Source organism: Ensifer adhaerens (assembly GCF_002007205.1).
GTDB lineage: Bacteria > Pseudomonadota > Alphaproteobacteria > Rhizobiales > Rhizobiaceae > Ensifer > Ensifer adhaerens_D.
The window spans coordinates 53,877-253,159 of sequence record NZ_LAZS01000004.1 but is presented as its reverse complement, the minus strand read 5'-3'; the positions used below and the strand labels follow the sequence as shown (position 1 = coordinate 253,159).

195 protein-coding genes and 1 tRNA gene (1 of these 196 only partly in view) are annotated in these 199,283 nt (G+C 63.4%); 93 read left to right on the top strand and 103 right to left on the bottom strand.

Annotated elements, in window-relative coordinates; genetic code table 11:
• Positions 1-1,166: glycine C-acetyltransferase (locus XB14_RS03705; RefSeq protein ID WP_077960250.1), on the bottom strand; the 1,166-nt coding region annotated here is incomplete at its 3' end.
• Positions 1,167-1,369: 203 nt separating this feature from the next.
• Entirely contained in the window at positions 1,370-3,247 is a 1,878-nt protein-coding gene (gene recQ / locus XB14_RS03700) for a DNA helicase RecQ (protein WP_077960277.1), read from the bottom strand.
• A 195-nt stretch (positions 3,248-3,442) separates the two neighbouring features.
• Here recQ and XB14_RS03695 point away from each other — a divergent pair, with 195 nt between their 5' ends.
• Positions 3,443-4,282 carry a glycosyl transferase gene (locus tag XB14_RS03695; protein WP_077960249.1) on the top strand — a complete coding sequence of 280 codons (840 nt, stop codon included), beginning with the start codon at positions 3,443-3,445 and terminating at the stop codon, positions 4,280-4,282.
• Between the two features lie 57 nt (positions 4,283-4,339).
• On the opposite strand, the gene dnaG is transcribed toward XB14_RS03695, so the two are convergent.
• A complete protein-coding gene (dnaG, locus tag XB14_RS03690) occupies positions 4,340-6,352 on the bottom strand; it encodes a DNA primase (protein ID WP_077960248.1) in 2,013 nt (670 codons plus the stop codon).
• A 215-nt stretch (positions 6,353-6,567) separates the two neighbouring features.
• Here dnaG and XB14_RS03685 point away from each other — a divergent pair, with 215 nt between their 5' ends.
• Entirely contained in the window at positions 6,568-7,473 is a 906-nt protein-coding gene (locus tag XB14_RS03685) for a hypothetical protein (protein WP_077960247.1), read from the top strand.
• A 6-nt stretch (positions 7,474-7,479) separates the two neighbouring features.
• Here the strand turns inward: XB14_RS03685 and XB14_RS03680 are convergent, their stop codons facing one another.
• Entirely contained in the window at positions 7,480-7,929 is a 450-nt protein-coding gene (locus tag XB14_RS03680; RefSeq protein WP_077960246.1) for a GatB/YqeY domain-containing protein, read from the bottom strand.
• Positions 7,930-8,256: 327 nt separating this feature from the next.
• Here XB14_RS03680 and carA point away from each other — a divergent pair, with 327 nt between their 5' ends.
• Positions 8,257-9,462 carry a glutamine-hydrolyzing carbamoyl-phosphate synthase small subunit gene (gene carA, locus XB14_RS03675; RefSeq protein ID WP_077960276.1) on the top strand — a complete coding sequence of 402 codons (1,206 nt, stop codon included), beginning with the start codon at positions 8,257-8,259 and terminating at the stop codon, positions 9,460-9,462.
• Between the two features lie 88 nt (positions 9,463-9,550).
• Here carA and XB14_RS03670 read toward each other — a convergent pair whose 3' ends face one another.
• Positions 9,551-10,441 carry a LysR substrate-binding domain-containing protein gene (locus XB14_RS03670; RefSeq protein ID WP_077960245.1) on the bottom strand — a complete coding sequence of 297 codons (891 nt, stop codon included), beginning with the start codon at positions 10,439-10,441 and terminating at the stop codon, positions 9,551-9,553.
• A 115-nt stretch (positions 10,442-10,556) separates the two neighbouring features.
• On the opposite strand from XB14_RS03670, the gene XB14_RS03665 reads away from it, so the two are divergent.
• The 3 genes from XB14_RS03665 to XB14_RS03655 are packed head-to-tail and all read left to right on the top strand — an operon-like array spanning position 10,557 to position 12,643.
• Positions 10,557-11,318, top strand: a complete 762-nt coding sequence (locus XB14_RS03665) for an SDR family oxidoreductase (RefSeq protein WP_077960244.1) — start codon at positions 10,557-10,559, stop codon at positions 11,316-11,318.
• Between the two features lie 38 nt (positions 11,319-11,356).
• Positions 11,357-12,292, top strand: coding sequence for an NAD(P)-dependent oxidoreductase (locus XB14_RS03660; protein WP_077960243.1), 936 nt, complete (start codon positions 11,357-11,359; stop codon positions 12,290-12,292).
• Between the two features lie 45 nt (positions 12,293-12,337).
• The gene (locus XB14_RS03655) at positions 12,338-12,643 is read left to right on the top strand and encodes a hypothetical protein (RefSeq protein WP_077960242.1); all 306 of its coding nucleotides are present in this window, start codon (positions 12,338-12,340) and stop codon (positions 12,641-12,643) included.
• Between the two features lie 128 nt (positions 12,644-12,771).
• Here the strand turns inward: XB14_RS03655 and XB14_RS03650 are convergent, their stop codons facing one another.
• Positions 12,772-13,974, bottom strand: a complete 1,203-nt coding sequence (locus XB14_RS03650; protein ID WP_034788681.1) for a pyridoxal phosphate-dependent aminotransferase — start codon at positions 13,972-13,974, stop codon at positions 12,772-12,774.
• 162 nt (positions 13,975-14,136) lie between these two features.
• On the opposite strand from XB14_RS03650, the gene XB14_RS33065 reads away from it, so the two are divergent.
• The 4 genes from XB14_RS33065 (at position 14,137) to XB14_RS03635 (ending at position 18,717) form a co-directional block, all read left to right on the top strand.
• Positions 14,137-14,463, top strand: coding sequence for a hypothetical protein (locus tag XB14_RS33065; RefSeq protein WP_179119512.1), 327 nt, complete (start codon positions 14,137-14,139; stop codon positions 14,461-14,463).
• Positions 14,433-16,787 (top strand): marine proteobacterial sortase target protein, encoded by a 2,355-nt coding sequence (locus tag XB14_RS03645; protein ID WP_077960241.1) that lies wholly within the window; start codon positions 14,433-14,435, stop codon positions 16,785-16,787. Before XB14_RS33065 ends, XB14_RS03645 begins: the two co-directional genes overlap by 31 nt.
• Positions 16,777-17,445 (top strand): class GN sortase, encoded by a 669-nt coding sequence (locus tag XB14_RS03640; RefSeq protein ID WP_234803941.1) that lies wholly within the window; start codon positions 16,777-16,779, stop codon positions 17,443-17,445. Before XB14_RS03645 ends, XB14_RS03640 begins: the two co-directional genes overlap by 11 nt.
• An 84-nt stretch (positions 17,446-17,529) precedes the next feature.
• Entirely contained in the window at positions 17,530-18,717 is a 1,188-nt protein-coding gene (locus tag XB14_RS03635) for a PQQ-dependent sugar dehydrogenase (protein WP_077960239.1), read from the top strand.
• A gap of 20 nt (positions 18,718-18,737) precedes the next feature.
• Here XB14_RS03635 and XB14_RS03630 read toward each other — a convergent pair whose 3' ends face one another.
• Positions 18,738-19,169, bottom strand: coding sequence for a hypothetical protein (locus XB14_RS03630; protein ID WP_077960238.1), 432 nt, complete (start codon positions 19,167-19,169; stop codon positions 18,738-18,740).
• Between the two features lie 172 nt (positions 19,170-19,341).
• Between XB14_RS03630 and XB14_RS03625 the strand changes: the two genes are divergently transcribed.
• A complete protein-coding gene (locus XB14_RS03625) occupies positions 19,342-20,238 on the top strand; it encodes a DMT family transporter (protein ID WP_077960237.1) in 897 nt (298 codons plus the stop codon).
• A gap of 222 nt (positions 20,239-20,460) precedes the next feature.
• Here the strand turns inward: XB14_RS03625 and XB14_RS32445 are convergent, their stop codons facing one another.
• Positions 20,461-20,778 carry a hypothetical protein gene (locus XB14_RS32445; protein WP_143348212.1) on the bottom strand — a complete coding sequence of 106 codons (318 nt, stop codon included), beginning with the start codon at positions 20,776-20,778 and terminating at the stop codon, positions 20,461-20,463.
• A gap of 141 nt (positions 20,779-20,919) precedes the next feature.
• Here XB14_RS32445 and XB14_RS03620 point away from each other — a divergent pair, with 141 nt between their 5' ends.
• The gene (locus XB14_RS03620; RefSeq protein ID WP_034788690.1) at positions 20,920-21,135 is read left to right on the top strand and encodes a cold-shock protein; all 216 of its coding nucleotides are present in this window, start codon (positions 20,920-20,922) and stop codon (positions 21,133-21,135) included.
• A 180-nt stretch (positions 21,136-21,315) separates the two neighbouring features.
• The gene (locus XB14_RS03615) at positions 21,316-21,762 is read left to right on the top strand and encodes a BA14K family protein (protein WP_077960236.1); all 447 of its coding nucleotides are present in this window, start codon (positions 21,316-21,318) and stop codon (positions 21,760-21,762) included.
• 40 nt (positions 21,763-21,802) lie between these two features.
• On the opposite strand, the gene XB14_RS03610 is transcribed toward XB14_RS03615, so the two are convergent.
• Positions 21,803-22,498 carry an MBL fold metallo-hydrolase gene (locus tag XB14_RS03610; protein WP_077960235.1) on the bottom strand — a complete coding sequence of 232 codons (696 nt, stop codon included), beginning with the start codon at positions 22,496-22,498 and terminating at the stop codon, positions 21,803-21,805.
• A 172-nt stretch (positions 22,499-22,670) separates the two neighbouring features.
• Positions 22,671-22,835 carry a hypothetical protein gene (locus XB14_RS33060; RefSeq protein ID WP_179119518.1) on the bottom strand — a complete coding sequence of 55 codons (165 nt, stop codon included), beginning with the start codon at positions 22,833-22,835 and terminating at the stop codon, positions 22,671-22,673.
• 151 nt (positions 22,836-22,986) lie between these two features.
• Here XB14_RS33060 and XB14_RS03605 point away from each other — a divergent pair, with 151 nt between their 5' ends.
• On the top strand, positions 22,987-23,610 hold the full coding sequence (locus tag XB14_RS03605; RefSeq protein WP_077960234.1) for a DUF1236 domain-containing protein: 624 nt from the start codon (positions 22,987-22,989) through the stop codon (positions 23,608-23,610).
• Positions 23,611-23,928: 318 nt separating this feature from the next.
• Positions 23,929-24,195, top strand: a complete 267-nt coding sequence (locus XB14_RS03600) for a hypothetical protein (RefSeq protein WP_077960233.1) — start codon at positions 23,929-23,931, stop codon at positions 24,193-24,195.
• 78 nt (positions 24,196-24,273) lie between these two features.
• Here XB14_RS03600 and XB14_RS03595 read toward each other — a convergent pair whose 3' ends face one another.
• Entirely contained in the window at positions 24,274-25,164 is an 891-nt protein-coding gene (locus XB14_RS03595; protein WP_077960232.1) for a branched-chain amino acid aminotransferase, read from the bottom strand.
• A 269-nt stretch (positions 25,165-25,433) separates the two neighbouring features.
• Between XB14_RS03595 and XB14_RS03590 the strand changes: the two genes are divergently transcribed.
• The 4 genes from XB14_RS03590 to XB14_RS03575 are packed head-to-tail and all read left to right on the top strand — an operon-like array spanning position 25,434 to position 28,635.
• A complete protein-coding gene (locus XB14_RS03590; RefSeq protein ID WP_077960231.1) occupies positions 25,434-25,913 on the top strand; it encodes a MarR family winged helix-turn-helix transcriptional regulator in 480 nt (159 codons plus the stop codon).
• 45 nt (positions 25,914-25,958) lie between these two features.
• Positions 25,959-26,660, top strand: a complete 702-nt coding sequence (locus tag XB14_RS03585) for a response regulator (RefSeq protein ID WP_060606771.1) — start codon at positions 25,959-25,961, stop codon at positions 26,658-26,660.
• 31 nt (positions 26,661-26,691) lie between these two features.
• Positions 26,692-28,074, top strand: coding sequence for an ATP-binding protein (locus XB14_RS03580; RefSeq protein ID WP_077960230.1), 1,383 nt, complete (start codon positions 26,692-26,694; stop codon positions 28,072-28,074).
• Between the two features lie 57 nt (positions 28,075-28,131).
• Positions 28,132-28,635, top strand: coding sequence for a tetratricopeptide repeat protein (locus XB14_RS03575; RefSeq protein ID WP_077960229.1), 504 nt, complete (start codon positions 28,132-28,134; stop codon positions 28,633-28,635).
• A 6-nt stretch (positions 28,636-28,641) separates the two neighbouring features.
• Here the strand turns inward: XB14_RS03575 and XB14_RS03570 are convergent, their stop codons facing one another.
• The 6 genes from XB14_RS03570 to XB14_RS03545 form a co-directional block, all read right to left on the bottom strand.
• The gene (locus tag XB14_RS03570; RefSeq protein ID WP_234803940.1) at positions 28,642-29,025 is read right to left on the bottom strand and encodes a protein-tyrosine phosphatase family protein; all 384 of its coding nucleotides are present in this window, start codon (positions 29,023-29,025) and stop codon (positions 28,642-28,644) included.
• 197 nt (positions 29,026-29,222) lie between these two features.
• On the bottom strand, positions 29,223-29,564 hold the full coding sequence (locus XB14_RS03565) for a tRNA-binding protein (protein WP_077960228.1): 342 nt from the start codon (positions 29,562-29,564) through the stop codon (positions 29,223-29,225).
• A gap of 38 nt (positions 29,565-29,602) precedes the next feature.
• On the bottom strand, positions 29,603-30,544 hold the full coding sequence (locus XB14_RS03560; RefSeq protein ID WP_234803939.1) for a LysR family transcriptional regulator: 942 nt from the start codon (positions 30,542-30,544) through the stop codon (positions 29,603-29,605).
• A gap of 368 nt (positions 30,545-30,912) precedes the next feature.
• A complete protein-coding gene (gene proC / locus XB14_RS03555; protein WP_077960226.1) occupies positions 30,913-31,731 on the bottom strand; it encodes a pyrroline-5-carboxylate reductase in 819 nt (272 codons plus the stop codon).
• A gap of 2 nt (positions 31,732-31,733) precedes the next feature.
• Complete coding sequence (locus tag XB14_RS03550) at positions 31,734-32,234, bottom strand: YbjN domain-containing protein (RefSeq protein ID WP_043618087.1); 501 nt, start codon at positions 32,232-32,234, stop codon at positions 31,734-31,736.
• Positions 32,235-32,682: 448 nt separating this feature from the next.
• The gene (locus tag XB14_RS03545) at positions 32,683-32,943 is read right to left on the bottom strand and encodes an accessory factor UbiK family protein (protein ID WP_077960274.1); all 261 of its coding nucleotides are present in this window, start codon (positions 32,941-32,943) and stop codon (positions 32,683-32,685) included.
• A gap of 216 nt (positions 32,944-33,159) precedes the next feature.
• Between XB14_RS03545 and lgt the strand changes: the two genes are divergently transcribed.
• A complete protein-coding gene (gene lgt, locus XB14_RS03540) occupies positions 33,160-33,996 on the top strand; it encodes a prolipoprotein diacylglyceryl transferase (RefSeq protein WP_077960225.1) in 837 nt (278 codons plus the stop codon).
• 60 nt (positions 33,997-34,056) lie between these two features.
• A complete protein-coding gene (locus tag XB14_RS03535) occupies positions 34,057-35,160 on the top strand; it encodes a class I SAM-dependent methyltransferase (protein ID WP_077960273.1) in 1,104 nt (367 codons plus the stop codon).
• Between the two features lie 123 nt (positions 35,161-35,283).
• Here the strand turns inward: XB14_RS03535 and XB14_RS03530 are convergent, their stop codons facing one another.
• The 3 genes from XB14_RS03530 to XB14_RS03520 all read right to left on the bottom strand — a co-directional run bounded on the left by XB14_RS03530 (position 35,284) and on the right by XB14_RS03520 (position 39,010).
• Positions 35,284-37,029 carry a TRAP transporter large permease gene (locus XB14_RS03530; protein WP_077960224.1) on the bottom strand — a complete coding sequence of 582 codons (1,746 nt, stop codon included), beginning with the start codon at positions 37,027-37,029 and terminating at the stop codon, positions 35,284-35,286.
• Positions 37,026-37,694: a TRAP transporter small permease subunit gene (locus XB14_RS03525; protein WP_077960223.1), complete on the bottom strand. Its 669-nt coding sequence runs from the start codon at positions 37,692-37,694 to the stop codon at positions 37,026-37,028. The genes XB14_RS03530 and XB14_RS03525 overlap by 4 nt, the downstream gene beginning before the upstream one ends.
• Before the next feature lie 173 nt (positions 37,695-37,867).
• Positions 37,868-39,010 (bottom strand): TRAP transporter substrate-binding protein, encoded by a 1,143-nt coding sequence (locus XB14_RS03520; protein ID WP_077960222.1) that lies wholly within the window; start codon positions 39,008-39,010, stop codon positions 37,868-37,870.
• Positions 39,011-39,378: 368 nt separating this feature from the next.
• Between XB14_RS03520 and pgeF the strand changes: the two genes are divergently transcribed.
• From pgeF to XB14_RS03495, 4 genes are all read left to right on the top strand, one after another.
• Positions 39,379-40,173: a peptidoglycan editing factor PgeF gene (gene pgeF / locus XB14_RS03510; RefSeq protein ID WP_077960220.1), complete on the top strand. Its 795-nt coding sequence runs from the start codon at positions 39,379-39,381 to the stop codon at positions 40,171-40,173.
• Between the two features lies 1 nt (position 40,174).
• The gene (locus XB14_RS03505) at positions 40,175-41,326 is read left to right on the top strand and encodes a M24 family metallopeptidase (RefSeq protein ID WP_077960219.1); all 1,152 of its coding nucleotides are present in this window, start codon (positions 40,175-40,177) and stop codon (positions 41,324-41,326) included.
• 86 nt (positions 41,327-41,412) lie between these two features.
• On the top strand, positions 41,413-42,261 hold the full coding sequence (locus tag XB14_RS03500) for a hypothetical protein (RefSeq protein WP_077960218.1): 849 nt from the start codon (positions 41,413-41,415) through the stop codon (positions 42,259-42,261).
• A gap of 207 nt (positions 42,262-42,468) precedes the next feature.
• Complete coding sequence (locus XB14_RS03495) at positions 42,469-43,401, top strand: ribose-phosphate pyrophosphokinase (protein ID WP_034788749.1); 933 nt, start codon at positions 42,469-42,471, stop codon at positions 43,399-43,401.
• Positions 43,402-43,473: 72 nt separating this feature from the next.
• On the opposite strand, the gene XB14_RS33710 is transcribed toward XB14_RS03495, so the two are convergent.
• From XB14_RS33710 to XB14_RS03480, 4 genes are all read right to left on the bottom strand, one after another.
• Positions 43,474-43,602, bottom strand: a complete 129-nt coding sequence (locus XB14_RS33710) for a hypothetical protein (RefSeq protein WP_268802266.1) — start codon at positions 43,600-43,602, stop codon at positions 43,474-43,476.
• A gap of 86 nt (positions 43,603-43,688) precedes the next feature.
• Positions 43,689-44,084 carry a DUF779 domain-containing protein gene (locus tag XB14_RS03490; protein ID WP_077960217.1) on the bottom strand — a complete coding sequence of 132 codons (396 nt, stop codon included), beginning with the start codon at positions 44,082-44,084 and terminating at the stop codon, positions 43,689-43,691.
• Between the two features lie 159 nt (positions 44,085-44,243).
• A complete protein-coding gene (gene adh, locus XB14_RS03485) occupies positions 44,244-45,752 on the bottom strand; it encodes an aldehyde dehydrogenase (RefSeq protein ID WP_034788758.1) in 1,509 nt (502 codons plus the stop codon).
• Positions 45,753-46,105: 353 nt separating this feature from the next.
• Entirely contained in the window at positions 46,106-47,062 is a 957-nt protein-coding gene (locus tag XB14_RS03480; protein WP_077960216.1) for a helix-turn-helix domain-containing protein, read from the bottom strand.
• A 249-nt stretch (positions 47,063-47,311) separates the two neighbouring features.
• On the opposite strand from XB14_RS03480, the gene XB14_RS03475 reads away from it, so the two are divergent.
• The 6 genes from XB14_RS03475 (at position 47,312) to XB14_RS03450 (ending at position 54,634) form a co-directional block, all read left to right on the top strand.
• On the top strand, positions 47,312-48,493 hold the full coding sequence (locus XB14_RS03475; protein ID WP_077960215.1) for a benzoate/H(+) symporter BenE family transporter: 1,182 nt from the start codon (positions 47,312-47,314) through the stop codon (positions 48,491-48,493).
• A 155-nt stretch (positions 48,494-48,648) separates the two neighbouring features.
• Positions 48,649-49,257: a 50S ribosomal protein L25/general stress protein Ctc gene (locus XB14_RS03470; protein WP_043618116.1), complete on the top strand. Its 609-nt coding sequence runs from the start codon at positions 48,649-48,651 to the stop codon at positions 49,255-49,257.
• Positions 49,258-49,515: 258 nt separating this feature from the next.
• Positions 49,516-51,900, top strand: a complete 2,385-nt coding sequence (locus XB14_RS03465; protein WP_077960214.1) for a putative bifunctional diguanylate cyclase/phosphodiesterase — start codon at positions 49,516-49,518, stop codon at positions 51,898-51,900.
• A gap of 112 nt (positions 51,901-52,012) precedes the next feature.
• Positions 52,013-52,747, top strand: coding sequence for a substrate-binding periplasmic protein (locus XB14_RS03460; RefSeq protein WP_077960213.1), 735 nt, complete (start codon positions 52,013-52,015; stop codon positions 52,745-52,747).
• Between the two features lie 67 nt (positions 52,748-52,814).
• On the top strand, positions 52,815-53,534 hold the full coding sequence (gene pth, locus XB14_RS03455) for an aminoacyl-tRNA hydrolase (protein WP_077960212.1): 720 nt from the start codon (positions 52,815-52,817) through the stop codon (positions 53,532-53,534).
• Positions 53,535-53,659: 125 nt separating this feature from the next.
• On the top strand, positions 53,660-54,634 hold the full coding sequence (locus XB14_RS03450) for a squalene cyclase (RefSeq protein WP_077960211.1): 975 nt from the start codon (positions 53,660-53,662) through the stop codon (positions 54,632-54,634).
• 73 nt (positions 54,635-54,707) lie between these two features.
• Here the strand turns inward: XB14_RS03450 and XB14_RS03445 are convergent, their stop codons facing one another.
• Positions 54,708-55,346: a TetR/AcrR family transcriptional regulator gene (locus XB14_RS03445; RefSeq protein ID WP_234803938.1), complete on the bottom strand. Its 639-nt coding sequence runs from the start codon at positions 55,344-55,346 to the stop codon at positions 54,708-54,710.
• 114 nt (positions 55,347-55,460) lie between these two features.
• Here XB14_RS03445 and XB14_RS03440 point away from each other — a divergent pair, with 114 nt between their 5' ends.
• Both XB14_RS03440 and XB14_RS03435 read left to right on the top strand, forming a co-directional pair.
• Positions 55,461-56,021, top strand: coding sequence for a GFA family protein (locus XB14_RS03440; RefSeq protein ID WP_077960210.1), 561 nt, complete (start codon positions 55,461-55,463; stop codon positions 56,019-56,021).
• Positions 56,005-56,307: a DUF6958 family protein gene (locus XB14_RS03435; RefSeq protein ID WP_077960209.1), complete on the top strand. Its 303-nt coding sequence runs from the start codon at positions 56,005-56,007 to the stop codon at positions 56,305-56,307. Before XB14_RS03440 ends, XB14_RS03435 begins: the two co-directional genes overlap by 17 nt.
• 32 nt (positions 56,308-56,339) lie before the next feature.
• Here the strand turns inward: XB14_RS03435 and clpS are convergent, their stop codons facing one another.
• Positions 56,340-56,651, bottom strand: a complete 312-nt coding sequence (gene clpS / locus XB14_RS03430) for an ATP-dependent Clp protease adapter ClpS (protein ID WP_077960271.1) — start codon at positions 56,649-56,651, stop codon at positions 56,340-56,342.
• A gap of 146 nt (positions 56,652-56,797) precedes the next feature.
• The gene (locus XB14_RS03425) at positions 56,798-57,364 is read right to left on the bottom strand and encodes a hypothetical protein (protein ID WP_077960208.1); all 567 of its coding nucleotides are present in this window, start codon (positions 57,362-57,364) and stop codon (positions 56,798-56,800) included.
• Between the two features lie 190 nt (positions 57,365-57,554).
• On the opposite strand from XB14_RS03425, the gene ychF reads away from it, so the two are divergent.
• On the top strand, positions 57,555-58,658 hold the full coding sequence (gene ychF / locus XB14_RS03420; protein WP_077960207.1) for a redox-regulated ATPase YchF: 1,104 nt from the start codon (positions 57,555-57,557) through the stop codon (positions 58,656-58,658).
• Positions 58,659-58,717: 59 nt separating this feature from the next.
• Here ychF and XB14_RS03415 read toward each other — a convergent pair whose 3' ends face one another.
• A complete protein-coding gene (locus tag XB14_RS03415) occupies positions 58,718-59,824 on the bottom strand; it encodes a hypothetical protein (RefSeq protein ID WP_077960270.1) in 1,107 nt (368 codons plus the stop codon).
• Between the two features lie 181 nt (positions 59,825-60,005).
• Between XB14_RS03415 and XB14_RS03410 the strand changes: the two genes are divergently transcribed.
• The 3 genes from XB14_RS03410 (at position 60,006) to XB14_RS03400 (ending at position 61,278) form a co-directional block, all read left to right on the top strand.
• Complete coding sequence (locus tag XB14_RS03410; protein ID WP_077960206.1) at positions 60,006-60,458, top strand: MaoC family dehydratase; 453 nt, start codon at positions 60,006-60,008, stop codon at positions 60,456-60,458.
• The gene (locus XB14_RS03405; RefSeq protein WP_077960205.1) at positions 60,458-60,928 is read left to right on the top strand and encodes a MaoC family dehydratase; all 471 of its coding nucleotides are present in this window, start codon (positions 60,458-60,460) and stop codon (positions 60,926-60,928) included. Before XB14_RS03410 ends, XB14_RS03405 begins: the two co-directional genes overlap by 1 nt.
• Positions 60,929-61,065: 137 nt before the next feature.
• Positions 61,066-61,278, top strand: coding sequence for a hypothetical protein (locus XB14_RS03400; RefSeq protein WP_077960204.1), 213 nt, complete (start codon positions 61,066-61,068; stop codon positions 61,276-61,278).
• Positions 61,279-61,324: 46 nt separating this feature from the next.
• On the opposite strand, the gene XB14_RS03395 is transcribed toward XB14_RS03400, so the two are convergent.
• The gene (locus tag XB14_RS03395; RefSeq protein ID WP_077960203.1) at positions 61,325-61,870 is read right to left on the bottom strand and encodes an adenine phosphoribosyltransferase; all 546 of its coding nucleotides are present in this window, start codon (positions 61,868-61,870) and stop codon (positions 61,325-61,327) included.
• Positions 61,871-62,064: 194 nt separating this feature from the next.
• Here XB14_RS03395 and XB14_RS03390 point away from each other — a divergent pair, with 194 nt between their 5' ends.
• On the top strand, positions 62,065-62,250 hold the full coding sequence (locus XB14_RS03390) for a DUF1059 domain-containing protein (protein WP_057253104.1): 186 nt from the start codon (positions 62,065-62,067) through the stop codon (positions 62,248-62,250).
• A gap of 52 nt (positions 62,251-62,302) precedes the next feature.
• On the opposite strand, the gene XB14_RS03385 is transcribed toward XB14_RS03390, so the two are convergent.
• From XB14_RS03385 to XB14_RS03375, 3 genes are read right to left on the bottom strand one after another with little or no spacing between them, the layout of a single operon-like run.
• Positions 62,303-63,562, bottom strand: a complete 1,260-nt coding sequence (locus tag XB14_RS03385) for a CCA tRNA nucleotidyltransferase (RefSeq protein ID WP_077960202.1) — start codon at positions 63,560-63,562, stop codon at positions 62,303-62,305.
• Positions 63,559-64,191 carry a CoA pyrophosphatase gene (locus tag XB14_RS03380; protein ID WP_077960201.1) on the bottom strand — a complete coding sequence of 211 codons (633 nt, stop codon included), beginning with the start codon at positions 64,189-64,191 and terminating at the stop codon, positions 63,559-63,561. The genes XB14_RS03385 and XB14_RS03380 overlap by 4 nt, the downstream gene beginning before the upstream one ends.
• Positions 64,188-64,811, bottom strand: a complete 624-nt coding sequence (locus XB14_RS03375; protein ID WP_077960200.1) for a DUF1285 domain-containing protein — start codon at positions 64,809-64,811, stop codon at positions 64,188-64,190. Before XB14_RS03375 ends, XB14_RS03380 begins: the two co-directional genes overlap by 4 nt.
• A gap of 276 nt (positions 64,812-65,087) precedes the next feature.
• Between XB14_RS03375 and XB14_RS03370 the strand changes: the two genes are divergently transcribed.
• The 6 genes from XB14_RS03370 to XB14_RS03345 are packed head-to-tail and all read left to right on the top strand — an operon-like array spanning position 65,088 to position 72,834.
• Positions 65,088-66,101, top strand: a complete 1,014-nt coding sequence (locus XB14_RS03370; RefSeq protein ID WP_077960199.1) for an AAA family ATPase — start codon at positions 65,088-65,090, stop codon at positions 66,099-66,101.
• A gap of 3 nt (positions 66,102-66,104) precedes the next feature.
• Complete coding sequence (locus XB14_RS03365) at positions 66,105-67,025, top strand: DUF58 domain-containing protein (protein ID WP_077960198.1); 921 nt, start codon at positions 66,105-66,107, stop codon at positions 67,023-67,025.
• A complete protein-coding gene (locus XB14_RS03360; RefSeq protein WP_077960197.1) occupies positions 67,022-69,850 on the top strand; it encodes a DUF4159 domain-containing protein in 2,829 nt (942 codons plus the stop codon). The genes XB14_RS03365 and XB14_RS03360 overlap by 4 nt, the downstream gene beginning before the upstream one ends.
• Before the next feature lie 10 nt (positions 69,851-69,860).
• Positions 69,861-71,930, top strand: a complete 2,070-nt coding sequence (locus XB14_RS03355) for a hypothetical protein (RefSeq protein WP_077960196.1) — start codon at positions 69,861-69,863, stop codon at positions 71,928-71,930.
• Positions 71,927-72,406, top strand: coding sequence for a GNAT family N-acetyltransferase (locus XB14_RS03350; RefSeq protein WP_077960195.1), 480 nt, complete (start codon positions 71,927-71,929; stop codon positions 72,404-72,406). Before XB14_RS03355 ends, XB14_RS03350 begins: the two co-directional genes overlap by 4 nt.
• Positions 72,407-72,411: 5 nt before the next feature.
• Positions 72,412-72,834 (top strand): GNAT family N-acetyltransferase, encoded by a 423-nt coding sequence (locus tag XB14_RS03345; protein ID WP_077960194.1) that lies wholly within the window; start codon positions 72,412-72,414, stop codon positions 72,832-72,834.
• A gap of 9 nt (positions 72,835-72,843) precedes the next feature.
• Here the strand turns inward: XB14_RS03345 and XB14_RS03340 are convergent, their stop codons facing one another.
• On the bottom strand, positions 72,844-73,389 hold the full coding sequence (locus XB14_RS03340; protein ID WP_077960193.1) for a GNAT family N-acetyltransferase: 546 nt from the start codon (positions 73,387-73,389) through the stop codon (positions 72,844-72,846).
• Between the two features lie 260 nt (positions 73,390-73,649).
• On the opposite strand from XB14_RS03340, the gene XB14_RS03335 reads away from it, so the two are divergent.
• Positions 73,650-74,627, top strand: a complete 978-nt coding sequence (locus XB14_RS03335) for a glutathione S-transferase family protein (protein ID WP_077960192.1) — start codon at positions 73,650-73,652, stop codon at positions 74,625-74,627.
• A 27-nt stretch (positions 74,628-74,654) separates the two neighbouring features.
• On the opposite strand, the gene XB14_RS03330 is transcribed toward XB14_RS03335, so the two are convergent.
• The gene (locus XB14_RS03330) at positions 74,655-75,122 is read right to left on the bottom strand and encodes an NUDIX domain-containing protein (protein WP_210190004.1); all 468 of its coding nucleotides are present in this window, start codon (positions 75,120-75,122) and stop codon (positions 74,655-74,657) included.
• Between the two features lie 110 nt (positions 75,123-75,232).
• Here XB14_RS03330 and XB14_RS03325 point away from each other — a divergent pair, with 110 nt between their 5' ends.
• Positions 75,233-76,135, top strand: coding sequence for a metallophosphoesterase family protein (locus tag XB14_RS03325; RefSeq protein WP_077960191.1), 903 nt, complete (start codon positions 75,233-75,235; stop codon positions 76,133-76,135).
• A 216-nt stretch (positions 76,136-76,351) separates the two neighbouring features.
• Entirely contained in the window at positions 76,352-76,900 is a 549-nt protein-coding gene (locus XB14_RS03320) for a tetratricopeptide repeat protein (protein ID WP_077960268.1), read from the top strand.
• A 72-nt stretch (positions 76,901-76,972) separates the two neighbouring features.
• Here XB14_RS03320 and XB14_RS03315 read toward each other — a convergent pair whose 3' ends face one another.
• On the bottom strand, positions 76,973-77,977 hold the full coding sequence (locus tag XB14_RS03315; protein WP_077960190.1) for a DUF3313 domain-containing protein: 1,005 nt from the start codon (positions 77,975-77,977) through the stop codon (positions 76,973-76,975).
• 285 nt (positions 77,978-78,262) lie between these two features.
• On the opposite strand from XB14_RS03315, the gene XB14_RS03310 reads away from it, so the two are divergent.
• Positions 78,263-78,781 carry an RNA polymerase sigma factor gene (locus tag XB14_RS03310; RefSeq protein ID WP_077960189.1) on the top strand — a complete coding sequence of 173 codons (519 nt, stop codon included), beginning with the start codon at positions 78,263-78,265 and terminating at the stop codon, positions 78,779-78,781.
• A gap of 3 nt (positions 78,782-78,784) precedes the next feature.
• On the top strand, positions 78,785-79,612 hold the full coding sequence (locus XB14_RS03305; RefSeq protein WP_077960188.1) for an anti-sigma factor family protein: 828 nt from the start codon (positions 78,785-78,787) through the stop codon (positions 79,610-79,612).
• An 84-nt stretch (positions 79,613-79,696) separates the two neighbouring features.
• Here XB14_RS03305 and leuA read toward each other — a convergent pair whose 3' ends face one another.
• Together leuA and XB14_RS03295 are read right to left on the bottom strand one after the other, a co-directional pair.
• The gene (gene leuA, locus XB14_RS03300) at positions 79,697-81,406 is read right to left on the bottom strand and encodes a 2-isopropylmalate synthase (protein ID WP_077960187.1); all 1,710 of its coding nucleotides are present in this window, start codon (positions 81,404-81,406) and stop codon (positions 79,697-79,699) included.
• 409 nt (positions 81,407-81,815) lie between these two features.
• Entirely contained in the window at positions 81,816-82,403 is a 588-nt protein-coding gene (locus tag XB14_RS03295; protein ID WP_077960186.1) for an ATP-dependent Clp protease proteolytic subunit, read from the bottom strand.
• 240 nt (positions 82,404-82,643) lie between these two features.
• On the opposite strand from XB14_RS03295, the gene XB14_RS03290 reads away from it, so the two are divergent.
• Positions 82,644-83,222 (top strand): HupE/UreJ family protein, encoded by a 579-nt coding sequence (locus tag XB14_RS03290; RefSeq protein ID WP_077960185.1) that lies wholly within the window; start codon positions 82,644-82,646, stop codon positions 83,220-83,222.
• 22 nt (positions 83,223-83,244) lie between these two features.
• The gene (locus tag XB14_RS03285; RefSeq protein WP_077960184.1) at positions 83,245-83,769 is read left to right on the top strand and encodes a chloramphenicol phosphotransferase CPT family protein; all 525 of its coding nucleotides are present in this window, start codon (positions 83,245-83,247) and stop codon (positions 83,767-83,769) included.
• 16 nt (positions 83,770-83,785) lie between these two features.
• Here the strand turns inward: XB14_RS03285 and queF are convergent, their stop codons facing one another.
• The 3 genes from queF to XB14_RS03270 all read right to left on the bottom strand — a co-directional run bounded on the left by queF (position 83,786) and on the right by XB14_RS03270 (position 87,016).
• Positions 83,786-84,250: a preQ(1) synthase gene (gene queF, locus XB14_RS03280; protein ID WP_077960183.1), complete on the bottom strand. Its 465-nt coding sequence runs from the start codon at positions 84,248-84,250 to the stop codon at positions 83,786-83,788.
• Positions 84,251-84,396: 146 nt separating this feature from the next.
• Positions 84,397-85,314, bottom strand: a complete 918-nt coding sequence (locus XB14_RS03275) for a cation diffusion facilitator family transporter (protein ID WP_077960267.1) — start codon at positions 85,312-85,314, stop codon at positions 84,397-84,399.
• 127 nt (positions 85,315-85,441) lie between these two features.
• Positions 85,442-87,016, bottom strand: a complete 1,575-nt coding sequence (locus tag XB14_RS03270) for an MFS transporter (RefSeq protein ID WP_077960182.1) — start codon at positions 87,014-87,016, stop codon at positions 85,442-85,444.
• Positions 87,017-87,194: 178 nt separating this feature from the next.
• Between XB14_RS03270 and XB14_RS03265 the strand changes: the two genes are divergently transcribed.
• Positions 87,195-88,118 carry a LysR substrate-binding domain-containing protein gene (locus tag XB14_RS03265; protein ID WP_077960181.1) on the top strand — a complete coding sequence of 308 codons (924 nt, stop codon included), beginning with the start codon at positions 87,195-87,197 and terminating at the stop codon, positions 88,116-88,118.
• 1 nt (position 88,119) lies between these two features.
• Here the strand turns inward: XB14_RS03265 and XB14_RS03260 are convergent, their stop codons facing one another.
• The 4 genes from XB14_RS03260 to XB14_RS03250 all read right to left on the bottom strand — a co-directional run bounded on the left by XB14_RS03260 (position 88,120) and on the right by XB14_RS03250 (position 93,693).
• On the bottom strand, positions 88,120-88,920 hold the full coding sequence (locus XB14_RS03260; protein WP_143348210.1) for a phosphotransferase: 801 nt from the start codon (positions 88,918-88,920) through the stop codon (positions 88,120-88,122).
• A 69-nt stretch (positions 88,921-88,989) separates the two neighbouring features.
• Positions 88,990-91,179, bottom strand: coding sequence for an anthranilate synthase (locus XB14_RS03255; RefSeq protein WP_077960180.1), 2,190 nt, complete (start codon positions 91,177-91,179; stop codon positions 88,990-88,992).
• Between the two features lie 112 nt (positions 91,180-91,291).
• Complete coding sequence (gene trpLE / locus XB14_RS33445) at positions 91,292-91,336, bottom strand: trpE operon leader peptide TrpLE (protein WP_178385070.1); 45 nt, start codon at positions 91,334-91,336, stop codon at positions 91,292-91,294.
• Positions 91,337-91,458: 122 nt separating this feature from the next.
• Entirely contained in the window at positions 91,459-93,693 is a 2,235-nt protein-coding gene (locus XB14_RS03250) for a TonB-dependent hemoglobin/transferrin/lactoferrin family receptor (RefSeq protein WP_077960179.1), read from the bottom strand.
• 294 nt (positions 93,694-93,987) lie between these two features.
• On the opposite strand from XB14_RS03250, the gene XB14_RS03245 reads away from it, so the two are divergent.
• Positions 93,988-94,899, top strand: a complete 912-nt coding sequence (locus XB14_RS03245; RefSeq protein ID WP_143348208.1) for an extensin family protein — start codon at positions 93,988-93,990, stop codon at positions 94,897-94,899.
• A 25-nt stretch (positions 94,900-94,924) separates the two neighbouring features.
• Here the strand turns inward: XB14_RS03245 and XB14_RS03240 are convergent, their stop codons facing one another.
• Complete coding sequence (locus XB14_RS03240) at positions 94,925-95,377, bottom strand: YiiD C-terminal domain-containing protein (protein ID WP_077960177.1); 453 nt, start codon at positions 95,375-95,377, stop codon at positions 94,925-94,927.
• A 203-nt stretch (positions 95,378-95,580) separates the two neighbouring features.
• On the opposite strand from XB14_RS03240, the gene XB14_RS03235 reads away from it, so the two are divergent.
• Complete coding sequence (locus XB14_RS03235) at positions 95,581-96,090, top strand: DUF1993 domain-containing protein (RefSeq protein WP_077960176.1); 510 nt, start codon at positions 95,581-95,583, stop codon at positions 96,088-96,090.
• 147 nt (positions 96,091-96,237) lie between these two features.
• On the opposite strand, the gene XB14_RS03230 is transcribed toward XB14_RS03235, so the two are convergent.
• From XB14_RS03230 to XB14_RS03190, 9 genes are all read right to left on the bottom strand, one after another.
• Entirely contained in the window at positions 96,238-97,917 is a 1,680-nt protein-coding gene (locus XB14_RS03230) for a formate--tetrahydrofolate ligase (RefSeq protein WP_077960175.1), read from the bottom strand.
• 111 nt (positions 97,918-98,028) lie between these two features.
• Positions 98,029-99,252: a DUF2333 family protein gene (locus XB14_RS03225; protein WP_077960174.1), complete on the bottom strand. Its 1,224-nt coding sequence runs from the start codon at positions 99,250-99,252 to the stop codon at positions 98,029-98,031.
• Between the two features lie 3 nt (positions 99,253-99,255).
• Entirely contained in the window at positions 99,256-100,545 is a 1,290-nt protein-coding gene (locus tag XB14_RS03220; protein ID WP_077960173.1) for a DUF6638 family protein, read from the bottom strand.
• Between the two features lie 93 nt (positions 100,546-100,638).
• The gene (locus tag XB14_RS03215) at positions 100,639-101,046 is read right to left on the bottom strand and encodes an endonuclease domain-containing protein (RefSeq protein ID WP_077960172.1); all 408 of its coding nucleotides are present in this window, start codon (positions 101,044-101,046) and stop codon (positions 100,639-100,641) included.
• A gap of 100 nt (positions 101,047-101,146) precedes the next feature.
• On the bottom strand, positions 101,147-103,063 hold the full coding sequence (locus XB14_RS03210; RefSeq protein WP_077960171.1) for an AAA family ATPase: 1,917 nt from the start codon (positions 103,061-103,063) through the stop codon (positions 101,147-101,149).
• Positions 103,064-103,065: 2 nt separating this feature from the next.
• Positions 103,066-104,214: a hypothetical protein gene (locus XB14_RS03205; protein WP_077960170.1), complete on the bottom strand. Its 1,149-nt coding sequence runs from the start codon at positions 104,212-104,214 to the stop codon at positions 103,066-103,068.
• Positions 104,215-104,272: 58 nt separating this feature from the next.
• Positions 104,273-105,361, bottom strand: a complete 1,089-nt coding sequence (locus tag XB14_RS03200; RefSeq protein WP_077960169.1) for a hypothetical protein — start codon at positions 105,359-105,361, stop codon at positions 104,273-104,275.
• 164 nt (positions 105,362-105,525) lie between these two features.
• Positions 105,526-105,912, bottom strand: coding sequence for a c-type cytochrome (locus tag XB14_RS03195; RefSeq protein WP_077960168.1), 387 nt, complete (start codon positions 105,910-105,912; stop codon positions 105,526-105,528).
• A 77-nt stretch (positions 105,913-105,989) separates the two neighbouring features.
• The gene (locus XB14_RS03190) at positions 105,990-106,577 is read right to left on the bottom strand and encodes a thymidine kinase (RefSeq protein ID WP_077960167.1); all 588 of its coding nucleotides are present in this window, start codon (positions 106,575-106,577) and stop codon (positions 105,990-105,992) included.
• Positions 106,578-106,826: 249 nt separating this feature from the next.
• Between XB14_RS03190 and XB14_RS03185 the strand changes: the two genes are divergently transcribed.
• The 6 genes from XB14_RS03185 to XB14_RS03160 all read left to right on the top strand — a co-directional run bounded on the left by XB14_RS03185 (position 106,827) and on the right by XB14_RS03160 (position 112,273).
• Positions 106,827-107,783, top strand: coding sequence for a choline ABC transporter substrate-binding protein (locus tag XB14_RS03185; RefSeq protein ID WP_077960166.1), 957 nt, complete (start codon positions 106,827-106,829; stop codon positions 107,781-107,783).
• Positions 107,784-107,865: 82 nt separating this feature from the next.
• On the top strand, positions 107,866-108,711 hold the full coding sequence (choW, locus tag XB14_RS03180) for a choline ABC transporter permease subunit (protein WP_077960165.1): 846 nt from the start codon (positions 107,866-107,868) through the stop codon (positions 108,709-108,711).
• A complete protein-coding gene (choV, locus tag XB14_RS03175) occupies positions 108,708-109,757 on the top strand; it encodes a choline ABC transporter ATP-binding protein (protein WP_077960164.1) in 1,050 nt (349 codons plus the stop codon). Before choW ends, choV begins: the two co-directional genes overlap by 4 nt.
• Positions 109,758-109,848: 91 nt before the next feature.
• Positions 109,849-110,592, top strand: a complete 744-nt coding sequence (locus tag XB14_RS03170; RefSeq protein WP_077960163.1) for a HugZ family protein — start codon at positions 109,849-109,851, stop codon at positions 110,590-110,592.
• Between the two features lie 119 nt (positions 110,593-110,711).
• A complete protein-coding gene (locus XB14_RS03165; protein WP_077960162.1) occupies positions 110,712-111,056 on the top strand; it encodes an ArsR/SmtB family transcription factor in 345 nt (114 codons plus the stop codon).
• A gap of 179 nt (positions 111,057-111,235) precedes the next feature.
• Positions 111,236-112,273, top strand: a complete 1,038-nt coding sequence (locus tag XB14_RS03160) for a Gfo/Idh/MocA family protein (RefSeq protein ID WP_077960161.1) — start codon at positions 111,236-111,238, stop codon at positions 112,271-112,273.
• Positions 112,274-112,326: 53 nt separating this feature from the next.
• On the opposite strand, the gene XB14_RS03155 is transcribed toward XB14_RS03160, so the two are convergent.
• Entirely contained in the window at positions 112,327-113,415 is a 1,089-nt protein-coding gene (locus tag XB14_RS03155; protein ID WP_234803946.1) for a Gfo/Idh/MocA family protein, read from the bottom strand.
• 60 nt (positions 113,416-113,475) lie between these two features.
• On the bottom strand, positions 113,476-115,728 hold the full coding sequence (locus XB14_RS03150) for a glycoside hydrolase family 9 protein (protein WP_234803937.1): 2,253 nt from the start codon (positions 115,726-115,728) through the stop codon (positions 113,476-113,478).
• A 264-nt stretch (positions 115,729-115,992) separates the two neighbouring features.
• Here XB14_RS03150 and XB14_RS03145 point away from each other — a divergent pair, with 264 nt between their 5' ends.
• Together XB14_RS03145 and ade are read left to right on the top strand one after the other, a co-directional pair.
• Complete coding sequence (locus tag XB14_RS03145) at positions 115,993-117,318, top strand: aspartate aminotransferase family protein (RefSeq protein WP_077960158.1); 1,326 nt, start codon at positions 115,993-115,995, stop codon at positions 117,316-117,318.
• Between the two features lie 133 nt (positions 117,319-117,451).
• Complete coding sequence (gene ade, locus XB14_RS03140) at positions 117,452-119,149, top strand: adenine deaminase (RefSeq protein WP_077960157.1); 1,698 nt, start codon at positions 117,452-117,454, stop codon at positions 119,147-119,149.
• A 13-nt stretch (positions 119,150-119,162) separates the two neighbouring features.
• Here the strand turns inward: ade and aac(6') are convergent, their stop codons facing one another.
• Together aac(6') and XB14_RS03130 are read right to left on the bottom strand one after the other, a co-directional pair.
• Entirely contained in the window at positions 119,163-119,627 is a 465-nt protein-coding gene (aac(6'), locus tag XB14_RS03135) for an aminoglycoside 6'-N-acetyltransferase (protein ID WP_077960156.1), read from the bottom strand.
• The gene (locus XB14_RS03130) at positions 119,627-121,258 is read right to left on the bottom strand and encodes an alpha-glucosidase family protein (RefSeq protein WP_077960155.1); all 1,632 of its coding nucleotides are present in this window, start codon (positions 121,256-121,258) and stop codon (positions 119,627-119,629) included. The genes aac(6') and XB14_RS03130 overlap by 1 nt, the downstream gene beginning before the upstream one ends.
• Positions 121,259-121,433: 175 nt before the next feature.
• On the opposite strand from XB14_RS03130, the gene XB14_RS03125 reads away from it, so the two are divergent.
• A complete protein-coding gene (locus XB14_RS03125; protein ID WP_077960154.1) occupies positions 121,434-122,351 on the top strand; it encodes a sugar kinase in 918 nt (305 codons plus the stop codon).
• A gap of 72 nt (positions 122,352-122,423) precedes the next feature.
• Here the strand turns inward: XB14_RS03125 and der are convergent, their stop codons facing one another.
• From der to XB14_RS03110, 3 genes are all read right to left on the bottom strand, one after another.
• Positions 122,424-123,854 (bottom strand): ribosome biogenesis GTPase Der, encoded by a 1,431-nt coding sequence (gene der / locus XB14_RS03120; protein WP_077960153.1) that lies wholly within the window; start codon positions 123,852-123,854, stop codon positions 122,424-122,426.
• Between the two features lie 394 nt (positions 123,855-124,248).
• Entirely contained in the window at positions 124,249-124,917 is a 669-nt protein-coding gene (locus tag XB14_RS03115; RefSeq protein ID WP_077960152.1) for a tetratricopeptide repeat protein, read from the bottom strand.
• A 285-nt stretch (positions 124,918-125,202) separates the two neighbouring features.
• The gene (locus XB14_RS03110) at positions 125,203-125,790 is read right to left on the bottom strand and encodes an NnrU family protein (RefSeq protein ID WP_077960151.1); all 588 of its coding nucleotides are present in this window, start codon (positions 125,788-125,790) and stop codon (positions 125,203-125,205) included.
• A gap of 225 nt (positions 125,791-126,015) precedes the next feature.
• Between XB14_RS03110 and XB14_RS03105 the strand changes: the two genes are divergently transcribed.
• Positions 126,016-127,023, top strand: a complete 1,008-nt coding sequence (locus XB14_RS03105; RefSeq protein ID WP_077960265.1) for a polysaccharide deacetylase family protein — start codon at positions 126,016-126,018, stop codon at positions 127,021-127,023.
• 21 nt (positions 127,024-127,044) lie between these two features.
• Here the strand turns inward: XB14_RS03105 and sbmA are convergent, their stop codons facing one another.
• The 5 genes from sbmA to XB14_RS03080 form a co-directional block, all read right to left on the bottom strand.
• Positions 127,045-128,304 carry a peptide antibiotic transporter SbmA gene (gene sbmA / locus XB14_RS03100; protein ID WP_077960264.1) on the bottom strand — a complete coding sequence of 420 codons (1,260 nt, stop codon included), beginning with the start codon at positions 128,302-128,304 and terminating at the stop codon, positions 127,045-127,047.
• Positions 128,305-128,457: 153 nt separating this feature from the next.
• Positions 128,458-129,657: an MFS transporter gene (locus tag XB14_RS03095; RefSeq protein WP_077960150.1), complete on the bottom strand. Its 1,200-nt coding sequence runs from the start codon at positions 129,655-129,657 to the stop codon at positions 128,458-128,460.
• 214 nt (positions 129,658-129,871) lie between these two features.
• Complete coding sequence (gene map / locus XB14_RS03090; RefSeq protein WP_077960149.1) at positions 129,872-130,621, bottom strand: type I methionyl aminopeptidase; 750 nt, start codon at positions 130,619-130,621, stop codon at positions 129,872-129,874.
• A gap of 99 nt (positions 130,622-130,720) precedes the next feature.
• Complete coding sequence (locus XB14_RS03085) at positions 130,721-131,779, bottom strand: LLM class flavin-dependent oxidoreductase (protein ID WP_077960148.1); 1,059 nt, start codon at positions 131,777-131,779, stop codon at positions 130,721-130,723.
• A 106-nt stretch (positions 131,780-131,885) separates the two neighbouring features.
• A complete protein-coding gene (locus tag XB14_RS03080; RefSeq protein WP_077960147.1) occupies positions 131,886-132,581 on the bottom strand; it encodes a TetR/AcrR family transcriptional regulator in 696 nt (231 codons plus the stop codon).
• Positions 132,582-132,778: 197 nt separating this feature from the next.
• On the opposite strand from XB14_RS03080, the gene XB14_RS03075 reads away from it, so the two are divergent.
• Positions 132,779-133,267 carry a RidA family protein gene (locus XB14_RS03075; protein WP_077960146.1) on the top strand — a complete coding sequence of 163 codons (489 nt, stop codon included), beginning with the start codon at positions 132,779-132,781 and terminating at the stop codon, positions 133,265-133,267.
• Between the two features lie 96 nt (positions 133,268-133,363).
• On the opposite strand, the gene glpK is transcribed toward XB14_RS03075, so the two are convergent.
• Positions 133,364-134,851, bottom strand: a complete 1,488-nt coding sequence (glpK, locus tag XB14_RS03070) for a glycerol kinase GlpK (RefSeq protein ID WP_077960145.1) — start codon at positions 134,849-134,851, stop codon at positions 133,364-133,366.
• A gap of 256 nt (positions 134,852-135,107) precedes the next feature.
• On the opposite strand from glpK, the gene XB14_RS03065 reads away from it, so the two are divergent.
• From XB14_RS03065 to xdhB, 3 genes are all read left to right on the top strand, one after another.
• Positions 135,108-135,884, top strand: coding sequence for a 3-hydroxybutyrate dehydrogenase (locus XB14_RS03065; protein ID WP_077960144.1), 777 nt, complete (start codon positions 135,108-135,110; stop codon positions 135,882-135,884).
• 155 nt (positions 135,885-136,039) lie between these two features.
• Positions 136,040-137,509 (top strand): xanthine dehydrogenase small subunit, encoded by a 1,470-nt coding sequence (gene xdhA, locus XB14_RS03060; protein WP_077960143.1) that lies wholly within the window; start codon positions 136,040-136,042, stop codon positions 137,507-137,509.
• Between the two features lie 273 nt (positions 137,510-137,782).
• Positions 137,783-140,131: a xanthine dehydrogenase molybdopterin binding subunit gene (gene xdhB, locus XB14_RS03050; protein WP_077960141.1), complete on the top strand. Its 2,349-nt coding sequence runs from the start codon at positions 137,783-137,785 to the stop codon at positions 140,129-140,131.
• 6 nt (positions 140,132-140,137) lie between these two features.
• Here the strand turns inward: xdhB and XB14_RS03045 are convergent, their stop codons facing one another.
• Complete coding sequence (locus XB14_RS03045) at positions 140,138-140,476, bottom strand: hypothetical protein (RefSeq protein ID WP_179119517.1); 339 nt, start codon at positions 140,474-140,476, stop codon at positions 140,138-140,140.
• A gap of 12 nt (positions 140,477-140,488) precedes the next feature.
• Here XB14_RS03045 and XB14_RS03040 point away from each other — a divergent pair, with 12 nt between their 5' ends.
• The 4 genes from XB14_RS03040 (at position 140,489) to XB14_RS03025 (ending at position 145,280) form a co-directional block, all read left to right on the top strand.
• Complete coding sequence (locus XB14_RS03040; protein ID WP_077960139.1) at positions 140,489-141,403, top strand: LysR substrate-binding domain-containing protein; 915 nt, start codon at positions 140,489-140,491, stop codon at positions 141,401-141,403.
• A gap of 73 nt (positions 141,404-141,476) precedes the next feature.
• A complete protein-coding gene (gene puuD, locus XB14_RS03035) occupies positions 141,477-142,715 on the top strand; it encodes a urate hydroxylase PuuD (protein WP_077960138.1) in 1,239 nt (412 codons plus the stop codon).
• Positions 142,712-144,028 (top strand): guanine deaminase, encoded by a 1,317-nt coding sequence (guaD, locus tag XB14_RS03030; protein ID WP_077960137.1) that lies wholly within the window; start codon positions 142,712-142,714, stop codon positions 144,026-144,028. The genes puuD and guaD overlap by 4 nt, the downstream gene beginning before the upstream one ends.
• A 115-nt stretch (positions 144,029-144,143) precedes the next feature.
• The gene (locus XB14_RS03025; protein WP_077960136.1) at positions 144,144-145,280 is read left to right on the top strand and encodes an alpha-hydroxy acid oxidase; all 1,137 of its coding nucleotides are present in this window, start codon (positions 144,144-144,146) and stop codon (positions 145,278-145,280) included.
• 213 nt (positions 145,281-145,493) lie between these two features.
• Here XB14_RS03025 and uraH read toward each other — a convergent pair whose 3' ends face one another.
• The 4 genes from uraH to puuE all read right to left on the bottom strand — a co-directional run bounded on the left by uraH (position 145,494) and on the right by puuE (position 147,941).
• Positions 145,494-145,856 carry a hydroxyisourate hydrolase gene (gene uraH, locus XB14_RS03020; protein ID WP_077960135.1) on the bottom strand — a complete coding sequence of 121 codons (363 nt, stop codon included), beginning with the start codon at positions 145,854-145,856 and terminating at the stop codon, positions 145,494-145,496.
• 58 nt (positions 145,857-145,914) lie between these two features.
• On the bottom strand, positions 145,915-146,412 hold the full coding sequence (locus XB14_RS03015) for an ureidoglycolate lyase (protein ID WP_077960134.1): 498 nt from the start codon (positions 146,410-146,412) through the stop codon (positions 145,915-145,917).
• A gap of 96 nt (positions 146,413-146,508) precedes the next feature.
• Positions 146,509-147,012 carry a 2-oxo-4-hydroxy-4-carboxy-5-ureidoimidazoline decarboxylase gene (uraD, locus tag XB14_RS03010; RefSeq protein ID WP_077960133.1) on the bottom strand — a complete coding sequence of 168 codons (504 nt, stop codon included), beginning with the start codon at positions 147,010-147,012 and terminating at the stop codon, positions 146,509-146,511.
• Positions 147,012-147,941 (bottom strand): allantoinase PuuE, encoded by a 930-nt coding sequence (gene puuE, locus XB14_RS03005; protein WP_077960263.1) that lies wholly within the window; start codon positions 147,939-147,941, stop codon positions 147,012-147,014. The genes uraD and puuE overlap by 1 nt, the downstream gene beginning before the upstream one ends.
• Positions 147,942-148,095: 154 nt before the next feature.
• Here puuE and XB14_RS03000 point away from each other — a divergent pair, with 154 nt between their 5' ends.
• On the top strand, positions 148,096-148,563 hold the full coding sequence (locus XB14_RS03000; RefSeq protein ID WP_234803935.1) for an NUDIX domain-containing protein: 468 nt from the start codon (positions 148,096-148,098) through the stop codon (positions 148,561-148,563).
• A gap of 9 nt (positions 148,564-148,572) precedes the next feature.
• Here the strand turns inward: XB14_RS03000 and XB14_RS02995 are convergent, their stop codons facing one another.
• Positions 148,573-149,376, bottom strand: coding sequence for a DUF1045 domain-containing protein (locus XB14_RS02995; RefSeq protein WP_077960132.1), 804 nt, complete (start codon positions 149,374-149,376; stop codon positions 148,573-148,575).
• Between the two features lie 227 nt (positions 149,377-149,603).
• Here XB14_RS02995 and XB14_RS02990 point away from each other — a divergent pair, with 227 nt between their 5' ends.
• Complete coding sequence (locus XB14_RS02990) at positions 149,604-149,993, top strand: PRC-barrel domain-containing protein (protein WP_077960131.1); 390 nt, start codon at positions 149,604-149,606, stop codon at positions 149,991-149,993.
• A 58-nt stretch (positions 149,994-150,051) separates the two neighbouring features.
• On the opposite strand, the gene XB14_RS02985 is transcribed toward XB14_RS02990, so the two are convergent.
• Entirely contained in the window at positions 150,052-151,194 is a 1,143-nt protein-coding gene (locus XB14_RS02985; RefSeq protein ID WP_077960130.1) for an NAD(P)/FAD-dependent oxidoreductase, read from the bottom strand.
• Positions 151,195-151,233: 39 nt separating this feature from the next.
• Between XB14_RS02985 and mnmD the strand changes: the two genes are divergently transcribed.
• Together mnmD and XB14_RS02975 are read left to right on the top strand one after the other, a co-directional pair.
• Positions 151,234-151,950 carry a tRNA (5-methylaminomethyl-2-thiouridine)(34)-methyltransferase MnmD gene (gene mnmD, locus XB14_RS02980; protein ID WP_077960129.1) on the top strand — a complete coding sequence of 239 codons (717 nt, stop codon included), beginning with the start codon at positions 151,234-151,236 and terminating at the stop codon, positions 151,948-151,950.
• A gap of 163 nt (positions 151,951-152,113) precedes the next feature.
• Positions 152,114-153,700 carry a trimethylamine methyltransferase family protein gene (locus XB14_RS02975; RefSeq protein ID WP_077960128.1) on the top strand — a complete coding sequence of 529 codons (1,587 nt, stop codon included), beginning with the start codon at positions 152,114-152,116 and terminating at the stop codon, positions 153,698-153,700.
• Positions 153,701-153,750: 50 nt separating this feature from the next.
• Here the strand turns inward: XB14_RS02975 and XB14_RS02970 are convergent, their stop codons facing one another.
• On the bottom strand, positions 153,751-154,203 hold the full coding sequence (locus XB14_RS02970; protein WP_077960127.1) for a host attachment protein: 453 nt from the start codon (positions 154,201-154,203) through the stop codon (positions 153,751-153,753).
• A gap of 128 nt (positions 154,204-154,331) precedes the next feature.
• Positions 154,332-155,006 carry a helix-turn-helix transcriptional regulator gene (locus XB14_RS02965; RefSeq protein ID WP_077960126.1) on the bottom strand — a complete coding sequence of 225 codons (675 nt, stop codon included), beginning with the start codon at positions 155,004-155,006 and terminating at the stop codon, positions 154,332-154,334.
• Between the two features lie 163 nt (positions 155,007-155,169).
• Here XB14_RS02965 and XB14_RS02960 point away from each other — a divergent pair, with 163 nt between their 5' ends.
• From XB14_RS02960 to XB14_RS02950, 3 genes are all read left to right on the top strand, one after another.
• On the top strand, positions 155,170-155,469 hold the full coding sequence (locus tag XB14_RS02960; RefSeq protein WP_077960125.1) for a hypothetical protein: 300 nt from the start codon (positions 155,170-155,172) through the stop codon (positions 155,467-155,469).
• A gap of 37 nt (positions 155,470-155,506) precedes the next feature.
• A complete protein-coding gene (locus tag XB14_RS02955; protein ID WP_077960124.1) occupies positions 155,507-156,607 on the top strand; it encodes a DNA alkylation repair protein in 1,101 nt (366 codons plus the stop codon).
• 295 nt (positions 156,608-156,902) lie between these two features.
• Positions 156,903-158,453, top strand: coding sequence for a DEAD/DEAH box helicase (locus XB14_RS02950; RefSeq protein ID WP_077960261.1), 1,551 nt, complete (start codon positions 156,903-156,905; stop codon positions 158,451-158,453).
• Positions 158,454-158,599: 146 nt separating this feature from the next.
• On the opposite strand, the gene XB14_RS02945 is transcribed toward XB14_RS02950, so the two are convergent.
• From XB14_RS02945 to XB14_RS02935, 3 genes are all read right to left on the bottom strand, one after another.
• A complete protein-coding gene (locus XB14_RS02945) occupies positions 158,600-159,478 on the bottom strand; it encodes a DMT family transporter (protein WP_077960123.1) in 879 nt (292 codons plus the stop codon).
• Positions 159,479-159,660: 182 nt separating this feature from the next.
• Positions 159,661-160,116, bottom strand: coding sequence for a GyrI-like domain-containing protein (locus XB14_RS02940; protein ID WP_077960122.1), 456 nt, complete (start codon positions 160,114-160,116; stop codon positions 159,661-159,663).
• A gap of 72 nt (positions 160,117-160,188) precedes the next feature.
• Complete coding sequence (locus tag XB14_RS02935) at positions 160,189-161,058, bottom strand: LysR substrate-binding domain-containing protein (protein WP_077960121.1); 870 nt, start codon at positions 161,056-161,058, stop codon at positions 160,189-160,191.
• Between the two features lie 81 nt (positions 161,059-161,139).
• On the opposite strand from XB14_RS02935, the gene XB14_RS02930 reads away from it, so the two are divergent.
• The 4 genes from XB14_RS02930 to XB14_RS02915 all read left to right on the top strand — a co-directional run bounded on the left by XB14_RS02930 (position 161,140) and on the right by XB14_RS02915 (position 165,758).
• The gene (locus tag XB14_RS02930; RefSeq protein ID WP_077960120.1) at positions 161,140-162,216 is read left to right on the top strand and encodes a YeiH family protein; all 1,077 of its coding nucleotides are present in this window, start codon (positions 161,140-161,142) and stop codon (positions 162,214-162,216) included.
• 236 nt (positions 162,217-162,452) lie between these two features.
• Positions 162,453-163,847, top strand: a complete 1,395-nt coding sequence (locus XB14_RS02925; RefSeq protein ID WP_077960260.1) for a circularly permuted type 2 ATP-grasp protein — start codon at positions 162,453-162,455, stop codon at positions 163,845-163,847.
• Between the two features lie 3 nt (positions 163,848-163,850).
• The gene (locus XB14_RS02920; RefSeq protein WP_077960119.1) at positions 163,851-164,789 is read left to right on the top strand and encodes an alpha-E domain-containing protein; all 939 of its coding nucleotides are present in this window, start codon (positions 163,851-163,853) and stop codon (positions 164,787-164,789) included.
• Between the two features lie 117 nt (positions 164,790-164,906).
• On the top strand, positions 164,907-165,758 hold the full coding sequence (locus XB14_RS02915) for a transglutaminase family protein (protein ID WP_077960118.1): 852 nt from the start codon (positions 164,907-164,909) through the stop codon (positions 165,756-165,758).
• Positions 165,759-165,810: 52 nt separating this feature from the next.
• Here the strand turns inward: XB14_RS02915 and XB14_RS02910 are convergent, their stop codons facing one another.
• From XB14_RS02910 to chvE, 8 genes are all read right to left on the bottom strand, one after another.
• Complete coding sequence (locus XB14_RS02910; RefSeq protein WP_077960117.1) at positions 165,811-166,479, bottom strand: hypothetical protein; 669 nt, start codon at positions 166,477-166,479, stop codon at positions 165,811-165,813.
• A gap of 231 nt (positions 166,480-166,710) precedes the next feature.
• Positions 166,711-167,034, bottom strand: a complete 324-nt coding sequence (locus XB14_RS02905) for a nuclear transport factor 2 family protein (RefSeq protein WP_143348203.1) — start codon at positions 167,032-167,034, stop codon at positions 166,711-166,713.
• A 590-nt stretch (positions 167,035-167,624) separates the two neighbouring features.
• Positions 167,625-169,370: an L-arabinonate dehydratase gene (araD, locus tag XB14_RS02900; protein ID WP_077960115.1), complete on the bottom strand. Its 1,746-nt coding sequence runs from the start codon at positions 169,368-169,370 to the stop codon at positions 167,625-167,627.
• A gap of 54 nt (positions 169,371-169,424) precedes the next feature.
• Positions 169,425-170,858 carry an aldehyde dehydrogenase family protein gene (locus tag XB14_RS02895; protein ID WP_077960114.1) on the bottom strand — a complete coding sequence of 478 codons (1,434 nt, stop codon included), beginning with the start codon at positions 170,856-170,858 and terminating at the stop codon, positions 169,425-169,427.
• 56 nt (positions 170,859-170,914) lie between these two features.
• Positions 170,915-171,910 carry an AraD1 family protein gene (gene araD1, locus XB14_RS02890; RefSeq protein WP_077960113.1) on the bottom strand — a complete coding sequence of 332 codons (996 nt, stop codon included), beginning with the start codon at positions 171,908-171,910 and terminating at the stop codon, positions 170,915-170,917.
• 168 nt (positions 171,911-172,078) lie between these two features.
• Positions 172,079-173,287, bottom strand: a complete 1,209-nt coding sequence (gene mmsB, locus XB14_RS02885) for a multiple monosaccharide ABC transporter permease (RefSeq protein ID WP_077960112.1) — start codon at positions 173,285-173,287, stop codon at positions 172,079-172,081.
• The gene (gene mmsA, locus XB14_RS02880; protein ID WP_077960111.1) at positions 173,287-174,822 is read right to left on the bottom strand and encodes a multiple monosaccharide ABC transporter ATP-binding protein; all 1,536 of its coding nucleotides are present in this window, start codon (positions 174,820-174,822) and stop codon (positions 173,287-173,289) included. Before mmsA ends, mmsB begins: the two co-directional genes overlap by 1 nt.
• Positions 174,823-174,921: 99 nt before the next feature.
• Positions 174,922-175,989 (bottom strand): multiple monosaccharide ABC transporter substrate-binding protein, encoded by a 1,068-nt coding sequence (gene chvE / locus XB14_RS02875; RefSeq protein WP_077960110.1) that lies wholly within the window; start codon positions 175,987-175,989, stop codon positions 174,922-174,924.
• Between the two features lie 278 nt (positions 175,990-176,267).
• Between chvE and XB14_RS02870 the strand changes: the two genes are divergently transcribed.
• Together XB14_RS02870 and XB14_RS02865 are read left to right on the top strand one after the other, a co-directional pair.
• Positions 176,268-177,248: a LysR family transcriptional regulator gene (locus XB14_RS02870; protein WP_077960109.1), complete on the top strand. Its 981-nt coding sequence runs from the start codon at positions 176,268-176,270 to the stop codon at positions 177,246-177,248.
• 111 nt (positions 177,249-177,359) lie between these two features.
• Entirely contained in the window at positions 177,360-177,812 is a 453-nt protein-coding gene (locus XB14_RS02865) for a hypothetical protein (protein WP_077960108.1), read from the top strand.
• 3 nt (positions 177,813-177,815) lie between these two features.
• On the opposite strand, the gene XB14_RS02860 is transcribed toward XB14_RS02865, so the two are convergent.
• A complete protein-coding gene (locus XB14_RS02860; protein ID WP_034793912.1) occupies positions 177,816-178,067 on the bottom strand; it encodes a hypothetical protein in 252 nt (83 codons plus the stop codon).
• A 336-nt stretch (positions 178,068-178,403) separates the two neighbouring features.
• Between XB14_RS02860 and iolG the strand changes: the two genes are divergently transcribed.
• The gene (gene iolG / locus XB14_RS02855; protein WP_034793914.1) at positions 178,404-179,396 is read left to right on the top strand and encodes an inositol 2-dehydrogenase; all 993 of its coding nucleotides are present in this window, start codon (positions 178,404-178,406) and stop codon (positions 179,394-179,396) included.
• Between the two features lie 87 nt (positions 179,397-179,483).
• On the opposite strand, the gene XB14_RS02850 is transcribed toward iolG, so the two are convergent.
• Positions 179,484-181,844 (bottom strand): EAL domain-containing protein, encoded by a 2,361-nt coding sequence (locus XB14_RS02850; protein WP_077960107.1) that lies wholly within the window; start codon positions 181,842-181,844, stop codon positions 179,484-179,486.
• Between the two features lie 117 nt (positions 181,845-181,961).
• On the bottom strand, positions 181,962-183,188 hold the full coding sequence (locus XB14_RS02845; protein ID WP_077960106.1) for an ROK family transcriptional regulator: 1,227 nt from the start codon (positions 183,186-183,188) through the stop codon (positions 181,962-181,964).
• Positions 183,189-183,536: 348 nt separating this feature from the next.
• Here XB14_RS02845 and xylF point away from each other — a divergent pair, with 348 nt between their 5' ends.
• The 3 genes from xylF to XB14_RS02830 all read left to right on the top strand — a co-directional run bounded on the left by xylF (position 183,537) and on the right by XB14_RS02830 (position 186,922).
• Positions 183,537-184,574 carry a D-xylose ABC transporter substrate-binding protein gene (gene xylF, locus XB14_RS02840; RefSeq protein ID WP_077960105.1) on the top strand — a complete coding sequence of 346 codons (1,038 nt, stop codon included), beginning with the start codon at positions 183,537-183,539 and terminating at the stop codon, positions 184,572-184,574.
• 224 nt (positions 184,575-184,798) lie between these two features.
• A complete protein-coding gene (locus XB14_RS02835; RefSeq protein WP_077960104.1) occupies positions 184,799-186,124 on the top strand; it encodes a sugar ABC transporter permease in 1,326 nt (441 codons plus the stop codon).
• A gap of 12 nt (positions 186,125-186,136) precedes the next feature.
• Entirely contained in the window at positions 186,137-186,922 is a 786-nt protein-coding gene (locus XB14_RS02830) for an ATP-binding cassette domain-containing protein (RefSeq protein ID WP_077960103.1), read from the top strand.
• Between the two features lie 70 nt (positions 186,923-186,992).
• Here the strand turns inward: XB14_RS02830 and XB14_RS02825 are convergent, their stop codons facing one another.
• Complete coding sequence (locus XB14_RS02825) at positions 186,993-187,436, bottom strand: GtrA family protein (RefSeq protein ID WP_179119516.1); 444 nt, start codon at positions 187,434-187,436, stop codon at positions 186,993-186,995.
• A gap of 190 nt (positions 187,437-187,626) precedes the next feature.
• On the opposite strand from XB14_RS02825, the gene XB14_RS32435 reads away from it, so the two are divergent.
• From XB14_RS32435 to XB14_RS02810, 3 genes are read left to right on the top strand one after another with little or no spacing between them, the layout of a single operon-like run.
• On the top strand, positions 187,627-188,022 hold the full coding sequence (locus XB14_RS32435) for a hypothetical protein (protein WP_143348202.1): 396 nt from the start codon (positions 187,627-187,629) through the stop codon (positions 188,020-188,022).
• On the top strand, positions 187,988-189,460 hold the full coding sequence (locus XB14_RS02815; protein WP_077960100.1) for a GMC family oxidoreductase N-terminal domain-containing protein: 1,473 nt from the start codon (positions 187,988-187,990) through the stop codon (positions 189,458-189,460). The genes XB14_RS32435 and XB14_RS02815 overlap by 35 nt, the downstream gene beginning before the upstream one ends.
• Positions 189,461-189,495: 35 nt before the next feature.
• Positions 189,496-190,524 (top strand): NAD-dependent epimerase/dehydratase family protein, encoded by a 1,029-nt coding sequence (locus XB14_RS02810; RefSeq protein WP_077960099.1) that lies wholly within the window; start codon positions 189,496-189,498, stop codon positions 190,522-190,524.
• Here the strand turns inward: XB14_RS02810 and XB14_RS02805 are convergent.
• The 3 genes from XB14_RS02805 to XB14_RS02795 are packed head-to-tail and all read right to left on the bottom strand — an operon-like array spanning position 190,508 to position 193,854.
• Positions 190,508-191,236, bottom strand: coding sequence for an HAD family hydrolase (locus XB14_RS02805; RefSeq protein ID WP_210190003.1), 729 nt, complete (start codon positions 191,234-191,236; stop codon positions 190,508-190,510). The two genes, XB14_RS02810 and XB14_RS02805, sit on opposite strands and share 17 nt — an antisense overlap.
• A 41-nt stretch (positions 191,237-191,277) precedes the next feature.
• Complete coding sequence (locus XB14_RS02800; protein WP_077960097.1) at positions 191,278-192,285, bottom strand: UbiA family prenyltransferase; 1,008 nt, start codon at positions 192,283-192,285, stop codon at positions 191,278-191,280.
• Positions 192,286-192,309: 24 nt separating this feature from the next.
• The gene (locus XB14_RS02795) at positions 192,310-193,854 is read right to left on the bottom strand and encodes an ArnT family glycosyltransferase (RefSeq protein ID WP_143348201.1); all 1,545 of its coding nucleotides are present in this window, start codon (positions 193,852-193,854) and stop codon (positions 192,310-192,312) included.
• A 328-nt stretch (positions 193,855-194,182) separates the two neighbouring features.
• Here XB14_RS02795 and XB14_RS02790 point away from each other — a divergent pair.
• Positions 194,183-194,259 (top strand) — tRNA-Arg (locus XB14_RS02790).
• A gap of 37 nt (positions 194,260-194,296) precedes the next feature.
• Here the strand turns inward: XB14_RS02790 and XB14_RS02785 are convergent.
• The 9 genes in view from XB14_RS02785 to XB14_RS02750 are tightly spaced (each overlapping or abutting the next) and all read right to left on the bottom strand, a layout consistent with a single transcriptional unit that may run on beyond the window.
• A complete protein-coding gene (locus tag XB14_RS02785; RefSeq protein ID WP_077960095.1) occupies positions 194,297-195,340 on the bottom strand; it encodes a tyrosine-type recombinase/integrase in 1,044 nt (347 codons plus the stop codon).
• Positions 195,337-195,591, bottom strand: coding sequence for a helix-turn-helix transcriptional regulator (locus tag XB14_RS33055; protein WP_179119515.1), 255 nt, complete (start codon positions 195,589-195,591; stop codon positions 195,337-195,339). The genes XB14_RS02785 and XB14_RS33055 overlap by 4 nt, the downstream gene beginning before the upstream one ends.
• Positions 195,578-196,018, bottom strand: coding sequence for a hypothetical protein (locus XB14_RS02775; RefSeq protein ID WP_077960093.1), 441 nt, complete (start codon positions 196,016-196,018; stop codon positions 195,578-195,580). Before XB14_RS02775 ends, XB14_RS33055 begins: the two co-directional genes overlap by 14 nt.
• Positions 196,015-196,356, bottom strand: coding sequence for a head-tail adaptor protein (locus XB14_RS02770; RefSeq protein WP_077960092.1), 342 nt, complete (start codon positions 196,354-196,356; stop codon positions 196,015-196,017). Before XB14_RS02770 ends, XB14_RS02775 begins: the two co-directional genes overlap by 4 nt.
• Entirely contained in the window at positions 196,353-196,517 is a 165-nt protein-coding gene (locus XB14_RS33050) for a hypothetical protein (RefSeq protein ID WP_179119514.1), read from the bottom strand. Before XB14_RS33050 ends, XB14_RS02770 begins: the two co-directional genes overlap by 4 nt.
• Positions 196,514-197,737, bottom strand: coding sequence for a phage portal protein (locus tag XB14_RS02765; RefSeq protein ID WP_077960091.1), 1,224 nt, complete (start codon positions 197,735-197,737; stop codon positions 196,514-196,516). Before XB14_RS02765 ends, XB14_RS33050 begins: the two co-directional genes overlap by 4 nt.
• Complete coding sequence (locus tag XB14_RS02760) at positions 197,734-198,261, bottom strand: HK97 family phage prohead protease (protein WP_077960090.1); 528 nt, start codon at positions 198,259-198,261, stop codon at positions 197,734-197,736. The genes XB14_RS02765 and XB14_RS02760 overlap by 4 nt, the downstream gene beginning before the upstream one ends.
• Positions 198,258-198,536 (bottom strand): head-tail connector protein, encoded by a 279-nt coding sequence (locus XB14_RS02755; RefSeq protein ID WP_077960089.1) that lies wholly within the window; start codon positions 198,534-198,536, stop codon positions 198,258-198,260. The genes XB14_RS02760 and XB14_RS02755 overlap by 4 nt, the downstream gene beginning before the upstream one ends.
• On the bottom strand, positions 198,536-199,283 hold the 3' portion of the coding sequence (locus XB14_RS02750; RefSeq protein ID WP_077960088.1) for a phage major capsid protein. The gene runs 419 nt beyond the window's last position; only the last 748 of its 1,167 coding nucleotides appear in the window; the start codon falls outside the window, past its right edge; its stop codon occupies positions 198,536-198,538. Before XB14_RS02750 ends, XB14_RS02755 begins: the two co-directional genes overlap by 1 nt.

The following is a 199,283-nucleotide window of genomic DNA, read 5'->3' as shown; positions in this document are numbered from 1 at the left end:
CCGACCTCTTCGAAGGCGGCGATCGCGCGGCGCACGTCGGTCTCGCTGTGGGCCGCCGACATCTGCGTGCGGATGCGCGCCTGCCCCTTCGGCACCACCGGGAAGGAGAAGCCGATGACATAGACGCCCTTCTTCAGCATGCGTGCCGCCATCTCCTGGGCGAGTGCGGCGTCGCCGAGCATCACCGGAATGATCGGATGGCCCTCGCCGGCAAGCGTAAAGCCGAGCTTGGTCATCTCGGTGCGGAAGAGGCTCGCATTGGCATAGAGCCGCTGACGTAGCGCATCGCCGTTCTCGATCAGGTCGAAGACTTTCAGCGACGCCGCCGCAATCACCGGCGCCAGCGTGTTGGAGAACAGATAGGGGCGCGAGCGCTGGCGCAGCCATTCGACGACCTCGGCCTTGGCCGAGGTATAACCGCCCGAGGCACCGCCGAGCGCCTTGCCGAGCGTGCCGGTGATGATGTCGATGCGGCCCTCGACGCCGCAATGTTCGGCCGAGCCGCGGCCGTTTTTGCCGACGAAACCGACCGCATGGCTGTCGTCGACCATGACCATGGCGCCATACTTGTCGGCAAGGTCGCAGACCCCTTTGAGATTGGCGATGATGCCGTCCATCGAGAACACGCCGTCGGTGGCGATCAGCTTGAAGCGGCTGCCTTCGGCCTTCTTCAGCTCCTCTTCCAGCGCCGCCATGTCGTTGTTGGCATAGCGGAAGCGCCTGGCCTTCGACAGCCGCACGCCGTCGATGATCGAGGCGTGGTTGAGCGCGTCGGAGATGATCGCATCCTCTTCGCCGAGCAGCGTTTCGAACAGGCCGCCATTGGCGTCGAAACAGGAGGAATAGAGGATCGTGTCTTCCAGGCCGAGGAAGGACGAAATGCGTGCTTCGAGCTGCTTGTGCTCCTCCTGCGTGCCGCAGATGAAGCGCACCGAGGCCATGCCGTAGCCGTAGCGGTCGAGCGCCTGTTTGCCGGCCTCGGCCAGTTCCTCGTTATCGGCCAGGCCGAGATAGTTGTTGGCGCAGAAGTTGAGTACCCGCTCGCCCGAGGCGACCTCGATTTCGCCCGCCTGCTTCGAGGTGATCACACGCTCGGACTTGTAGAGCCCTGATGTCTTCAGGCCATCGAGTTCTGAACGGAGATGGGTGAGGAAGGCTGAAGTCATGGCGCTCTCGCTTCAAGAAAACATCGCGTGCCTGACGAGTATCATGACGGCTTTTGACTTGCAGCAAAATCCGGCGCTCTGCAGGGTCCAGCGTAAAAACGACAGGGCATTTCACGATGCTGCGCCGGGCCGGACATATTATGTCGCCAAGCGCCTCGTCACAGACATTTTCCAACGACGGAGACGCGAGGGCCCATCGCCCCTCACCCGTCGAGATACCCGTCGATGACCGCCAAAAAAGCCTCGCCGTAGCGCTCGCGCTTGCTTTCGCCGATGCCGGGAATGTCGAGCAGTTCTTCGAAGTCGCGCGGGCGTTCCTTGGCGAGCGCGATCAGCGTCGCGTCGGGGAAGACCACATAGGGCGGGACGTTCAGATCCTTGGCGATCGAGAAGCGCTCGGCGCGCAGGAGTTCGAAGAGTTCGAGATCCGAACCCGCCAGATCGGCGCGCTCGCGCTGCGAACCGGATTTTGCACCGCGCGCCGCCTTGCCCGAGGTCGGGCGGTCCTTGCGGAAAAAGACCTGGCGCTCGCGCTTGAAGACGGCGCGGGCCTCCGGTTCGAGCTTCATGGCACCGAAGGCCGCGTGGTCGACGCTGATCAGGCCCGCCGCCAGCAATTGCCGGAAGACCGATTGCCAGGTGCGGGCCGGCAGGTCCTTGCCGGCGCCGAAGACCGGCATGTCGACATGGCCGAAACGCTCGGTCTTCTCGTTGACCGTTCCCATCAGCACATCGACCACATGGCCGGTGCCGAAGCGTTCGCCGGTGCGGTAGACGGCCGCCAGCGCCTTGATCGCGGCTTCCGTTCCGTCCCAGGTCTCGACCGGCTTCAGGCAGGTGTCGCAATGGCCGCAGCGGCCGGGATGAGCCTCGCCGAAATGGGCAAGGATCGCCTGGCGGCGGCAGCCGGCGGTCTCGCAGATCGCGAGCAGCGCGTTGAGCTTGCCGCGCTCGATGCGCTTGATGTCATCCGCCGCCCCGCCCTCGTCGATCATCCGGCGACGCTGCAGGACGTCGGCCATGCCATAGGCCATCCAGACCTCCGACGGCTGGCCGTCGCGGCCGGCGCGGCCGGTTTCCTGGTAGTAGGCCTCGACCGATCCAGGCAGGTCGAGATGGGCGACATAGCGCACATCCGGCTTGTCGATGCCCATGCCGAAGGCGACGGTCGCCACGAGACACAGGCTTTCCTCTTTCAGGAAGGCGTCCTGGTGCTTGTCTCTGAGCGCCCGGTCCATGCCGGCGTGATAGGGCAAAGCGCGGATGCCTTGCGCGTTCAGCCACTCGGCGGTGTCCTCGACCTTGGCGCGCGACAGGCAATAGACGATGCCGGAGGCGCCTTTGAAGCGTGAGAGAAAGCGCAGCAATTGCTGGCGCGGCTGGTCGCGCTCGACGATTTCATAGGCGATGTTCGGGCGGTCGAAGCTGGTGGTGAAGACCTCGGCATCGCTGAGCGCAAGCCGCTCGACGATATCGTCGCGGGTGTGCGGATCGGCAGTGGCGGTGAGCGCGATACGCGGCACGCCGGGATAGCGCTCGGCAAGCAGCCCAAGCGCCCGGTATTCCGGACGGAAATCATGGCCCCATTGCGAAACGCAGTGGGCCTCGTCGATGGCAAAGAGCGCGATCTGCGCATTGCCGAGAAGATCGGCGAAACCGTCCGTCACGGTCCGCTCCGGCGTCACGTAGAGAAGGTCGAGCGTGCCGTCGTGGATCTGCCGCCTGACCGCAATCGCCTCCTCGCGCGTCAGCGACGAGTTGAGAGCAGCCGCATTGACGCCAAGCTGTTTCAACGCCTCCACCTGATCGCGCATCAGCGCGATCAGCGGCGAGACGACGACGCCCAATCCGGGCCGGCAGAGCGCCGGAATCTGGAAGCAGAGCGACTTGCCGGCGCCGGTTGGAAACAGGACGACCGCATCGCCGCCGGCGGTCACGTGTTCGACCACCGCCTGCTGCTTGCCGCGAAAGGCGGAATAGCCGTAGACGCGCTTCAGCACGTCAAGCGGCGCCTGGCCGGCTTCGTCGAAAAGCTTGCTGGCAGCGCTTCTTGAGGGCGTCGCCCTTTCGACGAACTCCATCACATCTCCTTCGGGAATCACTCTTGTCATCATCGCAAGAAGCGCAGGCAATGCCATAGCCCTTGCCGCAACTGAAGAGACAAGAGCTGTTTTCCCGAAGGGCGCGCAGGCGCTTCTTCGGGGATTGCCCCTTTGACAGCTTGACCTTGACAACGCATCGGTACTTTAGTGACGCGCAGAAATCGGGACGTAACTATGGCAAATATTCTGGCGGCGAGCGGCGGCGTCAAGCAGGTCATCTGCATCAACTGGGGTACGAAATACGGCGCACCGTTCATCAACCGGCTCTATGCCATGGTAGCGCGCAACATCACCCCGCCCTTCACCTTTACCTGCTTCACCGACAATCGCGAAGGCTTGCGATCGGAAATTCTCTGCGAGGATTTGCCGCCGCTGGACATCGGCGAGATGCCCAAGAACACGCCCGGCATCTGGCAGAAATCGCGGCTCTGGGGGCCGAAGCTCGGCAATCTCAAGGGCCCCGTCGTGTTCCTGGACCTCGACCTGGTGATCGTCGGTTCGCTCGATGGTTTCTTCGAGGAAGGAGAGCCTGACGACGTCATCCTCGCCCGCAACCAGACGACACCGTTCGAACGCCTCGGCCAGACCTCGCTGTTTCGCTTCCCGGTCGGCAAGCTGGTGCCGTTGCAGGAGAAATTCCGCTCCGACCCGCAAGGGATTGCTGACGAATACCGTTTCGAGCAGCGCTTCGTCACGCGCAATGCGCCGGGCGGGGCCAAGCTCTTCCCCCGCCGCTGGGTGCTGCATTTCCGGCAGGACTGCCGCCGGCCGTTCCCGCTCAACTACTTCCTGGCGCCGCGGCTACCGAAGGACGCGCGCGTCGTGTTGTTCCCGCGCAACATCCTGCCGCAGCATGCGATCGAGGGGCGGTTCGGCAAGAAGGACAAGGTCTCCACCCCGCTCGGCCACATTCTCGGGCTGTTTGCACCCAACCGCTACGAGAAGAATCCTTTTACCTACCTCAGGCACTACATTCGCCCATCGCCGTGGGTGGCTGAGCATTGGCGCGAATAGTCGAGACCCCGTCAAGAACAGGCCAGCTTTCGCCGCGCCGGCTGGAAAATCGGCGAATTAGCGCGCTGCCGGCCCCTTCACGCGGCCCGAAAGCACACCGAAGCCCTCGATGATCGCCTCCTGGTTTTCAAGCCGGGTCACCTCGTGCTGCACTTCCTGAAGCGTGCGCAAGAGCTGCGGCACCGCTTCGAGGTCGCCCTCCTCGGTCGCATAGGCCAGTTCGCGCTCGAGTTCGCGCACCTGCCAGTGCAGCGCCTTTGAGCGCTGGTGCAGCGCCAGCGCCTGCAGATAACCTTCGCGAGCGTCTTCGGGTGCGGCTGCCGTCGTCGCGGTCCACAGCCGCGCATAGCGGATCTGCTGGTCGATCGCGCTAATCAGCGCGCCGAAGCCCTCGGCCTGCAACTGTTCGAGCAGATCGTCGCGGTTCAGGCGTGGCCCCTGCGCTGCAGCCGCGTTCAAGACCGCCGCCCAGCAGCGCTGCAGCTCGCGATGATCAAACTCGATCGTCGAGATCTCGTCATATTCGTCGAACAGCAATTGCGGGTGGTTGACGATGGTGAGCGCCAGCACGCTCTCGCGCAGAAGCGGGGCCACCTGCTGTCCGCTGACCAGCGTCGAACGCGCCAGCCGATCGGAGATTGCGGTCGGTCCGCTCGCATTCGGCCCCCGTGGTCCGCCGGCGCCGCGCGGCCCACCGCCACCGCCCTGCCGGCCGCCACGCTCGAAGGGACGCCGCTCGCCCCGCCCTGCCCCTGACGACTGCAGGAAGGCGTGCAGCCGGTCGCGCATGTCCTGGCCGTAATGGCGTCGCACGCTTTCATCGGCGATGACCGATGTCACCTGCTTCAGCCGCGCTTCGAGCTCGGCACGCTTTTCCGGCGTGTCGAACGCCCCGCCCTGGACTTCGCGCTGCCAGACCATCTCGGCCAGCGAGCGCGCATTGGCGAGCACCTTGTCGAAGGGCGCGCGCCCTTCCTGGCGCACGAGATCGTCCGGGTCCTTGCCGTCGGGAAGCATGGCGAAGCGGACCGAGCGGCCTGGTTTCAGATGCGGCAGGGCAAGGTCGACGCCGCGGTTGGCGGCGCGAATGCCCGCACCGTCGCCGTCGAAGCAGAGCACCGGCTGCGACGTCATCTTCCAGAGCAGGTCGAGCTGGTTTTCGGTGAGCGCCGTGCCGAGCGGCGCAACGGCATTCTCGACGCCCGCCTGGTGCAGCGCGATCACGTCCATGTAGCCTTCGACGGCGATGATCGTTCCGCTGGCGTCGTCCCCGCCGGCGTCGCGGGCGCCTCCCTGCGCCGCACGGCGGGCGCGGGCGAAGTTGTAAAGCACGTTGCCCTTGTGGAAGAGCTCGGTCTCGTTCGAGTTCAGGTATTTGGCCGGCGCATCCGGCGACATGGCGCGGCCGCCAAACGCTATGACCTTTTCGCGCGACGACAGGATCGGGAACATGATGCGGTCACGGAAGCGGTCATAGGAAACGGGCAGCTCCGGCCCGTGCACGACGAGGCCGCAGGCCTCGATCTGCTCCTTGGCGACGCCCTTGCCCGCGAGATGTTCCTTGAGCGCGTTGCGGCTGTCGGGCGCAAAGCCCAGGCGAAAGGTCTCGATCGTGCGCCCCGTCAGCCCGCGCTCGCGCAGATAAGCACGCGCCTTGGCGCCATTGGCCGTCTGGAGCTGATCCTCGAAAAACGCCGTCGCCAGCTCCATCACGTCGAGCAGGCTTGTGCGCTCCTTCTCCCGGCGCTCGGCCTGGGGATCCGGCTGCGGCATGGCAACGCCCGCCATGTCGGCGATCTGCTGCACCGCTTCCGGAAAGCTCAGGCCTTCGAGATCGGTGAGAAAGCGGAAGTGGTCGCCGGAAACGCCGCAGCCGAAGCAATGGTAGCGGCCCTTGCGGTCCTCGCAGTGAAAGCTCGGCGACTTCTCGCCGTGAAAGGGGCAGCAGGCCCAATAGTCGCCGCGCGAAACATTGGTCTTGCGCCGGTCCCAGGAAACGCGCTTGGCAATCACGTCCGAAATCGGAACGCGGTCGCGTATCTCGTCGAGAAAGGACTGTGAAAAGCGCATGGATACCTCTGGTCGATCCTCCATATAGGCGGCATGGCGGGCGGACGCCACAACCGTGATCCTGCGTGCACGCTATTCACAGGAGCGAAACGGGAAGCGCAACCCCATCGTTCAATTTTCAGTTGAGTATGAATGTTTTCTAAAGACCAAAAGTAGCGCTTGACACCCCCTGACCGAAAAGCATCAATTCGCCGTCTCGAATTGGATCACTTGCCATGGCCATTTCCGTCAAAGTGCTCGCTTCCAGTCCGGCCTTCTTCACCGCGGTGCTGAGCTACGCGCGCGGCATGGTGGAGATGTATGCGGCAAATCCGCGGCTCGCATCGATCTTTGCCTCGCAGCAGCGCTGGCTGATGGCCCAATCCGGGCTTGCCCTCTATCACGACCGCGATCCGGATGACCCGTCGAGCGGCCTCTATAGCGGCCGCTTCATCAACTATGCCGTCATGCATGAGATCGCCAGCCGCAACACCGCAGCTTCCTTCGTGCAGGAAATGGTCGCCTACCGCTTCGCCCGTTACATCTCGGTGCAACCCGACAAGCGCAGCCGGCCGCTCGAACCCACGGAGGCGGCACTCGACTATGTCTGGAAGTGGATGCAATCCCATCTCGCCATCCTCGACGCCTTCGATGGCCAGTCGCGGCTGGCGCGGCTGGACGAGGCGCAGGACCAATTCGGCCGGTTGCAGGCCGCCGTCGCCCATGCGCTGGTCGGCAACGATACCGTCCGTCGCCCGGGCCCGACCTTCGACCTTTTCACCTGGGTCAATTCCGGCGGCGTGGTGATGGACGATCTGTTCTCGCGCATCGGCGCCTTCGATCCCGAGGCGGAGCGTTTCGCCATCGGCCCGATTTCACCCGGCGACCTCAGCGAACGCTTCATCATCTCCAAGACCCACCTCAAGCGGATCTTCGACAAGGCGGCCCTCTTGGGCAATATGGGGTGGGAGCGGACGCCCGGACGCGGCGCGGTCTGGCTGTCGAAAGCCTTCATCCGCGAATACTGGGACTATCAGGCGGAGAAGTTCGCGCTGATCGATCGCGCATTCGAAGCGACGTTTCCGGCGAAAGCCGAGGTGGCGACGCCCGTCGTATCGCAACGGGCGCCAGCACTGACTTGAGCGAAACTACTTGAGCAGTTCCTTCACCACGCCGGAGGCCTTGGCGAAGTCCATCTGGCCGGGATAGCGCTCCTTGAGCACGTTCATGCACTTGCCCATATCACGCAGGCCATGTGCGCCGGTTTCGGCGATGACCGAGGCGCAGAGTTCCTTCACCTTTGCTTCCGGAAGCTGGGCCGGCAGGAACTGGTTGATGATGACGATTTCCTCACGCTCCTGCGCGGCAAGCTCCGGCCGGCCGGCGTCGTCGTAGATACGAGCCGATTCTTCGCGCTGCTTGATCATCTTGGCGAGGATCTGCAGGATGTCGTCATCGCTGACCGGGTCCTTGCCGAGGCCCCGATTGGCAATATCCCGATCCTTGATCGCCGCCTGGATCAGCCGCACGGTCGAGGTACGCCGTGCGTCCTTGGCTTTGAGGGCTTCCTTCAGTGCGTTAGCGAACAGGTCGCGCATGTCCATACTCCATGTCGAAACCGGCCCGCGGTGCTCTGCCCGGAACCGGCTCGAAACCATTATTGTTGTCGTCGTCTTAAACCACTGTGACAGGCGCAATCAAACGGAATACGCAACTGATTGAATTATAAGGAACTTTATTTCCCGACAATTCACAGCGGCCGGTTGACCCGGCTAAGCGCTTTGGGTATTTTCCCGCACCTGCACAACATCGGCATGAGAGCACTTTTCCGCGGGGTTTCCGCGCGTCCATGCCTGAGCACAGAAATGGCGATCAACCGCCGGGCTTTCAAGCCCCGCGCTTCGCGCCGCAACGGGATAGGAACGATGACCGCGACACCCGCATGGACCACTGAAAAACCAACCGCACTGCTCGTTCTGGCCGACGGCACCGTGATCGAGGGCAAGGGCATCGGCGCGACCGGCAAGGTGCAGGCGGAAGTCTGCTTCAACACCGCGCTCACCGGCTACCAGGAAATCCTGACGGACCCCTCCTATCTCGGCCAGATCGTTACCTTCACCTTCCCGCACATCGGCAACATCGGCGCCAATGACGAGGACATCGAAGACCTGACGCCGGCAGCCCGCCACGGCGCGGTCGGTGTCATCTTCAAGGCCGACATCACCGAGCCGTCGAACTACCGCGCCGCCAAGCACCTCGATGCCTGGCTTAAGGCCCGCGGCATCATCGGCCTCTGCGGCATCGACACCCGGGCACTCACCGCCTGGATCCGCGAACACGGCATGCCGAACGCCGTCATCGCCCACGATCCCTCTGGTGTCTTCGACATCGACACGCTGAAGGCCGAAGCCAAGGCCTGGAGCGGGCTTGAAGGCCTCGACCTCGCCAAGGTCGCGACCTCCGGCCAGTCGTCGCGCTGGGACGAGAAGCCCTGGGTCTGGGACGAAGGCTATTCGACGCTCGGCGAAACCGATGCCGCCTACCACATCGTGGCGCTCGACTATGGCGTGAAGCGCAACATCCTGCGCCTCTTCGCCGGCCTCAACGCCCGCGTCACGGTCATGCCGGCCTCGACCAGCGCCGATCAGGTACTGGCTCAGAAGCCCGACGGCATCTTCCTGTCGAACGGCCCGGGCGACCCGGCGGCAACCGGCGAATATGCCGTGCCGGTCATCCAGGATCTCTTGAAGACCGACATCCCGGTCTTCGGCATCTGCCTCGGCCATCAGATGCTGGCGCTGGCGCTCGGCGGCAAGACCGAGAAGATGCACCAGGGCCACCACGGCGCCAACCACCCGGTCAAGGATCACACCACGGGCAAGGTCGAGATCGTCTCGATGAACCACGGCTTCGCGGTTGATTCGAAGTCGCTGCCGGAAGGCGTTGAAGAGACTCACATTTCGCTCTTCGACGGCACCAATTGCGGCCTGCGCGTCGACGGCAAGCCGGTCTTCTCGGTGCAGCACCACCCGGAAGCCTCCCCCGGCCCGCAGGACAGCCACTATCTCTTCCGCCGCTTCATGAACCTCGTGCGCGAGAAGAAAGGCGAACCGGCACTCGCGGAGCGTTGAGCGCCCGACCGACCGAGACAAGCTTCCAAGGCCCGCTCCGAGCGGGCCTTTTCTTTTTGAGCATACACGCCTTCGCTGCCGCCCAGCCTCACTCTCCTGGCAGATGCGTGACGATGAAGTCGACGACGGCGCGAACCGACGGCAGTTGCCCGCGCCGATGCGGCATCAACAGCGTCGTCGTCACGCTGCCCGCCTCCCAACCAGCAAGCACACGCACAAGACTTCCGGCCTCGATTGCCGCCCGACAGATCTTTCTCGGCAACGCGGTGATGCCAAGGCCGGAGATGGCGGCCTCGAGCAACACGTTGGATTCGTCTGCGAGGAACCGCGGCATGGGACGCACTCTGACGACCACGCCCGCGTCGTTGCGCATCGTCCATCCCTCCGATGTCAGGGAGGCCAGCAGCCCGTCGTGGCGCGAAAGGTCGCTCGGTTCGCGCGGGTGCCCGCGATTTTCCAGGTAGGCGGGTGCAGCCACGAGCAGGATGGCATCGTTTGCCACCCGCCGCTGCACCATGCCGGAATCGGGCAACGGTGCGAAGTGATCGCGCACCGCAATGTCGAAGCCCTCCTGCACCACATCGACGAAACGGTCCGTCGCGTGCAGCATCACCCGCATCTTGGGATAGGTCTGCGCCAGCGGCGGCAGCAGCCCCGCCAACATCATCTGCGCCGTCGGCACCGAGGCGGTGATCCTGACCGTGCCGCTCGGTTCGGCAAGGCGTCCCTTGACGATGGCTTCGGCCGCCTCCGCCTCTATCAACATCGCCGAGGCATGCCGGTAGAAATCCTCGCCGATCTCCGTCACGGTGAAGCGACGCGACGTTCGGTTGATCAGCCGGACACCAAGCGTCTTTTCCAGCTCGGCCACGCGCTTGCTCAGCGTCGATTTCGGCACGTTCAGCGCCCGCGCCGCCGGCGCGAAGCCTTTGTGATCGACCACATGGGCAAAGACGATGAAGTCGTTGAGATTGCGCATCGCGGCCTCCAATGTCTACAAGCGTGAACGATACATCCACGTTTGCCCGCCTTACGCAACATCGTCCATGAAATTATCTCTTCTCCATCGAAGCCTGATATCGAAGGAAGAGACAATGGGTATCTATAAAGACAAGAAAGCCGTCGTCATCGGCGGCACGCATGGCATGGGTCTGGCGACGGTCGAGAGGCTGGTCGACGGCGGCGCCGAGGTGCTTTTGACCGGAAACAACGAAGAGAACCTCGCCCGGATCCAGCAGCGCTTCGGCGACCGCGTTCATGCGGTAAAGTCAGATATCGCCGATCTCGGCGAGATCGCTGTCCTCGGGGCGACGGTCGGGCAGAAGCTGGGTTCGATCGATCTCCTGCACGTCAACGCCGGCACATCGCTGCTCGAGCCCTTCGACCAGGTGACGGAAGCCTCCTACGATCGCCAGTTCACCATCAACACCAAGGGCGCCTTCTTCACCGTTCAGCGGCTGGCGCCGCTGATCCGCGACGGCGGCTCGATCGTCTTTACCTCGTCGGTTGCCGATGTCGGCGGCCATCCGGGAATGGCGGTCTATAGCGGCAGCAAGGCGGCACTGATCTCGTTTGCCTCCGTCTTTGCCGCCGAGCTTCTGCCGCGCGGTATAAGGGTCAACTCGGTCAGCCCCGGCTTCATCGATACGCCGACCAAGGGCGTGGCGGGCGTCACCGATGCGGAACGTGCCGAGTTCAAGGCGCTCGGCGATGCGATCACGCCGATGGGCCGCAACGGCACGGCGGACGAAGTCGCCCGCGCCGTGCTGTTCCTCGCCTTCGATGCCACCTTCACCACCGGCGCCCGCCTCACCGTCGACGGTGGCCTCGGCCAGCAATTGTCGCCGGCGGCCTGAAGCGGGCCTGAGCGGGGAACCACGAGCGGAGAAACACGATGTCCAAATCCATCTCCATCATCGGCCTCGGCGCCATGGGCACGGCGCTTGCCAAAACCCTCATCGACGCGGGCGATACCGCCACCGTCTGGAACCGTACGTCCGCGCGGGCCGATGCGCTGGTTGCCCGCGGCGCTCGCCGGGCAGCAACGGTCGCCGAGGCCATTGCGGCCAGCGATGTCCTCATCCTGTGCCTCACTGACTACGCCGCCGTCGAAACGACGCTGGCAGATGTTGGCACCGCGATTGCCGGCAAGACAGTCGTCAATCTCACCAATGGTCGTCCGCACGAAGTCCGGGCGATCGCCGCCAGGCTTGCTGGATATGGCGCGCGCTATCTCGACGGCGGCATCATGGCGACGCCGCCGATGATCGGCACGCCGCACGCCTTCGTTCTCTATAGCGGCGATCGCGCTGCATTCGGGGATGCCGGGGAACAGCTCGCTGCCTTCGGCCAAAGCCACTATCTCGGCGAGGATCCTGTTCTCGCCGCGGTCAGCGACCTCGCCTTGCTGTCGGCGATGTACGGTCTCTTCGGCGGCTATCTGCACGCAACGGCGCTCGCCGGCAGCGTCGGCTTCACCGCGAAGCAGTTCCTGCCGCTGGTCGAGCCCTGGCTTGCCGCGATGATGACGGCGCTGCCTGATTATGCCGAACGGATCGACAGCGGCGACCACAGCCGCGACGTGATGTCGAACCTCTCGATGCAATCGGTGGCGATCACCAACATCGTTGCCGCAAGCCGCAGCCTGGGCATCGATCCGGCCTTCATGGAGCCGATCGAAAGGCTGGCAAAAAAGCGCCTCGCCGCCGGTTTTGGCAGCGACGAGGCCTCCGGCCAAGTGCGCGCCGATGATGCTCTCCAATGCGCCGCAAGCAAACAACAAGCAGATGGCCCGCGGTCGAAACGCCGCGGGCCATCTGCTTGTTGTTGACCCTCGGCCACCCTTCGCGCATCCTCACCGCAACTGGAGGTGACGATGATTACAGGTCCACAGTGCCGCGCCGCCCGGGCGCTGATCGAAATTTCGCGCGAAATGCTTTCAAGCTTTTCCGGCATCGACGAGGACACGATCCTCAGGTTCGAACGCAAGCTGGAGAAACCCGGCGATGCGGTCATCCTGTCGCTCAAGCATGCGCTCGAAAATGCCGGCGCGGTGTTTCTGCCGGAGGGCGAACGCGGCATCGGCGTGCGGCTGAAGTTCACCCGTTCGGAGGCCCGTCGCCTGTCCATCCTCGAAAGCGAGGGTGGCATCGTTGGCGACGATGAGGTTCCCGGCGCCTGAGAATGAAACCTGATTTCAAGGCTTTAGCCGGCTGACTTGAATCAGTATAGCCAACGGTTGAATCGCTTTGCGAACGAAAAAACCCGCCGTTGCCGGCGGGTTCTTTTTTGAAAGACGGTCGCCCGCGCTTATTTGCAGGCGGCGCAGAAGCGCTGGATGCGGCGGCAGGCTTCCTCGAGCTGGGCTTCCGAGGTCGCATAGGAGATGCGGAAGTTCGGGCCGAGGCCGAAGGCCGAACCGTGGACGACGGCGACGCCTTCGGATTCCAGCAGTTCCGACACGAAGTCTTCGTCCGTCTCGATGACCTTGCCCGACGGCGCGGTCTTGCCGATCAGGCCGGCGCAGGACGGATAGACGTAGAAGGCGCCTTCCGGCGTCGGGCACGAGATGCCCTTGGCCTGGTTCAGCATCGACACCACGAGATCGCGACGGCCTTCGAAGATCTTCTTGTTTTCGGGAATGAAGTCCTGCGTGCCGTTCAGCGCCTCGACGGCCGCCCACTGCGCGATCGACGTGGCACCCGAGGTCTGCTGGCCCTGGATCATGTCCATGGCCTTGATCAGCTGAAGCGGGCCGGCGGCGTAGCCGATGCGCCAGCCGGTCATGGCATAGGCCTTGGAGACGCCGTTCATCGTCAGCGTGCGGTCATAGAGGCCGGGCTCGACTTCGACCGGGGTCGCGAACTTGAAGTCGCCATAGGTCAGGTGCTCGTACATGTCGTCGGTGAGGATCCAGACATGCGGGTGCTTCATCAGCACATCGGTCAGCGCCTTGAGCTCGGCATGGCTGTAGGCGGCACCCGACGGGTTGGACGGCGAGTTGAAGATGAACCACTTGGTCTTCGGCGTGATCGCCTTGTCCAGATCTTCGGCCTTGAGCTTGAAGTTGTTTTCCTGCTTGGTCGAGACCGTGACCGGCGTGCCGCCGCAAAGCGCCACCATTTCCGGGTAGGAGACCCAGTAGGGTGCCGGGATGACGACTTCATCGCCAGCGTTCAAGGTCGCCATGAAGGCGTTGAAAAGAATCTGCTTTCCGCCGGTGCCGACGATCGTCTGGGCGGCGGTGTAGTCGAGGTTGTTCTCGCGCTTGAACTTCTTGGCGATCGCTTCGCGCAGTTCCGGAATGCCGGAGACCGGCGTGTACTTCGTCTCGCCGCGATTGATCGCGTCGATGGCGGCCTTCTTGATATTGTCGGGCGTATCAAAGTCCGGCTCCCCGGCGCCAAGGCCGATGACATCGCGGCCTTTCGCTTTCAGCTCACGGGCTTTCTGCGAAACGGCGATGGTGGCGGAAGGCTTTACACGGGAAAGGGCATCGGCAAGGAAGGCCATGGGTGAAGGTCCTGATCGTTTCGAGACGAGGTGATCGCTACGGAACGAAAAGGCAGGCTCCATAGCGGTTAGGTCTATGTCGAAAGACGCCCGGTCTTGCAAGCGCCGGATAGGCAAAAACGCCGCAAATGCGGGAAAAACGCGTCACCATGACAAAGTTTCATGAGTACGATCAGCGCTATCGATCATCCGGAGATATTCGCACGAGCCTGCCGAGCGCGTCCGGCACCCCGCGAGCGACGCTGCCGCAGCCCCTTGAACGGCCACGATTCATGTCAGCCAGAAACGGTTGGTGATCTCGATTTATTCAAAAAAATCAGCGCAATCCCGCAATTTTTCAAATGCCATAATTTAGCCATCACAACTGTCGCGGACCGCCGCAATTCCGTCCAGCAACAGCCGGTTTCCGGGCTTCTCCTTCGATCATCCGAACACATTCGCATTACGGGGGTTATGCAATGTTTCTCGACGACGAAATCGCTTCAATGAAGACACGGCAGAGCGAGGCGCGCTGGGGCATGTACCTCGCGCTCGCGGCCCTTGCCGCCTGCATCCTGATGTTCATCGGCCTGATGACCCAGGCGAAAGCAGAAACGACCAGCGCCAAGCCTCAGCAGATGGCGGGATACGTTCGCCCCAACGACATCGGCACCGGCGCCCTGCTCTTCCCGTCGAAGGAACCGGGCTTTTTCGTCGAGGCGCTGAGGCTCGCAACCGACGTCCAGATCGACGTCAACGGTCCGATCATGCGCACCCGCGTCACCCAGCGCTTCGAGAACCCGAGCAAGGGCTGGGTCGAAGGCACCTATGTCTTTCCCCTGCCCGAGGATTCGGCCGTCGACACGCTGAAGATGCAGATCGGCGACCGCTTCATCGAAGGCCAGGTGAAGCCGCGCCAGGCCGCCAAGGAAATCTACGAACAGGCGAAGGCCGAGGGCAAGAAGGCGGCCCTGCTCGAACAGCAGCGCCCGAACATCTTCACGAACCAGGTCGCCAATATCGGCCCCGGCGAGACGATCGTTATACAGATCGAATACCAGAGCGCAGTCCGCCAATCGAACGGCCTCTATTCGCTGCGTTTCCCCATGGTGGTGGCACCCCGCTACAACCCGCAGCCGATCGTTCAGACCGTCGATCTCGACAGCCGCACCGGTTATGCCGTCAGCGATCCGGTTCCCGATCGCGAGAAGATCGAAGCGCCGGTTCTCGACCCCAAAGAGAACGCCAGGATCAATCCCGTCACGCTGACGGTGAACCTCAAGGCAGGCTTCCCGCTCGGCGAGGTGAAATCCGGCTACCACGGGGTCGATATCGCCAGTCTCGACGATCTCAGCCGTCGGGTGACGCTGAAAGGCGACAGCGTGCCGGCCGACCGCGACTTCGAGCTCACCTGGCAGGCGATCGAGGGCAAGAGCCCCTATGCCGGGCTTTTCCGGGAGACGGTCGGCGGCAAGACCTATCTGCTCTCCTTCGTCACGCCACCAGTTGCCGCAAGCGCAGCCGATACCAAGCCCGTCAAGCGCGAGGTCGTCTTCGTCATCGACAATTCCGGCTCCATGGCCGGCCCTTCGATGGAGCAGGCCAAGGAGAGCCTTGCGCTCGCGATCTCCAGGCTGAAGCCCGAGGACCGCTTCAACGTCATCCGCTTCGACGACACCATGTCTGTGCACTTCCCTGAGCTCGTCGAGGCGATGCCGGACAAACGGGAGGATGCGATCGCCTATGTTCGCGGGCTGACGGCCGATGGCGGAACGGAAATGCTGCCGGCGCTGGAAGCAGCACTTCGCACGCAAGGGCCGGTTCAGGCCGGCGCGCTTCGCCAGGTGGTCTTCCTGACCGATGGCGCGATCGGCAACGAGACGCAGCTTTTCGACGAGATCCAGAAGAACCGTGGCGACGCCCGCGTCTTCACCGTCGGCATCGGCTCGGCACCCAACAGCCACTTCATGACCAAGGCGGCCGAATATGGCCGCGGCACCTTCACGCTGATCGGTTCGGAGAGCGAGGTCGCCGCGCGCATGGGCGAGCTTTTCACCAAGCTCGAGAGCCCCGCAATGACCGATATCTCCGCAAGCTTCGAGGGGGCTTCCGCCGGCGACCTCACGCCGAACCCGATGCCCGACCTCTATCGCGGTGAACCTGTCGTGCTGACGGCCGAACTCGATGGCACGCAGCCGCAAGGCAAGCTGCAGATCCTCGGCAAGGCCGGCGACCAGCCCTGGCGGGTCGAGATGGACATCGCCAAGGCTTCGACCGGTCAAGGCATTGCCAAGCTCTGGGCGCGCCGCAAGATCGACGACCTCGAAGCGAGCGCATCGACGATTGCCGACCCGGACACGCTCGACAAGCGGATCGAGACGGTGGCGCTCGCTCACCATCTCGTCTCCCGCGTCACCAGCCTCGTCGCCGTCGATGCGACGCCCTCGCGCCCCGCAGGCGAGAACCTGAGCGAGACGAAACTGCCGCTCAACCTTCCGGCCGGCTGGGATTTCGGTAAGGTCTTCGGCGAAGCCCCTGTCGAGACTGTCCCCGGTAAAGTCGACGAACGCGACGCCGCGCTCGAAAGCCGGACCAAGCTTGCGATGGTCACGGCCGATCGCATGCTGGCGGCACCGACGGCGCGGGCCGCTGGTCTGATCGCCGAAGCCAACAACCAGGTGTCTCTGCCGCAGACGGCAACGGAAGCCGACAAGCAGATCCTGATCGGCCTGATGCTGCTCGCCTTTGCCCTCTTGGCCGGCACGACCTTCGTCTTCTGGCGCGCACCGATCGCCGCCGTCGTGCTTTCGGGAGTACGCCACCGTGGCCGCTGAGAAGGAACAGTCCGAGCCACGCCCGGGCTTTCTCGCCCGCCTCTCGGCGGCCGAAACGGTCGTGCTCGCGCTCATCGCCCTCATTGCCCTTGCCGGTCTGCTTTTGGTCGGCAAGGGCTTCTACATCAAGGCGAAGGCCGAGGTCTCGCAGGTGCTGTTGAAACGCACCTTCGAAGCACAGCTGCACGGCAGCCCGGATGGCAAGCCCTGGCCCTGGGCCGATTTTCAGACAGCCGCAGAAATCTCCGCGCCACGGATCAACCGCTCGGCGGTCGTGCTCGAAGGCGCAAGCGGCGAAGCGCTTGCCTTCGGGCCCGCCTGGCTGACGACGACGCCACTGCCCGGCGACGAGGGCACCTCGGTCATTGCCGCCCACCGCGACACGCATTTCCGCTGGCTGAAGGACGTCAACCCCGGCGACCTGCTGGTACTGACGCGCAAGGACGGCCGCCGCTTCCTGTTTCGGGCTGGCGAAAGCCGCGTTGCCCGCTGGGACGAAAGCGGCATCAATGCGTCCGCCACCGGCCACCACCTGGCGCTCGCCACCTGCTGGCCCTTCGACGCGATCGAGCAGGGTCCGATGCGCTACATCGTCGATGCCGAGCTCATCGGCGAACAGCGCCCGGTGCCGCTGACGACAAGCTCGATCTCGAAATAAACCGCTTTTGATCGGAAGTGACTTGAACCGCTCCGCCGATCGCCCCAGCTTGCCTGCTGGACGAGTCGGCGCGGGAGAAACGGAATGCGGCAAGCGGGCCCTGGAACATCGGGACGAGCGGACAAACGGTCGGTCAAGGTCGCCATCCTGGCGATCTCCGTCGCTCTGGCAGCGCTTGCCCCTTCGGGCGCCGGGGCACAGGAAGCCCGCGAATTCCCGAGCGAGCACGGCACCCTGCGCGTCGAGACGCTCGCGACCGGCCTTGAACACCCCTGGTCCGTCGAGGCCCTTCCCGATGGCGGCCTGATCGTCAGCGAGCGCCCGGGACGGATCCGGATCGTGCGCGACGGCAAGGTCTCGAAGCCGCTGACCGGCGTGCCCAAAGTTGCCGAACGCGGCCAGGGCGGCCTGCTCGACATCGCGCTCGATCCCGGTTTTGCAGAGAACAGAACGCTCTACCTGACGATGGCTGCCAACGGCAAAGGCGGCTACGGCACCGCCGTCGTAAGGGCGAAGCTCGCCGCCGACGCAACTGGCCTCACCGACGTCAAGGAACTCTTCCGGATGAGCAAGTTCACCGGCAAGGGCCAGCATTTCGGCTCGCGCATCGCCATCGCCCCCGATGGCAGCCTGTTCTTCGGCATCGGCGACCGCGGCCAAGGCGAGCGGGCCCAGGATCCGCGCGATCATGCCGGCGCCATCCTACACATCAATGCCGACGGCAGCATTCCCGGATCCAACCCCTATCGCGGCGGCACCGGCGGTCTGCCGGAGATCTGGTCGAAAGGCCACCGCAATCCTCAAGGCATCGCCTTCGATCCGAAGGACGGCACGCTTCTGACGGTCGAGCACGGCGCGCGCGGTGGCGACGAGATCAACAATCCGAAGGCCGGCCACAATTACGGCTGGCCCGTCATCACCTACGGCAAGGACTATTCCGGCGCCGAGATCGGCGAAGGCACAGCGAAAGAAGGCCTCGACCAGCCGCTCTTCTATTGGGATCCCTCGATCGCGCCCGGCGCGCTTGCCATCTATCGCGGCAGGATGTTTCCCGAATGGGACGGCGACCTTCTGGTGGCGGCACTGAAGTACCAGTTGCTGGCGCGGCTCGAGCGCGACGACAGCGGTGCCATCGGCTCCGAGGAGCGGCTGTTCGACGGTGAGTTCGGCCGCATCCGCGACGTGGTCGTGGCGCCCGACGGCGCCCTGCTGATGGTGACGGACGAGGAAGACGGCGCCGTGCTCAGGGTCTCCAGGGCGGCGACGCAATAGGCGACGCCTGCCACCGACGCTCACGAAAGCCGGTCGCGAACCTCACGCCGAAACATGAACTTCAGCCCGGACCAGACGGCATCGACAGCGCAAACCTTCACGTCGACGAGCCCCAGCGGCAGGAAAATCTCGCGCAAAACGTCCTCCGTCAGCGTCGTCGTCCGCTTCGACGCCTTCTTCGGCCAGGAGACCCACAGCATGCCGTCCGGCTTCAGCCTCGCAGCCAGCTTCGGCGCAAGCTGCTCCAATGCCGATCGCTCCGTTTCGAAGATATGCGCATAGTCGACGTCGCGCGTGGCCACCGTGCCGATCGCCGTCTCGCAAGCCCGATAGCCGGTGAACCCGCTGATCGCATCGAGCCCGGATGGAATCCCGAGAAGCAGGGCCTGCTGCCCGTCCTTCAGTCCCAGCTTGCGCCCGAGCGGCGTGCCGGAATAGCCGGCATCGCTCATGGTCGCCGATCTCCGATGGGTGATAGGAGCTGAGCCCCCTCCTCGCCGCCCTCTCCCAGCGCCGCATCGCCGACCGTTTTCATCGCAACCAACTCCGCCCAAACTTGGCGACGATGAGCCTTGCCCGGCGAAAACGCAACTGCTAGACGCGCCTGTCCGAGGAGAGAACGACATGCCGCGCATTCAGGCCAATCTGCTGCTTTTGATTTCAGGCGCCATCTGGGGCGCCGGCTTCGTTGCACAGTCGACGGCGATGGATGCGATCAGCCCGCTCTGGTTCATCGCGCTGCGCTTTGCGATCGCGACACTGGTCGCCATGCCCTTGGCCATCATCGAAACGAAACGCGCGGCCGAGCCGCTCAAGCTGGCGACAGTCCGCAACTTCATCTTCATCGGCCTGGCGCTCTTTGCCGGTGCGGTCACGCAGCAATACGGCCTGCTCGACACCAGCGTCACCAATTCCGGTTTTCTGACCGGCCTTTACGTCGTCTTCGTCCCCGTGCTGATGGTCGTCTTCCTGCGCCGCAAGCCGCATTGGATCATCTGGCCGGGCGCGCTGATGGCGCTGTTCGGCATTTTCCTGTTGAGCGGCGGCACCCTGTCGGCGCTGACGGGTGGCGACTACCTAACGGTTGTCTGCGCCCTGTTCTGGGCGGTGCAGATGCTGCTCATCGGCCTGTTCGCGCCGAGCAGCGGCCGGCCGATGCTGTTGTCGATGACGCAGTTTGCCGTCTGCGCCGTGCTTGGATCCGTCCTTGCCGTCACGACAGAGCCGCTGAGCTTCGCCGCCATCGAGGGCGCGCTCTTCGAGATCCTCTATGCCGGCATCTTTTCGAGCGGTCTGGCCTTCATTCTTCAGGTCGTCGGGCAGCGCTACACGACGGCGCCGCAGGCCGCGATCTTCCTGTCGAGCGAAGCGCTCTTTGCCGCCCTCTTCGGCGTCCTCCTGCTTGGCGAAGTCATCACCCCGATCGGTTATGCCGGCTGCGCCATCATCTTTGCCGCCATGCTGACGGTCGAAATCGTGCCGGAATTGACCAAAGGCCGCCGCGCCGTGGCCCCTGCCTGAGGGCACCTCAAGAAACTATAAGCACCCGCCGCCAAGACGCTGGACTGCAGCTTTACTTGCTATTGCTCGGGGCAACAGACCCGTTGCTTCGCGACGAAGGCATGGCTTTGCCCGACGTTTTCGGCCCGCGCCGATAGCTATAGATTTTCTGCAAGAATTCCACGTAAGAAACAGCCGACGTGAGAAGCCTCAAACATATCAGGGAGTTGCCGACGGCACGCATCATAAGCTTTTGGCCTGCTTTACGAGCGACACACGGGAAATCGGCGAAAACCACTCAATTTTGCAGCAATTGTTTTCAAAAAGCTGTGATTTCAACAGCTTGCGATATATTTTGCGCGGCGCCCCGCAAAGCCGCAAATGACCGATTTTTGAGCAATGACAAGACGCAATACCAATCCCGAAAAGTTTTGCTTGCCAATTCAAAATAAACCCATCAATCTTACTTCCGTTCGGGCAATCTGCGAACACGGGAAGATCTTGAAATAAAAGCGGGCCGGAGACGCAAAAACTCCGGGCGGCCAGACCGATGGGGAGCATGGTGATGTGACCCTTCCAATGGCTGGCTGCGGTAACCAGGACCCTTTCCTCAAACGTCGAGAACTGCCTGCCAACGCCCATTTGGGCAAAACTGCAATGCTGCCCGTCCGTCAAACGGGTGGAGAGAAAAGGACCTGACGCATGGCCGAAACTGGCACTGTAAAATTCTTCAACACCGACAAGGGCTTTGGTTTCATCAAGCCTGACAACGGTGGTGCAGATATCTTCGTACACATTTCCGCAGTCCAGGCCTCCGGCCTGACCGGTCTGACGGAAAACCAGAAGGTAAGCTTCGACACCGAACCGGATCGCCGCGGCAAGGGCCCGAAGGCGGTCAACCTGCAGATCGCCGGCTAACGCCGCAGTCTGCTGACAGATTCCAAGTTGAAGCCCGGCATATTTGCCGGGTTTTTTTTGTTTTCGATCCGGCGGAATGTGCCGGTCTCCTTGTTCAGGCTCCGTTCAGTTTGGCGCCGTTAACCTTCCTCCCATCATGAAGTCCGGGTTGATCCGGTCCATGCGAAGGATTGAAGCCAAATGAACAAGTTCATCAAAGCCGCCGTTCTCTCGATCGCCGCAGCCGCTATGGTCATCCCGACCTTTGGCGCCGCCGAGGCAGGCGGCCGGCATCACCACAACAACGACGATGCATGGGCAGCAGGCGCAGCGGGTCTCGTTGCCGGCGCCCTGATCGGCGGCGCGATCGCCTCGCAGCCGCGCTACAATGGCGGTTACAACGAGCGCGTCTACATCGATCCGGAACCGGAATACGACTACTACGAACCGCGTCCGGTCTATCGCCCTCGCCCGGTCTACCAGGCACGCCCGGTTGTCGTCGACAGCTACGGCGGCGGCTACCGCTCGCTCGAGCCTTGGACCCCGTCCTGGTACCGTTACTGCTCGCAGCGTTACCGCTCGTTCAACCCGGATAGCGGCACCTTCCGCGGCTACGACGGTCGCAGCTACTTCTGCACCGCCGGCTGATCAGGCCTGCAGCCAAGAAATCAAAGAAAACGCAAGGCTCTCACGAGCCTTGCGTTTTTTCATTCCGGGCTGTCGGTGCGACCTGCTCCGGCGGGGTGAGACCACGCAGATAGGGATTGGTGCGGCGCTCCTCGCCGATCTGGCCGCCCGGGCCGTGGCCGCAGATGAAGCCGACGCTGTCGCCGAGCGGCAGGATCTTGTCGCGGATCGAATCGAGCAGTTGCTGGTGATTGCCGCCCGGCAGGTCGGTGCGGCCGATCGAGCCGTGGAACAGGACGTCGCCGACATGGGCGAAATTCTGTACCCGATTGAAGTAGACGACGTGGCCGGGCGCATGGCCCGGGCAATGCAGGACCTCGAAGACGTGGTCGCCGAAGGAGACGGTGTCGCCTTCTTCGAGCCAGCGATCGGGAACGACGTTCTGGACCTTCATCGCCAGGCCGAAGCGCTCGGCCTGGTTTTCGAGCCTTTCGAGCAGCGGCAGGTCGTCCTTGTGCGGGCCGATGATATCGAGCCCGAGCGCGTCCTTCAGTTCCTTGGCGCCGCCGGCATGGTCAATATGGCCATGGGTGATCCAGATCGCCTTCAGCGTGATGCCGTTTTCGCGGATGGTCTGCAGGATGAGATCGACATCGCCACCGGGATCGACGATCACGCCTTCCTTGGTCTCGCTGTCGAACAGCACGGTGCAGTTCTGCTCGAAATGGGTAACCGGGATGATGCCCGCCTGTAACATGCGCGTCTGCCTCTCTAGAGCATGTCGCGCAAAAGTGTGGGAGCGGTATTGCGATAACGACATGCGATAAATCAGGAACCTAAAGCGTAGGAAGCGAATCTGGAAGATCGCAACGCGCTTTAGGTTCTCGTGATCTTCCTATAGCGGCAATTGGCGGCGGTGACAGAGCCAATCAGCGAAGCGAGGCTATTTGCGGCGAAGGCAGCTGCGGCGCCGGCCACTGCACGGTGGTCATCAAAAGCGCTGAAATCGCAATCTCCGCGGCAACGACGATCCGCACGACCGGTTTGAGACCGCGCGCGGCGGCATTGTGCTGATCCGGCTGAGCATTCTGCATTTTTGTCCCCTCTCCCGTTGCCTGTTCTCCTGGCGTGTCCTGCCCTCGGCAACGGCTGGAGAATGTCACAGCGTCATATTTCGTGACGTTCCCGGGGGAACATCCGTGCGCTTGCCGGCGTTTGGCCCTCGTCAATATAAGGAGAAACACAATGGTGAAGCTTACCCGCCCCCTGTTGCGAGCCGCTGCGGCCGCGGGTTTGGTGTTGGCGATCGGTACGCCGTCCGCCTTTGCAGCCATGACCGCGACCACGGTGACGGACCTCAACATCCGTACGGGTCCGGGCCCTCAATATCCGACGGTCGGCCTTGCAGCCCGCGGCAGCACCGCGATCATCGACGGCTGCATCGAAGGCAGCAAGTGGTGCCGCATCGACGTCGGCGGCGTGCGCGGCTGGGTCTACGCCCAGTATCTGACGACGGATCTTGGCGGTTCGGCCGTCGTGGTCCAGGAACGCCGCAGCGACCTGGCCATTCCCGCCGTCACCTACGAAGCGCAGCCCAATGACCCCGTCATCGTCAGCAGCGGCGACGAATTGATCGGCCCGGTCGAACAGATCGACCCGATCGTGCCGCCGGACAATGTACGGACCTACATTACCTCCAACCCCGGCGAGACCATCTATCTCGATGGCGAAGTCGTCGTCGGCGCCGAACTGCCGCAGACCGTGACCGTTCAGCGCGTGCCCGACTACAGCTACGACTATGTCAGCATCAACGGCCAGCCCGTTCTGGTCGAGCCGGCAACGCGACGCATCGTCTACGTCTACCGCTAACAGCCGATACCTCCGGCAGCCATTCGGTTGCCGGAGTGCACTGATGCGACTGCCTTACCCTCCCTCGTCCTCCCGACGGTACGAATCAACAGTTGCAAGCGATGCCTCCAGCCGCTCGCAGCGCCCGCGTCATTTCGCGCTTTGCCTGTAAGAGGCGGCCTGCGCCTAAAATCGAGCCATTTCAATTGGTTAGGAAGCAGGCGCCGGGGCGGTTTTTAGCTCAAATTGACAATAGTCCAGAATAGGCTTCAACCTATTGATGCCGGATCATCGGCTTTTAGTGGCCCGTCCACGACGAGCCACGACACGGAGGGATCAATGGAAGCATTAATGCCTATCATTACCCAATTGATCGCGGGGGCGGCCGGCGGCAACGCGGCCAGCGCACTATTGAAGCAGCAGGCATTCGGTGTCGTCGCACGGACCATCGTCGGCGCAATCGGGGGCCTGGGCGGCGGGTTCCTCATCCAGATGCTCGGCGGCGAAGCAGCCGCGACCGGACTTGCCATGCAAGCCATCGGCGGCCTTGTCGGCGGCGGCGTGTTGAGCGGCATCGTCGGGCAGTTCTTGGGGAAGACCGCCTAACTCCGCGATCAAATCCGTAGCAAGACGAAAGGCGGCCGATGGCCGCCTTTTCTGCATTCGAGACAGTTGTGGATGCCGTTACTCGGCCGCCGCAGCAACCGGGTAGACTTCCTTCATGTAGTCGTTCATCAGCGTTTCTGAGATCGTCGCCGGCGTGAAGCGGTAAGGACCGATTTCGGAAACCGGCGTCACTTCGGCGGCAGAGCCGGTCAGGAAGCACTCGGTGAACCCGGACAGTTCCTCCGGCATGATCGTCCGCTCAACCACCTCATAGCCGCGGCGCTTGGCAAGCTCGATCACCGTGCGGCGGGTAATGCCGTCGAGGAAGCAATCCGGCACCGGTGTGTGGATGACGCCGTCCTTGACGAAGAAGATGTTGGCGCCGGTGGCTTCCGCCACGCGGCCGCGATAATCGAGCATCATCGCATCCGCATAGCCCTTGGCCTCGGCCGCGTGCTTGGAGATGGTGCAGATCATGTAGAGGCCGGCGGCCTTGGACTTCGACGGCGCCGTCTGCGGATCGGGGCGGCGATATTCGGCTATGTCGAGCCGGATGCCCTTGAGCTTCTCGGCCGGGTTGAAGTAGCTGCCCCACTGCCAGATGGCGATGGCGACATTGATGCGGTTGTTCTGCGCCGAAACGCCCATGCTCTCGCTGCCGCGCCACGCGATCGGCCGCACATAGGCCTCGGAGAAGCCCTGCCGTTTCAGCAGCTCGACGCTGGCGGCATCCAGTTCTTCCACCGAATAGGGAATCTTGAAGCCGAGGATCTCGGCGGACTGATGAAGGCGCTGGTTGTGCTCGTTCAGCTTGAAAATGCGCCCGCCATAGGCGCGCTCGCCCTCAAAGACCGCGCTGGCATAGTGCAGGCCGTGGGTCAGCACGTGAATCTTGGCATCCTTCCACGCGACGAACTCGCCGTTGAACCAGATCTGTCCGTCCAACTGATCAAAAGGAACCGCTGCCATGGTGTCATCCTCCGGCGCATGCGCGCCATTCTTAGTTGATTATCGTCCTGCTTTCAGTCTATCGGCAAACTGATTGAGGGAAAATTCAATTTCGTGATTTTGGATTTGCGATCGGAACGGCACGGCATATCCTTTCCAGATGTTGCCAATGCCAAATGTCTCGCTTACCGAGCATGGACGCTAATGCTATGGTAAAAATATGTCAACAAAGCTGACATATTTTTTCGAAAGTTTCGCAAGTTGCAATCAGGCTGAAAGGAAATGACCGCGTGGCCGGCCAATCCAAAGAGAACACCCGGTATCTGAGCGATGCCGCCGCCGATGACGATACGATCGATTTCGAGATCATCGAGCTGCTCTTCTTCGCCTATCGCGACTTCACCTCCGACCCGGACGCGATCCTTGAAAAGAGCGGCTTCGGGCGGGCGCACCACCGCGTCGTGCACTTTGTCGACCGGGAACCCGGCATGACGGTCGCCGATCTCCTGGATACGCTGAAGATCACCAAACAGAGCCTGGCCCGGGTGCTGAAGCAACTGATCGATTCCGGCTATATCCGCCAGGAAACCGGCCCTGAAGACCGGCGCCAGCGCATGCTCTATACGACGGAGGAAGGCCAGGCGCTGGCGCGTGCGCTTGCCGAGCCACAGTCCCGCCGCATAGCCGATGCATTGGCAAGAACCGGTCCGGGCGCGCGCGAAACGGTCAAGCGCTTTCTTGCCGGTATGAAGAACAACGCCGCAGACTGAGACCCGCCTTAGCGCGGGTCTGGCCTGCAACTTGGGAAGCGTGGAATGACGACAAAAGCGACTGTCTCGGACGATGCGGCTCACCTTCTGGTCGTCGACGACGACCGGCGCATCCGCGATCTGCTCAACCGCTACCTGGTCGAACAGGGCTTTCGTGTGACGACCGCGTCTGATGCGGACGAAGCCCGCCGCAAGCTCGTCGGCCTCGACTTCGACCTTTTGATCGTCGATGTGATGATGCCCGGCGAAAGCGGCATCTCGCTCACCCAAAGCCTCAGGCAGATCAAGACCGTGCCGATCCTGATGCTGACGGCGCTGGCGGAATCGAACTCGCGCATCGAGGGCCTCGAGGCCGGCGCCGACGACTATCTGTCAAAACCCTTCGACCCGCGCGAACTGGTGCTTCGCATCAACAATATCCTGCGCCGCAACCAGCCGACCCAGGCCCCCAAGGTCGACCAGGTCATCTTCGGCCCCTATACCTTCTCGGTGGTGCGCAAGGAGCTCAGGCGGGGCGCCGATCACATCCGCCTGACGGACCGCGAGCAGGAAATCATGACACTCTTCTCACAGCGCGCCGGTGAAACGATCCCGCGCCACGAACTGATCGGCGACGATGCCGAAGTCGGTGAGCGCACGATCGACGTGCAGATCAATCGCCTGCGCCGCAAGATCGAGGATGACCCGTCCAACCCCGTCTGGCTGCAGACGGTGCGCGGCATCGGCTACCGGCTGAGCGTGGACTGAAGTGGCAGCCTTCCGATGAGCACGGCAAACCATGGCAAGCTTTGACGGCATAGAACAAGGAACGACAGGGGCGAACGACAACGCCTGGAGGCGTTTCACCCGCTGGCTGCGCCGTCGCCTGCCCATGGGGCTTTATGCCCGCTCGCTGCTGATCGTCATCATTCCCATGGTGCTCCTGCAGTCGGTTGTCGCCTTCATCTTCATGGAGCGCCACTGGCAGCTGGTGACGCAGCGCCTGTCGGCCGCTGTCACCGGCGACATCGCGGCGATCGTCGATCTCATCGACACTTTCCCCGCCGACCGTGACATCTCCGAGATCATTCGCATCGCCCGCGAACAGCTCGATCTCAGCATCTCCGTGGATCCGCCCGGAGAACTGCCGCCGCCGCGCCCCAGCCCCTTCTTCGAAATCCTCGACCAGATCCTCGGCGAAGAGATTTCCAACCAGGTCCGCCGCCCCTTCTGGATCGATACGGTCGGCAACTCCAAGCTCGTCGAGATCCGCATCAAGCTCGATGATGGCCGCATCCTGCGCGTCTATGCACGGCGCAACCAGGCCTATGCATCGAACACCCACATCTTCCTCGTCTGGATGGTCGCTGCATCGCTGGTGCTGCTCACGATCGCGGTCCTGTTCCTGCGTGGCCAGATCCGCCCGATCCTGGCCCTGACCAAGGCGGCCGAAAGCTTCGGCAAGGGCCAGAAGATCGACGACTTCGCACCCCGTGGCGCCGACGAAATCCGCCGCGCCGGCCTCGCCTTCATCCAGATGCGCGAGCGCATCGAGCGCCAGATCGAGCAGCGCACCGCAATGCTGACCGGCGTCAGCCACGACCTTCGAACCATCCTCACCCGATTCAAGCTGCAACTGGCGCTCGCCGGCAACAACCCCGACCTCGAAGGCCTGAACCAGGACGTCGAGGACATGCAGAACATGCTGGAAGGCTATCTGGCCTTTGCCCGTAGCGAGGCGGAGGAGGATGTCGGCCAGCTCAAGCTCAGCGACCTCATGGCCCGGCTTGCGACGGAAGCGGAGCTGCGCGGCAAGACGCTCACCACCTCCATCGAGGGCGAGGACGAGGTTCGCGTGCGCCCGAACGCCTTCACCCGTCTCGTCGCCAATATCGCCTCCAACGCCTACCGCTACGCCAACACCGTCAAGATCGATGCGCGCCACAGTGCCAAGTGGCTGACGATCACCGTCGACGATGACGGTCCGGGCATTCCCGAACGTTCGCGCGAAGATGTGTTCAAGCCGTTCTTCCGCCTCGACGAGGCCCGCAACCTCGACAGCTCCGGCACCGGCCTTGGGCTGGCGATCGCCCGCGACATCGCCCGCAGCCACGGCGGCAACGTCACGCTTGGCGACAGCCCGCTCGGGGGCTTGAGGGCAACGGTGCGCGTACCGGCTTGACGTTCCCGCCCGGACCGGCCACTGCTCGCGGCGCACGGGGGCTGAGGAGAGTGGGCCATGACAGACGCCATCGATTGGGCTGATTGGGAACGATGGGTGGCCGAACTCTGGGCAACCTTCGACGCGACGGATACCGAAACCTTCATCGCCCGCATCGAGGCGCTTGCCGGCGAACTGCCGGTCGGACATGCCGTCGGGCTGTTCGAGAGAGCCTCGGCGCAGGATTCGACCGGCAATGAAGCAAAGGCAGAGCTGCTCTACCGGCAAGCGCTGGAAAGCGGCCTTCAGGGAATTCGCCGCCGGCGCGCCACGATCCAGCTCGCGAGCACCCTGCGCAATCTCGGCCGCGCCGAAGAAGGCGTCGCCCTGCTCACCGCCGAGCGGGACAAGCCATCGGACGAACTCGACGATGCGGTCGTCGCCTTCCTGGCGCTCTGCCTCGTCGATACCGGCCAGGCGCAACAGGCGGCAGCACTCACGCTCGGCAGCCTGTCGCGCCACCTTCCCCGCTACAACCGCTCGCTCAAGCGGTATGCCGAGACGCTGCTGTCGGAGAACTGAGCCCCGTTAGCGCTGGTAGATCGAGGTCAGGCCGCGCCACTCGTTGAAACGGTGCCAGGCATCGATGCGGCGGTTCGGCCAGGGCTTGCGCGTTATTGTCAGCAGCGCCCGGAAAGCCTCGTCCTCTCGCCCCGCGCCGAGCTGATGCGCAATCAGACCATAGGCAAAGGCCGTCGAGCGGCTGACGCCGGCGTGGCAATGCACGAGAATGCGGCTCTCCGCATGCTCCGCCGCAGGCCGCATCGCCTCGAACACCTCGAGCACCAGATCCGGGAAATGCTGCCGGGCGGTCGGGTTTTCCTGGTCGCGCATGCGCACAACCCGGTGGCTCGCCTCGGCAATGACAGGCACGTTGGTATCCGGCAGTTCCGAATCGAGCAGGGACAGCACATGGCTTGCGCACTACAGCGCCGCGCGTCTTATCAGACGCGCAAAGGTCGCTGTAGAACTTATAATTCCTGCATGTTTTCGCCCTTTAATCGGCGACGATTAAAGGAAACATGCAGTCGCGCGCCGCATCGGCGGCGCGCCAAAGGCAGGACACCTTGACGCGCTCGGGGATCGCTTCGATTGCAATGGTCATCAGATCACATCAGCTTCTTGCCGTTGGGGACCGGCCGTTCGGTGGCAGCCAGCACGATCGCACCGGCCTCGTCTGCAAAGCCCAGCGTCAGCACTTCGGAGCGCACAGGCCCGATCTGGCGCGGCGGAAAATTGACCACGCCCAGCACCTGCCGCCCGACGAGATCCTCCGGACGATAATGCACCGTGATTTGAGCTGATGACCTTTTTATGCCGATCTCAGGCCCGAAATCGATTTTCAGCTTGAAGGCCGGCTTGCGCGCTTCCGGAAAAGGCTCGGCCTCGACGACGGTCCCCACACGAATGTCTACGCGCTCAAAATCAGCAAATTCAATCGTTTCCGCCATTACAAGCCCTTTGCATCAAAAGTTCTCCGCCGCCGGACTTAAAGCATCGGACGAGATTCCGGAAGCGCGCCGGCCTCCGCGGGCTCCCCGCGAAATCTGGCCTCTTCCCACGAGCGACGGGAGAACTGCTCGGCAAGAAAGTCGACGAAGACCCGCACCCGCGGCGGCAGGAAGCGCCGGTGCGGATAGACAACCGTGATCGGTTCCGCCTCGGCATAGTTGCAGTCGGTCAGAAGCGGTACCAGCCAGCCCGCCCTGATATCTTCGCCCACCAGAATTTCCGAGAGCCGCACGATCCCGATGCCCGCAAGCGCAAGCCGCCTGAGCGCTTCGGTGCTGTTGGCCTCGACGGAACCCCGCACACGGATCGCACGCCGGCCGTCGCCATCCTCAAACTCCCACACGTTCAGGCGGCCGCGCGCGGTGATAGCCAGGCAGACATGCCGTTGCAGGTCATCAGGGGTTTGCGGAGCGCCGTGCCGTTCGAGATAGGCAGGCGCCGCACAGATGACGCGGCGGTTCGATGCCAGGCGCCGTGTCACCAGCGTGCTATCGCTTTGCGCCGCGACCCGTATCGCGACATCGGCGTCGCCGTTCAAGAGGTCGACGATGGCGTCGCTGAAATCGAGTTCCAGATCGATCTGCGGAAACCGCTCGATGAAACCAGGCAGCATCGGCACGATCAGGCGATGACCGAAGGCACTGGGCAGGCTCACCCGCAGCCGCCCGCGTGGCACGGCGTCCGGCTGGATCGCAATCTCCGCGTCCTCGATGTCGCCGAGGATGCGGCGGGTGGATTCCGCATAGGCGCTGCCTTCGCTCGTCAGGCTGATACTGCGCGTCGTGCGCTGCAGCAGGCGCACGCCAAGGCGCGCCTCCAGCCGGCCGACGATCTTGCTGACCGCCGATGGCGTCATGCGCAGCCGCCGCGCCGCCGCCGAGAAGTCCCCCTCCTCGACGACGGCGAGAAACACCGCCATGGCTTCCTGTCGATCCATTGCATCTATTCCATACCGTCACAGATGAACGGAAATTATCATGGATTATCGCGTTCGGCGATAGGTTGTACTCTGAGCCGGAACTCAGATGGCAACGCCGAAGGGTGACGGAAATGGGCAAGCGACGGAACGATGACGTGCCGATGAGTTACCAGCTTCATTCCTGGGCGCGGCGTCAGCGCGATGCCGCGATCCGCGACACGTGTCGCCGGACAGCGAGGGCAATCTCAAGGCTTCTGTTCAACCGGCAACCGCGCGGTGAGCGTGACGCGTGCGCAGGCGCCTCCCCCACGCCAACACCATAAATCATGGCCGCACCGGCGCCATCACGCACCGGTGGCTTTGCAGGCTCAGCCTGCCAGTTCTTCCGCCCGTGTGCGCGCGGCGGCGATCGCCTTGTCGAACAACGGCTGCATGCCGTCGTCGGCCATCAGCACGGACAGGGCCGCAGCGGTGGTGCCGCCGGGCGAGGTCACGTTCTGGCGCAAGCGCGCGGCTTCGTCGGGGGACTGGTGCAACAGTTCGCCGGCCCCCGCGACGGTTTCCCGCGCGAGCCGCATGGCAAGGTCCGCCTCAAGGCCAGCCTTGCGGCCCGCCTCCGCCATGCACTCGACAAGGTAGAAGACATAGGCCGGACCGCTACCCGAAACGGCAGTGACGGCATCGATCTCGGCTTCGGTGCGGACCCATTCGACCGGGCCGCTGACCTTCAAGAGATCGTGAACCTGGGCGCGCTGCTGATCGCTGACGCGGGCATTGGCAAAGGCACCGGTGACGCCACGGCCGATCATCGCCGGCGTGTTCGGCATGGCGCGTACGGTTGCGGCCGCGCCAAGATGGGTTTCGATGAAGGCGAGCGTCTTGCCGGCCGCGACCGAAACGATGACCGTGTCAGGACCGACGAGCGACGTCAGCGGCGGCAGCACCGCCTCCATCACCTGCGGCTTGACCGCAAGGAAGATCACGCCGGCCTGCACGCCCGACGGCGCCGAGGTCGCGTGTGTGACGCCGTTGTCGGCGATGAGTTGTGCCATGGCCGGCGGCGGGCCGGGATCGACGACGAGAACGTCGGCGCCCTTCACACCGCTCTTCAGCCAGCCGGAAAGCATGGCGCCGCCCATATTGCCGGCGCCGACGAGCACGATGGGCCCGGAAGCGGCATTCGTCATGATCAGGCTTCTCCAACCGTTTCGAACAGCACGGCATCGACGGCGCGCTGCGCGTCCATGCCGGACCAGACGACGAATTGAAACGCCTGATAATAGGATTCGCAAGCGTCAAGTGCGCTGGAAAGCAGAACCTCGACCTGCTGGTTGGTGGGCTCGGCACCGCCGGCAAGCAGCAGCGACTGGCGGAAGATCACCACTTCCTCCTGGCGCCACAGGTCGAAGTGGCCCATCAGCACCTGCCCGTTGATATGGGAGAGCAGGCGGATGACTTCGTTGACCCGGCTTTCCGGAACCTTGATGTCGAAGGCACAGGCAAGGTGCAGCGCCTCGAATTCCTCCATCCAGGAGAAGGAAACGTGGTAGTCCGCCCACTTGCCTTCGACCGTCATGGCGATTTCGTCTTCGCCGGATCGTTCGAACGACCAGTCGTTATTGGCAGCCACGAACTCGATCATATCGACCGGGTTGGATTGGCGCTCGACTTCCATTTCCAAAAGGCTCATGCATCACCCTGTATAGGTGTGGCGCAGGCATGCGTCATCACGGTCACACGACGCAACGCTGCAAACCCAACACCGATTACAAACACACTATGATTGCTGAACTCACATCCATCCTGGCTGACTTACCCTGCCCGGAGCTTACGTGGTTCGTTTCGAATCATCATTTAAAATCAGTGTATAATGGCGGAGTCAGGCTGCCAGCCCCTCGGCCCAAAAATAGCCGTGAACAATCGCGCCCACGTTGTCATATGAATGAAGCGGTTGAGCTTAACTGACTCTGCCATAAGGGTTTTTTGGCAGTGTCCACAGGTGGAAAACTTTTCAGCTTTTATTAACCACCCATCGCGCCGTTACAGACGCGTGCTGCCTGACGACAGCAAAACGCCCGCAGACGAGATCCGCGGGCGAAGTAAAAACGCTGAAATGCCGTTATTTCAAGGGAATCGCGTTACTTGCCCTCATCGACGAGACGCGCTTCGAGAGCCTCGATACGGGCCAGAAGCGCATCGTTTTCCTCACGCGCCTTGATGGCCATTTCCTTGACCATTTCGAACTCTTCACGCTTGACGACGTCGAGCGAATTCAGCGCCCGCTCCGCCTGCGCCCGGAAAGCCGTTTCAACCTCGCGGCGCACCCCTTGAGCGGCGCCTGCGGCATCGGTCATCAGCTTGGCAAAGTCATCCAGCATGCGGTTGGTGCCTGTGCTCATCGTCGCGATCTCCATTTCAGCCATCGCCTCTGAAAGAGCGATGCGGTCCATGGGTTTCAGGTAGGGTCAGCGGCGGCTCGATGCAAGAAAAATCACGCACCCCATAACGTCCCCCTTCACGACCCTGTGTCCGGGGCGCGCAATGGCGCCCTTGACCGGGGTGAATTCGCTCGCCATGTTCCGCCGAAACAACCGGCCCGGCACGAGAACAATAAATTGGAAACACTAGCGACCCGCCTCGCCATCCTCCCCTTCCCCGAAATCGATCCCGTCATCGTTCAGATCGGCCCGCTTGCCATCCACTGGTACGGGCTCGCCTATGTGGCGGGCATCCTGATCGGCTGGTTCTACGCCCGGCGCCTGGCGATGAACGCCGCGCTCTGGCGCGACGACAAGCCGGCGATCACCCTGCAGCAGCTTGACGATTTCCTGCTGTGGGCAGCCGGCGGCATCGTGCTTGGCGGACGCATCGGCTACATCCTCTTTTATGATCTCGGCTCCGTGCTCGCCAATCCGATCCGCGCGCTTGAAATCTGGAACGGCGGCATGTCGTTCCACGGCGGCTTCCTCGGCACCACGCTCGCGATGATCCTGTTTGCGCGCAAGAACAGGATCGCGCTCTGGAGCCTGTTCGATGTCGTCGCGGCCGTCGTGCCGATCGGCCTGTTCTTCGGCCGTATCGCCAACTTCATCAACGGCGAGCTCTGGGGTCGACTGTCGACCATGCCCTGGGCGATCGTCTTCCCGACGGGCGGCCCCTTCGCCCGCCACCCGAGCCAGCTTTATGAAGCAGCCCTCGAAGGTCTCGTGCTGCTCGCGGTGCTCGCCTGGTTCATCTACCGTCGAAAGGCGCTGAAATCGCCGGGACTTGTCACCGGCATCTTCGTGCTCGGCTACGCGCTGAGCCGTATTTTCGTCGAATTCTTCCGCGAACCGGACGCGCAGATCGGCTATCTTGCCGGTGGCTGGCTGACCATGGGCATGCTTTTGTCGCTGCCGATGGCGCTCGCCGGCCTCTGGGCGATTGCCCGGGGGCGGCGCGCAGCCGCCTGAGAGCGGATAAGGCAAGGGCGCGCGGCTTTGTGAGCCGCGCCTCGGTGAATGGACGAAAGCATGACGACACCACTTGCGGACAAGATCAAGGCGCTGATCAAGGCCCACGGGCCGATCAGCGTCACCGATTATTTCTCGCTTTGCCTGGCGGATCCGGAGCACGGCTACTATCGCGTGCACGAACCCTTCGGCAAAGAGGGCGATTTCACCACGGCGCCGGAAATCAGCCAGCTCTTTGGCGAGATGATCGGCATCTTCCTCGTCCATGCCTGGCAGCAGCACGGCACGCCTGAAGGTGCCGTGATCGCCGAAATCGGCCCCGGACGCGGCACGATGATGGCCGACATGCTGCGCGTCGTGCGCCGCGTCGCACCTGAACTCTACGCCACAGCGAGCGTGCATCTGGTCGAAACCAGCGACCGGCTGCGCAAGGTCCAGTCCGAGACGCTTGCCGCCCATGGCAACAAGGTGGAATGGCACACGAGCTTCGAGACCTTGCCCGAAGGCTTCATGCTGCTTGCCGCCAACGAGCTCTTCGACGCCATCCCGATCCGGCAGTTCGTGCGCACGGCGCAAGGCTTTCGCGAGCGCATGGTCGGCCTCGATGCCGACGACGAACTAACCTTTGCCGCAGGTGTTGCCGGCATCGATCCCGAGCTTCTGCCGACGCCGGCCCAAAGCATCGCCGCGGGCACCATTTTCGAGATTGCGCCCGCCCGCGACGCCGTCATGTCGGCCCTTTGCGAACGGCTGAAGATCAGCGGCGGCACGGCCGTCATCATCGACTACGGCCATCTGGCCACCGGCTACGGCGACACGCTGCAAGCAATCCGCGACCATGAGTATGATCCGCCGCTCGCCAATCCGGGCCGCGCCGATCTCACCAGCCACGTCGACTTCGAGCAGCTTGCCCGCCGCGCCAAGACCGACAACCTGCAGATCAACGGCCTTGCCCACCAGGGCGACTTCCTGGTGGGATTGGGCTTGCTGGACCGCGCTGCGGCGCTCGGTCGCGACAAGGACGCACTGACGCAGGAAAGCATTCGCCAGGATGTCGAAAGGCTTGCCGGTGCAGGCGTCGGAAAGATGGGCGAACTCTTCAAGGTTCTGGCCGTCAGCAGCCCGCCGGTGCCGCTGTCGCCGTTCCGCAAACCGAAGCCCTGATGGCACAGCTACAGCGCCGCGCGTCTTATCGGACGCGCAACGGTCGCTGTAGCACTTTGAGTTGCTGCTTATTCTTATCCTTAAATCGGCAACGATCTAAGGATACATGCCATAGCGCACGGTTCAGCCGTAAAGATAGTTCGGGAGCCAGAGGGTCATCCCGGGCCACAGATACATGATGACCATGCAAAGCACGACGATCAGCATATAGGGCATCATGCCGGCGAAAATCTGGTTGATCGTCACATGCGGCGGCGAGACACCCTTCAGATAGAAGGCTGACATCGCGACTGGCGGCGACAGAAATGCCGCCTGCAGGTTGACGAAGACGAGAACGCCCCAGATCACCGGATCGATGTCGAAGTGCTTGAGCAGCGGCAGAAAAATCGGCACGAAGATGATGATGATCTCGGTCCACTCGAGCGGCCAGCCGAGCAGGAAGATGATCGCCTGCGAGAGGATCATGAACTGCACCGGCGTCAGATCGAGTGACAGCACCCATTGCTCGATCAGCGCCTGGCCGCCAAGGATGGCGAAAACGGCGGAAAACAAAGCCGAGCCCACGAAGAGCCAGCACACCATGGCCGTGGTCTTCGCCGTCAGAAACACCGCTTCCTTGGTGCGCTTCCAGTTGAGCGTCCGGGCCTGGAATGCGAGCAGGAAAGCCCCCGCCGCACCGACGGCCGCAGACTCGGTCGCCGTGGTGATCCCGAAGAGAATTACACCGAGCACGACTATGGTGAGGATGGCGAGCGGCATGACGGAGGAGATCAAGAGCTTCACCACCTGCAGCCGCTCCGCACTCATGTTGCGGTAGTAACGGACAAGCACCACCGCAGCGACCGTGGCAATCAACCAGAAGGACACGTAGAAGCTTGTCGCCGGCCCGTTGATCGCGGCCGGTGCGGCATCCGCTGCCGGTGCCCCGAGCTGTTCCAGCCCTTCCGGCGCCTCAGCCTCCGCCGATGCCTGCGGATGGATGACGACATACCACCACACGAGCGCCATCGTGAAAGTCGTCAGCGCGAGCGGGACCAAGGCAGCGCAGAAGTTCTTGACGAGGGCCCAATAGGTGAGCGACCCCTCCTCGGTTTCGAGAGCCAGCGCCCTTGCCGGTGAGACCAGTGCGCGGGAGAGCCCTGCGAGCATATTGCTGCGCGAGTACGCCGCTTGCAGCCCCCGCATCCACGCTCTGACCGGCACCCTGGTCTGTTCCGCAGGCAACGGCGGGGCGATCTTCGGGCTGATCAGCGCCCAGCCGAGAATATAGGCGAGGTAGAGCAGCGCGAGGAAAAACCCGGGGAACATGGCAGCGGCGTAGAGTTTCACCACAGATTGTCCCGCGACTGCCGCATAGACGATAATCATCACCGAGGGCGGGATCAGGATGCCGAGGGTACCGCCCGCCGTGATCACACCGGAGGCAAGCTTCACGTCATAGCCGGCGCGCAACATCGGGTTGAACGCAATCACCCCCATCAGCACGACCACCGCACCGACGAGACCACTGGCGATGCCCCAGAACGTGCAGACAATGAGACTAGCGACGGCGAGCGACGCAGGCACCCGCTTGAAAGCGAGCTGGATGCTGTAGAACATCTTGTCGACCAGCGCCCCTCGCTCCATCACGTAGCCCATGAGCACGAACAAAGGGATCGAGATCAGAACGTCATTGGTCATCGCCCCGTAGGTGCGCTGCACCATCAGGTCGAAGACGCGATTGTCGATCCAGTGCTCGGCGGGATTGTAGAAGGCGCAGAAGCCGAAGAGCATGCCAAGCCCCATGAGCGTAAACGCCGTCGGAAACCCCATCATGATGACCACCACGATGAGCATCAGCATCGTCAGTCCGAGGAGTGGATCGCTCACGTCTCGCCGTCTCCCCCCATGCCGCGCTGCCGCGCCGCCCTGTCGATCTCCTGCGCACGCTCGATCGCCGCCTCGCGCGTTTCCGTGTCCACGTGCTCGCTATGCTCGAGTTGCTCGGCAACGACGTCGAGTTCCTCCACATCCTTGAGCCGACGTGGCCATTCGCCGGTCCGCAGGCAAACGATGCAGCGCGTAATCTCGGCCAGTCCCTGAAGCAGGACGAGGCCGCCCGCGACCGGAATGACGCTCTTGAAATAGTAGATGGGCGGCCCTTCCGCCGTGACGGTCGAATGCTCACCGATCCGCCAGGACAGCGCCGCATAGTCGTAGCCGGCGTAGACGAGCGCAGCGACGCCGGGCAGGAAAAAGAGGACGTAGAGGACCAGGTCGAGGGCGGCCTGCGTGCGCGGTCTCATGGAGCTGTAGAGGAAGTCGCCGCGCACATGGGCATTCTGCGCCAGGGCGTATGCGCCGGCGAGCATGAACAGCGTGCCGTAGAACATGTTGCTGGCATCGAAGATCCAGGCCGTCGGCATGTTCAGGATGTAGCGTTTGACGACCTCGACGCAGACCATCGTCATCAGCCCGATAATCAGCCAGGCTGCGGCTTTGCCGATCCACACGCTGGTCGCATCGACCCTGAGCAGAAAATGCTGAATGTTCACGCATGCCCCCGGCTGCAAGAGGGCGCTACAACGGCGCGCTTTAGAACGCACAGAGCCCGCTGTAACGCTTCGATTTATTGAATACTGTGATCCTTCGAGTGTCTCCGATGTGCGAAATGGGATCAGGCGTCATCCGCCGGCATCCCGTCTGATTGAAGCGAAGCGACCGTGCGTCAGAAGTCCTTCGCCACGCCCTCCTGTCCGAAGTAATGGTCGAACACCAGCCGCCGGCTGACGACGGTGTCCTGTTCCCAGCGCGTGGCCCGCTCGGCAAAAGCGAGCTGGGACTGGAGCACTTCCTTGAACAGCGGATTTTCCGCTGCCTTCTTCTTCACCACCTCGTCGTAGACCTCCAACTGCTTCTTGAGAATTGCCTCCGGGGTCTTGTAGAACTTGACCTTGTCGGTGGTCTGCATCTCCCGGTAGTCCGTCGAATAGCGATCGATCGCCTTCCAGGCCATATCCTGAGACGCCGCCTCGACGGCGTTGCTGATAATTGCTTTCATCTGATCAGGCAGACCGTCGTACTTCGGCTTGTTGAACATCACTTCGAACTGCTCGCCATTCTGATGGTAGCTCTGCAGCATGCAGATCTTCGATACATCCGGGAAACCGAGCACCCGGTCGGACGAGGCGTTGTTGAACTCGGCCGCGTCGAGCAGGCCGCGATCGAGCGCCGCAACGATTTCGCCACCCGGCAGCGCGTTGACCGCCGCCCCGAGCCCGGTGAAGACATCGATCGAGATGCCCACGGTGCGGAACTTCAGGCCCTCGAGATCCTCAGGCTTTGCGATTGGCTTCTTGAACCACCCGAGCGGCTGCGTCGGCATCGGCCCATAGGGGAACGAGACCACGTTGGCGCCAATGGATTCATAGAGCTTTGCGAGCAGCTCCTTTCCGCCCCCGTATTTGTGCCAGGCGAGCAGCATGTTGGCGTCCATGGCGAAGCCCGGGCCGGAGCCCCATAGCGCCAGCGCCGCCTGCTTGCCGTAATGGTAGACGAGGACGCCATGGCCGCCGTCCAGCGTTCCTTGCGATACGGCGTCGAGCAGGCCGAAGGCCGGCACCACGGCACCAGCGGGCAGCACTTCTATCTTCAGATCGCCGCCGGTCATATCATTGACCTTCTTGGCGAAATCGAGCGCGAACTCGTGAAAGATGTCCTTGGCGGGCCAGGTACTTTGCCAACGCATGCTGACCGGCCCCTGCGCCCTGACAACGCTCGGCGCAGCGACCATTGCAACCCCGGCCATTGCCGCCCCACCCAGGAATTTGCGACGCGACGGCTGCCCCTCGCAGTGGTTTCTTCGCTTCATCTGCTCCTCCCGAAAGCACAAGCATTTCTTCTATATTAGATAATACTCTTGTGCGGCCCCCCACGCAAAGATTGCAGGCAGCTTCGCTTAAAAGCCGGGGGGTAAGGCGCCATGCCCGAGCTCTTGTTTTCCGCCGGCCTCGCGCAGATGTCGGTGTCGAAGGAAGGCGATGTCGTCAATGCGTACCGGCGGTGCCCGAGCGATGACTGCCCCTCGAAATCGCAAGGCCGCCGACCCCTGCCGTTCGGGAATTGACAGCCCTGCCGTCGCGGGTCAACATCGCGCCGGCAAATCAAGAGCCAGTCGCCGGGCCGGAGCGCGCCCCCAAACCCATTGATTTTCCTGATAAAGTAAAGGCAAATATACCGATGCAGCATGACGCCGTGCTTTCTCCCGTGCAAAGCTCGCTGTTCAGCGAGAAGGCCGGGCCGGCAATCGCCCATGGTTATTTCACCCGAAAGGGCGGCGTCTCCGAAGGGCTCTATAGCGGCCTCAATGTCGGGCTTGGCTCCAAGGACGAACGTGCCCATGTCAATGAGAATCGCGCCCGCGTCGCCCGCTGGTTCGGCGCCGCGCCCGAGCGCCTGGCGACGGTGCACCAGGTCCACTCCCCCGACGCTGTCATCGTCGACGAAACCTATGACGGCAGCCGCCCCGAGGCCGACGCGCTGGTGACTGCGACATCAGGCATCGTGCTTGGCGTGCTCTCGGCCGATTGCGGCCCCATTCTCTTTGCCGATGCCGAAGCCAAAGTCATCGGCGCTGCGCATGCCGGCTGGAAGGGCGCGCTCGGCGGCGTGCTCGAAAGCACCATCGACAAGATGGTCACGCTCGGCGCCCGGCGCGAGCGCATCGTCGCCTGCCTCGGTCCGTCGATCAGCCGCCGGAACTATGAGGTCGGCTCCGAGTTCGTAGAGCGCTTCGTCGCGGCGAACGAAAGTTACGCCTCGTTCTTCCGGGCTTCGGAGCGCGACGGCCATGCCATGTTCGACCTGCCGGGGCTGACGATCAAACGGCTGGTCGATGCGGGCGTTGCCGCCGAGAATCTCGACATCTGCACCTATGCCGACGAGGAGCGCTTCTTCTCCTATCGGCGCACGACCCACAGGCAGGAACCGGACTACGGCCGACAGATTTCCGCCATTTGCATACGAGGGACCTGACATGGCGCTTCATTTTGCCCAGGAAGAATATGCAAGCCGTCTCGAGCGGCTGACGGAGAAGATGCGCGAGGAGAAGCTGGACGCGCTGCTGCTCTTTGCCCAGGAGAGCATGTACTGGCTGACCGGCTACGACACCTTCGGCTACTGCTTCTTCCAGACGCTGGTGGTCAAGAAGGACGGTTCGATGGTGCTTCTGACGCGCTCGGCCGACCTGCGCCAGGCCCGTCACACGTCCAACATCGAGCGCATCGAGATCTGGGTCGACCGGGCCAATGCCGACCCGACCATGGACCTCAAGAACCTCTTGAGCGAACTCGACCTGCTCGGTTGCCGCATCGGTATCGAATACGACACCCACGGCATGACCGGCCGCGCCGCGCGGCTGATCGACCGGCAACTGCAGACCTTTGGCGAGCTGATCGACGCCTCGCACCTCGTCGGCCGCTTGCGTCTGATCAAGAGCGACGCCGAAATCGCCCATGTCGAAAAGGCCGCGAGCCTTGCGGACGACGCGCTTGATGCCGCCCTGCCGCTCATTCGCCCCGGCGGCAACGAGGCCGACATTCTGGCCGCAATGCAGGGCACCATCCTTGCCGGCGGCGGCGACTATCCGGCCAACGAATTCATCATCGGCTCCGGCGCCGATGCGCTGCTCTGCCGCTACAAGGCGGGGCGCCGCCTGCTCGACAGCCAGGACCAGCTTACGCTGGAATGGGCGGGCGTCAGCGCGCACTATCATGCGGCGATGATGCGCACCGTCGTCATAGGCGAGCCGACCAACCGCCATCGCGAACTCTACAGCGCCTGCCGCGAAACCATCCAGGCGATCGAGATGGTGCTTCGCCCCGGCAACACCTTCGGCACCGTCTTCGACGTCCATGCCAGGATCATGGACGAGCGCGGCCTTGCCCGGCATCGCCTGAACGCCTGCGGCTACTCGCTCGGCGCCCGCTTCTCGCCCTCTTGGATGGAGCAGCAGATGTTCCACCTCGGCAATCCCCAGGAGATCGAGCCGAACATGTCGCTGTTCGTGCACATGATCATCATGGATTCCGACAGCGGAACCGCCATGACGCTCGGCCAGACCTACCTGACCACGACGGACACGCCGCGCGCGCTGTCGCGCTATGGGCTCGACTTCATTTCTGCTTAGGGAAATCCGCCTAGACTTGCTTTCGTACTGGCAGACGACAGGAGACGTTTCAGGAAACTGCCGCGAAGAAAACGGACGGTTTGAACATGCGAAAGCTCACCACGCCCATCGTAGCCCTTGGCCTCGCCATTGCGCTCGCCGGCTGCAACAGCACCGAGATGCTGACGCCACAGGTTGACGTCGGCGCGGGAACCTTCCGCTCGCCGCCGGTGACGCAATCCGACCTCGACGCCATGTCGGCTGATACCGTTCCGGTGAGCCGCGAACCCGTCAACCAGACCACCGCCTATTCTCCTGAGCCCGTCGGTTCGAACACGCCGATGGCCTATGCCACCGGCGACGCGACCTATACGGATCCGGCCGGCACCTTCGAGGGGCAGGCAAGCCGGCTTGCCGCCGGCTCGGCGCCGGCCCAGAGCACGATCGAGAGCCGCCAGGCACCGGTCGAGCAAGCTCCGGTCGAACAGGCACCAGTTCAGCACACACCGGTCCAGAAGACTGCGGCCGCGGCCGAAGAGATCCAGAGCCAGCCAAACGTCGCCGCATTGCCGAAGGCGAGTGCTGCGGCCAGCGGCACGATCCGTTTCCTGCCGATCATCGGCGCACCGGTCCAGGCCGTCACCCCGCTCTCCAAGCAGCTCGGGGCGGACGCCCGCGCCCGCGGCCTGACGATCAAAGGCTCGGCCGACGCCAGCAGCGAACATATCCTTAAAGGCTACTTCTCGGCGCTGAAGGACGGCGACAAGACGACGGTCGTCTATGTCTGGGACGTGCTCGACGGCAGCGGCAACCGGCTCCACCGCATCCAGGGACAGGACTCTGTTCCGGGCGGCGGCACGGATTTGTGGAGCGGCGTGCCCGCCACAACCATGCAGGGAATCGCGACGAAAACCATCGACGCCTATCTCGAATGGCGGCAATCTCAGGCCGGTTGACACAAAGTTTTTAGGATATTGGCCTTCGCGGCGCAGCATTCCCCTTGCATTCAAGTTCAGTCTCGCTAAAAAGCGGCCGATCAGCTCTGAACGGCGGCCATCCGCAAAGAATGACCGCGATTGGAATGGCTCTCGGAATCTGCGCGGAACACACCGCTGCCGGAAAAGTACCGGACGGTGACCGCGCCAGCTCAAGGCGGTCCGTCAATGAAGGTTTTCGCAGGTAATTCGAACCGGCTCCTGGCCGAAGCGATCTGCAACTATCTCAACCTGCCTCTCGGCAAAGCGACGGTACGCCGTTTCGCCGATCAGGAAATCTTCGTCGAGATCGGCGAAAACGTACGCGGCGAGGATGTCTTCATCATCCAGTCGACCTCGTTTCCCACCAACGATCACCTGATGGAACTACTCATCATGATCGACGCGGTGCGCCGCTCCTCCGCTCGCCGCATCACCGCCGTGCTTCCCTATTTCGGCTATGCCCGCCAGGATCGCAAACCCGGTCCGCGCACGCCGATCTCCGCCAAGCTGGTCTCCAACCTGATCACCGAAGCCGGCGCCGACCGCGTGTTGACCCTCGATCTTCATGCCGGGCAGATCCAGGGCTTCTTCGATATCCCGACCGACAACCTCTATGCGATCCCGATCCTGGCCCGCGACGTCAAGGAAAACTACGATCTCAAGAACGTCATGGTCGTTTCGCCCGACGTCGGCGGCGTGGTACGCGCCCGTGCGCTCGCCAAGCGTCTCGACTGTCTGCTGGCGATCGTCGACAAGCGTCGCGACCGTCCGGGTGAATCCGAAGTCATGAACGTCATCGGCGACGTCAAGGGCAAGGACTGCCTGCTGATCGACGACATCGTCGATTCCGGCGGCACGCTCTGCAACGCGGCCGAAGCGCTCCTGAAGAACGGCGCGACCAGCGTCACCGCCTACATCACCCATGGCGTTCTCTCCGGCGGCGCGGTTGCCCGCGTTACCTCGTCGATGCTGAAGGAACTGGTCATCACCGACTCGATCCAGCCGACGACCGCCGTCCAGTCCGCCCACAACATCCGCGTCATCTCGACCGCGGGCCTGCTCGGCGAAGCCATCAGCCGCACCAGCCAGGAAGAATCGGTATCGAGCCTCTTCGACTGAGGTCGTTGCGAGCACGCGAATTTGTGAAGACGCCGGCGCCAATGCGCCGGCGTTTTTCGTTGCGGCAAGCGGCTACTTCCCGAGCGCCTGGGCCAGCGGCTGGTCGACGAGATTGTCGATGAACCAGTTGGGATAGACAGGCACAGGCACCGTTTCCGCATCGAGCGCCGAGATCTCCGCCGGCGTCAGCAGCAGGTTCATCTATTTCCCGGCCAGGGCTCAGACCCAGCCGAAATTGCGGGCCTTTCTGGACCTGGCAGCAAAAGTCATGCGGGAACGTCCGCGGCTTACCGTCCGCGGAAAACCACGGCGCAGGCCTCGCCGCCAAAGAGCCGGGATCGCGTCAGGAAGCGTTTCTCGCGTCCATTGTCGAGCGAGAACATCCCGCCCCTGCCCGGCACCACGTCGATGATCAGCTGCGTGTGCTTCCACACTTCGAACTGGCTGGCGCTGATATAGACGGGCACCCCGCCGATCTCACCGAGCTTCACGTCATTGTCGCCGACGATGTAGTCGTCCGCCGGGTAGCACATGGGCGACGAGCCGTCGCAACAGCCGCCGGACTGGTGAAACAGGATATCCGGATGGTCGCGCCTAATTTCGGCGATGAAGGCGAGCGCAGCTTCGGTTGCAAGCACACGCGCTTCGTTGATCCCGGTCACTCCCGTCGTTTCGGCGGACATGGCAAACCTCTGTTCCCGATGGGCGTCGTCTGGCACTGGCCGGCTGAGGCGCGGGTGGAGAGCACGCCTCAGCCGTTGATCGAGCGAGAGGGAAAGGAGGAGAATACCCTCCCTCCCGCTCCTGTCGCCTTCCCCAGGCGGCGGGGAAGGCAGATCCGATCAGAAGAAGCCGAGCGCCTTGGGGCTGTAGCTCACCAGCATGTTCTTGGTCTGCTGGTAGTGATCGAGCATCATCTTGTGCGTCTCGCGGCCGATGCCGGACTGCTTGTAGCCGCCGAAGGCCGCATGGGCCGGATAGGCGTGATAGCAATTGGTCCAGACGCGACCGGCCTGGATCTCGCGACCGAAGCGGTAGCAGCGGTTGGCGTCGCGGCTCCAGACACCGGCGCCGAGGCCATAGAGCGTGTCGTTGGCGATCTCCAGCGCCTCGGCCTCGGTCTTGAAGGTGGTGACCGAGACGACAGGCCCGAAGATTTCCTCCTGGAACACGCGCATCTTGTTGTGCCCGCGGAAAACGGTCGGCTTGACGTAGAAGCCTTCCGACAACTCGCCTTCGAGCACGTTGCGGCCGCCGCCGGTCAGCACTTCGGCGCCTTCCTGCTTGCCGATATCGATGTAGGAGAGGATCTTTTCGAGCTGTTCGCTCGACGCCTGCGCGCCGATCATCGTGGCGCTGTCGAGCGGATTGCCCTGGCGGATCGCCTCGACGCGTTTTACCGCCCGTTCCATGAAGCGGTCATAGATGCTCTCCTGCACCAGTGCGCGGCTCGGGCAGGTGCAAACCTCACCCTGGTTCAGCGCGAACATGGCAAAGCCTTCGAGCGCCTTGTCGAAGTAGTCGTCGTCTTCGGCGAGCACATCGGCGAAGAAGATGTTCGGCGACTTGCCGCCGAGCTCCAGCGTCACCGGAATAAGGTTCTGGCTGGCATATTGCATGATCAGCCGCCCGGTCGTCGTCTCGCCGGTAAAGGCGATCTTGGCGATGCGCGGGCTGGTGGCGAGCGGCTTGCCGGCTTCGAGACCGAAACCATTGACGATGTTGAGCACGCCGGCCGGAAGGAGATCGCCGATCAGTTCCGCCCAGACGAGGATCGACGCCGGCGTCTGCTCGGCCGGCTTCAGCACGACGCAGTTGCCGGCGGCAAGTGCCGGCGCCAGCTTCCAAGCGGCCATCAGGATCGGGAAGTTCCAGGGGATGATCTGACCGACGACCCCGAGCGGCTCGTGGAAATGATAGGCGACCGTGTCATGGTCGATCTCGCCGATCGAACCTTCCTGGGCGCGGATGCAGGCGGCGAAGTAGCGGAAATGGTCGATGGCAAGCGGAATGTCGGCGGCCATGGTCTCGCGGATCGGCTTGCCGTTGTCGAAGGTCTCGGCCCGCGCCAGCAGTTCGAGATTGTCTTCCATGCGGCCGGCGATCTTCATCAGGATGTTGGAGCGCTCGGCGGCGGACGTCCGGCCCCACTTCTCGCGCACCGCATGGGCGGCATCGAGCGCCAGCTCGATATCGGCCGCATCCGAGCGCGCCACCTGGCAAAGCACGCCGCCGGTGACAGGCGTCGTATTGTCGAAATAGCGCCCGGCCACCGGCTCGCGCCATTCGCCACCGATGAAGTTGCCGTATTTCTGCTTGAACGGGCTTTCGACGATCTTCTGATGCAACATTGGTCATTCCTCCCTGAGACCCAGCAATGGAGCTGTGAGGAGGAGCGTGGAGCGGATCGGTTGTCTTCGATAGGGAGGCGCGATCGCCCGCGACGCGATCTGTTTCAGAATTGAGACAGCTTGGTTCCATCGAACGTGCTGCAATGCAGCAAGGGGTGAACCGAGTGTCCGCGCCCGCCCCTCATCCCGCTGCCGCGACCTTCTCCCCGCGGGCGGGGAGAAGGGGCAAGCGGCGCGCTCCCCATGTCCCAAGCACGTCGCCAACGCAAGCACGGCGACCGCTAAAGGGCACGTCCCTTCTCCCCGCCCGCGGGGAGAAGGTTAGGATGAGGGGCAACCCTTCGTGATGACGATCAATTCACCGAGAGCCGCTTCATCTTGCGATAAAGCGTGGCGCGGCTGATGCCGAGCAGTTCGGCGGCCATGGAGACATTGCCGTTGGCGCGCGAAAGCACCCGGCGAAGGGCCGCGCGTTCCGCATCGGGAAGCTCGGCGGCGTCACCCGACGTATCCTCCCTCAAGAGATCGGAGGCCGGAACGCCGGCGGCGATGCGTTTGTCGTCGAGATCGAGCCATTGCCGAGCCGCACGCGTGGCGCCGAGCACGAGATCGTCGCGGTCGACAGCGAGTAGCGCGGGCCCGGCGCGATCGACCGGCACCAGCACGATGCGCGCGCCGGCAAAGGCGCGGCGGAAGAGGCCGGCCTCGATGCGCGCGGCCGCGTCGCGCACCGCCTGCGACAAGAGCGACATCGTCATCTCGGAGGCATCCGCACGGCAGGTGGAGATGTCAATGGCCGCGGCCAACCGGCCGAGATGATCGCGGATCGGCGCGGTGGTGCAGCTCAAACCGATATTGCTGCTGAGAAAATGCTGGTCGCGCTGGATGACGACGGCGCGCTCGTCGGCAATCGCCGTGCCGATGCCGTTGGTGCCGACGCTCGCCTCGCTCCACACCGTCCCCGACCAGAGCCCGACATCGCGAAAATCGGCATCGTCGCCGACGGCGCCACGTCGCTCCAGCGCCACGCCCTTGTCGTCGGTCAGAAGCAGGCAGCAGCCGGCGCGGCCGACGGTCGCAAACAGCCGATCGAGCTCACCGCCCGCCTCCAGGATCAACTCGGCCGACCTTTGCCGGGCAAGCTCGAACTCTGCACCGGACAGCCTGAGCGGCTGGCGCCCCTCTTCGGGCGCCAGGCCATGCAGCGTCATGCAGCGGCGCCACGACGCGGCGATCGGCGAGCTCGCAGCCGCCGACGGCTGATGCGCGACCTGGTAGACATAGTCCGAATGTTCCCTGACGGCAGCCATCGGCTTCCTCCCTGAAAGCGTCGTCCGGCGGAAAGACGATACAGCCGATCTCCCAAGCAGCCGCATCGAAGTGGCGTCACTATAGTCGTCGTTTTCCGTCGAGGTCCAGCCAGACGAAGGTTCGAGGGCCGGCACCCGTCAACGAGTTTGATCGGTGGATCACGCCGCCGATATCGACAGCGCGCCCGAATGTGCTACGCGAAAGGATCCAATTGCCGCGACTCAACCCCACAACAGCCGGTTGCCGCCATGCTTCGTGACTTTTCGCTCCAGAGCCTGTTCATGGGTCTCTTGATCGCCTTCGTCGGGTTTGCCAGTTCCTTCGCCGTGGTGCTTCACGGCCTGACCGGCGTCGGCGCCAGCGAAGCCCAGGCCGCCTCCGGGCTGATGGCGCTGTCGATCTCGATGGGCCTCTGCGCCATCGTCATCAGCGCCGTCACGCGACTGCCGGTCAGCATCGCCTGGTCGACGCCGGGCGCTGCATTGCTTGCGAGCGCCGGTGTCGTCGAAGGTGGCTTCAACGCCGCAGTCGGCGCCTTTCTCGTCTGCGGCCTGCTCGTCGTCATTGCCGGCCTCTGGAAACCGCTCGGCCGGCTGGTCTCGTCCATCCCGGCGCCGCTTGCCAACGCGATGCTTGCCGGCGTGCTGCTCAGCCTCTGTTTCGCGCCGGTGAAGGTGATCGCCTTCAATCCGCTTTTCGGCCTGCCGATCCTCATTGCCTGGGCGCTCGTCGGCAGCATCAACAAACTCTACGCGGTGCCCGCCGCACTGATCGCCTTCGTGCTCGTCATCGCCTTCGGCGTCGAGATCCCGGCCGGCGCCTTCTCCGCGCTGTCCTCGGCGCTGCTGCCGACCGTGGAATTCGTGGCGCCGCAATTCAACGTCGCGGCCATGATCAGCATCGCCCTGCCGCTCTTCATCGTCACCATGGCCTCGCAGAACATTCCCGGCATCGCGGTGCTGAAGGTCAACGACTATCACCCGGAACCCGGACCGCTGTTTGCGACAACAGGCGTCTTTTCGATGCTCAGCGCCCCCTTCGGCGGCCATGCGGTCAACCTCGCCGCGATCACCGCCGCCATGTGCGCCGGCAGCGATTCTCATCCCGATCGCAACCGGCGCTACTGGTCGGCGATCAATGCCGGCGCCTTCTACATTCTCTTCGGCCTGCTTGCCGGCGTCGTCACCACCTTCGTCAGCCTTGCACCTTCGATCCTCATCGAGGCGGTGGCCGGCCTTGCGCTCGTCGGCGCCTTCGCAAGCTCCGCCATGGCCGCCTTTACCGAGGCAAAGACCCGCGAGGCGGCCGCCATCACCTTTCTCGTGACGGCCTCCGGCGTCAGCTTCGGCGGCGTTTCCGGCGCCTTCTGGGGGCTGATTGCCGGCGGGTTGATGCTGGCGCTTGCGCGCTTCACCGCCAAAAAGAGCTGAAACCGCGGCAAAGCTTGCATTTGCGGGGGATCTCGTCTATGGACCGCCCGTCCGCGTAGACACCCTTGGAGGCAACGCGGATGAAGTCCTTGCGGCTTCGGTTCTTCCGCATGGCGGATGAACTCTCCAGCATTAGACATTAGAAAGGTCTATCCATGAGCCACGCATCCTACGAGCTCAAGGCCGAGACGCGCGAACGGGTTGGTAAGGGGTCCTCCCGTGAACTTCGTCGCAACGGTCTTATCCCGGCTGTCATCTACGGTGACAAGCAGGCCCCCCTTTCCATCGCGCTCTCCACCAAGGAAGTGACGATGAAGATCCACGCCGGCGGTTTCATGACCACCGTCGCAACCATCGACGTCAACGGCGAAAAGATCCGCGTCCTGCCGAAGGACTACCAGCTGGATCCGGTCCGTGACTTCACCATGCATGTCGACTTCCTGCGCGTCTCCAAGGACAGCCAGGTTACCGTTGCAGTTCCGGTTCACTTCGAAAACGAAGAGAAGTCCCCGGGCCTCAAGGCTGGCGGCGTTCTCAACATCGTTCGTCACGACGTCGAACTCAACGTTTCGGCCAACGACATTCCGGAATTCCTGACCGTTGACCTCTCCGGCCTCAAGGTCGGCGACGCCATTCACATCTCCAACATCAAGCTGCCGAAGGGCGCGACCCCGGTTATCACCGACCGCGACTTCACCGTTGCAACGATCGTTGCTCCGGCCGGTGGTGTGAAGGAAGAAGCCGAAGGCGAAGCAGAAGCCTGATTGGCCTCTGGTTGACCGGCGACAGCCGGTCCGCTGCACTTCATCGAGAGCCCGTCTCATTCGTTTGGGGCGGGCTTTTTGCGTTCGCCGCAGCCTGCCGTCGCCCGGCCGCATCACGCCGCGCCCCACGAATTATCATGTAGCGATTTCAGCAACATTTAAGATTTTGATGATGTTCTTCTGACGGGGAAACTGGGGTCTGTCTGAAGAGAATCCTGATATGAGATGGGTGGTAGCAGCGTCTGAGGCGTGCATGCGATGATGCACTCCGTGGAGAACCGGTTTATTGCGATTGTCTGCGGCGCGATGCTTGTTTTCATTGCCCCGCTGCTGGCGCTCTTTCTCAGCATTTCCAGCGATCGCATCGCACGCGAGCGCCTGCACAACATCGAGCTCCTGATGGCGGCGAGCGCCGAGGCGCTCGGCAAGCCGATCTGGGACTTCGACAGCGACGGCATCAAGCACATCGCCCGCTCGCTGATCAACGGCACCGACATCCTCTCCGTCACCGTCCGCGACCAGTCCGGCTCGATCCTCGCGCAAATGCCGCTGGGCGGCGCGCTGTCGAGCGACAAGGATCGGATCCTCATCCTGCCCATTTCCTATCAGTCCGTGGACGGACTGAAGGAGATCGGACGCATCGAGGTCCGGGTTCCGACGCCGGGTCTGCTGTCACAGTTCAGCAAGGACGAACTGGCGATCCTCGCCATCCTGCTCTTTGCCGTCGCGATCGTCTTTGCCGCGGCGCTCGTCGGCAATCGCTTTACGGTGATGCGCCCGCTGATGCGCCTGACCGCGGCGATCGAGGCGACGCGCAGGCTCGGCTCGCGCCACCGCGTCGACTGGACTTCCGACGACGAGATGGGCGCGCTCGCCGCCAACTTCAACGAGATGCAGGACCGTCTCGAGCGCGAAGAGACCGAACTGAAGAATGCCCACGAGCGCGTCACCGACATCTATAACCTGACGCCGGCCATGCTGTTTTCGCTGGATGTCGACGGACGCCTGCTCGCCGTCAGCGACTATTGGCTGCTTGCGACCGGCTACGGCCGCGACGACGTGATCGGGCGCGACTTCATCGATTTCGTCGATCCGCACTGGCATGAAACCTATCTGAGCCACGCCAAGACGATCGCCGTTGCCGATCATGCGATCCGTGAAGTGACCGTGCCCTTCCGCAAGGCGGACGGCGAGGCGATGACCGTGCTGATCCTGGAGACGAAGGCGACCAGCGAGAGCACGCTGTCGCTGTCCGTCATGACCGACGTCACCGCGCTGAAGCAGGCGGAAAGCCGCAACCACACCCAGGCGATCACCGATCACCTGACCGGGCTCCTCAACCGGCAGGGCTTCGAGGCCGCGCTCGACGAGGCGATCACCGAGGCCGACCAATGTGGCATGCAGCTCGGCTGCCTGTTCATCGATCTCGACCGCTTCAAGTGGATCAATGACAATTTCGGCCATGCCGCCGGCGACGAAGTGCTGCGCCAAACGGTCGAGCTCATCCAGGCGGCCCTCCCCCCCGGCGACATCATGGCCCGGCTTGGCGGCGACGAATTCGCCATCCTGCTTTCCGATCCGAACGCCGCAGATCTGGCGGCGGAGGTCGGCGACCGCATCGTCACGGCGCTGCGCGAACCGATGGCAATCGCCGGCAACGAGCTTTTCGTCAGCGCCAGCGTCGGCATCGCCGTCTACCCGACCCATGCCGAAAACGCCTCCGATCTGCTGCTCAAGGCAGACATGGCGATGTATGCGCGCAAGCACGACGGCAAGAATGGCCTGCTGGTGTTCGACGCCGGCATGCTCGACGCCTCGCGTGAGCGCCACGAGATCGAACAGTGCATCGAGGCCGGCTTGAGGGACGATCATTTTGAAGCCTGGCTGCAGCCGATCGTCAGCCTCGCCGACGGGCAGATCGCCGGCTTCGAGGCGCTGATGCGCCTCAACCACCCGGAAAAGGGCCTGATGCCGCCCGGCAAGATTATCGGCATTGCCGAGGAAACCGGCACGATCGCGCGCATCGGCGACCGCATCCTGGAAAAGGCGATCCGCCATCTGGCCGCGATCTCCGAACTCGACGGTACCCAGAACACCTATCTCGCCGTCAACTTCTCGCCGCTGCAGTTCGAGCTGACCCTGCCGCACAAGCTCGCCGCCCTGCTCCTGAAGCACCATATTTCGCCCAGCCGGATCGTCGTCGAGATCACTGAAGCCGTGCTGATGCTCGACAATCCGGAAGTGCATGCCGTGCTGAAGCAGCTCAACGAATTCGGCTGCCGCATCGCGCTCGACGATTTCGGCACCGGCTATTCGTCGCTGAGCTACCTCAACCGTTTCCCGGTCGATATCGTCAAGGTCGACCAGTCCTTCACCCGGTCGCTGAGTTCCGGCACCGCCGACATCCGGCGCAAGAGCCGCATGCTGATCAAGGGCATCCGCACGATCTCCCACCAGATGGGCTGCACGGTCGTCGCCGAAGGCATCGAGACGAAGGAACAGTGGCAGCTCCTGCGCAAGCTCGGCGTCGATTGCGGCCAGGGCTACCTGTTCAGCCGGCCGATGCCGGTCGACCGGATGCTGACCATGCTCGAAAGCGACTCCGAGGCAAAGGCGTCTGCTGTGCCGAACATGCGGGCATGAGTTCCCTCACCGGTTCCCGGATTGGGAGAAATTCAGGGCCGGAAGGCACGCACGGGCCGAAGACAGCAGGAACGAGCCGTCGCAAGACGGACGCAGAAGAGGAGGAAAAGGTGTGAAGGCGCTGATCGCAGCATTTTTCCTCGGTCTCGCAACGACGGCCGAGGCTCAGACGATCAAGTTCGTCACCGAGGAGTACCCGCCTTACAACTTTTCGACCGAGGCCGGCCCGAGCGGTGCCGCCGTCGACCAGGTCAAGCTGATCATGGAGCGCCTGAAACTGCCCTACACGATCGAGGTTCTGCCCTGGGCGCGGGCCTTCATGCTGGCTGAAACCGATCCCGCCTATTGTGTTTTCACCACCGGTCACGATGCCGAGCGCGACGGAAAATTCCAATGGGTCGAACCCCTGCTGGTCGACCACATGGTCATGGTCCGGCAGGCTGGATCCGCGATTGCGCCGGCGTCCCTCGGAGACGCACACCAATATACCATCGGCACTCAGCGCGAGGATTTTTCGGCCTCCTACCTCAAGGAGCACAATTTCCCCAAGATCGACTACGCCGCCAGCCTCGACTCCAGCTTGAAGAAGCTGATGGCCGGCCGGGTCGATCTCCTGATGACGTCCGAGAAGACCTTCGAGAGCATGCGCGCCGAGGGAAAGCCGGTGGAAGCGGCGCTGGTGCTGGAAGGCAAGCTCTACGGCATCGCCTGCCACCGCGATTTTCCGCGCGATGTCGTGGCCGCCATGCGGTACGAACTCGACCGGCTGATCGGCAACGGCACGCAGGACGTGATCTTCAGGCAGTACGGGCTCAAGCCCAATGCCAGCCTGCAGGCGGAGAAATAGGCGTTGACTTCGAGGGTGCGCGATGTTTTTGGATTGCACCACCCCGAAATCATGAATGCGTAGCACCATGTTGATCATCGCAGGGCTTGGCAATCCAGGTTCGAAATACGCCGCCAACCGGCACAATATCGGCTTCATGGCCGTCGACGTCATTCATCGCCGCCACGGCTTTGCCTCCTGGTCGAAGAAATTCAAGGCCGAGATCGCCGAGGGCGAGATCGCCGGCGAACGCGTCCTGTTGATGAAGCCGCAGACCTTCATGAACCTGTCCGGCGAAGCCGTCGGTGAGGCCATGCGCTTCTACAAGCTGCAGCCGAAGGACATCACCGTCATCTATGACGAACTGGATCTGCCGGCCGCCAAGGCGCGCATCAAGGTCGGCGGCGGCCATGGCGGCCATAACGGCATCAAGTCGATCGATGCCCATTGCGGCAAGGATTACCGCCGCATGCGGCTCGGCATCGGCCATCCCGGCGTGAAAGACCTCGTGCATGCCCATGTGCTTGGCGATTTCGCCAAGGCCGACCAGGCCTGGCTCGTGCCGCTGCTCGACGCCATCGCCGACAATGCCGACATGCTGGTGCGCGGTGAGGATTCCCAGCTCTTAAACAAGATCGCGCTCGCGACCGGCGGCAAGCCGGAGGCGGAGAAGCCCGAGGGCCCGAAGAAGCAGGGCGCGCAATCGCACATCCACCAGGCGCGCAATTCGGCCCAGCCAAAAAAGCTGCCGGCGACGGGCCCGATGGCCGACATGCTGAAGAAGATGTTCGGCTCGAAGGGCGACTGACCCCAGATTTTCCGCGGTCGCGTCGGCCGGCGGGGATCCTTCTGCAAGAAACCTAGTTGCCGGTTTCCCTTCGTCGGGACAGCGCTAGATTGTGACCAACTGGTCCAAAGAGCGCAGAGGCCCCCATGATAGACGCCAAGTCCGCGATCGAATGGCTTCTCGCCTCGGATCCGTCGATCCGCTGGCAGGTGATGCGCGATCTGCTCGATGCGCCCGAGCCCGAATGGAGCGCGGAGCGCGCCAAGGTGGAGACGGAGGGCTGGGGCGCTCAACTTCTTTCGCAGCAGGACGCAGACGGTCAATGGGCGGGCGGCGCCTTCATACCCGCCGGCTTCGACCCGCAAGAGTGGTCCGAGAACGGCCAGCCCTGGACGGCAACCTGCTTCTCGCTCTCGCAACTGAGGGAGTTCGGTCTTGATCCATCGTCCGACCGCGCCCGGCGAACCGTCGAACTGATCGGCGCCAACTCGCGTTGGGATGAAGGCGGCCAACCCTATTGGCATGGCGAAGTCGAGGAGTGCATCAACGGCCGCACCGTCGCCGACGGCGCCTATTTCGGCGTCGACGTTTCAGCCATCGTCGAAAGGCTCATCGGCGAAGTCCAGGCCGATGGCGGCTGGAACTGCGAGCGGGCAAACGGTTCGCTCCGTTCCTCCTTCGCCACCACGATTAACGTGCTCGAAGGATTGCTGGAGTTCGAACGGGCAACCGGCGGCACGCCACGGTCCAGGGCGGCGCGCCGGGCTGGCGAGGACTACCTGCTCACGCGCCACCTCTTTCGCCGGCTGAGCACAGGCGATCCCGCAGACAGGCGCTTCCTGTGCCTTTGCCACCCGAGCCGCTGGCACTACGACATCCTGCGCGCGCTCGATTACTTTCGTGCCTCGGCGCTCCTGGCAGGCACGGCACCCGATCCTCGCCTTCGCGAAGCGATCGAACATCTTTGCTCCCGACGCCTGGAAAACGGTACCTGGCCACTCGACTGGCGCCCTGCCGGACGGGTGTGGTTCGACGTCGACGACGGGATCGACGCCCCGTCGCGGTGGGTGACGCTCAAGGCGATGCGTGTGCTCAAATGGTGGAACTCGCACGTGCAGTGAAGGCGGGCGCCGGCGCATCTGACGGATCCACCATCGGCCGCGGCCGATGGGTCGTACGAGTGGACGCCAGATGTCAGGCGGGACCATCGCTGCGATGGGCGGCGAGAAAGATCCGCACCGCCTCCGCCGCGTGGGCTCGCAGGACCTTCGGCGTGGGAATCGCGCTGTGGCCGAGCAGCATGGCGTCATTGACCGGCCCGCCCATGACCAGCCAGTTGAAGAAGCCGCCGGCGACCTCGGCGTCCTTCACCCGGATATCCCCCTTCTCGCCATAGCGCTGGAAGGCGACCGCAAGCCGCCGGATCGAGCGCATCGGCCCGCGCTCATGCAGCGCCTCGCCGAGCTGCGGAAAACGCTCGACCTCAGCAATCACAAGACGCCGAACCTGCATCAGCCGCGGCGTCATGACGATCGAAAGCAGTTGCGTGGCATAGTCGAGCAGGAACTCCTCGATCGGCTCGTCGCCATCGGGATCGGCAACCTGCTCCTGGAATTCGTCGCCTGCGCCTCCCGTCATGCTGCGCACGACTTCCAGAAACAGCGCCTCCTTGTTCTGGAAATGGGAATAGACCGTCTGCTTCGACACGTCAGCAGTCGCCGCGATCTCATCCATGTTGGTGCCGAGAAAGCCATGCTTGAGGAAGAGATCGCTTGCCGCCGTCACGATTGCCTTGCGGGTGCGCTCCATGCGCGTCTTGGCGCCGTTGCTCAAAGCTGCCGTCCCCTGCCTGAACCAAATCACTTGCGATGCAGGATAGGCCAGTCGGATTGACAAATCAAACTAGACGGTACAGTCTAGTTAGCGAAATGAGTTTCGGAGAGGGCCATGGCCAAACCACAAGCAAGAAATCGCATCGCCGCCTGCCGCTGCGGGCTGGTTGCCTTTGAAGCCGTCGGCGCGCCGATCGTCGGCGCCGCCTGTTACTGCACCAGTTGCCGCACCGCCGGCGAGCGCTTCGAGGCCCTGCCGGAGGCATCCCCGGTGCTGGAGCCCGACGGCTCGACGCGGTTTGCGCTCTACCGCAAGGACAGGATCCGCTGCATCCGGGGCAGCGACCTCCTGCGCGAACATCGGTTGACGCGCGAAGCACCGACGCGCAGGGTGATCGCCAGTTGCTGCAACGCCGCCATGTTCCTGGAATTCAAGGGCGGGCACTGGCTGAGCGTCTACAATCAGCGTTTCGCCCCCGATGAACAGCCGCCGCTCGAAATGCGGACGATGACGAGGGATCGCAAGGCAGGCGTCGAGTTCGCCGACACGCTGCCGAGCTACAAGACCCATTCGGGCCGTTTCATGTGGCGATTGCTGACTGCCTGGGCGGCCATGGGGTTCAAGGCGCCGAAGATCGACTATGTGAAAGGCGAGGCCAATGGCATCCCCGGCTGAGAAGATCGAGATCGAGAATTTCACCTCCCCCGGCCACGTCTACCGCGTCGACCGGGTGAAGTACGAGGCCATGCGCAAGGCGCTGCTTGCCGTGCTGCCTGCCGCGGCACCGGGCCTGACCGTCGCCGAGGCCAAGGAACGCCTGCTGCCGCTCCTGCCGCAGGACCTCTTTCCCGAAGGCGCAAAAGCCGGATGGTGGCTGAAGGCCGCCCAACTCGATCTCGAAGCCAAGGGCACGATCGAGCGGGAGGCGAGCAAGCCGCTTCGCCTGCACAGGAAGGCATAGAGCGCCGTGCCGGAGATTCTCCGCGCCGGCCGCTATTCCTCCGGCTCGGTGGTGAAGAGCAGCGGGAAGCCCGCTTCCTTGGCCAGATCGGTCGCTTCCTTCGCCTTGGTTTCGGCGATGTCGCGGGCACAGACGACCACCACGCAGGTACCCATCTTGTGGGCCGTCATCATCACGCGGTAGCCCGCCTCCTCGCTCATGTGGAACACGGCCTTGAGCACGCCGACGACGAAGTCGCGCGGCGTGTAGTCGTCGTTGAGCAGCATGACCCTGTAAAGCTTCGGCCGTTCTAGCTTCGGCTTGACCTTTACTTTGACTTTTTTGGCAACCTCGTTGTCACTCATCGGAACCACCCCGTTGATGACAGAATGCAGGAAAGCTTGAGCGTTGCAGCGGCCTTGGCGTATCGAAGGATGGGCGCTGTAGCGGCACTATCCTACGGGCAGTGGTGCCGATCAAGCAAAAGCAGATTGAACGACGCCGGCGACGCTCAACGCGCCTGCCGATGGCCGGCGAACATCGACGCCGCCTCGTCATAGGAGCGCGCCCGTTCCAGCGCAGCCTCGGGCGTCTGCTTGCGCGCGAACAGCGCATGAAAGAAGCAATGCACGAACAGGGGGGCATCCGCCCCTTCTGGCGAGCCATCGGGTGCAACATAGAGCGCAGCACCTCCCTTCCGAACGAAGGCATCGCCATACGCCTCGCCGCCGGTCTCGCAGCACGTGCTGAGAACGATCTTGCCGTCGAGCCTGGCATGCCCGGCGACCACCGAAGGTGGCAGGCTGCCCTCGACCAGCATCGAGGTGTCGATCTCCTCGATGTAGTCGCCGAAGACGAAACCGTTTTCATCGCCGTGACCGCAGATGACGAGATGCTTGTGCACGCCGTCGCCGGCACCGATCAGGGTGAGAAAGTCCCCGGGCGTTCCCGGCAGATGCAGCGTGACGACGGCGCCAAGGCTCTCCAGCATCGAGCGGATCAACAGCGCCTCGAGCGTATCGCCGATATCGACGACGGCCACCGGCAGGCGCGGGAACAAGAACGTCTGATCGATCAATGGGAGGCTCCTCGAACTGACGCCGTAGCAGCAGGCAGGCGGCGTTTGGAGCGGCATATGCGGCTCTTGCACCATGCGTTCAACGGCCAAAGCCCCTTATTTACCGTGAACGGGGTGTCCGCCCTTGACCGGGAAGCGCCCTTCCCGCATAGCCACGCCAACGGAATTTTTAAGATACGGACGAGACCCCATGGGCTTCAAATGCGGTATTGTCGGACTGCCGAACGTCGGCAAGTCCACACTCTTCAACGCGCTCACCAAGACGGCAGCGGCGCAAGCGGCCAACTATCCCTTCTGCACCATCGAGCCGAACACCGGCGAAGTGGCGGTGCCGGACCCGCGAATGCGCAAGCTTGCCGACATCGCGAAGTCGAAGGAAATCATCCCGACGCGCATCTCCTTCGTCGATATCGCCGGCCTCGTGCGCGGCGCGTCGAAAGGCGAAGGCCTCGGCAATCAGTTCCTCGCCAACATCCGCGAAGTGGACGCCGTCGTTCACGTGCTGCGCTGCTTCGAGGATGACGACATCACCCACGTCGAAGGCCGCATCAACCCGGTCGCCGATGCCGAGACGATCGAGACCGAGCTGATGCTCGCCGACCTCGAGAGCCTGGAGCGCCGCACCGAGCAGACCCGCAAGCGCGCCGTCGGCAAGGACAAGGAGTCCGTGGCCCAGCTTCCGATCATGGAAGCCTCGCTGAAGCTCCTGCAGGACGGCAAGCCGGTCCGCACCCTGCTGGCTAAGCTCGACGCCGAAGAGCTGCGCATCCTCCAGGGCCTCAACCTCCTGACCGCCCATCCGGTTCTCTACGTCTGCAACGTCGCGGAAAGCGATGCCGTCGACGGCAACGAGCATACTCGTGCTGTCGCCGAAATGGCGAAAGCCCAGGGCGCTGAGTCCGTCGTGATCTCCGCTGCTATCGAGTCGGAAGTGGCCCAGCTGCCGGAAGACGAATCCAAGGAGTTCCTGAGCGCGCTCGGCCTCGAAGAAGCCGGTCTCGACCGTCTGATCCGCGCCGGCTACAAGCTGCTCGACCTCATCACCTATTTCACCGTCGGCCCCAAGGAAACCCGTGCCTGGACGATCCAGCGCGGCACCAAGGCGCCGCAGGCTGCCGGCGTCATCCACACCGACTTCGAGCGCGGCTTCATCCGCGCCAACACCATTGCCTATGAAGACTACATCGCGCTTGGCGGCGAAGTGGGCGCTAAGGAAGCCGGCAAGGCGCGCGACGAAGGCAAGGAATACGTCGTCCAGGACGGCGACGTCATCCATTTCCGCTTCAACACGTAAGGCCTTTCGGCCTGATCCCGCACGCAAGGCGCGGGATCAAAGCGCATCAGAACTTGATACTACGGCGCGGCATGCAACCGCGCCGTTATCGTTTCCGGCAAGAGGTCGATGACCATGCGGCGCAGCCGCTGCCAGAAGATGCCGATGAACAAGACGGTCACCCCAACAACCGCCAGGGCGATGAAGACGTAGCTGTCGAGCGATGCATTGGTCTTGCTCAGCACGGTCCAGATCGCGCCGCCCAGCGACAACAGCCCCGATGTGACGAAGGCGCGGCGGTCGATGACGAGCCCGACCAGCATGAACAGGGCGACGATCACAATGGCGGAAGCGGCCTGATTGAAGCTTGCCTGTCCGTCCCACCATGTTGCACCGCCATTGGCCAGGAACACCAGCCCCATCAGCGAATAGAGCAGAGCTGGCGCGGCTGCGAGGTGCAGCCAGAAGGCAATGTCCGAACGTGTGGTGAGCCGCTGCGGGTCCGAAACGTCGTAGCGCATAGCGATCGAAAAAACGGCCAGTGCCCCGACGAGCATGGTGAGCGGAAGGACCATGAAACGATCGCCGCTGGCAAGGTCGATGCCCAGGCCCTTGTCGAGGCCCAACAACACCGCAACGACGCCGACCAGCGCGATCGACACAATAAAACCGGCAAGCGCCAGCGGGACGCGATAACGCAGGTAGAACAGTCCGAGCGGGATTGGAAAAGCGGAAACATAGCCGAGCATGAAGCCGAGGGGACGCAAGGTCTCCGCATGATCGTCCACGAGCCACATCGACGTCATTGCGACCCAATGGACGAGCGCGAGCGTCAGCGCCACCGATGGCAGCGCCAGACGCTGACGCCGCACGAGAATTTCCGCAAGCACGAGAATGGCCGGCAGAGTTGCGAGCGGACCGGTCAGGCCCCAGAGACCGATGAGCGCGACCACGATGCCGATGGTGATCAGGATATCGTGAAAGCCTCTGACAAAGCGCGGTTGCTCGCTGTCTTCGGCCGCCAGGGCGTCGAGTGCTGCGTCGGCCCTGTCCGCGGCGGCATCCGGCGCCGCGGGGGCGAAGCGGAAGCCACGATCGGCAAGATAGACTTCGAGATCCCGCAGCTGATGCGCGGAGATGATCCCTTTTTCGGCAGCGCCTGCGAGCGCTCTGTTCAGTTCGGTCACGAATGGTCCTCGATCAGCTTTGGCGGCATGCCGCAGCATGCAGGAGGTTGCACGAACGCCCGGCATGCGCAACCTGGAAAAACGAAGTCTCCCGCTCCTTGGCAAGACCGCTCAAATCGATTCCGCTCCGCAACATTTTGCAGTAGGTAGTCGACAGCAAATCAGACGGGACAGGACAAGCATGCTGTATTTCGAGGATTTTTCGCCAGGACGGCGCTTCGATTATACGCCTGTCGAGATGAAGCCGGCTGGCATGATCGCCTTTGCGAGCGAATTCGACCAGCAGCCGATGCATCTCGACGAGGAAGCAGGAAAACACAGCATTCTTGGCGGTCTTGCGGCCTCCGGCTGGCACACCAGCGCCATCGGCATGCGCATGATGCTCGACGCCTTTATGGGCAATTCCACGTCTCAGGGCTCGCCCGGAATCGATTTCATGGACTGGCGAAGGCCCGTCATCGCTGGCGATGTGCTCTCCGGTTTCAGCCTCGTCGTCGAAGCGCGCCGCTCGATATCGAAACCCGATCTGGGCATCGTGAAATTCCGCAACGAAATCAATAACCAGGCTGGCGAACCCGTGGCAGTTTCCGAATGCTCGGTTCTCTTTCGTTGCCGCGACAAGGGCAAAGCCTGATGATGACCATGGAAGAATTCTACGCAGCAAAGAGCCGGACCCTGATCGGCAGTCTGACGTTTACGGCCGACGACATCATCCGCTTCGCCACCGATTTCGACCCGCAACCCTTTCACCTCGACGCAGAAAAAGCGCGGCATTCTCTCTTTGGCGGCCTCTGCGCCTCGGGCTGGCACACCTGCGCCGGGTGGATGCAGTGCTTCGTCAAGTTCTGGAAGAACGAGCAACGGCGGCTTGCCGCCGAAGGCCTGAAGGCACCGAACCTCGGCCCCTCGCCCGGCTTTCGCGACCTCAAATGGCTGAAGCCGGTCTATGCCGACGACACGGTCACCTACTTCGTCACGTTTCTTGAAAGCCGCACCCTTGCCTCCAAGCCCGGCTGGCGGATCAACACGATCCTGTGCGAAGGCGAGAACCAGCATGGCGAACAGGTGATCCGCTTCGAAAGCAAGGTCATCGAGTTCGTCTGACCGGACGAACCGTCCAAGACCCATCATTTCTTAAAATCGCCTTCCGCCGGGTGTAGACTATGGGGCGATAGGTTGCGCACCTCGGCCGCGCCGAAGCGGCTTCCAGGCAAGCGACCATTGGTAGCGGAGGAGCGGCTATGGAAAGAACCCACGCCCGCGAACTGGCGGACGAATATCTGCGTCTTGGCGGTCACCGCCGCGTCGTCATCGACGATAACGAAACATCGGTCAGAAGCTGGGAGGAAGAGCCTCCGGAAGCCGAAAAATTCTGGCTTACCGAAGTGGAGACACTGTCGCCGGCAGCGCAGCGCGAGGTGCAATTGATGCTGCGGACGATCAACCGCATGTAGGCCGAAGGAAGGGCGCGGCCGCCCGCACCCATCCCGCCGGGGCCGATCAGTGGCCTTCGAACTCGATCAGCGTGCGGACATTGACGCCGAGCGCTTCGAGCTTCTTGCGCCCGCCGAGTTCGGGAAGATCGATAACGAAACAGGCGGCAACGATCTCGGCGCCCATCTGCTTCAGAAGCTTGGTGGCCGCTTCCGCCGTGCCGCCGGTTGCGATCAGGTCGTCGACCAGGATCACCTTTTCACCCGGCCGGATCGCATCCTTGTGCATTTCCATTTCGTCGACGCCATATTCCAGGCTGTAGGCGATGCGCACGGTGTCGTGCGGCAGCTTGCCCTTCTTGCGGATCGGCACGAAGCCCGAGGAAAGCTGGTGCGCGATCGCGCCACCGAGAATGAAGCCGCGCGCCTCGATGCCGGCGATCTTGTCGATCTTGGTGCCGGCATAGGGATGCACCAGCTCGTCGATCGCACGGCGGAATGCGCGCGGGTTGCCGAGCAGCGTGGTGATATCGCGAAACATCACGCCCGGCTTCGGATAATCAGGAATGTTCCGGATGGCGGAGATCAGTTCCGATTGAACGGTGGAGGTCATGGGCAAAAGGGCCTTTGCGTCTCTTGTTTCCGCAAACCCATAACACCATCGGCGCGCTTGTCTATAACGGTTTCTTGTCGCGCGTTCGGCGGGAACAATTGGCCGCCCGGGGGGTTGATGCTACTCTGATCGTGCGGTCGCCCGACCGGCGCGCCGCGCTCTCGCATCAAACTTACACAGGGAAGGAAGCAGCCATGCGCCTGTTTGAATGCGGTTCACTCGTCCCGGGTTGCGAGTGGCACACCCGCGCCGACAACGATGCCGAAATCGTGCGCCGCGCCGTCGAGCACATGCGTGAAACGCACGGCGAAACCGTCATCCGCGAAAACATGATCGACAACATCAAGGCCCGGATCACCGACGAATCCAAGGCGGCTTAGCCGTCCTCAAGGCGGCGTAAGCCGTCCGGCCAAAGCGGCCTGAGCCGTCCAGTCAGGACGGCTGCACTATGGCTTCGAGCCGGGCGATAAGGTTTGCCCGGTCGAGATTGAAGTTGCGCTCGATCCAGAGATTTTCGAGTTCGCCGAGGATCTCGCCCACCCGCGGGCCGGCCGGTACGCCGGCCTTCAACACATCGCCGCCGTTCAAAGGAAAGCTTGGCCGCTTGAAGGCCTCGGCACGCGCCAGCAGGCGGCGCAGCGAGGCGGTCTCGGGCAAAAGCGTCGGATCGCCTTCCGATTTTCGCCGCGCCGTTGCGAGCGCCAGCCGCAGTCCTACGACAATCCCTTCCACGCCATGACGATAGAGCAGACGGTCGAAAGCGGTGTCGACGGTGGTCGCTGGCACCGCCGGCGCCTTGGCCCAGCGGCTGAAATAGGCGGCTTCCGCCTTCGACAGGCGCAGACGCTCCGCCATCGCTTCAAGCCGCTCCTCGTCCGGCGGCACGATCGCGCAGAGCCGCAGAAGCGGATCTGCTTTCCATCCGAAAGCCCGTTCGGCGGCAACGACATCCGGTATCGCGTCGATACCCCATTTTTCCGTTTCCGGCAGGATTTCGGTGAGCACGCCAGCCTGCCGCATCCAGAGAAGCGCGCGGCCGGGATCCTCGGCCGAAAGCAGCTTCTTCGTTTCCGCCCAGACCCGCTCGGCCGAGAGCGTCGATAGCTTGGAGCGCGCACGGGCGCAGGCGCGCAAGCCGTCTGCATCCGGCCGGCCGCGGCCGTAATGGGCGAAAAAGCGGAAGAAGCGCAGGATGCGCAGATAGTCCTCGGCGACCCGTTCGGAGGCATCGCCAATGAAGCGCAGCGTGCGGGTCTCGATGTCGGCGAGACCGCCGACATCGTCGAAGACCTCGCCGCGATCGTTGGCATAGAGCGCGTTGATGGTGAAGTCCCGCCGCTCGGCGTCGGCCTTCCAGTCGCTACCGAAGGCGACTTCGGCGCGGCGCCCGTCCGTCGCAACGTCGCGGCGCAGCGTCGTCACCTCATAGGGCGTACCGTCGATGACGAGCGTCACCGTGCCGTGGTCGATGCCGGTCGGCACCACCTTGATGCCCGCCGCCTTCGCCCGCTCGGCGACTTGGTCGGGGCGCCAGGTCGTCGCCATGTCGATATCGCCGGCCGGCAAGCCCATCAGGCTGTTGCGTACCGCTCCACCGACGACCCGGACCTCGCCGCCTTCGACATTGAGCACATCAAAGACGCGACGCAGGGAGGGCGTCGAAAACCAGCCTTCGCCAGCAACCGAAGTCATGCATAGAGCCTTTCATAAAGCATGCGCAGAATCCCGGCGGTGATACCCCAGATGTTGCGGCCGCCATAGGGCATCCGGTAGAAATGCCGTTCCTCGCCCTGCCAATGGCCGCTGCCGCGGTCGTGATTGCCGGGATCCATCAGGAAGGACAGCGGCACCTCGAAGACGCTTTCGACCTCTTCCGGATTGGGCACGAGTTCGAAACCGGGTTTGACCACCGCAAGCACCGGAGTGATGCGGAAACCGGACATGGCCATGTAGTGCGGCAGCCGACCGATGGTTTCGACGAAGCGCGGATCAAGGCCGATCTCCTCCTGCGCCTCGCGCAGCGCCGCCACCTCGACCGAGCGGTCTTCGGGGTCCACGGCACCGCCCGGAAAGGCGACCTGGCCGGAATGCTTGCGCAGACTGGTCGTGCGTTGCGTCAGGATCACCGTCGCATCGTCGCCGTCGTCGACGACCGGGACCAAGACTGCGGCATCCTTGAGCTTCAGCGTCTCCAGATAGGGCACGATGCCCGGATTGAGCAGGAAGTCGCCGTGCTCTCGCCAAGAGGTCTCGATCGGGCCGCCCATCTGGGTCAGCGCCCGGCGGCGAAACTCGTCGGCGGAAAAGGGATGCGCATTCATCGGGAGAGCGCTTCCAGCTCGGCCGCCGGCATGATCGGGAAGATGGCGCCGCCCGAGCGCACGCAGAACATCTCGGTGCCGTCGATCGCCACCGTCTCGCCGAGTTCGACGATATCGTACATCACAGGCCGCGACACCAGGGCTTCCAGCCGTCCGCGCACATGCAAATAAGGCTTCAGCTCGCGGTTCTCGCCATGAATGACGAAACGCAGCGGATGCTCCGGCCCGGCTTCGACCACGTCGCCGACATTGGTGCGGAAGGTCAGGATCTGCCCCGTGTCTCCCTGGGTCACGCTCATCTCGACGGCGACGAAGGGCGCATCGACGATGCGGATGCCGACCTTTTCCACAGGCGTGACGAGATAGGTGCGCCCGTCCTCGTCTTTGCGCAGGACGGTGGAAAACAGCCGGACCAGCGGCTGCCGGCCGATCGGCGTACCCAGGTAGAACCAGGTGCCGTCGGCGCGGATCTCCATGTCGATATCGCCGCAGAACGGCGGATTCCAGCGGTCTACCGGTGGCAGGCCGCGCGCTTTTTCGCCGGTCTGCCCGGCGGCGCGCGCAATCAGGGCCGCCAGTCCCGCCGCGTCGCCGGTTTGCTGAATTTCGGCTTCTGCCATTGTTCCGTCCCGTTTGGTCCCGATTTTCAGATCGAGACCTTTGATATCTCACGAGATAGTGCGTCGGCGCCGACTTGTCAGCCGTCCGGCAGGGTCTAAATTGGATTTTGGCGACTGAAATCCCAGCCACCGCATGATTCCTTAAATCGGGATCGATCTGAGGACAAACATCATGCGGCGGGCCAAAATGTTACAGCGAGCCTGGCGCGCCCTATAAGGACGCGCGGCGCTGTAGGGGCGATTCGGTTTAACAACGGGCGACCGGGGAGTATGACCATGAGTGTGATGAAGGGCGCGGCTGACGCGATCGACGAGAAGGCGATTGTCGCTGCGGCCGAAAGTGCGCTGGGCGAAATCGCCCGGGTGCGTGCGGAAGTCGGCAAGGTCATCTTCGGCCAGGAAAGCGTGGTCGAGCAGACCCTGCTTGCGGTCCTCTCCGGAGGCCATGCACTTCTCGTCGGCGTTCCCGGCCTTGCCAAGACGAAGCTCGTCGCCACGCTCGGCACCGTGCTTGGGCTTGATTCCAGCCGCGTGCAGTTCACACCCGACCTGATGCCGTCGGACATCCTCGGCTCTGAAGTCATGGACCAGGACGCGGCCGGCCATCGCTCGTTCCGCTTCATTCCCGGCCCGATCTTCACGCAATTGCTGATGGCCGACGAAATCAACCGCGCATCGCCGCGCACGCAGTCGGCCCTTCTGCAGGCGATGCAGGAGTACCACATCACGGTTGCCGGCGCGCGCAAGGACCTGCCGGCACCCTTCCATGTGCTTGCGACCCAGAACCCGCTGGAGCAGGAAGGCACCTATCCCCTGCCCGAGGCGCAGCTCGACCGCTTCCTGATGCAGGTCGACGTCGGCTATCCGGACATTGCCGCCGAACGGCAGATCCTGCTCGAAACGACAGGCGTCGGCGAAGCGACCGCCCATCCGGTGATCGATGCCGCGCGGCTGCAGCAGATCCAGGCCCTCATCCGGCAGATGCCGGTCGGCGAAAAGGTGGTCGACGCGATCCTGTCGCTGGTACGCTCCGCCCGTCCGGGCAATGGCAATGCCGCGACCGACAAGAACGTCGCCTGGGGCCCGGGTCCCCGCGCCGGCCAGGCGCTGATGCTCTGCGCCCGCGCCCGCGCGCTCTACGACGGCCGCCTGGCGCCGTCGATCGACGACATCCTGGCGCTTGCCGAACCCGTGCTTCAGCACCGCATGGCTTTGACCTTCGCCGCCCGTGCCGAAGGCATGACCGTGCGTGACGTCGTCGCCGATCTGGTGAAGCAGGCCAGAGGCTGACGCATGGCCACGGTCGGGCACATAGTCTCGCGTACTCCCGCCAGTGAAGTGCTTTCACGAGCGCAGCAGCGCGCCATGCTCGTTCCCGATTGCCTGGTCGAAGCGCGGCGGATCGCCAACACGGTGATCTCCGGCTGGCATGGCCGGCGCAAGCGCGGCATCGGCGAGAACTTCTGGCAGTTCCGGCCCTATTCGGACGGCGAGAGCATGTCGCGCATCGACTGGCGCCGCTCGGCCCGCGACGACCATACCTATGTCCGCGACCGCGAATGGGAGGCCGCCCACACCATCTGGCTGTGGGCCGATCTTTCGCCGTCGATGATGTACAAATCGAAGCTCGGCACGGTCTCCAAGGAAAGCCGCGCGCTGGTGCTGATGCTGGCGCTTGCCGAAATTCTCGCGCGCTCCGGCGAGCGGATCGGCTGCCCCGGTATCATGGAACCGATCTCGGCCCGCAATGCCGCCGAACGGCTGGCGACCGCGATCATGCTGAGCCCGCTCGCCGAGGGCCTTCCCGAGACCGGGATGATCCGCAGCGCCAGCGACCTCGTGCTGATCGGCGACTTTCTCGATCCGGCGGACAAGATCATGGAGCGTCTCGGCCCGCTGGCCAGACGCGGCCTGCGCGGCCATGTGGTCGAGATCGCCGACCCGGCCGAGGAGGTGTTTCCCTATTCCGGCCGGACCGAGTTCACAGACCCGGAGACCGGCGAGAAGCTGACCGCCGGCCGCGCCGAAGTGTTGCGTGAAGACTATCAGCGCGCCTATGTCGGCCGCCGCGACACGCTCGGCGTGACACTCCGCCATCTCGGCTGGACCTTCACCCCGCACAGGACCGACCGGCCCGCCTCCGAGGCGCTCGTCGCCGTGCATACCTATCTCTCGGGCATGCCGGGACGGGCAACCCACGGGGGCCAGCTATGAGCGGCCTGGCCTTCCTCTTCACCAATCCGGCCATTCTGGCCGCCCTGGTCGCCCTGCCGGTCATCTGGTGGCTGTTGCGCATGACGCCGCCGAGGCCCGCGGCCGAAGTCTTCCCGCCGCTGCGCATCCTCGCCTCGGTGATGAAGCGCGAGGAGACCCCGGCGCAAAGCCCCTGGTGGCTGACGCTCTTGCGCATGCTGATGGCCGCCGCGCTGATCCTCGCCATCGCCGATCCCGTGATCAACCCACGACAGAACACGCTTTCGTCAGCCGGACCGCTCGCGCTCGTCATCGACAACAGCTGGGCGACCGTCAGCGACTGGAACCAGCGGGTCGAAGCGGCCAATGCGCTGATCGACGATGCGGAAGCCAAGGAGCTTCCCATTTCGATCGTCTTTACCACCGACCGCCAGCATGACGCGACGCCCGCTTCCGCTGCCACGGCGCGCGACCGTCTGGCGGCCGCCCAGCCGCAACCGCTGCCGGCGGAACGCGGGCTGGCGCTCGCTGCCATGAAGGCTGCACTCGCCGGCTCTCCGCCCGGCACCCTCGCCTTCTTCAGTGACGGCATCGAGGCTTCGGATGGCGGGACGATGCAGAAGATCGCAGAACTTGGCGCGACGAATGTCCGCCGCGTCGAAGGCAATGCGGAAAGCGCCATCGCGCTGACCGCAGCGACCAACGAAAGCGACGGAATGCGGGTCACCGCCTCGCGCCTGCCGCTCGGCGAGCCGCGCGCCTATTACGTGCTTGCCCGTGACATTCGCGGCACGGCGATCGCCGAGGGCGAGCTTCGCTTCGCGACGGGCGCGACCAGCGCGGATGCCTTGCTGAAGGCGCCTTTTGAACTGCGCAACGACTTCGCCCGCCTGACGATCGAAGGCCAGGCGACCGCCGGCGGCGTGCACCTGCTCGACGACGGCAACCGCCGCCGCCGGGTGGCCCTGCTCAGCGGCGAGGTTCATCAGTCGCAGCCGCTGCTTTCGCCGCTCTACTACATCAAGCGCGCGCTGGAGCCGCATGCCGACCTGATCGAGCCCCGCGAGGAGGCGATCGGCAAGGCGATCGCGGAGCTTCTGGCGCAAAACCCGTCGATCCTCGTCATGGCCGACGTCGGCCGCCTGCCGGACGAAAGCTACCCGCTGGTCACGCGCTGGCTGGAAAACGGCGGCATGCTCGTCCGCTTCGCCGGCCCGAGGCTCGCCGGCGCCCCCGCTGACGATCCGCTCGTTCCGGTCGTGCTCAGGCAGGGCGAGCGTACGCTCGACGGCGCGCTTTCCTGGTCGGAACCGCAGCCGCTCGCCGACTACCCGTCCACCAGCCCCTTTGCCGGCCTGGAACGCCCGCGTGACGTGCTGGTGAAGCGCCAGGTGCTGGCGCAACCGACGCCCGACCTCACGGAGCGGACCTGGGCCAATCTTGCCGACGGCACGCCGCTGGTCACGACCGCCGAGCGCGGCCGCGGCCGCATCGTGCTCTTCCATGTGAGCGCCGATCCGAACTGGTCGAACCTGCCGATCTCGGGCTCTTTCGTCGACATGCTGCGCCGCTCGATCCAGCTTTCGCGCGCCGGCGGCGTTGCCGGCGATCAGCCGAGCAAGGCGCAGACGCTGCCCCCCTACCGCCTCGTGAATGCCCGCGGCGAACTGACCGGTGACACCGGCAGCGCCCGACCGCTCGAAGTCGTGCCCGGGGTGGCCCCGAAAGTTTCCGCCGACACGCCGCCCGGCCTTTACGGCTCGGAGGAGGGTTTCGTCGCCAACAATCTTCTGCCCGACGGCGGCCAGCTCACTCCGATAGCAGGCAATCTCGTCGGGGCGCGGGCCGAAGGACTGGAGGGCGCCCGGCCCTTCTCGATCCGGCCCTATCTCTTCGGGCTGGCGCTGGCGCTCTTCGCCCTCGACACGCTGATCGTGCTCTACATGGCCGGTGGTCTTGCCGGCCTGCGCCGCCGCGCAAGCCGTGGCGCTGCCGCCGCGGCCCTGGTTGCGACCGTCGGTCTTGCGACGCTGGGCCTTGTGGCCGCGCTCGCCCCGGCGACCGCCTATGCGCAGGACAGCCAGCCGAGCGACGAGCAGACGCTGCAGCGGCTGGACACCACCCATCTCGCCTATGTCATGACAGGCGAGCAGGAGGTCGACCGGCTCTCCGAGCAGGGCCTTATCGGCCTCAGCAACTATCTGACCTACCGGACGGCGCTCGAACCGGGCGCGCCCGTCGGCATCGACCTCGAACAGGACGAACTGGCGTTCTATCCGATCATCTACTGGCCGGTTTCGGCCACCGCTCCGATGCCGAGCAGCCGGGTCATGAGCCGGATCGACGCCTATATGCGCAACGGCGGAACGGTACTCTTCGACACGCGCGACCAGTTCTCCTCGCTGACGCCTTCTGCCGCCGGCGACAGCCCCAACGTGCAGCGCCTGCAGGCGATGCTGAGCGGGCTCGACATTCCGCCCTTGGAGCCGGTGCCGTCGGACCACGTGCTCACCAAAGCCTTCTACCTGCTTTCGAACTTCCCCGGACGCTACGCGGAGAGCCAGCTCTGGGTGGAGGCAGCCCCCAATGGCGATGAGGACCGGGGCAACCGCCCGGTGCGCGGCGGCGACGGCGTGACGCCGATCATGATCACCGGCAACGATTTTGCCGGTGCATGGGCCGTCGACGTCAACGGCGCGCCGCTCCTGCCGACGGTGCCGCCGGACGAGATGCAGCGCGAATATGCCTACCGCGCCGGCGTCAACATCATGATGTATATGCTGACGGGCAACTACAAGGCCGATCAGGTTCACGTGCCGGATCTCCTGCAAAGGCTTGGACAGTGAGGGCCGATCGATGACCTATGGCTTTGCCCCACTGCTTCCGTGGATCTATTTCGTCCCGCTGCTCGCAATCGCGGCGCTGTTCATCGCCTATGGCCTTTGGCAGAAGGTACGCGGCGCGTGGCTGCGCCTGGCCGCTCTTGCGGCGCTCGGACTGGCGATCGCCAATCCCTCCATCTTCGTGGAATTGCGGGATCCGCTTTCGACGATCGTCGCCGTTGTCGTCGACCGCAGCCAGAGCCAGCAGAACGGCGACCGCACTGCGCAGACCGACCGCGCCGTCGAAGGCCTGAAGGAGAGACTGGCGGCGATTCCTCTGATCGAACCCCGCATCATCGAGGCAAAGACCGATCCGGCAAGCGTCTCGCCGTCGACCAATCTCTTCTCAGCGCTTGCCTCCTCGCTCTCGGACGTTCCGCCGGCGCGCATCGGCGGCGCCATCTTCGTCACCGACGGTCAGATCCACGACGTGCCCGATGTCGGCCGTGCGCTCGGCTTCGATGCGCCCGTTCACGGGCTGATCACCGGCAAGCCCGATGAGTTCGACCGGCGTGTGGAGCTGATCAACCCGCCGCGCTTCGGCATCGTCGGCGAGGAGCAGAAGCTCTCGTTCCGCGTCGTCGACGATGGTGCGGCCCCCGGCGGCAGTGCCGAAGTCACGATCCGTCTCAACGGCAACGAGATCGCCCGCGAACGGGCCGAGCCCGGCACCGACATTCCCTTCACGTTCAACGTTCCGCGCGGCGGCAACAACGTGCTCGAATTCGCCGTCGATGCCGTTCCCGGCGAAGTGACGACAGCCAACAACCGCGCGGTCCACGTGCTCGACGGCATCCGCGAGAACCTGCGCGTGCTCTTGGTCTCCGGCGAGCCGCATGCCGGCGAACGCGCCTGGCGCAATCTGCTGAAGTCCGACGCGGCCGTCGACCTCGTGCACTTCACCATTCTGCGCCCGCAGGAAAAACAGGACGGCACGCCGATCAACGAACTGTCGCTGATCGCCTTCCCGACGCGCGAACTCTTCGTCGACAAGATCAACGAGTTCGACCTGATCATCCTCGACCGCTACCAGCATCGCGGTCTGTTGCCGATCCTCTACTACGACAACATCGCGCAATATGTGGAGAACGGCGGCGCGCTGCTGATCGCAGCCGGGCCCGAACATGCCGGCGACGATTCGATCGCCGCGACCCCGCTCTCGGCCGTGCTGCCGGCAGCACCCACCGGCGTCATGAACGAAAAGGCCTTCTTTCCCCGCCTTTCGGAGGAAGGAAAGAAGCATCCGGTGACCCGCGGGCTCGAAGGCTCCGACAGCGAGCCGCCGCACTGGGGCCGCTGGTTCCGCACGGTCGACGTCGACAGGCCGCAGGGCCATACGGTCATGGAAGCGGCTGACGGCAAGCCGCTGCTGGTGCTCAACCGTGTCGGCAAGGGCCGCGTCGCCATGCTGCTCTCCGACCAGGGCTGGCTCTGGGCTCGTGGCTTCGAAAGCGGCGGCCCGCACGTATCGCTCTATCGCCGCACCGCCCATTGGCTGATGCAGGAGCCTTCGCTCGAAGAAGAGGCGCTGACGGCGCGCGCCCGCGGCCGGACGCTCGAAATCACCCGCCAGACGATCGACGGGGATCCGGGCCTGGTGACGCTGGTCTCTCCCTCCGGGCAGAAGCAGGACGTCAAGCTGACGGAACGCCAGCCGGGCCTCTATTCCGCCGAGGTCGCCACGACCGAAACCGGGCTCTTCGAGATGTCGAACGGCGAACTGACCGCGCTTGCCCATGTCGGCGATCCGAACGCCCCGGAATTCAAGGCGGCGATCTCGACCGAGGACAAGCTGCGTCCCTGGGCGGAGAAGACCAAGGGCATCGTGCGGCGCCTCGCAAGCGCCGAAGGGCCGCTCGATCTGCCGACGGTGCTGCCGGTCCGGGGCTCGATCCGCTCGGCCGACGACCAGCGGCTCTCGATCCGCATGACCGACGAAACCGTGCTGAAGGGCGTCAATTCTGTGCCGCTGTTCACGGGTTTCCTTGGCCTTGCAGCACTTCTGCTGCTGATTTCTGCAAGCTGGTATCGCGAGGGACGATGAGCGACCACCCCATTGCCGTTAGCGACCTTCGCGACGCACCGCACTTTTTCGATGCCGTGGCCGACCGCATCTGGCGCGCCTGGTGGGAGCCGAATGGCTTCCCGCTGCAGCACATTGCCGATCTGCTTCAAGAGAGCCTTGCCGACGATGCCGAACAGCTGTGCCTGGTGGCGCATGCCGGCGACCGTTTCGTCGGCACCGCCTCGGTGATTGCCTCCGACCTGGAGGAGCGGCCAGATCTCACGCCTTGGGTGGCAGCCGTCTGGGTCGATCCGCCGTTCCGCGGGGCGGGCATTGGCGGCGACATCGTGCTGAAGGCGGCACACGCAGCGCTCGATACCGGCGCCGAAGCCGTGCATCTTTGCGCCCTTTCGGGCAAACGCGCCTTCTACGAGCGCCTCGGCTGGCGGCTCGACGAGACGGATGTCGGCGAGGATCGCCTCGACGTCTTCAGCATCCGCCGCGCCGAAAAATAGTCCCGATGTTCGTCGTCACCGACAGCCCGCCACCCGATACACTTGAGACAATCGGCAACGGTCTTGCCGCCTTCAACGCCGCCGACGTCGGCCCGTCGGAGCGGCGCCCCCTCGCCGTCCTTGTCGGCGGCCCCGAGGCACAGGGAGCCCGCGGCGGCCTGAACGGCTACACCGGCTGGGGCTGGCTATTCGTGCAATGGCTGTGGTTACCGGAAGATCTTCGCGGACAGGGGCTTGCCGGCAAATTGCTCCAGGCGGCCGAGGACGAAGCGCGCAATCGCGGCTGCCACAGCGCCTGGATCGACACCTTCAACCCGCAGGCCCTGCGCGCCTACGAGCGTCAGGGCTATGCGGCCTTCGGTGAACTGCCGGATTTCCCTGTTGGCCGAAGCCGGGTGTTTCTGAAGAAGTCGCTCGTCGCGCGATAACGCTCGGCGTCAGACGGCAAGCGGCAGGTCGAGCGGCACATCGCATGGCGCCGCATCATCCCGCCAGCCGATGACGCCGGAAAGTGCGGCATGCACGCCCTCGGCCATCGGCACGACGAGCACGCGCGCCGGGTCGACCGGTCCCGGGAACTCGAGTGCCGCGTAACGCACCTTCTCGAAGCCGAGCGGCTGATAATAGGGCGGATCGCCGACGAGGATCACGGCTTGCGAACCCTTCCGCCGCGCCGCCTCGACGGCGATGCGCACAAGCTCCCGGCCAATGCCCATGTTCTTGTGCGACGGCCTGACAGCGAGCGGTCCGAGCAGGTGGCCCTTGACCGAACCGGCCATGACCGCCGTCATCCGGACCGATGCGATCGTCTCGCCATTGTCGGCGCAGATGAAGGATAGCGACCGGTCATGCGGCCCCTGCTCACGAATCCGCGCAGCGGCCCGCGCGAACCGGCCGGGGCCGAAAGCTTCTTCGTTGATGATTTCGATGGCTGCGTCGTGGGACGCGTCTTCGGTCAGATAGACGAGATCGTGCTTTTTCATGAGATCGAGAAACCAGGCATGCGAACAGACATAGGGATGGCTTCGCCCGAATGGGGCGTTGGCAGCATCAGCGTCGTCGCAGGTTTCCCGAGAACATCATCTGTGTGGATTCTTCCAGACACGAAAAAAGTTGTGAAATCGCCGATAGCAGAAATTTGCCCTCTGTCAAAGCCTAAAACGCACTGTTCCGAATTCGCTATCTATCGAATGCCGCTGAAAGCGCTATCTATGGGCGCAACGATCACGAAGGAGTTTGTCCGATGGGCAGGTTGGTGGATGGCGTCTGGCAGGACGTCTGGTACGACACGGTTGCAACGAACGGCCATTTCAAGCGCAGCGCCTCGCAGTTCCGCAACTGGATAACGGCGGACGGATCGGCCGGCCCGAGCGGCGACGCCGGCTTCAAGGCCGAGGCCGGGCGCTACCATCTCTATGTTTCGCTCGCCTGCCCCTGGGCGCACCGCACACTGATCTTCCGCAAGCTGAAGAAGCTCGAGGACCTGATCTCGGTCTCGGTCGTCGATCCGCTGATGCTCGCCCAAGGTTGGGAGTTCAAGGACGGAGGCATCGGCACCGGCGACCATCTCTTCGGATCGAAGGCGCTTTGGCAGGTCTATACCCGCGCCGACGCCAACTATTCCGGCCGCGTGACCGTGCCGGTTCTCTGGGACAAGAAGCAGAACACCATCGTCTCGAACGAATCCTCAGAGATCATCCGGATGTTCAATTCCGCCTTCGATCACCTCACCGGCTCGACGCTCGATTTCTACCCGGAAGAGCTGCGCGGCGAGATCGACGCGATGAACACCGACGTCTACAACGACGTCAACAACGGCGTCTACAAGGCAGGCTTCGCCACCACGCAGGCCGCCTATGAGGAAAGCGTCACCGCACTCTTTGCCCGCCTCGACAAGCTGGAAGAGCGTCTCGGCTCAAACCGTTACCTGACCGGCAGCCGCCTCACCGAGGCCGACTGGCGGCTGTTCACGACGCTGGTGCGCTTCGACCCCGTCTATGTCGGCCACTTCAAGTGCAACATCCGCCGGATCGCCGACTATCCGAACCTTCAAGGCTATCTCCGGGAGCTCTATCAGGTGCCGGGCGTGGCCCAGACGGTCGACATGCGCCACATCAAGGAGCACTACTACCGCAGCCACACGACCATCAACCCGACCGGCGTCGTGCCGGTGGGCCCGGTGCTCGACCTCACCGCCCCGCACGGCCGCGAGGCGCTGTAAGACTGCACTGAAACGAGCAATCGATCGCTACCAGTAGCGATCGATTGCTGCGCTGCCGGCAAGTTCCGCAAGGCGGCGGCGGGTTGCCGGCGTGGTGCCATCCGGCAGCGCGTCGAGTGCGAAGAAGCCGCTTGCGGCGATCTCCAGGTCCGGTGTCTTCGGCGCACTCTGGCTGACGCCATCGCAACGGTAGAAGACGACATGGTCGCGCCGGCTCGTGCGCCTGTTATAGTAGACCTGGATGAGCACCGGCGGCTGCGATACTTCCAGGTTCCCTTCCTCGCGCAACTCCCGTAGCAACCCGTCGCTCGAGGCTTCGTCGCGGTCGAGGCCGCCGCCCGGCAGATGCCAGCCCCGCAGATAGGAGTGACGCACGAGGAAGACGCGGCCCTTTCCATCGAAACAGGCCGCCCGCACACCCATCGTCATGCCGCGCGACAGCGCGTAATAGCCATGCGCAAGCCGCATCAGAAGCCGGAGATACCAGCGCCGCATCTCCGGTGGCCGATCCTGTTCCAGGCGTTTTTTCCTTCCTCGTCCCGGCCGCGCGCGATTCATCGGGCGACCTGATTCCCCTCGGCCGGAATATGCGCTAGACGGGGTCGATGTTCAAACTCGCCCATATTTCCGATGTCCACCTCGGGCCCCTGCCCGAGCTATCCCTCAGGGAACTCGCCTCCAAGCGCATCACCGGCTTCGTCAACTGGCACCGCAACCGCAGTCGCCATCTCTTTACCGGGACGCTCGACACCCTGTTGGCCGACATCGAGAAAAAGGACCCGGACCATCTGGCAATGACGGGCGATCTCGTCAATCTCGCCTCCTCGCTCGAGATCAAGGCGGTGACCGAGTGGCTGGAGGATGCCGGCAAGCCGCAGAACATCTCGATCGTTCCAGGCAACCACGACGCCTATGTGCCGGGCGCCTACGAGAAGACCACCCGCGCCTGGTATCCCTATATGCGCGGCGACGATGCGCCTGCGCACTGGCATGATCGCCACCACTGCTTCCCCTATATGCGGGTGCGCGGCCCGGTGGCTTTGATCGGCTGCTCGACCGCCGTTGCGACGCCGCCCTTTGCGGCGAGCGGCTACTTCGGCCAGCGCCAGGCCCGCGCCACCGTCAACCTGCTGCGCCAGGCCGGCGAGGCCGGCCTCTTCCGCATCGTCATGATCCACCACCCACCGATCCGTGGCGCGACCTCGATGCACAAGCGCATGATCGGCATCCGCCGCTTTGCCGCGACGATTTCGTCCGGCGGTGCGGAACTCGTGATCCACGGCCACACCCACCTCAACACCGTCTACTGGCTGAAGGGCCAACATACCCCAGTCCCGGTGGTCGGCATCGCCTCGGCATCGCAAGGACCCGGCGGGCATAAGCCGCCGGCCGCCTACAACCTGTTCACCGTGGCCGGCGAAGCCGGAAACTGGCACCTGACGCGCGAGCGCTATGCGCTGAACGACGATGCCACCACGGTGTCGCTCGCCGAAACGACGCGCTTCTAGCCCGCAGGCTCGCCTCAGCAGAAAATTCATCGCCCGGCGAATAAACCCCGGCCCTGGTGCGTCATACCCCGGTCTGCCGCCGCATGGCAGCGCGCCCTCCTCCGGCGTGCGTCGCGCGGCGTGCCGGCCGGCGGGCTCCCGCCTCCCTGCGCAAATGCAGAACTCACAGTCGTTTGAACCGGCGCGGGTCATGCGCCAGGAATGGGAGATGGCATGATGAACCACAAGAGCGTCGTTTTCGCCCTGTTTGCCGCCGGGGCAACCAGCTTCATGGCGCACGCGGCAATGGCGGCGGGCGAGGATACGAGCGAACCGCCGAAGAAAACCAAGACGACCAGCGAATGCACCGACGGCAAGGTCTGGGACGCCAAGAAGAATGCCTGCGTCAATGCCAAGAAGAGCGATCTCAGCGACGACATCCTGTTCCAGGCGGCGCGTGAACTCGCCTATGCCGGCCAATATGAGAATTCGATCAAGGTGCTCGGCGCCGTCAAGGACCAGAGAAGCGCCCGGGTGCTCAACTATCTCGGCTATTCAAACCGCAAGGCCGGGCGCATGGAACTCGGCATGCAGTACTACAAGCGCGCGCTCCAGGCCGACGAGAACTACATCCTTGCCCGCTCCTACATGGGCCAGGCGCTGATCGAACAGGGCCACATCGAGGAAGCCCGCGTGCAGCTCGTCGAGATCCGCGACCGCGGCGGCGAAAACACCTGGGCATACCGCGCCCTGCTGCAGTCACTTGGCGGCATCCGCCAGTACTGACCGGGCGATGAAATCGACGGGCGGCGCCAGGCGCCGCCTCGATCCGATGTGCCACGGAGGCGCGCCGGGACGCTAGGTCTTCTTTGCCGCGCTTCCCTTCGGCCCGCTTTCCTGGGGCGCGCTTCCCTTGGCCACACTTCCCTTCGCCTCGCTTCCCGTCGCGCCGCCCGCAATCGGCTTGGTCTCGTTCTTCTTCTCCGACCATTCCGGCGGCAGGCCGAGCGCGCCGCCGGCGATGCCGCCGAGCCCGGAGCCCTTGCCGAAAACGGCGCAATCCGGATCGGTGGGTTTGCCGGTGACCGCGTAGGCAACGCTGTTCTTGACGTTCTTCATCGACGGCAGCTCGAAATCGGACTTCATCGGGTCACCCGATTTTTCCAGGAGCGCACTGAAATCGTCGGCGAAATCCCCTGACAGTTCGAAGGCGTCGGCCGCCGTCGACGCGCGGGAACCGTTGGTGAGGATGTTGGCGCCCCTCGCCCATGTCAGGCCCGCAATCTGCTTGCCCTTTGGATCGAAGGCTTCGGCCTCCATCGCAAGGCTGCCGAGACCGATCGGAATGCGCGGCACGGGAACGGGAGCAACGGCCGAGGTGACGGTCGACACTCCGGCAACGACGGCATTCGTCGCCTTGACGTTGCTGACCACCGAACGGACGGCCATGTCTGCCGGCTTCGACACCGGCACGATATCGTAGTTCGCGCTCAGCGCCTCGCACAGCTGCCGGTCAATCGCCGTTGCCACCAGCTTCTTCTGCGGGTCCCCGAGTTTGTCGAGTTTGGCGTTGGCCGCAAAGGTCGTCGGTATCACGTGCACCGTCTTGACGGTCTTCAGCGAAGCGGTGTCGACCCGATACTTCGTCTTGGTCACCAGGCCGTCACTGGCAACGAAATCCTTGTAGGAGGAAAGCGACCCCGTTTCGATGACTTCGGCGCTCTGGCAGGCGGCAAGCCCCGCAAACAAAGGGACCAGGGCGGCCCTGCGAATGACGGCAGCACCTCCCCGGATGCGCCGTCTGCCGCAATGTCTGCCGACAAACCTGACGATACTCATGCCATTGCAATGCTGTCCGTTCATTGGCGTGTCCCCGACATCGACCTGCAGTTGTGCATGAGGTCCGACCAGATTCGGGCCGAACTTTGGCGCGATCTCCGGACACAGGCGCAGTTAACGGTAACGAGGCCCGCGATTAACGGCCTCCGGCAAGCGAAAGCTTTTTGGGAAAAGGCGCCATGAAGCAGCAGAATTTGCTTCCCGTTCCGGGACTTCCCTTGCAGACTAAGGAGCAAATGTTTCATATCATCCGCTCGTGCCCCGCACGGCGAATAAATGCATGATCCGGCACGTTTCATTGGAAGAGAAATGCGTCCAGCGGCAGAAACGAAGGACTTCAGACGCGACTTGGTCAGCCTGCTGCCCAAATTGCGCCGTTTCGCGATGACACTGACGCGCAATGCCACTGATGCCGACGACCTCGTCCAGGAAGCCTGCGAGCGCGCGATCACCCGCAGCCACCTCTGGAATGGAGAGGGCCGGCTGGAAAGCTGGGTCTACGCGATGACGCGCAATCTCTGGGTCGACGAAATCCGCAAGCGCAAGGTGCGCACCGGCAGCGGCACGGTCGATGCGCTCGGACATGACGATCTCAGCATCGAGCCGTCGGCGGAAAAGGCCGTCTACGCCAACCAGCTGCAGAAGATGATCCTGTCGATGCCCGAAGGGCTCGCGAGCGTGTTCCTGCTGGTCAACGTCGAAGGCCATAGCTATCGCGAGACCGCCGATATCCTCGGCATTCCGATCGGCACCGTCATGAGCAGGCTCTCGACCGCGCGCCTGAGGCTCGCGGCCATGATCTCAGAGAATACCGAAAGGAGGGCCTGACCGTTGCAACAGACAAGGGGTCAAGCGCTCGAAGTACGCCTCTCCGCCTATATCGACGGCGAGATCGGCGAGGCTGAACGAAGCGAACTCGACGCGCTTCTCGCCCGCGACGAGGACGCAAAAGCGCTGTTCGAGAGACTGAAGGCCGGCAGCAGCTTCGGCGATACGGCGTTCGAGGATTTCCTGCACGATCCCGTGCCGCTCGCTCTGGTCCGGCAAATCAAGCAGGGCCCCGGGACCAACCCGAAAACCGAGCGGATCGCGACGACGACAGCGACCGTCAGGCACGCGCGGGCTTGGCCGCGCATGCTTGCTGCGTCGGTGGCCCTGGTGCTGCTCGGCACCGGCGCCGGCTTCATCATCGGAACGGCGAACAATGTGGCGGAGCCGGCCGAAGTCGCCGCGGCGCGTGGCTGGCTCGACGACATCGCCGACTACCACCGTATCTATTCGCGGCAGAAGGAACATCTGGTCGAGGTCCCGGCCTCCGAAGGCTCGAAGATCGAGACCTGGCTTGCCGCAAGCGTCGGCGTTCCCTTCAAGGTCCCGCAACTCTCCGGCAAGGGTCTGACCTTCGAAGGCGCCCGCCTGCTCGTCGCCAACGGCAAACCCGTGGCGCAGCTGGTTTATCGCGGCGCCGAAGGCGAAATCTTCGCGATCTGTTTCCTCAAGAATACGACGGGCCCGCAATCCGAGCAGTTTGACGAGAGCATCCGCGACGATCTCGGCATGGTCTCCTGGCAGCGAGGCGGCGCCTCCTTCGTGCTCGTCGGCCCGTCATCCCATGTCGGCATGCAGGACATCGCCGAGACGGTCGCCGCGACGATCTGAGGCCGACGGAAGTCCCCTACCCCTGAAACGAAAAGGCCGCGCCGGGTTTCCCGACGCGGCCTTGTTTCGTCACGCTGAAGCGTATCAGCCGCGCTTCATCTCGAGCACGCGGTTTGCCGCCGAAACGATCGCTTCGAGCGAGGCGGCAACGATGTTGGTATTGATGCCGGCGCCGAACAGCTTGCCGTCAGGATGCTCCATCTCGACATAGGCGATCGCCGCCGCGTTCGAGCCGTGCTGCAGCGAATGCTCGGAATAGTCGGCAACCGAGAGGTCGATGCCGAGATAGATCGACAGCGCATTGATGAAGCCGTCGATCGGGCCGGTGCCCTTGCCTTCGATGCGCTTGACCTCGCCATTGTCGGTGATTTCGGCAGCAACCACGCGCACGCCCTTGTGTTCGCCCACCGGATAGGTGTGGTGGTCGACGAACTTGATGCGCGCGCCGGGCTGCTCGACATAACGCTCGATGAAACGTTCGTAGATGCGCTTGGAGGGAAGCTCCTTGCCTTCCTCGTCGGTGATGCGCTGGATCTCCTCGCGGAACTCGACCTGCAGATTGCGCGGCAGGTTGATGCCGTAGTCTTCCTGCAGGATATAGGCGATGCCGCCCTTGCCCGACTGCGAGTTAATGCGGATGATCGCCTCGTAGGAGCGGCCGACGTCGCGCGGATCGATCGGCAGATAGGGCACTTCCCAGAGCGGCTTGTTGGCGGTCTTGATCGCCTTCATGCCCTTGTTGATCGCATCCTGGTGCGAGCCGGAGAACGCCGTGTAGACCAGTTCGCCAACGTAGGGGTGGCGCTCGGGGATCACCATCTGGTTGGAATATTCGTAGACTTCCTTGATCCGCTCGATGTCGGAGCAATCGAGCTGCGGGTCGACCCCTTGCGTGAACATGTTCAGCGCCAAGGTCACGACGTCGACGTTGCCGGTGCGCTCACCATTGCCGAACAGCGTACCTTCGACGCGGTCGGCGCCGGCCATCAGGCCGAGCTCGGTGGCAGCGATGCCGGTGCCGCGGTCGTTGTGCGGGTGCAGCGAGATGATCAGGTTCTCGCGGTTGTCGAGGTTGCGGCACATCCACTCGATCTGGTCGGCATAGATGTTCGGGGTCGCCATCTCGACGGTCGAGGGCAGGTTGAGGATCAGCTTGTTGTCCGGTGTCGGCTTGACGATCTCGGTGACCGCGTTGCAGATCTCCAGCGCCACTTCGAGCTCGGTGCCGGTGAAGCTCTCCGGCGAATACTCGAAGCGGTAGCCGCCGCCGGCCTTGGCCGCCATGTCGGTGATCATCTTGGCGGCGTCTGTCGCGATCTGCTTGATGCCGCGCACATCCTTCGCAAACACCACGCGGCGCTGCAATTCACTGGTCGAATTGTAGAAATGCACGATCGGCTGGTGGGCGCCTTCCAATGCTTCGAAGGTGCGCGTGATCAGTTCCGGCCGGCACTGTACCAGCACCTGCAAGGATACGTCCTTGGCAACATTGCCCTCCTCGATGCACCAGCGGGCAAAGTCGAAGTCGGTCTGCGAGGCCGAGGGGAAGCCGATCTCGATTTCCTTGAAGCCCATGTCGAGCAACAGCTGGAACATGCGGGCCTTGCGATCGTGGCCCATCGGGTCGATCAGCGACTGATTGCCGTCACGCAGGTCGACTGAGCACCAGATCGGCGCCTTGGTGATCGTCTTCGACGGCCAGGTGCGGTCGGTGAGCGCGATCTGCGGATAGGCCTGATACTTCACGGCCGCTTCCGGCATGCCAATCTTAACGGGATGCGATTTCTGGATCATTGCAGCTTCTCTTCATCACTGAGCGTCCTGGCCGCCTTGCCATAGCCGATCGGGGACCGGATTGCGATGGCTAATGCCGCGTCGAACGCGCCTTTATCCTAAAACTCTTGATGGGGTCGAGGAGCATCCGCCGGCGTGGCTTTTCGGCCGCCGGGCGCTCCTCAGCGAACCCGGCAACCGCGAGTAAGGCCGAGAAGAAGAAGCGATGCGAAGGCGCGCGACGGCGCACGATTGTCATCGTGTCCGGCGGGGATCGAGGCGATCCGATATGCGTCAGCCTTGGTCATGCTCAAAGCCTATACACGCCTTGCCGGAGAGGAGCAAGCCGCTCGACGGGCCGGGTCACTGCAAAAGAAAAGGGCACCGGCGCGATGCCGATGCCCTTTTAATCTTGGTCTTGCCTGCGAACTCAGATGTCCGCAGCCGAGGAGACGATGCGCGAAACCAGGCCGTACGCCTTGGCTTCATCAGCCGAAAGCCAGTAGTCGCGGTCCGTGTCCTTGGCGATCTTCTCCACCGGCTGGCCGGTCGCATCGGCGAAGATCTTGTTCAGGCGGTCGTTCATCTTGATGATTTCGCGCGCCTGGATCTCGATGTCCGAAGCCATGCCGCGGGTGCCGCCGGACGGTTGGTGAAGCAGGAAGCGGGTGTTCGGCAGGCAGATGCGACGCTCCTTCGGGGCGCCGACATAGATCAGCGCGCCGGCAGACGCGACCCAGCCGGTGCCGATGGTCCAGACCTTCGGCTTCACGAACTTGATCATGTCGTGGATGCTGTCGCCCGATTCGACATGGCCGCCCGGCGAATTGACGAAGATGCGGATGTCTTCGTCGCTGGCTGCGGCAAGCGCCACGAGCTGCGAGCAGACCTTCTGCGCCAGTTCCTGGTTGATCGAACCGTAGATGAAAATCGAACGCGACTTGAAAAGGTTCGCCTCCGTTTCCTTGCCGAGCGGCAATTCGGTCTTCTTGTCGTCCTCGTCGTCGTTGTCGTACATCCGTATTTCTCCGGCGTCTCATGAAGTCTTCAGTCAAAGTCAGATAATGCGACTCGACCGCGAAGACAATGCAACAAACCGAAGAGCCGACAAAGCGGCAATGCGCAGATGCGCTTATGGTAAAAACACCTACCGCCAAATGCCGTATAGACAGGGATACGAAGGCCAATAAGATCGTCGGCGTCAAACACTCAAGAACGGGGCCAGCCTCCCAGGTCCCGCCGATCCATGGGGACACGCATGAACAGACGCATCCTGATCGCCGCCACAGCGTTGATCGCTTCGGCCGCACCCGCCTTCGCCCATCTCAGCCCGGAAGAACACGGCTCGTTTGCCGCCGGCTTCTCGCATCCGCTCTTCGGGCTTGACCATATCCTCGTCATGGTCGCCGTCGGCCTCTGGGCGGCGCAGATCGGCGGCCGGGCGCTGTGGATCGTGCCGGCGGCCTTCGTCGCGATGATGGCGGCAGGCTTTGCTCTGGCTGTCGCCGGTGTCGGCCTGCCCTTCGTCGAGCCGGCGATCCTCGCCTCGGTCGTAGCCCTTGGTCTGCTCGTCGCCATGGCCGTGCGTCTCGACACGGCAGCGTCCGCGGCCATCGTCGGTATCTTCGCCCTCTTCCATGGCCATGCCCATGGCGGTGAACTCGGCAGCGCCGGCGCGCTTGCCTTCTCGATCGGCTTCATCCTTGCCACCGCGGCGCTTCACGTGGCCGGCATCGGCCTTGGCATCGCGCTCCAGCGCCTCTCGGGCGGCGGCCTGCTTGCCCGCATCCTCGGCGGCCTGACGGCTCTGGCCGGCGCAGCCCTAATCTTCGCCTGAGATTGGCGGCTTGCGGCACCGGATGGAACAGCACGGACGCATCATTTTTCTGAACGGCACGTCGAGTGCCGGAAAATCCACGCTGGCAAAGGCGCTCCGGGAAATCCTCCCGGAGCCCTTTTGCTACTACGCGTCAGATCAGATCGCCGACGCAGGCTTTCGGGTTCTCAAGCGTGGCATGCACCATGGGATGCGCGGTGAACGCAACCGGTTCTTCGACGGATTTCATCGCTCGATCGCGGCTTTTGCCGAAGCCGGAAACGATCTGATCGTCGAGCATATCGTCGAGGAGCAAAGCTGGTCCGACGATATCAGGCAACGGACAGCGCACCTGGACATTTTCTGGATTGGCGTTCATGCGCCTGTCGAAGAGCTCGAGCGTCGCGAGCGCGAGCGTGGAGACCGCACGCCCGGCGAAGCGCGCTTTCATCTCAAGACGCATGACTACTGCGCATACGACCTCGAAGTGGACACGCGCGACCCGACCGATCAGGTTGCCGCGCGCATCGTCGACGCCTGGCTCAAGCGCCCGTCACTCAGGCCGTAGCGCGCGATCTCAAGCTTCAGCCGCGACCGCGATAGGTCGGCACGCCTTGGTCGGGAAGCCACAGGCCCTCGGGCGGCTTGCCGGTCTGCCAGAAGACGTCGATCGGGATGCCGCCGCGCGGATACCAATAGGCGCCGATCCGAAGCCAGCGCGGCGACAGCAGCGACACCAGACGCTGGGCGATCTCGATCGTGCAGTCCTCGTGGAAGGCGCCGTGGTTGCGGAAGGAATGCAGGAACAGCTTCAGCGATTTGGATTCCACCAGCCACTCGTCCGGCACATAGTCGATGACGATATGGGCGAAATCCGGCTGCCCCGTCATCGGGCAGAGCGAAGTGAATTCCGGCGCGGTGAAGCGCACCAGATAGTCCTTGCCCCTGTTGCCGCTCGGCACCCGCTCCAGCACCGCGTCTTCCGGGCTCTGCGGCAGGTCGACTTTCGCGCCCAGTTGCGAAAGGCCGGATACGTCGGTCTTGCTCATTTTCGTCTTGCTCCGTCAGTCCATCTGCGTGTTGGCCCGTTCGCTCGTGGCTTATGCCCTCGCCGGCCCGCTCCGTTTGCGGCCCTTAAATCAGAACTGGCTCAAGAAGGAAACCTTGTCACGGTTGAAGCGCCATCGACCATTGATCAGTGGCGCACTGACGTCGTCTTGACCCGCACGCCGTGCGCCTTCTCGCCTTCGGGCTCCACATGGATCGCGATCTTTGCGCCCGGATGCACGACGCGGATCGCATCCTCGACCCGGTCGCAGATGTCATGCGCGTCGCCGACCGGCATCGCCTCCGGCACGACCATGTGGAAATCCACAAAGATGACCGGACCGGCCTGGCGGGTTTTCAGATCGTGCACGCCGAGCGAACCCGCGGCATTGGCGGCGATCGCCTGCTTGATCGCCTCTTCCTCTTCGGCCGGCACAGCCCGGTCCATCAGCCCGTCGATCGAGCGCGATATCACCATCCAGCCCTGGTAGAGAATGTTGCAGGCAACGATCACGGCAAGCAATGGGTCGAGGATCGCGTAGCCGGTGGCAATCGCCAGCACGAGGCCGACCAGAACGCCGATCGAGGTGACGACATCCGACAGGATATGGTGGCCATCGGCGCTCAGCGCCGGCGAGCGATGCTTGCGGCCGGCTGTAATCAGCACATAGGCCCAGATGGCATTGATGACGCCAGCTACAAAATTGATCGCCAGCCCGAGCGCCGGTGCCTCCATCACGACAGGCGCCATCATGGCCGGCACTGCCTCCCAGACGATCAAAAGAGCGGCGACGACGATCAGCACGCCCTCGATGACGGCGGAAAAATACTCCGCCTTGTGGTGACCGAAGGGATGGCCGGCATCCGCCGGTTTCGAAGCATAGCCGATCATCACATAGGCGATAACTGCGGCGATCACGTTGACCGTGGATTCGAGACCATCGGACAGAAGCGCGACCGAGCCGGTGAGCCACCAGGCAAGAAGCTTCAGCCCCAGCACGGCCAGAGACAGCGGAATGCCCCAGAAGGCAAGCCGCAGGACGGTTCTGTTTTCGGATCCGGACATCTTGATCATTCCCTATGCAGATGCAAACGAGTTGCAAACGCAAGCCCATTGAAACGCAAAACCGCCCGCGCGAATTTCGCGCAGGCGGTCTGTTGGCAGAAGCATATGCGGCAACAGACGCCGCTTGTCAAAGGTTGCTTCGTGTCATCCCGGCCTCGCCGAGTGGCGCCGCCTCGAGGGCCGTCGGCCCGGCATCCGCCTCCCGGTATTCGACAGCCTCTCCGCCCCGCCCGACAAACAGAAAGACGACGATTGCCGTCAGCACCGTTATCGCGGTCAAGATCAGCAGCAGGCCACCGAACGCATCGCCATAGGCTTTGAGCAGCGCGGCTTGCGGTAAGTCTGGCGAAAGAAGCGACGCCTCGGCCAGATTACCGGTCACGATCCGCTGTGCCATGGCGGCGGCATCTCCACCGACAGATGCGTCGAGGTTCGAGGCGGTGAGCGCCGAAAGCACCGCGGTCACGATTGCCAATGCCACGCCCTCGCCCGCGACGCGGGTGGTGCTGAAGATCCCCGTCGCCATACCGGCGCGTTCCTTCGGCACGACGCTGACGGCAAGCCCATCCATCAGCCCCCAGGGCAGGCTGATGCCAAGGCCGATCAGCAGCAGGGGCGCAAGCAGCCCCACGGGATCGGATCCGGCTGGAAACCGGCTCAGCCAAAAGAGACCGACAGCCGAGAGCAGCAATCCTGCCCCGCAGATCGCCGCCGGCGTAAACCACCGGGTCAAAAGGCCGGCCGCGATCGGCACGACCAGGAGCGGTGCGGACATGGCGATCATCATGCGCCCGCCGTCGACAGCACTCATGCCCTCGACGCCGATGAAACGCACCGGAAGCAGGATCAAGAGCACGACAAAGCCATAGGCCGGCGCTGCCGCCAGCAATTGCACGCCGACGAAGCGTGGATAGCGAAAGAGCGTCAAGTCCAGCATCGGCCGCGCAACCGAGCGCTCGATCCGCCAGAAGGCCAAAGAGAACACTCCCGAGGCCGCGAACATCGCGACAACAAGCGGATTGCTCCAGCCGCTTTCCGGCGCCTGCAGGATACCGAAGGTGAGCGCAGTTAGCGCCGCCGTGAAGCTTGCCGCGCCCTTCCAGTCAAGGCCGGCGGCATCCGGATCGCGCGTCTCGTGCAGGAAGATCGCTCCGAGCACCAGAGAAAGAGCCGCAAAGACGACGACAAGCGCGAAGATCGCCGGCCAGCCGAAGGCCTCGACCATCAGGCCCGACGCAGTCGGTCCGAAGGCAAGGCCGACTCCGAAACTGGCACCGACGAGGCTGAAGGCGCGCAGCCGCTCGTTTCCTTCAAACTCCTGCGCCAGCGAAGCCATGCCACCGGAAAAGGCGGCAGCAGCGCCGACGCCCTGAAGCGCGCGCAAGGCATCGAACCAGACGATGTCGCCGGCAAATGCCAGACCACCCGAAAACAGAAGGAAAGCCAGGAGACCGCCGAGGAAGACGCGCTTGCGACCAAATCTGTCGGCAAGCGCGCCGGCGGCCATCAGCGAACTGCCGAAGGTTAGCATGAAGGCATTGGTGACCCAGTTGAGGGCCATGGGATCGGCGCCGAGGCTGCGGCTGATCGCCGGCAGCGCCACTGCCGGGCCGGTGAAGGTGAGCGGCATCGCGGCCGCCGCCAGGCAAACAGAAGCGAGCACGAACCAGCGGCCGCGCTCGTCTTTGATCTTTTCTTTCATGCCTCGTATCCGTTCGTTCGAGAAAAAGAGATGCCACCGCAAGCCTTCGGAGAGGCTCGCGCTCACGGGGTCAGGTGTTGATATCGATTGACCGAGCCAGGATAACTTCGACATAATTGGCTGATAAGCAGGCCTCAACTCCACCTATACCGGAATAGAACGCTCGAATGGAGCTGCCATGGATCGCTTGAGCGGCTTGACCGCCTTCGTCCGCACCGCCGACCTCGGCAGTTTCGTCGCGGCCGGTCGTGTGCTCGGCCTTTCGGCCTCGGCCGTCGGCAAGGCCGTGACCACTCTCGAAAGAGAACTCGGCGTCCGCCTGCTGCAGCGCTCGACCCGCAGCATAAGGTTGACCGAGGAAGGCCGTCTTTTTCACGAGCGCTGCCGCCGTATCCTTGACGATCTCGACGATGCCGAGGCTTCATTGGCGCAAGCCGTGGCCATGCCGCGTGGAAGGCTGCGCGTCAGCGTGCCGATCGTCAGCTATCATCTGCTGTTGCCGGTGCTGCCGGAGTTCGTGCGGCGCTATCCCGAAGTCGAACTCGACCTCGACTTCAACGACCGCATCGTCGACCTGATCGACGAGGAAGTGGATGTCGCGATCCGCAGCGGGGTGTTGCCGGATTCTCGGCTGATGACCCGGGCACTCAGGCCGTTCCAGCTCCTGCTCTGTGCCGCCCCCGCCTATCTAGACAGATACGGCACGCCGAAATGCCCGCGCGATCTCGACGGGCACCACGCGGTCCGCTTCCGTTTTCCCAACAGTCGCAAGCTGCAGGAATGGCCGATCGCCATGCCGGAAGGCGGGCCCGAACCGCAGATCAGGACCGTTCTCAACTGCAACAACATGGAGGCGCTGAGCGGCGCGGTTCTGAGCGGCCTCGGCATCGGCTGCCTGCCGGACTTCCTCGCGCGCCAGCCACTCAGCGATGGCCGGTTGCGCACCGTGCTCGACGCCCATCTCGACGCCCCCGGCCAGTTCCACATGCTCTGGCCGTCCAACCGGCACCTGTCACCGAAGGTCCGCGTCTTCGTCGATTTCCTGAGCGAACGGCTGTTTGCCGATCGCTGCGAGCGCGCACCAGCCATCGAGATGCGGTAAATCAGGAAAGAACAGCGGCGAGCATCGCCCGGTTGCGTAAAAGCCAGGCAACGCTGCGCGCCTGCCAGGCGATTCCCCAGACCCGCGGCACAAGTTCGCTCTCCGGGCGGATGTCGAGCTCAAAAGCCTCGTTGGCAGCGCTCTCGGCGGCAAACAGGATGATGCGGTCCGCAAGCCGATGTCGGTCGGCTGCGGCGAGCCCATAGCCATCGGCAAAGAGACGCACCTGCCGGATCCTGGAAGTGGCGTCCGAGAGACCGTTCATCGCGGCGACGCCGTCGTCGTAGAGCTGGGCATTGTTCCAGGCGACCATGGCAAGCTCGGTCAGGCGGTCGACGGGGCCGGCCGCTTCCCAGTCGATCAGCGCAACAGGAAGCCCGTCGCGCGAGACGATGTTCCAGGGGGCCGCATCGCAGTGGCCGACGATATCGGACGTTCCTACGGCGCGTCCGAACCAGGGACGCCAGCGCGCTTCCTGCGGAAACTGGAAGGATGCGGCAGCATCATGCATCTCACGCATCAGCCGCCCGAGTTCCGCAATCGCCTCATCCGACCAGGGTGCTGGAGCGAGGATGTCGCCTTCGACATAAGTGAGCATTTCACGCCCAGCTTCATCGAAGCCGGAACCGACGACACGAGGCGCGCCATCAAAGCCGGCGACCTCGAAATGCCGGAGAAGCGCGTGCACCGAAGGCGCCCACGGCCCGGTTTCCCGAAGCACGACGGCGCCCCTGCGGCTGACGGCTGTGCGGCCGCCTCCGCTCAAAGGTGTATCGTCTGCCAGGCCGTCCTTTCCCGTCATGGGACCTCCAGCAAATGGCCGCGCGACCGGAAGCGGCGCCGAAGCGCCGCATCCGTTTATCTGGTGGTGTCAGGCGGCCTTGATCTTGGCGCGCTTGGCCAGATGCGCCACGACGTTCTCGATCATCCGCATGCCGGCGTCGCCACCGAGCGTCATGATCGATTCCGGATGGAACTGCACGGCAGCCACCGGCTCCGTCGTGTGCTCGATGCCCATAATCGTGCCGTCTTCGCTTTCGGCGGTGATCATGAAGCCGTTCGGCAGGCTCGACGGATCGGCGAAGATCGAGTGGTAGCGGCCGACCGTCACTTCCTTGCCGAGGCCGGAGAAGACGATGCCCGGTTCCAGCACGCGGATGCGCGAGGGCTTGCCATGCATCGGGATCGCCAGCTGGCGAAGGTCGCCGCCATAGGCTTCGGCAAGCGCCTGAAGCCCTAGGCAGACGCCGAAGATCGGCAGATCGCGCGCCCGCGCCTTCTTGATCGTCGCCTTGCAGTCGAAGTCCCTCGGGCTGCCCGGTCCGGGCGAAAGCACGACGAGATCCGGCTTCACCCGATCGAAGATCTCTTCGGCAACCGGCGAACGCACCGTCGTGACGGTTGCTCCGGTCTGGCGGAAATAGTTCGCTAGCGTATGGACGAAGCTGTCCTCGTGATCGACCAGCAGGATGTTGACGCCGGCACCAACCGCGGCCACGTCGCGGCTCGCCTTGGCGCTATTGGCGGATTTCGCATCGCGGATGGCTGCGATCATGGCGGAGGCCTTCAGTTCGGTTTCGGCTTCTTCTTCTTCCGGGTTTGAATCATAGAGCAGCGTCGCTCCTGCCCTGACCTCGGCGATACCGTCCTTGATGCGGATCGTGCGCAGCGTCAGGCCCGTGTTCATGTCGCCGTTGAAGCCAACCATGCCGATCGCGCCACCATACCATGCGCGCGGGCTCTTCTCGTGGCTTTCGATGAAGCGCATGGCCCAGAGTTTCGGCGCGCCGGTGACGGTCACCGCCCAGGCATGGCTGAGGAAGCCGTCGAAGGCATCCATGTCGTCGCGCAGGCGCCCCTCGATGTGGTCGACCGTGTGGATCAGCCGCGAATACATCTCGATCTGGCGGCGGCCGATGACCTTGACGGAGCCCGGCACGCAGACGCGGCTCTTGTCGTTGCGGTCGACGTCCGAGCACATCGTCAGTTCGGATTCGTCCTTCTTCGAGTTGAGCAGTTTCAGGATCTGCTCGCTGTCGGCGATCGGATCGTCGCCACGCTTGATCGTGCCCGAGATCGGGCAGGTCTCGATGCGGCGGCCGGAGACGCGCACGAACATTTCCGGCGAAGCGCCGACGAGATATTCCTGGTTTCCAAGATTGATGAAGAAGGAATAGGGCGACGGATTGATCGCCTTCAGCCGGTTGGAAATCTCCGACGGCTTGCTCTCGCAGCGCTCGAAGAACTTCTGGCCGGGCACGACTTCGAAGAGATCGCCGCGGCGGAAGCTCTCCTTCGCCTTGACGACGAGCTCGGCATATTCGCCGGGACGGTGGTCGCCATGCGGCGGAATGCTGTCGACCGTCTTGAAGGGTTCGCTCGCGATATCCTCCGCCTTGCCCTCGGTCGTCTTGCCGTCCTTGGCGAAATCGTAGCGGTCGATCCAGGCCTTGGCGGCATAGTGGTCGACGACGAGGATTTCGTCCGGCAGGAACAGCACCATGTCGCGCTGGTCGTCCGGACGCTTCAGCTTCAGCTCGATCGCATCGAACTGGAAGGCGAGGTCGTAGCCGAAGGCGCCGTAAAGACCGAGGCTCGCGTCCTCGGCGGAATGGAAGAGGTTGGTGACGGCGCGCAGCACGCTGAAGACCGTCGGCATCTTCGAGCGCTCTTCCTCGGTGAAGACGCGGTCGGGCGCGTTGATCGTCAGATCGAGGCGGCGGCTGGTCGATGCGCCGAGGGTGATGTCGGTTACGGACTGAAGGTGTTCAGCGATAATTGCGAGCAGCACCTCGCCGCGACCGTTATAGGCCTCGATCCAGAGCGATCGCCCGAACGAGGAAATGCCGAGCGGCGGATCGACCACGGCGGTGTCCCAGCGGGTGTAGCGGCCGGGATATTCGTAGTTGGAGGAAAACACTGCGCCGCGGCGTTCGTCGAGCTTGTCCACATAGCTCGCGATCGCCTGGCCGTAGGACGCTTCCCGCCGCCGGCGCGTCACCGTGATGCCGCCCTTTGTGGTATAGCTCTCCGAGCCGTCCTCGAGAATTACCGTTGCCATTCACATCGCTCCGTAAAAGCCCGGTCCTTGAGCGGCCTGAAGATAAAAAAAGCCGCCTCGAAATCTCCGGGCGGCTTCATCTCTCAATCACGCATGACTGGTCAAGGCCGCTTCAGCGAGCCCACCACCAGATCGAAATGTTGCGTGCGTTTTCCATGGGCGAAAGTGTTAGCGTGGGTTCGTGCCGCGCGCAAGCGGGAAAGCGGCGCGGATCATCACGGTTGCGTCAAAAAAACAGGCGGCCCCGAAGAGCCGCCCGCCAAGACAATCTGACCGACCTTAGAAGCGCTGCGTGAGCGAGATCTTGAAGGTGCGGCCTGGTTCCGAATAGTAATCGCGCGGCTGGTTGCTCGCGGACCCCACATTGGTGTCGCGGAGCGCGAGCGCGTCGAAGTACTTTTTGTCGAAGATGTTGTAGACACCGGCCTGGACGCGCAGGCCCTTGAATTCCTCCGGCGTCCACCAGCCCGTCAGGTCGACGATACCGTAGCCGGGTGCATCGAACGTGTTCGCAGCACCATCGTCCGGCATGGCGGCCGAAATCGTGGTGGAGAGGTCGAGGCCGAAGGTTTCCTGGCTGTAGCCCGCACCAAGGATCGCCTTGAACGGCGCAACCGAACGCAGACGCTTGTCGGTATCCTCGTTCTTGCCATAGGCATAGGCGATCGAACCATGGACGTTGAAACCATTGTCGAAGGTCTTGAGCGCGCTCAGTTCGATGCCGGAGATGCGCGCCTTCTGCACGTTGTTGTAGCGGATCTCCATGAACCGGGTTACCGGGTTTATGGTCGTCGTCGTCTCGATGAAGTTGTCGTAGACGTTGTGGAAGGCGGCAAAGCGACCGGTCAGGTCACCCGTATCGAAATTGGCGCCGACCTCGAAGCCGTTTGCCGTTTCGGGCTTCAGGTCCGGATTGCCGAGCTGGGCGTAGCCCTGGGCCCGGTTGTAGAAGCGGCTGTAGAGTTCGTCGACCGTCGGGGCGCGATAGGCCATCGACCATTGTGCGAACAGCTCGACATCAGGGTTGATGTCGTAGGTCGCAAGCAGCTTGGGCGACAGGCGGGCGCCGTCCCGATCCCGCGGCTCGCCGAAGCGCGGCTCCGTCGGGTTGGCCTGGAAACCGGCATTGGCCTCAGGCTGATAGTCGAACCAGTCGAAGCGCACGCCAGGCGTCAGCGCAAAGGCGCTGTCACCCATCGAGATACGGTCTTCCAGAACCGCCCCAATCGTCGTGCTCTTGACGGTCGGGATTTCCGACTGGTTGTTGTTGACCGGGCATGTCGTCGGCGTCGGGCAAAGTGCCCAGGTGTACTGGTTCCAGTCCGAACGCTGGACGTCGAGCCTGAACAGCACGGAGTGGTCGAACCCGCCAGCCTCGAAATCCTTGCCGGCGCTGCCGCTGAAGCCGAAGCTCTCGTTGTTGATCGAGTTGTCGCGGCCATAGGGCACGTCGAAACGCGTGCGACCGTTCGCACCGGAAGACCGCTCCAGTTCCTGCCAGTAAAGCGTGGCGCGCGCAAAGCTGAAGAGATCGTCGGAGGAAAGGGCCTCGAAATCATAGTCGAGCGAAACGCGCTTGCGCGAGCGATCTTCGAAGCCTCGATAATCACCGATCTTGTAGCTGCGCGGCGCCCCCTGGTCCGTCAACAGGTCGGCGTCGGCATCACGGCGGAAGCTTTCGGCGGTTAGACCGATGCGGTGGCCGCCTTCGAGCTCGTGGCGAAGCTTGAAGAGCAGGTTGCTCTGGTCGAAGTCGAGCGGATTGGCTTCCGTGCGGGTCGGGCCGGTGCCGCCGACCGTGCCTTCGTTTTCTCGTTCATGTCCCTTGCGGTAGCTGCCCTGGAAGAGCACCGAGGTATCGCCGAACTGCTTGGCAACGGCGGCCGAGCCGGAAATGCTGTCGTCCTCGCTGTCATAGATGGTCCGGAACAGGGCGCCCCAATCCTTGCCGTCGGAAATCAGGTCTTCCGGCTCAAGCGTGCGCAGCACGACGGCGCCGCCCAGCATGCCCGAACCGCCGCGGCTCGAATCCGCGCCGCGCACGATATCGATCGCGGAAAGCGAATTGAAATCGAAAGTATCGCCGCCGCCGTTCGCGTTTGTCGTCGCGGTCTGCGTACGTGCGCTGTTCGAAATAAACGGGATCGGAACGCCGTCGATCGTCGTCACGATGCGCGGACCGGAAAGGCCGCGGATGTTGATGCCCGAGTCCTTCTTCGACGAATTGATGCCGGCATCGACGCTGCGGCCGAGGTCGTCAAGGTCGGTCACCTGCTTTGCTTCGAGCGTCTTTTCATCGATCTCGCTGGCGAGCGGCGTATCGGCGATGCTGCCCTTCGGCGCCGTCGTCACCCGATTTCCCTTGGCCACGATCTTCTGAAGCACCGTGGTGTCGGCGCCGGCCTCTGCCGTCGTCGCCGGCTTGGCGCTCTGGGCAAGGGCCTCGGAGATAGGGGGTACGAAAGTGACTGCGGCGCAAGCCAAGAGAGCCAGGCGACGATGCCGGGTGAGCATAGACCAATCCTTTGAGTTTCGGGGGCCGGGCTTGCTGTTGAGCGGCAAACTCAAGGGGCTGGCTGGGCGCAGTGTCGAGGGCGCTGCGACATGTCGCCGCCTCATTTATGCCGCAATAAAAAACATGAGTTTCTTTGTCAACTAACAAAGATCATCCCCACAATTTGTGGGGTCGCGCCAATTCCAGGCGTTGCTAAACTGCAACGGTTTCCTGACGGGCGGATGAAACCAGATCCGAGTCCGTGCGTTCCCTCCCCTCCAGGCCCCGCTGCGGGGCAGCGTGAAAGGAACCGGATGCGTCGCTCTTTTCCCTTGATCCTCTTGTCTCTGCTGGTCCTCACCGGCGCCAGCCTGCCGAAATCCGGCCCGATCCCGCTAAAGAAGCCGCCGACCGAGATGGGGACGAAGGAGGCCGTTCCGACACCCGAGGAGAAACCGGCGGCCCCGGCCGACGACAGCAAGGGCGATCAGAAAAAGGTGCCGGCGGATGGCGAACAACCCGTGCCGCAGCCGAAACCGACGGAAGGGGATGAACAACCGGCAAAGGATCAAAAGCCGGTCGTGGACGAAAAGGACCAGCGTGCCGACGAGAAGAAGGAGGAAGAGAAGCCAGCGCCGATCATCTATCCGCCGGTCGAGGCGGAGAATGCTGCCGCCTACGCCAAGTGCCTGACCGACCTGAAAGCGATCGGAGCAACCTTTGTCGAAGCCAAGCGCATCGACGAGGGCAAGGGCTGCGGCATCGACAAGCCGCTGGAGGTCACGAACATTCTCGCCGGCGTCACGCTCGCGCCCAAAGGCCTGATGCGGTGCGAGACGGCGTTGGCCTTGGCGCGCTGGACGAAGGAAACCGCGCAGCCGGCCGCCGAGGTCGCCTTCGACAAGTCAGTTAAGATCAAGACGTTGAACCAGGCCTCGACCTATGTCTGTCGGCTGCGCAACAATGGGGCGACGGGCAAGATTTCCGAGCATGCCCACGGCAACGCCGTCGACATCGCCTCCTTCACATTGAGCAACGGCACGACGATCGCCATCCAGCCACGTGACGAGGACGGTACGATGGACGGGGCCTTCCAGCGTGCGGTAACCGCGTCAGCCTGCCTCTACTTCAAGACCGTGCTCGACCCCGGCAGCGACGCCGCGCACGAGACCCATCTGCATCTCGATGTCATCGAGCGCCGCAACGACTATCGCTACTGCCGCTAGGAAGGCGTCCTCGCTCGACCGCTGATCAGCCTTTGTCATGGCCAAGGGCAACAAACTCACCCTCGAAGCGACCGGCCACAGCTTCGCCGTCAAGGAGATCGGCAACGACCACCGCCCGCGCCCTGCCCCGCCGTTCGAGCAGGCGGAGGAAGCCCGGCCATTGCCCGGCATCCGCCAGCGACGAGCGCGCAGCAAAGGTACCGGCGACCGGCTTCAGATAGTCCATGCGATTGCTCTGGATCACCAGACGCGCCGCCACGCCGCTTTTGCTGAGCCGCACGTGCAGGAGCGACCAGGCCGAGAGGATCGCAAGCGCCGAGGCGCTGCCGCCGAAGACCGTCTCGCGATGGTTGATATTGGGCCCTAGGGGAGCCGAGAGCCGCACATGTTCGTCCGACACCATGTCGACCTGGACCTGCATCGCCGCCGACAGTGGAATGTGGGCATGAAGATAGGCCTGGAGTTCCTCTGGCGTCATCGCGGCATCCCTGATGCGTTCATCTGCGGGAGATCAATGCACGAGACCGGTTGCCCTGACCATAGTCGCCACACGCTTCGATCCAACCGGTGCTTCCCTGAAAGCAAAGATACCGGTTCGGCCGCCTTGCAGGACCGCACCCGGTGTCCCAAATACGCGAGGAAGATCCACCCGTTTTGCGCCCAGTCTCAAGGAAATCTGTCATGGCATTGACGATGTACCAACTCTCCATTCCCGCACTCGTCCGCGGCCTTGGTGTCCTTACCAAACTGCTCGACAAGGCAGAGGCTTACGCGCGCGACAACGGCATCTCCACCGACGATCTCGTCAATGCCCGGCTGGCGCCCGATATGCTGACGCTTGCCGGCCAGGTGCAGCGCGTCAGCGACACGAGCAAGGGTCTGGTCGGCCGCCTGACGTCGCTGGAGGTGCCCCGTTTTCCGGACGAGGAAAAGACGATTGACGAGTTGCGCCAGCGCATCGCCAAGACCCTCGCCTTCCTCGAAACGGTCGGCCCTGATGATCTCGACGACAGCGACAGTCGCGAAGTCGTGCTCAATTTCCCGACGCTGAAGGTGACGCTCACGGGCGAGGAATACCTGCAGAAATTCGTGCTGCCGAACTTCTATTTCCACCTGACCACCGTCTACGACATCCTGCGCCACAAGGGCGTCCCGATCGGCAAGGCGGACTACCTCAGCCTCACCGCCTGATCTCCGCCGCGGAAGAACCCGGACACAACGACGCCGCGCATCCACCCGGATGCGCGGCGTCGTTTTTCAGTCAAGCAGGACGGTCTAGCGATTTGATTCTAGAGCATCTTTCCGCCCGCAAACGATTCCACTTGAAGGCAGGATGCTCTAGAACAGCCCTTCGATATAGCCCTGCTCGTTCAGGAAGATCTTTTCCGACGAGGGCACCTTGGGAAGTCCGGGCATGGTCATGATCTCGCCGGTGATGACGACGATGAAGCCGGCGCCGGCGGCAAGCCTGACCTCGCGGATCGGCACCGCATGGCCGCTCGGAGCGCCGCGCAGGTTCGGATCGGTCGAGAAGGAATATTGGGTCTTCGCCATGCAGATCGGCAGGTGGCCGTAGCCCTGATCCTCCCAGTTGCGCAACTGGTCGCGCACCGACTTGTCGGCGATCACCTCGCTTGCGTGGTAGATGTCCTTGGCGATCGTCTCGATCTTGTGGAAGAGCGACATGTCGTCGGGATAAAGCGGCGAGAACTGCGAGTGCCCGCCTTCGGCCAAGGCTGCCACCTTGCGCGCCAGTTCCTCGATACCGGCTGATCCCTCGGCCCAGTGACGGCACAGCACCGCCTCGGCGCCGAGCGTCGCCACATAGTCCTTGATCGCCTGCACTTCTGCCTCGGTGTCGGAGGTGAAGTGGTTGATCGCGACGATGACGGGTACGCCGAACTTCTTGACGTTCTGCACATGCCGCCCAAGGTTGGCGCAGCCCTTGCGCAGGGCCTCCAGGTTCTCGCGGCCGAGGTCGTCCTTCTTGACACCGCCATTCATCTTGATCGCGCGCACGGTCGCGACAAGCACCGCTGCATCGGGCTTCAGCCCCGCCTTGCGGCACTTGATGTCGAAGAACTTTTCCGCCCCGAGATCGGCGCCGAAACCGGCTTCCGTCACCACATAGTCGGCGAGCTTCAGCGCCGTCGTCGTTGCGATCACCGAATTGCAGCCATGGGCGATGTTGGCGAACGGGCCGCCATGGACGAAGGCGGGATTGTTCTCGAGCGTCTGCACCAGGTTCGGCTGCATCGCGTCCTTGAGCAGCACGGTCATGGCGCCATCGGCCTTGATGTCGCGCGCAAACACCGGGCTCTTGTCGCGGCGATAGCCGATGATGATGTTGCCGAGGCGCTTTTCCAGGTCTTTCAGGTCCGTCGACAGGCAGAGGATCGCCATGACCTCGGAGGCGACGGTGATGTCGAAGCCCGTCTCGCGCGGATAGCCGTTGGCGACGCCGCCGAGCGAGCCGACGATGCTGCGCAGCGCCCGGTCGTTCATGTCCATCACCCGCCGCCACGAAATACGACGGACGTCGATGTTCTGCTCGTTGCCCCAGTAGATGTGGTTGTCCAGCAGGGCCGCCAGCAGATTGTGGGCCGAGGTGATCGCGTGGAAATCGCCGGTGAAGTGGAGGTTCATGTCCTCCATCGGCACCACCTGCGCATAACCGCCGCCGGCAGCACCGCCCTTGACGCCGAAGCAGGGCCCGAGGGACGCCTCGCGGATGCAGATGATCGCCTTCTTGCCGATGCGGTTCAGCCCATCGCCGAGGCCCACGGTCGTTGTCGTCTTGCCTTCGCCTGCCGGCGTCGGGTTGATCGCCGTCACCAGGATCAGATGGCCGTTCTTCTTCCCGCGCTGGCGGGCGATGAAATCGGCGCTGATCTTCGCCTTGTCATGGCCGTAGGGCAGCAGATCCTCCGGCGGTATGCCGAGCGCAGCGCCGATCTCCAGAATCGGCTTTTTCCTCGCCGCGCGCGCAATCTCGATATCCGACTTCACCTCCGCCATGGCATCTCCCCTCCCCGGGATCGCTTCTTGTTCGCGCCATTGGAGGCGCGTTCTGGTGATGATGCAAGGACGGCCGTCGGAACTTCGCCGCAGCCGTCCGCCCGGTCCCGTTTATCGGGCGAGGATGTCGCGCATCTCGACGATGTTGGAGCGCACGCGCAGCGTATAGAAGCCCATCGTCGCCAGATGCGTCGGCATGATCCAGCCCGCTTCCTCGCCGTTGGAGATGATCCACGGCTGGATGCGGAGTGCGGCGCGCAGCTGCTTGATCGTTTCCGTCCAGATCGGAAGCAGGCCGCGTTGGGCAACAACGTTGTCGAAGTCGGCACCGGCCGCCGAGAGAATGCCGTAATAACCGTAGAGCTGGCCATAGGCGAACCAGAAGCGGTCGTCGGCGCGCGTGTCGAACCAGCCGCCATTGTGGTTTTCCGAGCGCTCGCGCAGGATCGCCGAAGTGTTGCCGAGGTCGTTGGCGACGCGGTCGAGGAATTCGACCAGGTTGTCGGAACGGCCGTCGAAGATCGCCTCGCACTTGCTGAGCGAGGCGTTGAAGGACCGGAGGTCCCTCATCGCCGCACGGTAGAAGCTCGGCGTCGGGGTCTTCGGACCGAACGGGTTCAGGCCGAAGTACCAGGTCTCCTCGTCGAACTGGAGATTGCCGCGCGCGCTCTGCAGCGCATTGTTGATGCCCGAAGTGCCGCGCACGCGACCGAGCGAATCGACCAGTTCCACCGACGTCCGGCGGATCGCCTGATTGATGCCGCGCTGGAATGACGCCTTGTTGTCGAGCCAGGGCGTGTCGTCCCAATCGAGCCCGAAGAAGCCGAGCTTGTAGAGCAGCATCGACGAGATCCAGGCGTTCTCGTTGACGTTGAAGTCGATGAGATCGGCGGTGACGTCGACGATCGCCGAGGTCTGGCAGACGGTGCCGGCCGGCAGTTGCACGGCGGCGAGCGCCTCCGGTGTCGATTCCTGCGGCTGCGCCGCCACGCCCGCAAGGTTGCTGGCGCCGCCGGTCGTCGCCTGACCCGTCGACGGAGCGCCAGGACCGCTCATCGGCGAGCCGGCGGGCACTTTCCGCTCGGCCAGGTTATAGCGGTCGACATAGTCTTCGTTGAAGTTCGTCCAGGCCTGGGTCTGCCAGATGAAGTAGCCGTAGAAGAAGATCAGACCCAAGAGGACGATACCGATCGGCCCCTTGATGATCCAGCTGCGCTGCCGGTACCAGTTGCCGACCGCAATGAACGGCCAGAGCAACCAGGCAACGACGAGCCCGATGCCGCGACCGATCGCGGTAAAGACACGCTGGAAAAACGCAACGATCGGGTCGAACATGTCCTATTCCTCTCTGAGGCCGTAAAGCTTGTGGCGGAAGGCCGCCTTGTCTTTCAGATATGTGCCGGTCAGCGTCGCCACAACATAGGCCTTGAAGCTTTCGCTATATCGCTCGTAGGCGTCATAGAAGCCCTGCTTGTCGAAGACGAAGCGCGAGACGAAATCACGGGGCACGAGCTGGGATATCAGCCGGTTGACCAGCCACTGGTCCGGATGGGCGGGTGCTGCGCGCACCAGCATGAAGCGGTTGGCCGGCGCCACGTCCTGCATCTTGATCGTGCCGGTCGCCGTGACCGTGCGGATCATCTCCTGCAGGAACGGATAGGCGCCGTCCTTGGCGACAGCCGCGGCGTTGCGATGCATCCAGGTCTGCAGCCAGATGCGGTCGGCATTCGCAAGATCGGCCGTCGGATCGTTCTCGTTGATCAGCCCTCGCACCACCATGTCGGCGCGATGCTGGTAAAGCCCTGACTCCTCGACCCAGGATGCCTGCGGCAATTGCAGCCGCTTGGTCGAAGCGAGGAAATCGTAGATCCGGGCGTGGTCGCTGATGGCGACGTAGCTCACCTGCCAGGGCCGCGACCGGCGAAAGCCTGGAACCGAGGGATCGCAGATGACCGTCGTCGTCTTGTCGTCGAGGAAGACGTAGACGCCGCCGAAATGATTGGCCCAGAAGGCTTCGTGGCGGAAGACGAGCTGATCCGGCACCAGCGCGTTCTGGCGGATATCGCCGGTGAGCTTGGCGAGTTCCACCATGCGGGTAAGCATCTCGTCATCGGCCCAGGCCGTGGGGACTTTCTTCAGCCGGTCAACCAGCCCGCGCAGCTCGGCCGCCTTGCCGAGCATGTCTTCGGCCGACAGCACCCGGAAGCGCACTTCATTGATAGAGAGCAGGTCGTCGATGTCGTCGACGATCGAGACCGAATCCTCGATCTCGCCGTAGAGCGCATCCTTGATCGTGATGGCGTTGATCGCCCGGCTGTTGGCGTTGAAGAATTCGTGCATCAGCGCCGCGGTGTTGGAGAAGCTCGTATGCACGCACGGCAGTTCCGCCTGCTCCGGCGTCATGATGATGAAACGGCGGTTGACCCGGTTTGGATCGAGATAGTCGCGATCGCCTATTTCCTCGGCAATCTCGGGCGAAAAACCCGTCATGTCGATGCTGAATTGCGTCAGCGCCGTAGGTCGCAGCCCGAAACCTTCGAGTGCCTTGTTGTAGCGCGCGATCAGGTGCGGCTCGGAAATATCGAGCAGCCGTCCATAAATCAATTCCGCTTCGAGCAGGCGTTTCATACGACATCCCCTGTAGCACAGATGTCGCGTACGCCACGTCCCCTCTCCCCGCCTGCGGGGAGAGGGCTAGGGTGAGGGGCAACTCGCCATGGCTCAATCATGTCTTCCGCCCGCTGGAATGAACGTCAAATCCGTTGCCCTCACTTCGTCCGTCAGCCGCTTTTCCAGGATTGCGACAATCGTCTCAAGAACCGTCCCGCACTCTTTCAGAACATGTGTGTTCCAGAAGCGAACGACACTCCATCCGTTGGCCACCATGTACATATCGCGAATTGAATCGCTACTTCTATCCGCGTGCTGACTGCCGTCGACTTCGACAACGAGATGGTGATCCCGGCAGGCGAAATCGGCAAAATAGCGACCTATCGGGAACTGCCGCACGAACTTGTAATCGTTGAGGCGACGTCCTCTCAGCTCCGACCACAAGACGGCTTCGGTCTCGTTGTCAGAGCGCCTGAGGAGCCGGGCGCGTTCGGTCTCTTTTGTATTCGCGCCTCTCAAGGTCTGCCCCTCACCCTAACCCTCTCCCCGCGAGCGGGGAGAGGGGACGTGCCCCAAAGCCAACTCCCGGAATCGGGCACGACCCAGACGCCGGACACCATCACCCCTGCCACCGGCCGTCGCGCTTCATCGCCTCGATCTCCCGGATTGCCTTTTCGCGCTGGCGCTCGCGGCGGATGATGTCGGTGACGGCGGCATCGTCCGACTTGTCGGTGTAGCGGAACTCGCTGTCGGCGTAGCGGTTGATCTCCTGCAGCACCATGTCGATGGTGATCGGGCCGCGCAGTGCTTCGATCATCGCCTTCTTCTCGTCGTAGCCCTTGTGCATGAACGAGCCGGCATCCTTGAACCAGTCATCCGGCAGTTCCACGTCCATTGCTCTCAGCTTGATCGCGTCGGTGATGTTCTTGATCGCCCGGCCGGTGAAGCGCGGCTCGGCCTCCTTGATCATGTGCAGATAGGCGCCGACATCGGCGAGCGAGGCGATCGCACCCTTTTTCTTCTCGTAGCGCTCCCAGACGGCAACAAGGCCCTCCTCCTTCGGTCGCGCATGCTCGGCATAGGACTGGGCGACCGCGCGCTTGATCTCCTGCCCCTCGAACAGCTGGTGCTCGCCGAGCGGGATCTTGTGGTTCTTCCCGACGAGCAGCGCGAAGATGTCGATATAGTCGTCCTCGGTCTGCGGTCCGTCGACCAGCCAGCGGGCACCGGCGCGCTGGCGCAGCGCGTCGTCGACATTTTCAGGGTAATTGGAAAACATGCCGAAGGTGCAGTTGCCGCGAACGACCGTCGAGGCGCCGGCAAAGCTCTCCATCAAGACCGCCGTCACCTCGTGCTGGCCGGCAGACGCACGATCGTCGGAGCGCTTCGCCGCCACCTGGTCGACATCGTCGATCGTGCCGAAGCCGATCGCCCGCGGATTGATGACGTTGTTGACGAACTCCTTGCAGTTCTGGCCGGACTTGCCCTGGTAGGATGAGATCTGGTCGACGCCGAAATTCTCGTAGTGGAAGGCGTAGCCGGCGATCTCGCAATAATCGTTGAGCATGCCGGCGAGCATCTGGATCAGGATGGTCTTGCCGGTGCCTGGCATGCCGTCGCCGATGAAGGTGAAGAGAAAGCCGCCAAGCTCGACGAATGGGTTCATCTGCCGGTCGAAGTCATAGGCCATCAGCATCTTGGCAAGCTTCAGCGCCTGATACTTGGCGATGTGGTTGCCGATGATCTCCTCGGGCTTCTTGAAGGTCATCACCAGAGGCTTGCGCTTCTGGCCGGGAGCAACGTCGAAGCCGTTGAGCGTGAAATCGTCCTGGTCGAGCCGGATGTGAACATTCTCGAAGCTCTGCAGCCCGGTGAAGCGGCCCTTGCGGGCAATCAGCCCTTCGATCGCCACCCGCGAGAAGGCCCGCGCCCGGGCGGTCAGCGCCAGATCATCGGGGGCCCCGGCAAGACCGCGATCGAGCGCCGAAATCAGGCTCTTCAGCGCGTCCTGCGGCGTGTCGAACAGAAAGTCGGGCTCGACAGCATCGTCGACCGGCTCGCCCTCACCTGCAAGCGTCGAGCCGAGATAGGCAGCAAGGGTGAAAGCGGCGACATAGGCCGACGCCGAAAGCAGCGCCTTGAACTGGTTCGCCTCTTCTCCACCGAGCGGCGAAGTCGCATTTTTTGCCTGCAACTGCTCAAGGTTCGTCTGGCGCGCGAAGACATCGGCGACGGCGAGCGCCACCTGGATACCGCGGCGCGTGCGATAGAGCAGCGCATGCTGGGCCGGCGACAGCATCGGGTCGCCCTGGCGCACAGCCTGAACCGTCTTGGTCAACTCGACTTCGCGCGTGCGCCGCTGGCCGCCGGTCGAAACCGTGGACACGAAGCGGCGCCCGGTGCCGGCAAGCGTCGTGCCGGCGGCTGGATCATCGCGCTCCAGAATGATGAGTTTGGTCACCAGCCCCTGCGCCACCGCCTGGTGCTTGGCGATCTCGTCCTCGTGCAGCGTCGTCAGCCCCGTATTGAGTGTCATGGTCAAACCTCGCTGACGACCTGGTTGCCGGAAATGACGTGGACCTTGTAATCGCCGAACACCTGTTCCGCCTCACCGGCGGCATAGAGCGCCTGATAGGCGTCGTGCGGCACCAGCGCGTGCTTCTCGTAGGAGGAAACCCCCATGCGCGTCGCCTCCAGATTGGCGGTATCGATGTGGAATTCCTCCTGCGCCGGCGTCGTCGACCAGAAACCGCGCTTGGCCGGCCGCTCCGATTTCGAGAAGACCTCCTGCACCGTCCAGGTCAGAAGCCAGGCATTCTCGGTCTTGCGTACCTTCGAGAGGATATCGTTGATGCGCGCATTGTTCTCAGTTATCCCGGCCGAATAGAACGGCCCGAGCACGATGCGGCGCAACTGCTTCGGATGCAGCTCGTCAAAATCCTTGTCGAGATTGGTGGCGATCGTCACCGGCGTCAGCGAATAGCTGCTGTTCTTCGAGACGAAATCGTCGAAACGGCTGGCGAGATCCGGATTGAGCAGTCCCCCGACCGGCAACGGGATCTCGACCTCAGGGTTGAGCTTGCCATCAGCGGTCACCAGCATGTCGACGATCTTTTCCGAGGAATCCTCGATCGTCGCCATGTAGACCATCGGCAGGGTGTTGGCGCCGTCGAAGGCGCCCCAGCTCACCACGTAATAGGGCCGCATCGTCTTGGAATTGACCGCAACGCGGATGGTCTCCGGCAGGATGAAGGGCGAGAAGATCTCGCCCTTGCCGATCTGCTCCAGATAAAGCCGCTCGGCCATGCGCGTCTGCAGCGCCTCGGGGAAGGCCTTCTGACGAAGGATGAAATCGACCATCTCGTCGCGCAGCGCATCGGCCGGGGGAATGTCGGCCAGGCGCTTGCTCGCCGTCTGCCGGTCGTTCTCCAGCTCCAGCACGTTCTGGAATACGGGAAAGCCGCTTTCCGCCCGCGAAATGCGGAACTGATCGACAAAGCCGATCCGGTTCTCCCAGCAGTCGATCGAGGCCTTCAGCCGGCCAAGATAGGGAACGATCACCTCGCCGACGACGGTGTTGCGATAGAGCGGCGAGTTGCGGTCGCCGAGAAAGAGTTCGAGCCCGGCCAGCGCCGCATGGATCGACGCGAAATACTGTGCGACAGCGGATGAAGCCGCGACCTTCATAAAAATCCCCGTGGCGCCTGCCGGCCGGTCAACTCGGTGCGGACCATGCGCTGGCCGTTCACTGCTTCACGTAGTTGGCAGTGTTGTGTTTATCCATCACCGACTGGAAGCGGCGGGCAAAGGCGTCGTCGGCGAGCTTCTTGCGGCGCTGGATATCCTGCGTCGAAAGCATGTTCTTTTCATGCATTTCGAGGAGATCGCCGATGTGGCGCTGCGCGGCGGCACCAATGCCGGCCATCGTCTCTTCGGCCGCGGTGTCGACCTGGCTGCCGAGCGTGTTGATCTTGTGGGCGACATCCTGCTGGGCCGCCGTCTTCAACGAATCTTCCAGCGCCTTGTAGAGCACGATGCGCTGCTCGGTATCGATTGTCAGCTTGTTGATCAGCGTGTTCTGCGCGGCGATCTGGTTGTTGAGCGAATCGACGAAGGTCTGGAACATCGAGGTATAGCGCTCGAGCGTCTGGCTTTCGGCAAGCAGCTCCTGCTCCTTGGCCTGCTTCTCGTTGTACTCGGTGGCAAGGGCCGAACGCTCGCCTTCGAGCTCGGTGCGAACCTTCTGCTCGGTCGACGCGGCGATGCGGTTCTCGATGTCGAGCAGGAGCGGATTCAGTTCCTCGATCCGCTTCTGCACCGCTTCGAGGTTCGCCATCGTGCCCTTGCGGCGCTCGATCACCTGGATCAGGCTCTGTTCCGAGGTCTTGTAGCGCTGGTCGAGGACCGACTTCTGCTCCTTGAGAATGCCGACGATCATGTCGGATTTCGAAAGCAATTCCTGCAGGTTGCCGGCAAGCGACATGTTGCGCACGCGGTCGGTGCGCATGCGCTGCATCTTCTGCTTGGAGAAGATGCCGATGAACTTCTCGTACCCCGTATAGTTCTTCATGCTCTCGAATTCGGAGCCGAAGACATTGGTCGCATCCTCGAGCCCGATGATCAGGTCGGCGATGTTGGCCTCCATCACCTTCTGCTGGTTGATGACGTCCTGGATCCGGGCGTTTTCGATGTCGAAATTGACGTCGCCGAGCTTGGTCTCGGCTTTGGCGAACTGCTCCAGCACGACGCCGGATTGTTCGAGCTTGCCGCGCATCTGTTCGACCACGCCCTTCGTCTTCTCGATCTCCGCGTCAAAATTCTGAAGAGTCGCCATGTCCTGCCCCTCGGTCCACCGTGGCGATACCCGCCACCCCGGCTGAATTATTCAGCCTTCGATTGCAGTTATATAAAGGGTGTTTATCGGAAGAGAACAAGCCTTTCCCCGCAGCTTTTTGATGAGCCACCACAGCGAAGTGCTTGAGATATCGAAGGCATTATCTATTTGGCCGCCGGCGGCGCCTTCAGGTAGGCAATCACGTCAGCGATGTCCTGTGGCTTCTTGAGACCGGCAAAAGCCATCTTGGTGGCACCGACCATTGCCTTGGGGCTCAACAGATATTCGCTCAGCGTCGCCTCGTCCCAGACATGGCCCTCTGCCCCAAAGGCCTTCATCGCCGCGGAATAGTTGTAATCCGCGACCGATGCGGCAGCCCGCCCGACAACGCCCATTAGGCTCGGACCGACGCGGTTTGTCGGCTCGCTCGCCGTGTGGCAGGCGGCGCACTTGCGGAAAACGGCAGCCCCCGCCGCCGCGTCACCCCCGGCATGAGCGACAGCAGCGCCAAGACAGAGCGAGAGGAGAAGGCTAGTGACGAGGCGTGGCATGGAAGGTCCCTGGCGTGTGTTACCGGCGCAGGATGGCATTGCGAGCGCTTCCCTTTCAAGCCGCCACAACGCCGCACTCACTCGCAGCGCATCAGGTCGTCCCAGTGGCGCCGGCAATAGGAAACATATTTCTCGTTGCCGCCGACCTCGACCTGGGCGCCCTCGCGAACGACATTACCCTGTCCGTCGAGGCGCACGACCATCGTCGCCTTGCGGCCGCAATGGCAGATCGTGCGCACTTCGCGCAATTCGTCGGCAAGAGCGAGCAACGCCATGGAGCCCGGGAACAGCTTGCCCTGAAAATCCGTTCGCAGGCCATAGGCCATCACCGGAATGCCGATCCGGTCGGCGACGCGCGCAAGCTGCCAGACCTGCCCCTCGTTTAGGAACTGCGCCTCGTCGACAAAGACGCAGGCGATCTCGCCGGCGCCGTCGGCATGCAGCTTGTCGATCAGTGCGTAGAGATCGTCGTCGCCATGAAACGGAATGGCATCCGCGCCAAGGCCGATGCGCGAGGAGATGCGGCCGACCCCTGCCCGGTCGTCATGCGCTGCGATCAGCATCACAACGCGCATGCCGCGCTCCTGGTAGTTGTAGGAGGCCTGCAGGAGCATCGTGCTCTTGCCCGCATTCATCGTCGCATAGCTGAAATAGAGTTTGGCCATCGTCACCGCGTCCGGTTTTTGCGTTTTCCGGGTAATGACGAGGCTTGGCCGCGAAGGCCAGAGCGCGTTTGCGGCACCCACAGATTTTCGCCGGACTAGACCATTTCGTGGACAATGCGACATTCAGCGTCGCATCGTGCACCCCGCCAGCATATTGACGCAATACACTTCCTTCGACATCAAAGCGCTTGAATTCGCTATCCAATGGTGTTTGGCTAAAACAATAATAGAGGCAGGGGAACGACAACGATGAAAAAAGGACTCTCTCTCAAACTGATGCTGGCGGGCGCCGTTTCGCTGCTTGCCATGTCGGCCGGGCAGGCTGCAGCTGCCGAGCCGGAAAGCTGTGGCACCGTCCGCTTCTCCGACGTCGGATGGACGGACATCACTGCAACCACCGCGACGATCTCGACCGTCCTCAAGGGCCTCGGCTACCAGACCGACATCAAGGTTCTCTCGGTTCCGGTCACCTACACCTCGCTCAAGAACAAGGACATCGACGTCTTCCTCGGCAACTGGATGCCGACCCAGGAAAACGATGTGCGTCCCTTCCTCGACGACAAGTCGGTCGAATCCTTCGGGCCGAACCTGGTCGGCGCCAAGTATACGCTGGCGACCAACGCCAAGGGCGCCGAGCTCGGCATCAAGGACTTCAAGGACATCGCGGCCAAGAAGACCGAACTCGACGGCAAGATCTACGGCATCGAGCCGGGCAATGACGGCAACCGCCTGATCATCGACATGGTCGACAAGGACACCTTCGGCCTCAAGGGCTTCGAAGTGGTCGAATCCTCCGAGCAGGGCATGCTGGCGCAGGTCGCCCGCGCCGAAAAGGATGGCGCGCCGGTCGTCTTCCTCGGCTGGGAACCGCATCCGATGAACGCCAACTTCAAGCTGACCTATCTTGCGGGCGGCGACGACATCTTCGGCGCCAACTACGGCGGCGCGGAAGTCTTCACCAATGTGCGCGCCGGCTACACCACCGAATGCCCGAACGTCGGCAAGCTGCTGACCAACCTGAAATTCTCGCTCCAGATGGAAAACGAGATCATGGGCAAGATCCTGAACGACGGGCAGGAGCCGGACAAGGCTGCCGAGGAATGGCTGAAGGCCAACCCGACTGCCATCGATCCCTGGCTTGCCGGTGTCACCGCCAAGGACGGCGGCGATGGCCTCGCCGCGGTCAAGGCCGCGATCGGCCTCTGATCGGCATCAAGGCGGGGAAAGACCCCGCCTTTTTTCACCGCGTCATGCGCTCCTTTTGACCTGACGAGACGGATTTACCTTCGTGGAATATCTGACCGACAACCGCATCCCCATCGGGGGCTGGGCCAAGGCGTTCGTCGACTGGCTGACGACGAATTTCGATTTCTTCTTCGACCAGCTCGCCCGATTCCTCCAGGCCGTCGCCGACTCGCTGCTCTGGGTCCTTTATGCCCCGCACCCGCTGATCGTCGTCGCCGTCATCACCGGGCTCGCCTGGTGGTTCCGCCGCTCGATCGGCATAACGCTGTTCACCGGCCTTGGCCTGCTTCTGATCATCAACCAGGGCTACTGGAAGGAAACGACAGAAACGCTGGCCCTTGTACTCGCCGCGACCGCGGTCAGCATGGCCGTCGGCGTGCCGCTCGGCATCGCCGCCGCCCGTCGCCCCTGGGTCTATGCCGTCATGCGGCCGATCCTCGACCTGATGCAGACGATCCCGACCTTCGTCTATCTGATTCCGGCGCTGATCCTCTTCGGTCTCGGCATGGTTCCGGGCCTGATCGCCACGGTGATCTTCGCCATCCCCGCGCCGATCCGGCTGACGCGCCTCGGCATCATCTCCACCCCGCCGTCGCTGGTGGAAGCCGCCCAGGCCTTCGGCGCGACGCCCGGCCAGGTGCTGCGCAAGGTGGAGCTGCCCTTTGCCATGCCGCAGATCATGGCCGGCCTCACCCAGACGATCATGCTGTCGCTGTCGATGGTGGTCATCGCCGCGCTCGTCGGGGCCAGCGGCCTGGGCGTTCCGGTCGTGAGAGCCTTGAACACGGTCAACATCGCCAAGGGCTTTGAAGCCGGCCTTTGCATCGTCATCCTGGCGATCATCCTCGACCGCCTTTTCCGTGCGTCCGACGAAGGAGAGGGCGCATGACCAACGCCGTCGTATTCAAGAACGTCGACATCATCTTCGGCAACAACCCGCAAGTCGCGCTGCAGATGGTCGACCAAGGCAAGACCCGAGACGAGATCGGTGCCGAAACCGGCCTCGTGCTCGGCGTCGCCGGCGCGTCGCTCGAAATCACCGAGGGCGAGATCCTGGTGCTGATGGGGCTGTCGGGCTCCGGCAAGTCGACCCTGCTTCGCGCCGTAAACGGGCTTGCGCCTGTCGTGCGCGGCGACGTTGAAGTGAAGACAACAAACGGTGCGCTCAACCCCTACCGAACCAATGCGAAGTCGCTGCGCGACTTCCGCATGCACACGGTCTCGATGGTGTTCCAGCAGTTCGCACTGCTTCCCTGGCGCACCGTCGCCGACAATGTCGGCTTCGGGCTCGAGCTTGCCGGCATGCCGGATGCCGAGCGCAAGGCGCGGGTCGGCGAACAGCTCGAACTCGTCAACCTGACGAAATGGGCCGGACGCAAGGTCAATGAGCTCTCCGGCGGCATGCAGCAGCGCGTGGGCCTCGCCCGCGCCTTTGCGACCGGCGCGCCGATCCTTCTGATGGACGAGCCGTTCTCCGCACTCGACCCCCTGATCCGCACCCGCCTGCAGGACGAACTGCTGGAGTTCCAGCGGCGGCTGAAGAAGACGATCATCTTCGTCAGCCACGATCTCGATGAGGCCTTCCGCATCGGCAACCGCATCGCCATCATGGAAGGCGGACGCATCATCCAGTGCGGCACGCCGCAGGATATCGTCAAGAATCCGGCCAACCAGTATGTCGCGGATTTCGTCCAACACATGAACCCGATCACGATGCTGACGGCCAAGGACGTGATGCAGACCGGGGTCCAGCGCGGGGTGACGGTTGCCGGTGTAACCGCAACGGCGAAACCGACGACACCGCTCGTCGACATTCTCGACGCCATGTCGCGCCAGCCGGGCAGCATCGGGGTCGTCGACAACGGTTCGGTCGTCGGCACCATCGATGCCCAGGATATCGTGCAAGGATTGACGCGCCATCGCAACAAAAGTTGACGAGGCCGCTCAACAAGCCAATAAAAGCCCGGAGCGTCGTTCCGGGCTTTTTGCGTCCTGGCCGCGACCGCATGGCAGGAAGGGAAAGAGCATGAGCGACAAGCCGAACGTTTTGCGAGACACCGATGACGAAGCCCGCACGCTGGCCCGCACGCTTCTGCGCGGCGCGCGCAGCGCCTCACTTGCCGCGATCGAGCCGGAGAGCGGCGGCTTTCCCTTCGTCAGCCGCGTGCTCGTCGGCATGGACGTCGACGGAGTGCCTGTGATCCTGATCTCGAAGCTGTCGACGCACACCCAGGCGCTCACCGCCGACAACCGCGCCTCGCTTCTGACCGGCGAGCCCGGCAAGGGCGACCCGCTCGCCCATCCCCGCCTGACGGTACAGTGCACCGCCGAACAGGTTGCGCGCGACAGCGAAGCACATATCCGCATTCGCGAGCGATTCGTTCGCCGCCACCCCAAGTCGAAACTCTATGTCGATTTTCCCGATTTCGGCTTCTTCCGACTGTCGCCGCTCCGTGCCAGTCTCAACGGCGGCTTCGGCCGCGCCTATGTTTTGACTGCCGAAGACCTTCTGATCGACACGCCTGCCATCGCCTCGCTCGCCGCGATGGAGGCGAACGCGATCGATCACATGAATACGGATCATTCTGACGCAGTTCAGCGCTATGCGGTGAAGCTCTGCAAGGCACCGGAAGGCAACTGGAAAGTCGTGGGTATCGACGCTGCGGGGCTCGACCTTGCAGATGGCGATCAGCTAAAACGCCTTGAGTTCCCGACACCTATCGACGATAGTTCCAATTTACGGGCAATTTTGCGTGAACTTAACGGTTAATCGCTGGAGAGCTACCCCCATTTCTTGCAGTAGGTGGTTGCCCTTTTATGCATCACGACTAATTATCTTGCTTCGTCAACCATAACTACGTGTGATGTAATTTTCGCATGGAGCACGCAATGCAGCCACTTTCGCCTGAAAAACACGATGAAGCCGAGGTAGCAGCCGGTTTCCTCTCGGCCATGGCAAATCCTAAGCGCCTCCTCATCCTCGATTCCCTTGTCAAGGAAGAGATGGCAGTCGGCGCATTGGCCAACAAGGTTGGGCTGAGCCAGTCGGCTCTCTCCCAGCATCTTTCCAAGCTCCGTGCCCAGAATCTCGTCAGCACCCGTCGCGACGCGCAGACGATTTACTATTCGAGCTCATCCGACGCGGTCATGCGGATTCTAGGCACGCTCAACCAGATCTACGGTGACGATCAGAACGCCACCGCAGAAAAGACTCCGGTCCGCAAATCGGCCTGATATTCGGTCCGTTTTGCGGACCCGTTCGAACAGCCCCACACGAGAAATCGCGCGGGGCTTATTCTTTGGCGGATAGTCTTCCCAGTTTGCACGCGAAAGGTGCCGGCATTTACCGGGCCTTGAGACTTCCGGGGCACCATGCGCCGCGACAGGATCAGCCGGAAAGCGGACATCGGGATATGCGTGACAAGGTCCGCTGGGGCATTGCCGGAACCGGCACGATTGCAGACAGTTTTGCCGCCGACCTTCGCTTCGCGACCAATGCGGAGCTTGTCGCCGTTTCGTCTCGCAGCGCCGATACCGCCGGCACCTTCGCAGCGCGCTTCGGCGGGATCCGCAGCTATCAAGGCATCCAGGCACTGGCCGACGCCGGCGATATCGACGCGATCTACATCGCTTCGCCCAATGCGCTGCACCGGGAACACGCCGAACGCGTCCTATCCGCCGGCAAGGCAGTGCTGGTCGAGAAGCCGCTGACGACGACATCGGCCGATGCGCGCGCACTGGCGAATGCCGCTGCCGCTAGTGGCGCCTTTGCCATGGAAGCGCTGTGGACCTGTTTCCTCCCGGCGATATCAGGGGTTCGCGCGCTGCTGATTGCCGGCACGCTCGGCGCGATCCGCCATGTCCGAGCCGAACTCGCCTATGAAAAGCCGTTCGACGCCGGCAGCCGTTTCTTCGATCCCGCGCTTGGCGGCGGATCGCTGCTGGACCTCGGCATCTATCCGATCGCGCTTTGCCTCAATCTCTTCGGGCAGCCGCGGTCCGTCGACGGCGCGTGGAAAAGCGCGCCGACCGGTGTCGACAGTTCGGCCAAGATCAGGCTGGCCTATGACGGCTTTGACGCTCAGCTCGGCTGCGGCTTCGACCGAGATGGGCACAATCGCTTCATCATCGAGGGCGAGCGCGGCACGCTTGCCATCGACGCACCGTTCCTGAAGGCGAGCCGGCTGTTCGTTTCCACCGGCGGGCCGGCGCGCAATCTGCTCGCATCGAATGGAAAGACGGCTTACCGGCTGGCCCGGCATGTCCCCCTGCCCGGCCTTGCCCGTCACGACCATGGCTTTCCCGGCAGCGGCCTGCAATTCGAGATCGAGGCGGCGAGTGCGGCCATTCTTGACGGCCGCCGCGACCATCCGTTGATGCCGCTGTCGGCGAGCGTCCAGGCCCTGGAGATCATCGAGACGATCCGCGCAAAGGCGCCGGCGGCGGCGTAACGCTTGCCCGAAACGAGACGGCGAGCGCCCCCCGGCGTGCTCCCGCGTTTGTTTCAGAGATCGAGCGGACGGTAGTCCCGCCAGCCGCTGTTGAGCGCCAGCACGATCTCCGTCAGATGTCGTGCCGTCGCTCCGGAGAAAAACGGTGTCTCGCCGCGTTTGATCGCCTGCGCCTGGACCGCAATGCCGCGCACGAAATCGATCTGCGACGGAAAAGCCGGAAGCGCCGTTGCCGATGGCGCCGTCGGATAGCGCATCTTCGTTCCGGGATAGAGCCGCACCGGTAGCTTGCGGCCGAGTTTCCATTCCAGCCAGTCGAGCCCGCGGTGGAGGAGCGGCCGTTTCGCCCCGAACGATTCCACGTGGATCGGCGAACGATTGTCCCAGAGATCGCGAACGGAGATCATGCCCTTGTCGCCGATGATGGTCAGCGAGCGATCGCGCGGCGCCGCAAGCCCACAGGTGACCCGCGCCGTCACGCCGGAGCGGAACGTCAGGCAGCCCACGGAAAAATCGGGCCCGAGCGCCAGCGTCTCGGTTCCCGGCCCCTTGTCCGGAAAGGTCAGCGCCGAGACGGCACTGACTTCGGCGACCGGGCCGAAGAGCGAGACAAGCCAGCTTGCTGCGTAACCCGCATGTTCGAGCGTGCAGCCGACCTCGAACTCATGCACGCCCGGCCAGCGAGCGCCAGAGCGGCTGCGCCAGGCGCGCCAGTTGGCCCTGAACACCGGGCCGTCTTCCATCTCGGCATAGACGAGCCGCGGCGTGCCGATGACGCCGTCCGCGAGCAGACGAGCACAAAGCGCCTGCGCGTCGCTAAGGCCATTGGCCGGCGCGCCCGCAAGCACCAGCCCCCTGACCTTTGCCAGCTCGACGAGTTCGCCCGCCTGATCCACCGTCATCGCCAGGGGCTTTTCGCAATAGACGTGCTTTCCAGCCGAAAGTGCCACGCAATTTACGGTATAGTGACTCTCCGGTGTGGTCAGATTGACGACGATCGACACTGCGGGATCGGCAAGCACGGCGTCCAGCGACGCATAGGCCGAAACCGTCCAGTAGCGCGCGAAGGCATCGAGGCGCTCCGCATCGCGGTCCCAGACGCCGACAAGCCGCAGCTCCGGATGGTTGGCAAGCGTCGTCATGTAGTAATCGGCGACAAAGCCGGTTCCGACAAAGGCAATCCCGGTCACGCTTCCCGTCTCCTAGCGCGCATCGGCCAGGAACGACGCGACGTAAACGAGCGGCGCATTCCAGTTGATGGCGATTTCATTGGACCCATAGGCTTCGATGTCGTCGACATAGCAGGTCTGCGGCGCGCAGCCGCGCAACTGCTCCCTGGCGATGTCGTCGACAAAGGTCGAGTTCGGACCGCCGGCAAGCGAGCCGACGGGCGGGGTTGGCAGGCTTGCATCGCGCTGACGGGCATACCAGCGGCTGTGCTGATTCTGCGGCGAGCGGCTGCCATAGCCGGTGACATAGGAAAGACCCATCGCATTGCGTCCGAGAATATAGTCCATGCCCTCGCGCGCGCCGTCGAGAAAGGCCCTCTCACCCGAGAGATCGAAGGCGGCCGACAGCACCACCAGATTCTGCAGCATCAACTGGTTCGATCCCCAGTCGTAGCGCCTGTTTGCGGGCGAGTAGACGATGCCAAAGGGTTCAGCCTGTTGCAGCGACAAGAGGTGTTGCGCGGTCGAGAGCACCGATTGGCGGACCGTTTCGCGGTCCGCCACTGGCAGAGCCTTGCCATAAAGGGCGAGTTGCAACCGCGCGAAACCGGCAACGTCGCGCCAGTGAAAAGCGCCGCCGGGAGAGAGGACATCCGCCTCCCAGAGCGGCGAGGCGCGCAGGGCCTTGAGATATTCGTCGTTGCCGGTCGTCAGGTAGAGCTCGCTCGCCGCCCATAAGAGCTCGTCGGAAATGCTGTCGTCGTCGTAGTCGCCGCCGCCGCCGAACCCATCGGACTTGGGGGCAAGGAGCGCCGGATTGGCATTCGCCGCCACCCACGCCTTGCGCGCCGCCGAAAGCAGCCGTGCGGAAAATGTCGGATTGTGCTCGGCAAAAAGCCGCGCGCCCTGGGCTGCGACCGCCGCGACATCGAGCGTCGCCGCGGTCGAAGGACGGTAAAGCGCACGCGGCTGCGGGTCGTCTCCCGGCAGCATCGGCGGCGCGGTCCAGGCCGTATCGTGGATCTTGTGGTGCACCATGCCGGCGAGCGGCTCTCCGTCGGGGACCATCATCCGCAGCAGGAACTCCAGCTCCCAGCGCGCCTCGTCCAGAATGTCCGGGAGTCCATTGCCGTTTTCGGGAATATGCGACAGTCCGTCTCGCGTCACCGCCGACTTGGGGGCGAAGGTCAGGCCGCGTTCATAGGCGGCAAGCAGCTGGGCGGCCGCCAGCGCTCCGGTGACCGCATATTTTCCGTGGTCGCCGGCATCGTACCAGCCACCCGTCACATCAAGTTGATAGGAACAGGACCACCCGCCATAGAGCGCATCGGCCAGCGCGCCACCGAGGCAGGGAACTGCCTTGTCGCCCTGGTTCGGCGCGACGCCGACATGGCCGGCCGGCCGGGCATAGGCCTTGCCGGCGATTGCCGCCTTTATCTCGATCCCGCTTCTCTGCGGATAGAACCAGGACAGCGCATCGACCCGCAGCCGCGCATAGAGATCGTCACCGATCGAAAAGCGGTCGCTCGCCCAGTCGCCCGACACCAGTCGATAGCCGTCGCCCGGCGTCTTGAACGCCGAGAAGTCCGCAACCTGCGTCTCGACCCCGGCCGTCGGATCGTAACCGTGGGGCTGCGTCTTGCCCTTGCCGACGATCTTGTCCGCGGAATCCAACAGTTGAAAGTCGATCGGTCGTTTCGCGTCGGCGACGAACGTCGCGCGCTTCGGGCCATCCGTCAGGTAGCCGAGCTGGTTGACGCGAATGGCCGGCCCTTCGGCCGCCCGCCGCGCCGCCGGCGACGAAGCCCCGGTCGCCACCAGCGATACGTCGTCGAGGCAAAGGCGTCCGCTCTCACCGCCGCCGAGTGGAAACACGAGCTGCGCCTCATCCGGTTCCTGCCCCGCGAATTCCGCCGAAAACAGGCTGCCCTCCGGCGTGCCTTTGATCGTAAACTCGTCCACCGTGGTCCAGGGATCGGCGGCCCGCTGCACCCTTGCCTGGACGCTGCGCGCCGGCTCAGCGACCACCTTCATCGACAGACGATAGATGCGACCGGGCTCGAGCCTCAGTCCGTTGGTGCCTATGAGTTGGTCCCAGGCTTCCCCGCCTCGCTCAACCTCGACGCAAAGCTGGCGGCTCTCCCGCACAAGCGTCATCCCGTCGCTCGCCCAGAACGTATCCTGTTTCTTGTCAAACTGGCCGTCAGCGATCAGCTCGGCGCCCTTTGCCAGGCCCGGCACGAAGAGCACGGCAATCGCCGCGTGTGCTATCCCGAACCTCGACACGTTTCCAACTCCGAACTCGCCGGTCATTCAAAAGGCGCCACGGAGCCGACAAGCCATGGCAGCAGAGCGTTGCCGCAAACAAGTTAAGCTTGAGAAAAGATCCGGCGGCGCGGCGAAATTTCGCTGTCGCCAAGACCCCTCGCGACCTGCCTGGTTGACCGGCGCGAGGCTTGACGCGCACCGGTGCCCTGATAGTTTGACCAAAGGGTAAAAATATGGGCGGCAACAACGCCCACGTGACACAAGAGACCGAGGAGAACTGGAATGTCGAACCGCCTCAACACGCCGAACGACCTGCGCGCCTTCTGGATGCCGTTCACCGCGAACCGGCAGTTCAAGAAGGAGCCACGCCTCTTCGTCGGCGCCAAGGACATGCACTACACGACCCATGACGGTCGCACGGTGCTGGACGGCACGGCGGGTCTGTGGTGCGTCAACGCCGGTCATTGCCGCCCGAAGATCACCGAGGCGATCCGCGAGCAGGCGGGCGAGCTCGACTATGCGCCGGCCTTCCAGCTCGGCCATCCCAAGGCCTTCGAACTGGCGAACCGCCTGGTCGACATCGCGCCCGAGGGCATGAACCACGTTCTCTACACCAACTCTGGCTCGGAATCGGTAGATACGGCGCTTAAAGTTGCGCTCGCCTATCACCGCGCCAAGGGCGACGGCTCCCGGTTCCGCCTGATTGGTCGCGAGCGCGGCTATCACGGCGTCAATTTTGGCGGCATTTCGGTCGGCGGCATTGTCTCCAACCGCAAGATGTTCGGCACGTTGCTCACCGGCGTCGACCATATGCCGCACACCCACTTGCCGGCCCAGAACGGCTTCACCCGCGGCGAGCCGGAGCATGGCGGCGATATCGCCACCGAACTCGAGCGCATCGTCACGCTGCACGACGCCTCGACCATCGCGGCCGTGATCGTCGAGCCCGTGGCCGGCTCCACCGGCGTGCTGATCCCGCCGAAGGGCTACCTGCAGAAGCTGCGCGAGATCTGCACCAAGCACGGCATCCTGTTGATCTTCGATGAAGTCATCACCGGTTTCGGCCGCCTCGGCACGCCATTTGCCGCCCAGTATTTCGACGTGAAGCCCGACATCATCACCACGGCCAAGGGGCTCACCAACGGCGTCATTCCGATGGGCGCCGTCTTCGTCACCTCAGAGATCCATGATGCCTTCATGAACGGCCCGGAGCACATGATCGAGTTCTTCCACGGCTACACCTATTCCGGCAACCCGATCGCATCCGCCGCAGCACTCGGCACGCTCGACACCTACAAGGAAGAGAGCCTCTTGACCCGCGCCGCCGAGCTCGCCCCCTATTGGGAAGAGGGCCTGCACTCGCTGAGGGACTGCCCGCACGTCATCGACATTCGCAATCTCGGCCTGATCGGCGCGATTGAACTGCAGCCGATCGCAGGCGAGCCGACGAAGCGCGCCTTCTCCGCCTTCCTCAAGGCCTATGAGAGCGGCCTGTTGATCCGCACCACCGGCGACATCATCGCGCTGTCGCCGCCGCTGATCATCAGCAAGGCCGAGATCGACGAGCTCTTCGGCAAGCTTCGCGCCGTTCTCAACAGCAATATCTAAGCCAGCCTCATCCTGGCCATCAGAACCCTTTCCCCGGCAACGGGGAGAGGGTTACTCTTATCTGCAACAATGAAACCAAGCGTCGTCCCGCCGAGAGAGCATTCGGGGCGCGTATAAGAAATGGAGTTGCCTCATGTCCGAAGCGCTGGAACGCTATATCGATCAGGGCGTCGGACGCGAGCCGGCCGACATCGTCTTGAAGGGCGGACGGTTCTTCGACCTCGTCACCGGCGAACTCGTCGCCTCCGACATCGCGATCTCGGGCGACCGCATCGTCGGCACCTTCGGCAACTATAAGGGGCGCGAGGAAATCGACATTTCCGGCCGCATCGTCGTCCCCGGCTTCATCGACACGCATCTGCACATCGAATCCTCGCTCGTCACCCCGCACGAGTTCGACCGCTGCGTCCTGCCGCTCGGCATCACCACCGTCGTCTGCGACCCGCACGAGATCGCCAACGTGCTCGGCACAGAGGGCATCGAGTATTTCCTCGATTCCGCGCTCGAGACGATCATGGACATCCGCGTCCAGCTCTCCTCCTGCGTGCCGGCGACGCATCTGGAAACGTCGGGCGCCGACTTGCCGATCGAACGTCTCCTGCCCTTCCGCCATCATCCGAAGGTGATCGGCCTTGCCGAGTTCATGAATTTCCCCGGCGTCGTCCACAAGGACCCGATCTGCCTCGCCAAGCTCGAGGCCTTCCAGGGTGCCCACATCGACGGCCACGCGCCGCTGCTGTCGGGCAAGGACCTGAACGGCTATCTCTCAGCCGGCATCCGCACCGACCATGAATGCACCTCAGCCGAAGAAGCCATGGAGAAGATCCGCAAGGGCATGCACATCCTGGTGCGTGAGGGCTCGGTCTCCAAGGACCTGCATGCGCTGATGCCCATCATCACCGAACGGCTGTCGCCGCATCTGGCGCTCTGCACCGATGATCGCAATCCGCTCGACATCGCCGAACAGGGTCACCTCGACCATATGATCCGCACGGCGATATCCGCCGGCGTCGAGCCGCTGGCGATCTATCGCGCCGCCTCGATCTCGGCCGCCCGCGCCTTCGGGCTGCGCGACCGCGGCCTGGTCGCGCCCGGCTGGCGCGCCGATCTCGTCATCATCGACAGCCTGGAAAACTGCAAGGCCGAAACGGTGTTCTCCGGTGGCCGACGCGTCACGGACGCGCTCTTTGCCACCCGCAATCCGGTCGCGCCCGTTGGGCTCGACAGCGTCAAGGCCGGCCAAGTCCATGCCAGCGCCTTCGGCATTTCGGTCGCAGACGGCGACACCTCGGTCATCGGCGTTCTGCCCGGCAAGATCATCACCGAGCACCGCCGCTACCGGCTGCCCGCCGTCGGCAACCAGACCGGCGTCGATCTCGGCCGCGACATCATCAAGGTCGCCGTCATCGAGCGCCACGGCGTCAACGGCAACCATGCCAATGGCTTCGTGCAGGGGTTTGGGCTGAAGAAGGGCGCGATCGCCTCGACCGTCGGCCATGACAGCCACAACATCTGCGTCGTCGGCGTCAACGACGAGGACATGGCGATCGCCGCCAACCGGCTCGGCGAAATCAAGGGCGGCTTCGTCGTCGTCGAAGACGGCCAGGTGACCGGCGAGATCGCGCTTCCGGTCGCAGGCCTGATGAGCCTGGAGCCCTATGAGAGCGTGCGCGACACGCTGCACCACCTGCGCCACGCCGCCTTCGCGCTCGGCGCAACGCTGGAGGAACCCTTCCTGCAGCTCGCCTTCCTGCCGCTGCCGGTCATCCCGCATCTGAAGATTTCGGATCGCGGGCTGGTCGATGTCGACAAATTCATGCTGATCGGGTGATTGGCGGCGGCGCTCAGTTGTCGGCCACGGCGGGCGCCAGTTCCTTGCGGAAATAGACGACGCGCTCCGTCTCCTCGAAGCCGAGCGCCATGTGCAGGCTCTGGCTCCTGAGATTGTCGGTCGCCGTGTCGGAGGCAAGCTCCTGACAGCCCTGGCTTGTGGCCCAGCGTTCGACCGCGGTGATCAGGGCGCGCGCCACGCCGCGGCGGCGGTAGGCGGGCAAGACGTAAATACCTTCGAGGAAGCCAACGGGCGAGGTCTCGCAGCCGTTGACGTAATCGTGGCGGATCGACGCTTCCGCGAAACCGGCAGCGACGCCGGCTTCGTCCTCGCAAAGGAACGAGGCGTAGCGGTCGCCCTCCGCAAGACTGGATTCGACTTCGGCGCGATGCTCCGCTTCCGGCGTCTCCGGCCAGAGCGCCAGGCGCATCTCGACCCAGCGGCCGATGGTTTCGCCATCCATCAACAAAACGCGCATCAGAATTTCCCTGAGAAGGCCGACAATCCGGCGACCTTGATGCTACCGGCTTCCAGCCGCGCCGGATATCCGGGCAAATCCAGGGGCGTGATCGTCGGGGGCGCCAGGAACTCCTGGGGCTCGCGGGTCAGGTTGAAGACGAAAAGCAGCCGCTCGCCATCCCTTTCGCGAACGAAGGCCAGGAGATCGCTGTTCGTGTCGAGGAAACGCATCGCGCCATCGCTGAGCGCGGGCTGCGATCGGCGGAAGGCGAGTGTCGCGCGATAGTGATCGAGCACCGTGTCGCGGGTTTGCTGCGCGTCGAGCGACAGACGCCGATGCCCCTCGGGCACCGGCAGCCACGGCTTGCCCCGTGAGAAGCCGGCATTCGCCGCCGCTTGCTCCCAAACCATCGGCGTGCGGCAACCGTCGCGGCCCTTGTAGGACGGCCAGAAGCGGATGCCATAGGGATCGCGCAGGTCTTCGAAGGCAAGCTCGGCTTCCGGCAGTCCCAGTTCCTCGCCTTGATAGAGGCAGATCGAGCCGCGCAGGCTCGAAAGCAGCGTGATCGCCAGCCGCGCCACCTTCTCCCGCTCCGCTTCGTTGCGGGCAAAGCGGCTGACATGGCGGGTCACGTCGTGGTTGGAAAAGGCCCAGCAGACCCAGCCGTCGGTCACCGCCTTCTGAAAATTCTCGACGCAGCGGCGGATATGGGTCGCGGTGAAATCCGGGCCTAAGAGGTCGAAGGTGTAACACATGTTGAGCTTGTCGCCGCCGCTGGTATAGGCGGCCACGGTCTTCAGCGAGCGGGCGCCGTCGCCCACCTCGCCGACGGTCATGCGGCCTTCGTAGCGATCAAGCAACGCCCGGAACCGCGCGAGGAAGGCGATGTTTTCCGGCTGGCTCTTGTCGTGGAGATGGTCCTGCATGCCGTAGGGGTTCACGTCGGGCGCATCGTTGCTGGTCGCATCCGGATCCGGCACGAGCGGCGGGTTGTCCCGCAGGTGGTTGTCGTGGAAGTAGAAGTTGACCGTGTCGAGACGGAAGCCGTCGACCCCGCGGTCGAGCCAGAAGCGGGCAGCATCGAGCACTGCGTCCTGAACTTCGGGATTGTGAAAGTTGAGGTCCGGCTGCGAGCCTAAGAAGTTGTGCATGTAGTACTGCTTGCGCACCCCGTCCCATTCCCAGGCGGGCCCGCCGAAGATCGACAGCCAGTTGTTGGGCGCTGTGCCGTCCGGCTTCGGATCGGCCCAGACATACCAGTCCGCCTTCCCGCTCGTTCGGCTCGAACGGCTCTCGACGAACCAGGGATGCCGGTCGGAGGTGTGGGAGATCACCTGGTCGATGATCACCTTCAGGCCCAAGCGATGGGCTTCCGCCAGCATCTCGTCGAAATCGGCGAGCGTGCCGAACATCGGATCGACGTCGCAGTAGTCCGAGACGTCGTAGCCCATGTCGGCCTGCGGCGAGGTGAAGAACGGCGACAGCCAGATCGCATCGACGCCGAGCGAGGCGATGTGCGACAGCCTGCGGGTGACGCCCTTGAGGTCGCCGATGCCGTCGTCGTCGGTATCCTGGAAGGAGCGCGGATAGATCTGATAGATCACCGCGCCGCGCCACCAATCGTCACGCGATACCTGCCGAGACGCCATGTAAGCCTCCTGAAGACGGTCTGTCGCGCAAAGGTGTAGCGTTGCCCGGCGTCGGAGTAAACGCCGTTCGCCGCCACGCGCAGGTCGCCGCCAAATCGGCCGGAAACTATCTCTTGCCCAGAACGATCGAGACCCTTATCCCGTCTCAGGCGAAATCTTGTGAGGAGAAAAGTCGTTGGCCGGAAAGATGCTTGCGATCGGGGAGTGCATGGTCGAGCTCATGCAGGCGGAAGGCGGGCTGCTGCGCAAAGGCTATGCCGGTGATACCTTCAACGCCGCCTATTATGCACGGCTCTTCATGCCCTCGGACTGGACCGTCGCCTATTGCTCCGCCGTCGGCACCGACACGGTCTCCGACGAGATGCTGGCCTTCATGGCGGAAAAGCAGATCGACACGTCAGCCGTGCGCCGCATCGAGAACCGTTCCGCCGGCCTCTACATGATCCACCTGAAGGACGGCGAGCGCAGCTTCTCCTATTGGCGCTCGCACTCGGCCGCCAAGCTGCTTGCCGACGACGCCGAGCACCTCAGAGGCGCGATCGAAAGCTCCGATCTCATCCTCTTCTCGGGCATCACGCTGGCGATCCTTGCCCCCGATGCGGTGGAAACGCTGCTGTCGGAACTGCGCCGCGCGAAGGCTGCCGGCAAGCTGGTCGTCTTCGACCCGAACATTCGCCCGCGGCTCTGGGACGATGCCGAGCGCATGCGCCGCACGCTGACCGACGGCGCCCGTGCCGCCACCCTGGTGATGCCGAGCTTCGACGACGAAATCACCCATTTCGGCGATGCTTCGATCGACGCGACGATTGCCCGTTACAAGAGCCTCGGCGCCGCCAACGTCGTCGTCAAGGATGGCGAGAAGGGCGTGACGCTCGCCTTTGGCGATGCCCCGGTTGAGCATGTGCCGGCAACCCCGGTCGAGCGCGTGGTCGATACGACCAGCGCCGGCGACAGCTTCAACGGCGCCTTCGTCTCCCGCTTGGTGGCAGGCGACAAGCCGGCCCAGGCCGCCGCCTTTGCGGCAAGCGTCGCCGCCGGCGTCATCGGCCATCACGGCGCGCTCGTGGCGCGGGAGAAGCTGCCTGCCGCGTGAGCGGCGGGGTCACTTTTCAGGAACTTTAGGAAGGATGCAGACGGAAAGCCTGTTTGGTTTTCCGCTCCCTCTTTAGCGGCGCTTCTTCGCCTTGGACTCGTACGGGTTGTCGCCCGAACGGAAGTGCATGCGGATCGGCACGCCCGGCAGGTCGAAATCGTTGCGCAGGCCATTGATCAGGTAGCGGATGTAGGATTCCGGCAGCGCGTCGGGGCGGGTGCACGAGATCATGAAGCCCGGCGGGCGGGCCTTAACCTGCGTCATGTACTTCAATTTCAGGCGGCGGCCGGAAACGGCCGGTGGCGGATGCTGGATCGTCTGCGATTCCAGCCAGCGATTGAGCCGCGCGGTCGAGATGCGGCGGTTCCAGGTCTTGTCGGTCTCGATGATCGCCTGCATCAGCCGGTCGAGACCATAGCCGGTGTGGCCGGAGATCGGCACGGCGCGGATGCCGCGCGCCTGCGGCAGCAGCCGCTCGGTCTTTTCGCGAAGATCGGCAAGCACCGCCTGCCAGTCCTCGACCAGATCCCACTTGTTGAAGGCGAGCACGGCCGCCCTGCCCTCACGCAGGACGAGGTCGACGATCTGCAGGTCCTGCTTCTCGAAGGGAATGGTCGCGTCGAAGACGATTACGACCGTTTCGGCAAAGCGGATAGCGCGCAGCGCATCGGCGACCGAGAGCTTTTCAAGCTTCTCCTGCACCTTCGCCTTGCGTCGCATGCCGGCCGTGTCGAACATCTTGATGGTACGGCCGCGCCAGTCCCATTCGACCGAGATGGAATCGCGGGTGATGCCGGCTTCCGGACCGGTCAAAAGCCGGTCTTCGCCAAGGAAGCGGTTGATCAGCGTCGACTTGCCGGCGTTCGGTCGGCCGACGATCGCCACGCGCAGCGGCTTGGTCTCGTCATAAGCGGTCTCCACCTCTTCGTCTTCACCGTCGTCCTTGAACGTGGGGCGCAGATCGATATCGGTTTCGGCCACGTCGTCTTCCGGCGGGTAGGCCCGTTCTTCGCCGATCGCAGCGACGATCGCGTCGCGCAGATCGAGCATGCCCTGGCCGTGTTCGGCCGAGATCGGGCACGGCTCGCCAAGGCCGAGCGTGAAGGCATCGTAGAAGCCACCGTCGGAACCGCGCGCCTCCGACTTGTTGGCGACCAGCACCACCGGCTTGCCGCGGCGGCGCAGCATTTCGGCAAGCGTCTCGTCTGCCGGCGTCAGTCCGCCCTTGGCGTCAACCAGGAACAGCGAAAGATCGGCTTCGTCGATCGCGGCCTCGGTCTGCGCCCACATGCGCCCCTGCAGCGTGTCGGGAGCCGACTGCTCGAGACCGGCGGTATCGATGATGCGGAAGCGCAGGTCAATCAGCTTGGCGTCACCCGGCCGACGGTCACGGGTAACTCCCGGCGTATCGTCGACGAGCGCCAGCTTCTTGCCGACCAGACGGTTGAACAAGGTGGACTTGCCGACATTGGGACGCCCGACGATGGCGACGGTGAAGCTCATGGATCTATCCGTTTCCGCTTGGGGCGCGGCAGCCAATCTTATGGGCCGCGCTCATATTTTCGTTCATTGCCGCATCCAGGCGGCACGGGAGCTTGTCCCCTGAGGAATGCTCCGTCTGATTGTCACAGCCCCGAACGCAAAACCGCTTACGCACTATTGCTGGAACTGTTTGTCTGTCTTACGCAGTTCCCGGGCGCAAAACCGCTACGCACTTTTGCTGGAACTGCTTGTCTTGTCTGCCGCAGTTCCGGGCGCAAAACCGCTTACGCACTTTTGCTGGAACTGCTTTAAATGCTTTAGCGCACAACCCCAAGATCGAGACCGATTTTGGGATCATGCGCTGATTCGAAAGGGTCTTGCACCCTGTGCCCTCCCCGAGAGGACAGGCAAAAACTTACGCCTTGCCGCTGGCGGCGATCACGTCGAGCAGCATCTGGGCGCGACCGGTGACGTTGCGCGGGCTCTGTGCGTCGTCGACGATCTGCTGGAACCAGGTTTTCGCCTTGGCATAGTCGCCGGCCTTGTAGGCCGCAAGGCCAAGGGCTTCACGCGCCGAATGGCGCATGTTGTTCTGCGGCGTCGTCAGCTGTTCGACTTCGGCCGAGACCTGCTCGTAGCTGCCGGCGTCGACCAGCAGATAGGCGGCGCGCAGGCGAGCCGCGTCGCGGATGGCTTCGGGAACGCCGGCATCCTTGCCGATATCGGAAAAGGCCTTGACGGCCGCGCCCGCCTCACCCTTCTGGGCCTGGAGCGTGGCTGCACGCAGGCGCGCAAGCACCGGATAGGCGCCGTAGCCGTCCTTTTCGAGGCCGTTCAACGCAGCCAGCGCCTCGTCCGGCTTGTTTTCCTTGGCGAGGTTGAGCGCCTGCAGGAACGCATCGCCCGACTTCGAGGACGCGCCGTCCTGCCAATAGTCGAAGCCGACCTTGCCGATCGTGCCGAGAACGATGAGCACGGCGATCGCCACGATGACCCCGCCGAAGCGGGTCCAGATGCTCTTCATCTGGTCGGAACGCAGTTCCTCATTGACCTCGCGGATAAAGCTGTCGTCTTGGTTCGCCATCTATTGCCCCGGCCTTGCCTGCACACTGGCCCGTCACGCCGATGATCTGATGCCGATCGGCGGAACGGACGCTCTCAAACTGTTCGAGCACGCACGAAGGGTCCTTGCCGCACCCGCCGCACTCTCATGGATTTTGCGCCTTCTACCCGATTTTGCGGCGCTTGTAAGGGGGCCGACGTGATTTAGAGCGCCTACGGTCGACACGAAGCCACCTCCGTCGCTCTAAATTTTCTGTTACTGCAATTCCGGACGCAACACCGCTGCGCCCTTTGGCTGGATATTGCGCTAGCCCATAACGACCGGTGCAACGCCGATCAACCATTCGTGCAGCTTCCAGACGAAGAGCCCGTAGGCGGCAAGGCCGATGACGATGGCGAGCACGTCGTTGGAGGCCGACTTGAACACCGGCAGCACGCGCTCTCCGGCCCGCTCGCGGCGTTTCAGCGAGATGCGCAGGATCACCGCCCAGGCGAGAAACGAACCGAACAGCAGGACGGAGGATGTCTCGCCGTTCGCCAGGAGGTGTGACAACGCCCAGATCTTGATCGACAGCACCTGCGGATGCTTGACCGCAACGGCGATGCGCCCGGCCGGGAGGAAGCCGGCTGCAAGGAATATGAAGGCGAAAAGCATCAGGAGCAGCGCGATATGGCGCAGGAACACCGGCGGATCGTAGAGCATGCCCGTTTCGCTGCGGGCCTGGCCGAAGCCATAGATGATCAGACAGAGGCCGATGAGGCTGAGGATCGCATAGATCCCCATCCAGGTGCCCTTGCCGCGGCTCTCGATGATGCCGGCGCGAAAACCGGGCGCGACCACGCGGATCAGGTGCATTCCAAGAAAGATGATGATGCCGAGAACGAGTATCGCCATGGGGCCACCGCTTTGTTCGAGTATCGGGCAAGCTCAGCGCCGCGCGTCAAAGGAAGACGGGAGCAGACCGCTGCAGCGCGTTGATTTTCAGTGCCATCGGTTCTTGGGGCCGATTCTGCCCCCGTCGCTATGGAGTAGCCTTGATGGCGCATTTTTTCCAGACCGATCAAAGGATTGCCGCATTTTCGAACCATTTGCGACAAATCAAAAACATTGCAGTTGATCATGATCCGTATCCCGCTTGCCCTCTCGCTCGCCCTTCTCCCCGCTCTTGCCAAGGCCGAGCCGGCGTCGCCTGCCACCGTTCCCGCCGGCGACAAGCAACTCGTCATCGTCTCGTTTGACGGCGCCCATGACAACGCGCTTTGGGAGAAGAGCCTGGCGATGGGCAAGCGCACGGGTGCGTATTTCACCTACTTCCTCTCCTGCACCTTCCTGATGACGAGAGCGGACGGCAAGGCGCTCTATAAGCCGCCGGGCCAGAAAGCGGGCCGCTCGAATGTCGGTTTCGCGCAGAGCCGCGAAGAGATCGCAGCCCGCGCCGGCCATATCTGGCAGGCCCATCTCGACGGTCACGACATCGCCAGCCACGCCTGTGGCCACTTCGACGGCAAGGGCTGGAGCAAGGCCGACTGGCAAAGCGAGTTCTCGACCTTCAACACGGCGCTCAAGGACGCCTGGAAGAAGACGGACAAGCCCGAAGCCGAGCCGGCAGGCTGGGCCGAATTCGCGGCAACCGAGATCAAGGGCTTTCGCGCGCCCTATCTGTCCTTGAGCGACGGCCTGCTGCCGGCGCTGAAGGCGGACAACTTCACCTACGACGCAAGCCTGGTGACCAAGGGCCCGGGCTGGCCGACCACGAAGGACGGGATGCCCCGCTTCGGCCTGCCTTTGATCCCCGAGGGGCCGTCGCAGCGCCCCGTCATCGGCATGGACTACAATCTCTTCGTCCGCCACTCGATGGGCGTCGAGAACAAGAAGGACAGCGCCCGCTTCGAGGAGCGCACCTACGAGGCCTACAGGAAAGCCTTCGACCGCGAATATACGGGCGACCGCATCCCCCTGCAGCTCGGCTTCCACTTCGTCGAAATGAACGGCGGCGCCTATTGGCGCGCGCTTGACCGCCTGTTGAGCGAAGTCTGCGGCAAGGCGGACGTCGCCTGCGTCAGCTACGCCCAGGCGCTGCCGCTGATCGAGCAGGCAAAAAAGAAGGCGGGTCGCACCGCCTTCTGATTGCTACACGTTCGGAAAAGCTCAGGCCAGTTCCTCTTCGCCACCGACCTCGACGAACTTCTTGTCGATTTCGGGAAGTGGCTCGTTGTCGATCGTCGCCTCGAAGGCGCGCAGACGCTTGTAGATCGACAATAGCTCGACGATCGTCGGCCACGAGGAAACCAGGTACTGGAACGAGGACGTGACCTGTCCGAAGGCGCCCGAGATCTGGTTCAATGCGCCGAGCGTGATCTTTCCGGCGATAATGGAGGGAGCCAAGATCAGAAGCGAAAAGATCCCGTTGATCTGCAAATAGAAAATGCGGGCAATGTTGAAGTACAGGTAGTGGAAGTAGAGCCGAAAATAGTTCCGGCGAACATTTTGAAAGAGGTCGGCTACCGTCGGCGGCTGGGCACGATCGGCGTGATCCTCACCATAGACCAACTCCTTGCGGTAGGCCGCTTCCACCCGCTGGTTGCGGAACTCCAGACCCGGCAGCTTGATACCGACGAGCGCCAGGAACACGGTACCGAACAGAGACCAGAGCACAGCAGCCGTGACGAGTGGATAGGGGACCACCCCGACGATCGGCAGCTCGCTGACATGCGCCTCAAGGCGGATCAAGACTGGCGTAAACGCAATCAGTGTCATCACGCTGTCGATCAGGCTGACGCCGAGACCCTCCACGGTCGTCGAAAAACGCATCGTATCTTCCTGCACGCGCTGCGAGGCACCTTCGATATGGCGCAGCTTTCCCCAGTGGGCCATGTAGTATTCGTTCATCGCCGTGCGCCAACGGAAGATGTAGTGGCTGACGAAGAAGCGAGTTATGACCGCGACGGCGACAGCAACCATGGCAATGCCGAGAAAGACGCCGATTTCCGCGTAGAATTCGGCCGCTGTTACGACCTTCGTCTTCGAGACGATCGCCTGGATCAGATCCCAGAACGGCCCGTACCAATTGTTGATCGCAACGCTGACCTGCACTTGAAAATAGGTGACGAAGAGAATGAGAGCCGATCCGAGGATCGACCAGTTCTGCCAGGGGTGTGGCGAATAGACATACCAGAATGCGGCGAATATCCCGACCACCAGCCCGAAGTAGAGATAGAACCAGAGGAAGGCGGGCGACCAGAACGCCGAAATGCCGGTAATCGGCGGCGCGTCAGACGGCAAAGGCGGCATTCCGAATACGGCGCCCAACTGTTCGCCCCCGCCATACCAGACGGCAACGGCAACCAGCGACCAGACGACAAAGGAAATGAAGAAGAGCTTCGGCTTCGGGAAGAAGGATAGGAACAAGTGCGGCACTCTCGTTTCGGAGGAGACGAACAACTCGCCTCTCGAAGCGCCAAAACTAGGGCAAAGCGCCGTCGCCAACAATCGGGTAATGTAAACGTTACTGTTATTTCATCCAGCCGAGCGCCGGTGCCTGACGGCGCTTTTCGCCGGCGCTCAGGCCCTCAATGCCGCGGAAATCCGCTTGAGATCGGCGACAATGACGCCGCCGCACAGGAAAAGCACGGCGGCCGCAATCAGGGTTGGCGCGGCGAAGCTGCCCGTGCGCTCCGCAAGCCAGCCGGCGACCAGCGGCCCGACGATCTGGCCGATGCCGAAGGCGGCGGTCATCAGGGCCAGCGCCTTGCGCGGGCTCTCCGGCGCGAGCTTCCGGCCGATCTGCAGGCCATAGGCAGTGATCATCATGAAGGTGGCGCCGAGCATCAGGCCGCCGGCAAGCGGCGCATAGGGCAAGGGCAGGCTGACCGTCAGCACCAGCCCGACCGCCTCGACCAGAAGGCCGATCGCATAGACACCGGCAAGGCCGAAGCGTGGCACGGCAAAGCGCCAGAGATAGACGGAGAGCGCTGCGGCAAGCCCCGTCAGCAGCCAGGCGAGAAACTCGATGCTGTGGCCGCCGCTCGGATCACGCGCCATGGTGACGAGGAAGGTGGCGGTGATGACGTAGCCGAAACCGAAGAGCGCGTAGGTGAACGTTACCACCGTCAGCGGCCGCGTCCAGCGCAGCGGCTTTTCGCGCACCGGACCTGAACCTGACGAGGGAACGTCGGGCAACAGAGCAGCGACGACAATGGTTCCGATCAGCCCGACCAGCGCGCCGGTGAACCAGTCGCCCATGGATGTCGTCAGGCCCGCGTGCCCCGCAAGCGGGTTCGCCCAGACTGCGAGCGATGAAAACGCGATGCCGAGGCCGACGCCGCCGAAATGCACGGCCGGTACAAGTTCCGACCGCGCAAGCAGGCCATGGCCGAGCACGATGCCGGAGATGAAGATCATCGCAAAGGCACTGGCAAGTCCGGCCAGAAAGCGGATGAGCGCGAGCACGATAACGGACGACGACAGCACCATGGCCGCCAGGAGCACCGTTGTGGCGGCGAGCGCCAAGAGACCGATACGCCGCTCGTGCCCATGGGCCCAGCCATAGGCGGCGAGGATCGCACCGGCCAGATAGCCGACGAAATTGGCCGAGGCGATGAGACCGGCGTCGCCGGGCGACAGGCCGAGATCCGCCATCATCGCCGGCAGGATGGGCGTGTAGGAGAAACGCCCAAACCCCATTGCGACGGCCATGGCGATGGCGCCAGCGGTTGCTGTGGCGGCGATATTGGTCTGCAGCGGTCTGTCGAGCGTGGTCATGCCCCTTTATTGCGCTGCAACACGGCAGACCACAAATGACTATATTTGAAGATCCTATTGAAGAAATCAAACGATCGCCGATTTCAATGGCTTAGACCAATCGCCGGAAAGGTGAGATACGCCACATCACGGCGGCAGATCATGCACAGCAGCGATGGAGCAAAAAATCGTCTGCAGGACGACGGAGGCTGCAGGCCGCCGCCGTATCCCTGCTTCAGCCCGGCAGCGTCACCACCAGCGGCCCGCCGCGCGTGACCACGACGGTGTGCTCGTACTGCACCGTCGGCGCACGCGGATCGCTGTAGAGCGTCCAGTCGTCGTTGCCGCCTTCGGCCCATTGCGCGCCCATCGACAGGAAGGGCTCGACGGTGAAGACCATGCCGTCGGTCATGCGGCGGCGCTCGCGCGGGTCGGGCCAGGTGGCGATTTCGGTCGGCTCTTCATGCAGCGATCGGCCGATGCCGTGGCTGGCGAGATTGGTGACCAGAGAATAACGGTTCTTGCGGGCGAAATCGCCGATCGCGTTGCCGATGGCCGCCAGCGGCTGATCAGGACGCACCTGCTTGAGGCCGACCCACATCGCCCGCTTGCCATCGCGGCAGAGCCGGTCGATCGCGGCTGTGACCGGCGGCACCGGGAACGAGGCGCCGGTGTCGGCGAAGATGCCGTCCTTTTCAGCCGAGACATCGATGTTGACCAGATCGCCGGCCTTGATCACGCGGCCGCCGGGAATGCCGTGGGCGATTTCTTCATTGACGCTGATGCAGGTGGCGCCGGGGAAATTGTAGCAAAGCTCGGGTGCCGAGCGTGCGCCCGCCTCTTCCAGCACCTTGCGGCCGATCGCATCGAGCTCCGCCGTGGTGATGCCGGGTTCCAGCGCCTCGCCCATTACCTGCAATGCATTGGCGCAGATGCGGCCGATTTCCTTCAGCCGCAGCAGGTCTTCTTCGTTGTTGAGGGTCATCCGTGTCTCGCTTTCGCGCTCACATGTAGCGTGTCGCCAGGCGTTATGCCAGCGCCGAGCGGGATATCCGGGGCAGGTACTGCCCCGGATATCGAACGGTCAGACAGCGGCCTGCGCCGCTGCCGTTTCTTCCGCCAGCGCCTTGCGCACCAGCGGCGCCACCTTGGTGCCGTAGAGCTCGATGCCGCGCATGATCTGGTCGTGCGGCATCGGCCCGATCGCCATCTGCAAGAGGAAGCGATCGTTGCGGAACAGCTTCCAGTTCTCGACAATCTTCTCAGCGACCGTTTCCGGATCGCCGAGGAAGAGATTGCCGGCCGGGCTGCGCGCCTGGTCGAAATGCGCCCGGTTGGTCGGCCCCCAGCCGCGCTCGCGGCCGATGCGGTTCATCACCTCCGCCTGCGGACCGTAGAACTGGTCGGCGGCAAGATCCGTCGTGTCGGCGATGAAGCCGTGCACGTTGATGCTGGTTTTCAGCCTTGCCGGATCCTGGCCGGCGCGCCGCGCGGCCTCGCGGTAGAGGTCGAAGAGCGGCGCGAACCGGCGGGGCTCGCCACCGATGATGGCAAGCGCCATCGGCAGGCCGAGTGCTCCGGCGCGCGCCACCGATTGCGGCGTGCCGCCGACGGCGATCCACAGCGGCAGCATTTCCTGAAGCGGCCGCGGATAGACGCCACGATCGTGGATCGCCGGCCGCATCTCGCCCGCCCAGGAGACCTTCTCGCTTTCGCGCAGCGCCATCAAGAGATCGAGCTTCTCGGCAAAGAGCTGGTCGTAATCGTCGAGCGACTGGCCGAAGAGCGGGAAGGATTCAATGAAGGAACCGCGACCGGCCATGATCTCGGCGCGGCCGTTGGAGATCAGATCCAGGGTGGAGAATTGCTGGAAGACGCGAACGGGATCGTCCGAGCTCAACACCGTGACGGCGCTCGACAGCCGGATGTTCTTCGTTGTTGCCGCTGCGGCCGCGAGGATGACCGCCGGCGCCGAGGCCGCGTAGTCCGGACGGTGGTGTTCCCCGAGCCCGAAGACGTCGAGGCCGACCTGATCGGCAAGCTCGATTTCTTCGAGGAGGTTCTTGAGGCGACGCTGGCCCTCCCTGCCCTTGTCATCCGCGTTCGGATCGACATCCGCAAACGTGTAAAGCCCGAGTTCCATGAGGTCTGTCCTTTTTCTGTTTGCACAACAGATAGTTGGCGTACAGATGAGCAGCAAATGCGCGTCCGGGAAACACTGTGTTTCCCGGACGCGCACGAATGAAGCCTCACCCTCTCGAAAGACCGTCAAGCAGAACGTCGAGGCCCTTCCTGAACGTGCCATCCCAATCGCTGTCCAGGAGCAGGCGCGTGCGCTCGATCGTCGGATAGCGTTCGCCGAGCACCGAGAGGCGCTGCTGTCCGGCAGCCTGGTCGGCGTCAGAGAGCGCGAAGCTCGCCCGGGTGACGGTGGCTCCGAGCACGTAGTTCCAGAGCGACCAGATCGCGACATTCATGTCCGCGTCGGCAACGCCGGCTCTCGACAGCGCTTCGCTCATGGTTTCCAGGCGGCCGAGGATGTTCGCGCCGAGCGCCCGGCGCGGCAACAGCGACGCCGACCAGGGATGGCGCAGCATGATTGCGCGCCAATCTTCGAGCATGTGAACCACGTCGCGGCGCCAGTCCCCGGGCTCGCCGGTCGGCGGCGGGCCGCGATAGGCAAACACCGTATCGAGCGCCAGATCGAAGACCTCCTCCTTGTTGCCGACATGCCAATAGAGGCTCATGACCCCCGCGCCGAGACGGTCGGCGAGACGGCGCATCTTCAATCCCTCGACACCCTCGGCGTCGAGCAGTTCGACCGCGGTCGCCACGATGCGCTCCAGAGACAGGGACGGCTCGCCGCCCGGCTTCCGTCCGGCCTGGGCTGCTGCCTCTATCCGTTGAGGGCGCTTGCCCTGCCCACCGTTACCTTTCGCTGCCATGCGTCTTCCCTACTGATTGGAGCGTCGATTTATGCCGACAACGAGACGGATGTCGATCCTCAGCAATTGACTCGTACGGTGTACGATGTCATTCAATCGTACACCGTACGAGTCAATTGTAAGAGCGACGGCGGGAAAGTCAAAGCTGCTGGCTACGCACCCGCATCGCACCCAGGTCTCGGAGGCAAGCGAACATCATGTCACAGGCAATCAGGCATCTCATGATCGGAGGACTAATCATCATGACCACGGGAGTTCCCACGGCGACGACGGCGAATGAGCAGGCCGCCAAGCTGACGATCGTCAACCCGAAAAACCTCTACGACCCGACCCCGCATGGCTACAGCACGGCGGTGATCGTGCCTGCGCAGGCCCGGCTGGCCTACATTTCCGGACAGGGCGGCCAGGACAGCACGGGCGGCCTCTCTCCTGATTTTGCGGTTCAGGTCAAGCAGGCCTATGCCAATCTGGGCGCAGCGCTCGACGGGCTCGGGGCAAAGCCGGGCCAGGTCGCCAAGCTCACCATTTTCGTGGTCGACCACGACATGTCCAAGCTCGAAGTCCTGACCAGCAGCGTCAAGGAGATGTTCGGCACGGCGCTGCCGGCGCAGACATTGGTTCCCGTGCCCAAACTGGCCGTCGACGGCATGCTGTTCGAGGTGGAAGCGGTCGCGGTCATCGACTGACGGCGGCCCGGTTCGCGGCTGCCCGTCGGCGCAGAAGGCAGATTGCGGTCGGGAGAACTGGACGAGACCGCGAGACCCGCGGCTTCGTCCGGCTTCCTAGCTCAGCGTCCTTTTGACCGCATTGCGCCAGCCCTTGAACTTGGCCTTGCGCGTCTTTTCGTCCATGGTGGGTTCGAAGCGGCGGTCGCGTGCCCAGGACTTGGCAAAATCTTCCTGCTTCGGCCAGACGCCGGCGCGGCTGCCGGCAAGCCAGGCAACGCCGAGCGCCGTCGTCTCGAGGATCACAGGCCGGTCGACCGGCGCGTCGAGCAGGTCGGAAAGCCGCTGCATCGTCCAGTCGGAGGCGACCATGCCGCCGTCGACGCGCAGCACCGTTTCCTTGCCGTTGTTGCGCCAGTCCTTGTGCATCGCCTCAAGCAGGTCGCGCGTCTGGTAGCAGACGGCTTCGAGCGCTGCGCGGGCAAACTCCGCCGGACCGGTGTTGCGGGTCATGCCGAAGATCGCACCGCGCGCATCGGGATCCCAATGCGGCGCGCCAAGCCCGGTGAAGGCCGGCACCAGATAGACCTCCTGCGTCGGGTCGGCGCTTTCGGCGAGCGTGCCGGTATCGGGAGCGGCCTTGATCACCTTCAGCCCGTCGCGCAGCCATTGCACGGCGGCACCGGCAACGAAGATCGAGCCTTCGAGCGCATAGGTCGTCTCGCCATTGAGCCGGTAAGCGATGGTGGTGAGCAGCCGGTTCTTCGAGCGCACCATGTCCTTGCCCGTGTTGAGCAGCGCGAAACAGCCGGTGCCGTAGGTGGATTTCAGCATGCCCGGCTTGAAGCAGGCCTGGCCGATCGTCGCCGCCTGCTGGTCGCCGGCGACGCCGAGGATCGGGATCGCCGCACCAAAGAGTTCCGGGTCGGTGACGCCGAAATCGGCGGCGCAATCCTTGACCTCTGGCAGCATGGCGCGCGGCACTTTCAGGATCTTCAGGAGTTCATCGTCCCAGGCATTTTCGGCGATGTTGTAGATGAGCGTGCGCGAGGCGTTGGTCGCGTCGGTGACGAAGGACTTGCCGCCGGTCAGCCGCCAGATGAGGAAGGTGTCGATGGTGCCGAAGCAGAGTTCGCCCTTGGCGGCGCGCGCCTGCGCCCGGTCGACATTGGAGAGCAGCCAGTTGAGCTTGGTGCCGGAGAAATAGGGATCGAGCAGCAGGCCGGTCTTCTTGGTGAAGGTCTTTTCCAGCCCCTGCTTCTTTAGCCCGTCGCAATAGGAAGCGGTGCGACGGTCCTGCCAGACAATCGCATTGTGCATGGGATTGCCGGTCTCGCGATCCCAGACGACGACGGTCTCGCGCTGGTTGGTGATGCCGATGCCCGAGAGGTCGCCGGCCTTGATGCCGGCCTTGTCGATCGCCTCTTCGACCGTCGAAAGCACGGTCTGCCAGATCTCCTCAGGATCGTGCTCGACCCAGCCGGATTTCGGGAAATACTGCTTGAATTCCTTCTGGCTGGCGCCGGCAATCTGCTGCTGCCCATCGAAGACGATCGCCCGGCTCGAGGTCGTACCCTGATCGATCGCGAGAATGTATCCGCCCATATGCCCCTCCCCGGCCACACGCATGTTTGTACACCCGACCTCTCGGGCGGGATCTCATTTCGAAAACTTCAATACGATGGCAAAACGAATGTCAAACGAAAACAAAACGCAAGCAATCGGCTCCGTCGTTCCCATGGCGACTGTGCGGTCGCGAACCCAAAAACACAATTGTCAGCGCCGGCGTTTTCCGCGTAGGCTGGCGCTGTTGCGCCGCAACAAAAGGCATTCCGCGACGCCACGAAGGGAGAGAGCAGCAATGACGAAAACAGCGGTCATCACCGGTTCGACGAGCGGCATCGGGCTTGCGATCGCCAAGGCTTTCGCCAAGGGCGGCGCCAACATCGTTCTGAACGGCTTCGGCAGCGCGGACGAAATCAAACAAGCGACGGACGCCGTCAGCGCGCTGACGAGCGGCACGGTTCTCTACCACGGCGCCGACATGACGAAGCCGGCCGAGATCGCGGACCTGATCGCGACGGCAACGACGCGCTTCGGCAGCGTCGATATCCTCGTCAACAATGCCGGCATCCAATATGTCGAGAAGGTCGAGGATTTCCCGATCGAGCAGTGGGACCGCATCATCGCGATCAACCTCTCCTCCTCCTTCCATACGATCCGTGCCGCCATCCCCGGCATGAAGGCCAAGGGCTGGGGCCGCATCATCAACATCGCCTCCGCCCACGGCCTCGTCGCCTCACCCTTCAAGGCGGCCTATGTGGCGGCCAAGCATGGCGTCCTCGGGCTCACGAAGACCGTCGCGCTCGAAGTTGCCGAAGACGGCATCACCGCGAATTCGATCTGCCCGGGCTACGTGCTGACGCCGCTCGTCGAAAAGCAGATCCCCGACCAGGCGCGCACCCGTGGCATCACCGAGCAGCAGGTGATCAACGACGTGATGCTGAAGGGCCAGCCGACCAAGAAGTTCATCACGGTCGAACAGGTCGCAGCGCTCGCGGTCTATCTCGCAGGCGACGATGCGGCACAAATCACCGGCACGCACGTGTCGATGGATGGCGGCTGGACGGCGCAGTAACGCCCGACATCCGCCATGAGGACGGCAGCGCGGACCTGCTGACCGAGGCGCTGCCCGCATGGCGTGCAAAAGTCTTCTCGGCCCTTTGCTTTTCTGCATAACCACCTAAGATCAAAGTGATTTCAGGGAATATGCAGCAGCAGGGATTGAGTGGCATGCCCCAGCCGACCGGATCAATCAGTTTTGTCCTCAACAATCGCGAGATCACGCTTTCTGACGTCGCGCCGACCACCACCCTGCTCGACTATCTGAGGCTGGAACGGCGGCTGACCGGCACCAAGGAGGGCTGTGCCGAGGGTGACTGCGGCGCCTGCACCGTGCTCGTCGGAAGGCTTGTCGGCGACCGGCTCGTCTATGAAAGCATCAATGCCTGCATCCGTTTTCTCGGCTCGCTGCAGGCGACCCATGTCGTCACGGTCGAACATCTTGCCCAGGATGGGGCACTGCATCCGGTACAGCAGGCGATGGTCGACTTCCACGGTTCGCAATGCGGCTTCTGCACGCCGGGTTTCGTCATGTCGCTTTATGGCCTCTGGCTTTCGAACGAAAATCCCAGCCGGGCCGACATCGAGAAGGCACTGCAGGGCAATCTCTGTCGCTGCACCGGCTACGAGCCGATCGTGCGCGCCGCCGAAGCGGCGGCCGAGGCGCGGCCCTCCGACATCTTCGATCCGATCGCGAGAGAACGGGAAGCCATCACAGCTCGGCTGAAGGCGCTGGCGCCGACCGAGACCATCACCGTTCGACAGGGCGAAAACTGTCTGATCGTGCCGGCCGATGGCGACAGCCTGGCGGCGGCGCTTTCCGACAATCCCGGCGCAACAGTCGTTGCCGGCTCCACCGATGTCGGCCTCTGGGTGACCAAGCAGATGCGCCCGATCAACCCTGTCATCTTCATCAACGGCATCTCCGAGCTGCAGCAGATCGAGGAGAGCGAGGCGGGCCTGACGATCGGCGCCGGCGTCAGCTACACCATGGCCTTTGCCGCGCTGAGCCGAACCTTTCCCGGCTTCGGCCCGCTGATCGACCGCATCGGCGGCGAGCAGGTGCGCAACATGGGCACGATCGGTGGCAACATCGCCAACGGCTCGCCGATCGGCGACAGCCCGCCGCCGCTGATCGTTCTTGGCGCGACCGTGACGCTGCGCTCGAGGGACGGCCGCCGGACGCTGCCGCTCGAAGACTTCTTCATCGCCTATGGCAAGCAGGATCGTAAGCCGGGCGAATTCGTCGAGAGCATCTTCGTGCCGCGGCTTCCGGCCGATGATCTCTTTGCCGCCTATAAGATATCCAAGCGCCGCGACGAGGATATCTCCGCCCTGCTCGGAGCCTTCCGCCTGTCGGTGGACAATGGCGTGGTCCGGTCCGCCCGCATCGCTTTCGGCGGCATGGCAGCGACACCGAAACGCGCAACGAACGTCGAGGCGGCGCTGATCGGCAAACCCTGGAGCGAGGACACGGTTCGCGCAGCGCAGGTAGCCTTCGAGACCGATTACCAGCCGCTTACCGACTGGCGCGCCACCAGCGACTATCGCATGCTGACTGCGAAAAACCTGCTGATGCGCTTCTTCCTGGAAAGCGGCGGCGAGATTGCGCAGCTGCGGCGTTTCGAGGAGACGGTATGAGCATCGATCGCCAGTTCGATGGGCGAGATCTGCCCCTCACCCTAACCCTCTCCCCGCAGGCGGGGAGAGGGAAAGTGGACATCGCCCGCCTTGCCAATCAGGATCCGCTGTCCAGCAACTCAACGGCCTGGAACGGTCAGTCTGTCACAAGCGGTTGCCACGAGTCTCCTTCTCCTCGCATGGCGGGGAGAAGGTGCCGGCAGGCGGATGAGGGGCGTTTCGCTTCCCTCCCCGCGCGGATGAGGGGCATTTTCTTCGGAAGGAACCAATAAGATGGACAAATCCACCTTCGAGGAACGCAAGGCGATCCGTGGCGAGATGCATGTCTCCCAGCGTCACGACAGCGCCCACAAGCACGTCTCCGGCACCGCCGACTATATCGACGACATGCCCGAACCCGCAGGCACGCTGCATGGCGCGCTTGGCATGACCGACCGGGCGCACGCGGAAATCACGGCCATGGACCTGTCGGCCGTTGCCGCCATGCCGGGTGTCGTCCTGGTGTTAACCGCCAAGGACATGCCGCATTCCAACGACATCAGCCCCAGCCACCTGCACGACGAACCGGTGCTCGCCGATGGCGTCGTGCAGTTTCATGGCCAGCCGGCCTTCGCCGTGATCGCCGAAACCCGTGACATCGCCCGCCGGGCGACGCGGTTGGCGCAGATCACCTATCGTGACCTGCCGCATTTCACCGACATTCTCGATGCCGTCGCCCATGGCGGGCAGTTGGTCACCCAGCCGCTCACCCTGCAGCGCGGCGACGCTGAAGCCGAGCTGGAAAAGGCGCCGCGCCGCCTGAAGGGCAGCATGCGCATCGGCGGCCAGGAGCATTTCTATCTTGAGGGCCATATTGCCCTTGCCATTCCCGGCGAAGACGACGAGGTCACCGTCTGGTCTTCGACCCAGCACCCGAGCGAGATCCAGCACATGGTCTCGCACGTACTCGGCGTGCCCTCGAACGCGGTGACGGTGAACGTGCGCCGCATGGGCGGCGGCTTCGGCGGCAAGGAAACGCAGGGCAACCAGTTCGCAGCGCTTGCCGCCGTGGCGGCAAAGAGGCTCAACCGCGCCGTCAAGTTCCGCCCTGACCGCGACGAGGACATGACCGCGACCGGCAAGCGCCACGATTTCCTCGTCGACTACGACGTCGGCTATGACGACGAAGGCCGGATCCAAGCAGTGCACGCCAACTATGCGGCGCGCTGCGGCTACTCGTCGGACCTGTCGGGCCCGGTCACCGACCGGGCGCTATTTCATGCGGACAGCTCCTACTTCTACCCGCATGTGAAGCTCACCTCGCAGCCGCTGAAGACCAACACCGTTTCGAACACCGCCTATCGCGGTTTCGGCGGCCCGCAAGGCATGGTCGGCGGCGAGCGCATCATCGAGGAGATCGCCTACCAGCTCGGCAAGGATCCGCTCGAAATCCGCAAGCTGAATTTCTATGGCGACAAGGGCTCCGGCCGCGATGTCACGCCCTACCATCAGCAGGTCGAAGACAACATTATCGCGCAGATCGTCGCGGAGCTGGAAGAAAGCGCCGACTATCAGACGCGCCGTCAGATGATCCTCGCGTTCAATCGGGAAAGCCGCGTCATCCGCAAGGGCATCGCGCTGACGCCGGTGAAGTTCGGCATCTCCTTCACCATGACCGCCTTCAACCAGGCGGGCGCGCTTGTGCATATCTACCAGGACGGCTCCATCCACCTGAACCACGGCGGAACGGAGATGGGCCAGGGTCTCTACATCAAGGTGGCGCAGGTGATCGCCGACAGTTTCCAGGTCGATCTCGATCGGGTCCGCATCACTGCGACGACGACCGGCAAGGTGCCGAACACGTCGGCGACCGCCGCCTCCTCGGGCTCTGACCTGAACGGCATGGCGGCTCACGACGCTGCACGCCAGATCAAGGAACGGCTGGTCGCCTTCGCCTGCGAGCGCTGGCAGACGACGCCTGACCATGTCAGCTTCGTGCCCAACCATGTGAAGATCGGCGAAGAGCTCGTGCCCTTCCCCGAATTCATCAAGCAGGCCTATATGGGCCGCATCCAGCTTTCGGCGGCCGGCTACTACAAGACGCCCAAGATCCACTGGGATCGCGCCAGCGGCCGCGGCACGCCCTTCTATTACTTCGCCTATGGCGCAGCGGTTTCGGAGGTTTCGATCGACACGCTGACTGGCGAATACATGGTCGATCGCGTCGACGTGCTGCACGATGTCGGCCGTTCGCTCAATCCGGCGATCGACATCGGCCAGATCGAGGGCGGCTTCGTGCAAGGCATGGGCTGGCTGACGACGGAAGAACTCTGGTGGGACGACAAGGGTCGGCTTCGCACCCACGCCCCCTCCACTTACAAGATCCCGCTCGCCTCCGACCGGCCGAAGATCTTCAACGTCAAGCTCGCGGAGTGGTCCGCCAATGCCGAGAAGACCATCGGCCGCTCCAAGGCGGTGGGAGAGCCACCCTTCATGCTGCCGATCTCGGTGCTGGAAGCTTTGTCCATGGCAGTCGCCAGTGTGGCCGATTACCGCGAGTGCCCGCGGCTTGATGCCCCGGCAACACCGGAGCGTGTGCTGATGGCCGTCGAGCGTCTTCGCAACAACGGACGGCCATCGTAGCCAACGTCAGAATCGCGGCATTTCATCGACACTGAAAAGGCGCCGAGAGGCGACCATCGCCGCTTCGTCGTCTTCGTAGGCGCCGCGACCATCCATGAAACCCATGTCTCTCTTGATATGGTCGGGGAGCGCGTTGACGTCGAGCGTCGGCTTGGCGGCAACGAGGCCGCCGAACAGGGCAGCCGTGAGCCGGATGACCGGCTCGAACGAAAGAAATGGTTTTCTTTCAGTATGTTCGTAAGTGTCGCAAGTCATTTCAGCACCTGTTTCGTCTTGGGAAGTTGACTTGCAGGATGCCGTGAAGGAGGATTGAAATCCAATCGAACATCCGTCTGCATGCATCAAGAGAACTTATCCATGAAGATGTCGAAGCAGTTTCCGCTGAATGCGCTCCGGGTCTTCGAAGCCGTCGCAAGGCTCGGCAGCTTCACCAAGGCCGGCGAAGAGCTGGGCATGACCCAGACGGCCGTCAGCTACCAGATCAAGTTGATCGAGGAGAATGTCGGCGAGCCGCTGTTCCTGCGCCGCCCACGCCAGATCTCGCTGACCGACGTTGGCCAGCGCATGGCGCCGCGCGTTACCGAAGCCTTCGAGATGCTGCAGGAGGCCGTTTCCAACGCCCGCGGCGATATCGACAGTGCGCTCCTGATCAGTTCGACGCCGACCTTCGCCTCGCAATGGCTCGCCCGCAACATCGGCAGCTTCCAGCTCGCCCACCCGAACATCGCCGTGCGCTTGACGACGAGCGACTCGCTCACCGACTTCAGCCGCGAGCCCGCCGATCTCGCCATCCGCTCGGGCGGCGGCGTCTGGCCCGGCCTCGACACGCATCCGCTGATGCGCGTCGAATTCAGTCCGATGCTGAGCCCCGCGCTGGCAGCCACGATCGGCGGCGTGCACGAACCGCGCGATCTGCTGAAGCTTCGCATCATCGACGCGGGCGATCCCTGGTGGCCGATGTGGTTCAAGGCCGCCGGCGTCAAGGATCCCGATCTCGAGGGCCGGCCGCACAGCCGGCTCGGCGCTCAGACGTTCGAGGCGCGTGCGGCGATCGCCGGCCAGGGCGTTGCGATCCTGACGCCGGAGTTCTATCCCGACGACGTGGCGCTTGGCCGGCTCTACCAGCCCTTTGATCTCCGCTGCAGCGACGGCTGCGACTACTGGCTCGCCTATCCGCATGCCCGTCGCAACACGCCGAAAATCCGGATCTTCCGCGACTGGATCCTCGGCGAGCTTTGCCCGCCGAGCTTCCTGCAGGCAAATAGCGCTTGAGGAGCGCCGAAGCCCCTTTTCCCCTCTGCGGTTTATGCGCAAAGTGAGGCAACGGAGACAAAAGGGGTTCTGAATGTACGAGTTCGCCATCGCCTGGGAATGGCTGGCCTTTGCCGTGCGATGGCTGCACGTGATTACCGCCATCGCCTGGATCGGCTCATCCTTCTATTTCATCGCGCTTGACCTTGGCCTGGTGAAGCGCGATCACCTGCCTGTCGGCGCCTATGGCGAGGAATGGCAGGTGCATGGCGGCGGCTTCTACCACATCCAGAAGTACCTGGTGGCGCCGGCCTCGATGCCCGAGCACCTCACCTGGTTCAAATGGGAATCCTACGTGACGTGGCTCTCGGGCTTCGCCATGCTCTGTATCGTCTACTACGGCGGCGCCGATCTCTTCCTGATCGACCGCCATGTGCTCGACATCTCCGCGACATCAGCGATCCTGATCTCGCTCGCCTCGCTCGGCATTGGCTGGCTGTTCTACGACCTGCTGTGCAAATCGCCGATCGGCAAGAACACCTGGGGGCTGATGGCGCTGCTCTACGTGGCGCTGGTCGCCATGGCCTGGGGCTACACTCAGGTCTTTACCGGCCGCGCGGCCTTCCTGCATCTCGGCGCCTTCACCGCGACGATCATGTCGGCCAATGTCTTCTTCATCATCATCCCCAACCAGAAGATCGTCGTCGCCGACCTGATTGCCGGCCGCACGCCGGATCCGAAGCTCGGCGCCCAGGCCAAGCAGCGCTCGTTGCACAACAACTACCTGACGCTGCCCGTCATCTTCTTCATGCTGTCGAACCACTATCCGCTGGCATTTGCCACGGCATTCAACTGGATCATCGCCGCACTCGTCTTCCTGATGGGCGTCACCATCCGCCACTGGTTCAACACCACCCACGCCCGCAAGGGCAGGCCGACCTGGACCTGGCTGGTCACCGCGCTGATCTTCATCCTGATCATTTGGCTCTCGACCGTGCCGAAGGTGCTGACCGGTGGCGAGAAGGCCGAGGTGGCGCCTGTCTTCACGCGCTTCGCTCAGAACGCCCACTTCCCCGCCGTCAAGGATACGGTCTCGACCCGCTGTTCCATGTGCCATGCGGCCGAACCGGTCTATGAGGGCATCACCCGGGCACCGAACGGCGTGGTGCTCGAAAGCGACGCGGAGATTGCCGCCCATGCCCGCGAAATCTATATCCAGGCCGGGCGCAGCCACGCGATGCCGCCCGGCAACGTGACAGACATGACGACGGACGAACGCCAGTTGCTGACAGCCTGGTTCGAAAGCGCCGTCGAGGAAGGCAAGACACAATGACGACCACCCTCATCCGCGGCCGGCTCTTGAGCTTTCATCGCGCGCCAACGTCGATAGACGACAGCGCCGCCTACAGCTACGAGAGCGACGGAGCACTTTTGGTCGAGGGTGGCCAGATCGTCGCGAGCGGGAACTACGCCACGGTCAAGGCCGGTGCTCCTGAGGACGCGGCGGAAATTGACCACCACCCGCATTTGATCGTTCCCGGCTTCATCGACACGCACCTGCATTTCCCGCAGATGCAGGTGATGGCCTCCTATGCCGCCAATCTGCTCGAATGGCTGAACACCTATACCTTCCCGGAGGAGTGCCGCTTCGTCGAGACGGCCCACGCAGAGCGTATCGCCAGCCGCTTCTTCGACGAGATGGTGCGCCATGGAACGACGACGGCGACTGCCTACTGCTCGGTTCACAAGGCATCCGCCGACGCGTTCTTCGCCGAGGCGCTGCGCCGCGAAATGCGCATGGTCGCCGGCAAGGTGATGATGGACCGCAACGCTCCGCAAGGCCTGCTCGACACGCCGCAAATGGGCTACGACGAAACCCGCGCGGTGATCCGCGAATGGCACGGCAAGGGCCGCAACCATGTCGCCATCACCCCGCGCTTCGCCATCACTTCGACGCCCGAACAGATGGACGTCGCCAAGTCGCTGGTGCACGAGTTTCCCGACCTGCACGTGCAGACCCATCTTTCGGAAAACCGCGACGAGATCGCCTTCACCTGCGAGCTCTATCCGGAGGCCAAGGACTATACCGACGTCTACGCCCGCTACGGCCTGCTTGGTCCGAAAAGCCTGTTCGGCCACTGCATCCACCTGTCCGAGCGCGAGGCGGATGCGATGAGCGAGACGGGCTCCGTGGCCGTCTTTTGCCCGACCTCCAACCTCTTCCTCGGTTCCGGCCTCTTCCCGCTTCGCGCGCTCAGCCGCCGCGACAAGCCGGTGCGCACCTCGGTCGCCTCCGATATCGGCGGCGGTACGAGCTATTCCATGCTGAAGACGCTCGACGAGGCCTACAAGATCCTGCAGTTGCAGGGCGAGCGGCTGAACCCCTTCGACAGTTTCTTCATGATGACCCGCGGCAATGCCGAGGCGCTGTCCCTCGTCGACAAGATCGGGACGCTTGAAGCAGGCACCGACGCCGACTTTATCGTACTCGACATGGCGGCGACGCCTGCGATGGCGCTTCGGGCCGAAGTGGTCAACTCTCTGGCGGACGAGCTCTTCCTGCTCCAGACCATGGGTGACGACCGCGCGATCGTCGAAACCTATGTCGCCGGTAAGCCGGCGAAATCGGCACTTGCCGGCGCATGATCGAACAAACGCGAAGAGGTCAAGAAAATTGACCTCTTCGCGTTCTGGCTATTAACAAGCCTCTGGCAAACATGGTAATGGCTCGTTCAATCTCCGTTGGACGAAGGCCGTTTCCATGACGCAAATCCTCGAAATCAGCGACCTCAAGGCTCTTGCCAAGCGCCGGGTGCCGAAGCTCTTCTTCGACTATGCCGACAGCGGCGCCTGGACCGAAGGCACCTATCGCGCCAACGAGGAGGATTTCGCCAAGGTGAAGCTGCGCCAGCGGGTGCTGGTCGACATGACCGACCGTTCGCTGGAAACGACGATGATCGGCCAGAAGGTGTCGATGCCGGTGGCGCTCGCTCCGACCGGCCTCACCGGCATGCAGCATGCCGACGGCGAGATGCTGGCAGCCCAGGCAGCCGAAGCCTTCGGCGTGCCCTTCACGCTCTCGACCATGAGCATCTGCTCGATCGAGGACGTCGCCTCGGTCACGACAAAGCCATTCTGGTTCCAGCTCTACGTCATGCGCGAGCGCGAATTCGTGCTGAACCTGATCGACCGCGCCAAGGCGGCGAAATGCTCGGCGCTGGTCTTGACGCTCGATCTGCAGATCCTCGGCCAGCGCCACAAGGACCTGCGAAACGGCCTCTCGGCACCGCCGAAGATGACGCCGAAGCATCTCTGGCAGATGGCGACGCGACCCGGCTGGTGCATGAAGATGCTCGGCACCAAGCGTCGCACCTTCCGCAACATCGTCGGCCACGCGAAAAGCGTCACCGACCTGTCCTCGCTCGGCGCCTGGACGGCGGAACAGTTCGACCCGCAGCTTTCCTGGAAGGATGTCGAATGGATCAAGGAGCGCTGGGGCGGTCCGCTGATCCTCAAGGGCATTCTGGACCCTGAGGACGCGAAGATGGCGGCGGCGACCGGCGCCGACGCGATCATCGTTTCCAACCATGGCGGCCGCCAGCTCGACGGCGCCCATTCCTCCATCAGCATGCTGCCGCGCATCGTCGATGCCGTCGGGCACCAGATCGAGGTGCATGTCGATGGCGGCATCCGCTCCGGCCAGGACGTGCTGAAGGCCGTCGCCATGGGCGCCAAGGGCACTTATATCGGCCGCCCCTTCCTCTACGGCCTCGGCGCCATGGGCAAGGAGGGCGTGACCAAGGCGCTGGAAATCATCCGCAAGGAGATGGACATCACCATGGCGCTCTGCGGCAAGCGCAACATCAACGATGTGGATCGTAGCATTCTGGCGGATTAGTCCACGGCATCAGCCACTCCCGCCCTCATTCCTGTGTCACAGGAATCGCTAGCAGTTCCATTGGAACTGCGGGACCAGCCCAAGTCCTTAAGTTGAAAGGTCTTTTGACCCGGCAGACGTCGGGTCGCTGGACCCCCGCCACAAGGGCGAGGATGAGGGAGCTTGGAGTGGCCCTTCCGACAAAACGCGAAGCGAGCGCAAGACCTTCAAGCCTCAGCTTCCCCGATAGGTCGAATACCCATAGGGCGAAAGCAAGAGCGGCACGTGGTAGTGGCTCGCCGGATCGGCGATGCCGAAGCGCAAGGGGATGCGGTCGAGGAAGGCCGGCTCCGGCAGCGTAACACCTGACCGGCGCAGATAGTCGCCGGCGTAGAAGACCAGTTCGTAGTTCCCGGCCATGAAACCGATGCCTTCGACCATCGGCCCGTCGACACGGCCGTCGCTGTTGGTATGGACGGTGCGGATCAGTTGCCGCTCCTCGCCTTCGAGCCAAAAGAGATCGATGCGCAGGCCCTCGGCCGGTTTGCCGAGAGCGGTGTCGAGTACGTGGGTCGTCAGGCGGCCGGTGCTGCTCATCGCTTGCTCTTCTCACACATTGGCGCGGGGTGCTGTCAGAAGCCGCGCGCACGTCCTGCTAGATGGCGCTCTCTATGACGAAGGGCTCGTCATAGAAGAATTCTTCGAGATTGTTGCCCGGTCCTTCGCGGTCGACGATGAGGAAATCGCTGACGGCGCCGACCGACATCAGCGGATGATGCCAGACATTGCGGCCGTAGTTGACGCCCTGACGGCCATTGGCCTGAAACACCCGTGGCGTGCCTGGCCGCCCATCTTCGTCTTCGGCGACGACGACGAGCCAGGGGCGGTCGTCGAGCGGCGAGAAGCTTTGGCTACCGAGCGGGTGGCGTTCCATCATCGTGACGGCATAGGGGAACGCGCGCGGCTGGCCGCGAAAGATGTTGATGATGACATTGGCGCCGTCACCGACGACATCGGCCCGCGCCAGCCCGTGGAAACGTTCCGTGTTGCCGCCGTTGATGTACCTCATCGTCGCCGGATCGGCTTCGATGATGGTGCCGAAGGGGGCAAAGGCCTCGCGCGTCAGCGGTTCGATCGTAAGTGCGCGCGACATCAGGCGTGGACCTCGCGGGTTTCCACAGCATTCGTAAATGTCCGGTCCAGTTCGACGGCCCGCCTCATGAGCGGGGACAGGCATCGAACGGTTTTGTCAGGCATTTTCGTCTCCAGGAATCATCGACTGCAGGCGCAGGCGGGCGATTTTCTCGACCTGCGCGCAAGCGGTTTCAAATTCCTCTTCAGGCGAATTGTCAATGCGGCTTTCGAAGACGGCAAGAATTTGCCCCTTGGTGAGCCCCTTCACCGCGATGATGAAGGGGAAGCCGAATTTCTTGGTGTAGGCGTCGTTGAGCGCGGTGAAGCGCTGGTGTTCTTCCGGCGTCAACCGGTCGAGGCCGGCCGAAGCCTGCTCCGCCGTTGAATCCGCCGTGAGCTTGCCGGCGATTGCCAGCTTGCCGGCAAGATCGGGATGGGCACGAAGCACCTGCATCTTCTCGCGCGGCAGCGCCGTGCCAAAAGCCTGGCAGAGCGCCGAATGCACCGTGCCCGCCGTCAGCCCCGTCGCCGCGGCGCGGTCGTAGGCGCGTTCGGCAACCCATGGCGAGTGCTCGAACACGCCACCGAAACGGGCAACGAAGGCATCACGGTCGGTCATCAGAGCGCCCCTTCCGGCTTGTGGTGCTGGTACCAATGGTTGGCGATGTCGATGCGCCGGGGCACCCAGACCTTGTCGTGCGACATGACGTAATCGATAAAGCGCGCGAGCGCGGCAGCGCGGCCCGGGCGGCCGACGAGACGGCAGTGCAGGCCGATGTTCATCATCTTGGCATCGCCCTGGCGGCCTTCCTCGTAGAGCACGTCGAATGTGTCCTTGAGGTAGCTGAAGAACTGGTCGCCGCTGTTGAAGCCCTGCGGCGTCGCGAACCGCATGTCGTTGGCATCGAGCGTATAGGGAATGATCAGGTGCGGCTTGTCGGCCGAAAGACCCGGCACCCAGTAGGGCAGTTCGTCCGCATAGCTGTCGCAGGAATAGAGGAAGCCACCCTCTTCCAGAACGAGCTTCAGCGTATTGGCCGAGGGCTTGCCCTGGTAGATGCCGAGCGGCCGCTCGCCGGTGAGTTCGGTGTGCAGGCGGACGACCTCGCGGATATGCGCGCGCTCGACCTCCTCAGGCACGTCCTTGTATTCCAGCCAGCGCAGACCGTGGCTGGCGATTTCCCAGCCGGCTTCCTTCATGGCGGCAACCGCCTCCGGATTGCGCGCCATGGCCTGCGTCACACCATAGACGGTCAGCGGCACGTTGCGGCTGGTAAACATGCGCCACAGCCGCCAGAAACCGGAGCGGGCGCCGTATTCGTAGATCGATTCCATGTTGAGGTTGCGCTGGCCGGCCCAGGGTTGCGCGCCGACGATCTCCGAAAGCAGGCACTCGGAAGCCGGGTCACCATCGAGAATGCAGCTCTCCCCGCCCTCTTCGTAGTTCAGCACGAATTGCACGGCGATACGCGCGTCACCCGGCCAATTCGCCTTCGGCGGATTGCGGCCGTAGCCAACGAGGTCGCGCGGATAGCTGGTCTCAGACATCAAATCATCCTTCGGTTTTTTCCGGACGGTATCACCGCCGACCGGATTGTCGATACCGAATTCTACCCGAAAAGCGCCGCTCCTTTCCGTCATGCGTGGAGCAATCGGTCGAGATCGCAGTTGAGATCCGTTGCGGAACGATCTTAGGTGCCGGATGACCTCAGCCAACCTGCGTAAAGCGATGAAAACCTACATCCAAAATCTCCGCGAAAAGGTCGGGACAGACCTCCTGCTTTGCCCAGGGGTCGCTGCCGTCATACACAACGCCGAAGGGCAGATATTGTTGCAGGAAAAGGCGAGCGGCGAAGGCTGGAGTTTGCCGGCCGGCGCCATCGAGCTGGGCGAACCACCCGAGGAGGCGATCATGCGCGAAGTCATGGAGGAAACGGGCTTCCCGGTCCTGATTGACCGGATACTCGGGGTCTTTGGCGGCAAGGAATTTCGCTATACCTATCCAAACGGCGACCAGGTCGAGTACGTCGTCACCCTGTTCCGATGCCGGATTGTTGGCGCTCAGAAGCCGATCCTGGATGGAGAAACGAAATCGCTTCGGTATTTCTCGGACGCTGACATGCCACCCCTGGCACTGCCCTACCCACGTTCGCTGTTGTTTGGCAGATAGTTCTTCCGGCTAGCGCTGCGCCATCAGCGCCGCGACGATCAGCGGCAACGGCCGGGCCGCACCTTGCGGCGCCAGCGACGGATCGGCGGCGGCGCGCTTAGCCCGTTCGGCGCGCGTGTTCGTCGAGATCTTGCCGAGCGGGTGCTGCGAATGAACCCGCATGGGCGCGCCCGTCTCCTGCTCGACAAAGAGCGCAAGGCTGCCGATCGAAAGCGGTTTTGAAAGGCAGGGCTCGAACAGGTCGCGAAGCGGCGCCTCGACCTGGCGCATCGCGTCGGGCGCAAGCGGACCGGTCAGCATCATGTGGAAACGGTATTCGTCCATCACATGCGGATGGCCCCAACGATGCAGGTTGGAGAACTGCGGCGCTGTGAGCCTGTCCGGATCGGAGCGCTCGATCTCGTCTTCGCTGAGTGGTGCGCGGTAGGCGTCGAACTCCTGGACGACATTGGCCGCCAGCAGATGCATGGCCGTGCTCGGCACCTGCGGCATCAGCCCGAAGCACCGGCCGACGCGAGCGACCTCCAGGCGGTCGATTTCGAACGGAGTCTGAGCGCCGGCAAAATGCATCAGCGCCTTCAGAAGCTTCGATTCCGTCATGTCGGAATGCAGGCGGAACGGCGACATCATCACCGCATGAAAGCCGAAGCGCCGCGGAACCGCGGTGTGATAGGCAACGTCTGCGGCGCTCAAGCCGGCGACGGACGGCAGCTCGGCAGGTTCGCCGGAATAGACATTGCGCCCCAGCCAGCTTGCAGCGACTGCGGAAAGCGGGTCGGCCATCGGCGGCGTGAAACAAATGGCATAGCGCATCGACTGGCTCCGGGTATCCGTCAGCGCGGGATGAGCAAGAGCATACGGTTTTCCGCCCTCATCCCGACTTGTCTGTTGGTCCGCGTCTTAGGTGATTTGCGTGACAGATTGACGAAGTCGGCCGGGGATGAGCGGCACGGCCGTTCGCGGCGCCCCGTTCATTTTTCGGAACCATCCGGACCACCACCCGTTCCCCAAAGGCACGAAAACAAGGATGGAGAAGACGTGTGAGTTATCACAATGCAAACCTTCAGGACGCCCGGATCAAGGAGACCCACGACCTGATCGCGAGCGACAAGGTCGAAGGTACCAAGGTCTACGGCCCGGATGAAAAGCACATAGGCTCGATCGAGCGCGTGATCATCGAGAAGCGCAGCGGTCGCGTCGCCTATGCCGTGCTCGGCTTCGGCGGTTTTCTCGGGATGGGCGAAGACCACTATCCGCTGCCCTGGGCAAAGCTGACCTATGATGAGAGGCTCGGCGGCTATCGCACTGATGTGACTCGCGATCAGGTGGAAAACGCGCCGAAATATCACGGCACCGAAGAATACGACTGGAACGCGGAAAACGGCCGCCGCGTCTACGACTATTACGGCGTGCCGCCCTACTGGATGTGATGCCTGATCTTCGATCTTTCGGGCCCTGCCGCCGGCGGGGCCTTTCGCGTCTCCGGCGCTAAGGACGTTTCTCGCGAAGTGCCGCTATGTGATTCCGGCATAAGAAAGAAACGGGAATATCGAGCGTCGGCAGGCCGGCGATCTCGTCGACGACGAAACGCGCCAGCCGGTGGGCGATACCGAAGCTCACCTTGAAGCCGCCGGTCAGAACCGACACGTTCCGATGGTCCGGATGCCGGCCGGCCATCGGCTCGCGCCCCGTCGATTTCGGGCGCAAGCCCGCCCATCGCTCCACCACCTCGGCGCCCGCCAGGCGCGGCGCGAGCGCCACGGCGCGCCGAAGCAGGTCGTCGAGCTGCCCGTCCGTGGACAGGGGATCGGCGAAACTGTTCTCGCTGGTGCTCCCGACCGCCACATGGCCGTCGTCATGCGCGATGATGTAGACACCGTCGGCAAAGATCACCGGAAGCGCCGGATCGATCTCCGCCTGCAGCAGCGCCGCCTGGCCCTTGACCGCCATGCCGCTCGTTTCCGTCAGCGACATCGACACTTCGTCAATCAGTTGGAAGCTGCCGACACCGGCCGCGATGATGCAATGTTCGAAATCGATCCGGGTGCCATCATCGAGCTCGGCCCGGCCATGTTCCGGCTCGATCCTGCGCACGCCTCTGCCCTCGTCCACATGAGCGTTCGGTGCGTGCAGGAGCGCGGCGCGAAGCGCTGCCAGCATGCGGCGCGGCGAAACCCGTGCGGCGAGCGTGTCGAAGACCATGCCGTGCGCTGCCGCCTCGGCGCCCGGCCAGCCCTGAGGCCCCTGGTCCTTCACGTGCCAGTGGAACTGCCTGTCGGCTGCGTGCCAATGGCTTCGTGCATCCTGCTCATGTCGGTGGGCGATATCGCGCAGGTGAGGCTTGGGAAGCGGGATCAAGCGGCCGGTCCGCCGATAGCCGGTCGACTGGCCCGTCTGCGCCTCGAGTGCCGCGACCTCTTCCTCGATCGTCACCAGAGCGTCGAACTGGAACTGCTTCTTGTCGTTCCAGCGGTCCGGCATATGCGGCATGAGCGCACCCAGAAGGCCGCCGCTTGCACCGGCGCCGATGGCCTGTCGCTCGACGAGCCGCACCGCCATGCCCCTGCGCGTGGCGCAGAGTGCCGCCCACAGCCCCATGATGCCGCCGCCGACGACCAAAAGCTCGCTCATCGATTGACCTTCTCCGGCCGGCGGATTATCGCCTTGGCCATGACAGGAACCGCAGACCCGATCGAGCCCCCGGCGCACCAGAACCTTGATTGGCACGAGGGCGATATGCCCTATTCCCGGGAGTTTGGCGATCACTTTTATTGCCGCACGGACGGGCGGCTGGAGTGCGGTCACGTCTTCCTGTCCGGCAACGGCCTGCCCGATCGCTGGGTCGGTTCAGGCACCTTCCGCATCGGCGAACTCGGCTTCGGCACCGGTCTCAATTTCTGCGAAACCTGGCGCCAGTGGAAAGTGACCGCGGCGGCCGGCGACCGGCTGCAGTTCGTGTCCTTCGAACGTTTCCCGATGGCGGCCGAAGAGATTTCCCGCGCGCTTAGCCATTGGCCGGAGATCGACACGGAACGCCAGACCCTGGTCTCCCGCTGGCCTGCCGAGCCCGATGGTAACGTCGAGATCGACTTCGGCGATGGCGTCAACCTCACCGTCGTCTGCGGCACAGCGCTCGAAGGCGTCGCCCGCGCCGAAGACCCCTTCGACGCCTGGTATCTCGACGGCTTCGCGCCGTCACGCAATCCCGACATGTGGTCGGAAGAACTGATGCGGCTGGTCTTCGAAAAGACCGTGCCCGGCGGCAGCTTCGCGACCTACGCGGCCGCCGGCTTCGTCCGCCGCAACCTCCAGGGGGCCGGGTTCGTCGTCGAAAAGCGCAAGGGTTTTGCCGGCAAGCGGGAGATGCTGCGGGGCGACCGAGCCTAGGCGCCACAAATGCAGCGTGTCTTGAACGGTTGCGCCATCGGACTGCAATAATGCGTCAGCTGGAGCGATTTACTCCATAAGAGAACTGAACTGTCGCAAATGGCGGGCCATCACCGCCTCGAATCTGCGACACACTCCCCATCGGCAACACGGTGGGTCTTTCATGAACGACGATCAGTTTCCCGATGCAGCAACCGGCGACGCAGCCTCGACGCCGCTGGAACGTCGCCGCCGCCCGGGCGGGCGCAGCGCCGAGCGTGTCCGTAAATCCCCCAGTGGGAAATATCTCAATCTTGTCAATACCCTGGCGAAGTCCACGGTCCTTTCGGACGATGCGCTTGAAGCGGTGCATGAGGCATCGCTGACGATCCTCGAAGAGATCGGCATGGACATCATCCTGCCGGAGGCGCGCGAGCGGATGAAGGCGGCCGGCGCCGACGTGACGCCGGGCACCGACCGGGTGCGTTTCGATCGCGGGCTGATCATGGACATGATTGCGTCTGTTCCCACTTCCTTCACGATGTATGCCCGCAACCCCGCCCGCAATGTCGCCATCGGCGGCAACAATCTCGTCTTCGCCCAGATCGCCAGTGCACCGTTCGTCGCAGACCGGGACGGCGGCCGCCGCACCGGCAACCAGGAAGACTTCCGCAAGCTGGTGAAGCTTGCGCAGTCCTACGACATCGTCCACACGACCGGCGGCTATCCGGTGGAGCCGGTCGACATCCATGCCTCGGTGCGCCACCTCGACTGCCTCTCCGACATGGTGAAGCTCACCGACAAGGTGTTCCACGTCTATTCGCTGGGTAAGCAGCGCAACACCGACGGCATCGAGATCGCGCGCATCGGCCGCGGCATCTCGATGGAGCAGATGGAGCGCGAGCCATCGCTCTTCACCATCATCAACACCTCCTCGCCGTTGCGGCTCGACGGGCCGATGCTGCAGGGCATCATCGAGATGTCCTCGCGCAACCAGGTGGTGGTGGTCACGCCCTTTACGCTTGCCGGTGCCATGGCGCCGGTGACGATCGCCGGTGCGCTGGTGCAGCAGAATGCCGAAGCGCTCTGCGGCATAGCGTTTACCCAGATGATCCGGCTCGGCGCGCCTGTCATGTACGGCGGCTTCACCTCGAACGTCGACATGAAGACCGGCGCGCCCGCTTTCGGCACGCCGGAATACATGAAGGCGGTGGTTGCCGGCGGCCAGCTCGCGCGCCGCTACAACATCCCCTACCGCACCTCGAACACCAACGCCGCCAACACGCTGGACGCTCAAGCGGCTTACGAGTCCGCCATGTCGCTCTGGGCGCTGACGCAAGGCGGCGGCAACTTCATCATGCATGCCGCCGGCTGGACCGAAGGGGGGCTTACGGCTTCCTTCGAGAAGTTCATCCTCGACGTCGACATGCTGCAGATGGTGGCGGAATATCTGACCCCGCTCGATGTCAGCGAGGATGCGCTTGGCCTCGATGCCGTGCGCGACGTCGGACCCGGCGGCCATTACTTCGGCACGCTGCACACGCTGCAGCGCTACGAGACCGCCTTCTATTCGCCGATTCTCTCCGACTGGCGCAACTTCGAGACCTGGACCGAGGCCGGTCGGCCAACGACCTACGATCACGCCAACCGGATCTTCAAGCAGAAGCTCAACGAATACGAGCGCCCGCCCCTCGATCCGGCGATCGAAGAGGAACTCGACGCTTTCGTTGCCAGGCGCAAGGCAGAAGGCGGCGTCCCGACGGACTTCTGACGGGACGCGCACGCTGTCGTAAAGGCTTCACCGCGTCGCGCCTTCGCGCATCAGGCAGGAAAAACCGCAGCCCGCGCCGTTGCAATCAGTTGCTCGGTGGTTGCGGCGACACAATTGCGGTCGATCTCGGCGACGGTTCGCTCCCGGACATGGGCGGAAAGCTGCTTGCGGAGATCGCCGAGAGTGCGCGGTGCCGCGCAGATCACCAGGCTGTCGAAGGCGTGGTTGACCGCGTAGGTGTCCAGCCTTTCGGCCACGTCGGCGACAAAGCGCTGCTGTTCCTCGCGAACGGGGTCGCTCTTGTATTCCATCGCGGAGCGGCCATGCCCGACGGACGAATGCGACCGGCCGGGCTTGTCGGCCATGATGTCCTGAACGCGCTTCGGTTCGGTGTGAAATGTTTCCTCGTCCGGCCGCTGGCGCTCGTCCTTCAACAGGTTGACGCCCTTGACGATGCGCGCGGTGTTGCCGTCCGCGGCCAGTATCCAAGTCCGGTTTTGCACGATTATCTCCCAGTGAAAGCTGTGGATCGTGGCGGGCCGAAGAGGCCCTTTAAAAGAAACGCATGAAGCCCGGTTCGGTTCCGATGCCGGAGCCTTCCGACACGTTTTATTTGCACCTGAAACGGTCGTCACATCCGCGCGAGATAGGCCTCGAAGCTGCGCTCCGGCGTCGGCTCGTAGCGTTCGCGCTCGACATGGAGCGCGGCAATGCGGTCGACGCGGAAATCGCGGAAATCCGATCTCAGCTCGCACCAGCCCGTCAGCAGCCAGAAATGGCCGAAGACGCTCAAGCCCAGCGGCCAGATCGTGCGCTCGGAATGCTCGTCCTTGAGGCTGTCATATTCCAGGCGAAGCTTGCGCCGCTCGGTAATCGCGTGGCGGATCTCGCCGAGCAACACCGGCGGTTCCGGTTGCAGCGAAGAGCGGAAGGCGCGAAGCGGTACGGCCGTCAGCCGCTGGCGGTGTTCGGGCGGCAGGCCATGGGCGATCTTCTCCATCGCCTCACGCGCCGCCTGGGCAAGCCTGCCGTCACCCAGCATCTGCACGGCGCGGGCCCCGAAGGCGAGCGCTTCCAACTGCTCGAAGGTGAAGGCGAGCGGCGGCGCATCAAAGGCGCCGCGCAGGAGATAGCCGACGCCGCGCTCGCCATCGATCGGCGCACCCGAGGCGATCAGGTGCTCCATGTCCCGATAGATGGTGCGCTGGGCGACCTCCATCTTCTCGGCGATCTCGCGCGCCGTCATCACCCGGCCGCTCGCGCGCAGGAGCTGGATGATGCGAAACAGCCGGTCGGCGGGTCTCATGTCTGGCCTCCCTGCGGCAAGCCGTCTTTCACGTGTCAAAGGGCAAGTATCAAAGGGCTACCGCGCGCCTCGTGGGTCCACAAGAACCGCGCCGTCGATAATGGCCATAAGGCTGTCAGTTGCCCTGTGTTAAATCAAGCGGCAACTCACACGGAGCATCAGCATGACCAGCGATCACATCCTTGAACTTGCCGTCTGCATCGTCACCGACAGGCCGGCGGCGACAGCCACGCGCCAGCGGGCGATGCAGGCCGTTTCCCGCTATCCCGGCTTCGTCTCCTGGCGTGCGGTGGATTCCTGCGAAACCTCGGGCATGTTTGCCGACCTCGTCGAATGGGAGACGCTGGAGGCTGCCCGGTCGGCCGGCGAGCGCGTCCGGATCGATCCGGAGTTCGCACCTTACGCAGCGACGATCAGCGCGGTAATGCTGGTGCAACATTTCAGCGGCGGCCAGAAGATCTGAACGGCCCGGAACAAGACGACAAAGGACTGCCTGAGCGATGGCCGAGCCACTGAAGAACCTGCTGCACCCCGGCGTCGTCACCGCCATCGCCGATGCACTCGCCCGCAACGCAGACGGCTTCGATCGCAGGGCGTTCCTGACGCTTGCGGGCGATGGCCTGGAGGCGTTGGAACTGATGCAGCGTTCGCTGCAGATCCGCGATTCGCTGGTCGAAACACTGCCGCAAGCATTTCCGGAGGCGGCAGCCATTCTTGCCGCCTGCCTGCCTCGCGATGATGCGCCCGGTCTCAGCGGCTGGTCGTTGCTGCCGCTCAGCCAGTATGTCGCCCTGCGCGGTCTTGACGATTTCGATCTGTCACTGTCGCTGCTGCGCGCACTCACGCCCCACTTCACCGCCGAGTTCGGTATCCGCATCTTCATCGACCACGACCAGGACCGCGCGCTGGCGACGATCCGGACCTGGGACGCCGACACCAACCACCACGTCCGGCGGTTGGCGAGTGAAGGCACGCGTCCGCGCCTACCCTGGGCGATGCGGCTGCCCAAACTCATCCGCGATCCGCAGCCGATCCTGCCGATCCTGACCGCCCTTCTCGACGACCCCGAGGACTATGTGCGCCGCTCGGTCGCCAACAGCCTCAACGACATCGCCAAGGACCACCCGGATCTGGTGGCCGCTTTCGTCGCCGAACACATCCGTGACGCATCGCCCGAACGGCGCCAGCTTCTGCGCCACGCATCGCGCACGCTCTTGAAGCAGGGGCATCCGGACGCACTCGGCAATTTCGGTTTCGCTCCTCCGGCCGGCATCGAAGCCAAGCTTTCGCTGGACCGTTCGGAAATCGTGCTTGGCGAAAGCCTCGGGCTGCGTCTGGCCGTCAGCCATGACGCCAAGACGACCCAAAAGGTGATGATCGACTACGCCGTGCACCATCGAAAGGCCAACGGTGCGACCTCGCCGAAGGTGTTCAAGTGGACATCGGCGACGCTCGTGCCCGGCGGTTCGATCGAGATCGAGAAACGCCACGCGATCCGGCCCATTACCACCCGTCGCTATTACCCGGGCGCGCATCGCATCGTCATCCTGGTCAACGGCCAGGAAGCGGCCGAAGCCGCCTTCGATCTCGCGCTGGAGTAGATCTCATTTCGCACCTGCGAAAAGATGCACCTTGACTTTTTCGCCGAAAACAACGACATGGTGCCCAGCGTCACCTTCCGGCCGCCGCGTGAGCGCGCCCTCGGCAAGCACTGAAAGCCGTGAAGAAGGTATAGCGCACATATCACCGCGATAGGCGGTACAGCACAGGCGCTTGACGACTTTCTTTAACCCACAAGTTCCCAATTCACGCGGGGTTCTTGACGCCGAACGACACCGGAACAGCAACAACGCGGTTCCGGCGAATGCGTTTGGCGCCCCCAAAAGGTATATGCATTTGTCCACCTTTAAAGATCTCGGCCTCTCCCAGCAGATCCTTGAGACCCTGTCCGCCAACGGCTTCGAAAAACCGACCCCGATCCAGGCGCAGGCCATTCCGCTGGTGCTGAAGGGCAACGATCTCATCGGTCTCGCCCAGACCGGCACCGGCAAGACCGCCGCCTTCGGCCTGCCGATGATCGAAAAGCTCGTTGCCGAAGGCAAGCGCCCCGATCCGCGCAACATCCGCGCGCTGGTGCTCGCCCCGACCCGCGAACTGGTCAACCAGATCGCCGCAAACCTCAAGCTGTTCATCAAGAAGTCGCCGATCAAGGTCGGCGTCGTCGTCGGCGGCGTTTCGATCAACAAGCAGACCGAGCAGCTTGCCCGCGGTGTCGACATTCTCGTCGCCACCCCCGGCCGCCTGCTCGACCTCGTCAACCGCAAGGCCGTCACGCTGACGCAAGGGCGCTACCTCGTGCTTGACGAAGCCGACCAGATGCTCGACCTCGGCTTCATCCACGACCTGCGCAAGATCTCCAAGCTCGTGCCGAAGAATCGCCAGACGCTGCTCTTCTCGGCCACCATGCCGAAGCAGATCGCAGAGCTCGCCGGCGAGTACCTGACCAACCCGGTCAAGGTCGAAGTGACGCCTCCGGGCAAGGCTGCCGACAAGGTCGAACAGTATGTTCACTTCGTTCCCGGCAAGGACCTGAAGACGACCATCCTCAAGAAGACGCTGACCGAAAACCCGGACGGCCTGTCGCTGATCTTCAGCCGCACCAAGCACGGCGCCGAGAAGCTGATGAAGCATCTCGACCACGTCGGCTTCAAGACCGCATCGATCCACGGCAACAAGAGCCAGGGCCAGCGCGAGCGCGCGCTCAAGGCCTTCCGTGACGGCGAGATCCGCGTGCTCGTCGCAACCGACGTCGCCGCTCGCGGCATTGACATCCCCGGCGTCACCCACGTCTACAACTACGACCTGCCGGAAGTGCCCGATGCCTATGTTCACCGCATCGGCCGTACCGCGCGCGCCGGCCGCGACGGCATCGCGATCGCCTTCTGCGCCCCGGACGAAATCCGCCTGCTGCGCGACATCGAGAAGCTGATGGGCATCAACATTGCCGTTGCCAGCGGCGAGGCACCTGCCGACCAGGCCCGTCCGGCCAAGGGCCGCGGCGGCCGTGGCAACAACGGCGCCGGCCACCGCAAGGGCAATGGCGGCGGCCAGCACCACAATGGCGGCCGCCCTCCGCGCCGCGAGCGCCCGGCCGGCGAGCCGGTTGCAGCGACCAGCGGCTTCACCGGTGACGACCTTTTGCGCGACGAGCGCCGCCCGCAGCGCCAGGAGCGCCGCGATCACGGCCATCCGCAGACCGACGGCCGTGGCGAAGGCAACCGCAACCACGAAGGCAAGAAGCACCACGGACGTCCCGGCCAGAAGCAGGGCGACCGTCGTGACCGCAACCATGGCGGCCGCAACGAAAACCGTGGTGGTGGCGAGCGTCGCGAAGGTGGCCAGGGTCAGCGCCGCGGCAACGGCGGCAATCGCGGCCACCAGGGCTGACCGAGGCGCTGCGCGTCGATGAGGCGCGCAAGGGCATCGTAGCACTCTGAAATAGGAACAGCGGGTCGCTTCGGCCCGCCGTTTTAGTTTGTGGTTGTTTGCATGTCGTTATCGCAAAACCGCCGCACACTTTTGCGCGGCATGCTTTATGCCGGCTGCCTGCGATTGGTGAGATAGACGCCGGCAACCGCGATCACCGTACCGATGATCATCGGCAAGGTCAGCGCTTCGCCGAAGAAGACCCATGCCTGCACCGCCGCAAGCGGCGGCACGAGATAGATCAGCGACGCCGCGCGCGAAACCTGTCCGCGGCGGATGAGATAGAGCAGCAGCGCGATCGCCCCCATCGAAAGCCCCAGGACCGACCAGGCGAGCGCCAGCACGACCTGCAGGTTCCAGGTGACGTGCAGGTCTTCCAGCATCAGCGCCAGCGGGATCGTCACGATCAGCGCGCCGAGATATTGAAGCGCCGCGGTGGTGCGGATGTCGCCGCTCTGCAGATGTCGCTTCTGGTAGAGCGTGCCATAGGTCACTGCCGCCATGCCGAGCACGTTGATGACGACAGGCAGGATGTGGATCGGCGACGCACCCGTGTCGATCGCCAGCACCTTCGGCAGGACGGCAAGCGCAATGCCGAAGAAACCGAGCACCAGCCCGAGCTTCTGCTGCACGCTCAGCCGCTCGTCGATGACGAAGGCAGCCGCAACCGCCGTCATCAGCGGCTGCAGGCCGGCGATGATGCCGGAAATGCCCGCCGGCACGCCCTCGCCGATCGCCCACCAGACGGCCCCGAGATAGAGCCCGTGCAGGAACATGCCCGAGACCACGGCACGGCCGGCCATTGTCCAGGACTTTGGCCACTTCGCGCCGGTCACGATGCAGAAGAGGATGAAGAGCACGATCGCCAGCGTGTAGCGCAACACCAGGAAGGTCAGCGGGTCGGCATAGACGGCGGCATATTTCGCCACGACCCAGCCGGTCGACCAGAGCAGAACGAAGATGGCGGGAGCCAGGCGGGCAAGCATGGTGGGCCTATCGGGATGGCGCGGCAGCCGGGAAGCAACATACCGCCCTCGCCGATGTGCGCCGGGCCGCTGCAACGCCTTGATCTACCGCTGATTTCGCGCTCAAATCCCTGCGATTTAAGCACTCATGCAAGTATCCGCGGCCTTGTTGATGGTCAAAGCAATTTTTCTGATGGCAATCATCAGCCGATCGGAACCATCAGCCTGAGCGAGGAAAGCGACAGCGACACGAAGCCCGGCTCGTACTCCTCGCGGTAGTGCATGTGGGCGGTATCGACCGCATGGCCTTCGGCCGCGATCCAGTCGAACATTTTCTGGTAATGGGCAAAGACGTCGCCGCTATCAGGATGATGCAGGGCCGTGACGAAGCGCATGGCCGGCAGGTCGACATATCCAGGGTGAACGGTCGCCTCCGCCCTGTCGGCGACATAACCGACCAGATAGCGGAAGCCGTCAGGCCGGTCGTTCCAGGAGATGCCGACAAGGGTTGCATGGTCGCCTGGATGACGGTGCTGGTGATGCGCCTGCATATCGGCAATCAGCCGGCGCACGGCGCCATCGGCCGCTTCGCCGAACGTTCCGCCCCAGAAGGCGCCGGCAATGCGCTCAGCCGGCCTTTCGACGATTTCGAACACCATGATCACCTCTTTAAGCCCATGATCCCGCTCGGTTCTCCCGCGTGTGACCACAGGAGCACAACGGAATTCACCTCAAAGGAGTTCCACGAAGGCGCGGGCCGCGTGGCTGAACTGCCTTTCGCGATGGGTCAAAAGCTCGAAGCTGCGCTCGGCCAGTTCGAAGGGCAACTCCACCAGCCGGCCGCTATCGACGAAAGGTTGAGCTGCGAGCCGGGAAACAGCCGTGACGAAAGGACCGCTTTCGACCGCCGTCAGCACCGCCTCGTTCGAGGGCAGATCAAGCTCGATCCTGAGCCGATCGACGTCTGCTCCATGATCAATCATCGATTGCAGGAACATTGCCCGCGTGCCGGAGCCTTCCTCGCGCAGCACCCAGCGCGCAGAAAGCAGCATTTCCAGATTGACGGCAGCCCCAACGAACGCGTGCAAGGGCGCGGCATAGACGGCGATGCGATCGACGGCGACGCGGCGATGGTCGAGCTTGGCGCCATCCACGCGCCCCTCGACGAAGCCGAGCTGCGCCGTGCCCTCTTCCACCGCCTCGGCGACGACGGCCGTGTTGCGCACCGTCAGCTTCACGTCGACCTGAGGGTAGTCATGGGTGAAACGGGCAAGCCGCGCCGGCAGCCAATAGCTCGCGACCGTCTGGCTGGCGGCAATCGACAGTTCGCCGCGGCGAAGCCCGGAGAGGTCGCGCAGGCAGGCGGTGGCGGCGAGCGCCCGCGCGAGCACCGCCTTTGCCTCTGGCAGGAAGATCTTGCCGGCATCGGTCAGCGTCAGGCCGCGGCCGACGCGATCGAACAACCTGACGTCGTGCTGGGTTTCGAGTGCCGCGATCGCAGCACTTGCCGCCGACTGTGTGACGTTCATCGCCTCGGCGGCCTTGGTCATGTGCAGCCGCTCGGCGACCGCGACGAAGATTCTTAGCTGATCGAGTGTCATGGCAGATCAATCTCAAAAATCGATCAGAATGACAAGAATAATCCGTTAGACTGATTCATGGATCGGCGTAGGTTGCACGCCATGTCCAGATTGCATCGCACCTTTCGTTCCGCTTTTTCCTCCGCCGCCTCCCGCCTGACGTGCATTCTCCCGGGCCTCTTCCTCTGCCTTTTCGTCGCGCTTGCCGCCATCGGCCTTGAATGGATCGAATGGCGCTGGACGGGTCGGGCATGGCTGGAGGCACTCGTTCTTGCCATTCTGCTCGGCGCCGTCGTCCGCACGATCTGGACGCCCGGCGCCCGTTTCCTCGCCGGCATTCATTTCTCCGCGAAGTACCTGCTCGAAACCGCGATCGTCCTGATCGGGGCGATGCTGAGCTTCGATGCCATCGCCGCAAGCGGGCCGACCCTGCTCGTCACCATCGTCGCCATGGTGCTCTTATCGATTTCAACCGGCTACGTGATCGCGCGCCTGCTTGGGCTGCCGAAGCGGCTGGCAACGCTGATCGCCTGCGGCAATGCCATCTGCGGCAATTCCGCCATCGCCGCCGTGGCGCCCGCGATCGGCGCCCGTGGCGAAGAGGTCGCCGCCGCCATCTCCTTTACCGCCATTCTCGGCATCGCCGTCGTCCTGTCTCTGCCCTTTGTCGGCGGCTGGCTCGGCATGACGCCACAGGGCTACGGCGTCTTTGCCGGCCTGACTGTCTATGCCGTGCCGCAGGTGCTGGCGGCAGCCAGCCCTTTCAGCCCGCTCTCGGTCCAGGTCGGAACCTTGGTCAAGCTCGTGCGCGTGCTGATGCTCGGCCCCGTCGTCTTCTGCTTCTCGCTGATCGGCGGCCGCGATGCCGAGCCGGAATGCGCAACGGGCGAACGGACGTCACGTCTCGCCACGATCCTCCATTTCGTTCCCTGGTTCATTCTCGGTTTTCTCGCGGTCGCGATTGCCCGCAACAGCGGCGCGATCCCCGACACGGTCGCGACCGGCGCGGTGAAGGTCTCCACCTGGCTGACGGTCGTTGCCATGGCTGCCCTCGGCCTCGAGGTCGACATTCGAGCCCTTGCCAATTCCGGGCCGCGCGCGAGTGCTGCCGCCATGCTGTCGCTGCTGGTGCTTTGCGTCCTGTCGGCACTCGCGATCGCCTGCTTCGGCCTCGGTTAGAACCAAGCCGCCGCGCCCAATTTTAGCGCATGCGCACATTTTGTAGCCGCACGGGCAACCATGCCTTTCGGCGGCCGGGACCCACTGCCCTGTTGTTGGGCAGTTTTCCCCGCGAATCGGCGCCTGAACCCATGCCAACTTTCTTTTCCGGCGACTGAGCACGCTTCTTGCATTGCAACCAACGTTGTACTCAAATGGTCAAAAATAAGGGGACCACGCCTTTGGCATTTGACGAAATGATGAATGCGGACAGCAGTCCGCGCCAGCCATATTCGACCTATCATGATTGGTATGCCAGCCAGGACAAAAATCGGCTCATAGCGAAATCCAAGGAAGCCGAGAACATATTCCGCAAAACCGGCATCACCTTCGCAGTCTACGGACACGCAGACTCATCCGAAAAGCTCATCCCCTTCGACCTCATCCCCCGCATCATTTCCGGCCGCGAATGGCGCAAGCTCGCGCAAGGCATCGAACAACGGGTCATCGCACTCAACGCCTTTCTCGACGACATCTACCACAAGCAGGAGATCATCCGCGCCGGCCGCATCCCACGCGAACTGATCGAGAAGAACGAAGCCTTCCTGCCGCAGATGATCGGCTTCCGGCCGCCGGGCGGCGTCTATACCCACATTGTCGGCACCGACATCGTCAGGACGGGCGAAGACCAGTTCTATGTGCTGGAAGACAATGCGCGCACCCCGTCCGGTGTCAGCTACATGCTGGAAAACCGCGAAACCATGATGCAGATGTTCCCGGAACTCTTCCATCAGAACCGCGTGCGCCCGGTCGAGAACTATCCCTATCTTCTGCGCCAGAGCCTGGCGTCGCTTGCGCCTGCCGGCTGCAGCGGCAAGCCGCGCGTGGCGGTTTTGACGCCCGGCATCTACAACTCCGCCTACTACGAGCACGCCTTCTTGGCCGACCAGATGGGCGTCGAGCTCGTCGAGGGCTCGGACCTGCGCGTCATCGACGGCAAGGTGAAGATGCGCACGACCCGTGGCTACGAGGCGATCGACGTGCTCTACCGCCGCGTCGACGACGATTTCCTCGATCCGCTCACCTTCCGCCCGGATTCCGCCCTCGGCATCCCCGGCATCATGGATGTCTACCGCGCCGGCAACATCACCATCGCCAACGCCCCCGGCACCGGCATTTCCGACGACAAGGCGATCTATTCCTACATGCCCGAGATCGTCGAGTTCTATACCGGCCGCAAGCCGCTGCTCGAAAACGTGCCGACCTGGCGCTGTTCGGAGCCGCAGAGCCTCAAATACGTGCTCGAACACCTGGAAGAGCTGGTGGTCAAGGAAGTGCACGGCTCCGGCGGCTACGGCATGCTGGTCGGGCCGACGGCGAGCCGCAAGGAACGCGCCGTCTTTGCCGAGAAGCTGAAGAGCCGTCCGGCCAATTACATCGCCCAGCCGACGCTATCGCTTTCCACCGTGCCGATCCTCGTCAACAAGGGCATCGCGCCCCGGCACGTCGACCTTCGCCCCTATGTCCTCGTCTCCGACAAGGTCCAGATCATCCCCGGCGGCCTGACGCGCGTGGCGCTCAAGGCCGGTTCGCTCGTCGTAAACTCCAGCCAGGGTGGCGGGACCAAGGACACCTGGGTGCTGGAGGACTGAGAGATGCTGGGAAGAACCGCAAACGGCCTCTACTGGATGTTCCGCTATATCGAACGCGCCGAAAACAGCGCCCGGCTGATCGATGCCGGCCTGCGCATGTCGCTGACCCGCAGCGAAGCCAGCGAAGACGATTGGGATGGCGTACTGCAAAGCGCCGGCGTGCGTGAACTCTATGACGAGGTACACGAGACGCTGACGAGCATTGACGCGATCGACTTCCTTTTGCGCGACCGGGCCAATCCCTCGAGCGTCATGTCCTGCATCGAGGCGGGCCGCCACAACGCCCGCATGGTGCGCACGGCACTGACGCGCGAGACATGGGAAGCGACCAACGAGTGCTATCTCGAAATGAAGGCGATGCTCTCCAAGAAGGCGCGCCCGACCGACATGCCGGAGATCATCGACATGATCAAGCGCCGCGCCGGTCTTATCCGCGGTGCCTTCCACGGCACCATGCTACGCAACGAGATCTTCAATTTTTCGCGCATCGGCACCTTCATCGAGCGTGCAGACAACACCGCCCGCATCCTCGACGTCAAATACTACGTGCTGCTGCCGGCGGTCGCCGCCGTAGGCTCATCGATGGACAACGTGCAGTGGGAATCGATCCTGCGCTCGGTCTCGGCGCACCGGGCCTATGGCTGGGTCTATGACGCCGAGCTTCGCCCCGCCAACATCGCCGATTTCCTGATATCCAACGGCCGCATGCCGCGCTCGCTCGGCTACTGCTACGAAAAGATCGCCAGCAATCTCGGCTACCTCGAACGGGAATATGGAGAGCGGCACGCCGCCCACGACACTGCGGAGCGCACGCTCGCGTCGCTGCGCAGCCAGTCGATCAAGGACATCATGGATCAGGGGCTGCACGAGTATCTCGAAGAGTTCATCAGCCACAACAACCGTCTGGGACAGGAAATCTCCGACGGCTACCGGTTCTACTAGAGCAGTTCCAGCGAAAGTGTAACGCGGTTTCGCGTCCGGAATTGCGTAAAAACAAGGAGATAGAGCGCTTTCCCAACTCCGTTTCGTCCGGAAGCGTTCTAGCATCGGGAGGATGGCATGCACCTGAAGATCAGCCACACGACCGAGTATCATTACGACGAGCCCGTGCAATACGCACTGCAGCGCCTGCGGCTGACGCCGCTGACCCAGGTCGGGCAGACGGTGCTCGGCTGGGAGACCCTTGTCGACGGCGCTGCGATCGAGGTGAGCTACGACGACCACTTCGGCAACCGGGTCCACCTCGTCAGTGTCGATGGCGACCGCGACGCGATCCGCATCACGGCGATGGGCGAGGTCCACACCGAGGACCGAGCCGGCGTCTTCGGGCCGCACCAGTCCTATGTGCCGCTATGGCTCTATGCCCGCGAGACGCCGCTCACCAAGGCCGGCAAGCTCATCCGCGACCTCTCGAAATCCGCCGAGGGCGACACCGACCTTGCCCGCATGCACGCACTGATGGAGACGATCCACGAGGCCGTGGCATACAGACCCGGCGAGACGCATGCGGAAACCACCGCCGAGGATGCGCTCGAAAGCGGCAGCGGCGTCTGCCAGGACCATGCCCATATCCTGATCGCGGCGGCCCGCTCGCTCGACCTGCCGGCGCGCTATATTTCGGGTTATCTGATGATGGAGGGGCACCCTGAACAGACGGCAAGCCACGCCTGGGCCGAAGTGCACCTCAACGGCCTCGGCTGGGTCGGCTTCGACGCCGCCAACAAGATCTGCCCGGATGACCGCTATGTCCGCATCGCCTCCGGCCTCTGCTACCGCGACGCCGCCCCCATCTCCGGGTTGATCCACGGCGAGGCGAAGGAAACGCTGAAGGTGTCGGTGACCGTCGAACAGCAGCAGCAAAGCCAGAGTCAGAGCCAGTCCCGGGGCCAGAGCCAAAATCAGAGTCAGTAGGGTCGGAGACGGGGCGGCGACGACGCCCCGTCGAAGCTGCGGGGTGTTGCGACTACCGCGAGACGCTCGCCTGCAGGATGCGGCAGAGCGAGACCAGCCCGCTGTCATAACCGCCGCCAACGACATCGCGACAGCGTTTGATCAGCTTGACCCGCTCGCCGGCGGGCAGTGCATTGAACGCGGCCATCGAAGCGCCCGGTGAAACCGAGCCTCCCGAACCGCCTCCGGTTCCACCGCCAACGCTGCCGCCACCCCCGGAGCTCCCGCCGCCGGATCCCGTTCCAACTCCCACGCCGAGCCCAAGCCCGACGGCGTTGCCGCCGCCTGCATTGGCCTTGAGACCAGCACTCAGGCCATTCCGTCCACCGACCGCGGCATTGACCGAAGTGTTGAGCCCTTTTCCGCCGCCAAGGCCGACATCGGCATCCGCGTTGATGCCATTGGCGCCGCGGGCGCTCGCCTGCACATCGGCGTTGACGCCTTGCGAACCGCCGACCGAGGCGTTTGCGTTGGCATTGACGCCGTTTGCGCCGCCGAGCGATGCGTCGACATCGGCCTTAAGGCCGTTCGACCCACCGAGGCCCACATTGGCGTTCAGCCCGCTCGGGCCACCGACGGACACGCCGACGCCGAGACCGTTCGCGCTCTGTGAAAATGCCGGCTGAGACAGCGCCACCGTCGCAAGAAGACCGAGCGACAACGCAAATACATTCCTCCGCATGATCGTCCTCCTAACAAGGTCAGGGTCGGAATGGCCCCGACAAAGGGGATACGTCGCAGGGTTACTGCCGGTTGCAGCGGATCAGCCGAAAAGGGAGGGTTTTGCCCGGTGTGGATAACACAAGGCGAAGCTGCGGCCGAAGGCGTGTCGTTTCGAAACGATGGCCTTGGCACCCAAACAGGATCGCCGCACCGAAAGTGGTGCGGTGATCGCTCTGAGGCTCTTAGCCGATCAAAGGACGTCTGATGAGGCGCGCGACGCTGTAAGGCTGGCCAATGGCCCGAAAAAGCCGATGATGCGCGTAATGCGCGTCGCGTTAGGATCGAGGAATGCGATGTCCAGACCCTCGGGGAAAGATGATCCGTCGGGCATCACAAATCGCCAGGCGAAGCGTGCGATCCCATGATGAACATCCACGTCGCTTGTCCGAGTAATACGCGCGCCCGGGTGCCCGGCCTGAATGCCTGCGATGTGCGCGAGCAGTTCTTCTGCACCGGCGGCATGAACCGTCGGGTCAGTATACGTTGCGCCATCCGCCCAGATCGGCACCAGCAACGCCCGCCTCTGCTCGGCGTCCTCCGACGACCAGGCAGCGCAATACGAATCGATAAGATCTGTTAACGGCACGCTTCTTCGCTCCTGTAGATCATGGGTTCCGACACGCTCCGACGACCAAGCCGAGGCGCATGCTCCTTCTCGCCGCAGAATAGCTGACGGCTGTTCGGCTGCTGCATTTTTCCTTCGATCGTCTCCGATCAATGGAGCACTGCCGCGGCCGCCCACCTGCAGACATACAACGTCGCGGGGGGAAAACTATGACGTCGACGCTGCGACGCCAATACGCACCGCGCGGTAAGTGGTTACCCAGAGGTAAGGGAAGATGAACAGGCCCGCCGACTAGGGCTGATTGCAGCGATGAAGACGGTCGCGGGTCAGTGTCAGCGTAAAAGTTACAGGTCCCGTCCCGCGACGATGCTTGCGGGTGCGCCAAGCCTGCTCAGCTCGCAGCGGCCTCCTCGACGCTGGCACCTGGGGCCGTCGCACCGCAATTACGGTGCGACGGCGGCCTTTGCGCGTCTGATATGACCCAAGCTGTGTTGAGCGCCAAAGACAAGAGCGAACTGTCCGCTCTTGCGCCGACAGCGTCAGTGGCTGTCGCGGTTCATCGGGATCTCCGCGCCGCGCGGACCGACGAGGAAGTCGAGATCGGCCCCCGTATCGGCCTGCATCACGCTCTTGACGTAAAGCCCGGCATAACCGCCGGAAAGCGGCTTCACCGGTGACACCCAGGCGGCGCGACGACGGGCCAGTTCCTCGTCGGAGACATCGAGATGGATGGTGCGGGCCGGCACGTCGACGGCGATCATGTCGCCGTTTTGAACCAGTGCCAGCGGGCCGCCATCGGCCGCTTCCGGCGCTGTGTGCAGGATGACCGTGCCGTAGGCCGTGCCGGACATGCGCGCATCGGAGATGCGGATCATGTCGGTGATGCCCTTCTTCAAGACCTTCGGCGGCAGACCCATGTTGCCGACTTCGGCCATGCCGGGGTACCCCTTGGGGCCGCAGTACTTCAGCACCATCACGCAGGTCTCGTCGATATCGAGATCATCGCGATTGATGCGGGCGTGGTAGTCCTCGATGCTCTCGAACACGACGGCGCGGCCCTTGTGCTGCATCAGGTGCGGCGAGGCGGCGGAAGGCTTCAGCACGCAGCCCTTCGGCGCGAGATTGCCGCGCAGGACGGCAATACCGCCGGATTTCGTCAGCGCCTTGTCACGCGGCACGATGACGTCGTCGTTGTAGTTGACCACGTCCTTGACGTCGTTCCAGATCGTATCGCCGGTGACGGTCAAGGCTTCCTTGTGCAGCAGCCCCATTTCGCCCACGGCCTTGATCACGACCGGAAGGCCGCCGGCATAGTAGAACTCCTCCATCAGGTACTTGCCCGACGGCTGCAGGTTGACGATCGTCGGCACGTCGCGGCCGAGGCGATCCCAGTCGTCGAGGCTGAGATCAACGCCGGCCCGGCCGGCAAGCGCCAGCAGATGCAGCACCGCATTGGTCGAGCCGCCGACGGCGCCATTGACGCGGATGGCATTTTCAAAAGCCTGCTTCGTCAGGATGTCCGACGGCTTCAGATCTTCCTTCACCATGTCGACGATGCGGCGGCCGGAGAGCTGGGAGATCACCCGGCGGCGGGCGTCGACCGCGGGGATCGCCGCATTGCCGGGCAGGGTCATGCCGAGCGCTTCGGCCATCGACGCCATGGTCGATGCCGTGCCCATGGTCATGCAGCTTCCGGCCGAGCGGGCCATGCCCTGCTCTGCATCCATGAATTCGGCGAGCGACATCTCGCCGGACTTCACCATTTCGGAGAACTGCCAGATCGCTGTTCCGGAGCCGACATCCTTGCCGCGCCACTTGCCGTTCAGCATCGGGCCGCCTGAAACGAGAATGACGGGGACATCGACGCTCGCAGCCCCCATCAAGAGGCTCGGCGTGGTCTTGTCGCAACCGCCGAGCAGCACGACGCCATCGACCGGATTGCCGCGGATCGCCTCTTCGACGTCCATCGCCGCGAGATTGCGGAACATCATCGCCGTCGGTCGAAGCGTGCTTTCGCCGACGGAGAACACCGGGAACTCGACCGGGAAGCCACCGGCCTCGTAGACGCCGCGCTTCACGCGCTCGGCAAGATCGCGCAGATGCGCGTTGCAGGGCGTCAGTTCCGACCAGGTGTTACAGATGCCGATGATCGGTCGACCGTCGAAGGTGTCGGCGGGCAGGCCCTGGTTCTTCATCCAGGAGCGATGCATGATGGCATTCTTGCCGGTGCCGCCGAACCAATCCTGCGAACGCAGCTTGCGCGGCCATTCAGCTTTCTTCTTCATCTTTTCCTTCCTTATGCGCCCCGCGCATTCACGCGGGGCCGATGACGGCGCGCTTCAGGCGAGCGTGTAGGCCGTCTTGACGGTTGTGTAGAACTCGGCGGCGTAACGACCCTGTTCGCGCGAGCCGTGCGACGAGCCCTTGCGGCCGCCGAAGGGCACGTGGAAGTCGACGCCCGCTGTCGGCAGGTTGACCATCACCATGCCGGCCTCGGCATTGCGCTTGAAATGGGTCGCGTGCTTGAGGCTGGTGGTGGCGATGCCCGACGACAGGCCGAACGGCGTGTCGTTGGCGACGCTGAGCGCCTCATCGTAGTCCTTGACGCGGATGACCGATGCGACCGGCCCGAAGATCTCTTCCCGGCTGATGCGCATGGCGTTCGTCGCTTCGGTGAACAGCGCCGGCTGCAGGTAGAAGCCGGGCGTGTCGCGCTTCAGAAGCGCGCCGCCGAAGGCGAGCTTGGCGCCCTCCTGGCTGCCGATGGCGATATAGTCGGTGTCCTGGTTGAGTTGGCTCTGGTCGACCACCGGGCCGATCTGGGTGCCGGCCTTCAAGGCATCGTCGATGACAAGCCCCTTCATCCGTTCGCCCATCGCGGCGACGAACCGGTCGTGAATGCCCTCGGTGACGATCAAGCGCGAGGAGGCGGTGCAGCGCTGGCCGGTGGAGAAGAAGGCGGAGTTGACCGCCGCCTCGACCGCAACATTAAGGTCCGCGTCGTCGAGCACGACGAACGGGTTCTTGCCGCCCATCTCCAGCTGGTATTTGCGATTGTGTTCGACCGAGGCGAGCGCGACGCGTTTGCCCGTGCCGGTCGAGCCGGTGAAGGTGATGGCGTGGATGTCGGGGCTGTCGAGCATCGCCTGGCCAACGACCGAGCCTTTGCCCATCACCAGGTTCAAGACGCCCTTCGGCAGGCCGGCCCGATGGAGAATGTCGACGATGGCCCAGGAACTGCCGGGCACCAGCTCGGCCGGTTTGAAGACGACGGTGTTGCCGTAACAAAGCGCCGGCGCGATCTTCCAGGCGGGAATGGCGATCGGGAAGTTCCAGGGCGTGATGATGCCGACGACGCCGACCGGCTCGCGGGTGATCTCGACGCCGATATTGGGCCGCGCCGACGGCAGCACTTCGCCGGCCAGTCGCAGGCACTCGCCGGCAAAGAAGTCGAAGATCTGGCCGGCGCGCACCGTCTCGCCGATGCCTTCGGCGAGCGTCTTGCCTTCCTCGCGCGACAAGAGCTTGCCGAGTTCGTCCTTGCGCGCAAGGATCTCGTCGGCGGTCTTCCTCAGGATCGCGTGGCGCTCGAGGATGCCCGAGCGCGACCAGGCCGGAAACGCCGCCTTGGCTGCGGCGATCGCCAGACGCGCATCGTCGGCAGACGCACGGGCATATTCGCCGACCACGTCGTTGGTGTCGGACGGGTTGATGTTCGCGACTCCGTCACCGCCGACCCATTCGCCGGCAATCAGGTTCTGGTGCAATGTCATGGCCTCAGGCCTCCTTCAATTTCGCGCCTATCCGGCGTCACGCGCCGGCGCTGCGATCAGAGCTGCTGAATGGCCACCGGCTCGTCGGCAGCGATCGCGAGCGTATTGCGCAGTGGCAGGCCGAAACCATCGGCCTCGATCTCGAACACGTCGCCTTCCTCGGTGCGGATGCCATCACCGAAGGACAGCGTCGCCGTGCCGAACATGTGCACGTGGATGTCGCCCGGCTGGCGGAACAAGCCATACTTGAAATGGTGATGCTCGAGATTGGCGAAGCTGTGCGACATGTTGGCTTCGCCCGACAGGAACGGCTTTTCCCACAGCACCTTGCCACCACGCAGGATACGCGACATGCCGCGAATGTCCTCCGGTGCGACACCGATGCGGATCTCCGGACCGAAGCTCGCCTGGCGCAGCTTCGAATGCGCGAGCCAGAGATAGTTGACCCGCTCGGTCTTGTGGTCGGAGAATTCGTTGGCAACCGCAAAACCGATCCGGAACGGCACGCCCTTGTCGGAAATCACGTAGATGCCGGCCATTTCCGGCTCCTCACCGCCATCCTCGGCAAAGGCGGGCGAAACGAGTGCAGCGCCGGGGGCTACCGCGCTGGTACCGTTGCCCTTGTAGAACCATTCCGGTTGAACGCCGGTCTCCCCGGCTTTCGGCTTGCCGCCTTCGAGGCCCATGCGGAACATCTTCATCGAGTCCGTCAGGGTTTCCTCGGCCGCCTCGCTCGCCTTCTTGTGCATGGCGTCGCGGGTAGCGGCCGAGCCAAGATGGGTGAGCCCCGTGCCCGTCAGGTGCAGGTGCGCCGGATCCGGATGGGTGATCGGCGGCAGGAAACGTCCCTCCGCATAGGCCTTGTCGAGGTCGACGGCCGCGCCGAGCCCCTTGGCCTCGATCGTCTGCTTCAGGCTGCGCCCGGCATCGGCCGCTTCCATCGCCAGCGCATAGACGCTCGCTGCACCCTTCACCGCATGCGCGGTTTCGCCCGGCTGCCGCACCGCAACCGTTATCGATCCGTCTTCGTTCCTGATCTGCGAAATCAGCACGATGCTATCCTTCCTATCGTCTTGGGTCGCTGTGTTCGCCTCTTCAAGGCAAAAGCGTCCCCGTGGGTGGCTTTCGCCACCCAATTCCGGCGGGTCAATCCGCCGATCCTGGCAACCGTGGCTGCCGGTGAATGTTACTGGTTCGCTCCGGGTCTTATGGCTTTCCGCTCAACCCTTGTTCTTGTTGTAGACATCGAAGAACACGGCAGCGAGCAACACGAGGCCCTTGATCAGCTGCTGGTAATCGATGCCGATGCCCATGATCGACATGCCGTTGTTCATGACGCCCATGATGAAGGCGCCGATGACAGCTCCGATGATCTTACCGACGCCGCCGGACGCCGAGGCGCCGCCGATGAAGCAGGCCGCGATCACATCGAGCTCGAACCCGACGCCGGCCTTCGGCGTTGCCGAATTGAGGCGGGCGGTGATGATCATGCCGGCAAGGGCGGCAAGAACGCCCATGTTGACGAAGGTGTAGAAGGTCAGCCGTTCGGTGTTGATGCCCGAAAGCTTGGTCGCCTTGACGTTGCCGCCCATCGCATAGATGCGACGGCCGATCGTCGAGCGGGTGGTGACGAAGGTGTAGAGCGCGATCAGCACGGCCATGGCAATCAGCACGTTCGGAAGGCCGCGATAGGTCGCAAGCTGGAAGCCGATGAACAGCGCCACGGCGGCAATGACCGCCATCTGCACCGCGAAGAACACGAAGGGCTCGTTCTCGGTGCCGTGCTGCTCGTTGATCTTGCGGTCGCGAATCCCCGCATAGATCGCGTAGCCGACGAGCGCGATGACCGCGACGAGCGCCACCATGTTCTGGATGGTCTCGGGCGCCGGGTTGAGGAAATAGAGGAAGTCCGGAACGAAGCCCGTCGACAGCAGCTGGAACTCCTTCGGGAACGGGCCGATCGGACGGCCGCCGAGCACCACATAGGTGAGCCCGCGGAAGACCAGCATGCCGGCCAGCGTCACGATGAAGGACGGGATCTTCTGGTAGGCGACCCAGTAGCCTTGGGCTGCCCCCATGATGCCGCCGACGATCAGACAGGCGGGGATGACGATAATGGCCGGCAGCCCCCATTTGACCAGCATGATCGCCGAGATCGCACCGATGAAGGCGACGATCGAGCCGACCGAAAGGTCGATATGGCCGGCGACGATGATCAGGAGCATGCCGAGCGCCATGATCACGATGAAGGAATTCTGCAGCACCAGGTTGGTGATGTTGACCGGTCTGAACAGAACGCCGTTGGTGACGAACTGGAAGAACAACATGATCACCACGAGCGCGACGAGCAGGCCGTATTCGCGGATGTTGTTCTTGAGATAATCCCCGATCGAGGGCTTGTTGTTTTGGGTGCTCGTGTCGGCGACCATTAGTGTTTCTCCCCTGAACGCATGATGGCACGCATGATGGATTCCTGGCTCGCTTCCGCCTTCGAAAGCTCGGCGACGATGCGGCCCTCGCTCATGACGTAGATGCGATCGCAGGTTCCAAGCAGCTCCGGCATTTCCGATGATATCATCAGAATGCCTTTACCCTCGGCGGCAAGCTGGTTGATGATGGAGTAGATCTCATACTTCGCGCCGATATCGATGCCGCGTGTCGGTTCGTCGAGGATGAGAACGTCCGGATTGGTGAACAGCCACTTGGACAGCACAACCTTCTGCTGGTTGCCGCCCGAAAGGTTGACCGTTTCCTGATAGATCGAGTGCGAACGGATGCGCAGCTTCGAACGGTAGTCGGAGGCGACCCTCGCCTCCTTGCGGTCGTCGATGACGCCGTTGGCCGCGACCGCCTTCAGGTTGGAGAGCGTCGTGTTCTCCTTGATGTTGTTGATCAACACGAGGCCGAGCTGCTTGCGGTCTTCGGTGACGTAGGCAAGGCCGGCATCGATCGCCCGCGGAATGGTGCTGACATCGACCGGCTTGCCGCGCATCGTCACGTCGCCGGTGATCTTGTGGCCCCAGGATTTGCCGAAGAGGCTCATCGCCGTTTCGGTGCGCCCTGCCCCCATCAGTCCGGCGATACCGACGACCTCGCCGGCGCGCACGGTGAAATTGACATCGTGCAGGAACTGCCGGTCGCGGTGGTGCTGGTGGAAGACATTCCAGTTCTTCACTTCAAGCAGCGTCTCGCCAATCTTTGGCTCGCGCGGCGGATAACGGTCTTCCATGGCCCGGCCGACCATGCCCTTGATGATCCGGTCTTCGCCGATGTCTTCGCTGTGACAGTCGAGCGTCTCGACCGTGCCGCCGTCGCGCAGGATGGTGATCTGGTCGGCGACCTTGCGGATCTCGTTCAGCTTGTGCGAGATGATGATCGAGGTCATGCCCTGGGTGCGGAACTCCATCAGCAGCTTCAAAAGCGCGTCGGAGTCGGTCTCGTTCAGCGAGGCCGTCGGCTCGTCGAGGATCAGGAGGCGCACTTTCTTGGAAAGCGCCTTGGCGATCTCGACCAGTTGCTGCTTGCCGACGCCGATGTCGGTGATCAGCGTTGCCGGGCTTTCGCTCAGGCCCACCTTCTTCAGGAGTTCCTGCGTGCGGGCGAAGGTCTGCGGCCACTGTATCACGCCGTTGGTGGCGATCTCGTTTCCGAGAAAGATGTTTTCGGCGATCGAGAGCAGCGGCACCAGCGCCAGTTCCTGGTGGATGATGATGATGCCCAGGTCTTCGCTGTCGGAGATCGTCGAGAAGCGACGCGCTTCGCCGTCATAGTGGATCTCGCCGTCATAGGTGCCGGCGGGATAGACGCCGCTCAGCACCTTCATCAGCGTCGACTTGCCGGCGCCGTTTTCGCCGACGAGCGCGTGGATTTCGCCTTCGCGGACCTTGAAGCTGACATTGTCCAGCGCCTTGACGCCCGGAAACGTCTTGGTGATGCCCCGCATTTCAAGAATGATATTGTCCATGTTCAGTCATTCCAGCGGCAGTCTGCAAGAGAGTACCGGCTCCGTCATCTGGATAAAAGGGCCCGCGCGGTTGCACAGGCCCCTTCCCGTTCAAAAAGCTCAGTTGTTGATCTGATCTTCGGTGTAGTAGCCCGAGCTGACGAGCACGTCCTTGACGTTGGACTTGTCGACGGCAACCGGCTTCAGCAGGTAGGACGGAACAACCTTGACGCCATTTTCATAGGTCTTGGTGTCGTTCACCTCCGGCTCCTTGCCTTCCATGATCGCGTTGACCATGCCGACCGTTACCTTGGCGAGTTCGCGCGTGTCCTTGAAGATCGACGAGTACTGTTCGCCGGCGAGGATCGACTTGACCGACGGCAGCTCTGCGTCCTGACCGGTGACGACCGGCATTGCCATGTCACCCGAGCCGTAGCCGACGCCCTTCAGCGCGGAGATGATGCCGATCGAAAGACCGTCATAGGGCGACAGCACGCCATCGACCTTGGCGTCGGTGTAGTTCGACGACAGCAGGTTTTCCATGCGGGCCTGGGCAACAGCACCGTCCCAACGCAGCGTACCGACCTGGTCCATGCCCTTCTGGCCGGACTTGACGACGATCTTGCCGCTGTCGATCAGCGGCTGCAGGACCGACATTGCGCCGTCGTAGAAGAAGAAGGCGTTGTTGTCGTCAGGCGAACCGCCGAACAGTTCGATGTTCTTGGGTTCGGTTGCGCCGTCGAGCTTGAGGCCCTGGACCAGCGAGGTTGCCTGCTGCACGCCGACCTGGAAGTTGTCGAAGGTGGCGTAGTAGTCGACATTGCCAGAGTCGCGGATCAGGCGGTCATAGGCGATGACCTTGACGCCGGCGTCGTGGGCCTTCTGCAGGATGTCGGAGAGCGTCGTGCCGTCGATGGCGCCGATGACGAGAACCTTGGCACCCTTGGTCACCATGTTCTCGATCTGGGCGAGCTGGTTCGGGATGTCGTCGTCAGCAAACTGCAGGTCCGGCGTGTAGCCGGCTTCCTTGAACAGCTTCTCCATGGTCTCGCCGTCGGAAATCCAGCGGGTCGATGTCTTCGTCGGCATGGAAATGCCGACCGTGCCCTTGTCCTGCGCAAATACCGGTGCAGCAAAGGACGCGATCGAAATCGCGGCGGCTGCGAGAAGCGAAGTCATCAATTTCATCAGTTCTCTCCCAAAAAAGTTGAAGCCGGCAGGCGAGAGCCTTTCCGTCTATGCGCAGCAATCCGCCGACCGAGATTGTCGTCTCCGGCCACGGATCAAGGTGAAGGAGAGGCCTCCCCGCCTCGCATGCTCCTACATGCGCTGGCACATGAGCAAAAACTGGAATCAAAACATATAACTGTCAAATACAATATGGCTTTGAATGCATATCAAAAATGATATAGCACGTGCAAACAGTGTGATTTTTGAAAATCCTTGAAAACCAATGGGGTTGGATAATGCGCGACCAGAAGCCAAGCACCGCCGGTACGGCCGGAGGGCTTTTCGATTCAGCCCTGTTCCGCTCCGGCCTGAAGATCAGTCACCTCAAGCTGATTCTCGCGATCGACGATCACCGCCGCATCAGCGCCGCCGCCGAGGCCCTCGGCATTTCGCAGCCGGCTGCTTCGCGCATGCTGTCGGAAATCGAGACGATGCTGAAGGCACCGGTCTGCGAGCGTATCGCCCGCGGCGTCGAGCTGACGCCCTACGGCGAGGCGCTGGCGCGACGAGCCCGTACCATTTTCCTCGAGCTTCGCGAGGCATCCCGCGAGATCAACGAGTTGAAGACCGGCAGCGGCGGTTCGGTCTCGCTCGGCTCGGTCACCGGCCCGGCACTCAATCTCGCAGTGCCCGCCATCCGCCAGGTGATGACCGCCTATCCCGGCATCGAGATCAACGTCCAGATCGAAAACAGCAACGTGCTGGCAAGGGAATTGCTCGCAGCAAGGCACGACTTCATCATCGGGCGCATCCCCGACGACCAGCCGCCGCGGCTCTTCAACATGGTGGAGATCGGCTATGAGGAGGTCTGCCTGATCGTGCGCGACGGCCATCCCCTGCTCGACAAACCCTTGGTCGTGGCCGAGGACTTGCCGTCCTACGACTGGGTGTTCCAGCCGCCGGGCACGCTTCTGCGGCGCGCGGTCGAGGACAGTTTCGTGGCGGCCGGCGTGAGACTGCCGGCAACCGTGATCAACACCTCTTCGATCATCCTGACGCTATCGATCGTGCGCAACACCAATGCGATCGCGCCGGTCGCGCTCGACGTCGCCAACCTGATTGCCGGCAACGGTACGCCGGCGGGCGAAATCCGCATCCTGAAGACCGAGATTCCAATCCGCATCAAGCCCTATGGGCTGATCACTGCCGAAGGCCGCGCGCTGCCGCCGAGCGCCAAGCTGCTCTACGACCTGATCCTGAAACAGGGGCGCGCGTGATCAGCGCGGCACGATCTGCCCGGCATGATCAATCTGATCAGCCCGGCACGATCATTCTGATCAGCCCGGGATAATCTCCGTCTGCCATGGTGCGCCTCCGTTGGAGGCATCATGTTTGGAATGTCAGTCTTTCAGTCGGTGCTTGAGCGGCTGAAATCGGAAGACGAAATCGAAGAACCGGCACCTGCCAAAGCGATGCCCGTCGCCGCGCCCTATCCCCCGGCGTTCGACAGCGCCTTTGCCGCCGAAAGCATCGGCCTGGCTTCTTTCGGCACGGTCGAGCGCGCCTATCTCGATGCAGCCTTCGTGGAGCCACCTCCGCCGCCGGTCATGCCCGACTATCTCAACCGTACGAGCCTCGCCGACGTGGCCGAGGAACTGGCCCTTGTCGACAGCGAAACACAAATGACGCTTGCGGCAAAGCGCCGGGCCTTCGCGGCCCTGAACCATCCGGACCGTCTGCCGGCCGCGTTTCGCGCCAACGCCACCGTGCGCATGAAACTCGCCAACATGCTGATTGACGAAGCCGCAAAGCAGATGCGCGCCATCACCCCGGCGCCGTGAACCTCAGCCAGCGTCGCTCCCGTCGCCCTTGCCTTGCCCCTCGTCCCCAGCTTTCTCGACGCCCTTCTCGCTCGGCTTGTAGAAAACCAAGAGAGCCGCCGAGGCATAGGCGGTGACCGCGAGGAAAATCATCCCCCACATCGTTTGCTCGCCCAGGAATTCGACCACTGTCCAGACGCCGCAGAAGCCCACGATCAGCAGACGGATCCACAGTGGGCGGTAGAAGGGATGGTCCGGATCGATGAATTTGAGCATTCTGTCCTCTGGTGGCCTTGTCGCGTGCGTCCCATTTAGGGGAAATTCGTCGCGGACGGCAAGGCCATGGCCTCCGACTCCCCTTGACGGACGCAATGAAAATGGAATAAAAATTCCGAAATAATCTACATCGGCGACTTCATTCCAAATAAGAAGCGGCCGAGTAGAAACGGAGGTATCATGGGAGAGGTGCTGAGCGCAGCGTTCCAACGCGCGGTCTTTCGTGGCAATTCTCCAAACCATTCGCGGAAGCAGCGTTCCGCGGCGCCTTTGCGCGATGAGCGCTTATCATCACGCCCCTTCCCGGTCGCGAACCGGAATTCGAGAGAAACAGAGATGACAGTCAGATTTGGTCTTCTGGGCGCCGGCCGCATCGGCAAGGTTCATGCGAAAGCCGTCAGCGGCAATCCCGACGCTGTGCTTGTTGCCGTCGCCGATGCCTTCCCCGCCGCCGCCGATGCCATCGCCAAGCAGTATGGCTGCGAGGTCCGCACCATCGAAGCGATCGAAGCGGCGAAGGACATCGACGCCGTCGTCATCTGCACGCCGACCGATACCCATGCCGACCTGATCGAACGCTTCGCCCGCGCCGGCAAGGCGATCTTCTGCGAGAAGCCCGTCGATCTCGACGCCGAGCGCGTGAAGGCCTGCCTCAAGGTCGTGAGCGAGACCAAGGCCAAGCTGATGGTCGGCTTCAACCGCCGCTTCGACCCGCATTTCATGGCCGTGAAGAAGGCGATCGACGCCGGCAAGATCGGCGATGTCGAAATGGTGACGATCACCTCGCGCGATCCGGGCGCCCCGCCGGTCGACTATATCAAGCGTTCGGGCGGCATCTTCCGCGACATGACCATCCATGACTTCGACATGGCCCGTTTCCTGCTTGGCGAAGAGCCGGTCTCGGTGACGGCAACCGCTGCCGTTCTCGTCGACAAGGCGATCGGCGAAGCCGGCGACTACGACAGCGTTTCGGTCATCCTGCAGACGGCGTCCGGCAAGCAGGCGATCATCTCCAACTCCCGTCGCGCCACCTACGGCTACGACCAGCGCATCGAAGTCCACGGCTCGAAGGGCGTGGCTTCCGCCGAGAACCAGCGCCCGGTCTCGATCGAGATCGCCAATGGCGACGGCTACACCCGCCCGCCGCTGCACGATTTCTTCATGACCCGCTATACCGAAGCCTATGCCAACGAGATCGAGAGCTTCATCGCCGCGATCGAAAAGGGTGCGGAAATCACGCCGTCCGGCAAGGATGGTCTCGCGGCTCTCGCGCTTGCCGATGCGGCTGTAAAGTCCGTCGTCGAAAAGCGCCAGATCAGCGTCGCCTGAGCCTTCGACCGACGACCGATCAAGGAGAAAGGCCGGGCGCCATATGCCCGGCCTTTTTCGTATCCGCACTGCCCGGCCGCGGCCGTTTCAACCGTCGGCGCGCGCCGGCACCTTCTCCCGGCGCGCGGTTTCCTGGCCGGTGCTGGGCGCGGCACCCGGCCGACCGGAGAGAAAGCCCTGAATCTGCAGGCAGCCCTCCTCCGCGAGGATCTGTCTTTGCCGTTCGGTTTCGACGCCCTCGGTCACGACCGCGAGCCTAAGGCTGTGGCCAAGCGCGATGATCGCCCGGACGATCGCCTGCGCCGAAGGATCCTTTTCCAGCGCCGCGGTGAAGCTGCAGTCGATCTTCAGCTTGTCGAAGGGGAACGTCTGAAGGTTGCTCAGCGACGAATGGCCGGTGCCGAAATCGTCCATGACGATCCGCACACCAAGGACCCGTAGCCGCACCAGCACTGCCAGCACGTCCTCGCGATTGTGCATCAGCGCCGCCTCGGTGATCTCAAGTTCGAGCCGCCAGGGATTAAGTCCGGTGCGGCGCAGGATGTTCGCAACCTGGTCGAAGAGGTTGGGCAAAAGGAACTGGACCGGCGAAATGTTGACGGAAATCGGCAGGGGCTCGTTCCACTTCGCCGCTTCCGTGCAGGCCTGCTCCAGCACCCATTCGCCGATCTGGATGATCGAGCCACTCTCCTCGGCAATCGGGATAAAGACATCCGGGCCGATCAACCCGCGCTGCGGATGCTCCCAGCGCAGCAGCGCTTCGTAGCCGATGATCCGGTCGCTCTGGACTTCGACCAGTGGCTGGTATTCGAGGAAGAATTGTCGGCGGAGCACCGCATGGCGCAGGTCGTTTTCGATCTGGCGGCGGGTGCGTACCGCCTCGTCCATCTCCCGGTCGAAAAAGCAGGCGATGCCCTTGCCGCTCTGCTTGGCGCGGTAGAGCGCCGTGTCGGCATTGTTGCGCAACTGATCCGCCGTCTGCCCGTCTGCCGGAAAGATCGCAGCCCCGATACTGACGCCGACGGCGGTCGGATCACGATTGGTGTCCATCTCGGCAGCAAACAGCGCCAGGATCCGGTCCGTCAACTGCCGCGCCGCCTCCGGCTCCCTGCCGCCCACCTGGATGATCGCGAACTCGTCGCCGCCGAGCCGGGCGATCGTATCCTGCTCGCCGACGGCTGCGCGCAGGATATCGGCGACCTTCATCAGGATGCGGTCGCCCTCGCCATGGCCGAAGATATCGTTGACCGCCTTGAAGCGGTCGAGGTCGAGGCAGAGGATCGCCAGTTCCTCGTTTCTCGCAGCACCCGCCGCCAGCGTCTGGCCCAGCCTGCGGTCGAAGAAGGCGCGGTTCGGCAGGTTCGTCAGCGCGTCATGATGGGCGAGATGTTCGATCGTGCGCTCGGCTTCCTTACGCGCCCGCAGGTCACGCACGAAGATCACGTCACATTCCCGGCCGCGATACTCGATCGTCCGGCACATGAACTCCACGGGAATGGTGCGCCCTTCTGCGTTCAAGAGGTCGATTTCGCCCGGACCGTCGCCGTGTCTGTGGGCGTCCAACCCCTCCTCGCCGAAGACGAAGATGTCTGCCGGGTGCCGTCCGGAAAGCTCCGAAAGCTTGCGACCTGTCAGGCCCGCGAAGCGTTCGTTGGCGTCCACGATTACGCCGTCGAAGACGATCGCCATACCTTCGAGCGATGCATTGGCGAGTCCGCGCAGATCTGTCAGATGCCGGTCGAGGAAGAGCGCGCCGAAGGCGAGCACGATCAATGTGGTCGAAGCGGCAATGACGCCTCCTGCAAGCCAGGCGGGATGGATGGTATCGGCAACGGCGACATTGGCCTCGGGCACCAGCGTGATGCCGCTCATCGAGATGAAGTGCAGCGCGCAGATGCCGACGACCAGCAGGAGCGACGCGACGACCAGGCGCCGCACGCCGCGCAAGAGCTGAAAGGCGTAGAGCGCGGCACCGGCCAGCACCGTCCCGGCGAGTACGGCGGAGACGGTGGATTGGGGATCGTAGGCAATATGTCCCTGGATCTCGATTGCCCGCATGCCGGTAAAGTGCATCGCCGCAATGCCGGCGCCGAGCAGCAGGCCACCGCAGGTCATCGAGAGATGCGAGCGCCCGCCAAGACCGATCGCAAAGGCCATCCAGGACGCTGCGATCGCCACGGCCACCGACAGGACCGTGCCCCACGCGCCATAGGCAACCGGAACGCCGCCGTCATAGGCCAGCATGGCGATGAAATGGGTGGACCAGACGCCGATCCCGCAGGCAAACCCGCTGGCCGCGATCCACAGACCGCGCTGGCCGCCTTCGCTTCGCTGCGCCCGCAACAGGAGCAGCATCGTGGCGACGCTGCCTGCCAGGCAGACGATCGCGGCACCCAGGATGAGGCGCCAGTCATGATCGTCGCGTATGCATGCAATCACTGAAAACATAATCGTCTCCCGCGTCAGGGTCACCTTGACAAGGAGTCGCTAAATAACTGTAAATTGCATTAGCCGAACTGTTCGCCTTCGGCACAACCCCAAAAATGGTTGCGCCGAAAATTCACCTCACCCCGGCACCGCGGATGCGCCGACGCTGGCGATATCGCCGTCGATAACGCCGAGAGCCCGCGCCAGGTGCCCCTCGAAAACCAGACGCTGTTCGTCGGCAACGATCGCGATTTCCGGCGGCCCCTGAAGACGAACCTGCATCGATTGGGCAAGCCCCTCCTCGATCCCGGGCAGCATCAGATCGAAGTACCGGATGCCCGGGCCGGTGACATGGACAGGCATGCGCTCGTAAAGGCTCAACATGCGCGAGATGCCGTTGCCGAGCGCGATGCCGGCCTGGCGAAAGGCATAGCCCGCCATGCGGTGGCCCTGCCGCGCGCTGGCGGCGATCTTATCAAGCTCCGCCACCGGAACGAACTTGGCGGGGATCGTATCCGCCGGCACTTCGAAGGCGGCGCGCAAAATGCCATAGAAGCCGGCCGCCGCCTCGATGCAGCCATAGGCGCCGCAGCGGCAAAGGCCCGCCGAAGGCGTGTGCAGCATGTGGCCGAAGTTCGGGGCGCTGACGTCCATCTCGCCGCTCTGGCTCTTGCGCGCGACACCCAGGCCGATGCTGTGACCGAGCGAGATCGCCGCAAGCGCCCTGAACCCGCTCTCCGGCTTGCGCTCGGCCTGCGTGGCGAGCGCCTGCGCGACAAGCAATGTTTCATTGCTGAGCATGACTTTCACGCGCCATTGCGGCGCAAGCAGCGCAGCGAAGTCCAGTTCCTCCCGACCGAACACCGGCGACCACAAAAGCCGCGCAGAGGTGCCGTCGACCAGGCCCTTGCTGCTGATCGAAACGGCGAGCACCCGGTCCCGCTCCAGTCGCGACCGCTGCAACAGCCGCTCGAGCGCGTCGACGAAGGCACGGGCGAAAGGGGCCGTGCCCCGCTCGTCGTGATTCCGCGCCTCGTCGAACCGGTCGAGAAGCGTGCCGCCATAGTCGACCAGCGAATATTGCACGACGTCGGACGAGATTCGGACGACGATCAGATGGCCATGGTCCCGGCGCGGCGTAAAAAGAACGCGCGGCCGCCCTCGACCGCCCTGTACATGCTGTTCGGCCTTGGCGAGCGCGCCTGCCTTTTCCAGTTCCGCCGTGATCGCCGAAACCGTCGCGGAGGCAAGCCCCGTCTCGGCAGAGATTTCCGTGTGTGAGAGATTGCCGGCGCGCCTGAGCGCCGCAAGGACCAGCGCGCTGTTTTGCTGACGCACGAGCTCAGTGCTGGACTTGGTCAGCATGAGACGTCCCTGTCAGTGGCGGATCCTTCGAACACATGCCCCTCCCAAAGCATCTGTTGAACGGCAAGACAAGGCGCCGGACGCCTTGTCGACAGCCTTGTGGCATCGATTTTCTCGACAGTCGAGAAACGACGGGCGCGACGGTTGATCAAGGCCTCTGTTGACGCAGCAACCATCGCGTTTCCGGCCGTGTTGACAGCTTTAGAAATCCATGACATTCATTTTCTCGACTGTCGAGAAAATAATTCCGCACAATGGAGCGGCGCGATCTACGACAGCGTTCCAAGGCTGGCGGAGGATTGTGCGGGAGGTTCGCACGCTCGGCCGGCCGTCACTCGGGAGGATGAAATGAAATCCGTTTTGAAGCTGATGGCAGGCGTTGCCGTCATCGTTTCCCTGCATTCCGTTGCCCAGGCAAAGGACCTGGTCGTCGGCGTATCCTGGTCGAACTTCCAGGAAGAGCGCTGGAAAACCGACGAAGCCGCCATGAAGGCCGCACTCGAAGCCTCCGGCGACAAGTACATCTCCGCTGACGCCCAGTCGTCGCCAGCCAAGCAACTGACCGACATCGAATCGCTGATCGCCCAGGGCGCCAATGCGCTGATCGTCCTTGCCCAGGACAGCGACGCCATCGGCCCGGCGATCGAGAAGGCCACTGCCGAAGGCATTCCGGTCGTCGGCTACGACCGCCTGATCGAAAACCCGGCCGCCTTCTACATCACCTTCGACAACAAGGAAGTCGGCCGCATGCAGGCCCGCGAAGTGTTCAAGCTGAAGCCGGAAGGCAACTACGTCTTCATCAAGGGCTCGTCCGCCGACCCGAACGCCGACTTCCTCTTCTCCGGACAGATGGAAGTGCTGAAGGAAGCCGTCGACGCCGGCAAGATCAAGAATGTCGGCGAAGCCTATACCGACGGCTGGAAGCCGGAGAACGCCCAGAAGAACATGGAGCAGTTCCTGACCGCCAATGACAACAAGGTCGATGCGGTCGTCGCCTCCAACGACGGCACCGCCGGCGGCGCGGTCGCGGCGCTGGACGCGCAGGGCCTCGCCGGCTCCGTCCCGGTTTCGGGCCAGGATGCCGACAAGGCGGCACTGAACCGCGTCGCCCTCGGCACGCAGACCGTCTCGGTCTGGAAGGACTCACGTGAGCTCGGCAAGCGCGCAGCCGAAGTGGCCGTCGAACTTGCCGGCGGCAAGAAGATGGAAGAAGTCGCTGGCGTCACGACCTTCAACGGCGGACCGAAGGGCGTGGCCATGCAGTCGGTCTTCCTCGCACCGCTGCCGATCACCAAGGACAACCTGAACGTCGTCATCGACGCGGGCTGGATCTCCAAGGCGGAAGCCTGCCAGGGCGTCAAGGGCGACGTCGCGGCCTGCAAGTAAGCCGCACCAGCAGAATTGAGCGCTGACTGAAAAGAGCGCCGCAACGCAACCCGTTGCGGCGCTTGCGCAAGGTGCGGGCGCGGCGGACAATGCCGCTACCGCGACCGGCGCAGATCAGGGAACCGCTCGCTTTCTGCCGTCGCTCCGGACCTGTCGCGTCGATCTCGGCTCTTGGTGCCACGGACGCGATGACATCAACAACATAAGTGGGGGAAGGCACGTCCATGGCCGACATCACACAAGGCAACACAAAGGGCGCACAGACAAACCGCGCCCGTACAGCGGACGAGAACCCGATAAAGCGCTTCTTCCGCGCCACCGAAATCGACACCCGACTGCTCGGCATGGTCGGCGCGCTCGTCATCATCTGGGTTGGCTTTCAGATCATGACCGGCGGCCTGTTCCTGACGCCGCGCAACCTGTGGAACCTGACGGTCCAGACCTCTTCCGTCGCCGTGATGGCGACCGGCATGGTGCTGATCATCGTCACCCGCAACATCGACCTTTCCGTCGGCTCCGTGCTCGGTTTCTGCGGCATGGTCATGGGCGTCATGCAGGCGAAATTCCTGCCGCAATATCTCGGCCTCGAACATCCGGCGATCTGGATCATCACGCTCGCAACCGGCATTGCCGTGGGCGCCGCCATCGGCGCGCTGCAGGGTTCCATCGTCGCCTTCCTCAACGTGCCCGCCTTCATCGTCACGCTCGGCGGCCTGCTCGTTTGGCGCGGCGCCACCTGGTTCGTCACCAGCGGCCAGACGGTCGCGCCGATGAACGCCACCTTCCGCCTCATGGGCGGCGGCACCGAAGGCTCGATCGGCGCAACCGCAAGCTGGATCGTCGGCATCCTCGCCTGCATCGCCATCGTCGCCGCCATCCTCAATTCGCGCAAGCAGCGCAAGCGCTTCCGCTTCCCGCTGCGCCCGATCTGGGCGGAGTATTTCCTGGCGATCCTCGGCTGCGTCCTGGTTCTCGGCGCAATCGCTGTTGCCAACAGCTACTATTGGCCGACCAACATCGCCCGCAAATACGCCGACGCCAACGGCATCGCCTGGCCTGACGGCGGACTGCAGATCTCGCACGGCATCGCCATTCCGGTGCTGGTCGCGATCGTCGTCGGCATCGCGATGACCTTCATCGCCACGCGTCTGCGCTTCGGCCGCTATGTCTTCGCGCTCGGCGGCAACCCGGAAGCAGCCGAGCTTGCCGGCATCAAGACGCGTTGGGTCACCGTCAAGATCTTCACGCTGATGGGCATTCTCTGCGCCATCGCCGCGGCGATCTCGACCGCCCGCCTCAATGCGGCGACCAATGCGCAGGGCGAACTCGACGAGCTCTACACGATCGCTGCGGCCGTCATCGGCGGCACCTCGCTTGCCGGCGGCGTCGGCACGATTGCCGGCGCCATGATCGGCGCGCTCGTCATGCAATCACTACAGTCGGGCATGGTGCTCTTGGGGATCGACAGTCCGTTCCAGCGCATCGTCGTCGGCGTGGTTCTCGTCGTTGCCGTCTTGCTCGACACCATCTACCGCGCCCGCGCCAAGTAAGGGGTACGATCCATGAAAGACCAACGCACTCCGCTTGTGGAAATGAAGAACATTTCCATCTCCTTCGGCGGCATCCACGCGGTCGACAACGCCTCCGTCGATCTCTACCCGGGTGAGGTCGTGGCCCTGCTCGGCCACAACGGCGCCGGCAAGTCGACGCTGATCAAGATCCTCTCCGGCGCCTACAAGCGCGATGCCGGCGAGATCCTGATCAACGGCGAGCCCGCCGACATCAACAACCCGCGCGACGCCAAGAAATACGGCATCGAGACGATCTACCAGACGCTCGCCGTCGCCGACAATGTCGATGCCGCCGCCAATCTCTACCTCGGCCGCGAGCTCCGGACCCCCTGGGGCACGCTCGACGACGTGGCGATGGAGGCGAAAGCCCGCGAGGTCATGGGACGCCTCAACCCCAACTTCCAGCGCTTCAAGGAGCCGGTGAAGGCGCTTTCCGGCGGCCAGCGGCAGTCGGTGGCGATCGCACGCGCGATCCTGTTCGATGCCCGCATCCTGATCATGGACGAGCCGACGGCAGCCCTCGGGCCGCAGGAGACCGCCCAGGTCGGCGACCTCATCAAGCAGCTGAAGCGCGAGGGCATCGGCATCTTCCTGATCAGCCACGACATCCACGACGTCTTCGACCTTGCCGACCGCGTCTCGGTGATGAAGAACGGCCAGGTCGTAGGCCAGGCCCGCACCGAGGACGTCACCAAGGATGAGGTGCTCGGCATGATCATCATGGGCAAGGTACCGCCCAAGGCGATCCCCGGCCCCGGCGCCATGCAGGTGGCGTGAACGACGCGCTCGAATTCATCGGGCAAGCCGGTCAACACAACGATGCCGCATCCCACGGGGTGCGGCATTGCTATTTGCCTGTTTCCGCCCGCCTTGCCGGTCCCGCCGGTTGCGTCACCGGCCCCTCCCCTGCCCGTGGGCTGCGGAAGATCAGCGCCCGGCTCACGGCATAGTTTACCGAAAAGACGAGCAGCAGCGACAGGCACTGGGCGACCACGTAGTGCACGACCCCCGCAAGCAGGCTGAAGGCAAGCGCGTTTATCCCTGCCCCGAGCGTCGACACCGCCACGAACTTCGGCAACGCCAGCCGGTGCGGCTCGCGCGAACGGAACGTATAGCGCCGCTGCAGGAAATAGTTGACGACGACGGCCAGATAGAAGGCGATGGTGGACGCGAGGATGCCGCTCAAGCCGCCCACCTCCACGAGCAGCGCAAGCGTCGCTACCTGCAGGCTCGCCGCCAGGCTGCCGAAGGCGAAGTAGCGAAAAAAGCTCATGTCGCGAAGTCGCTTCATCGCATGCCTCTCTCGTCCTGACACTGCCGCGAAGGCCGCGGCTCCCGCGCCCTCTCCTGCCGAAACAAGGTTTTTGTAGCTTTTGCTTATAAAGCCAGATAAAAATACTTCTCGTAAAGAGCAGGCAGTCTCATTCATCACGACAGCGTCGGGCTCCCCAGCGGAGCTGGTTTGATAGTGGGCTCGGGTCATGTCGCAGCTGTTTGAACAGGCCATACTGGCGCTCGGCGAAACCATTGCCCATGAACGACGCTCGGCCGACGACAGCCGGCCCCTATTGGGTGTCAATGCCGCAGAGTTTCTCCTGCGCGTACACCGCCAGATGCCGGACTATTTGCGTCCGCCCTTTCATATCCTCGTTCTTCTCTTCGATGCCTGGCCTCTGCTGCGCAGCGGCAAATTCTTTCATCAGCTTTCGCTCGACAACCGGCTGACCGAACTCGACAAATGGCGGCAATCCCGCCTCGAATTCCGCCGGCGCTTCGTCGAGTTCCACATGTCATTGGCATTATTCTGTATTTACTCAGACCTTTACGGCCAGGACTATCGGCATGAATCTACAACCGGAGCACCGGCCAGCCCCTGAGAGGCTTGCCCCCGACATCATCGTGATCGGCTCCGGCCCTGGCGGTGCGGTGACCGCCACCCGATGCGCGGAAGCGGGCAAATCCGTGCTGATGATCGAGGAAGGCCCTGACCTGGCGCTAGAGTCTGCGCCGCATTTCTCACGCGAGGAAATACTGCAGAAATACCGCAACGCCGGCGTGAACATCGGCTTCGGCAGCACGAAGATCGCCTATGTCGAGGGGTGCTGCGTCGGCGGCGGCAGCGAGATCAACCGGGGCCTCTACCATCGTACGTCGCAGTCGGTGCTCGACGGTTGGAGCCGGGACTACCGGGTCGACGCGCTGATGCTTGAGGACCTCGTCCCGCATTTCGACGCCTGCGAGGCGGTGGCGCGGGTCGAATACCTGCCCGGCCCGGCACCGCAGCTGTCGACGCGGCTCGATGAGGGTGCACGGCGGCTCGGCTGGTCGTCCCTCGAAGTGCCGCGCCTCTATGCCTACGCGGCCACGGCCTCCGGCGGCGGCGCCCCCGGCCGGAAGCAATCCATGTCGGCAACCTTCGTGCCGCGCTTCCTGGACGCCGGCGGCCTGTTGATGGCCGATACCTGCGCCACCAGGCTCACCCATTCGAACGGACAATGGACAGTCCATGCGCGCAGCAAGGGTCCGACGGGCGTGCGCCAGATCGAGCTCAGAGCAAGGACGGTCTTTATCGCCGGCGGCGCGGTTCAGACCCCGTGGCTGCTCAGGCGGTCCGGAATCACGCGCCATGTCGGCGACAGCCTGCGCTTCCATCCGATGCTGAAAGTGGTGGCGCTCTTCCCCGACGAACTCAACACGCCCGGCGAGCTCGAGCCCGTCCACCAGATCAAGGAATTCGACCCGCGTTTCAGCATGGGCTGTTCGATGAGCAAGCGGCCGGCACTGGCGCTCGCCATGGCGGCCCATCCCGAGATGATCGATGCGGTCGACCGGGACTGGCGGCGCATGGCGATCTACTATGTGCAGAGCACCGGCGGATCGGGCAAGGTGAGATCGCTCCCGGGCTTCCGCGATCCGTTGGTGCGTGTCGGGCTTCATCCGTCGGACCTGAAGGAACTTGCCGTCGGCCTCGCCCGCCTTGCGGAAGTTCTCTTTGCCGCCGGCGCGCTCGCGGTCTATCCGAGCATTCCAGGCTACCCGGTGTTGAAATCGCTGGCCGACATCGCCAGGCTTCCCGAAACGCTCCCCCCCAAGCAGGCGAACGCCACGGCGCTTCACCTCTTCTCCTCCTGCCCGATGGGCGAGGATACCGAAAAATGCGCGGCGAACTCCTTTGGCCGCGTACATGGCGCCAGCAACCTCTACCTTGCCGATGCTTCGCTTCTCTGCGGCCCGACGGTCGTCAATCCGCAAGGCACGGTGATGGCCGTCGCGCATCGCAACATCACACGCGCGCTCGAGGATCGAGCGATCTGATCGAAAAATCCCCGACAAAGGGGCTGGAGGGACATATGCGGCATCTCATCACCGGCGGATCGGGTTTCATCGGCAACCTCGCGGCGCGACGGCTACGCGAACAGGGCGACGAGGTGCGTGTGCTCGACCTCTGGGAGGATCGCTCCCGGCCGGCGAACATCGAGTTCGTCAACTGCTCCGTGCTCGATCGCGACGGTGTGCGCGCCGCGATGCGCGACGTCGACGTCGTGCACCACAATGCGGCGCTGGTGGCGCAGACGGATGCCGGCCGCGATTACTGGAACGTCAATGTCGAGGGAACACGCATCGTCTGCGAGGAGGCGGCCAAGGCGGGCGTCCGGTCGCTGATCCATGTCAGCTCGACCGCCGCCTATGGCATCCCGCCTTCGGGCCCGATCACGGCCACGACCCCGCTTCGTCCCGTGGAGCCCTACGGCAAATCCAAGCGCGCCGGCGAAGAAGTAGCAGAGGCAATCTGCGCCGCTGCCGATATGACCCTGATCACCATCCGACCGCGCGCGACGCTGGGGGGCGGCCGGCTCGGCATCTTCCAGATCCTCTTCGAATGGATCAGTGAAAACCGCGCCGTCTATGTCATCGGGCCCGGCAACATCAAGTTCCAGTTCGTCCATGCCCACGATCTCATGGATTTCTACATGCTGGCGCTGAATGCCGGCAGGAGCGGCACCTACAATGTCGGAACGGATCGCTTCGGCACGCTGCGCCATGACCTGGAGGCGCTGATCCGCTACGCCGGCAGCACATCGAAAGTCAAAAGCCTGCCGACCGCCGCCACCATCAACACGCTCCGGGCGCTGCATTGGCTGCGGATCTCGCCGCTGGTTCCCTGGCACTACCTGACCTACCACAAGGAATGCTACTTCGACGTCGAGCCGCTGCTCGCCATGGGATGGCGCCCGAAATACTCGAACGAAGCCATGCTGCAGGAGAGCTACGACTGGTATCGGCAAAGCGCGAAGGTCGCGGCTGCCGTCGCTGCGAAAAGCCCGCACCGCACCCCGATCAAGCAGGGCGCGCTCTGGCTGCTCAAGATGATATCGTGACCGATCGGACCGAGACCGGCGCACCGGTCCACCCCGGCTGATTGGTCACCGGGCGGAAGATTTCGTCCTCATAGCTGCGGAACGTATCGACGCCCGCTATCGGCCTGGCGCTGCGGATCAGGGCCTGCATGCCGTGGCTCTGCGCCACCGCCCAGTCACGCTCCACCCGGTCGCCGATCATGATCGCCTGCTCCGCCGGAACCTGCGCACGATCGAGCACATGCGCGAGACCGGCGGGATGGGGCTTCAGGACACCGACTTCGGGATCCATGGAGGAGACGACGATATCGGCGCTAAGGCCAAGCGCTTTCAGTTTCTCCGACGCCGGATAGTCGGACAGAACGGCGAGCGTCTTTCCCTGTGTGACAAGCCCGGCAAACACCCGCTCGACACCGCGGCACCGGCAACCTGGAAGGAGATCGAGCGGACGGCGCTCGATCCATTCCTCGACTGTTTTTTTAACGGTTTCCGGCGAATGCCCGCAGCGCTCGGCGGTCAGTTCGTATTGCCGTTCGGCCACGTCCGTCGCCAGCGCGTCGCCAAGCTGTTCCCGGCAATCGCGAAAGGCCCGCAGGATGTAAAGGGTGGCGAGGCTGCGCGTGCGGGCTGCATCCGCAAGTAGCCGAAGCAGCATCCGGGCCCGAACCCGCCGCTGGTCGTAGAGCGTGCCGTCGAGATCGAACACCACGAGGCGCACCCGATCCCAATGCACGGGTCCATTTTGCAAGGGTCCGTTTGGCAGCGTCGCACCGGTCATCGCAGCGACGATATCGGTACGAGGAACGAGGCGGCCATGAAGTCCAGCGTCGGCACGTTGACGAAGCTCGCGAACAGAAAGACGACGACGGTCAAGGTGAGCATGACGTCGAGCCGGCGCGAATGAAACAGCCTCTCTGGCCGTTGCACCACCGATCCGGGGCGCGTGGCGAGCCACAGATAGACGGCAAAAAGCCCGCTGATGAACGGAAAGACGAGGATGTATTCCACCCGGTATTTCACCAGGAAGACGCCGAGCAGGAAGGCCGTCATCATCGCGTAGACGAAGCAGGAAACCGTGAGGCTTTCCTCCGTGTAGTATTCGAACGACCGGCGATATCTCTTCAGGACGGCGACGCCCGCGTGGGAGGCTATGTCGCGGTACTCGCCGAGCCGCTTGGCCGCCATCAGGAAGGCGCCGGCCATCCAGTAGGCCGCAAGCACGCTTATGGGCGGCAAGGTCACCTGGTCCACGATCGCCCAGCCGAGAAGGAAGCGGATCGGGTTGTTGAGGCACTCCGTCAGCACATCGAGATAGGGCTTGTCCTTCGCCCGGATCGGCTCGACGTTGTAGATGATGCCGGATAGCAGGAAGAGCAGCGACGTGGCGAAGAACAGCTTGCCGATCACCGATGCGAGCAGCAGCCCGATGGCGGCAAGCGCCAGATATTCGCCATAGACGATGCGCGGCTGCATTTCGACGACGACGGCGCGGCGCTTCGACTTGGTCGGATGCGCCGCATCCCGCTCGCGATCCAGCCACTCGTTGATGACGTAGTTGGCCGATGCGATGCACACCGCGCTCAAAAGGCCAACCGGAATATTGATGGCCAGCGTGGCGAAATCCGGTGTGGTGAGAGCGCAGGCGAGGATCAGCCCCGGGAGAATGAAGACGTGTTTGGTAATGTGGTCGAACCGGGCAAGCGAAAGGTAGTCGCCCGCGCGCCCCTGCGGCTGAGGCCCTAGCGCCTCGATGCTGGTCGTATCCTCCTGGTTTGCGGGCATGTCACCCTCCTTGGTCCCGGTGCCCTATGGCAAGCTGATCGTCTCCGCCTGGTAGATGCGGCCGTCCTTTTCCGAGCGCACGAGCCTGAGCTTGGCGCGTTTGACGAGTTCGTCCTCCGTGACCAGGTAAAACCGCCAGTCTATCGCATCGACGAAGACGACGTAGGCGTCTTTGCGCGCCATATCCTTGCGGAACCGCTCCATCTGCAGCTTGAGCGGGCCGGCCTCGCTTTCAAGTCCCGTGCGCCGTTCATTGTGGGAGGGGATCCAGTCCGTCCACCGGCCCGTGAGAAAGTTGAGCGGATCGCAGGCATTGGTAAAGATGACGGCATCTGGCGGCAGTGCCCGCACGGCGTTGACGATCGGTGACCTCTTCCAGGTGACGCTCTGGAAACCTACGCCTTCACGGTAGGCTTCAGCCGTCTGGTCGGCGCTGCGTAGCCCGTGGAAGGCGAGGAGGCAAAGCGGGATGAGCGCGACCGAACGGCGCGCAGCCGGCGTGACGGCCGCCCGGCTGCAGTAATCCCCGGCAGCGATGATCAGCACGAACACGAGGCTGATGTAGAAGGGAAGCGAATAGCGGGCGTTGAGTTGCAGGTTCGCCTCCACCAGCACGGATAGCACGACGAACTGCAGGTAGAAGAACCCGAACAGGCCGAAGGTCAGCACGACCAGGTCCCGGTCGTCTGGCCGAGGGACAAGCCAGTTCCGCCTCAGCGTCCGAACGACCACCGCCACAGCGAACGCAAGCGCCAGTAGCAGCATCGTCATGCGGATGACCTGTGGCACCTGGCTGGGGAGAAGGAAACTTGCCAGCAACGACAGGCCATCGAGCCAGCGCGCGGCGTCGGCATTGCCGTAAAACCAGAGCGCGCGGCCGACTGCGCGACCGACAAGGATCTTGCTGACGATAACCCAGCTGAGGAAAATGCCGGCGCTGATGGCAAACAACAGGGCAACGTCGACGAGCCGCTGACGAAGCGAGCGGGCCGTGTTGCAGAAGACCGCGATAAAAGCAAAAGCCGCTCCGATCGGCGGGGCCACGAAACGGGCCAGCATCGCAAACCCCACGCAGGCCGACGCGGCAGCCAGCGAACCTCGCCCCTGCCCGCGCATATAGGCCAGGAAGAAGCGGATGGCGAGGAACGTCAACGCCAGGAACAGCGCCTCCGACATCGCGATCGTGCTCACCCAGAGGAATGTCGGGTTGATGATGATGATCAGCGTTCCGACGATCGAAAAGAACGGCTGCCGGGGCAGCGCTATCCTGAACAGCGACAGAATGAGAAAGGTGTTGAGCAGATAGAGCAGGAAGGCGATGCCGAGGGCGGCATGCTCAAGGTCAAGCCCGAAAGCGCCGCCAGCCCCCAGAAGCCACGGATAGAGCGGCGCATCGTAAGGCGTGCTGACGATCTGCATATAGCGCGTCGAATCCGGAAGGATGCCGATTCCGTTCCAGGTATTCAGCACGAAAAGCACGGCTGCCAGTGCGCCAAGCAGCATCATTGCGGGATCGGAGCGCAGCCTCTCCATCGCCGGTTCGCCGGTCGTAAGGTTCCGAATAGCCAAAACCTGCCCCCTCGCCTGATACAGTTACTGGAGCATTGGGCATATATTTATTTTAGCACTATCTTGAGTATGAAACTTATAATGCGACACCCTTCGTCGCAAGAACGTTCGCCTGAGCAATTCTAGCTACGCCAAGCGGGTTAGGCTTCTGGGGAGCATGCGTGGGGCCATCCGGCACGCCGCCTGCCCGAAGCGATGCGCCGCAACCACAACGCAGAACAGGATCGCTGTTTCTATCACAATCTCTTGCGATTGACCATTGAAGCGGCGCGCAAGCTAGGCTAAGAACCGCTCACAGCCTGCTTCGGCGGCCTTGCCGCCAACGGATGCACCCGTAGCTCAGCTGGATAGAGTGTTGGATTCCGATTCCAAAGGTCACAGGTTCGAATCCTGTCGGGTGCGCCATTTCTAGATTTCCTTTCATGAAATCAAGGCTTTAAGACTAGGATTCCACTAACCCATCTGTTGGGTTAGGCAATTTGATGATAAACGATTGCTCTGATTTCGCCATAGCGGCACGGCTCAATCGCTTCATTTCCGCGGCTTTGGTGTACCTCTCGATTTCCTTGATGTCGCGGTGACCTGTGATCGACATGATCTCAAGGGCAGTGCATCCGGATTCCGCTAGACGCCGGCAGGCCGCCTTGCGAAGGCCGTGAGGCGAAGAATTCGACGGCAGGCCGGCCTCATGTGCGGCCTCGCGAATCCAGTTCGTGAACGCCTTCTCCGACCGCGCCTTGCCGTAGACCGTCGAAATGAAGGTCTCTCGGCCTCGTGGCAGGTCGAAGATAAATGCCAGGCCAGTATGGAGCGGGATCGATAGCTCGACGATCTCCTGTGACTTTTTGGTGCTGATTACGAAGGCGTCATCAACGATGTGATCCCAGCCGAGGCGAACCGCATCGGACCTGCGAAGGCCGGTGTGCAGCAGGACTTCCATTGCAATGCGCTCCGGAGTGCCTTCGCCCCACTTCGCACGATAGGCGGCGATGTCCGCTTCTGTCCATGAACGGTAGCCCTTGGACTTAATCCTGATCCGCTTAGCTTCCTTTGCCGGGTTCACCTGGATCAGGTCCACCGACTTGGCGTACTCGAAAACCGAGGATAGCCGCTTCCGCAGGATGTTCGCAGCGGCCGGTGTTTCGGCTTTCGCGTCGATCAGCACGTTGATGTGCTTGGTCTGAAGCCCCGCGATCGGTGCATGACCATGCTCCTTGGCGAAGGCGTCAAGGATGCGCCGATAGACCTGCTTGCTAGAGTCCGCCAATTGCGCGAACTCAGCCGACTTGTAGTAGCCCTGTATCGCTGCGCCCATCGATCCGGCAGCCGGCGGCTTCCCTGCCGATACCGGTTCAGCCGCCTTGGCCTTGTGGTACGCGATCCAGAACTCTTCGGAATACAAAGGGCCAGGCAAAGCCACCTGCGGCTTTCCCGGCTCTCTGTAGTAGATGCGAGTCTTGTCGTGACGGTCCTGATAGACGTTCACGTACTTGGGTTTTCGAAGCCGCACACCTTATCCCAATAGTTGGAAGCGTTGTCGTTGGCCGCAGTATAGGTTGGCTTGGCGAAAAGTGAATCCAGATCGTGGCGGTCCCAGATCATCACACCGAACAGGTCGCGCGGCGGAGGGATTGCTCCCTCCTTCCGCTTCACGTCGAACAGCGTCGGGCTGATCCCGATGTAGCGGGCAGCGTCGGCGCGGCGAAGGCCACGAGGGACGAAGTCAGTCGCAGGCACGTTCGGCCTCCTCTTGCTCGACACCGAGCGTGCGCAGAACGCCAGACATGTTGTTGTCGTTTGCCGCCTCGTGGATGGTGAACGTTGCCGGGAAGGTGCGATACTCGATCTCGCCAGCCTTGGCCGATGCAATGGCGGCCGAAGCTTCCGGATTCTTGCCGCCCATCGCGAGGTACATCTGCTTCATCTTGCGGGCCAGGTCGATCGAGAAGGCGCCGCGATGGTTCCACTGGACCATCGGCGGCTCGCCGCGCTTGGTGTATGGCGCCTGTGCGATCCATCCCTTAGAGCTCGACCACGTGAGCACAACATCTTGGATGTGGGCCTCCAGATCTGGAATGTAGATGCTGGCGAGGGCGAGCTTCATGAATGGTGCCCTGCCGTTGTCTGCAAGGAAGAACTTCATACCGCGAATCTCAAATTTCATGTCGCAACTCCTTTTTCGCAAAGCACGTTCACGAACGCCTTGCGCTCGTCGGCTTCAATGCTTCTGATGTTCATCTCTTCGCCTGTGCGGCTGTTGACGGCGCGCCAGGTGGTGTCGACGGTGGCAAACTCAGGTTGCCACCTCATGGTCAATGCTACGGTCTGCTTGCCGGTGAGACGGCCAGCCATGACCGTTTCTGAGCCTCGCAAGATTTGGACGCGAGCCGGCGCAGACCAGACCGTGGCCCAGTCTCCGACAACGGGGTTACCGTAGCCGTCGTCTCCGATTTCCCGCGCCTGCATGTCGATGACTTCGCGGAGATCGCCCGCGCCGGTCATGCTGCCACCTGATTGTCGTTGGCAGCCACGAGGCGAGCATACATGCGGTGCAACTGCGGATGCCGGTCTTCGGTGATGTGCCAGCGCCAGCCTGGACCCTGGTCACCTACGCCGATCAAGGCCCACATGCGGTCTTCGAACTTCTTGAGGGCGCCGCTCATGCCGCGGCCTCATCGATCTTACCGCGGTTGTCGTTCGCGCCGAGCAAGCCATAATTCAGGGGCTCGACATAGGAGTCGCCGCCCTCGATCTTGCTCATGTTCTCGAACGCACGGATCTCATTCGAGCTCAGCCATCCGCCCTCGCGGCCAACGCGATACGCCGCATAGCGGGTGGTTAGATCTCCGCGGAGGAGGCCGGCGAGGTCGTGCTCCAGAAAGAACGTCTTGCGGCTCTCCGGCGTCAGTAGGGCAACGTTCATTGCCTGCTCGATCCGCTTGGCCATAGGAGCAAGGCATCGCGTCACGAGCGCACGCGACTCCTCGACGTTCGAGGCATAGTTGCTATCATCCAGGATGCCGGCGACCGAAGGCGGAACACCGAACACGCGGCAGATATCGAGGTTGCTCAGCTTCCGGCTTTCGAGGAATTCCGAGTCCTTGCTGTTAAAGCTGAAGGTCTCGAACTTCGCTCCGGAGTCGAGGATCATCACCTCGTTAGCCTTCATGGCGCCAATGAACCGTTCCTTAAACTTGGCAACCACGCTTTCCTTGGATCCGGCACCAGAGCCTGCAGCCAGCTTGTCCGGAAATACCAATGCGCCGGCGGGCCGGAAAGCATTCTCAGCCGCAGCACCTGCCTGGTCTTGCTGAGCGAGGGCAAGAGCGACGGTTGCAGAAGCGATTTGCAGAGGCGACATGCCGAGCACGCCGTCGCGGGTGCGGTAACGCAAGTGCAACATCTCGTCTTGCAGGATCACGTCGACGGCGCCGTCAGCCCTCGCCACCTTGTAGCGCAGGCGTCCGGACTTCAGCACCTCGACAGCTACCGTTCCAGCCACGAGGGGATGGAGGGCGGTAACCTGGCCGCGGCCGTTGCGATCGATCTTGGCGTATGCGTTGCCATAGGTCAGGATGCTGGAGACGAGCCATTCGCGCGCCTCGAAAGCGGTCAGGGTCGCGGAGGTCTGCGTCTGCAACACCTCATACAGAGGATGATCCGTTGCCGCTTCACGGCCGCCGTCCTCGGTCTTGCGGTACAGCTTGAGCGGAACGCCAGCCAACGACTCGGAGATAGCCGCAATGCAGCGATGCGCGACAGCATGGCCGCTCGCCTTCTCGACGTCTGCTCGAGCCGTCCAGCGAGCGCCGAGGAATTCGCCGAGATACGGGTCCGATGAGGCGATGCGTGTTTCAGTCTTGCGATTGAAGGGCCAAATCATCGGCTGCCCTCCAGCTCCAGAAGCGCAATGCGCCGGTCAGCTTCCGTGCGCTGCTGGCGAGACCGAGCCTGCACACTGGTCCCCGAATACGCCGGGAAGCTCTGCACGATGGAAATCTCGTGCAGAACGACGTTGCGGAGCGTGCGCTTATCGCCCTGCCAGGTGTCGCCTCCATCCGGAACGGTGAAGCCAAACGAGACCCCGCCCACATCGCCCCTCGTGGCAAGAGCGAGGATATCGCGGCCGAGGCTGGTTTCAGGCAAAGCGATTTCGTAGGCCAAGCCCTTGGCGTCTTCCCAGAGCTTCAACGAGCCGCTCTTGGTCCGCGCCAACACTTTTCCGGAATCGTGATCCACGAGGGCGAGAATGTCAGGATTAGACCGAAGAGAAGCGGAGAACGCGCCAGGCGCGATCGTCTCGCTAAAATCGAGGATCCGCGTTTCGTTGCCGAACGTAGCAGCATAGCCAGTCAGCTTGCGGCCTTCTGCGCGAACTTCGGTCGCGATGCGAGTTTCAATCGTCATAGATTCTGCTCCCTGTAAGGCTGCAGCAGTGCGTTGACACCGAAAGGCATGGCAGCAATGCCGGCCGCGGTGACGGCTTCGCGGTTGCTGTAGAAATGGGAAACGATCAGCAAGACAGCGTGACGCACGGCAGGCTGAAGGGGTGAGCCGAAGCTCACCCCAATGGTCTGCACGTAGCCTTCCGCCGCCTCAATGATGCCGGTGATGTAGGCGTCGTCCGCAGCAAAGGTGATGCGGAGATGAGCCTTGGCTTCAGCGAGGCTGACGGCCGTCATTAGATGGCCTTCCAGGCGAAGGCTTCCGCGTGGCGGATCGCGATATCTGCATCCAAGAAGGCATGCAGTTTCACGCCACCCTTCGAAGCAACATCAGAATGGTAGGGGTTCAGCAGAATGTCGACGCCAGACCAGTAGCCGATAATCAGGTTGTTCCATGCGCCGTAGATGATCGGGTTTTCCGTCAGGACCGCGGGAACGTTGTTCGAGACGGTAACCGGCTTCTGGTGGAACGTCTCGGAAACCGGAATCGGCCGATTGGTGCCGCCTTCCTTGATTTTCCGAGCAGTGCCCATGACCGTCGCATTGGTCAGGAAGGCGCCGGTGTTCATCACGTCGTCGATCTCAAGTGCAGAGATCAGGTCGGCAGCGATATCGCTCATCGCGGTGGCCGCGGTGGCGTTCTCGGTGATGGCCGTGAGGATGCCAGTCGGCTGATTGGAAGCGCCAGTGCCGGCGATAGCGGCCTTGTCGAGCGCCTGGGCGAGCACGAAGCCGAGATCCGCACGAAGGACTGACTCAAGGGCCACAGCATTCTGCAGCATGAGGCGACGGGAAATCTGCATTTCGCCAGAGACGGTCTTCGGCGACATGCTGACCTTATCGAACGTGGAAGCCGATTCGGTCGTGTTGCCGTCCTCGGCCACCCAATATGCGGTCGGACCAGTGAGAAGCCGCGGCAGGTCCAGATTTCCGGTGAGGCCAGAGAGGACCGTGGCGCCCATGCCCTGAACCGCGAGGGTCGGA

Excerpts from the sequence above, each read along its gene's own strand:
- recQ (WP_077960277.1), bottom strand. The coding sequence starts at position 3,247 with ATGGAGTTCGTCGAAAGGGCGACGCCCTCAAGAAGCGCTGCCAGCAAG.
- XB14_RS03695 (WP_077960249.1), top strand. The coding sequence starts at position 3,443 with ATGGCAAATATTCTGGCGGCGAGCGGCGGCGTCAAGCAGGTCATCTGC.
- dnaG (WP_077960248.1), bottom strand. The coding sequence starts at position 6,352 with ATGCGCTTTTCACAGTCCTTTCTCGACGAGATACGCGACCGCGTTCCG.
- XB14_RS03685 (WP_077960247.1), top strand. The coding sequence starts at position 6,568 with ATGGCCATTTCCGTCAAAGTGCTCGCTTCCAGTCCGGCCTTCTTCACC.
- XB14_RS03680 (WP_077960246.1), bottom strand. The coding sequence starts at position 7,929 with ATGCGCGACCTGTTCGCTAACGCACTGAAGGAAGCCCTCAAAGCCAAG.
- carA (WP_077960276.1), top strand. The coding sequence starts at position 8,257 with ATGACCGCGACACCCGCATGGACCACTGAAAAACCAACCGCACTGCTC.
- XB14_RS03670 (WP_077960245.1), bottom strand. The coding sequence starts at position 10,441 with ATGCGCAATCTCAACGACTTCATCGTCTTTGCCCATGTGGTCGATCAC.
- XB14_RS03665 (WP_077960244.1), top strand. The coding sequence starts at position 10,557 with ATGGGTATCTATAAAGACAAGAAAGCCGTCGTCATCGGCGGCACGCAT.
- XB14_RS03660 (WP_077960243.1), top strand. The coding sequence starts at position 11,357 with ATGTCCAAATCCATCTCCATCATCGGCCTCGGCGCCATGGGCACGGCG.
- XB14_RS03655 (WP_077960242.1), top strand. The coding sequence starts at position 12,338 with ATGATTACAGGTCCACAGTGCCGCGCCGCCCGGGCGCTGATCGAAATT.
- XB14_RS03650 (WP_034788681.1), bottom strand. The coding sequence starts at position 13,974 with ATGGCCTTCCTTGCCGATGCCCTTTCCCGTGTAAAGCCTTCCGCCACC.
- XB14_RS33065 (WP_179119512.1), top strand. The coding sequence starts at position 14,137 with ATGAGTACGATCAGCGCTATCGATCATCCGGAGATATTCGCACGAGCC.
- XB14_RS03645 (WP_077960241.1), top strand. The coding sequence starts at position 14,433 with ATGTTTCTCGACGACGAAATCGCTTCAATGAAGACACGGCAGAGCGAG.
- XB14_RS03635 (WP_077960239.1), top strand. The coding sequence starts at position 17,530 with ATGCGGCAAGCGGGCCCTGGAACATCGGGACGAGCGGACAAACGGTCG.
- XB14_RS03630 (WP_077960238.1), bottom strand. The coding sequence starts at position 19,169 with ATGAGCGATGCCGGCTATTCCGGCACGCCGCTCGGGCGCAAGCTGGGA.
- XB14_RS03625 (WP_077960237.1), top strand. The coding sequence starts at position 19,342 with ATGCCGCGCATTCAGGCCAATCTGCTGCTTTTGATTTCAGGCGCCATC.
- XB14_RS32445 (WP_143348212.1), bottom strand. The coding sequence starts at position 20,778 with ATGCTCCCCATCGGTCTGGCCGCCCGGAGTTTTTGCGTCTCCGGCCCG.
- XB14_RS03620 (WP_034788690.1), top strand. The coding sequence starts at position 20,920 with ATGGCCGAAACTGGCACTGTAAAATTCTTCAACACCGACAAGGGCTTT.
- XB14_RS03615 (WP_077960236.1), top strand. The coding sequence starts at position 21,316 with ATGAACAAGTTCATCAAAGCCGCCGTTCTCTCGATCGCCGCAGCCGCT.
- XB14_RS03610 (WP_077960235.1), bottom strand. The coding sequence starts at position 22,498 with ATGTTACAGGCGGGCATCATCCCGGTTACCCATTTCGAGCAGAACTGC.
- XB14_RS33060 (WP_179119518.1), bottom strand. The coding sequence starts at position 22,835 with ATGCAGAATGCTCAGCCGGATCAGCACAATGCCGCCGCGCGCGGTCTC.
- XB14_RS03605 (WP_077960234.1), top strand. The coding sequence starts at position 22,987 with ATGGTGAAGCTTACCCGCCCCCTGTTGCGAGCCGCTGCGGCCGCGGGT.
- XB14_RS03600 (WP_077960233.1), top strand. The coding sequence starts at position 23,929 with ATGGAAGCATTAATGCCTATCATTACCCAATTGATCGCGGGGGCGGCC.
- XB14_RS03595 (WP_077960232.1), bottom strand. The coding sequence starts at position 25,164 with ATGGCAGCGGTTCCTTTTGATCAGTTGGACGGACAGATCTGGTTCAAC.
- XB14_RS03585 (WP_060606771.1), top strand. The coding sequence starts at position 25,959 with ATGACGACAAAAGCGACTGTCTCGGACGATGCGGCTCACCTTCTGGTC.
- XB14_RS03580 (WP_077960230.1), top strand. The coding sequence starts at position 26,692 with ATGGCAAGCTTTGACGGCATAGAACAAGGAACGACAGGGGCGAACGAC.
- XB14_RS03575 (WP_077960229.1), top strand. The coding sequence starts at position 28,132 with ATGACAGACGCCATCGATTGGGCTGATTGGGAACGATGGGTGGCCGAA.
- XB14_RS03565 (WP_077960228.1), bottom strand. The coding sequence starts at position 29,564 with ATGGCGGAAACGATTGAATTTGCTGATTTTGAGCGCGTAGACATTCGT.
- XB14_RS03560 (WP_234803939.1), bottom strand. The coding sequence starts at position 30,544 with ATGGCGGTGTTTCTCGCCGTCGTCGAGGAGGGGGACTTCTCGGCGGCG.
- proC (WP_077960226.1), bottom strand. The coding sequence starts at position 31,731 with ATGACGAATGCCGCTTCCGGGCCCATCGTGCTCGTCGGCGCCGGCAAT.
- XB14_RS03550 (WP_043618087.1), bottom strand. The coding sequence starts at position 32,234 with ATGAGCCTTTTGGAAATGGAAGTCGAGCGCCAATCCAACCCGGTCGAT.
- XB14_RS03545 (WP_077960274.1), bottom strand. The coding sequence starts at position 32,943 with ATGAGCACAGGCACCAACCGCATGCTGGATGACTTTGCCAAGCTGATG.
- XB14_RS03535 (WP_077960273.1), top strand. The coding sequence starts at position 34,057 with ATGACGACACCACTTGCGGACAAGATCAAGGCGCTGATCAAGGCCCAC.
- XB14_RS03520 (WP_077960222.1), bottom strand. The coding sequence starts at position 39,010 with ATGAAGCGAAGAAACCACTGCGAGGGGCAGCCGTCGCGTCGCAAATTC.
- pgeF (WP_077960220.1), top strand. The coding sequence starts at position 39,379 with ATGCAGCATGACGCCGTGCTTTCTCCCGTGCAAAGCTCGCTGTTCAGC.
- XB14_RS03505 (WP_077960219.1), top strand. The coding sequence starts at position 40,175 with ATGGCGCTTCATTTTGCCCAGGAAGAATATGCAAGCCGTCTCGAGCGG.
- XB14_RS03500 (WP_077960218.1), top strand. The coding sequence starts at position 41,413 with ATGCGAAAGCTCACCACGCCCATCGTAGCCCTTGGCCTCGCCATTGCG.
- XB14_RS03495 (WP_034788749.1), top strand. The coding sequence starts at position 42,469 with ATGAAGGTTTTCGCAGGTAATTCGAACCGGCTCCTGGCCGAAGCGATC.
- XB14_RS33710 (WP_268802266.1), bottom strand. The coding sequence starts at position 43,602 with ATGAACCTGCTGCTGACGCCGGCGGAGATCTCGGCGCTCGATGCGGAA.
- XB14_RS03490 (WP_077960217.1), bottom strand. The coding sequence starts at position 44,084 with ATGTCCGCCGAAACGACGGGAGTGACCGGGATCAACGAAGCGCGTGTG.
- adh (WP_034788758.1), bottom strand. The coding sequence starts at position 45,752 with ATGTTGCATCAGAAGATCGTCGAAAGCCCGTTCAAGCAGAAATACGGC.
- XB14_RS03480 (WP_077960216.1), bottom strand. The coding sequence starts at position 47,062 with ATGGCTGCCGTCAGGGAACATTCGGACTATGTCTACCAGGTCGCGCAT.
- XB14_RS03475 (WP_077960215.1), top strand. The coding sequence starts at position 47,312 with ATGCTTCGTGACTTTTCGCTCCAGAGCCTGTTCATGGGTCTCTTGATC.
- XB14_RS03470 (WP_043618116.1), top strand. The coding sequence starts at position 48,649 with ATGAGCCACGCATCCTACGAGCTCAAGGCCGAGACGCGCGAACGGGTT.
- XB14_RS03465 (WP_077960214.1), top strand. The coding sequence starts at position 49,516 with ATGATGCACTCCGTGGAGAACCGGTTTATTGCGATTGTCTGCGGCGCG.
- pth (WP_077960212.1), top strand. The coding sequence starts at position 52,815 with ATGTTGATCATCGCAGGGCTTGGCAATCCAGGTTCGAAATACGCCGCC.
- XB14_RS03450 (WP_077960211.1), top strand. The coding sequence starts at position 53,660 with ATGATAGACGCCAAGTCCGCGATCGAATGGCTTCTCGCCTCGGATCCG.
- XB14_RS03440 (WP_077960210.1), top strand. The coding sequence starts at position 55,461 with ATGGCCAAACCACAAGCAAGAAATCGCATCGCCGCCTGCCGCTGCGGG.
- XB14_RS03435 (WP_077960209.1), top strand. The coding sequence starts at position 56,005 with ATGGCATCCCCGGCTGAGAAGATCGAGATCGAGAATTTCACCTCCCCC.
- clpS (WP_077960271.1), bottom strand. The coding sequence starts at position 56,651 with ATGAGTGACAACGAGGTTGCCAAAAAAGTCAAAGTAAAGGTCAAGCCG.
- ychF (WP_077960207.1), top strand. The coding sequence starts at position 57,555 with ATGGGCTTCAAATGCGGTATTGTCGGACTGCCGAACGTCGGCAAGTCC.
- XB14_RS03410 (WP_077960206.1), top strand. The coding sequence starts at position 60,006 with ATGCTGTATTTCGAGGATTTTTCGCCAGGACGGCGCTTCGATTATACG.
- XB14_RS03405 (WP_077960205.1), top strand. The coding sequence starts at position 60,458 with ATGATGACCATGGAAGAATTCTACGCAGCAAAGAGCCGGACCCTGATC.
- XB14_RS03400 (WP_077960204.1), top strand. The coding sequence starts at position 61,066 with ATGGAAAGAACCCACGCCCGCGAACTGGCGGACGAATATCTGCGTCTT.
- XB14_RS03395 (WP_077960203.1), bottom strand. The coding sequence starts at position 61,870 with ATGACCTCCACCGTTCAATCGGAACTGATCTCCGCCATCCGGAACATT.
- XB14_RS03390 (WP_057253104.1), top strand. The coding sequence starts at position 62,065 with ATGCGCCTGTTTGAATGCGGTTCACTCGTCCCGGGTTGCGAGTGGCAC.
- XB14_RS03385 (WP_077960202.1), bottom strand. The coding sequence starts at position 63,562 with ATGACTTCGGTTGCTGGCGAAGGCTGGTTTTCGACGCCCTCCCTGCGT.
- XB14_RS03380 (WP_077960201.1), bottom strand. The coding sequence starts at position 64,191 with ATGAATGCGCATCCCTTTTCCGCCGACGAGTTTCGCCGCCGGGCGCTG.
- XB14_RS03375 (WP_077960200.1), bottom strand. The coding sequence starts at position 64,811 with ATGGCAGAAGCCGAAATTCAGCAAACCGGCGACGCGGCGGGACTGGCG.
- XB14_RS03370 (WP_077960199.1), top strand. The coding sequence starts at position 65,088 with ATGAGTGTGATGAAGGGCGCGGCTGACGCGATCGACGAGAAGGCGATT.
- XB14_RS03365 (WP_077960198.1), top strand. The coding sequence starts at position 66,105 with ATGGCCACGGTCGGGCACATAGTCTCGCGTACTCCCGCCAGTGAAGTG.
- XB14_RS03360 (WP_077960197.1), top strand. The coding sequence starts at position 67,022 with ATGAGCGGCCTGGCCTTCCTCTTCACCAATCCGGCCATTCTGGCCGCC.
- XB14_RS03355 (WP_077960196.1), top strand. The coding sequence starts at position 69,861 with ATGACCTATGGCTTTGCCCCACTGCTTCCGTGGATCTATTTCGTCCCG.
- XB14_RS03350 (WP_077960195.1), top strand. The coding sequence starts at position 71,927 with ATGAGCGACCACCCCATTGCCGTTAGCGACCTTCGCGACGCACCGCAC.
- XB14_RS03345 (WP_077960194.1), top strand. The coding sequence starts at position 72,412 with ATGTTCGTCGTCACCGACAGCCCGCCACCCGATACACTTGAGACAATC.
- XB14_RS03340 (WP_077960193.1), bottom strand. The coding sequence starts at position 73,389 with ATGAAAAAGCACGATCTCGTCTATCTGACCGAAGACGCGTCCCACGAC.
- XB14_RS03335 (WP_077960192.1), top strand. The coding sequence starts at position 73,650 with ATGGGCAGGTTGGTGGATGGCGTCTGGCAGGACGTCTGGTACGACACG.
- XB14_RS03330 (WP_210190004.1), bottom strand. The coding sequence starts at position 75,122 with ATGCGGCGCTGGTATCTCCGGCTTCTGATGCGGCTTGCGCATGGCTAT.
- XB14_RS03325 (WP_077960191.1), top strand. The coding sequence starts at position 75,233 with ATGTTCAAACTCGCCCATATTTCCGATGTCCACCTCGGGCCCCTGCCC.
- XB14_RS03320 (WP_077960268.1), top strand. The coding sequence starts at position 76,352 with ATGAACCACAAGAGCGTCGTTTTCGCCCTGTTTGCCGCCGGGGCAACC.
- XB14_RS03315 (WP_077960190.1), bottom strand. The coding sequence starts at position 77,977 with ATGAACGGACAGCATTGCAATGGCATGAGTATCGTCAGGTTTGTCGGC.
- XB14_RS03310 (WP_077960189.1), top strand. The coding sequence starts at position 78,263 with ATGCGTCCAGCGGCAGAAACGAAGGACTTCAGACGCGACTTGGTCAGC.
- leuA (WP_077960187.1), bottom strand. The coding sequence starts at position 81,406 with ATGATCCAGAAATCGCATCCCGTTAAGATTGGCATGCCGGAAGCGGCC.
- XB14_RS03295 (WP_077960186.1), bottom strand. The coding sequence starts at position 82,403 with ATGTACGACAACGACGACGAGGACGACAAGAAGACCGAATTGCCGCTC.
- XB14_RS03290 (WP_077960185.1), top strand. The coding sequence starts at position 82,644 with ATGAACAGACGCATCCTGATCGCCGCCACAGCGTTGATCGCTTCGGCC.
- XB14_RS03285 (WP_077960184.1), top strand. The coding sequence starts at position 83,245 with ATGGAACAGCACGGACGCATCATTTTTCTGAACGGCACGTCGAGTGCC.
- queF (WP_077960183.1), bottom strand. The coding sequence starts at position 84,250 with ATGAGCAAGACCGACGTATCCGGCCTTTCGCAACTGGGCGCGAAAGTC.
- XB14_RS03275 (WP_077960267.1), bottom strand. The coding sequence starts at position 85,314 with ATGTCCGGATCCGAAAACAGAACCGTCCTGCGGCTTGCCTTCTGGGGC.
- XB14_RS03270 (WP_077960182.1), bottom strand. The coding sequence starts at position 87,016 with ATGAAAGAAAAGATCAAAGACGAGCGCGGCCGCTGGTTCGTGCTCGCT.
- XB14_RS03265 (WP_077960181.1), top strand. The coding sequence starts at position 87,195 with ATGGATCGCTTGAGCGGCTTGACCGCCTTCGTCCGCACCGCCGACCTC.
- XB14_RS03260 (WP_143348210.1), bottom strand. The coding sequence starts at position 88,920 with ATGACGGGAAAGGACGGCCTGGCAGACGATACACCTTTGAGCGGAGGC.
- XB14_RS03255 (WP_077960180.1), bottom strand. The coding sequence starts at position 91,179 with ATGGCAACGGTAATTCTCGAGGACGGCTCGGAGAGCTATACCACAAAG.
- XB14_RS03250 (WP_077960179.1), bottom strand. The coding sequence starts at position 93,693 with ATGCTCACCCGGCATCGTCGCCTGGCTCTCTTGGCTTGCGCCGCAGTC.
- XB14_RS03245 (WP_143348208.1), top strand. The coding sequence starts at position 93,988 with ATGCGTCGCTCTTTTCCCTTGATCCTCTTGTCTCTGCTGGTCCTCACC.
- XB14_RS03240 (WP_077960177.1), bottom strand. The coding sequence starts at position 95,377 with ATGACGCCAGAGGAACTCCAGGCCTATCTTCATGCCCACATTCCACTG.
- XB14_RS03235 (WP_077960176.1), top strand. The coding sequence starts at position 95,581 with ATGGCATTGACGATGTACCAACTCTCCATTCCCGCACTCGTCCGCGGC.
- XB14_RS03230 (WP_077960175.1), bottom strand. The coding sequence starts at position 97,917 with ATGGCGGAGGTGAAGTCGGATATCGAGATTGCGCGCGCGGCGAGGAAA.
- XB14_RS03225 (WP_077960174.1), bottom strand. The coding sequence starts at position 99,252 with ATGTTCGACCCGATCGTTGCGTTTTTCCAGCGTGTCTTTACCGCGATC.
- XB14_RS03220 (WP_077960173.1), bottom strand. The coding sequence starts at position 100,545 with ATGAAACGCCTGCTCGAAGCGGAATTGATTTATGGACGGCTGCTCGAT.
- XB14_RS03210 (WP_077960171.1), bottom strand. The coding sequence starts at position 103,063 with ATGACACTCAATACGGGGCTGACGACGCTGCACGAGGACGAGATCGCC.
- XB14_RS03205 (WP_077960170.1), bottom strand. The coding sequence starts at position 104,214 with ATGAAGGTCGCGGCTTCATCCGCTGTCGCACAGTATTTCGCGTCGATC.
- XB14_RS03200 (WP_077960169.1), bottom strand. The coding sequence starts at position 105,361 with ATGGCGACTCTTCAGAATTTTGACGCGGAGATCGAGAAGACGAAGGGC.
- XB14_RS03195 (WP_077960168.1), bottom strand. The coding sequence starts at position 105,912 with ATGCCACGCCTCGTCACTAGCCTTCTCCTCTCGCTCTGTCTTGGCGCT.
- XB14_RS03190 (WP_077960167.1), bottom strand. The coding sequence starts at position 106,577 with ATGGCCAAACTCTATTTCAGCTATGCGACGATGAATGCGGGCAAGAGC.
- XB14_RS03185 (WP_077960166.1), top strand. The coding sequence starts at position 106,827 with ATGAAAAAAGGACTCTCTCTCAAACTGATGCTGGCGGGCGCCGTTTCG.
- choV (WP_077960164.1), top strand. The coding sequence starts at position 108,708 with ATGACCAACGCCGTCGTATTCAAGAACGTCGACATCATCTTCGGCAAC.
- XB14_RS03170 (WP_077960163.1), top strand. The coding sequence starts at position 109,849 with ATGAGCGACAAGCCGAACGTTTTGCGAGACACCGATGACGAAGCCCGC.
- XB14_RS03165 (WP_077960162.1), top strand. The coding sequence starts at position 110,712 with ATGCAGCCACTTTCGCCTGAAAAACACGATGAAGCCGAGGTAGCAGCC.
- XB14_RS03160 (WP_077960161.1), top strand. The coding sequence starts at position 111,236 with ATGCGTGACAAGGTCCGCTGGGGCATTGCCGGAACCGGCACGATTGCA.
- XB14_RS03155 (WP_234803946.1), bottom strand. The coding sequence starts at position 113,415 with ATGACGACGCTTGCCAACCATCCGGAGCTGCGGCTTGTCGGCGTCTGG.
- XB14_RS03145 (WP_077960158.1), top strand. The coding sequence starts at position 115,993 with ATGTCGAACCGCCTCAACACGCCGAACGACCTGCGCGCCTTCTGGATG.
- ade (WP_077960157.1), top strand. The coding sequence starts at position 117,452 with ATGTCCGAAGCGCTGGAACGCTATATCGATCAGGGCGTCGGACGCGAG.
- XB14_RS03130 (WP_077960155.1), bottom strand. The coding sequence starts at position 121,258 with ATGGCGTCTCGGCAGGTATCGCGTGACGATTGGTGGCGCGGCGCGGTG.
- der (WP_077960153.1), bottom strand. The coding sequence starts at position 123,854 with ATGAGCTTCACCGTCGCCATCGTCGGGCGTCCCAATGTCGGCAAGTCC.
- XB14_RS03115 (WP_077960152.1), bottom strand. The coding sequence starts at position 124,917 with ATGGCGAACCAAGACGACAGCTTTATCCGCGAGGTCAATGAGGAACTG.
- XB14_RS03110 (WP_077960151.1), bottom strand. The coding sequence starts at position 125,790 with ATGGCGATACTCGTTCTCGGCATCATCATCTTTCTTGGAATGCACCTG.
- XB14_RS03105 (WP_077960265.1), top strand. The coding sequence starts at position 126,016 with ATGATCCGTATCCCGCTTGCCCTCTCGCTCGCCCTTCTCCCCGCTCTT.
- XB14_RS03095 (WP_077960150.1), bottom strand. The coding sequence starts at position 129,657 with ATGACCACGCTCGACAGACCGCTGCAGACCAATATCGCCGCCACAGCA.
- map (WP_077960149.1), bottom strand. The coding sequence starts at position 130,621 with ATGACCCTCAACAACGAAGAAGACCTGCTGCGGCTGAAGGAAATCGGC.
- XB14_RS03085 (WP_077960148.1), bottom strand. The coding sequence starts at position 131,779 with ATGGAACTCGGGCTTTACACGTTTGCGGATGTCGATCCGAACGCGGAT.
- XB14_RS03080 (WP_077960147.1), bottom strand. The coding sequence starts at position 132,581 with ATGGCAGCGAAAGGTAACGGTGGGCAGGGCAAGCGCCCTCAACGGATA.
- XB14_RS03075 (WP_077960146.1), top strand. The coding sequence starts at position 132,779 with ATGTCACAGGCAATCAGGCATCTCATGATCGGAGGACTAATCATCATG.
- glpK (WP_077960145.1), bottom strand. The coding sequence starts at position 134,851 with ATGGGCGGATACATTCTCGCGATCGATCAGGGTACGACCTCGAGCCGG.
- XB14_RS03065 (WP_077960144.1), top strand. The coding sequence starts at position 135,108 with ATGACGAAAACAGCGGTCATCACCGGTTCGACGAGCGGCATCGGGCTT.
- xdhA (WP_077960143.1), top strand. The coding sequence starts at position 136,040 with ATGCCCCAGCCGACCGGATCAATCAGTTTTGTCCTCAACAATCGCGAG.
- xdhB (WP_077960141.1), top strand. The coding sequence starts at position 137,783 with ATGGACAAATCCACCTTCGAGGAACGCAAGGCGATCCGTGGCGAGATG.
- XB14_RS03040 (WP_077960139.1), top strand. The coding sequence starts at position 140,489 with ATGAAGATGTCGAAGCAGTTTCCGCTGAATGCGCTCCGGGTCTTCGAA.
- puuD (WP_077960138.1), top strand. The coding sequence starts at position 141,477 with ATGTACGAGTTCGCCATCGCCTGGGAATGGCTGGCCTTTGCCGTGCGA.
- guaD (WP_077960137.1), top strand. The coding sequence starts at position 142,712 with ATGACGACCACCCTCATCCGCGGCCGGCTCTTGAGCTTTCATCGCGCG.
- XB14_RS03025 (WP_077960136.1), top strand. The coding sequence starts at position 144,144 with ATGACGCAAATCCTCGAAATCAGCGACCTCAAGGCTCTTGCCAAGCGC.
- uraH (WP_077960135.1), bottom strand. The coding sequence starts at position 145,856 with ATGAGCAGCACCGGCCGCCTGACGACCCACGTACTCGACACCGCTCTC.
- XB14_RS03015 (WP_077960134.1), bottom strand. The coding sequence starts at position 146,412 with ATGTCGCGCGCACTTACGATCGAACCGCTGACGCGCGAGGCCTTTGCC.
- uraD (WP_077960133.1), bottom strand. The coding sequence starts at position 147,012 with ATGACCGACCGTGATGCCTTCGTTGCCCGTTTCGGTGGCGTGTTCGAG.
- puuE (WP_077960263.1), bottom strand. The coding sequence starts at position 147,941 with ATGTCTGAGACCAGCTATCCGCGCGACCTCGTTGGCTACGGCCGCAAT.
- XB14_RS03000 (WP_234803935.1), top strand. The coding sequence starts at position 148,096 with ATGACCTCAGCCAACCTGCGTAAAGCGATGAAAACCTACATCCAAAAT.
- XB14_RS02995 (WP_077960132.1), bottom strand. The coding sequence starts at position 149,376 with ATGCGCTATGCCATTTGTTTCACGCCGCCGATGGCCGACCCGCTTTCC.
- XB14_RS02985 (WP_077960130.1), bottom strand. The coding sequence starts at position 151,194 with ATGAGCGAGCTTTTGGTCGTCGGCGGCGGCATCATGGGGCTGTGGGCG.
- mnmD (WP_077960129.1), top strand. The coding sequence starts at position 151,234 with ATGACAGGAACCGCAGACCCGATCGAGCCCCCGGCGCACCAGAACCTT.
- XB14_RS02975 (WP_077960128.1), top strand. The coding sequence starts at position 152,114 with ATGAACGACGATCAGTTTCCCGATGCAGCAACCGGCGACGCAGCCTCG.
- XB14_RS02965 (WP_077960126.1), bottom strand. The coding sequence starts at position 155,006 with ATGAGACCCGCCGACCGGCTGTTTCGCATCATCCAGCTCCTGCGCGCG.
- XB14_RS02960 (WP_077960125.1), top strand. The coding sequence starts at position 155,170 with ATGACCAGCGATCACATCCTTGAACTTGCCGTCTGCATCGTCACCGAC.
- XB14_RS02955 (WP_077960124.1), top strand. The coding sequence starts at position 155,507 with ATGGCCGAGCCACTGAAGAACCTGCTGCACCCCGGCGTCGTCACCGCC.
- XB14_RS02945 (WP_077960123.1), bottom strand. The coding sequence starts at position 159,478 with ATGCTTGCCCGCCTGGCTCCCGCCATCTTCGTTCTGCTCTGGTCGACC.
- XB14_RS02940 (WP_077960122.1), bottom strand. The coding sequence starts at position 160,116 with ATGGTGTTCGAAATCGTCGAAAGGCCGGCTGAGCGCATTGCCGGCGCC.
- XB14_RS02935 (WP_077960121.1), bottom strand. The coding sequence starts at position 161,058 with ATGACACTCGATCAGCTAAGAATCTTCGTCGCGGTCGCCGAGCGGCTG.
- XB14_RS02930 (WP_077960120.1), top strand. The coding sequence starts at position 161,140 with ATGTCCAGATTGCATCGCACCTTTCGTTCCGCTTTTTCCTCCGCCGCC.
- XB14_RS02925 (WP_077960260.1), top strand. The coding sequence starts at position 162,453 with ATGATGAATGCGGACAGCAGTCCGCGCCAGCCATATTCGACCTATCAT.
- XB14_RS02920 (WP_077960119.1), top strand. The coding sequence starts at position 163,851 with ATGCTGGGAAGAACCGCAAACGGCCTCTACTGGATGTTCCGCTATATC.
- XB14_RS02915 (WP_077960118.1), top strand. The coding sequence starts at position 164,907 with ATGCACCTGAAGATCAGCCACACGACCGAGTATCATTACGACGAGCCC.
- XB14_RS02910 (WP_077960117.1), bottom strand. The coding sequence starts at position 166,479 with ATGCGGAGGAATGTATTTGCGTTGTCGCTCGGTCTTCTTGCGACGGTG.
- araD (WP_077960115.1), bottom strand. The coding sequence starts at position 169,370 with ATGAAGAAGAAAGCTGAATGGCCGCGCAAGCTGCGTTCGCAGGATTGG.
- XB14_RS02895 (WP_077960114.1), bottom strand. The coding sequence starts at position 170,858 with ATGACATTGCACCAGAACCTGATTGCCGGCGAATGGGTCGGCGGTGAC.
- mmsB (WP_077960112.1), bottom strand. The coding sequence starts at position 173,287 with ATGGTCGCCGACACGAGCACCCAAAACAACAAGCCCTCGATCGGGGAT.
- mmsA (WP_077960111.1), bottom strand. The coding sequence starts at position 174,822 with ATGGACAATATCATTCTTGAAATGCGGGGCATCACCAAGACGTTTCCG.
- chvE (WP_077960110.1), bottom strand. The coding sequence starts at position 175,989 with ATGAAATTGATGACTTCGCTTCTCGCAGCCGCCGCGATTTCGATCGCG.
- XB14_RS02870 (WP_077960109.1), top strand. The coding sequence starts at position 176,268 with ATGCGCGACCAGAAGCCAAGCACCGCCGGTACGGCCGGAGGGCTTTTC.
- XB14_RS02865 (WP_077960108.1), top strand. The coding sequence starts at position 177,360 with ATGTTTGGAATGTCAGTCTTTCAGTCGGTGCTTGAGCGGCTGAAATCG.
- XB14_RS02860 (WP_034793912.1), bottom strand. The coding sequence starts at position 178,067 with ATGCTCAAATTCATCGATCCGGACCATCCCTTCTACCGCCCACTGTGG.
- iolG (WP_034793914.1), top strand. The coding sequence starts at position 178,404 with ATGACAGTCAGATTTGGTCTTCTGGGCGCCGGCCGCATCGGCAAGGTT.
- XB14_RS02850 (WP_077960107.1), bottom strand. The coding sequence starts at position 181,844 with ATGTTTTCAGTGATTGCATGCATACGCGACGATCATGACTGGCGCCTC.
- XB14_RS02845 (WP_077960106.1), bottom strand. The coding sequence starts at position 183,188 with ATGCTGACCAAGTCCAGCACTGAGCTCGTGCGTCAGCAAAACAGCGCG.
- xylF (WP_077960105.1), top strand. The coding sequence starts at position 183,537 with ATGAAATCCGTTTTGAAGCTGATGGCAGGCGTTGCCGTCATCGTTTCC.
- XB14_RS02835 (WP_077960104.1), top strand. The coding sequence starts at position 184,799 with ATGGCCGACATCACACAAGGCAACACAAAGGGCGCACAGACAAACCGC.
- XB14_RS02830 (WP_077960103.1), top strand. The coding sequence starts at position 186,137 with ATGAAAGACCAACGCACTCCGCTTGTGGAAATGAAGAACATTTCCATC.
- XB14_RS02825 (WP_179119516.1), bottom strand. The coding sequence starts at position 187,436 with ATGAAGCGACTTCGCGACATGAGCTTTTTTCGCTACTTCGCCTTCGGC.
- XB14_RS32435 (WP_143348202.1), top strand. The coding sequence starts at position 187,627 with ATGTCGCAGCTGTTTGAACAGGCCATACTGGCGCTCGGCGAAACCATT.
- XB14_RS02815 (WP_077960100.1), top strand. The coding sequence starts at position 187,988 with ATGAATCTACAACCGGAGCACCGGCCAGCCCCTGAGAGGCTTGCCCCC.
- XB14_RS02810 (WP_077960099.1), top strand. The coding sequence starts at position 189,496 with ATGCGGCATCTCATCACCGGCGGATCGGGTTTCATCGGCAACCTCGCG.
- XB14_RS02800 (WP_077960097.1), bottom strand. The coding sequence starts at position 192,285 with ATGCCCGCAAACCAGGAGGATACGACCAGCATCGAGGCGCTAGGGCCT.
- XB14_RS02775 (WP_077960093.1), bottom strand. The coding sequence starts at position 196,018 with ATGAAATTTGAGATTCGCGGTATGAAGTTCTTCCTTGCAGACAACGGC.
- XB14_RS02770 (WP_077960092.1), bottom strand. The coding sequence starts at position 196,356 with ATGACCGGCGCGGGCGATCTCCGCGAAGTCATCGACATGCAGGCGCGG.
- XB14_RS33050 (WP_179119514.1), bottom strand. The coding sequence starts at position 196,517 with ATGAGCGGCGCCCTCAAGAAGTTCGAAGACCGCATGTGGGCCTTGATC.
- XB14_RS02765 (WP_077960091.1), bottom strand. The coding sequence starts at position 197,737 with ATGATTTGGCCCTTCAATCGCAAGACTGAAACACGCATCGCCTCATCG.
- XB14_RS02760 (WP_077960090.1), bottom strand. The coding sequence starts at position 198,261 with ATGACGATTGAAACTCGCATCGCGACCGAAGTTCGCGCAGAAGGCCGC.
- XB14_RS02755 (WP_077960089.1), bottom strand. The coding sequence starts at position 198,536 with ATGACGGCCGTCAGCCTCGCTGAAGCCAAGGCTCATCTCCGCATCACC.